The following is a 227,916-nucleotide window of genomic DNA, read 5'->3' as shown; positions in this document are numbered from 1 at the left end:
ATGATCGTGTCCATGGCCCAGGAGGTGTTCTCGGCAGTGAGGTCGTTGCCCTTGATAAGGGCCGAGATCAACCGGGGCCAGGTGTTGCCGGACGCTGAAGTTGCCTGAGAAGTCACCTGCTGATGCTATCGACCGACGGCGGCCGCTGACCAATGTGAACGGTGGCGGGAACTTTTCCGGGCGATTTCGCGTCTTTGTAGAAAAAGTCCTCCGAAAAGGCGGTTTGCGTTGGGCAGCACGGACTTTTACAGACATAATGTCTATGTGACATCTGCGACCCATGCCCCCAGTACCCCGGCGCACCCCACGCTGAACCGCCCCAATATGGTTTCTGTCGGAACCGTTGTGTGGCTGTCCAGTGAGTTGATGTTCTTCGCCGGTCTCTTCGCCATGTACTTCACTCTGCGCTCCACCAGTGGGCAGATGTGGGCGGAAGAGACAGCCAAGCTCAACTTCCCCTTTGCGCTCGTAAACACGATCGTCCTCGTGGCCAGTTCCTTCACTTGCCAGATGGGCGTCTTCGCCGCAGAGCGGCTGCAGCCACGGCGCGCCGGAGGTGCACTGCAGTTCGCCCGCTGGGGAATGAACGAATGGTTCACCCTGACGTTCCTGATGGGCGCGTTCTTCGTCGCCGGCCAGACCACCGAATACGCGATGCTGGTTTCCGAGCACGTCTCGCTCTCCTCCAACGCCTACGGCTCGGCCTTCTACATGACCACCGGCTTCCACGGCCTCCACGTCATCGGCGGCCTCATCGCCTTCCTGCTCATCATGGGACGGTCCTTCGCCGCGAAGAAGTTTGGGCATTTCGAAGCAACGTCCGCGATCGTCACTTCGTACTACTGGCACTTCGTTGACGTCGTGTGGATCGGCCTCTTCCTGGTCATCTACGTACTCAAGTAGCCAGCTTTGATTCTTTTTCTACAAGAGGCAGAATTTCAGGTAGCGGCTCCCGGAGCCGGCGCAGGATCGAATAAAGGAACCACCACGTGAAGGCACTCTCACAAAAGCGGCGTCACCCACTTGCAGCAATAGCGCTGCTTCTGATGGGGCTCCTCATCACGGGTGGGCTGTACGCCGTGGCAACCACCGTCAACCAGGCCAAGGCCTCCACCACCACGTTCAGTGCAAGCGACGCAGAGGAGGGCGGCAAGCTCTTCGCCGCCAACTGCGCCACCTGCCACGGCATGGGTGCCAGTGGTTCCAAGGATGGTCCCTCGCTGGTTGGTGTCGGTGCAGCCGCTGTTGATTTCCAGGTGGGCACCGGCCGCATGCCGATGCAGATGAACGGCCCCCAGGCCATGAAGAAGCCCGTCCAGTTCAATGACGAGCAGACCCACCAGCTTGCAGCCTACGTCGCCTCCCTGGGAGCCGGCCCGGCAATTCCTGCAGAAGACCTGACAAACGGCGGCGGCGATGCAGCTGCCGGTGGTGAACTCTTCCGTACCAACTGCGCCATGTGCCACAACGCCGCCGCTGCTGGTGGCGCGCTGACCCGCGGCAAGTTCGCACCTGCCCTGGCCGATGTATCCGGCAAGCACATCTACGAGGCCATGGCCACTGGTCCGCAGAACATGCCGGTTTTCAATGACGCCAACATCACTCCTGAAGGCAAGAAGGACATCATCACCTTCCTGAAGCAGATCGAGACCACCGGATCACCCGGCGGTGCCGACCTGGGCTCGCTGGGTCCGGTTGCTGAAGGCCTGTTCGTTTGGGTTGCCGGTCTTGGCGTCATCATTGCCTTCACCATCTGGCTCACTTCCAGGACGTCCTGAGTTTCCGCAGGAACACACAACTTCTGCTGCCAAGTCAGCAGCTTGAAATTAGAAACTAACCCGGCGACTGCCGGGACGAGAGAAGGATGAGGCGAATTATGGGCAACCATAGTGACGGCAGTCCGAACCACTCGGGCACCGTAGCTACGGCTGGTCAGAATGAGGTGGAGAAGTTCCAGGATCCTGGAATTCCCCCGCATCGTTTGCGCCTGGCTGACACGGACCCGAAGGCCGCAAAGCGGGCAGAACGACAGGTCGCCTTACTATTTGGCATTTCTGTTGTTGGAACCCTGATCTTCCTGGTGGCGTACTTCGCCATTGATCTGGGTGATGACTCCAGCATCGCCACCATCCGGCTCCAGAACGCCCTGCTCGGCATTGGCACCGCCTTCGCCATGCTGGGTATCGGCACCGGTATCGTGCACTGGGCCAAGGCCCTGATGCCCGACCACGAAGTCTCCGAAGAACGCCACGTCATCCGTTACGAAGAGGACCGCCAGGCCGCGGTCCGCATCGTTGACGACATCGTGGAAGAGACCGGCATCAAGCGCCGCCCGCTGATCCGCAACACCCTCCTGGGTGCGGTCGCACTCGCCCCGCTTCCCGCCGTCGCCATCTTCGCTGACCTCGGACCCCGCCCTGACGACAAGCTCGCGCACACCATGTGGGCTCCCCAGGACGGAAAGCGCAAGCGCCTTACCCGCGACCCTGATGGAACTCCGATCAAGGCCTCGGACGTCACCATCGGTTCCGCCTTCCACGTGATCCCCGAAGGCCTGAACGAACTGCACGAGGGCAAGCTCAACGAGAAGGCAAAGGCCGTTGTGCTCCTCATGCGCCTCGATCCGGCATCACTGAACCCCTCCAAGGGCCGTGAAGACTGGGGTTACAACGGAATCGTTGCCTACTCGAAGATCTGCACCCACGTTGGCTGCCCGGTTGCTCTGTACGAGCAGCAGACGCACCACCTGCTGTGCCCGTGCCACCAGTCCACCTTCGACCTCACGCAAGAGTGCAAGGTGATCTTCGGCCCCGCCAGCCGGCCGCTCCCCCAGCTGCCCATCGCAGTTGATGACGAGGGCTACCTGGTCGCTACCAGCGACTTCCATGAACCCGTAGGACCAAGTTACTGGGAGCGTGATGAGCATGAGCGCAACATCAACAGCTGAACCCGCTTTCGTTGCCAAGACCAAGACAGGCCGGATCACCGACTTCGTCGACTCACGTGTTGGCGGCTCCGGGATCCTCCGCGAGTTCGGCCGCAAAGTCTTCCCCGACCACTGGTCTTTCATGTTCGGTGAAGTGGCGCTGTACTCCTTCGTCATCCTGCTGCTGTCCGGAACATTCCTGACGTTCTTCTTTGATCCGTCCATGGCGGAAACCCACTACGACGGCGGCTACATCCCCCTCAAGGGCGTCGAGATGTCGGTGGCGTACAGTTCCTCGCTGAACATCTCGTTCGACATCCGCGGCGGTCTGTTCATGCGCCAGGTGCACCACTGGGCTGCCCTGCTGTTCGTGGCATCAATCGCAGTCCACATGCTGAGGGTCTTCTTCACCGGCGCGTTCCGCCGGCCGCGTGAAATGAACTGGGTTGTGGGCAGCGTCCTGCTGATCCTGGCCATGGCTGCCGGTTTCACCGGCTACTCGCTCCCCGATGACCTCCTGTCCGGTAACGGCCTGCGCATCATCGACGGCGTCATCAAGTCCATCCCGGTCATCGGAACGTACATCTCGTTCTTCCTCTTCGGCGGCGAGTTCCCCGGCACGGCCATCATCAGCCGCCTGTACATGCTGCACATCCTGTTGGTTCCGGCTTTGATCCTGCTGATGATCGTCCTGCACCTCTTCATGGTCGTGGTGCACAAGCACACGCAGTACCCCGGCCCCGGCCGCAACGACAACAACGTTGTCGGTTACCCCCTGGGTCCCGTTTACGCAGCGAAGGCCGGTGGATTCTTCTTCATCGTCTTCGGTGTGATCGCCCTGATGGCGGCATTCTTCACCATCAACCCGATCTGGAACTACGGTCCGTACGACCCCTCCCCCGTGTCAGCCGGTACCCAGCCTGACTGGTACATCGGTTTCGTTGACGGTGCCCTTCGGCTTATGCCCGGCACGCTGGGCAACTGGCACGTGGAACAGGTCTTCTTCGGACACGTGTTCACGTTCAACGTGCTGCTCCCGGCCTTGGTCCCGGCAGGAATCCTGTTCACCGTGATGTTCACCTACCCGTGGATCGAGCGCTGGGTGACCAAGGATGACCGCGAACACCACGTCCTGGACCGCCCGCGTAACGCCCCGACCCGTACGGGCATCGGTGTTGCCGGATTCGTTTGGTACTGCGTGATGTGGGCAGCTGCAGGTTCCGACCTCATTGCCACGCACTTCCACGTGTCCCTGAATGACGTCACGTACTGGCTCCGTGCCTTGTTCTTCATCGGGCCGGTTATCGGCTTCATCGTTGCCAAGCGTGTTGCCCTTGCGCTGCAGCGCAAGGACAGGGAAATCGCCCTGCACGGCCGCGAGACCGGCCGCATCGTCAGGCTCCCGCACGGCGAATTCATCGAGGTGCACGCCCCGCTGGATGAGTACAAGCGTTACAAGCTGGTTGGTTTCGAGTCACCCCAGGTCATCCCGGCCCAGCCCAACGAGCACGGCGTCGTGACCAGCAAGGAGAAGCGCCGCGCGTTCCTCTCCCGCTGGTTCTTCGAAGACCGTGTTGCTCCGGCGACACCCGCAGAGCTTGAGGCGTCCCACGGCCACGGCCACGAGGCAGTTGAAGCAGCAGAGGGATCCAAGAGCCTGACACACTAGGCGTAGGTTTCCACAGGAAAGGCCCGATCCATACGGATCGGGCCTTTCCTGGTATTAACGTTCCTCCGCCTTCCTGCTGCCGGCCCATGCAGGGCTTCAGCCGGCATTCCTGCCTGGGCTTGCAGGAGACGACCGCTGTGACCGCGGCGCCGTCAGTGGTTGCGGGCTCTCCGGGCCCCTGGCCGCTGAAGGGGCACCCACAGCTTGTACCGGTCCGCGCGGTAGTAAGACACCGAATAGTCCACCATCGCCCTCGCCACGAACGCATGCCGCTGAATCTTCAGTAACGGTGCCCCCACTTCGACATTGAGCAGCCGTGCCGTGGACGGCGAGGCCGCGGTCGCCTCGATCATGTCTTCGCCCCACTCCATCACCAAACCAAACTGTTCACTGAGGACGTTGTACAACGAGGTGGGCGGTTCGCCGTCAAGCAGGCCCGGTACCCGGTGCGCCGGGATGAAATTCTCGTCTACGCTCATCGGTTCCCCATCGGCCAGCAGAAGCCTGCGGAACCGGACCAGCGGAGTGCCCTCGTCCAACTGCAGCTCGCGCGCAAGGAAGGCGCTGGCGCCGATCTGCTCGAAGCTCAACACCTTGGCTGCGGGAACCATGCCGCGCCGCTGCATCTCTTCGCTGTAGGAAGTGAGCTTTACCTGGAGGTCGAGTTTCGGGCGCCGGACAAACGTCCCCAGTCCCACAACACGCTCGATGACCTCCTCCCCCACCAGGGCGTCAATGGCCTGGCGGACTGTCATCCTTGCCAGCCCGAACCGCTCGGCCAGATCACGTTCGGACGGCAACGCCGAACCCGGCGGGCAAGACTGGGCGATATACGTGCGAAGGATCTCGCGGAGCTGCACATAGATGGCCGTTCCGCTGGTTCGGTCTATTTCACCCGTGATGGCCGTGGCGCCAGCTGCCATGATCTTTCTCCTGCCGTTGGTTTCCTCTCAATTTTAGGACGGTCTAGACCAGTCCCGGGACGCCGGCAGTGTTTCGGGCGATGGGCATGGCTACCGCTATATTGGTGTGGAAAATCTTGCCAGCAGACGGAGGGGGCCGTCTTTCATAAAAGGAGTCCCTTTTGCCAACACAGAAGGCCGTGGTGGCGGCCCCGGTAGGCCTGCACGCACGCTCTGCCGCGGTATTTGTCCGGGCCGTCAACGATACCGGGCTTCCAATCACCATCAGCAAAGCGGGCGCCGCAAAGGTGGACGCCCGCTCGCTCCTCCAGGTGATGGCTGCCGACTTTGGGCAGGGGTGTGAGGTGGAGCTGTCCGTCAGCGAAGCCGGGCTGGAGGACCCGCTGGGACACGGGAAAGTTGAGGCTGCCCTCCGGGGGCTCCAATTGCTTCTGGAGTCGCAGGGGGCCGGCTAAGGGCCTTGGAAACCACATAACGACGTCGGGCCCCACCAGATGGCGGGGCCCGACGTCGTTATTCTTTTGTCTTGCTTAGTGTGCGTGGTCGCCGCGGCTGTACTCGTATACCCAGCCCACGAGGGCCACGAGGGCGAGGCCGCCTGCGATGAAGATGATCCAGGCACCTACTGCCAGGCCCAGGAAGCCGGTGGCGCAGGCGATGCCCAGGACCAGCGGCCACCAGCTCCAGGGGCTGAAGTGCCCCTGTTCGCCGGCGCCTTCGTGGATTTCAGCGTCACTGCGGTCCTCGGGACGGAGGCCCACGCGCTTGCCGGTGAAACCGAGGTAGGCCCCGATCATGCCGGCGAGGCCGCCGACGAGCAGGATGCCCAGGATGCCCACCCACTCACCCCAGTTGGTCAGGAATCCGTAAACCAGAGCGACCGGGACGAAGAAGAAGACTCCAGAGCCAAAGATCCAGGATTCGATTTTCACTGTGCGTTGTCCTTCTGGTCGGCGTTGCCGAGAACCGACGCTGCGGGAGCCGGCGACTCAACGGTGTGGACCTGGCGAAGTTCCGGGTGGTGCAGGTCCAGGGCGGGACGCTCCGAACGGATCCGGGGCAGGGAGGTGAAGTTGTGGCGCGGCGGCGGGCAGGACGTGGCCCACTCCAGTGAAGCGCCGAAGCCCCACGGATCATCAACCTGGACCTTTTCGGTCTTTCGCCAGGTGATGTAGACGTTCCAGAAGAACGGGATGAGGGACGCACCCAGCACGAAGGATGCCACGGTGGAGAACTGGTTCATCCAGGTGAAGTTGTCCTCCACAAGGTAGTCCGCGTACCGGCGCGGCATGCCCTCGACGCCCAGCCAGTGCTGGATCAGGAAGGTGCCGTGGAAGCCCAGGAACAGAAGCCAGAAGTGGATCTTGCCCAGGCGCTCGTTGAGCATCTTGCCGGTCCACTTGGGCCACCAGAAGTAGAAGCCCGCGAACATGGCGAACACCACGGTGCCGAACACCACGTAGTGGAAGTGCGCCACCACGAAGTAGGAGTCCGAAACGTGGAAGTCAAGCGGCGGTGAGGCCAGGATGATGCCGGTGAGGCCACCGAAGAGAAAGGTGATCATGAAGCCGAGGCTCCACAGCATCGGCGTTTCGAAGGTCAGCGACCCGCGCCACAAAGTACCGATCCAGTTGAAGAACTTCACGCCGGTTGGCACCGCGATGAGCATGGTCATGAACGAGAAGAACGGAAGCAGGACGGCGCCGGTCACGTACATGTGGTGGGCCCAGACCGTTACCGAAAGGGCTGCAATGGCGATGGTGGCGTAGACCAGGCCCTTGTAGCCGAAGATCGGCTTGCGGCTGAAGACCGGGAAGATCTCCGAAACGATGCCGAAGAACGGCAGCGCGATGATGTACACCTCGGGGTGGCCGAAGAACCAGAACAGGTGCTGCCAGAGGACGGCGCCGCCGTTCTCCGGGTCGAAGATGTGCGCACCGAACTTGCGGTCGGCACCGAGGGCGAACAGGGCGGCGGCCAGCGGCGGGAAGGCCATCAGGACCAGGATCGCGGTGATCAGGGTGTTCCAGGTGAAGATGGGCATCCGCCACATGGTCATGCCCGGGGCGCGCATGCAGATGATGGTGGTGATGAAGTTGACTGCACCAAGGATGGTACCGAAGCCCGACAATGCCAGGCCGAAGACCCACAGGTCACCGCCGATGCCCGGGGTGAACGTGGTGTTGGACAGCGGCGCGTAGGCGAACCAGCCGAAGGATGCAGCACCCTGCGGGGTGATGAAGCCTGAGACGGCGATGGTGGAGCCGAACAGGAAGAACCAGAAGGCCAGCGCATTCAAACGCGGGAACGCGACGTCGGGGGCGCCGATCTGCAGCGGCATGATCACGTTGGCGAACCCGGCGAACAGCGGGGTGGCGAACATCAACAGCATGACGGTGCCGTGCATGGTGAACAGCTGGTTGTACTGCTCCTTGGTCTGCAGGATCTGCATGCCGGGCTCGAAGAGTTCGGCACGGATCAGCAGCGCCATGACGCCGCCCAGGCAGAAGAACACGAAGGACGAGATCAGGTACATGTACCCGATGGTCTTGTGGTCGGTGGAGGTGATCCAGTTGACGACGATGCGTCCCTTGGATTTGGGCACCACGGGAGCCGACAGGACTCCCGAGGGTGCGGATTGGGTGTACGTAGCCACGTCGCTCCCCTTACTTGGTTTCGTTCAGGTTCGGGTTGCGGTCGTACTCCACGCCGAGCAGGCCTGTGTTGCCTTCAGCCTTGAGCTGGTCCATGTGGGCCTGGAATTCAGATTCCGACACCACCTTGACGCGGAACAGCATTTCGGAGTGGTACTCGCCGCAAAGTTCAGCACACTTACCGTCGTAGGTGCCTTCCTTAGTGGGGGTGAACCGGATGTAGTTGGTCTTGCCGGGGATCATGTCGCGCTTCTGCAGGAAGGCGGGCACCCAGAAGGAGTGGATGACATCGCGGGCGTTGAGCTCGAGGTCAACGGAATTGTTCACGGGCAGGTACAGCGTGGGGAGCTGTTCCTTGTCGATGGTGTTTCCGGTGAGGTGCGCCTGGACGCCGGCCTCGTGGAGGTCTTCCTGGATGACTTGGCCGGACTTGTAGTTGAAGTCCCACGCCCACTGCTTGCCGCGAACGTCCACGACGACGTCGGCCGGCTGCGATCGGTCATCGATGGCCTGCTGGTCACGGTCGGTGAAGTAGAAGAACACCAGGACCATGAAGATCGGGATGGTGAGGTAGAAAACCTCCAGCGGAAGGTTGAAGCTGGTCTGCCGCGGGAAGCCTACGGTTCCCTTGCGGCGCCGGTAGGCGACCACACACCAGATGATCAGGCCCCACGTAATGGCGCCGACCACGAGCGCAGCAATCCATGAGTTGACCCAGAGGTCCATGATGCGGTCGGTGTTGCTGGTGGTGCCACGTTCAGTGGGCATCCAGCCTTTTTCTACCTCTGGCGAACATCCGGTCAAAACCAACGCGCCGGCTATAGCCAAGCTTGAGATCGTGGTGATCGTTTTGCGTCGGCTGCCGGTTCGGTTCTGCGAACTCACAGACGGCCCTTCCTACTTGTTGCTGTTGTCCGGGCAGCCATCGGCGCTCCGGGCACAAAAAAGTTTTACTACTCGGTGTAGAGCTTACCGCTCCGCCGGGCGTTTCGCCCACATGTCGGCGCCGAGCCCCCGTGCCGTTTTAAACGGCCGGAAGCCCGGCGCCGACATCAGGCGAAATAACCGGCTTAGTGGAATGAATCGCCGCAGGCGCACGAGCCGCCGGCGTTCGGGTTGTCGATGGTGAAGCCCTGCTTCGAGATGGTGTCCTCGAAGTCGATGCTTGCGCCGCTCAGGTACGGCACGCTCATTTTGTCGACGACGACCTCGACTCCGTCAAAGTCGCGCACGGCGTCACCATCAAGGAGCCGCTCGTCGAAGTAGAGCTGGTAGATCAACCCTGAGCATCCACCGGGCTGCACGGCCACGCGCAGGCGCAGGTCCGTGCGGCCTTCCTGCTCGAGGAGGCTGCGTACCTTGCCGGCGGCGACGTCGGTCAGGTCGACCTCGTGAACGGGCAGTTCGTCGCTGGCCACGGTGGTGGCGGTGCTGTTTTCGTTGGTTGAGGTGCTCATTGGCCTACCTTCTTAGGACGGTCTGGCGGCGTCGCCGTAACGGCGCCTGCCCCTACAAATACGGTATGGGCTATAGCTACATGCTACGCGCGGCAGTCCTGTAGCTCTAACTCCTGGCGTAACCGTCAAAGCACGCCGGTTGTTCCCTGGAAGCAGGGCGGCGGCCCAGATGCCGAAAGCGGCTCACTCCCCGGCGTTAAGGCCCTCACTGTTCAGCCGGCTGAGCATGAGCGCCTCCGCCAGAATGGCATTGCGGAAGTCACCGATGTGGAGGGACTCATTGGCGCTGTGCGCCCGCGAATCCGGATCCTCCACACCTGTTACCAGAATCTGCGCGTCGGGATACAGCTCAGTGAGGTCGGCGATGAAGGGAATGGACCCGCCGATGCCTGTTTCCACGGCTTGCACTCCCCAGGCCTCCCCCAGCGCCCACATGGCCACGGTTGCTGCGGCGGACGACGTATCGGTCTGGAAAGGGTTGCCCGCCTCCCCCGGGGTGAAGACCACCGTGGCACCGAACGGCGCATTGGCTTCGACGTGCCGGCGCACCGCTTCCATGGCCTCGGCGGGAACCTGGCCCGGCGCGAGCCTCAGGCTGAATTTTGCCCGCGCACGCGGGAGCAGTGTGTTGGAGGCGACCTCCACGGCCGGGGCATCGAAGCCGATGATTGACAGTGCCGGCTTGGTCCACAGCCGGGAAGCGATGCTTCCGGTCCCGGCCAGGCGGACGCCGTCGAGCACTGATGCGTCGGCGCGGTAATCCGCCTCCGGCATCTCCACGGAAGCCGTATCGGTGGCCACCAGCCCTTCGATGGCAACGTTTCCGTCGGCGTCGTGAAGCGTGGCAATCAGGCGGGACAGCAGGGTGGGCGCGTCCAGGACCGGCCCCCCGTACATACCGGAGTGCACCGCATGGCCAAGTACCTGCACCTCGATGGTGCCGTCGACCAGGCCGCGCAGGCTGGTGGTCAGGGCAGGTACGCCGACTTTCCAGTTGCTGGAGTCGGCCACCACAATGACGTCGGCCCGCAGCAGTTCACGGTTCGCCTCCAGGAAAGTCCGGAACGTTGGCGACCCTGCTTCTTCCTCGCCTTCGATGAAAAAGGTCACGCCCAGCCCCAAAGTGTCCCCAAGGACCTCGGCGACGGCCGCATAGGCGGCTACGTGCGCCATGATGCCTGCTTTGTCGTCAGCGGCGCCCCGTCCGTAAAGGCGCCCGTCCTTCTCGACGGCGGTAAAGGGTTCCGTTTCCCACAGGGACTCGTCGCCCACCGGCTGGACGTCATGGTGGGCGTACAGCAGGACGGTCGGTTTACCTTCAGCGGCTGGACGGCGGGCGACGACGGCCGGGCCGCCGGGCGTGCCGTCGGCTTTGCCCACGGACAGCACCTGCACTTCACCGATCCCGGCACCCCGAAGGAGTTCCGCGACGGCCTCGGCGCTTCGCTCCAGCGGGGTGCGGTCAAAGCTGGGCCACGCAATCCCGGGGATGGCAACGAGCTCCTTGAGCCGGGCCAGGGTCTGGTGGAAGGAACGGTCTACCGCTGAACGAAGATCTTCCGTCCTGCCGGTAAGGTCAGAGCCCGGTCCTGTCGTAGTGGTGCTGTGCGGGGTTGCCGCGGGTGATGGAGTCATGGCCAAAACATTACCCCCGTCACATTCGGCTGCCGGTCAGGGAAGGCACCGAAGCAAGCAGGGCCCCGCTGCTGCAAGGTATTCTGGTCAAGTGTTCGGACGTAGAAAAGAAGCGCCCTCGGCGCAGGAAACCATAGACCAGCAGGCAGCGGAGGCAGCGGCGCGGCAGAACAGTGCGGCGGGCAAGGGCGCGCCTACCCCCACGCGGAAGGCCCAGGAAGCCGCCCGCAAGCGCCCGCTGGTGCCCGAGGACCGCAAGGCGTCCAAGGCCGCCGAACGCCAGGCAGTGCAGGACCAGCGCCTGAAGATGCGCCGGGCCCTGGATACCGGTGACGAGAAGTTCCTCCCGCTGCGTGACAAAGGTCCCCAGAAACGGTTTGCCCGCGACTTCGTGGACGCGCGGTTCAACCTCGGTGAATACTTGATGTTTGGTGCGCTGGTCTTCGTGCTGGTGTCCCTTGTGGTCCCGGCGTCCAGCGACATGATGATCTACGTCCTGGGCGCCTTCTGGGTGATGTTCCTTGCCGTCTTCGTGGACGTCTTCATCCTGTCCCGCAAGCTCCGCAAGCGGCTGGCCGAAAAGTTTGGCGCCGTGGAGGGTGGCACCGTCTGGTACGGCTCCATGCGCTCGCTGCAGTTCCGGAAGCTGCGGCTGCCCAAGCCCCAGGTACAGCGCGGACAGTACCCGGCCTGACCCAACCCTCAACTCAAACGGCAGACACCCCGGCGGGATACCGCCGGGGTGTCTGCCGTTAATACGGTTCGCCCGCCGAGGCGGCCTGTGGCGGAAGCGTCAGGAGCGGCGCTTTTTTGCCAGCTCTTTGTTGATCCGTGCCGCCCAGAACGGTCCTTCGTAGAGGAAGGCAGTGTAGCCCTGCACCAGGGTGGCGCCGGCGTCGAGCCTTTCCTGGACATCCTGGGCCGACTCCACGCCGCCCACTGACACCAGGGCCAGCGCGTCCCCGGTGGCGTGCTTGAGCCGCTTCAGCACCTCGAGGGAACGTTGCTTCAGTGGAGCTCCGGACAATCCGCCGGCACCGCATTTCTCCACTTCTCCGGCCGGCGAGGACAGTCCTGCACGGGCCACCGTGGTGTTGGTGGCAATGATGCCGTCCAGCTTCAGGTCCAGGGCAAGGCGCGCCACGTCGTCGATGTCGTCGTCGCTGAGGTCCGGCGCGATCTTCACCAGCAGGGGCACGTGCCGTCCGGCGGCGCGGTCAGCTTCCTGCCCCACGGCGGTCAGCAGCGGGCGGAGCGTTTCCACGTCCTGGAGCAGCCGCAGTCCGGGGGTGTTGGGGGAACTGACGTTCACCACCAGGTAGTCGGCGGCAGGGGCCAGGCTGCGGGCGCTCACCAGGTAGTCATCCACGGCGTCGGCCAGCTCCACGACCTTTGTTTTGCCGATGTTGACGCCGATGACCGGACGCACCGCCGGGTAGCGGCGCTGAAGCGCGGCCCGCGCCGCCTTCAGCCTCGGCGCAACGGCCGAGGCGCCGTCGTTATTGAACCCCATCCGGTTGACGACGGCCCGGTCCTGGACCAGGCGGAACAGCCGCGGCTTTTCGTTGCCCGGCTGCGCCTGCCCGGTAATGGTGCCCACCTCAATGTGCCCGAATCCAAGGTCCGTGAGGGCCTCGATGCCGTGGCCTTCCTTGTCAAAGCCGGCAGCCAGCCCGAACGGGGATGGAAAAGTGACACCGAATGCGGTGGTCTGCAGCGAGTGTGCCGGAGCGGACAGCTTCTGCAGCACCTTCCCTGCACCCGAGGCATGCGCAAGCCGGATGCCCTTGAATCCGATCTTGTGGGCGCGCTCGGCGTCCATCCATGAAAAGGCCAGCCTGAAGAAAGTGGGATAAACGCGCATGCCTCCAGTTTCCCGTCTCCGGGGGCGCCACACCAAAACGGAGAAGCTGCTGAACGGGCGGGCGTGCGCGGGTGCGCCGGTCTAGCATGAGGTCATGCAGTGGCAGCAGGACATCCTGGGCGGGGATTTCGAGTCCCACACCTTTGCGGCCGCCGGACCTGACGGCGTGGCGCGGACGGCAACCCTCGTCCGGCTCCGGCCGGATCCGGACACCGGTGCTGCCGACGGCCGCCGCCGGGCCGTGCTCTTCCTGCACGGCTGGAGCGACTATTTCTTCAACGTGGACCTGGCGCGGTTCTGGGCGTCGGCCGGCTACGACTTTTACGCCTTGGACATGCACAACCACGGACGGAGCCTGCGCCCCGAATCACCGGGTGGTTATGTGGCGGACCTCGCCGCCTACGACGCCGAAATCGAAGAAGCAGCCCGGGTGATCCGCCAGGAGGGCGTTCCCGGACCTTTGGCGTTGATGGGCCATTCCACCGGCGGCCTGGTGGCGGCCCTGTGGACCAGCCGCCATCCGGAGGCCGTTTCGCTGCTGATCCTGAACAGTCCGTGGCTGGAGATGCACGGAAGCTCGCTGGTCCGGCGGGCAGCGTCCAGCATGGTGCGTCCCGTCGCCCGGTTGCGCCCCCAGGCGGTCCTGCGACTCCCGGAGCGTGGCCACTACTGGCGCACCATCAGCAGTGCGGCCGACGGCGAGTGGCCGCTTGACGAGCGCTACCGGCCCCGCATGGCGTTCCCCGTGCGCGCAGGCTGGCTGAGGGCTGTGCTTGCCGGGCATGCCCGGGTTGCCCGCGGCCTGGAAATCGAAGCTCCGATTCTGGTCCTGCTTTCCAAGGGAAGTGCGAATGGGCTGCTCTGGTCGGAGGAAATGCGCCGTACCGATGCCGTGCTGGACGTCAATATCATCAGCACCCGCGCACTCACGTTGGGCCGTACGGTAACTGTGGAGCGGATTGACGGCGCCCTGCACGACGTGTTCCTCTCGCCGGAGCCAATCCGGACCGATGCCTACTCGCGGCTGGCCCGGTGGCTGCGGGCGTACGGGTAAGGCTAGCCCGCCTGGGGATCCGCGGGTGCAGCGGCTGCGTCGACGGCGCCACCGTACCTGCGGTCCCGCCGGGCATATTCTTCGACGGCGGCCCAGAGGGTCCGCCTGTCCACATCGGGCCACAGCGTGTCCATGAAGACGAACTCCGCGTATGCGGACTGCCAGAGCAGGAAGTTGGAGAGCCTCTGCTCCCCCGAGCTCCGGAGGAAAAGGTCCACGTCGGGAAGGTCGGGCTCATCCAGGTACTTCTGGATGGTCCGCTCGGTGATGGCGCCTGGCTTGAGCCTGCCTGCCGCAACCTCTGCGGCAATAGCGGACACGGCGTCGGTGATCTCAGCCCGGCCGCCGTAATTAACACACATGGTCAAATGACAGGTGGTGTTGGCCGCGGTGAACTCCTCGGCCTCCTCCAGCTCCCGGATCACAGAACCCCACAGGCGGGGCCGGCGTCCTGCCCAGCGCACCCGGACACCCCAGTCGTCGAGCTGGTTTCGCTGCCTTCGCAGCACGTCCTTGTTAAATCCCATGAGGAAGCGGACTTCCTCCGGTGAGCGCCGCCAGTTCTCGGTGGAAAACGCGTACACGCTGACGTACTCAATGCCCAGCTCAATGGCGCCTGCCATGACATCGAGCAGAGCGGGCTCGCCCGCCTTGTGGCCTTCGATCCGTGGCAGGCCCCGCTGGTTGGCCCAGCGGCCGTTGCCATCCATGACGATGGCCACGTGCCGGGGAATGAATTCCGCCGGGATGGAAGGCGCCACCGCACCGGACGGATGCGGGTAGGGGGCCACCACGGGGTGGGTGCGCTTCCGGGGTGCGTTGTTCTTTTTTCCCAAGGCCACTGTCAGCTGCGCTCCACATGTTTGAGGGATTTCAATACTCGTTCAAGATGCCATTGCAGGTATGCGGCCACCAGGCCGGCGGCCTCCTTGCGGTGCTGCGGCAAGGACGCATCGGCAGTTGCCCAGTCCCCGGTCAGCAAGGCCGCCAGCAGGACAACGGTTTCGGCTGCGGGGGCAGGTGAGCCGGGCGGCCTGCACTGCGCACAGACCATGCCGCCAAGGGGCGCGGAGAACGCCGTGTGCGGGCCCGGCCTGCCGCAGCGGGAGCAGTCGGTGAAGCTGGGAGCCCAGCCACCGGTTGCAAGGGCACGCAGCAGGTAGGAGTCCAGGATGAGGCCTGCGGCATGTTCGTCACGGCTGAGCGCAGCGAGGGCTCCCACCAGCAGGTTGTACTGCGCGGTACCGGCTTCGCCGTCCACGTCCGTCAACTTCTCTGCGGTCTCCGTCATGGCGGCGGCAACCGTGTACCTGCCGTAATCCGCCGCGATGCTTCCGCCGTACGCACCTTTCGCGACGGCCTGCGTGACGATGTCCAGCGTTCGGCCGGACACCAGTTGCAGGTCCGCCACCATGAAGGGTTCAAGCCGGGCTCCGAAACGGCTGCTGGTGCGGCGTACGCCCTTGGCGACGGCGCGGACCTGCCCATGGTGCTTGGTCAGGAGGGTGATGATCCTGTCCGCCTCGCCCAGTTTGTGGGTACGCAGCACCACGGCATCGTCCCGGTACGCCCGGGAAGCAAATGACTGTTGGACCACGTTCTATCTTCCCATCCTGCCCGGCGGCACGCTGCCAGGCACGGTGGTGCCGGCGGTTGGAACCGCGGGCACCACCTGCAGGTATCAGGCCCGGGCGTCCCGGATGGCGCGGTTGACCGCCGAGATGACGGCTTTGAGGGACGACATGCTGGTGTTCGCGTCGATGCCGACACCCCACAGGACCCGCTCCCCCACGGCGCATTCAACATAGGCAGCCGCCGCGGCGTTGCCGCCTTCGGACAGGGCGTGCTCGCTGTAGTCCAGCACCCGGACGTCCACGCCGTCCTCGTGGAGGATATTCAGCAGGGCGGCGATGGGGCCGTTGCCCGTGCCCGTCCGGCTGACCTGGGCACCATCGATGGTGAGCGAGGCGTGAAGCGTCATGCCGCCGTCGGCGTCGGTTTCTGTCTTGACCCCGCCCAGGGAGTAGCGTCCCCACTTCCCCTCGGACTGGCCGGACGGCAAGTACTCGTCCTGGAAGATCTGCCACAGCTGTGCTCCGCTGACTTCACCGCCCACGGTGTCGGTGCGGCGCTGGATGACGCCGGAGAACTCGATCTGCGCGCGGCGCGGCAGGTCCAGGCTGTGCTCGCTCTTCAGCAGGTAGGCCACGCCGCCCTTGCCGGACTGGGAGTTCACGCGGATGACGGCCTCGTAGCTGCGGCCCAGGTCCTTGGGGTCAACCGGCAGGTAGGGCACCTGCCAGGTGAAGTCGTCCACGGCCTTGCCTGCCGCGGCGGCGTCGCGCTCCAGTGCTTCAAAGCCCTTCTTGATGGCGTCCTGGTGGGAACCCGAGAAAGCGGTGAACACCAGGTCGCCACCGTACGGCGAACGCTCCGGAACCGGCAGCTGGTTGCAGTACTCAACCGTCCGGCGGACGTCGTCGATGTCGGAGAAGTCGATCATGGGGTCGATGCCCTGGACGAACAGGTTCAGGCCCAAAGTGACCAGGTCAACGTTGCCGGTCCGTTCACCGTTGCCGAACAGGCAGCCTTCGATGCGGTCGGCGCCGGCCATGTAGCCCAGTTCGGCGGCAGCAACCCCGGTTCCGCGGTCGTTGTGCGGGTGCAGGGAGAGGATGATTCCTTCGCGCGGGTGCAGGTGCCGGCTCATCCACTCGATGGAATCCGCGTAGACGTTGGGGGTGGCCATTTCCACCGTGGCGGGGAGGTTGATGATCACCTGGCGGTCGGCGGACGCTTCGAATACGTCGGCGACGGCGTTGCAGACCCGTGCGGCGTACTCGAGTTCGGTACCGGTGAAGGATTCCGGCGAGTATTCATAGGTCACGTGCGTGTCCGCGAGGGTTTCCTCGTACTTCCTGCACAGGCGCGCGCCCTGCAGGGCAATGTCCAGGATGCCGTCTTCGTCCTGGTTGAAGACCACGCGGCGCTGGAGGACGGACGTGGAGTTGTAAAGGTGGACGATGGCCTGCTTGGCGCCCACCAGGGACTCATAGGTCCGTTCGATCAGGTGTTCCCGGGCCTGCGTCAGAACCTGGATGGTGACGTCATCCGGGATGTGGTTGCCCTCAATGAGCTGGCGGACAAAGTCGAAGTCCGTCTGCGAGGCTGACGGGAAACCGACCTCAATCTCCTTGTAGCCCATGCGGACCAGCAGGTCGAACATCTTCATCTTGCGGGCCGGGCTCATGGGGTCGATGAGCGCCTGGTTGCCGTCGCGCAGGTCAACCGCGCACCAGCGGGGGGCCTTGGTGATCACCTTGTCCGGCCACGTGCGGTCAGGCAGCTCAACCTTGATCTGGTCCTGGAAGGGCGTGTACCGGTGGGCGGGCATTCCGGAGGGCTTCTGTGCGTTTCGCATGATGTTCGTGGCCTTTTCTATCGATCTTCAGTGAAAGGGTGGCCGGGCAACACAAACTCCGCAGCGAGGGTGGGCCGTGCGCTAGATAGCGTCTGTGGCCTCGCCGCGGCAGCTAAGGAGAAGGAGCTCTGCACGCACACTTTGAGGGTAACACGGGTGCGTAAGATGAAAGGGCACTACCGTCCGTAAAGTCCAGCATGCAGACGCCTTCCGGTGTTACGCCCGGCAGCGGCGTCCCAGCAAAGGAGTTGCAGTGCCCATTTCGGGGATCGATCCTTCCACCATTGATCACACAGTCCGGCCGCAGGATGACCTCTACCAGCACGTCAACGGCGCGTGGCTGAAAGCCACCGAGATTCCGGACGACCGGCCCCTGGAGGGCACCTTCACCGCCCTGCGTGACGGGTCGGAGATCGCCGTCCGGGACATCATCGAGGAAGCGGCAGCCAAAGGCGATGACGCCACCGGGATCGAGCGGAAGATCGGCGGGCTGTACAACAGCTTCATGGACGAAGCCACCGTGGAGGGCAAGGGCATGGAGCCCATCCGCGGGCGGCTCGCGGAGGTCCTCGCGACGTCCTCGGTCCCGGAGCTCATTGCCCTGGCGGGCCGGTTGTTCCGGGCGGACGTCGGCGGGTTGTTCTACATCTATCCCGCCCCTGATGCGGGCAACCCGGACCGGGTCCTGCTGTACACCGGGCAGGGCGGCCTGGGCCTCCCCGATGAGTCCTACTACCGGGAAGAGAAGTTCGCCCCGATAGTTTCCGCCTACACGGCGCACGTGGAGAAGATGTTCGAACTGGCGGGGTTGGCGGATCCGAAGGGCGCCGCTGCCCGCGTGGTGGGGCTGGAGACAAAGCTCGCGTCCCACCACTGGGACAACGTCACCCTCCGCGACCCGCAAAAGACCTACAACCTGAAGACGGCGGATGAAGCGGCCGCACTCTTCCCGCTCTTTGCCACCTGGTTCGAGGCTGCGGGAATCGACCCCGAAAAGCGGGCCGAAATCGTTGTCAGCACTCCTGACTTTTTTGCGGGTGCTGCCGGGCTCCTGGATGAGGTCCCGGTCGCCACCTGGCAGGAGTGGCTGGCCATGCGCGTCGTCAGCGCGGCTGCGCCCTACCTGTCCTCCGCGTTCGTGGATGCCAACTTCGCGTTCTATGGCACCACCATCAGCGGCACTCCCCGAAATAAGGACCGGTGGAAGCGCGGCGTTGCCGTCGTAGAGGCCGGCCTCGGTGAGGCCGTCGGCCAGATCTACGTGGCACGCCACTTCCCCGAATCCCACAAGGCGCGGATGCAGACTTTGGTGGCGAACCTCATCGAGGCGTACCGCCGCAGCATCAATGACGTCAGCTGGATGGGCCAGGACACCAAAGCCGAGGCCCTCCGCAAACTGGAGGCGTTCCGGGCGAAAATTGGCTACCCGGACGAATGGATCGACTACTCCGCCGTGGAGATCGACCCCGACGATCTGCTGGGCAACGTGGAACGCGCACACAATGCCGACGTCGACAGGCACCTTGACGAGGTAGGCAAGCCGGTGGACCGGAACAAGTGGCTGATGACGCCGCAGACGGTCAACGCCTACTACCACCCCATGATGAACGAAATTGTGTTCCCCGCGGCCATCCTGCAGCCGCCGTTCTTCACCGCCGACGCCGACGATGCCGTCAACTACGGCGGGATTGGGGCAGTGATCGGCCACGAGATTGGCCACGGCTTCGATGACCAGGGATCCCAGTTCGACGGCGGCGGGGCCCTTCGCAACTGGTGGACGGACCAGGACCGGCAGGCCTTCGAAGCGCTGACCGCCCGCCTCGTGGCGCAGTTCGAAGCGCTTTCCCCCACCGCCGCTCCGGGGCACCACGTCAACGGCCGGCTCACTCTCGGTGAGAACATCGGCGACCTGGCGGGGCTCACCATCGCCCACAAGGCCTACCAGATCAGCCTGGACGGCGAGGAGCCGGAGGTCCTTGACGGCCTGACCGGGCAGCAACGCTTCTTCGCTTCCTGGGCCGCGGGCTGGCGCCAAGTCATCCGGCAGGAAGAGGCCATCCGCCGGCTTGCCACCGATCCCCACTCCCCCAACGAGTTCCGGACCAACGCCATCGCCAAAAACCTTGACTCCTTCCACGAGGCATTCGATGTCACCGCGGAGGACGGAATGTGGATGCCGGCCGCTGAGCGGGTCAGCATCTGGTAGCCGGAACGCGCCTGGAACCTGAACACTAAAATGGGCCCCGCCATTGGCGGGGCCCATTTTGCTGCCGGGCGCGTTGGTCCGGGAACGCAACGGTTTACTGCCGGACGATCAGCTCAGGATTTGCCTGCTGGCACACCTTGTCCCCTGCCGTCTGGTTCACAATGTCCTGGGGCAGTGCAGCGGCAGCTTCGCCACCTGCGCCATAGGCGGTGCCGGCGGTGAAGTCGCTGCCGACATACACCTGCACGCCTGCCACACCCGGAGCGGGAATCATGAGGGTGGCCGGAATCCCCAGCAGCGCGGCCACATCCGCCGCAACATCAGCAAAACCATTGCCGTAGTACACCGCCGACTTGGCCACCGGCTGGGCGAGGAACTGGCCGGTCTGGGTGAAGCCACCTGCAACCAACGCCTGGACGAGCTCCTGGGCACGGCCGGTGACGCCACTTCCGTTGGCGACAGTTACGGGCTGGATGGCTTTGTTGTAGGGCGGCACCGACGGCGCCGTCTCAGTCGGAGCGGCCGACGGCGTTGCCGTTTCGCTGGGCGACGGCGTGGTGGGTGCGGTGGGATCCGTCAGGTCGACGTTCTTCCGCATTGCCGAAAAGAGCTGCGCACCCGCGGGTTCTGCGATGACCAACCTGTTGGGGTCGACGGGCGCAGGCGTCGTGGGGACCGCCACGAACGCCACCTTGCTGATGTCGATGTCCTTGAGCCTGTTGCCAATGGTCAGCAATGTGGGAACGGACGCGAGCCCGTCATCCACCGTGAGGTTCTGGGTTACGACGTCGGCGATCTTCAGCATCTTCGCGGGGTCGGACAGTGTTCCGTCGTCCTTGATCTTGCGCGTCAGCGAGGAGAGGAAGCCCTGCTGCGCCTTGATGCGGCCCAGGTCGCCGCCGTCGGCAAAGGCGTGACGGGTGCGGAGGAACGCAAGTGCCATTTCGCCCTGCACGGACGACGTTCCGGCGGGGAGCCGCAGCCGGGAGTCGGGGTCGTACACGGCATCGCTGATGCACACTTCCACCCCGCCCACGGCGTTGGACAGTTCCTTCACGGCATTGAAGTCGGCCATCATGAAGTGGTCCACCTGCATGCCCGTGAGCTTGTTGACAGTGTCCACGGCGCAGCCGATGCCGGCCTCGCTCATGGCCTCATTGATCATGACGCCGGTGCGTGCCGGGTAGTCCTTGTTCGTCTTCCGGTCCCTGCAGTCCGGAATGTCCACCAGCAGGTCCCGGGGAAAGCTGATCACATTGACCCGCTTGTTGTCCTCGGAAATGTCCATCAGCATCATGACGTCTGACTTGCCGTAGCCGGTGGAATCGTCGGCGGTTCCATACGTGGAGTTTTTGCCGTCGCGGGTGTCCGAGCCGAGGATCAGGATCTGGAGCCGTCCTGTGGCATCGTTTCCCGCCGACTCGGTGCTTTCCCCACCGGCATTCAGGGGCGCCTTCGAGATGTTGTTCTGGAGCCGGAAGAACCAGAACCCGGCGAACGCGGCAGCTGCCACGAGGACCAGTGCCACCACCCCGGTGACGGCCTTCAGCCACAGGGGCATGCCGCGCAGGGGGCCAAGATGCCGCGCGGCACCCACGTCATGGCTGTCCGCGTGACGGGATACCGGTCCCGGTCCGGCTGGCAGGCCAGCCTCGTTGTCGCGATTGTCGCGGCCTCGACCCACGTGGTGAACCTTCCTCTAAAAACGAAATCCGGTCCATTTTAGTGGTCCAGTCTGGAGAACTTGCCCGGCGCGCCCCTGCGAACGGGGTTATGCGGGTCAGAAACCGAGTTTGACCAGCTGTTTCGGGTCGCGCTGCCAGTCTTTGGCCACCTTCACGTGGAGGTCCAAATAGATGCGGGTGCCAAGGAGGGCTTCGATGCCTTTGCGGGCGTTGGTGCCGACTTCACGGAGGCGGGCCCCGCCCTTGCCAATGATGATGGCCTTCTGGGAGGGGCGTTCCACGTAGAGGTTGACGCGCACGTCCAGGAGCGGGTTGTCGTCCGGCCGGTCCTCACGGGGAACAATTTCCTCCACCACGACGGCGAGCGAGTGCGGAAGCTCGTCCCGGACCCCTTCCAGGGCTGCTTCGCGGATGAGTTCGGCCACCATGACGGCCTCGGGTTCGTCGGTCAGTTCCCCGTCCGGGTACAGCGGAGGCGACGGCGGCATGTGGCTGATCAGCACGTCGGCGACCGTTTCCACCTGGAAACCGTCGGCGGCGGACACGGGAACGATGTCCTTCCAGCCGTCCTCCCCCATCACCTCACGGCCAAGGGCCGCCACGGCGAGGAGCTGTTCGGTGAGTGCCTGTTTGTCCACGAGGTCTGCCTTGGTGACGATGGCAATCACGGGCTTGCGGCCCACGGCGGCCAACTGGGCTGCGATGAACTTGTCGCCGGGTCCGATCTTCTCGTTGGCAGGCAGGCAGAATCCGATGGCGTCCACCTCGGCGAGGGTGTCCGCCACGAGGTCATTGAGGCGCTTGCCGAGCAGGGTGCGGGGACGGTGCAGGCCCGGCGTATCAACCAGGATCAGCTGGGCGTCGTCGCGGTGCACGATGCCGCGGATGGTGTGCCGCGTGGTCTGCGGCTTGGCGGAAGTGATGGCCACCTTCTTGCCCACCAACGCGTTGGTCAGGGTGGACTTGCCCGCGTTGGGCCTGCCGACCAGGACGGAGAACCCGGCGCGGAAACCGCCAAAGTCGTCCGGTTCGGCGGCCTTATTTTTCTTGCTCACGTGGAACTCCCTGCTGGGTTGCTTCGGCCTCTTCCAGGAGGCCTTCAAGGTCAGTCTCTACTCTTGGTACGGGCGCCGCAATGATGTGGCTGACCCTGTTCCGCCGGCCTTCCAGCCGGTCCGCCCGCAGCGATACGCCCTGCACATCCACGCTGCTGCCCACGATGGGAACTCGGCCGAGCGCCTTGGCAAGGAGGCCGCCCACGGTGTCCACTTCGTCGTCGTCGATCTCCAGGTCGAACAGCTCGCCCAGGTCGTCGATGCCCATCCGGGCGCTCACCCGGTAGGAGCCGTCTCCCAGGGCCACGGCTTCCGCGCTTTCGGTATCGTATTCGTCCACGATCTCGCCCACGATCTCCTCGATCAGGTCCTCGAGGGTCACCAGTCCGGCGGTGCCGCCGTACTCGTCGATCACGATGGCAACGTGCGTTGACTCTTTCTGCAGCTCCCGCAGGAGGTCGCTGACCGGTTTCGACTCCGGCACGTACCGCACCTCGCGGGCCAGCGACTCCACCAATGGCGGCTGCTGGTCCGCCGCCAGCTGGTGGATGACCGCTGCCACGTCCTTGAGGTAGACGATGCCAAGGATATGGTCGGTGTTCTCGTTGATGACCGGGATCCGCGAGTAGCCGGAGCGCAGGAACAGGGACATTGCCTGGTGAAGGCTTGAGCCTGCGTCGATGCTGACGATGTCCGTCCTGGGGACCATGACGGCCCGCACCAGGGTGTCGCCAAAGTCGAAGACCGATTGGATCATCTCGGCTTCGGTGTCCTCGATCATGTCGGACTCGCTGGCCCGGTCCAGGAGTTCCCGGAACTCCTGTTCACTGAAGAAGGCGTCGTCACCACCAGGCGCACCGGGGGCGGCAGAGCTTCCCACCGCCACCAGCCAACCGGGAATGGGCCCCAGCAAGCTGGTGAGGAAGCGGACCATCGGTGCGGTGAAGCGGACCACCGCGGTGGAGTGCAGCCTGCCGAGCTGTCGGGGTGACACACCCACAATCACAAACCCCAGCAGGGCCATGATGCCGGTGGCCACCAGGCCGGCGAGCCAAACGTTGTCCAGCAGGCTCGCGATCAGGACGGCGACAGCCACCGCCGAGGCCATTTCAAACCAGACGCGCCAAAAGCGGAGCGCGCGGGTGTGGGACACGGGGTCGGCAAGGATGCGGCGCATGGCGGTGCCGCGGCTACTGTGTAGTGCCTCTTCGGCGTCGTGCCGGGGAAGGAAACTGAAGGCGGCCTCGGCCGCAGTCAGCAGGGCCGCGACGGCAAGGAAGACCAGTGCCACCGCGACCAGGAGCAGTTGCGTCACTGGGTTGTCTCGGCAGGTGCTTCTTTGCCTGTGAAGCCGGACAGGAGTTCCCGCTGGAGCCCGAACATCTCTGCTTTCTCCTCCGGCTCGGCATGGTCGTAGCCCAGCAGGTGGAGGATGCCGTGCGTTGTGAGCAGCAGCATCTCGTCCTGGAGCGAGTGGCCGGCGTTTTTGGCCTGGACCTTGGCAACCTGCGGGCAGATGGCGATGTCGCCCAGCATGCCCTGCGGTGTGGGCCGGTCAGGGGTTCCGGGGGTCAACTCGTCCATGGGAACCGAGAGCACGTCCGTGGCGCCCGGCTCGTCCATCAGTTCGATGTGCAGCTTCTCCATGGCCGGTTCATCCACCAGGAGGATGGAAAGTTCGGCCTGCGGATGGATGTAGAGCTGCTCAAAGATGTACCGCGCCAGGGCCACGAGCCCGGACTCATCCACCTGGACGCCGGACTCGTTGTTCACCTCGATGCTCACGCGTGTTCCCCCCGTTTTTCGCGGCTTGCTGAATGCTTGACCCGGTTCCGCTGGGTTTCATCCCAGATGCTGTAGGCGTTGACGATGTCGCCGACAAGCCGGTGCCGCACCACGTCGGCGGCGTCCAGGACAGAGAAGCTGACTCCCTCGATGCCCTGCAGGATATCCTCGACGATCCGGAGCCCGGAACGCGTCCCGAAGGGCAGGTCCACCTGGGTGACGTCTCCGGTGACCACCATCTTGGAGCCAAAACCGAGCCGGGTGAGGAACATCTTCATCTGTTCCGGTGTGGTGTTCTGGGCTTCGTCGAGGATGATGAAGGCGTCGTTGAGGGTGCGGCCGCGCATGTACGCCAGCGGCGCTACTTCGATGGTGCCGGCAGCCATGAGCCGCGGGATGGATTCGGGGTCGATCATGTCGTGCAGGGCATCGTAGAGCGGCCGCAGGTAGGGGTCGATCTTGTCGCTGAGCGTGCCGGGCAGGAACCCCAGCCGCTCTCCCGCCTCCACCGCGGGGCGCGTCAGGATGATCCGGCTGACCTCTTTCTGCTGCAGTGCCTGCACGGCTTTCGCCATGGCCAGGTAGGTCTTGCCGGTACCGGCCGGACCGATGCCGAAGATCACCGTGTTGGCATCAATGGCGTCAACGTAGTTCTTCTGGTTCAGCGTTTTGGGCCGGATGGTCCTGCCGCGGCTGGAGAGGATGTCGTGGGTCAGCACATCCACGGGATTTTGGAGCGACTGGGTGCGCAGGAGTGCCACCAGCTGCTGCAGCACGGCGGGCGTGATGACCGTGCCGCGGGCCACCAGGCCACGGACCTCCTGCAGGAGCCGCATGATGCGGGGAACGTCACTGACGGGGCCGCTGATGGACAGTTCGTTGCCGCGGGCATGGAAGTTGACGTCCGGGAACTGCTCTTCGATGAACCGGAGCGCCTCATCATGGCTGCCGAGTGACTGAACCATCTGGTCGGAGTTCTCAAAGAGGACTACTTCGGTCCGGATCCCGGGAAGGGAGTGCGGGAATTCCCCCGGACTGCCGTCGCCCGTGTTGAGCCGGCGCTTACCATTTGCTGATTCAGTCATGGTGTTGGCCCGCAGGCCCGTGGTCCCCTCGAAGATCGACATCACTTGTTTGCTTTGGCTGATGCCGGCGCCCGTTGCACGGTGCTCCTTGCCCAGCGATCCCTTTATCTTACGCCAGCAGCCGCCCTGACCGGATACATCGGCCGGTTCACGGGCCGTGTGCGGTACAGACGCCACGACAGGGACAGCACCCCGTGCCGGCTGCAAAATGCGGCGTTAGGTATCAACTTCATATCGGCCTCATATCGTTCCCGTTGCAGTTGCGGCCCGGGAGGCCAAAGTGCGGCTGGGAGGACCTCCCCCTGTGCAATGCTGGAAATCCAGCGTCTGCTGGAACGCCAGGCCGCCAGGGGGATCGGCCCGCCACGCCAGGAAAGGACAAGGGCAGGACAGTGCCGGAAACCTCTGTGCCCGAAAGGGCAGGACGACCGATGGGCCGCCTGCGCCCGGCCGTCCTCGCAGGAATCCTGGTGCTCGTTCCGGCCCTTGCAGCCTGCACCGCCGAGACCGGACCATCGCCCGCCGGCACAACCGCGTCAGTGCCCGCCACCGGCGGCACCATGCCGGACACGCCCGCCACCAGCGCCCCGCTGGAAACCACCCAGTCCTCCAACAAGGCCCCCGTGTACTGGATCGGCCGCAGCGGCGGGAATATCTTCCTCTACCGTGAGTTCCGGGACGTCCCGGAACAGGAGAACCCGGTGACCCGGGCACTGCGCGCCATGATGTCGGAGAAGCCGCTGGACCCCGACTTCTTTACGCCCTGGCAGAACCCGGACAAACTCGCCACCTCCATTTCGGGCAAGGACATCATCACCGTTGACGTCTCCGCAGACGCCTTCAACAGCAATCTCGACGCCGACATGGCGGCCCGCGCCGTCCAACAGCTGATCTACACGGCCACTGCTGCTGCCGCGAGCTCGGGGCTGATCGACACAGGACAGCAGGTCCGGGTGCGGATCCTCGTGGACGGCCACACAGACTACGTGGCGTTCGGAAAAGTCCAGCTGGGCGCACTGATGACCCGTGCCGCCGGCCTGGTGGCGCCGGTCTGGATCATTGATCCCCAGGAGAACACCGAGGTGCCCGCCGGCAGCGTAAAGATCACCGGACGCAGCACGTCCCCGGGGGCAAAGCTCCGCTGGCAGATCCTGCAGTCCGGGGACGGCGGCAGCAAAGCGCCCTTCCTGGCCGGTGAGACCACGGCCGGGGCCGGGCAGGGGCAGGCAGGCGTCTTCGCGCTGGCACTCAATTTGCCGCCGGGCGACTATGAGCTCCGGGTGGCCCAGGCAGGGTCCGGCGGGGAGCCGGACCGCAATGAGGACACGCGCTCCTTCAAGGTCAGGTAGCAGCCCAACGGCCGAGGATGTCGCTTGCCAGCACGACGGCGGCCGGGCCGGCGGTGGAGGACCGGAGGACGTGGTGCCCCAAGAGGGCGGTCACGGCGCCTTTATCGCAGAGTTTGGTGACTTCCCGGGGACTGATCCCGCCTTCCGGGCCGACGATCAGCAGGACTTCCCGGATCCCGTCCCGTGCACTCCCCTGCCACCCCTCAAGGACGGCGCGCAATGGACGCACAGCGTCTTCGTGCAGGATGACCGCCAGGTCCGCGGCCTCCACGGCAGCGGAGAGCCCGGCCGTTTCGACGGCGGCCCGGACCTCGGGAATCCAGGCCCGCCGTGCCTGCTTGGCGGCCGCGGCGACGGAAGACTCCCACTTGGCATGGGCGCGGGCGGCCCTGTCGCCTTTCCAGCGGACGATGGACCGTTCGGACTGCCAGGGTATGACGGCGTCGATCCCCAGTTCGGTGGCCGTCTCGATCGCCAGTTCATCGCGGTCGCCCTTCGCCAGGGCCTGCACCAGCACCAACCGGATGCCGGGCCTTTCTTCCACCGCGACGGAGCCGCACTCCACCTCGAGCCCGGAGGGAGCTGCGGAGACCACCTTTCCGGTCATGCGGGTGCCGGCGCCGTCGACGATGTCCACCGCCTCGCCCGGAGACAGGCGTTTGACGGTCACGGCGTGCCGCGCCTCCGCCCCTTCGAGGATAAAGGTCCGGCCGGGGGCCATGCCCGCCAGGGAACCGGCGGAGGTGAAGAAGACGGGGTTGCTCACCGCTACAGGTTACCGAGCCGGTCCCGGAGCTTGGCGAACATGCCGCCGCTGGCCGCGAGCTTGCCTTCGGTGATCTGTTCGCTACGGAGTTTGGCGAGCTGCCGGAGGAGGTCCTCCTGCGCGGGGTCGAGCTTGGCGGGAGTGTCGACCTGGAGGTGGACCTTCAGGTCCCCGCGGCCGTATCCCCTCAGGTGCGTGACACCCAGGCCTCGCAGCGTGATGATCTCGCCGGACTGGGTTCCGGGCTTGACGTCGATGTCCTGGGTACCGTCGAAGGTTTCCAGGCTGACGTCCGTACCCAGCGCAGCCGCGGTCATGGGAATGTGCAGGGTGGCATGCAGGTCGTCGCCTTCCCGCACGTAGGTGGCGTCATTGTTGACACGGATTTCCACATACAGGTCGCCGGCCGGGCCGCCTGCGGGTCCGGCTTCGCCCTGCCCGGAGAGCTGGATCCGGGTACCGGTGGCCACGCCAGCGGGAACCTTGATGGTCAGCGACCGGCGGCTGCGGATCCGGCCCTGGCCGCTGCATTCGTTGCAGGGGTCCTTGATGACCGTGCCGAAGCCTTCGCAGGTGCCGCAGGGAGCGGCCGTCATGACCTGGCCCAGGATGGAGCGCACGGCCCGCTGGACCTGCCCGCTGCCGCCGCAGATATCGCAGCGCTCAGGGTGGGTGCCGGGCCGGCAGCAGGATCCGTCACAGGTGGGGCAAACCACGGCGGTGTCCACTTCGAGCTTCTTGTTCACGCCGAACACCGCGTCCCGAAGGTCGATCCGGACGCTGATCAGGGCGTCCTGGCCGCGGCGGACGCGGGACGCCGGGCCGGACGTGCCGCCGGCGCCGAAGAAGGTGTCGAAAATGTCCTGGAACGCGAAGCCCTGGCCTGCGTAACCGGCACCGCCGAAGCCGTTGTCCGTGCCGTTCTCGTTGCCCGTGGTGTCGTAGATCCTCCGCTTTTGGGGGTCGGAAAGGACCTCGTAGGCGTGAGTTACTGCCTTGAAGCGTTCTGAAGCGTCCGCACCGGGGTTTACGTCCGGGTGAAGGGTTCGGGCCAGTTTGCGGTAGGCCTTTTTGATCTCTTCACCCGTAGCTTCGGGTGAGACTCCAAGGACGTCATAGTGGCTGCTCAAAGTTCGTATCTCTTCCTTGTTGTACTGCGTTCAGTTGGGCGGCCCCGCTCTGTACTCCGGGCCGGAACAGGCTCCGGCGGCGAAGAGTCAAGGCCCCAAGATCCTGGAAAGGTAGCGGGCCACAGCCCTGACGGCGGCCATGGTGGTGGGGTAGTCCATCCTGGTTGGGCCGAGGATCCCTACCTTCGCGACGCTGTCCGGGCCGTAGCCGGTGGCCACCACGGAAGCTTCGGCAAGGCCGTCATAAGGGTTCTCCCTTCCGATACTGACAGCCACTCCCCGGTGGTCCTGGGCCATTTCGCTCAGCAGCCGCAGCATCACCACCTGCTCCTCGAGCGCCTCCAGCACGGGACCGATGCTGAGGGGGAAGTCCACGTTGGACCTGGCCAGGTTGGCCGTTCCGGCCATGACCATCCGGTCCTCCCGGGTATTTTGTGCCAAGCCCTCCAGGCCCAACGCCAGCGCGTGCGCGGCCTGGCGTTGGCCGTGTGCGGTTCCGGCTACGACGGCGGGAAGCACCTTGGCCAGCTGGCTCAGCGGTGTTCCGGCCAGCGCGGCAAGGAAACGCGTACGGAGCGAAGCCAGCGCGTCGTCGCCCAGGTCCTGCCCGACGTCGATGACCCGTTGCTCCACCGTGCCGCTGTTGGCAATCAGCACCACGAGCACCTTGCGGGGGGCCAGCAGCACGAACTCGATATGGCGCACCAGCGCCTTGCTGAGGTGCGGGTACTGGACCACGGCCACCTGGTTGGTCAGCTGCGACAGCAGCCGGACGGTGCGTTCCAGGACGTCATCAAGGTCGTCTGCGCCTTCCAGCAGGGTCTGGATGGCCCGGCGTTCTGCCGCGGACAGGGGCTTCACCGCCGAGATCTGGTCAACAAACAGACGGTAGCCCTTGTCCGTGGGAATTCGACCTGCGCTGGTGTGCGGGGCCGTGATCAGCCCCTCGTCCTCCAGGGCCGCCATGTCGTTCCGGATGGTTGCGCTGGAAACGCCAAGATGGTGCCGCTCGACCAGCGCCTTCGAGCCGACAGGTTCGCGGGAGTGGACGTAGTCCTCCACGATGGCCCGCAGCACTTCCAGTTTGCGTGGCTCGGTCACTCTCCACCTCCATCCAAGCTCCGGGGCGCATGCCCCGCCACGTGTCACCAGCGTTAGCACTCGACATGCCTAAGTGCTAACAGTCTATTATGCCTCGGCCCGTTGTTAGCATTGGTACCGCTCCGGGCGGAATTCCGGTGCGCAGGACCTAGCGCTAGGCGGATTGAATCCATGGATTACCAAAACTGGGGGCCCCGCGGGATATCCGCCCCGGCCAAGGCGGAGTTGCCCGAGGTGCCGGTGGAACGGGGCATGGTGCTCGAGGATGTCCAATCAGGCTGGGTTGGCGCCGTCACGCGGGTGGAGAAGTCCGGCGGCATGCATGTTGTGGCGCTGGAGGACCGCCGCGGGAAATCCCGATCCTTCAAGCTCGGCTTCGGTTTCCTCCTCGAGGGGCGGCCCATCCGGCTGATGCCCCCGGTGCCCCGTCCGGCAGCTGCAGGTCCTTCCGCCGGCAGGACGGCCTCCGGCTCCGTCCGGGTCGCCGGCCAGCGTGCCCAGGTCGCGAAAGCAAGCCGCATCTGGGTGGAAGGCAAGCACGACGCCGAACTGGTGGAAAAGGTCTGGGGAGACGACCTGCGGGTGGAAGGCATCGTCGTCGAACCCCTGCACGGCATTGACGACCTCGCCGCAGCAGTTGCGGACTTCAAACCCGGTCCGGGCCGGCGCCTTGGTGTCCTCGTTGACCACCTCGTTCCCGACTCCAAGGAATCGCGTATTGCCGCCGCCGTCATGGCCTCCCCCGGCGCGGCCGGCAACGTCCTGATCGTGGGACACCCCTACGTGGACGTCTGGCAGGCCATCCGGCCCACTGTCCTGGGCATCGAGGCGTGGCACGCCGTGCCCCGCGGACAGGACTGGAAGACCGGAATCCTGAAAGCCTTCGGCTGGCCCCACGCCACCAAGGAGGACATCGGCCTGGGATGGCAAAAACTGCTGGGTGCCGTGCGCACGTACGCGGACCTGGAAGCGTCGCTGCTGGGGCGGGTTGAGGAAGTGATCGATTTCCTCACCGTGCCCTGAAGGCCCGGCACCGCTCCGAAAGCCAGTATTCTTGGTAGTGCAGCGCCTTTTCCCAAAGGCGCTGAGCACCGCGCCCGTACATGATGTCAGCACCACTTGCACCTCCGAAGGAACAGACTGTGGCAGAAAACGCACGTGATCACAGGGATGGCCAGGGCCGCTCCGAGTACCATGGCGTCCCCGCCAATGCCCTGCCGCTCACGGCCAGCGAGGACCGCCAGTGGGCCACGCTCGCGCATTTCGGCGGGATCCTGGGTTGCGTCCCCTCGCTGCTGATCTACCTGATCTTCCGTGACCGCGGCCCGTTCACCGCGCAGGAGTCCAAAGAAGCACTGAACTTCAGCCTGCCGCCCACCATCGCCGCCGTGCTGGCCAACATCCTGGTGTTCATCCCCTACGTGGGGAACATCTTCGCGGTGATCGCCACGTTGATCTGGGTGGCGCTTACCTGCTTCTCCGTGGCGGCAGGGATCCATGTCAACAAGGGCCAGCCGCACCGCTACCAGTACAACCTTCGCTGGATCAAGTAGGCCCCGCCGGCTCCCAGCCCTCGCAAGCTCGGGCAGGGGCCCCCGCCGCCGTGGGCCCACCCACCAGCGCCCTAGACCCGCGAGCCCGGCCAGGGAACCCTGCGGGCGTGGACCCAGTCAGTCGGGCAGGATGCGGCGGACTACTGCGTCCGCCAGGAGCCTGCCCTTGAGCGTCAGGACCAGGCGCCCCCGGAACGCAGCGGCAGGATCCACCAGGCCGTCCGCGATCAAGCCGGCGATCTGGTGCCGGCCCCCAGGGCTGAGTGTGGCGACATCAAGCCCTGACCGAAGACGCGCCTCCAGCATCACCCGCTCCAGGTTCCTGGTTTCGGCATCCAGGGTCTCCCTGCCCGCCGCAGGCGACAGTCCCTGGGACAGGCGGTTTGCATACGCGGACGGGTGCTTCACGTTCCACCAGCGCACCCCGCCCACGTGCGAATGCGCGCCGGGGCCGATGCCCCACCAGTCGTCGCCGCGCCAGTACGCCAGGTTGTGGCGGCACGCGTGTTCCGGGTTTCGCGCCCAGTTGCTGACCTCGTACCAGCCGAGTCCGGCTTGGGTGATCAGCTGGTCGGCGAGTTCGTACTTGTCGGCGTGGTCGTCGTCGTCGATTCCCGGAACCTCGCCGCGGCGCATCTGCGCGGCCAGCTTGGTGCCGTCCTCGACAATCAGGGCGTAGGCGCTGATGTGGTCCGGCTGGTAGGAGAGGGCAGTCTCCAGGGAGTGGCGCCAGTCGGCCAGCGACTCCCCCGGCGTGCCGTAAATCAGATCCAGGCTGACATCCAGTCCTGCCTCCCGCGCCCACTGCACCACCTGCGGAACCCTGCTGGGTGTGTGGGTGCGGTCCAGGACCTTGAGCACGTGCGGAACGGCGGACTGCATGCCGAAGGAGACCCTGGTGAAGCCCGCCTCCTTGAGGACGGCGAGGGATTCAGGTGTGACCGAATCAGGGTTGGCTTCGGTGGTGACCTCGGCGCCGTCCTCGATGCCCCACTGGTCGATGGCAGCGCGAAGGATCAAGGCGAGGGCATCAGCCGGCAGCAGGGTGGGTGTGCCGCCGCCGAAAAAGACCGTGCCGAGCTTCCGCTCCGGCAGCCCGGAGCGCGTCATCGCGGTGGCGGCCAAGGACACTTCCGACACCGCGGTTTGGGCGTAGGCATCCTGTGACGCGCCGCCGCCCAGTTCCGTGGCGGTGTAGGTGTTGAAGTCGCAGTACCCGCAGCGGACGGCGCAGAACGGGATGTGGACGTACAGGCCAAAGGCCCGCGCCGCCGCACCGTCCGCCGCCTGTGCAGGCAGCAGACCGTCCGACGGCGCCGGGTCGCCGAGGGGAAGGACGCTGGGCATCAGCGGGTCCCCTGCTGCGCGGTGGTCACTTCTTCTTGGCCTTGTCCTTTGATTCGTCGGTGGTGAGGGCAGCGATGAACGCCTCCTGCGGAACCTCCACGGTTCCCACCATCTTCATGCGCTTCTTGCCTTCTTTTTGCTTCTCCAGCAGCTTGCGCTTACGCGAGATATCACCGCCGTAGCACTTGGCCAGCACGTCCTTGCGGATGGCCCGGATGCTTTCGCGGGCGATGATCCTGGAACCGATGGCCGCCTGGATGGGCACCTCGAACTGCTGCCGCGGGATGAGTTCGCGGAGCTTGCCGGTCATCATCACACCGTAGGCGTACGCCTTGTCCCGGTGCGTGATGGCGCTGAAGGCGTCCACCTGTTCGCCCTGGAGCATGATGTCGACCTTCACAAGGTCGGCAACCTGCTCGCCGTCGGCTTTCCAGTCAAGAGAGCCGTAGCCGCGCGTTTTTGACTTCAGGATGTCGAAGAAGTCGAAGACGATTTCCGCGAGCGGCAGGCGGTAGCGGATTTCCACCCGGTCCTCGGAAAGGTAGTCCATCCCGTTCATAACGCCGCGGCGTGACTGGCACAGTTCCATGATGGCGCCCACGAACTCGTTGGGGGCCAGGATGGTGGCGGAGACCATGGGTTCGCGCACCTCGGCGATTTTGCCGGTGGGGTACTCGCTGGGGTTGGTCACGCGGACCACCCTCTTGTCCTCCAGGGTCACCTCGTATTCCACGTTGGGTGCGGTGGAGATGAGGTCCAGGTTGTATTCGCGCTCCAGGCGTTCGCGGGTGATCTCAAGGTGCAGGAGACCCAGGAAGCCCACCCGGAACCCGAAGCCCAGCGCAGCCGAGGTCTCCGGTTCGTACACCAGCGCGGCGTCATTGAGCATGAGCTTCTCGAGGGCGTCCCGGAGTACAGGGTAGTCGGCGCCGTCCAGCGGGTAAAGGCCGGAGAACACCATGGGCTTGGCGTCGGCGTAGCCGGGGAGCGACTGGGCGGCCGGTTTGGCAAGGTTGGTGACAGTGTCGCCCACCTTGGACTGCCGGACATCCTTCACGCCGGTGATCAGGTAGCCCACTTCGCCGACGCCCAGGCCCTTGGAGGGCGTGGGCTCCGGGGAGCTGACCCCGATTTCCAGGAGCTCGTGGGAGGCCCTGGTGGACATCATCTGGATGCGTTCACGCGGGTGCAGCATCCCGTCCATCACGCGGACGTAAGTCACCACGCCGCGGTAGGTGTCGTAAACCGAGTCGAAGATCATGGCGCGGGCCGGCGCATCCGGGTCGCCCTTCGGCGCAGGCAGGTCGCGGACGATCTTGTCCAGGAGGGCTTCCACGCCGACGCCGGTCTTGCCGGACACTCGCAGGACATCCTCAGGATCGCCGCCGATCAGGTTGGCCAGCTCGGCGGCATATTTCTCGGGCTGGGCCGCCGGCAGGTCGATCTTGTTCAGGACCGGAATGATCGTGAGGTTGTTTTCCATCGCCAGGTAGAGGTTGGCAAGCGTTTGGGCCTCGATGCCCTGGGCTGCGTCCACCAGCAGGATTGCGCCCTCGCAGGCAGCCAGCGACCTGGACACCTCATAGGTGAAGTCCACGTGGCCCGGGGTGTCGATCATGTTCAGCGCGTAACTGACACCGTCCACCTCCCACGGCATGCGGACCGCCTGCGACTTGATGGTGATGCCGCGTTCGCGCTCAATGTCCATCCGGTCCAGGTACTGGGCCTTCATGTCGCGCGCCTGGACCACGCCGGTGGACTGCAGCATCCGGTCAGCCAGGGTGGACTTGCCGTGGTCAATGTGCGCGATGATGCAAAAGTTCCGAATAATTGCCGGATCTGTCGCGGCGGGCACCGGTGCGGTGCGGGCCATGGGAGACACGCAGGGTCCTTACTGTTGGCTTTTCTGCAGCCATCCGCCAGGCACGCGAAGGGCGCCTGCGGTCCAGCCGCACGTCTTTAACGTCCAGTGTCCCACGTCCGCGACCCCGCCACCGCATCCCGACCGGCTTCTGCGCGCTGTTTCAACGGCGCAGCCCCGCCGATAAGCTGTCGGGATGGCCATTGATCTCCGCTCCCTGGCAAACGCTGTCCGCCGTGGCCTGCGCATGCTGCAGACACAGCCCAAGGCCCAACAGCCGGTCCCCGGCCAGCACCGCGGCGGAAAGCGGCCCGCCCCCGGCGAAGGTACTCCCGCCGAATCCGCCGCCTATCCCGGGGATTACCGCGGCCGCGGCTCTGTCCGCTACGCCCCTCAGCCCGATGGCGACCCGGATCCGGGCGAAGTGGTGTGGGCCTGGGTGCCCTATGAGGAGGATCACGGCAAGGGAAAAGACCGCCCGGTGCTGTTGGTGGGGCATAACGGCCCGTTCCTCCTGGGACTGATGCTGACGAGCAGGGACCGGGTTCCTGCCGGGACGTCGTCCCCGGACTACGTGGACCCTGGCTCCGGGGGGTGGGACAAACAGGGCAGGGACAGTGAGGTGCGGCTGGACCGTATCCTCCAGATCCGCCCGGACGCGATCCGGCGCGAAGGCGCGGTCCTGGACAGGGTGCGGTTTGAAAAGGTGGCAGCCGGACTGCGGCGGCGACACGGCTGGACCTGACCACCTGAAATGGCCAGGGCGGCCGCTGACCTGCTAATCTTTATTGCTGTGTGTCCGTGCAGGTCGACGGTCACTGATGGCTGGCCGCCATAGGTATCCCCACGCCGCTCAGTCAAGGCCAGCCTGAAAGCCCTCTAGACCATTTCCGCATTACAAAGAGAGTTCACACGTGGCGAATATCAAGTCCCAGAAGAAGCGCATCCTGACCAACGAGAAGGCCCGCCTGCGCAACAACGCAGTCAAGTCCGAGCTGAAGACGGCCATCCGCGCCGTCAACACCGCTGTTGAGTCCGCTGACAAGGAAGCTGCTACTACTGCGCTCGTTTCTGCCAGCCGTAAGCTGGACAAGGCTGTCAGCAAGGGTGTTCTGCACAAGAACAACGCAGCGAACCGTAAGTCGGCGATCTCCAAGAAGGTCAACGCACTCTAAGGTTTCCAGTTCCCACGAACTGATGGTGTGGCCGGTACCCTCGGGTGCCGGCCACACGCTTTTAGGCCGGGGCGCCTTCAGGTCCGGGCGCCTTTAGGACCGCCGCTCCAGGAGCCGCGGCAGCACGCCGTCGAACATCCCCGGCACATGCCGGAATGGAGTGCGGGGAGCTTACAGGTCCCGTGGACGCGCTGTGGGCTACCTGCCCTGGACGGACATGGCAATCACGGTGACGGCATGCTCCACCGCGTAGACGGGGTCCCGGGACAAGCCCTTGACCTGCGCGTCAGCTTCTGCCGTGGCTTGGATGGACCGCACCAGGCCTTCCGGGGTCCAGCGCCGGACGTCGCGCTGCGCCTGTTCCACCAGCCAGGGCTGCATGCCCAATTCCGCCGCGATCTGCGCGGACGATCCGGAGGCACCTGCCACCCGTGCCACCGTCCGCAGCTTGGATGCGAGTGCAGCGACCAGCGGTACGGGGTCAGCGCCGGTGGCAAGGGCGTGGCGCAGCGTCGACAGGGCAACGGGTGCGTTTCCAGCCATGGCAGCGTCGGCCACCTTGAAGGCGGTCGCTTCGACCCGGCCGCCGTAATACTTGTCCACGGTGTCAGTGGTGACGGTGCTTCCCGCATCGGCGATCAACTGGGCGCAGGCGGCAGCAAGTTCTGACAGATCCGCTCCCACGGCGTTCACCAGGGCCTGCACGGCGTCCTGGTTGATGCGTCGTCCGGCTGCCTTGAACTCCGCGGAAACGAATTGGACCTTGTCCGCATCCTTCTTCAAGGGCTGGCACTCGACGACGGGCCAGCCATCTTTCCTGATGGCATCGAGCAGCTTTTTGCCGCGGGCTCCGCCTGCGTGGCGAAGCACGACGACGGCGTCCTCCTCCGGGTGCTGCAGGTAACCGAGGGCATCGGCAAGGAAGGCGTCATTCATGCCTTCGACGGCTTCGACCTCGATGAGCTTGCTTTCGCCGAACAGTGACGGGCTCACCTGCATGGTCAGGGTGCCTGCCTCATAGGCGGCCGCGTTGATGCGGCTCACTTCCACGTCCGGCGCGGCCGCCCTGACCTGGGACCGGATTCTGTCCATTGCCCTGATGCCCAGGTATTCTTCCGGACCGCCCACCAGGACGATCCGGGCCGGGGTGACGTCCCGCCAGGAGGCTGTGTTGGACGCCGGGGAGCGGGGTGCTCGCTTTTGCGCAGCGGCCATCGACAGTTCCTTCCGGAGGTTTTCTTGCAGTATCCCAGCCTGCCACGTCTGCGCCCGCGGTCCAAGCTGCGGATGCCGCCCAAGCGTTGCAGCCGGAGCTCCAGCAGCTCCAGGGCCGCCACGGTTCGGGTGTGCGATTTCCGGACATGGTGAAGGAGCCGGACGGGCCTTGCCGCTGCCCAAACAACGCTAAGCGACAGGACCGACAGCAGCACCATCGACAGCATCCCGGGCGCCCCTTCCGGCCAGGGAAGCGACGAGCCCGGCAGCTGGGCTGCGATCCTGGCCGTGGCGGCGACGCCGGTGCTGAAGGTTCCCGCAACGGCTATCAACGCCGTGGCAGCCCACGGCAGCACCACCACCAGGGGCACGGCTGCTGTTCCCAACAGGGTCACGGGAGCCACCAAAGGCGAAGCGACGACGTTAGCCACCAGCGAATAGGTCGCAAACTGGGGCTGCAGGAGCACGATGACCGGCCCGCACAGCAGCTGGGCGGACAACGGAACCGCTATCGCGGCAGCCAGCCATCGCGGGACTGCCACAGGTATCCAACCGACGATTCTCCGTCCCAGGAGGATGATCCCCAGTGTGGCCAGGACGGAAAGCAGGAAGCCGAAGCTCGTACCCAGGGCCGGATCCACCAGCAGCAGCCCCAGGACGGCCAGGCACAGGAAGCTCAGCCCACGGCCAGGGCGTCCACCGGCCAGGGCGGCGACCCCGATTGCTCCCATCAGCGCCGCCCGCAGGACGCTGGCATCAGGTCCCACCAGGACCACGAACAGCGCCAGGCCGCCGAGGGCCGCGGCTGCGGCGGGGGCGCGCGGCAGCCGGAACCGCCGGGACAGCAGCAACAGCGCTCCCAGTACCAGGCTGCAGTTTGCCCCGCTGACCGCCGTAAGGTGCGTCATACCAACGGCCTTCATCGCGTTGTTCAGTCCCTCGTCCAGGGCACTGGTGTCACCGGTGACCATCCCTGGCAGAAGCCCGCGGGCATCGGGCGCCAGGAAAGCCGAGGCGGAAACGAAACGGCCCCGAAGATCCTTGGCCGGCCCCTCCAGCAGTGAGCCGTCCGCCGCCTTGCCGGGAGCCGTGGAAGCAGCCAGGTATCCCGCCTCCTGCCCGCCAAGGTCTGCCGGCCGCAGCTTCCCCGCGGCGCGCAACGTTTGCCCTGGCACCACGGCGCCCCACCCCTGCCCGCCCATCACGACGAGCCGTGCGCGGGTGCGCACCAGGACGCCGCCCGTGGTCACCTCCCTCGTCCACACCGGCACCGACCAGCGTTCCGCCGCCCCTCCAGGGCCTCCCAGTACGCGCGGGTTTGCGGCTACCTCAACGACGGCGACGGCTGACTTGCCAGCCGCAATGGCCTCGGCCAGGGGCCCGTCGAACCGTTGGCTTGACGCTGCCGCGGAGTGGGCCGCCGCCGCGGCGGCCAGCATCAGGGAGACGCCCAATGCTGCCCGGAAGCTTCGGCCCCGGGCGCTGCGGCTCCCCGGCCCCGATGCGCGGCCGACGGCGGCACCAACCTTTCCTGCCCGTCCGGCCTTCGCAGCGCGGGCGAGGGAAAAGGCGCCGAGTGCCGCCAGCGCACAGCACAGGGCGGCCAGTTCCGTGGGCGGGAGCCAGAGTCCGGCCACTGAGGCGGCCCACACCAGTGCCGCGGGCAGGGCAAGCCGGAGGTCGGTGCGGCGCCGGGATCCTGCAGAGCGGGCGTCACTTGCCTCCTGGCCCTTGCCGCTATCGGCCATCCGCTTGCGAACGTGTTCCACGCCCTGGACCAGCGCTGTCGAAGGATGCTCTGTCCCTGGGGAAGCCGTGGCCGCCCTGCCTGGGTAGGTGCCCTGAACTGCGGATTCGACGAACCGGCTCCAGGGACTCCTGGCTCCCTCCGGCCTGCTGGCGTCCCCCTGCCTTCGCTGGTCTGTAGCCCTGCCTGTCCTGCCCTTCTTTGCTGCCACCGGGACGCCTTAGACCGTCACCAACGGCAGCAGGGCTTCAAGCATCTTCGGCCCGACGCCATCCACCGCGTCCAGTTCTTCAACGCTCGTGAAAGGACCATGGTCCTTGCGCCAGTCAACAATCCGCTGCGCGAGCACCGGCCCGACCTTCGGCAGCATGTCCAGCTCGGCAGCATCAGCGGTATTGAGATTAATCTTCTTGCCGGCTGCCGCTCCTGGCTGGCCCGTGCGGTTGGACCCACTGCCACTCGACCCGGCATCTACGGCTCCTGTGCCGCCCGGGTCGGTTCCACCGGACTCGAAGGAATCGGCTGCGGAAGGCACCGGCTCCCCGCGCTGCGGAACATAGATCTTCTGCCCGTCCTCCACCACCAGGGCCAGGTTGAGCCGGTTCACGTCAGCGTCCGGGACCGGACCGCCAGCGGCAGCAATGGCGTCATCCACGCGGCTGCCTTGTTGGAGCCTGATGACACCGGGCGTGGCTACGGCTCCTGCGACGTGCACCACCACAAGCCCGCCGGGAGTTGGCTGTCCCGGGCCGCTGCCCGGATCCCCGCCGCCTGTTTCTCCGCCATCTACGTCGCCGGATTCCGTATCCGCGGGCGGAGTGCTGTCAGCAGCGGTTCCGCGGGCTCCCGCAGTCTTCCCGCCGGCACTGGCACCGCTTAGGGGCAGGACCTCCGGGGATCCCGCCCCTGCCTGCCACCAGAAGCAGGCTCCCGCAGCCACTGCCAGGGCACCCAGCAGCAGGGCAACCCGCAGTCCCACCCGCCACCGGAGCGACGGCACACCGCCGGACCCGCTCCCCGGGCTGCCGGTTTCCGACCCGCCTGTTTTGGTCCCACCTGTTTCGCCGGGGCCGCGGTACTCAAAACCGCCACCGGGTCCGTCCCCCAGGAGCCCGGGGGGCGCCTCCCCCAGCGTCGCCTGCAGCCGGTCCCTCGCATGACGGGCCTGCTGACGTGCTGCTCCAGCATCCCGGCGTGACATAGCTCCACCCTAGGAACCGCAGCCAGTCGACGGCACAGGCCAAGGGGGCTATGTGGAAAGTTGGGCGCACTGGATGGGACCCGCAGCGGCGGCTACTGCTTCCCCGTCTCTTCGATAAACTCCTGCGCGATCTGCGACATCACCCCAAGAGCCTCTTCCTCGCTTACCGCCATCCTGGTATTGGATCCCATGTCGAGTGACACCGTTCCGGCAAGGACGCGGAGCCCGACGCCAGTGATGTTCCCGTTGATGGATTGCTTCGTCACGTAGGCCTTCTCCCCGACGTCCGGACCCGGAAGAAGTTGAACGGTGAACTTCTGGGGGCCCGTGGCTCCGGACACCGTTTGGTCGAACGTGGCGCAGTGCTCCATCAGCTGCTGGCTGTAGTCAAAGTCGGCTTTGGCGAGGGTTTCCCGGGGAGCGCTTCGCACATCGAAGAGAATCATGCCGGCTCCCTGCCCGCCAAGGTTGAATACCTCCCCCAGGGCAAAGCCCATGGTGAAGTCCAGCTGCGCCTCGTGCTGCCACGATCTGTGGAAAACGTTGCATTCAGCCGGCTCGGTGGGACCGAGGATGGATGATCCCGGAGGGACTGGCGGCTGGGTCATCAACGCGTACGACTTGCGTGCCATGGCCGTGTCCTCGGCTCTTCCGCCGTGTGGCTCCAGGACTTTGCTGCTGATGGCCATGAGTTCCTGGTCCGTGAAGACCTTGGGCGACGCCGTGGTGGGCTCTGCCAAGGGGGTCGTGCTGGATGAGTCTGTCGGGTTAGTACTGCTGCCGGTCGGCGAAGCCGTGTCAGCTGGTTGCCCGGACCCGCATGCGGTGAGGATCAGCAGTCCTGCGCCCAGCATGACGGTTTTTCCGAACTGACCGGCGCACGTGGGGTTTTGCACAGAACTCCTGGTCTGCCGATGCATCCGGATTTCCTCCTGTCTGTTATCACCTGCCGTATATCGGCGCGGCGGGCACGGGCTGGCTCAGAAGTCGATCCCCTTGACGAGGGTAATCAGCTGGTCCCTGGTCTGCTCATCAGTGGGCCCGTCCGGTGAAATCAGGATCTGCGCGGTGAAGATTGCCATGTTCTGCCCGCGGGCGACCATGAGGGACATGATCGTGACCGGAACATCGCTCTCCGGCCTGAGCGACTTCGGTCCGCCCGGTTCCGAACGGGTAACGAGAATCGCTTTGTCGCCAACGCCCTGGATGTTTTGGCCATCCGGCGGCAACGGTCCCGAGAGCGCGGCCGCACCTCCCTGGTGCAGTTCGATGGCGAACACGAGCGAGTCCGGACCCGGTGTGCCCAAGGCGCCAAAGCGGTACCGGCAGCTGCCCTCACCCGGGAGAACCTGCGCCTGGGTGGTGGCACCGAAGGCCTGCTTGAGAGCGTCGGTGCTGACCAGGGCGCATACGGGGCTGTTCGTGGAAGCCTGCGGTCCCACAGGCGGCGCATGCGGAACACGAAGTTCACTGCCGTTGCCCCACCCGCCGTCGACGGCTGCCTGGGCCAGTGCGTGCGCGGAAGCGTTGCCGTCCGGTACCGGAGTTCCTGCTGCGAGAGGCGGCATGGCCACGATGCGCAGGTCGAGGGACTCGTTGCCCCTGACGGCCTTGAGCACCGTATTTGCCGACGCCCCACCGGGCTCGCCGCGGAACCACCCCGTCCACTGCATGCAGGCGAAGTCCCCGATGCCATCCACCGCTGAGCAGTCGGCGGCCTTTTTCGTTTCGGCGATTTGGGCGGCCGATGCGGGCGACGTCAGCGATACCGACAGCGCAAGTACCTTGTCGTACTTGCTCATGTAGCTGCACAGATAGGCCGGACTGCCCGCAGGTTTGCCACTTTGCCCCATTTGGACCAGCCCGGGGTCCACCTTGGCGGCGATCGTGGGCGTAATCAGGTCACAGGCAGGGCTCCCGGATCCGGTTGCCTGGGGCTGGGTTGGCGATGAGGGGCCGCCTCCCTGTGAGCATCCAGCCAGGACGAAAGCCAGTACGGCCGGGAGGGCGAGGACTGTCCAAAAAGCGCGAATTTCGGGAGCACGCATGTTTTCCTCCGGTCCCCTGGCTGCTGTCCCGAAGCGGAACGGGACTGACGCGAAGACACTACGGATTCCCGTAGATTCCCACCAGAGGCCAAGGACCTTGCGGACGAGGTGGGGTTTCCAAAGCCTGGCTTGAGGGCTTGAGCGGAGCGCCCACGGACATGCGCCCTACCCTGGCAGGTGGGAACTTTCCGGCGCGGCGGCGGTCCTGCCAACAATGACGGCCAGCACGCCGAGCCCCGCATGGGCTGCCAGGACGGCAGGAAGCGAACTGATCTGGGCTGGAGGGCACTCTGGAAGGGCCGCCTCCAGCCGCACCGCCAGGCTCTCCGCTTCCTCAGGATTGCCGAAGTGGTGGACGGCCAGGACCACGGAGTCCCCTGGATGCGGCGCAGCCGCGGCCACAACGATTTCCTCAAGCCGCGCCACCGCCCGCGCCGCCGAACGCACCTTTTCCAGCGGGACTATCCTGCCGCCGTCGACCGCCAGGATTGGCTTGATGGCGAGCATGGTCCCCAGGAGCGACGCCGCAGCCCCGATCCGTCCGCCGCGGCGCAGCTGCTCCAGGCTGGGCACATAGAAAAAGACCTTGGTACGTCCAGCCTGGGCCGCTGCCGCAGCGGCCACTTCAGTCCGGTCACCGCCGACCGCCGCCACCGCCACCGCCGCCTGCACTGCCATGCCCTGCGCCATGCCGACGGTCCCGGTGTCAACCACGTCCACCGGAATCCCCACCTTGGCTGCAGCCAGCCGTGCAGCGTCCGCCGTGCCCGAGAGTTCGCCTGAGATGTGCACCGAAACAATTCCCTCAAACCCCCGCAGTTCCGCGGCACGGAAGGCCTGCTCGAACTGCCCGGGGGACGGCCTGGACGTTTTCACCGGTGACCCGGCGGCCAGGGCCACGGCAATGGTTTCCAGAATGTCGTCTTCGCCCTCGCCGTAGATTTCCGCGCCGACCATGACCGGCATCGGAGTCACTGTAAGGATGCCGTCCCGCGGCAGTGCGCTGACATAATCCGCCGGCAGGGCGGCCGCTGAGTCCGTGACGACGGCGGTGCGCACCACGGCGCTCCCGCCCGGGCGCCTGGTCCCGGGCCGGGCAGCAGGACGGAGGCCCGACAGCCGTGCACGGACCCACGGCCAGGCTGCGGCGTTACTGTCGGGCAAGGTGCCTCCTGGCGACGGTGTCCGGCTCGAACAGCACCGGCCGCCGGAAAGTCTCCGGCGGCCGGTGCATCACTGCGGGTGCAGCAACTATGCCGGAACGATGTTGACCAGCTTAGGCGCACGGACGATCACTGTGCGGATGCCCCGGCCGTCCATGGCACGCTGGACGTTCTCCGATGCGAGGGCCAGCTCGCGCAGCTGGCCCTCGGAGACGTCCGGGGACACCTCCAGCCGGTCGCGGACCTTGCCCTGCACCTGGACGACGGCGGTGACCGTGTCCTGGACCAGGAGGGCGGGGTCGTGGGCCGGCCAGCCTGCGTTGGCCACCGATGCAGGGTGCCCCAGCAGGTTCCACATGTCCTCTGCGGTGTACGGCGCGAACAGGCTGAGGATCACGGCAACCGCTTCGGCGGCTTCGCGGACGGCAGGATCGGCTGCGCCCGCACCCGCGTCGATGACCTTGCGCGTGGCGTTGACCAGCTCCATGAGCTTGGCCACCACCACGTTGAACTTGTTGGCATCCAGCAGTTCGGCGGCGTCGGCGATGGTGCGGTGCGTTACCGAACGCAGCCCGCGGTCTCCGGTTGCGGCGTCCACACCGGGTTCGCTGGTGACGTCCTGGGCGAGGCGCCACGCGCGGGCCAGGAACTTGGCCGAACCGGACGGCGACACGTCCGCCCAGTCGACGTCGTCCTCGGGCGGGGAGGCGAACACCATGGTGAGCCGGACAGCGTCCACGCCGTACTTGTCGAGCTGTTCGCCGAGGTCCACGCCGTTGCCCAGCGACTTGCTCATTGCCTTTCCGCCGTTGAGCACCTGGCCTTGGTTGAGGAGGGCACTGAAGGGTTCGTCGGCATCGATCATGCCGAGGTCGTGGATGACCTTGGTGAAGAAGCGGGCGTACAGCAGGTGGAGGATGGCGTGCTCCACGCCGCCCACATACTGGCCCACGGGCATCCAGTCATTGATCTTCTGCGGATCGAAGGGGCCTTCGGTGTAGTGCGGCGAGACGAAACGCAGGAAGTACCAGGACGAGTCCACGAACGTGTCCATGGTGTCCGTATCCCGCTTGGCGGGGCCGTGGCAGGTGGGGCATTCCACGTTGACCCATTCCTCCGCCGCGGCGAGCGGCGAGGTGCCCTTGGGTGCCAGGTCCTCACCGCGGAGGTCCGAGGGCAGGGTTACCGGCAGCTGTTCATCCGGTACGGGGACTTCACCGCAGGACGGGCAGTGGATGATGGGGATGGGCGTACCCCAGAAGCGCTGGCGGCTCAGCAGCCAGTCGCGGAGCCGGAAGTTCACGAACTTCTCGCCAGTACCCTGCCGTTCCAGCATGGCAATGGCGGCCGGGATGGCGTCAGCCTTGGGCAGGCCGTCCAGCTCGCCCGAGTTGATCAGGGTGCCTTCCCCCGCCGTTGCGGTGCCGGACACGGCGGGGTCCTCCTCGCCGGTGTCCAGGACCGCGCGGACCGGCAGGTCGAAGGTCTTGGCGAAGTCGAGGTCGCGCTGGTCGTGGGCAGGGACGGCCATGATGGCGCCCGTGCCGTAATCCGCCAGGACGTAGTCGGCGGCCCATACGGGCAGCTTCTCCCCGTTCAGCGGGTTGATGGCGTAGCGGCCGGTGAAGACGCCGGTCTTCTCGCGCTCTGTGGACTGGCGTTCGATCTCGGAGAGCACCTTGACCCGTTCGCGGTAGTCGTCCAGGGCAGCAGCGTGCTCGTCCGTGACAAGTTCGACGGCGAGCGGCGCGTCGGCGGCCACCACGAAGAAGGTTGCCCCGTACAGGGTGTCCGGGCGGGTGGTAAAGACCGTGACGTCCTTGGCGGGCCTGCCGCCGTCGGCTTCGATCACGAAGTTCACGTGCGCACCCTCGGACCGGCCGATCCAGTTCTTCTGCATGGCCAGGACGCGTTCGGGCCAGTGGCCGCGGAGCTCGTCCATGTCATCCAGCAGGCGGTCCGCGTAGTCGGTGATCTTGAAGTACCACTGGTTCAGGGACTTCTTGGTCACGGTGGTGCCGCAGCGCTCGCAGGCGCCGTTGACAACCTGCTCGTTGGCCAGGACGGTCTGGTCCTTGGGGCACCAGTTGACCGGGGAATTCTTGCGGTAGGCAAGGCCGCGCTCGTAGAAGCGCTTGAACAGCCACTGCGTCCAGCGGTAGTACCCGGGATCGGAGGTGTGCAGCCGGCGCGACCAGTCGGCGGAGATGGCGTACCTCTTGAAGGAGGCTGCCTGGGTGTCGATGTTGGCGTACGTCCACTCGCTGGGGTGGGCGTTGCGCTTGATGGCGGCGTTCTCCGCGGGCAGGCCGAAGGAGTCCCACCCGATGGGGTGCAGGACGTCGTAGCCCTTTTGCCGCAGGTAGCGCGCCACCACGTCGCCCATGGCGAACGCCTCGGCGTGGCCCATGTGCAGGTCGCCGGACGGGTACGGGAACATGTCAAGCACGTAGCGGCGCTCCCGCGACCCGTCGTCCACCGGGGTGAAAACCTTGAGGTCTTCCCACACCTGGGGCCATTTGGCCTCCATGGCGGTGAAACTGTAGGTGCCCTCTTCAGGCTCCGCCGATACTGTTGTTGCTGTTCCGGTCTCTGTCTCCGGCTGAACGCCCACTGCTGCCCTCTTCTGTTCTGTTACGGCATCTGTGCTGCCATAACGGCCTGATCCTCCTGCTGCCGGCCCGGCGCCATGCCCCGGACACACAAAAGCCCCTCTCCATGGAGGGGCTGCCGCTCAGCTGTCCGATAATCGGAGCCGGCGGCTAACTAAGCAGAAGGATCGCACGCATGGATCTACTTTAGCGCACCGGCACGTTGCCTGCCTCAGCCGGGCCTTACGGCCCGTTGCATTGCCCGGGGCAAGCGCGCATGATCATCCCACAACGTTGGGAGGCGGCACACGATGTCAGAGGCAACCACCGCCGGCCCTCCTGAAGGGCAGCCCCTCTCCCTGTGGCTGGCCACCGCCGGCACCACCGACTTCCCGGAATTGCACGGCACCGTGGAAGTGGACGTGGCAATCATCGGCGGGGGCGTGGCCGGGTTGACGGCAGCGCTGGCCCTGAAGCGTTCGGGCCGCTCGGTGGCGGTCCTTGAAGCCGGCCGGATCGGCACCGGCGTCACCGGGCACACCACGGGCAAGGTAACTTCCCTGCATCGCCTCGCGTACACGGAGCTCCAACGCAATCACGGCGCGTCCGCCGCCCGAACCTATGGGCTGGCGAACCAGGCCGCCCTGGAATACATCGGCGGCGTGGTGGCGGCGGAGGGCATCTCCTGTGGTTTCCGCCGGGTTGCCAATTACACGTTTACCGCAGGGCCTGACATGCTGCCGCAGGTGCGGGCAGAAGCCGCGCTCGCGGCCGGCCTCGGCCTGCCCTCGACCTTCACGGCGGATGTACCGCTGCCCTTTCCCGTGGCCGGCGCCGTCCGGTTTGACGGCCAGGCGCAGATTCATGCCGTCCAGTACCTCCAGGGCGTAGCTGGGAAAGTGGACGGAGGCGGCAGCTTCGTCTTCGAGCGGACGCGCGCCCTGGAGTTGCGCGAGGGCACCCCCGTCACCGTGGTCGCCGCCAACGGGACAGTGCTGGCCGGGGACGCGATCGTGGCCACGAACATTCCCTTCGGCGACCACGGACGGTTTCAAGCACTGTGCCTGCCGCACCGCTCGTATATTGTCGCCGCGCCGGTTGATGCCCCTCCCCTGGACGCGACCTTCATCAGCGCCGATGAGCCGATGCATTCGCTGCTGACGGTTCGGCTGAACGGGGTGACGTTCCTGCTGGTGGGCGGCCAGGGCCACCCCGCCGCCGAGCAGGTGGATCCGGCACTGCGCTATGCGGGCCTGGCGCGTTATGCCCGCGGCCAGTTCGGGGCCGGCAGCGTGGCCTACCGCTGGTCCACCCAGGACGGCTTGCCGCGCGACGGACTGCCCTACGCCGGGCCGCTGAACCCGGACAGCCGGCACGCCTTCGTCATCACCGGCCTGCGCAAGTGGGGCCTGACAAACGGTACGGCCGCAGCCCTGATGCTGGTGGACCTCCTCAACGGCACGCCCAATGAGTGGGCGGCACTGTTTGACAGCAACCGCGCGTCGTCGCCGGCCACAATGCCGGCAGCGGTGCCGGAAGCGGCAGGAGCACCGGCGACCGGGGACACCGTTTCCCGGGAAGGTACCGCACGGGGCACACCGGACCTGGGCCTGGATGACGGCACGGTGGTTGAAACGGACGGGACCAGCACGGCGTGCTACCGGGATACAGCGGGACAGATCCACGCAGTGTCCGCGATCTGCACCCATCTCGGCTGCACTGTCGGTTTCAACCGGGGAGACCGCACATGGGACTGCCCCTGCCACGGTTCCCGGTTCGACGTGTACGGCAAAGTCGTCCAGGGGCCGGCCATCGAGGATTTGCCCCCGCGCCCTGTGCCATGACGTCCCGCGCACTGCCGCCCTGGAAGATCCGCCGCACATGGCAGGGGCCGCCCTGCCTGGAAAAGGCAGGGCGGCCCCGAAAGGTTTGACGAACGTTACCTGACGTCCTCGTCCACCCATTCCATGGACTTGGTGACCGCCTTCTTCCAAAGCCGCATCTGGCGTTCCTGCTCCGCCTTCTCCATCTGCGGTTCCCAGCGCTTGTCTTCAGACCAGTTGGCCGAGCACTCGCCCAGGTCCTTCCAGAACCCAACGGCCAGGCCTGCTGCGTAGGCAGCACCGAGCGCCGTGGTCTCGATGACCTTGGGACGGATCACCGGGACGCCCAGGATGTCCGCCTGGAACTGCATGAGCGCGTCGTTGGCGACCATGCCGCCGTCGACCTTCAACTCGCTCAACGGCACGCCGGAGTCCGCGTTGACCGCGTCCAGCACCTCGCGGGTCTGGAACGCGGTGGCTTCCAGCGCGGCGCGGGCGATGTGGTTCTTGTTGACGAACCGTGTCAGGCCCACGATCGCACCACGGGCATCCGAGCGCCAGTACGGGGCGAACAGACCGGAGAACGCCGGGACGATGTACACGCCGCCGTTGTCCTTCACCGAGGCGGCAAGGGTTTCCACTTCCGGAGCGCTGCTGATCATGCCCAGGTTGTCCCGCAGCCACTGCACCAGGGAGCCTGTAACCGCGATGGATCCTTCCAGGGCGTAATGCGGTTTGGCGTCGCCCAGTTTGTAGCCCACGGTGGTCAGGAGCCCGTTCTTCGAGTGGACGATTTCCTCGCCCGTGTTGAAGATCAGGAAGCAGCCCGTGCCGTAGGTGTTTTTCGCTTCGCCGGCGTCGAAGGCGGCCTGGCCGAAGGTTGCGGCCTGCTGGTCGCCCAGGATGCCCGCCACCGGTGTCTCGCGGAGCAGCTGGGAACTGTGGACCGTGCCGTACACCTCCGAGGAGGACTTGATCTCCGGCATCATGCTGCGCGGAACGCCAAAGATACCCAGGATCTCGTCGTCCCACTGCAGCGTCTCAAGGTCCATGAACAGGGTGCGGGAGGCGTTGGTGACGTCGGTGACGTGGACACCGCCGTCGACGCCGCCGGTCAGGTTCCAGAGCACCCAGGCGTCGGTGTTACCAAAGACCAGGTCCCCGGCCTCTGCCTTTTCCTTGGCACCGTCCACGTTGTCCAGGATCCACTTGATCTTGGTGCCGGAGAAATAGGTGGCCAGCGGCAGGCCAACCTTCTGTTTGAAGCGCTCCGCTCCGCCGTCCTTGGCCAGCTGGTCCACGATGTCCTGGGTGCGGGTGTCCTGCCACATGATGGCGTTGTACACGGGCTTGCCGGTGGTCTTGTCCCACACCACGGCGGTTTCGCGCTGGTTGGTAATGCCGACGGCGGCGATATCGTGCCGCGTCAGGTTCGCCTTTGAGAGTGCTGAAGCGATGACCTCGCGGGTGTTGTTCCAGATCTCCGAGGCGTCGTGCTCCACCCACCCGGCCTGCGGGAAGATCTGCTCGTGTTCCATCTGGCCGGAGGACACAATGGCCCCGCTGTGGTCGAAGATGATGGCGCGGGTGCTGGTGGTGCCCTGGTCGATGGCGATTACGTACTGGTTCATAATGACGTCCTTGTCTTGTTGTTCAAACTGGTTGGTGGAGGCTTAGGCGGCAGCGGTGATGATGATCGGAACGATCCTTGCAACAATCCCGGCCAGGGCGCCGCCGACGAGCGGGCCAACCACCGGGATCCAGGAATAGCTCCAGTCACTGGAGCCCTTGCCCTTGATGGGAAGGACTGCGTGGGCAATGCGGGGTCCCAGGTCACGGGCCGGGTTGATGGCGTAGCCGGTGGGGCCGCCCAGGGAAACACCGATGCCCACCACGAGCAGCGCCACGGCGAGCGGACCAAGTCCCGAGGGGGTGCCACCGAGGGTCAGGATCACGAAGACCAGGACGAAAGTACCGATGATCTCGGTGATCAGGTTCCAGGGCGTGGAACGGATGGCAGGGCCGGTGGAAAAGGTACCCAGCTTGCCTGCAGGCTCGGGCTCGTCATCAAAATGCTGCTTGTAGGCAAGCCAGCAGACCACCGCGCCGAGGAACGCGCCCAGCATCTCGCCACCGAAGTAGGTCAAGGTGGAGGCGACGTCGACGGCGACCCCCGGGGCGAATTCGGGCTTGCCGTTGAGCAGCAGGCCCAGCGTTACGGCGGGATTCAGGTGGGCACCGGACTTGGCCGCGACGAAGACGCCACAGAAGACAGCGATTCCCCACCCCCATGTGACCATCAGGAACCCGCCGTTGTTGCCTTTGGTCCCCCGCAAAGCCACGTTGGCAACGACGCCGCAACCCAACAGGGTCAGCATGCCCGTGCCAAAGACTTCGGAGAGGAAGACTATTCCTAGAGACATCTTTGACTCCTTCTTTGTTTAGTTGTCGGTCCTCCGCGGGTGAAGGACCGTTGGGCCGGGGCGCTGGTGCACCCCGGCCGGCTGCCCGGCCTCAGGAGACCAGGCTGTGCGTTTCCACCCGGTGGAAACGCTGCAGCACGTCCTGTGCGTGCTTGATCTCAGCGGCGCGGGCTGCGGCGTCCCACTTGAGCGGTACAGACAGCACCTCCGCCACTTCGTTGAGGAGTTCTCCGGTGACCAGCCCGCGGAAGGCCAGTGAGGTACGGCGGATGAGGACATCCACCAGGTGCCCCACCTGCTCGTTCGCCGCCATGAATTCCAGCTCCCGGACGCTGAGCTCGCGGGTGGACCGCAGTGCCTGGTCCGGTTCGGCGTCGAGGTATTCGATCACGGCCTCAGCCCGGGTCCCGTACCGGGTCAGCAGCCCGGCGGTGCGGTCAGCGTCGCGGCCGGCGGCCATGTGCGCCTTGATCCACTTCTGGACGCCCGCCTCGTCGGCCGGGAACCCGGCGCCGCCGCCGATGGGGAGCTGCGCCGTCGAAAGCCTGCGCTGCACGCCGAGCTCGCTGAGGACGTCGTTGGTCAGGTGTTCGGCGAGGGCCCGGAACGTGGTCCACTTGCCTCCCACCAGGCTCAGCACGACGGCGCCCGTTCCGTTTGTTCCCGAGGTGCGCCGTTCAATGCGGTAGTCGCGGGACACGAAGCCCGGCTGGGTGGCATCGTGGCTCGGCAGGGGGCGCACACCGGAGAACGTGTACACGATGTCGTCAGGCGTGACGTCAATGGACGGGAAGACGTGGCCGATGAGGTCGAAGAAGTACTGGATTTCCTCGTCGGTGCAGACGGCGTCTTCCGACATGTCTGCGTCGACGTCCGTGGTGCCCACCAGCACGCGGTCACCCATGGGGTAGATGAGGACAATCCGGCCATCGGTGTGCTCAAAGAAGATTTCCCGGCCACGGCAGGCCTCGAGGAGCCCCGGGTGGTCCAGGACGATATGGGAACCCTTGGTGCCGCCCATGAAGGCAGAAGCGGCGCCCATGGCCTCATTGGTCAGGTCCACCCACGCCCCGGTGGTGTTCACGATGATGTCCGCGGTGAAATCGAACTCTTCCCCCGTGAGTTCATCGCGGAGCCGCACGGTGCTCCCCCGGCCGGTCCCCGGGTTGGGGGCGGGAGACATCGACTGCAGGGAGAGGTAGTTGCTGGCACGGGCTGTATCGCCCTGCGTGCTGGTGGTGGCCTGGGCGTTCGCTGCCCTGCCTGCTTTTTCGCCGTCCTGCAGGACGTCGAGGGTCAGCCGTTCAGGGTTGTGCACGGAGGCGTCGAAGTAGGTGGCAGTGTATTTGACGTCCGGCCGGAGGGCGGGCAGTTCCTGGAGGGCCGCCTTGTGGCTGCGGAACTGATGCCGCGGCACGGTGCCGCCGTCCCGGGAAAACGAATCGTAAAGGCTGAGGCCTGCCTTGATGAGGAACGCACCGCGCTCCTTGGGCTTGCCCTGCTGTTTGTGGGTGAGGAAGCGCAGCGGGGCGGACAGGATGCCGGAGAAAGTGCTGAAGATGGGGATGGTTGTCTGCAGCGGCTTGACGTAGTGGGGGGCGATCTTCAGCAGGCGGTTGCGTTCCACCACGGATTCCCGGACCAGGCGGAACTCGCCGTTTTCGAGGTAGCGGATACCGCCGTGGATCATGTGCGATGATGCGCCGCTTGCGCCCTGGCAGTAATCGCCGCGCTCCACCAGCGCGACGTCGACGCCCTGCAGTGCCAGATCGCGGAACGTTCCCACTCCGTTGATGCCGCCGCCCACCACCAGCACCTTTGCGTGCGGACGGCGCCGCAGGCTGTGGACCGACGGGCGCTCGGCCCGCGGCCGGGCTGCAGTTACAGAAGGTTGGACAGTTGGATCCTTGGGTCCCAAAACGACTCCCTTGGGGCTTTGTGTGATGCGGACACCGCTGGGTAGCGCCCGCCGTTCTGCTCTATTGTTTGGAGAAATGGAAAATGGAGTCAAGGACTATGCACAAACGTGCAGAAGGGAACTGAGATGGCACTTTCGCGGGACCAAGATGCCCTCCGAGCTGCACAAATGTATTACCTGCAGGACCTCACGATGGACGCGATAGCACGCGAACTGCGCACGTCCCGGTCCACCGTTTCCCGCCTTTTGTCCTCGGCGCGGGAGTCCGGCCTGGTACAGATCCAGATCCGCAACCCCCTGGACACCGGGCCCGAACTTGAGGGCATGATCCGGCGGCGGTACAACCTGGACGTCCACGTGGTCCCCATCCTGGGAACGCTCAATGAAGCCGAGACCCTGGACCGGGTTGCCATGCAGGCAGCCCGCACCATCGGGCCCCTGGTGGACTCCAATGCGATCATCGGTGTTGCCTGGGGATCAACCCTCAGCGCGGTGAGCAGGCACCTCACCCGGAAGATCACTCACGACAGCGTGATCGTGCAGCTCAATGGAGCCGGGAACATGCACACCACCGGTATCACCTACGCAAGCGACATCATGCGCAGGTTCGGCAGCGCCTACGGGGCACGGGTGGAGCAGTTCCCCGTCCCCGCCTTCTTCGACCACGCCGCCACCAAGACGGCCATGTGGAACGAGCGCAGCGTGCAGCGGGTCCTGGAGCTGCAGGCCAAGATGAGCATTGCCATCTTCGGCGTCGGTTCTGTTCATGCCGACTATCCCAGCCATGTCTATGCCGGCGGGTACCTCGACGAAGAGGATCTCAATGCGCTCGCCAACTCCGACGTGGTGGGCGACGTCGCGACGGTATTCTTCCGGGCTGACGGGTCCTCGGACGGGATCGTCCTGAACGAACGGTCCACCGGTCCCGCGCTCGCCCAGCTCCGGCAGGTCCGCCGCAGGATCTGCGTGGTGTCGGGCGTCTCGAAGATCAACGGCCTGCGCGGGGCACTGGCAGCAAGGCTCGCCACCGACCTGATCCTCGATGAAGCCACCGCACGCCGGCTGGTCGATTACGAGGGCCTGACCAGCTGAAGTGGGTAGAGTCGTTGCCATGAGAACCTCACCCCGGCTCAGCCTGAACAACGGCGTGCTGATCGACCAGCTCGGCTTTGGGCTGTACAAGGTGCCTGCAGCTGACGCGGAAGGGCTCGTGGCGACGGCGCTCGCCGCCGGTTACCGGCACTTCGACACCGCCGCCATGTACGGAAACGAAACCGGAGTGGCACGCGGCATCAGTTCCCAGTTGGACGCAGGGACCGGCAGCGGCGGCTCCGGCGAACTGTTCCCGGCCCTGACCCGTGAAGACGTGTTCGTCACTACAAAGGTGTGGAATGACCACCATGGCTATGACGCCACACTGCGTGCCTTTGACGATTCCATGGTCAACCTGGGACTGGACTATGTGGACATGTACCTCATCCACTGGCCGTGCCCGCGCCGGGGCCTGTTCCCCGAGACTTATCGCGCCCTGGAGACGCTCTACCGCGAGGGCCGGGTGCGCGCTATTGGGGTCAGCAACTTCCAGCCGGCCCACCTTGACCGGCTGATGCAAAGCGCCGAGGTGGTCCCTGCCGTCAACCAGATCGAACTGCACCCGTGGCTGCAGCAGGAGGAACTGCGCAGCAAGCATGCGGAACTGGGAATCCGCACCGAAGCGTGGAGCCCGCTGGGCCGCGGCCAGGTGCTTGCCGACCCCGTCATCCAGGCGTGCGCCGCAGAGCACCGCAGGACTCCCGCGCAGGTGATCCTCCGCTGGCACATGCAGCTGGGACATATCGCCATCCCCAAAGCCAGCTCCGAAGCACGGATCCGGGAGAACCTGGACGTCTTCGGTTTCGAGCTCTCCGAGCGGGACATGGTGGCAATCACCGCGCTGGACCGCGGGCAGCGGACCGGGTCCCACCCGGACAACGTCAACTAGGCCCGGCCATGGATACCGTAAACCCCGGGACCTCCCCTGCGCCCGCATACGTCAGCGCCGGGCTTTCCGGACGCACCTTAACCTCCACCGTCACCCTCGACGGCGGCACGGTGGCCTTCTGGACCTATGAGCCCGTGCAGGAGAACCCGGATGCCCGCACCATCCTGGTGGTCCATGGATTCCGCGGCGACCACCATGGACTACTGCGCGTCGCGGACCAGCTCCCGGACATGCGCATCATCATGCCGGACCTGCCCGGCTTCGGCAGCTCCGACGCGTTTACCCACGGCCCGCACTCGGTGGAGCGGTACGGGCAGTTCATCACTGCCTTCATGGCTGCCCTGGGCCTGGGCCCGGACACCGTACTGCTGGGCCACTCCTTTGGTTCCATCGTGGCATCGCACTTCGTGGCCAACAACCCGCAGGCCGTGCGTCCCCTGATCCTCATCAACCCCATCGCCGCTCCAGCCTTGGAAGGGCCCAAGGGCGTGATGACCCGGCTGGCGGTGCTGTACTACAAGCTTGCGGCGCGGCTTCCCAGCGGGCCGGGACTGGCCCTGCTGCGCAATCCACTGATTGTGCGGGTTATGAGCGAGACCATGGCCAAAACCCGCGACCCCGGGCTGAGGGCCTACATCCACGGCCAGCACCATGCCTACTTCAGTTCCTTCGCCGACCGGGACAGCCTCCTGGAGTCCTTCACTGCCTCCGTCAGCCACCACGTGGCCGAGGTGGCCGGACGACTGGAACTGCCCGTACTGCTGATCGCCGGCGAAAAGGATGAAATCGCCACGCTCCCCAGCCAGCACAGCCTCCTGGACCTGCTCCCGGACGGAGAGCTGAAGGTGATTCCCGCCGTCGGGCACCTGATCCACTACGAAACGCCTGAGCCGGCCGCCCGCTACATCCGCAGCTTCCTGAAGGACCATCCCGCGTGAAGATCATCATCGATGCACGGTTTACCCGTACCGACCACCACGACGGCATCAGCCGCTACGGCGCCAGCCTGATCGCAGCCACGGCAAAGATCGCGGACGTCTCCATGCTGGTTTCCGACATTCGGCAGCTCACCCTCCTGCCGGACGTTCCCTACACCCTCATCAGCAGCCCGCTCTCGCCGCTAGAGCTGTTCGTTGCCCGGAAGGTCAACGCCATCGGGGCCGACGTGGTGGTCTGCCCCATGCAGACCATGGGCACGTGGGGCCGGAAGTACGGGCTGATCCTGACGCTCCACGACCTCATCTACTACGAACACCCCACTCCCCCGGGATTCCTGCCGGCCCCGGTCCGGCTGCTGTGGCGCCTCTACCACAAAGCGTTCTGGCCGCAGCGGCTGCTCCTCAACCGCGCCGACGTGGTGGCAACGATCAGCCGGACCACGGAAGCGCTGATGGCCAAGTACCGGCTGACGCGCCGGCCCGTGCGCATTATCGCCAACGCCCCGCAGCCGGCGCAGGAACCCCGGGTCCCGGCCGCCGGCGCGGATAAAACGATCATCTACATGGGCTCGTTCATGCCATACAAGAACGTGGAAACCATGGTGGCCGGCATGTCCGGGCTGCCCGGCTACACCCTGCACCTGCTCAGCCGCATCACGCCCCAACGGCAGGCGGAACTGGAAGCCATCGTCCCTGCGGGTGCCGCCGTGGTGTTCCATAACGGCGTGACGGATGCAGAGTACGACAGGCTCCTGCGCCGGGCCACGGCACTGGTGAGCCTGTCCCGTGCCGAAGGCTACGGCCTTCCGCTGGTGGAGGCCATGGCGGTAGGTACCCCGGTGATCGCCAGCGACATTCCCATCTTCCGGGAAGTCGGCGCGGACGCCGCACTCTACGTGGATCCGGAGTCCCCCGGGCAGTTCGCGGACGCTGTGGGCCAACTGCAGGACGACGTGCACTGGCAGGACATGTCCCGCCGTTCCATTGCGCGGGCGGCGGAGTTCAGTTGGGATGAGTCGGCGCGCCAACTGGTTGACGCTGCGCATGAGGTGGTGGCGAAAAGGCGCCGGGCCTAAAGCACACCACCCCCAACGGCACGACAAACCTAGAGCACGTCGACGCCGTCCAGCCGCAGCTGCACCGGGTCCGTCACCCGCTTGGCTGCCACGGCGGCGCGGGTGACCCGCAGGACGCGGACGACGGCGGCAGCATGGCCGTATGGGAAGAACATCAGGGTCCGCACGTCCTCGGCTGAGCGCCTGCCGGAGGGCGGTGCGGTGAGCAGCAGCGGCGAGGGGCCTGCCGTCCGAACCGTGATGCCCGCGCCCGCCAGGTCCGCTTCCACAGCACCCGCATAGTGTTCGACGGCGGCCCGCGGCCCTGTTACCGATGCGATGCGTACCGCCGGGGGAAGCTGGAGTTCCATGCGCAGGGACAGTTCACGGTGGGCATAGCCGGCCGGATCCCACCGCAGCAGCGCCCCGGTAGCGGCGGCGTCCGTGGCTGTGACCACCACCAGGCCCTTGTCCGGGGCGGGGCGGACCAGGGCGGCTGCGTTGAACCAGCGGCGCACCGTGTCTTCGCCCGCGCGGAGGGTTTCCCGGCGCAGCAGGGAATCGCCGTCCAGCAGGAGTGCGGCCGCGTACCCGCCGTCTGCGACAGGTTCGGCCCCCACCGTTGCCACCACCAGGGCTTTAGCGGCGCCCACTGTGGCTTTCACCTGGTCCCCTGAGGACGTGATGACGGTCGTACCGGGAAAGGCACGGCCAAGCTCTTCCGCGGTGCGCAGGACTCCGGTGGCCCCTTTTCGAAGCCGCCGGCCGCCGCAGTGGGAGCACTTCCAGTCAGGGGCGGGGGTGGAACACCAGCGGCACTGGGGCATAGCGGACGTGCCGGCCAGCGCGAGGGGCCCCTGGCAGTGTGCGCACCGGGCGGGTTCACGGCACGTTTCACACACGAGGGAGGGCGCATAGCCTGCCCTGGCCACCTGGACCAGGACGGGGCCACGCTCCAGCCCCTCCTTGGCCGCCTGCCACGCGGCATGCGGCAGGCGGGCGATGGTGGCCAGCGGGTCCCGCCCCTGCTCGAAGCTGTCGGCAGTGCTGACCACGCGGGGAACGGTCCTGCGGACGGTGGCGCGTTCGGCTTCTATGGGGACGGCCCAGCCGGCCTCCACCAGCCGCTGGACTTCGGTGCTGCGGGCGTGCCCGGCCAGGAGGCAGGACGTACCCTCCTGTTCGGCGCGCAGGAGCAGGACTTCCCGGGTGTGGGCGTACGGTGCGCGCTGCTCAATGTGCAGGTCGTCGCCGTCGTCCCAGCAGGCAACCAGGCCCAGGTCCTGCACCGGGGCGAAGGCTGCCGACCGCGTTCCGATGGCAATCCTGGCCTGGCCGGCCAGCAGTCGGAGGAAGTTCCGGTACCGCGGCGTAGGGCCGTCGTCGGCTGTGAGCCGGGCCACCACATCCCCCGGGACCAGGCGTTCGAGCGCTTCCTCCAGCCGGTCCAGGTCCCGGTAGTCGGGTACCACCAGCAGCGCGCCCCTGCCTGAGGCATAAGCGGCGGCAGCGGCCTGGGCAAGCAGGTCCGGCCAGCCCGCAGGTCCGTATCCCTGCAGCGGATTGACGACGGCGCGGGGCGACCCCCCAGCGGCAAGGTGCCGCAGGAACGCAGCACCGGTGCGGTAGGCGGCCCACGCTGAAAGGTCGGGGGCAGCGCGAAGGCCGGGGACGCCTTCCGTTTCCACGGCGTCCAGTGACGCAGGATATTCCTTCTCCAGCCGGGCCACCCGGGGCGGCACGGCAAGGCGGAGGACGTCGCTGACGGTTCCGGCGTACCGTGCGGCGACGGACACGGCAAGGTCCCTCACGGCGGGTGTGAGGACCGGGACCGGGGACACCACCTTTGCCAGGGGCACCAGGGTGTGGCCGGCGTCGGATTCCGCCACCCGCTCAAGGAGGAATCCGCTGAGGTCCTGGCCATTGAACTTGACCTTCACCCTGACGCCAGGCTGGGCGGCCTGGTCCAGAGCGTCCGGAACGGCATAGTCGAAAGGGCGGTCCAGGTGTGGCAGGGAGGACTCAACGAGGACCCTGGCCACAGGAAGCAGCGCGGCCAGGGTAACGCCGCCGGGCGTTTTGCGCGCCGGGAAGCCCTGCAGCAGGGACGGCTGGACGGAACTGTCAGCAACCATGGCGGCTACCTCCGTTCAGCTCCCGGTTGGACACGACCAGCCAAGCACCGGGCACTGACATTGGGCCTGCGGCATGAACCATCGGGCCTCCGGCGGGTCCGTGGCTAGGCGTTGAAGAACGCCTTCAAATCGTCGACGCGGTCGAGGCGTTCCCACGTGAAGTCGGGCTCGTCGCGGCCAAAGTGCCCGTGGGCAGCAGTCTTGGCGTAGATGGGCCGCTTCAGGTCGAGGGCGTCGATGATGGCCCGCGGACGGAGGTCGAAGATTTCCGCAATGGCTTCGCTGATCCGGGCCGGATCAACGGTCTCGGTGCCGAACGTCTCCACGTAGGTTCCCACGGGCCGGGCCTGGCCGATGGCGTAGGCGATCTGGATCTCGGCGCGCTTGGCCAGTCCCGCGGCCACCACGTTCTTGGCAACCCAGCGCATTGCATACGCGGCGGAGCGGTCCACCTTGGACGGATCCTTGCCGGAGAAGGCGCCGCCACCGTGCCGTGCCATGCCGCCGTAGGTGTCAACGATGATCTTGCGGCCGGTGAGGCCGGCGTCGCCCACAGGCCCGCCGATGACGAATTCACCGGCAGGATTCAGGATGTTGGCGGCGCGGGAAATGTCCAGGTTGGCGGCAGCCAGGACGGGTTCAATCACGACGGCGGCGAGGTCGGCGCGCAGCTGGTCAAGACTTGCACCCTCGGCGTGCTGGCTGGAAATGACCACGGTTTCAACGGATACCGGAACGTCCTTGTCGTAGCCCACGGTGACCTGGGTCTTGCCGTCCGGGCGGAGGTAGGCCAGCTGGCCCTTCTTGCGGACGTCGGTCAGGCGTTCGGAGAGCCGGTGGGCCAGCCAGATGGGCGTGGGCATATAGGAAGGGGTCTCGTCGCTGGCGTAGCCGAACATCAGGCCCTGGTCGCCGGCGCCCTGGAGGTCGTAGTCGTCCACCTGGCGGCCCTCGCGGGCTTCCAGTGAGTTGAAGACGCCGCCGGCGATGTCATTTGACTGCTGGCCGATGGACACCGACACGCCGCAGCGGGCGCCGTCAAAGCCGTTGGCTGAGGAATCGTAGCCGATACCCAGGATGGTCTCGCGGACAATTTGCGGGATTTCGACGTAGGCATCGGTGGTGACTTCGCCCGCCACGTGCACAAGACCGGTGGTGGCCATGGTCTCGACGGCTACGCGGGACTCGGGGTCTGCGGCCAGCAGCGCATCAAGGATGGCGTCGCTGATCTGGTCGCAGATCTTGTCCGGATGGCCTTCAGTGACCGACTCGGACGTAAAGAGCCGGAGCGCGGAGGGCGTGGCCCCATGGGACTGGGGAAGGTGCAGCGGTAAAGTCACTCAACTACCTTACTGGTTGGAGCACGCCGGCCCGGCGGGAGATGTCTTCCCGCGAAGCAAACGTGGTGCGGAACACTCAGGTCCGGGGCGAAACCCGGTTCAGTTCAAAGCTGATGCGGGTAATGATCGCTTCGGCAACCTCAGTCTTGGTTCCCGACGCTTCCTGTGGTTCGGAGCCGGAGCGGGACAGGATGACCACCGAGTTGGAGTCCTGCCCGAAGACCTTGTCCGTTCCCACGTGGTTGACCACCAGCAGGTCGCAGCCTTTGCGCTGGAGTTTTGCCTCCGCATACTCCAGGACGTCGCCCTGGCTGTCCCCGGTTTCCGCGGCGAAACCGACGATGAGTTGCCCGGAAGCCGAATCCCCGGCATTGCGCTGTTCCACGAGCTCCTGCAGGATGTCCGGGTTGCGGACCAGGGTGATGACGGGGTCTGCGGTGTCGTCCCGTTTTTTGATCTTGGTGTCCGAGACAGCGGCCGGGCGGAAGTCCGCCACGGCTGCGGACATAATGACGACGTCGGAGTCCGCAGCGGCGTCCAGCGCAGCTTCCCGGAGTTGCAGGGCGGTCTCCACGCGCACCACCTCCACCCCCGCCGGCGGCGGAACGTCCATGTGGGCGGCCAGCAACCGCACGGTGGCGCCGGCGTTCCGGGCAGCGACCGCCAGGGCCACGCCCTGCTTGCCGGAAGACCGGTTGCCCAGGAACCGTACGGGGTCCAGCGGTTCGCGGGTGCCGCCGGCGCTGATGGTCACGGTGCGGCCTGCAAGCGGCAACTGGTAATCGGACTGTCCCTGGACCAGCGCCATGGCTGCGTCGAAGATCACCTGCGGTTCCGGGAGCCTGCCCGGGCCTGAGTCTGCGCCCGTCAACCTGCCGGAGGCGGGCTCCAGGACAGCGGTGCCGCGGCCGCGGAGCGTTTCAACGTTGGCGCGGGTTGCGGCGTGCTGCCACATTTCGGTGTGCATAGCGGGGGCGAACAGCACGGGGCCGTGCGCCATCAGCAGCGTGTTGGTCAGCAGGTCCGCGGCCTGGCCGGTGGCAGCCTTCGCCAGGAGGTCAGCCGTGGCCGGTGCCACGACCACCAGGTCCGCCTCATGGCCAAGGCGGACGTGGTTGACCAGGTGCACGTCGTCGAAGACGCTGTTGCTGACCGGGTTTCCGGACAGCGCCTCCCAGGTGGCGGTGCCAATGAAGCGGGTGGACGCCTCCGTGGGGATCACCGTGACGTCATGGCCGGCTTCAGTAAAAAGCCGGAGGAGCGATGCCACCTTGTAGGCGGCGATCCCTCCCCCGACTCCGAGGACTATGCGCACGTGATCTCCGTCAACAGCAAGTCAGTTCAGCGGCAAGATTACTCTGCGGCTTCGATCGGCGTTGAAACCAGCTTGCCTTCGTTGATCTCGCGCAGTGCGATCGAGAGCGACTTTTCGTTCAGCTTGGTGTCAACGAGGGGTCCCACGTACTCGAAGAGGCCCTCGTGCAGCTGGGCGTAGTAGGCGTTGATCTGACGAGCGCGCTTGGCACCGAAGATCACCAGGCCGTACTTGGAGTCGGCTGCCTCAAGCAGCGAGTCGATCGGCGGGTTGATGATGCCTTCAAGGTTCGTGGACACGAATTCTCCAAATTCCTAGCGGGCTGACGGTTCCGGCAGGTGTGGATGCGGTGTCAGCCCCATGAGTGAAACAAGCTCGTCCGCTGCCCGGCGGACGTCGTCGTTGATGACGGTGTGGTCGAACTCCGGTTCAGCAGCAAGTTCCAGTTTAGCGGTTTCCAGGCGCCGCTGCTGTTCTTCGGGGGTTTCGGTGCCGCGGCCCACCAGCCGGCGCACCATCTCGTCCCAGGTGGGCGGGGCGAGGAAGACGAACTGGGCGTCCGGAACGGCCGCTTTGACCTGCCGCGCGCCCTGGAGGTCGATTTCCAGCAGGACCGAACGGCCCTCGGCGATGGCCGCGTTGACGGTGCTCTTCAGGGTGCCGTACGTGTTCTGGCCGTGGACCACGGCCCACTCCAGGAGTTCGCCATCGGCAATGAGCTGCTCAAACTCCTCCTTGGTCTTGAAGAAGTAGTGGACGCCATCCACCTCCCCCGGCCGGGGCGCGCGGGTGGTGGCTGAGACGGAAAGCCAAACCTCGGGGTAGTTGTCCCGGATATAGGTGGACACGGTGCCTTTGCCAACAGCCGTCGGACCTGCGAGGACTGTCAGTCCGGGTTTCTTGCTCACGTATTCCTTTTGCCACGGTTGGGGGAAGAGCAGGCGCCGCCTGCCTCAGTGCTCGTCTATAAAATCTACCAGCGCCCGGCGCTGGTGGACGCCCAGGCCCCGGACCCTGCGCGACGCGGCGATGCCCAGCTGCTGCATGATCGCGGCGGCCCGCACCTTCCCGATGCCGGGGAGGGCTTCGAGCAGTTCCGAAACCCGCATGCGGGCCAGCGCGTCGTCCTCCAGCGCGGAGCTGATGATGTCCGCCGCGGACCTGTCACCGTTCCGGAGGCTCTCCTTGGCAGCGGCACGGGTGGCCCTGGCTGCTGCCGCCTTGCCCAGGGCGTCCGCCCGTTCAGACGCAGATAGAGGTCGCAGGACCATCACGGACACCCCCGAAGTCGGCGGATTCATCCAAGGGCGGCCGCCCTTGGACCTGTCCTGAAACTACCCTCTGGTGCAGCCTGAATCAATGCATCCGGGCAATTGTGGGCCTATTCGCCCCGCAGTCCGTCCAGCGTCCGCAGGGCGGCCTCGCGCAGGCTTCGGGTTTCCGGTCCGGCCGACAGGATGTCGCGGCTGGAGGTTCCCAGGACAAGTTTGTAGGCAGCGCCGAAGGTGGCCCGAAGGTCAGCCGGCGTTGCCCCCTGGGCGCCGAGCCCCGGCGCCAGGATGGGGCCGCGGACGGCAGCCAGGTCCAGTTCCAGGTCTGCCAGGGCGCTGCCGACGGTGGCGCCCACCACCAGGCCCACAGACCCGAGGCTTCCGGGGTACCGCGAGTTCTCCGCTGCCGCGGACTCCGTGATCCTGCGGGCCACGGAATCCTTTCCGCCCACGTGCTGGACCGAGGCGCCCTCCGGGTTGGACGTCAGTGCCAGCACGAATACGCCGCGCCCGGTTTCCGCCGCGAGGTCCAGCGCGGGGCGCAATGACTCGAAGCCGAGGTAGGGGCTCAGCGTGACGGAGTCCGCCGCGAGCGGAGACTCGTCGCGCAGCCAGGCGTCCGCGTAGGCGGCCATCGTGGATCCGATGTCGCCGCGCTTGGCGTCGGCGATGCTGAGCACGGACTCGTCCCGGGCCGTGGCGAGGATTTCCTCCAGCACCGCCATGCCGGCAGAACCGTGGCGCTCGTAAAGTGCCACCTGCGGCTTGACCGCGGCAACGAGCGCAGCCACTGCCTCCAGGACGGTCAGCGAGAAGCGCCGCAGCCCGGCGGCGTCGTCGTCCAGCCCCCAGCTCTTCAGCAGCGCCGGGTGCGGATCAATGCCCACGCAGAGGGGACCACGGGCGGCCATGGCCGCGCCGAGCCGGGAGCCAAAGGACTCCCGGCCGGCGCTGGCTGCAAGGATACCGGGTACCTGCTCAGGCATGCTGCAGGGCCGCCTTCTGCGATTCCGCCAGAGCCGCGGCGTGCTCCTGCAGGCTGGTGACGGACCACTCGTACGTGCGCATGGCCTCAATGGCCTGGACGGCGGCGTTGAACTCAGCCACGGTGGTGATGCAGGGAATGCCGATTGACGTTGCCGCGGCACGGAGCTCGTAGCCGTCGCTGCGGGCTTCGCCGCCGGAGGGCGTGTTGAAGACCATGTCGATCTCGCCGGCAACGATGAGGTCGGCGATGGTGCCCTCGCCCTCGGCGCTGCTGCCCTCGGCAACCTTGCGCACCGGGGTGGCCTGGATGCCGTTGCGGCGCAGGACGTCGGCGGTGCCGCCGGTGGAGATGATCTCGAAGCCGAGGTCGGAGAGCCGCTTGACGCCCATGATCACGGAACGCTTGTCGCGGTTGGCCACGGAGACGAACACCTTGCCCTCGGTGGGCAGGGCGTTGTTGGCACCGGCCTGGCTCTTGGCGAAGGCGGTGTCGAAGTGCTTGTCGATGCCCATCACTTCGCCGGTGGAGCGCATTTCCGGGCCGAGCAGGGAGTCCACCACCTTGCCTTCGAGGGTGCGGAACCGGCTGAACGGCAGTACGGCTTCCTTGACGGCCACGGGGGCGTCCAGCGGAAGGGTTGAGCCGTCGCCGGTTTCCGGCAGCATCTTGTAGGCGCTGCGGAGCTGGTTGATGGTCACGCCGGTGCCGATGAGGGCTGCGGCCTTGGCCATCTGGACGCCCGTGGCCTTGGACACGAACGGCACGGTCCGCGAGGCTCGGGGGTTGGCTTCCAGGACGTAGAGCACGTCGGAGGCCAGCGCGAACTGGATGTTGATGAGGCCGCGCACGCCCACGCCTTCAGCGATGGCGCGGGTGGCCACGCGGACACGTTCGACGACGTTGCTCCCCAGGGTGATGGGCGGCAGGACGCATGCGGAGTCGCCGGAGTGGATGCCGGCTTCCTCGATGTGCTCCATGATGCCGCCCAGGTACATGTCGGTACCGTCGAAAAGGGCGTCGACGTCGATTTCGACGGCGTCCTCCAGGAACCGGTCGATCAGTACCGGGTGGTCCGGGGTGATTTCCGTGGCATTGGCGATGTAGCGGGAGAGGTTGGGCTCGTCGTAGACGATCTCCATGCCGCGGCCGCCCAGGACGTAGGACGGGCGGACCAGGACCGGATAGCCGATCTCGTCAGCAATCGTCTTGGCATCCTCGAAGGAGACGGCGGTGCCGTTCTTGGGCGACACCAGGCCGGCCTTGTCCAGCACGCGGGAGAAGGCGCCGCGGTGTTCCGCCAGGTCGATGGCTTCCGGGGAGGTGCCCAGGATGGGGACGCCGGCGTCGGCCAGCTGCTGGGCCAGCTTCAGCGGGGTCTGGCCGCCGAGCTGGACGAACACACCCATGACGCCGCCGGTGCGTTCCTCGGCCGCGATGACCTCCAGGACGTCCTCGAGCGTGAGCGGCTCGAAGTACAGGCGGGTGGAGACGTCGTAGTCGGTGGAGACGGTTTCCGGGTTGCAGTTGACCATGACGGTCTCGTAGCCGGCCTTGCGCAGCGCCATGGAGGCGTGGACGCAGGAGTAGTCGAACTCGATGCCCTGGCCGATGCGGTTGGGGCCCGAACCGAGGATCAGGATGGACGGCTTGGAGTGCAGCGCAACCTCGTCCTCCTCGTCGTAGGCCGAGTAGTGGTAGGGCGTGTACGCGGCGAACTCCGCGGCGCAGGTGTCCACGGTCTTGTAGACGGGGCGGATGCCCAGGGCCTGGCGCACGCCGCGGACCACTGCCTCGGGGTTGTGCGTGAGGGTGCCGATCTGCTCGTCGGAGAAGCCGTGGCGCTTGGCGCGCTGCAGCATCTCCTTGGTGAGGGCGCCGGCATGGCGGATCTCGTGCGAAATCTCGTTGAGCAGCTGGAGCTGGTCGAGGAACCAGGGGTCGATCTTGGTGGCTTCGAAGAGCTGTTCCACGGTGGCGCCGCCCAGCAGGGCGCGCTGGACCTGGTGCAGGCGTTCCGTGGTGGGGCGCTTGGCCTTCTCGATCAGCTCCTCGACCTCGTACTCCGGCACGGAGCTGAAGTCCAGCTGTGATCCCTTCTGCTCGAGGGAGCGGAGGGCCTTCTGCAGGGCTTCGGTGAAGTTCCGGCCCATGGCCATGGCCTCGCCCACGGACTTCATGGTGGTGGTGAGGGTGTTGTCCGCCGCCGGGAACTTCTCGAACGCGAACCGCGGAACCTTGACCACCACGTAGTCCAGGGTGGGTTCGAAGGACGCGGGGGTCTTCTGGGTGATGTCGTTGGGGATCTCATCCAGGGTGTAGCCGAGGGAGAGCTTGGTAGCGATCTTGGCGATGGCGAAGCCGGTTGCCTTGGACGCCAGCGCCGAGGAGCGGGAAACGCGGGGGTTCATTTCGATGACCACCACGCGGCCGGTGGCGGGGTCGATGGCGAACTGGATGTTGCAGCCGCCGGTGTCAACGCCCACCTCGCGGATGACGGCGATGGCAACGTCGCGCAGCTTCTGGTACTCGCGGTCAGTCAGGGTCAGCGCCGGGGCAACAGTGATGGAGTCGCCGGTGTGCACGCCCACGGGGTCGAAGTTCTCGATGGAGCAGACGACAACCACGTTGTCGTTCTTGTCCCGCATCATCTCGAGTTCATATTCCTTCCAGCCCAGGATGCTCTCTTCGAGCAACACCTCGCTGGTGGGGCTGTACTGCAGGCCCTGGCCGACGATGCGGCGCAGGTCATCCTCGTTGTAGGCCAGGCCGGAGCCCAGGCCGCCCATGGTGAACGACGGGCGGACCACCATGGGGTAGCCAAGGTCCACGGCCGCCGTGAGGGCCTCGTCCATGGTGTGGATGATGTGGCTGCGGGCGGACTCGGCGCCGCAGCGCTCAACAACGCCTTTGAACTTCTCGCGGTCCTCGCCGAGCTCGATCGCGGCGATGTTGGCGCCAATGAGTTCCACGTTGTACTTCTCCAGGACACCGTTCTTGTCCAGCGCGATGGCGGTGTTCAGTGCGGTCTGGCCACCCAGGGTGGGCAGCACGGCGTCGGGACGTTCCTTGGCGATGATTTTCTCCACCACCTCGGGGGTGATGGGTTCAACATAGGTGGCGTCGGCGAACTCGGGGTCGGTCATGATGGTGGCCGGGTTGGAGTTCACGAGGATGACGCGCAGGCCTTCCTCCTTGAGGACGCGCAGGGCCTGGGTGCCGGAGTAGTCGAATTCGGCGGCCTGGCCGATGACGATCGGGCCGGAACCAATGACGAGGACGCTCTTGAGGTCTGTACGTTTCGGCATTACTTCTTGTCCTCAGTCTTGTTGTCGTTTTTGTGTTCAGCGCCGGCGGGGTGGGCGGAGTCCACCGATTCCTTGGACAGGTTGGCGTTCCGGCCGTCCCGCGTGCCCTCCATGAGGTCGATGAACCGGTCGAAAAGGTAGGCGGCGTCGTGCGGACCGGCTGCCGCTTCGGGGTGGTACTGGACGGAGAAGGCCGGGATGTCCAGGCAGGCGAGGCCTTCCACGACGTCGTCGTTCAGGCTGATGTGGCTCACTTCCACCCGGCCGTAACGTGCCTCCGGAGCCTGGGTGGCGCCGTCGAGCGGTGCATCCACGGCGAAGCCGTGGTTCTGGGAGGTGATTTCCACCTTGCCGGTGCGGCGGTCCATGACGGGCTGGTTGATGCCGCGGTGGCCGTAGCGGAGCTTGTAGGTGCCAAAGCCGAGGGCACGGCCCAGGATCTGGTTGCCGAAGCAGATGCCGAAGTAGGGCAGCTTCTCATCCAGGACGGAGCGCAGGAGCTTGACCTGGGCGTCGGCGGTGGCGGGGTCGCCCGGGCCGTTGGACATGAAGAAGCCGTCCGGGTTGACGGCCTTGACGTCCTCGAGGGTGGCGGTGGCCGGGAGCACGTGGACGCGGACGCCGCGCTCGGCGAACCGGACCGGAGTCATGGCCTTGATGCCGAGGTCGATCGCCGCGATGCTGAAGCGGGGCTCGCCCTCCCAGCCGTGGTCCTTCGGTTCCACCACGTAGGCTTCGTCGACGCTGACTTCTTCCGCCAGGCGCGAACCCTCCATGGGGGCACTGGCCAGGACAGCGTCGAGCAGTTCCTTGTCCGTTCCCTGCGCCGCCTCACCGGAGAAGATACCGGCGCGCATGGTCTTATGCTCACGCAGGTGCCGGGTGATGGCACGGGTGTCCACACCCTGGATACCGACGATGCCCTGGGCCACGAGCTCCTCGTCCAGCGACCGCTCGGACCGCCAGTTGGAGGGGCGGCGCGCGGCGTCGCGGACAATGTAGCCGGCCACCCAGATGCGCCGGGACTCGGCGTCGTCATCGTTCACGCCGGTGTTGCCGATGTGCGGGGCCGTCTGCACCACCAGCTGGCGGGCGTACGACGGATCGGTGATGGTCTCCTGGTAGCCGGTCATGCCGGTGGCGAAGACGGCCTCGCCCAGGGCAGTGCCGGTGGCGCCGTAGCTGGTGCCGCGGAAAATGCGCCCGTCTTCGAGCACCAGCGCAGCTGGGGCCGATACTGGAGCGGAGGTGGTTGCTGTCAATGTATTCGCTTTCACTGTCTTACTTTCCACTGGTGGCACCAGCCGCTGGGGCTGACGAAATCAAATCCTGAAGGGCCTGGTACAGCACGTCCTTGTCCGCGGCGCGGCGGGTACGGAAGCCGGTGTCCAGGTCATGCGTGCCGTGCGTCCATCCGAGCACCAGGAGGCCGTCCTTTTCAACGAACTTCCCGGCCATGCCGCTGTCCTGCCGGACTTCCGTGAGGGATGCTGCGGGGATGTACAGGGCAGGGGCACCGGAGCGCCCATAGAGGACGCCGTGCGGGTACACCTCAAGGGTGGAGTTGGTGCGGATGCCCAGCCCGTGCACCGCGATCCGGTCAAGCCAGTCGCCGGCCGTCGTGGTGGCCACGTATTGACCCTCGGCGGTTGCGGTGGGCTCGCCCGGGGCGGCAGGCACCTGGGGCAGCTGGTCGACGTCGGACTGGCGCTTCAGGCGGTTGCGCCAGCCGACTGCGAGGAGGACAAACACGACGGCGACCACCGCCAGCATGGCAAGTCCGGGAAGGATCTTGTCCATCAGGCAGCGCCTGCGGGGGTTGCGGCGGAGTCCGGGTGGGGGGTGTTGAGGGCTCCGGCAAGGACGGTGGGGTGCCCCTTGAAGAAGGTGGCCACTACCTTGCCCGGGAGTTCCCTGCCTTTGAACGGCGAGTTGCGGCCCATGGTGGCCATCTGGAAGGGGTCCACGGTCCAGCGTGCGGCAGGATCCACCAGGATGAGGTTGGCGGGTTCCCCGGCTTCGAGGGGCCGGCCCTGGTCGCTCAACCGGCCAATCTTCGCGGCCGCGGTGGACGTGACGCGCGCGAAGTCCGCCCACGTCATCAGGCCGGTCTCGATCATGGCGTGCTGGACCACTGACAGGGCCGTTTCCAGCCCGGTCATGCCCATGGCGGCCTGCGCCCACTCACATTCCTTGTGCTCGCTGGGGTGCGGTGCGTGGTCGGTACCCACAACGTCGATCGTTCCGTCTGCCAGGCCTGCCCGCAATGCCTGGACGTCGGCGTCGGTGCGCAGGGGCGGGTTGACCTTGAAGACGGGGTCGTAGCTGCGCACCAGGTCGTCGGTCAGCAGCAGGTGGTGCGGGGTGACCTCGGCCGTGACGTCGATGCCGCGTTCCTTGGCCCAGCGGATGATCTCCACCGAGCCTGCCGTGGACACGTGGCACACGTGCAGGCGGGAACCGACGTGCTGGGCCAGCAGGACATCGCGGGCGATGATGCTTTCCTCGGCCACGGCGGGCCAGCCGGTGAGGCCCAGGACGGCGGAGACGTCGCCCTCGTTCATCTGTGCCCCGGCGGTGAGGCGCGGTTCCTGCGCATGCTGGGCCACCACGCCGTCGAACGCCTTGACGTATTCCAGCGCGCGGCGCATCAGCACGGGATCGTGGACGCAAATGCCGTCGTCGGAGAACATCCGTACCCGGGCGCGGGAGTCGGCCATGGCGCCCAGCTCCGCCAGCTGCTCCCCCGCGAGCCCGACGGTGACTGCCCCTACCGGGCGCACGTCAACCCACCCGGCCGCGCGGCCCAGCGTGTAAACCTGCTCCACGACCCCCGCGGTGTCGGCCACAGGGGTGCTGTTGGCCATGGCGTGGACCGCGGTGTATCCGCCCAGCGCTGCGGCACGTGTGCCGGTCTCCACCGTCTCGGCGTCCTCGCGGCCCGGTTCGCGGAGGTGGGTGTGGACGTCCACCATGCCGGGCAGGGCCACCAGGCCGGCGGCGTCGATAACGGTGGCACCGTCAGCGGACAGGCCATGGCCGATCTCGGCGATGATGCCGTCGCGGACCAGAAGGTCGGTGGGGTCACCGCCCAGGATGGCGGCGCCCTGGATGAGGTACGTTCCGGTGTTGCCTGCCATCAGTTGCTCTCCTTGGTGGACGGGGCGGCGGCGTAGGCCGGTGCCCGGGTTGCGGCTGGTTCCCGGGTATCCCCGGAGAGCAGCAGGTACAGTGCGGCCATCCGCACGGACACGCCGTTGCGGACCTGGGCCAGGACGGTGGAGCGGGGTGAGTCCGCGGCTGCTGAGCTGATTTCCAGGCCACGGTTCATGGGGCCCGGGTGCATGATGATGGTGTCCGTCATGCCCAGGTCGTCGAGGGCGCGGAGCCGGTTGTCGTCAAAGCCCCAGCGGCGCGAGTATTCGCGGGTGCTGGGGAAGAACGATGCGTTCATGCGTTCGCCCTGGACCCGAAGCATCATCATGGCGTCAACGCCGTTGGCCAGGGTTTGGTCCAGGTCGTAGCTGACGCTGCAGGGCCATTTGTCGACGCCGACCGGCAGCAGGGTGGGCGGGGCCACCAGGGTGACTTCCGCGCCAAGGGTCCGGAGCAGCCACACGTTGGAGCGTGCCACGCGGGAGTGCAGGACGTCGCCTGCGATGGCCACCCGCATGCCCTTGAGGTCCGTTCCCTCGGAACCGGTGCCGGAGAGACGGGCCCAGTGCCGGCGCATGGTGAAGGCATCGAGCAGGGCCTGGGTGGGGTGCTCATGGGTGCCGTCGCCCGCGTTGATGACGGCGGCATCGATCCAGTCGGTGGCAGCCAGCCGGTGAGGCGCGCCGGAGGCCCAGTGCCGGATGACGACGGCGTCTGCGCCCATGGCGGACAGCGTCTGGGCAGTGTCCTTGAGGGACTCTCCCTTGGAAACTGATGATCCCTTCGCCGCGAAGTTGATCACATCGGCGGACAGCCGCTTGGCCGCGGCCTCGAACGAGATGCGGGTGCGGGTGGAGTCCTCGAAGAAGAGGTTGACCACGGTGCGGCCGCGCAGCGCCGGGAGCTTCTTCACTTCCCGCTCCCCCACCGCCGACATTTCCTCGGCGGTATCCAGGATGCGGATGGCGTTGGAACGGCTGAGGTCTTCTGTGGACAGGAGGTGTTTCATGCGCCGCCTTCGATCACGACTTCGTTGACCGGTGTTCCGGCGTCGGACATGTCCGTTTCTTCCAGCCGGACCCGGACCTTTTCGGCCGAGGATGTGGGCAGGTTCTTGCCGACGTGGTCTGCGCGGATGGGAAGTTCGCGGTGGCCCCGGTCAATCAGGACAGCGAGCCGGACGATCCGGGGACGGCCCAGGTCAACGAGGGCGTCAAGGGCGGCCCGGATGGTCCGCCCCGAGTACAGGACGTCGTCGATCAGCACCACTACCTTGTTGTCGATGCCGGTCCGGGGCATCCTTGTGGGGTACGGCGGCCGCGTTCCCTGGTGCGAGAGGTCGTCACGAAACATGGTGACGTCAAGCTGGCCAACGATGGCAGCGGCATCAACAGTGTTGTCTGCGGCAGCAATTTTTTCAGCCAGCCGGACAGCCAGCGGGTAACCGCGGCGGGGAATGCCCAACAGGACCAGGTCCCGGGATCCCTTGTTGGCTTCGAGGATCTCGTGGGCGATACGAGTGAGGGCCCGGTCAATGTCCGCCTGGCTGAGGACAACCCTGGCTGGAACCGGTGCGCTGGTGACAGATGTCAACGCTCGTCTCCCCTTTCCCCGCCTCACAGGACGGAATTAAAAAAGGAATGTTTGCTCTTCAAAATTACCACACGGTTCCTGCCGGGCCCGTGCCCGGACAACGCGGTGCTGATCACATTCGTGAGGCCTGGACACCGCGATCCTTGGTGGCGCGGCAGCACCCGCTTAGGCTTTCGGGTATGCCGACGTACCCGCAGCAACCTCCCTCCGGGCTCCCCAACGACCCCTACCGCGGCGACAACCGCCCCCTGCCCCAGCAGGCCAACCCCACCTGGATGGGCCACGTGCACCCGGAACATTACCGGGCTGCCCCGGGTCACCAGGGCCAGCCGCTGGCCGTCATGGTGCCTGCCCAGGCCCCGGGAACGGTGCTCCACGCGTCGCGCACCCGCGGCGGGCTGGTGGGGCTGTCGCTGGCCGGCGGCGTGCTTGCCTTCCTGAGCCTGTTCCTGGTGGTGCCGTTCCTTCTGTCCAATACCGGGGCCGCAGGGTTCCTGATTGGTTTCCTGGCATCCCTGGTCCCGCTGGCGTTGGTCCTGACGGCGGTCCACATCATCGACCGGTGGGAGCCGGAGCCGAAACGCCTGTTGTTCTTCGCCTTCACGTGGGGCGCGGCGGTCTCCGTCGCCGTCACCCTGCTGATCCAGCCATTCTTCGTCATTGCATTCCAGTTCACCGACCAGCCCGACCTGCAGACTTACATGGCAACAGTGCAGGCCCCCGTCGTCGAGGAATTTGCGAAGTCGCTTGGCCTGCTGATCCTCCTCCTCGCGGCGCGGCGGCAGTTCGACGGCCCCGTGGACGGCGTGGTGTTCGCATTCACCATCGCCGGCGGATTCGCCTTCACGGAGAACATCCTCTATTTCGGCCGGGCCATTGCGGAGTCCGCGTCACCGGCCAGCGACTTCGCCCAGGTCTTCTTCCTCCGTGGGGTCATGTCCCCGTTCGCACATGCCATCTTCACCGGCACCACCGGCCTTGTCATGGGTTTCGCCGCCCGGCGCTGGCACACCGGCGCCTCCGTGGGCGCGTTCTTCGTGGGACTGCTGCCGGCCATGTTCCTGCACAACAGGTGGAACAGCATGGGCCAGGGCTTCCTGCTGGACTACATCGTGGTCCAGGTGCCCATCTTCGTTCTGGCCGTGGGCGGCATCATCTTCCTGCGGGTGGCCGAGAAGCGGCTGACGCGCCAACGGCTGATGGAGTATTCGGCGGCGGGCTGGTTTACGCCGGCCGAGGTCCAGCTGATGGCCACTGTGGGCGGCCGGAGAACTGCCCTGGCCTGGGCTGCGAACTCCGGCCGGAAGCGGCAGATGAAGCAGTTCCTGAAGGCAGCCACCCAGCTTGCCAATACCCGGCAGCGCATCCTGAGCGGACGGGACGTGCCACTGCACCAGGCCGAGGAAAGGCAGCAGCTCCAGCGCATCCTCTCACTGCGGGCGGCCGTTGCCGGCTGAACCGGAACCCGTGGGAACGCGAAAGGGCCCCGCCGGCGGCGGGGCCCTTTCGCGTTGACCTGCGGGGAGGCTAGGCGAGCAGCGAAGGCTTCAGCTGCTGCAGCCGGCCCAGGAGGCCGTTGATGAACTGCGGAGACTCATCCGTGGACAAGGTCTTGGCCAGCGCAACAGCCTCGCTGACCGCCACGCCGTCAGGGACGTCGTCGTTGTACAAAAGCTCCCAGGTGCCGATGCGCAGGATGATGCGGTCTACGGACGGCATGCGCTCCAGGGTCCAGCCCTGTGAGTAGGTCTCAAGGAACTCATCGATGGCCGCCTGCTGGGACACGACCCCTTCGACGATTTCCAGGGTGTAGGGGTTGACCACCTGGTCGGTCTTTTCCCGGCGTGCCCGGAGCACGTCGAACGCCGAAACAGAGCGCTGCTCCGCTTCGAAAAGAACATCCAGTGCCCTGCTGCGGGCTTTACCGCGGGCGCTCACTACTCAGAAACCCGGCCCAGGTAGCTGCCGTCGCGGGTGTCCACCTTGACCTTGGTGTTGTTCTCGATGAACAGCGGGACCTGGATTTCGTAGCCGGTTTCCAGGGTGGCGGGCTTGGTGCCGGCCGAGGAGCGGTCGCCCTGCAGGCCCGGCTCCGTGTAGGTGATTTCGAGGACAACGCTCGGCGGCAGTTCGATGTAAAGGGGGTTGCCGTCGTGGATGGCGATGTTGACCATCTGGTTCTCGAGCATGAAGTTGGTGGCGTCGCCAACCGTGGCACCGGACACGGTGATCTGGTCATAATCGGAGGTGTCCATGAAGACGAAGTCCGCGCCGTCCTGGTACAGGTACTGGTAGTCGCGGCGGTCAACGGTTGCCGTTTCGATCTTGAGCCCGGCGTTGAACGTCTTGTCAACAACCTTGCCGGACATCACGTTCCGCATCTTGGTCCGGACAAAGGCACCGCCCTTGCCGGGCTTGACGTGCTGGAATTCGATGACGTTCCAGAGCTGGCCCTCGAGCTTCAGGACCGTTCCGTTCTTAATGTCGTTAGTGGTTGCCACTGGTTTCCTCTGGTTTCTTTGTCTGGCCGCGTGGTCAGATGCTGTATACCGGGCGGGCACGCCGAAACGGCCCGCCTGCACGTGTTTGTCAAAAATCGCGTGGATGCAAAAATTCCACAACCATTCTACCGGTAAATCCCGGCCGGCCTTTCCGGGCACACTGCCCGCCGGATCAGCAGGCCAGGTCCAGGACGTCCCGGGCCCGCTGCAGGGCCACGGTGGAAGAGTAGATCTGGGCGGCATCTGCGGACTGCGCCACCCTCAGGTCCAAGGCCTTGGAGAAGGACTCAACGGCCGCGGCGGTCTGTCCCGCGGCATACTGCGTCCGCCCCAGGTATTGCAGTGCCAGCGCTTCCCGTGAGGTTCCATGCACCTCGGCCACCAGCTGCCGGAACAGTTCGATGGCGCGGTCCATCCGGTGGGAGACGCTCAGCACCTCCGCCTCGAACACGCGCAGCCGGAATGACTCCGGATCCTTGAACCGGGCTTCGGCCAGCAGTTCGGCAGCGTCGGACGCGTGGCCCTCAACCAGCAGCACGAAGATCGGGTCGGCGGGATCAGTGGAGGCGGCCAGGGCGTCCCGGACGGCGTCCTCGTTCACGATCTGCGGCCGCAGGGAATCCGGGTTGATCCGGATGCCCGGGAACCCGGCCTCGGGCCAGTCGGCGGTTCCGCTTATATCGCCCTGCATCAGGAAGCAATTTCCTGGTAGGCCGCAAACAGCAGCGACGTGTCCGGGACGTCGAGGATTCCCGGTTTGGCGATGCCGTCCAGGACAACGAAGCGCAGCAGGTCGCCGCGGGACTTCTTGTCGCGGCGCATGCCGTCCAGCAGCCCCTGCCAGCGGTCCCGCCGGTAAGTGACCGGAAGCCCCAGCCCGTCCAGGATGCTCCGGTGCCGGTCGGCGTCGGCATCGCTGAGCCGCCCCACGCTGCGGGCAAGTTCCGCGGCGAACATCATGCCCACGGACACCGCGGCGCCGTGCCGCCAGGAGTAGCGTTCCACCAGTTCGATGGCGTGGCCCAGGGTGTGGCCGTAGTTCAGGATTTCCCGCAGCCCGGACTCCTTGAGGTCCTCGGAGACCACCTGCGCCTTCACGGCGATGGCCCGCTCGATCAGCTCGCGGAGCGCCTCGGACCGGGCGTCCACCACTGCGGCCGGGTCCTTTTCCACCAGGTCCAGAATGGCCGGATCAGCGATGAAACCACACTTGATCACCTCGGCCAGGCCGGAAATGATCTCGTTCTTCGGCAGCGTGTCCAGGGTGTCCAGGTCCGCCAGGACGGCGGCGGGCGGGTGGAAGGACCCCACCAGGTTCTTTCCTTCGGCAGTGTTGATGCCGGTCTTGCCGCCCACGGAGGCGTCCACCATGCCCAGGAGGCTGGTGGGCATGTGGATGACCTTGACGCCGCGCAACCAGGTGGCGGCGACGAAGCCGGCAAGGTCGGTGACTGCTCCCCCGCCCACGGCAACAATGGCGTCCGAACGCGTGAAGTCGTTCTGGCCCAGGACCTGCCAGCAGAATGCGGCCACCTGGATGTGCTTGCCCTCTTCCGCGTCCGGAATTTCGGCGGTGAGGGACGTGAAGCCGGCGGCGGCGAGTTCGTCGCGGACAGTATCACCGGTGAGGCGCAGGGCGCGGGGGTGGATCACCAGGACCCGGCGGACCCGCTCGCCCAGCAGCCCGGGAAGGTCACCAAGCAGGCCGCGCCCGACGACGACGCCGTAGTTGTTGCCGGCACCTTCGCCGGTGACGTTGATGACTGTTGATTGCGTGTTCACTTTTCAACTTCCTGTTTGGCAGCTGCGTGGTTCCGCAGTGCTGCTTCCAGCCGGCCGCCGAGCTCGGATACCGAGCCGTGGCGGACGTCCAGGGTAATGTCGGCCAGCCTCTCGTAGACCGGCCTGCGGGTGGCGAACATGGCCGTCCACCGGCCCATGGCGTCGCCCGCGAGGAGCGGACGGCCGGAGTTCCGGGCGATCCTGTCAACCACGGTATCGGCGTCGCACTCCAGGTACACAACGGTGCAGCGGCTGATGAGCTGCTGCGTGCCCGAGTCAAGTACCGCGCCGCCGCCCAGCGAGATAACGGTGGAGGTCCCTTCTGCTTCCTCTACGGCATCAGCCACGGTCCGGGCCTCGATCTCCCGGAACGCGTGCTCGCCGCGCCCTGCGAAGATATCGGCGATCGATCCATGGCCGGCAACGATCACCGCGTCGGTGTCGATGAACCGGGCCCCCAACTGCTGGGCGAGCTGCTGGCCGATGGCCGATTTGCCCACGGCCATGGGACCGATGAGCACTATCGGCCGGCCGCCGAGGGGCCCGGGACTGCTGCGGTGGGGCACTACTGGCCGATCGAGTCCAGGGATGCCGGGATGTTGTCCAGGTAACCCTTGATGTTGCGCGCGGTTTCCACCACTGAGTCACCACCGAACTTCTCGATGACGGCCTCAGCGAGTACCAGGGCCACCATGGCCTCGGCCACCACACCGGCAGCCGGAACCGCACAGACGTCGGAGCGCTGGTGGTGTGCCTTGGCCGGTTCGCCGGTGCTGACGTCGATGGTCCGCAGGGCACGCGGAACGGTGGCGATGGGCTTCATGGCTGCGCGCACCCGGAGGACGTCACCGATGCTCATGCCGCCCTCGATGCCGCCTGCGCGGTTGCTGGCCCGGACAATGCGGCCTTCGCCGTCCCTGACGATCTCGTCGTGCGCGGCGGAGCCACGGCGGGCGGCAGTGAGGAAGCCGTCGCCGACCTCCACCCCCTTGATGGCCTGGATGCCCATGAGTGCCGCGGCCAGCCGGCCGTCCAGCCGGCGGTCCCAGTGCACGTAGCTGCCCAGTCCCGGCGGCAGCCCGTAAGCGAGGACTTCCACCACGCCGCCCAGGGTTTCGCCTTCTTTGTGCGCGGCGTCCACCTCGGCCACCATGGCGTCCGAAGTTTCGCGGTCGAAGCAGCGCAAAGGATCAGAGTCCAGGGCAATGACGTCACCGGGCACAGGCAGCGGGCGGCCCTCCGGGACGGTCACGCTGGCGATGGACACGGTGTGGCTGACGAGTTCAATGCCGAGGTGCTTGAGGAACTGTGCGGCCACCGTGCCGAGCGCCACGCGGGTGGCCGTTTCGCGGGCGCTTGCACGCTCCAGCACCGGCCGGGCCTCATCGAAGCCGTATTTCTGCATGCCCGTGAAGTCGGCGTGCCCAGGACGCGGCCGGGTCAGGGGCGCGTTCCGTGCCTGGTCGGCGAGGAGTTCGGGCTCCACCGGGTCGGCGGACATGATCTGCTCCCACTTGGGCCATTCGCTGTTCGCCACCTGGATGGCGACGGGACCGCCCTGGGTCAGGCCGTGCCGGACGCCGCCGAGGATCGTGACCACGTCCTGCTCGAATTTCATCCGCGCACCGCGTCCATAGCCAAGCCGGCGGCGTGCCAGGGAGTCTGCGATGTGGCCCCCGGTGATTTCAACACCGGCGGGGACGCCTTCAATAATTCCCATCAGAGCCGGGCCATGGGATTCACCGGCAGTCAACCAACGCATAATTTCCATCCTGCCACGTAGGGCGGTCACAACGCCCGCCGGGCAAGGCCGACTGCGTCACACATCACATCTATGACAGCTGCATTAACGTCTTCCCCGCGCCGGGTGAAGAGCCGCACCTGTTCCACCGCCTGGTACAGGAGCATTTCCAGACCGGGCACCACGGCGCCGCCACCGGCCTGCCATACGGAGGCGATGAGGCTCGGCCACGGGTCGTAGGCGACGTCGAGGAGGACGCCGGGCGTCCTGGTCTTCAACGCCGCAATTTCCGCGGCGAGCCCGTCTGCCGCGCGGGGCGGCAGTGTGGAAATGACGACGTCGGCCTCCGCCGTGGGGCCGGCGGCACCTGCCAGCGGACGGACGTCGAGGTCCACGCCCAGGCTGTCCGCGGCGGAGCGGACGTCTGCTGTCCGGGAGGCATCGCGGACAAAGACCTGCACGGTCCCGGTGCCCAGCTCCTTCAGGGCTGCAACGGCTGATGCCGCTGTTCCACCACCGCCGAGGACGACGGCAGACGGTGCTGCCTGCGTGCCGGCGTGGCACAGGGCGTTGACGATGCCCGTCACGTCCGTGTTGGAGCCCACGGTCTTCACGCTGCCGGCGGATTCCTCGAACGTGACGGTGTTCACCACGCCGAGGGTGCGTGCCACACCCCGTACCTCGTCCACCTCGCCCAGCATGGCCGTCTTCAGCGGCATGGTCACCGAGAGCCCCCGCCAGCCCGGCTGGTTCCGTATCTGGCGCATGAAGGACGGCAGCAACGCCTCCGTCACGTCGATGGCTGTGTAGCTGATGCCCGCGCCCAGCTTCCCATAGGCTGAGAGGTGCAGCGCCGGGGACTTTGAGTGGCTGATGGGGTGGCCCAGGACGGCGGCCCGCAGGCTCATGTGCAGCGGCCCGCGTTGGCCTGGCACCACGCGTTGTACTGCTCCACGTAGGCGTTGTGTTCGGCAAGCGTCTTGGCGAACTTCGTTTCCTTGGTGTCCAGGTTGATGGTCACCCAGTACAGGTAGTCATTGGTCTTTGGCCGGGCGGCCGCGTCGATGGCGGTCTTGCCGGGTGAGCCGATGGGTCCTGGGGGCAGGCCGGGGTTTGCGTAGGTGTTGTACGGGTTGGACTTGTCCTGCCGCTGCTCATCGGTGAAGTTGAAGCTGCGGGTGCCAAGGCCGTAGGTGACGGCGGAGTCAACCTGCAGGAAGCCGCCGGTCTGGTCGTTGGGCTTGAGGCGGTTGTAGATGGCGCCGGCCACGTCGCCGTAGTCGGCCTGGCCACCCTCGGCTTGGACGATGCTTGCCACAATGACGGCCTCGTACTGCTTGGCAGGGTCGGTGATGCCCTGTGAAACCAGCTCATCGGTTGTGGCCTTCACCAGGGCCTGCAGGATGTCCTTGGCGGGGGTGCCGAGGGGGAACCGGTACTCGCCGGGCGCCAGGTAGCCTTCAAGGTTCTTGGCATTGGCGGGCAGGCCGAACTGGGCGGGTTGGTTGCTAAGCGCCTGCAACTGCTGCATGGACACTCCGGATCCCTCGGAGATCGCCTGCAAGGACTCGCTGATGCGCAGGCCCGCGCTTAGGGCAAAGTAGATGACTTTGGTCTTGTCCTTGCCAACCAGGATATTGACGGCATCCGCGTTCTTCATTTCGTTCTTGAAGACGTAGTCGCCCGGAGACAATGTTGCCCCTGAAGCGTGGAATGCCTGCATGAAAGTGTCAGCGTTGGCGACGACCCGCTGGTTTTCCAGTTCGGTGGCTACGGACCTGGTTCCTTCGCCGCTGGCTACGGTCACGTGCACCTCACCGGAGCCGGGACCGGGGAAGTCAGAGGGCTTGCCGCTGCCCAGGAGTGGCTTGAGGAACTGGGCGCCCACGGCTACTGCGGTCACAAAGACGGCCAGTGTCAGGAACAGTGCCAGCAGCCTGCGGCGGCGCCGCACCTTTTTGGACGGCCGCACTACCGGCGCTGCCGATGAACCTGGAAGCAGTTCGTGGCCCGCGTCCTGGTGCGGGCCGTGCGCATGGGGATCCTCGTGGTACCCGGCAGAGTGGTACGCATGGTCGTCGTGCACGCCTTCCTGGTGGTGCATGACGGGCTCGTGGTGAAGGTGCGCGTCGGCATGGTGTTCTTCCGGGACGACGTCGTGGTGCGCCAGGTCGTCATGGTCCACAAGGTCGTGGTGCTCAACGGTGTCGTGGTGCGCCAGGTCGTCGTGGTGCCCAACGGCGTCGTGGTCCACCAGGTCGTGGTGCCCGCCTGCATAGTGGACGTCGTCCGGGTGGTGCTGGACGCCGTCGTGCTCCTGGATGGACGGGGGCGCTTCCGGCGCGGCCGGAACATCACCGGCGGCGGGAAGCGGAGCGTATGTTGATTCGGCTGCGGGAGACGCGGCAGCCGGGGGCGATGCGGGCTCCGGCGGGACATCGCCGGATTCATAGGCCTGCTCGGGCACGGCATCGTGGCCTCCGGTATTGAGGCTCTTCTCCCGGGCCCGCAGTTCCTTGCGGGTCAGCGGCCTTGCGGCCCCGGGATCCAGCGGTCCGGAGGTGTCGTCAATGTTGGCAGGGCTCACTGTTGCCTTCCATTATCTGAAGATTGGGCCGTGTCGGCGGGGACGGCGCGGACGGGCTGGTCCACCCCACCGGCCCCCAGGTCCACGGACGGGGATGGCGCTGTCACGCGTGAGCCGACATCCGCTCCCCTGGCTTTCTGCATGTCGATGGCGTGCTGAAGAATACCGGCCGCCGCGACCTGATCAACTACTTTACGGTGATCCCTGCTGCTCATGCCAGCTTCATGCAGGTTCCGGTGGGCCGAAACGCTGCTGAGGCGTTCGTCCACCAGGTTGACCGGAACTGCCAGGCCACGGCCGGCAAGCTCGGCCGCAAGGAGCAGGGCGTAGTCCGTGGCCATCCTGGCCGAGGCGTGTTCCTCGCCCTTCATGGTCCTGGGCAGGCCAACAATGACCTGCACGGCGCCCAGCTCCTCCGCCAGCTTGGCGATGACGCGCACGTCCGAGTTTTTCCTGGCGTTCCGGTCAAGGGTCTTGTAGGGCGTGGCCAGGATCGAGTCCCGGTCGCAGATGGCCACGCCCACGCGGACGGTGCCGACGTCTACCCCCAGCTTCACGCCCTGGGGGTAGCCGCCGGCAGCAACAGCATCGGTCATGGCTGGATTATCGCCTGGAGATGGCGTCGACGACGGCGGCCAGCGCAGCGCCGACCTTTCCGGCATCGGTTCCGCCGCCCTGGGCAACGTCATCCTTGCCGCCGCCACCGCCACCGAGCACGCCGGCAGCAACCCGGACCAGGGCACCGGCCTTGACGCCGGCCTCCCTGGCTGCCTCGTTCGTGGCCACCAGGATCAGGGGGCGGTCGTTGGCGACGCCGGCCACGGCCACGGCGGCAGCCGCGGAACCGAGGCGGTTACGGAGGTCAAGGGCCAGGCCGCGCAGGTCGTCGGCCCCGCTGACGTTTCCTGCATCGTGGGCCACCACCCGGACGCCGGCGGCATCCTTGGCGCTGTCCACCAGCTGGGCGGCAACAGCGGCCAGCTGTTCCTTGCGGAGGCGGTCCAGTTCCTTTTCGGTGGCCTTGAGCTTGGCCAGGGTGGCGGAGATCCTGTCCGCGAGCTGGCCGGACGGAACCTTCAGCAGGTCGGTCAGCTCGGTCACCAGGGCGCGCTCAGCCGCAAGGTGGCGGAACGCCTCCATGCCAACGAACGCCTCCACGCGGCGGTTTCCTGAACCTACGGACTGCTCGCCCAGGAGGGACAGGCTGCCGATCAGCGAGGTGTTGGCGACATGCGTGCCGCCGCACAGCTCGCGCGACCACGCGCCGTCGATCTCCACGACGCGCACTTCGCTGCCGTAGTTCTCGCCGAAGAGCGCCATGGCACCCATGGCCTTGGCCTCGGCCAGCGCCATGATCTTCGTCTCCACCGTGTAGTGGTTGCGGATGGCAAGGTTGGAAACCTCTTCGATCTCGGACCGCGTGGCCGTGCTCAGGCCCTCGCCCCAGGCGAAGTCGAAGCGCAGGTAGCCGGCCTTGTTGAAGGAACCGCGCTGGGTGGCTTCCGGCCCGAGGATCTGGTGCAGGGCAGCGTGCACGATGTGCGTGCCGGTGTGCGCCTGCTCCGCGGCGTGCCGGCGTTCACGGTCGACGGCGGCGCGCACCAGGGAGTCGGCGCCGATTTCACCTTCGCGGACGATCGCCTTGTGCACGCTCAGTCCCTTCACGGGGCGCTGGACGTCGAGGACCTCGACGACGAAGCCGTCGCCGGTGATCAGGCCGGTGTCCGCGGCCTGGCCACCGGCCTCGGCGTAGAACGGGGTTTCGGCGAGCACGAGTTCGATCTCGTCGCCGGTGGCCGCCTGCTGGACCTGCCGGCCGGCGCTGAGCAGCCCGCGGACGCGTGACTCGCCTTCGAGTTCGGTGTAGCCGGTGAAGACGGTCTCGCCCTGGCCCAGGATCTCCTGGAAGACACTGACGTCGGCGTGGCCGCCCTTCTTGCCCTTGGCATCGGCCTGGGCGCGCTGGCGCTGTTCCTGCATGAGGCTGCGGAACGCTGCTTCGTCCACCTTCAGGCCGGCCTCTTCGGCCATCTCAAGGGTGAGGTCGATCGGGAAGCCGTAGGTGTCATGCAGGGTGAAGGCATCCTCGCCGGACAGCGGCTTGTTGGCTGCCTTGGATTCCTTGACTGCGTCCTCAAGCCGGGCAGTGCCGGACGCAATGGTACGCAGGAACGCCTTCTCTTCGGCGTAGGCAATGCGGCTGATCCGGTCGAAGTCGGTGGCCACCACGGGGTACACGCCCTTCATGGCGTCGCGGGAGGCCGGCAGCAGCTCCGGCAGGCAGGCCTGCTCAACGCCCAGGAGGCGCATGGAACGGACGGCACGGCGGATCAGGCGGCGCAGGACGTAGCCGCGCCCCTCGTTGGAAGGGGTCACACCGTCGGAGATCAGCATCAATGCCGAGCGGATGTGGTCGGCCACAACGCGCATCCGGACATCATCCGTGTGGTGGGGGTCGTCCTCGGTTTCCGCCGAGGTGTAGTCCTTGCCGGAGAGTTCCGCAGCCTTGTCGATCACGGGACGGACCTGGTCGGTCTCGTACATGTTCTCGACGCCCTGCAGGATCATCGCGAGGCGTTCCATGCCCAGGCCGGTGTCGATGTTCTTCTTGGGCAGCTCGCCCACAATGTCGAAGTCGACCTTGGAGCGCACGTTTTCGATCTGGTACTGCATGAACACCAGGTTCCAGATTTCGACGTAGCGGTTCTCGTCAGCCAGCGGCCCGCCTTCGACGCCGTAGGCCGGTCCACGGTCGTAGTAGATCTCGGAGCAGGGACCGGCCGGGCCGGGCTGGCCTGTTGACCAGTAGTTGTCCGACTTGCCCATGCGCTGGATGCGCTCAGCGGGGACGCCGGTGTTTTTCAGCCACAGTTCCTCGGCTTCGTCGTCCTCCTCGTAGACCGTCACCCACAGCCGCTCGGGCGGAAGGCCGTAGCCGCCGTCGTCAACGCTCTTGGTGAGCAGCTCCCAAGCGAACTTGATGGCGTCTTCCTTGAAGTAGTCGCCGAAGGAGAAGTTGCCGCACATCTGGAAGAAGGTGCCGTGGCGGGCAGTCTTGCCCACTTCCTCGATGTCGCCGGTGCGGATGCACTTCTGGACACTGGTGGCGCGGGAGTAGGGCGCTTCCTCGCGGGCGGTGAGGTAGGGAATGAACGGGACCATCCCGGCCACCGTGAACAGCAGCGAGGGGTCGCTGGAGACCAGCGATGCGGAGGGAACCGCCGTGTGGCCCTTGCTGACAAAAAAGTCCACCCAGCGCTTTGTGATCTCCTGCGACTTCATGAGCTGTTTACTTACCCTTCTTGGTCCGCGCCGCCGGGCGGCACGGGAATTTCGTTCAGGTGGCGGGATCCCGGGTAGGGGGTCCTGCCGGTTGTCGGCTTGCTGCCAGTGACATGCCCGTTCGGGCTTAGCGGCGGACCACTTCCGCGGACTCGATGCCCAGGGCGGTCCTCAGGTCGGTTTCCCGTTCCCGCATTCCTGCGCGGACGGCGTCGGCGAAGTCGTAGACCCCGTCGGCCAGCCGTCCCACCGTGCGGTTGAGGCCCTCCGGCCCTAGGGTGGCCTGCGCCTGGCTCACTTTTCGGAAGGCAATGACGCCGATGGCCACGCCGATTCCCATCCAGACAATTCTTTTCATGTTTATTCTTTTCGGATCTAGCGGCTGCGGCGCCCGGCGGCGGGCTTCCGGCGGTTGGCGAAGGCACTGCGGACGCCGTAGCTGAAGGCGGCAACCTTGATCAGCGGCGAACCAACGGTTGCAGCGACCAGCGAGGACAGTGCGGAGATGTTGGCGGACGCATCCGAGACGTTCGACGAGATGCCGTCCACCTTCTTCAGCTGCTGGTTGGTGGTGGAAACGGTTGCCGTGACCTCGTCCATCAGGGGCGTCGCGCCGTCGCTGAGGGACCTGATGGTGGTCCGTACCTCATCGAGGACTTTTCCAAGCTTCAGGATGGGGACCGCAAGCAGCAGGACCAGGAGCGCGAACACCCCGGCAGCGATCAGGCCGGCAATATCGCCACCAGACATAGACGTTCATCTCCTCGAAATTCCGTGGGTGGGTTCCATCCTGCGTACGCCCGCAAGGGGCGCTGCGCAGATGTCCCCCAAGTACCTTACATACAAAGAAGCCCGCGGCGCTTGCCACGGGCTTCTTTGGGTACGCTGCTGGGATTTAGCGTGCGTAGAATTCGACGACGAGCTGCTCTTCGCAGGTCACCGGGATCTCGGAACGCTTGGGGCGGCGGACCAGGCGGGCCTGCAGGGCTTCCAGCTTGACGTCCAGGTAGGCCGGAACGGCAGGCAGGACGTCGCGGTGGGCGCCGGCTGCGGCAACCTGGAGCGGAACCATGGTCTCGCTGCGGCTGTGGACGTGGACCAGCTGGCCCTCGCCGACGCGGAACGACGGACGGTCAACGCGGACGCCGTCAACCATGATGTGGCGGTGCACAACCAGCTGGCGGGCCTGGGCGATGGTGCGGGCGAAGCCGGCACGCAGGACCAGGGCGTCAAGGCGCATTTCGAGCAGTTCGATGAGGTTCTCACCGGTCAGGCCCTTGGTGCGGCGGGCTTCCTCGAAGGCACGGGTCATCTGTGCTTCGCGGATGCCGTACTGGGCGCGCAGGCGCTGCTTTTCGCGCAGGCGTACGGCGTAGTCGGAGTCCTGCTTCTTGCGGGCACGGCCATGCTCACCGGGGCCGTACGGGCGGCGCTCCATGTACTTGGCGGCCTTGGGGGTCAGAGCAATGCCGAGGGACCGCGAGAGGCGGGCCTGACGGCGAGCACGAGTGTTGTTAGCCACTTGTGTCCTTCCAATATCTGCGGTGTGTCAGTGTTACTGGCCTCCACGATGGAGAGCATCGGCCAACCGCTGCCTTTTGCTACTGGGCACAGGGCATAACCTTGCCAACCTGAATTGGGGAGATTGTGCGTCCGCGCCTTGCCAGACAAAGATTCAGCTTACCACGCCCCTACTTGCCCCGGACAATTCTCCGCAGGCGCTCCAGCCGTTGGGCAATGTCCCGTTCAGCGCCGTTGCCGGTGGGCTGGTAGTAGTCCCGGCCCACCAGGTCATCCGGCGGGTACTGCTGGGTGGCCACCGCGTGCGGCGCGTCGTGGGCGTACTTATAGCCGACGCCGTGGCCCAGTTGCTTGGATCCCGGATAGTGGGCATCGCGAAGGTGCGCTGGAATTCCGACGCCGAGGCCGGCCCGCACGTCCGCGATCGCTTTGTTGATGCCCATGTAGGCGGCGTTCGACTTCGGGGCGGTGGCGAGGTGGACCACGGCCTCGGCCAGGATGATCCGGCCCTCGGGCATGCCGATCAGCTGCACCGCCTGGGCTGCTGCCACGGCGGTCTGCAGCGCCGTGGGGTCTGCCATGCCTACGTCCTCCGCCGCGGAGATGACGATCCTCCGGGCCACGAACCGGGGGTCCTCCCCCGCCTCGAGCATCCGGGCCAGGTAGTGCAGGGCCGCGTCCACGTCCGATCCCCTGATTGATTTGATGAAGGCGCTGGTTACGTCGTAATGCTGGTCGCCGGCGCGGTCATAGCGGACGGCGGCCGCATCCAGGGCGCGCTCGGTGTGGCGCAGCTCCACGGTGACCGGCTCCTCGGAGGCAGGTTCGGAAGGTGCGCCTTCCTCCCCCACTGAACGTTCGACGTCGTCCGCGTCACCAAAAGCGACGCCGGCCGCGGCCTCCAGGGCGGTAAGCGCCCGGCGGGCGTCGCCGCCGGACAGCCGGACCAGGTGTTCCAGCGCGTCATCGCTGAGCCGGACCTTGCCGCCCAGCCCGCGCGGGTCCTCCACGGCCCGCACGAGGAGGCCCTCGATGTCGGCGTCGGTCAAGGGCTTGAGCGTGAGGAGCAGGGAGCGGGACAGCAGCGGCGAGACAACAGAGAAGGAGGGATTTTCGGTGGTGGCAGCCACCAGGACCACCCAGCGGTTTTCGACGCCGGGCAGCAGGGCGTCCTGCTGTGCCTTGTTGAAGCGGTGGATTTCATCGAGGAACAGCACGGTGGTCGTTTTGTACAGGTCTCGGGCCGTCAGGGCGTCGTCCATGACGCGGCGGACGTCTTTGACGCCGGCGGTGATGGCGGACAGCTCAACGAACTTCCGGCCGGGCCCGCGCGCAATCACGTGCGCCAGGGTGGTCTTACCGGTGCCGGGAGGGCCCCAGAGGATCAGGGAGCTGGGTCCGGCCGGACCGGCGGCATCAGCGCCTGCCCCGGCTGCCAGCTGCCGCAGCGGCGACCCCTGGCCAAGCAGGTGCTGCTGGCCCACCACTTCGTCCAGGGTGCGGGGCCGCATGCGTACGGCAAGCGGACTCCGCGGCGAAGCCGCACCGCGCGAACCCGGACCCCGGGCACCCTGCCCCCGGGAACCGGGGGTTTCCCCCGCGACGGGACCATCGTCGTCGTCGTTTTCTGGCCCGTTGCCGAAGAGATCATCCACATAGATAGGCTACTTCCAGTCCACCGCTGCTTTTCCCCAACGCCCCAAGGAAGGCCCCATGCCTGCCTCTGCTTCCGCCGGGAGCCCGACCTCGGTCCGGACTGCCTTCGTGTCCGGTCCCCGGCTGTCCGGCTGGGCTGAGCGTTTCGGTTCTTCCCACGGCGGCTACCGGTTGCAGGATGGCGAAGACGGCCTCCGCCTTGTGGCAGGCGACGGCACCGAGGCGCTCCTGCAGGCGCCGTGGCGGGCAGACGGACGTCCTGGCCGGGGCAGCGGTCCGCTGGAGCGTCTCGCATCCCTGGCATCGCAGCCGCGCCGGCTGGGGCTGCTCCTGGTGCGCCGGGGCGGTTACGGCGTCGCCGTGGCAAGTGAAGGCATGCTCCTGGCGTCCAAGGCAGGGACCCGGTATGTGCAGTCCCGCACTGCGGCGGGCGGGCAGTCCCAGCAGCGGTTTGCCCGCCGCCGTTCCAACCAGGCGGACGCCCTGGTGGCGGCCGTGGCACAGCAGGCGGCGGAAGTCTTCCGCACGGCAGCTTTCGAGTACGTGGTGCCCGGCGGCGACAGGGCCCTGGCTGACCTGGTCCTCCAGGACCCCGCCCTGCGTGATTACGCCCGCCTGCCCCGCCTCCCCTACCTGGACGTCGCCGAGCCCCGCGCAGCCGTGTTGAAGAAGGCCGCGGCAGATGCCTGCTCGGTGCGGGTTACGGTGACGGATCCGGCGGTTTAGCCGGCCGTCCTTGTTGTCAGCAACCAGTGGGTGCGCGCCGGGGGCGTTCCTGCCGGTACAGGTAGCGGCAGGTTTCTCGGAAACCGGCCTTCGCATAAAGTTCCTGGGCGCCATGGTTCGCCGCTGTGACCAGCAGCCAGAAGCCGTCTATGCCCTGCTCGCTACCGGCCTGCAGCAGGGCCTGAACGATGACAGCCGCAAAGCCCTGCCGACGGGCTTGCGGCAGGGTGGCCATGCAGTACAGGCCGCCCTTCCGGCTGCGGGTGGGAAGGGCAAGGCGCCCGACGGCGGCGGCCCGGCCATCGCCGTCACGAACCAGGGCATACACCGAGGGACAGCCCTTGAGGATGGTTTCGGCGACGGACAGGGAGTCCTCCCCGCCGCGGCCGTCCACTTGCCACCAGACCCGCAGCCATTCCCCTGACGGCTCCGATGAGAGTTCCACCGCCGGCCTGGCGCCTGCGGGAATCCGTGTGTCCATCGCGCTGCGGGTCATGACCAGGGTTTCGGACTGGCGGCTGAAGCCCTCCAAGTCCAGCAGCTGGTGAAGCGCAGACGCTGCTGGGGTGTCGAAGAGCTGGAAGATGACCGGCAGCCGGCGGCTGCGGTACCAGGCCCTGGCATCCCTGAGCAGGCCCGGGAGGTCGTCGCTGCACTGTTCGTCACTGCACTGTTTGTCACTGGAAGGTGCACTGCGTGGCCAGATGGAGTTGGCCCTCTGGGTGACGCCTGCGGCGGCCCGAAGCATCCAGCCTCCGGCATCATGGCGTTCCAGAGCGGGCCACGCTGCGTCCATGGCGGCTTCAAGGCCGGAGGGTACGGGCTGGACCCGGTTCGGTGTGGCCACAGGGCTGTCCTTCCTTAACGGCAGGAGGTCCCCCGGGCGGACCGGGGAACCTCCAATGATTGCGGCCTGGGGCCGCTGGCCGTGTACTACTGCTTGTCTTCGGGTTTCTTCGCGTCCGGCTTTTTGGCCTCGGGCTTGAAGTCCACGCCGGCCTCCTTGCGCTGCTGGGGCGTGATGGGGGCCGGAGCTTCCGTGAGGGGGTCGTGGCCGCCGCCGGACTTCGGGAAGGCGATGACGTCGCGGATGGACTCGACTCCTGCCAGCAGCGACACCACACGGTCCCAGCCGAAGGCGATACCGCCGTGCGGGGGTGCGCCGTACTTGAAGCCCTCCAGCAGGAACCCGAACTTGGTCTGCGCGTCTTCCTTGTCCAGGCCCATCAGTTCGAAGACGCGCTCCTGCACGTCGCGCTGGTGGATACGGATGGAACCGCCGCCGATTTCGTTGCCGTTGCAGACAATGTCGTAGGCGTAGGAGAGTGCCGACTCGGGATCCTTGTCGAACGTGTCAAGGAATTCCGGCTTGGGCGAGGTGAAGGCGTGGTGCACGGCGGTCCACTGGCCTCCGCCGACAGCGACATCGCCGGAGGCAACGGCAGCGGCGGCGGGCTCGAACATGGGCGCGTCCACCACCCAGCAGAAAGCCCAGTCGGTGGGATCGATCAGGCCGGTGCGGTGGCCGATTTCCACCCGGGCAGCACCCAGGAGGGCCCGCGACGGGGTCTTCTCCCCCGCGGCGAAGAAAATGCAGTCGCCGGGCTTGGCGCCCACGGCGTCGGCCAGTCCCGCACGTTCGATCTCGGTGAGGTTCTTCGCCACCGGGCCCGCGAGCTCGCCGTCCTCCTTGTACAGGACGTAGGCAAGGCCCTTGGCGCCGCGCTGCTTGGCCCATTCCTGCCAGGCGTCCAGGGCGCGGCGTGCCTGGGAAGCACCGCCGGGCATGACCACGGCACCCACATAGGGGGCCTTGAACACGCCGAAGTTGGTGTCTTTGAAGAATTCGGTGAGCTCGGTCAGTTCCTGGCCAAAGCGGAGGTCCGGCTTGTCCGAGCCGTAGCGTGCCATGGCGTCGGCGTAGGTGATCCGCTGGATGGGGGTGGGGATGTCGGCGCCGATGAGCTGCCACACTGCCTTGACGATGTTCTCGCCCAGCCGGATGATGTCGTCCTGGTCAACGAAGCTGGCCTCGATGTCCAGCTGGGTGAATTCCGGCTGGCGGTCCGCACGGAAGTCCTCGTCCCGGTAGCAGCGTGCAATCTGGTAGTACTTCTCGAACCCGCCCACCTGCAGCAGCTGCTTGAAGAGCTGCGGGGACTGCGGAAGGGCGTACCAGGAACCCGGCGCCAGGCGTGCCGGAACCAGGAAGTCACGGGCGCCTTCCGGCGTCGAACGCGTCAGCGTGGGCGTTTCGATCTCCACGAAGCCCTCCTGGTGGAGCAGGTCGCGCGCCACCCGGTTGGCTTCGGAGCGGAGGCGCAGGTTGCGGCTGGGGCCGGGACGGCGCAGGTCCAGGTAGCGGTGCTTGAGGCGGGCTTCCTCGCCCACCTCGACGTGTTCGTCAATCTGGAACGGCAGGGGGTCGGAGGTGTTGAGGATGGTGACGTCCTCGGCGATGACCTCGATCCCGCCGGTGGCCAGCGCGGGGTTCTCGTTGCCTTCCGGACGCTTGGACACGGTTCCCGTGACCTGCAGGACGTACTCGTTGCGCAGTCCGTGGAACACTTCTTCCTCGCGGACCACCACCTGGGCCACGCCGGAAGCATCGCGAAGGTCAACGAATGCCACACCACCGTGATCACGACGGCGGCCCACCCAGCCGGCCAGGGTTACGGTTTGTCCAATGTGCTCGGAACGAAGGGATCCGAGGTCATGTGTGCGCAGCACAGCACGCCTTTCTGCGGGAAAACAGTGGGAAGTTCAATATGATCGTTGCGGGAACGATCCCGTCCGAGTTTACCCGCTGGAAGGAGAATGCCGCCGCATGGGCGAACCGCAGCAGCTGCAGCGCAGGCTCGGGACCTTCGACGCCACCGCCATCGGGCTCGGGTCCATGCTCGGCGCCGGGGTATTTGTGGTCTTCGCTCCGGCCGCCGCGCTGGCCGGAAACCTGCTGGTCCTGTCGGTACTTGTCGCGGGAGTGGTGGCATACTGCAACGCCGTGGCGTCTGCCGCCCTCGCCGCCAGGTATCCCACCAGCGGCGGAACCTACGTGTACGGCCGGAAACAGCTCGGCGAGTGGCCGGGCTTCTTGGCCGGCTGGGGTTTCGTCACAGGCAAGACGGCCTCCTGCGCGGCCATGGCGTTGACGTTCGGCAGCTATGTGTCCCGGGATTATGAGGTCCCGGTCGCTGTGGCCGCCGTCGTGGCGCTCACAGCTGTTAATCTGCTCGGTATCACCCGGACCGCCCTGCTGACGCGGATCCTGCTGTGCATGGTCCTGGCAACGCTGGTGTTCGTTGCCATCGCCGCCGTGCTGGGCCCGCACGCCGGGGCGGAACTTGCCGGGCCGCCGTCGGGTAATCCGGCGGGTGTCCTGCCGGCGGCCGGCCTCATGTTTTTCGCGTTCGCCGGTTATGCCCGGATCGCCACGCTGGGCGAAGAGGTCAGGAATCCGGCGCGGACCATCCCCCGGGCCATTTTGGCGGCCCTGGCGGGCGCTTTTGCGATATATCTGCTGCTGGCAGTGCTCCTGTTGGCCCACCTCGGAGGGCGGCTTGCCCTGTCCGGAACACCGCTGCTGGACGCTGTTCTGGATTCCCGCCTGGCCGTTGCCGCGCCACTGGTGCAGGCGGGCGCAGCCGCCGCGTGCCTGGGCGCCCTCCTCGCGCTGATCACGGGCGTGGGGCGGACCACCCTCGCCATGGCGCGGGAAGGTGACCTTCCAGGCCCGCTGGCAAGGCTGGGCGGCACCCATACCGTTCCGTTCGTGGCGGAACTTGCCGTGGCCGCCGTCGTCATCCTGCTGCTGCTGACCACCAACGTGATGACGGTGGTGGGCTTCTCAAGCTTCGGCGTGCTGGTGTATTACGCAGTGGCGAACGCGTCCGCCTTCACCCTGGCGAGCCACCCCGGCTACGCTCCCCGCTGGCTGAACGCCGTGGGTTTCCTGGGATGCATCGTCCTGGCCTTCACCTTGCCGGCGGCCTCGGTCCTGACCATGGCAGCCGTTCTCGGGGCCGGTCTGGCCGGGCGCTGGCTGGTGCTGCGTTTCCGGCAGCACCAGCCCAGGCCCTAAGTGTCCGGCTAGACCGAAGCTGCTGCGGTCGCGGTTGTCTCCACCTGCACCGTCAGGTCCTCCACCGGCGGCATCCAGGTTTCGGGGGCGGCCAGCACCTGTTCGCCGGTGCGGATGTCCTTGACCTGGTGCGTGCCGTCCTCGTCAGTGAACCAGACGAACGGGATCCCCCGCCGGTCGGCGAACTTGATCTGCTTGCCGAACTTCTCGGCCTTGGCCGCCACTTCGGTGGGAATCCCCCGGCTGCGCAGCAGGGCGGCGACGTCCTGGGCACCGCCCCAGCTGTCGTCGTGGTTCAGGGCCACCAGCACTGCGGTGGGAACCGAGCGGGAGGCTTTGGCCAGGTCCTGGCTCAGGATCCGGGAAACCAGGCGGGTGACGCCGATGGACAGGCCGACGCCCGGGAACTTCCGGTTGCCTTTGGACGCCAGGGCGTCGTACCGGCCGCCGGAGCAGATGGAGCCAAGCTGTTCGTGGCCCACCAGCACGGTTTCCACCACGGTGCCCGTGTAATAGTCCAGTCCGCGGGCGATGCTGAGGTCTGCCAGGACCTTGCCGGGAGCCCGCTGGACGGCGGCGTCGATGACCTGTTCGAGTTCGTCCAGGCCTTCATCCAGGAGATCGTTGCTGACGCCCAAGGCCCGGACCTGCGCCACGAAGGACGTGTCTTCCGTGCGGATGGCTGCAAGCTGCAGCGCCTTGGCGGCCTGGTCATCAGAAGCGCCCAGTTCGCTCTTCAGCAGTTCGGCCACCTTGGCGGGACCGATCTTTTCAAGCTTGTCGATACTCCGGAGCACGCCTGCAGTGTCATCGAGGCCGATGCCGCGGTAGAACCCTTCGGCGAGCTTGCGGTTGTTGATCCGGAGCCGGAAGTCGGGGATGGGCAGGGCACTGAGGGCCTCGGCGATGACCAGCGCAATCTCGACGTCGTAACGGAACGGAAGCTCGCCGTCGCCCACCACGTCGATGTCCGCCTGCGTGAACTCGCGGGCCCGGCCTTCCTGGGGCCGCTCGCCGCGCCACACCTTCTGGATTTGGTAGCGGCGGAACGGGAAAGCGAGGTAGCCGGCGTTTTCCACGACGTAGCGGGCAAAGGGAACCGTCAGGTCAAAATGCAGGGCCAGCGCGTTGGGATCCGCCTTGCCGCCCTTGACGGGGTTGTCGCTCTCGTCCTCCTGGAGCCGGCTGAGTCCGTACACTTCCTTGTCGATCTCCCCCTTGCGGAGCAGCTGGCCCACCGTCTCCACTGCCCGGGTTTCGATCGAGGTGAACCCGTGCAGCTCAAAGATCCGGCGCAGGGTATCGAGCACATGCAGCTCCACCAGCCGCTCCTCGGGAAGCCACTCGGGGAATCCGGACAGGGAGGCTGTGCGTGCCATGGGGAAGGTTCTCCTTAGGGATGGAAGGCGCGGCGGCACTGGCGGCCACACCGTTCAAAGACGGGGTTCGGCGGCAGCACAGCCAGCCATGCATAAACTATGTGCGGCAGCCAGTTTATGCGTCATCCGTGTGCATCTCTAATGCGGCGGACCTGCACGGCCTGGCTTGTATTTCCTGCGCGCCGCGGCCAACCCCGGGGCACCAGCAGCCCGACGATGAGGAGGACCCTTGCCGGCCAGTCCACGCAGTGCCCGCGAAACGAGACGGCGCATCCAGCAAATGGAAGCCAAGCGTGACCTCCGGCGCGACCAGGAGAAGCGGCGCAAGCGCGACAACTTCGTGGCCGCCGGTGCGGGAACCGCCGCCGTTGTGCTCGCCGTCGTCCTTCAACTCACGGCGTTCGCCGGGAACCCGACCGAGGACGAGTATGCGGCCGCGCAGGCAGGGCTGACGGAGCCATCCGCTTCGGCCAGCGCGTCCGCCACTCCATCCGCTGCGGCAACCAACGGGCCGAACATCCCGGCCGCGGACACCGCCGCGGGCAAGACGTTCACTGGCCAACTGCTGCTGAACGGCAGCCCGCTCGGCGTGGAGGTGGACGGAACCAAGGCTCCGCAGGCCGCCGCCGTCTTCAAGTCCCTCAGCGACGAAGGCTACTTCAACGGCAAGACGTGCCACCGCCTCACCACCGGGGAACAATTCGGCGTACTGCAGTGCGGTTCACCCACTGGCGACGGCCAGGGTGACCCCAACTACACATGGGGTCCGCTGGAGAACACCCCCGCTGACAACATGTACCCCGCCGGCACCATCGCCGTGGCCCGTACCGGCAACAATGCCTACGGCAACGGGACACAGTTCTTCATTGTCTACAAGGACACAGCCATCCCGGCAGACGCTGCGGGCGGCTACACCGTGGTGGGCAAAGTGACCTCGGGGCTTGACGTGGTGGCGAACATTGCTGCCGCAGGCATCACGCCGGGAGCCAGCGACACGGACGGCGCGCCAAAACAACCAGTCACGATAGACTCGTTTTCTCTGAAGTAGGAGCCGGGCCGGCAAGGCCGCGGTGCAGTACGTGAGTATTTCCCTCCAAGCGAAAGACTTTTAGCGGTGACAGACAGTCAGAAATCCGACGAAACAGCAACAGGCGCAACCGACTCAACGGTTCCGGCCGCCAGCGACGCTACCGATACTGCTGCACAAGCCGAGCAGGCACCTGTGAACCCCGAAGCCACCGCTTCCGAAGAGGGCGCTGCGCAAGAGGGTGCCCCGGAAGAAGGTGCCCCGGAAGAGGCCGGCGCCGGTCATACGGCAGAAGACCAGGCCGGTGGAACCACTGCCGCCGAACCGTCCGCGTCAGCCCCAGCAGCCCCACCGGCTCCCGGGCCCCGGCCGTCCGCCCCGTCGCCTGCTGCCTTCGCGTCACGTCCCAAGCCTGCAGCCGCTGCCCCCGCTGCCGCTCCGGTTCCCGCCGCGCCCAGCACGTCGGTGGCCGAGGCCTCCAAGTGGGCCCGGGTGGAAGGGGACGGCCACGTCTACCTGAATATCGACGGCGGCGAGCACCCCGTGGGACAGTACCCCGGTGTGAGCGGCGATGAGGCGCTGATCTACTTTGCCCGGAAGTACGACGACGTCGTGGCCCAGATCGTGCTCCTCGAGCAGCGCGTCAGCTCCAAGGCTCCCAGCACCGACATGCAGAAGACGGTCACGCACCTGCGCGAGCAGCTCGCTGAACGGAACATGGTGGGCGACCTCCGCGCAGCCGAGGCGCGCCTGGACAAGCTTGCCGGCGAGATCGCCGAGCTGGAGAGAGTCGAAAAGGCCGAGCACGATGCCGTGCGCGCTTCCGAGCTTGCAGCGCGTGAGGCGATTGTTGCCGAGGCAGAGCAGATTTCCGGCCAGGATCCCGCCCAGACCCAGTGGAAGACCTCCAGCGCCCGGATGAACGAGCTCTTCGAGAACTGGAAGGCAGCCCAGAAGAGCGGCGTGCGGCTGGGCCGCAGCAACGAGGACGCCCTCTGGAAGCGCTTCCGGGCGGCCCGCACCGTCTTCGACCGTCACCGCCGGGCGTATTTCTCCCAGCTGGACAGCAACAATTCTGCGGCCAAGACTGCCAAGGAAAAGCTGATCGCCGAGGCCGAGGCCCTGTCCACGTCCACGGACTGGGGCTACGCCGCCGGCGAGTACCGCCGCCTGATGGACCAGTGGAAGGCATCGCCGCGGGCAAGCCGCAAGGATGATGACGCCCTGTGGGCACGGTTCCGCGCCGCGCAGGATGTTTTCTTCACGTCCCGGCAGGCTGCCAACGACGAGATCGACCAGGAATACGCTGCGAACCTCACCGTGAAAGAGTCGCTGCTGGCCGAGGCCAACGGCATCCTGCCGGTGAAGGACCTGGCAGCCGCCAAGAAGGCACTCCAGTCCGTCCGCGACCGCTGGGAAGAGGCCGGCAAGGTACCCCGCGCGGACATGGGCCGGATCGAGGCCGGGCTCCGGAAGGTGGAAGACGCAGTCCGCCATGCCGAGGAAGAGCAGTGGCAGCGGTCCAACCCGGAGCGCAAGGCACGCACCAACAGCGCGCTGTCGCAGCTGGAGTCCGCCATTGCCGGACTTCAGGAAGACCTCGCCGAGGCCGAGAAGAGCGGTGACCAGCGGAAGATCAAGGCTGCGCAGGAAGCCCTCGAGGCCCGCCAGGCGTGGCTGGACCAGATCCAGCGTTCTGCCAGCGAGTTGTCCTGACCTTCCTTCCCTGAAGTGATGGTCGCAGGCCCGGTCCGGTTATCCACATAACCCGGACCGGGCCTGTGCCTGTTAACCACGGTCCGGGCAGGATGGATGGATGGGCACACCTCCATCTTCCCCGGCCGCCGGCCCGGGCCGGGAACCCTCCGCCGCCATCCCCGGGCCGGGCTGCCCGGCAAGTGGAGCGGAGGCGTCCGCGGTGCCGCGCTTTCCCGAACTGTACGCACCTGGGATGCCCTTCGCCGGTCCGGAACTCCAGTCACTGGCAGCCGACGGACTGCTGGCCCGCTTCCACCAGGACGGCTACACCCTTCCAGGTTTACCGGCATCCCCGCAGCTGCGGGCAAGGGCCGCAGCCGGGGCTGTGCCGGCGGCCATCCGGCAACGCGTTGTGGCGGGACGGATGACGGCGGCATGGATCTACGGCTGCGCTGCCGAACCGGACAGGCTGGCCCTGCTGGTGGACGCGAAGCGGCGGGTGTCCAGCCTGCGGAATACGCGGGGCTGCACGCTGCACGAAGTGAAGCTGGGGCCGTTCGATGTGATCAGCCTGGGCGGTCTGATGGTTTCCAGCCCCTTGCGGACCGCCCTTGATATCGCCCTGCACGTGGAATCGCAGCGGGCCGTGCCAGCCCTCGCCGGTTTGCTGGCCCGCCCGCAGCAGGACGTGCGGTTGCGGCTGCTGGTACGGGCTATCGAGGCGACACCACGGGTGCCGCACAAGCGTGCTGCGTTGGAGAAGCTGGCCCTGCTAGCTCCGGCGTTTGTTTCCGGTGGTGCGGTAGACGTCGAAGACTCCGTCGATCCTGCGGACGGCGCTCAGGACGTGGCTGAGGTACTTGGGGTCACCCATCTCGAAAGCGAACTTTGAGATGGCCACCCTGTCCGTGGAGGTGTGGACGCTGGCCGCGAGGATATTGACGTGGTTGTCCGACAGGACCCGTGTCACGTCCGAGAGCAGGGACTTGCGGTCCAGGGCCTCCACCTGGATTTCCACCAGGAAGACGCTCGACTGGGTGGGGGCCCAGTCCACATCCACAATCCGGTCCGGCTGGTCCTTCAGGTCGGAGATGTTGGTGCAGTCCGTGCGGTGCACGGAGACGCCGGATCCCCTGGTCACAAAGCCAAGGATCGGGTCCGGTGGAACGGGCGTGCAGCAGCGGGCCAGCTTCACCCAGACGTCGCCCACGCCGCGGACCACAACACCGGAGTCGGAGAAGCGGGCCTTGCTGACCTGGGTGGGGATACTGATCTCTTCGACGTCATCATCGGCGCTCTCGTTGCCGCCCAGGCTTTCGATGAGCTTTTCCATGACCGACTGCGCCGATGTATGGCCGTCGCCCACGCCCGCGTACAGGCCGGAGATGTCCGCGTATTTGAAATCCTCAGCCACGGCGGCCAGTGCCTCATGCGTCATCAGCCGCTGCAGTGGCAGGTTCTGTTTCCGCATGGCACGGGTCAACAACTCCTTGCCGCGGTCAATCGCCTCCTCGCGGCGCTCCTTGCTGAACCACTGGCGGATCTTGTTGCGTGCCCGGGCGCTCTTGACGAAGTGCTGCCAGTCCTGGCTGGGCCCGGCGCCCTCGGCTTTGGAGGTGAAGATTTCCACCCAGTCGCCGTGGTTCAGCTCACTGTTGAGCGGGACCAGTTTGCCGTTGACCCTGGCGCCGATGGTGCGGTGGCCCACCTCGGTGTGGACCGCGTAGGCAAAGTCCACGGGCGTTGATCCCGCCGGCAGCGCCATGACTTCGCCCTTGGGCGTGAACACGAACACTTCACGGGCGTTGATTTCGAAGCGCAACGAATCCAGGAACTCGCCGGGATCCGAGGTTTCCTGCTGCCAGTCCACCAGGGAACGCAGCCATCCCATGTCGCCGTCGCGGGGGCTTCCGGGACCAACGGCGGTGCGGTTGGGCTGGTCCTTGTATTTCCAGTGGGCCGCCACGCCGTACTCAGCCCGACGGTGCATCTCGTGCGTGCGGATCTGGATCTCAACCGGTTTGCCGCCGGGGCCGATCACGGTGGTGTGCAGGGACTGGTACATGTTGAACTTGGGCATCGCGATGTAGTCCTTGAACCTGCCGGGCAGGGGGTTCCAGCGCGAATGCATGGTGCCCAGGGCGGCGTAGCAGTCCCGGACGGAGTCCACCAGGACACGGACACCCATGAGGTCGTTGATGTCGTCGAAGTCCTTGTCGCGGACAATCATTTTTTGGTAAATGGAGTAATAGTGCTTGGGCCGTCCGGTGATGGTGGCCTTGATCTTGGCGGCCCGCAGGTCCTCGGTGATCTGGTCGCGGATGACGCCCAGGCTCTTTTCCCGCTCGGGGGTCCGGTCCCCCACCATTCTCACGATTTCTTCGTACACCTTGGGGTAGAGAGCCGCGAAGGACAGGTCCTCGAGCTCCCACTTGATGGTGTTCATGCCCAGGCGGTGCGCCAGAGGAGCGAAGATTTCCAGGGTTTCACGGGCCTTGCGGGCAGACGATTCTGCGGAGACGAAGCGCCAGGTGCGGGCGTTGTGGAGCCGGTCGGCCAGTTTGATCATGAGGACACGGATGTCCTTGGCCATGGCCACGACCATCTTGCGGACCGTCTCCGACTGGGCGGCCTCGCCGAAGCTGACCTTGTCCAGTTTGGTCACGCCGTCCACCAGCATGGCCACTTCCGGCCCGAAGTCCCGCTTCAGGTCAGCGAGGGTGTAGGGGGTGTCCTCAACGGTGTCGTGCAGCAGGGCCGCCGCCAGGGTGGTGCCGCTGAGGCCAAGTTCGGCGAGGATGGTGGCCACGGCCACCGGATGGGTGATGTACGGGTCGCCGCTCTTGCGCTTCTGTCCGCGGTGGCTCCGCTCAGCTACGTCGAAGGCGCGCTGGATGAGGTCAAAGTCCTCTTTGGGATTATTGGCGCGGACAGTCCGCAGCAGCGGCTCAAGGATGGGCGAATAGGTGGCCGCTCCACGTCCGGTCAGGCGTGCGAGCCGGGACCGGGTCCGCTCCCTGCGGCCGGGAAACGTGGCTCGGGACCCTGTATTATCAACAGGAACCAGGGAACCCGGGCGCGCGGGGGATGCCGCACCGGCTTGTACACCGGCAGGACTTTTTTCTTCCTGTGCCGTTGGCGCCGACGCCGAACGTTCTTCCAATGAAGCACCCCTCACCACCGTTTAATTACTCCAGTCTATTCCCCCGGCCAGCCACTTTTATAACCGGGCGCGGACAGCCGAAGGCCGGGCAACGCAGAGTCTGCGTTGCCCGGCCTTCGATGGGCTGAGGACTGGCTGGTACTGCCCGTCAGGCTTTAGCCGGCGATGCCGGAACTGCCCGTTCCGCTGATCCGGCACGCCGCTGCTGGACACGCCGGGCCTGCTTGACCAGGTCCGGTTCGCCCTGGCGGAGCCAGGCGTACATCGGCGCTGCGACGAAGATAGTCGCGGCGGTGCCGATGAGGATCCCGACGAACAGTGCCAGGGACAGGTCCCGCAGCGTTCCGGCGCCCAGGAGCCCGGCACCGATGAACAGGATGGCGCCCACGGGGAGGATTGCCACCATCATGGTGTTAATGGAACGCACCAGGGTCTGGTTGACGGCGAGGTTGACTTCCTCGCCGAACGTCCGGCGTGTGGATGCGTCGATTCCGGTGGTGTTTTCCCGGATTTTGTCGAAGACCACCACGGTGTCGTACAGGGAGTAGCTCAGGACCGTCAGGAATCCGATGATGGCCGATGGCGTGACCTCGAAGTCACTGAGCGCATACACGCCGGCCGTGATGAACATGGTCGCAGCCATGCCGGCCAACGCCGAGAGGGACATTTTCCAGGTGCGGAAGTACAGGGCCATCAACACGGCCGCGAGCAGGACGAACACCACCAGGCCGATCAGCGCCTGCTTGGTCACGTCGGCACCCCAGGTGGGGCCAACGAACGTCGAGGTCACCTCGTTGTCGGTGACACCGTAAGCGCCCGTGAGGCCCTGCTTGATCCGGAGGGTCTCGTCGTCCGTCAGCTTGTCCGTCTGGATGCGCATGGTGTTGCCGGCCACGTTCGCAACGCGCGGAACACTGCCGGCGACCACGTCAGTCACGGCTTTTTCGCCGATGGTGGTGTCCGTGGTCTTGACGTTCGAGACCGTGAATTCGGAGCCTCCGCGGAATTCGATGCCGAGGTTGAAGCCGCCTTTGGCCACCGGGATGAGGATGGACAGCGCCACTCCCACCGCGGCGATGATGAACCAGATCTTCTTGGCCCCTACAAAGTCGTAGGAACGCTTCCCGGTGTAGAGCTCGTTGCCGAACGTAGCGAAGCCTGACATTACTTGTTCTCCTTCGCGGAGGTCTTGGACGAGCCGGCCAGCTGTTCCTGCTTCTCTGCCAGGCGCCGTTCAGCGATGGTCAGGCGGCGTTCGGCCTCGGCCGCTGCTCCGGTGTTCTTGGTACGGACCACCACGGGCTTGTCATCGGGAGTGCGGACCCGGCCGGCACCGCGGTAGAGCGGCACGGCGCCCAGCCGTTCGGGGTCCAGGCCGGAGAACTTGTGGCCTTCACCGAAGAACCGGGTGCGGGCCAGCAGCTGCAGCGTGGGGTGGGTGAACATGAACACCACGATGAGGTCGGCGATGGCGGTCAGGCCCAGGGTGAAGGCAAAGCCACGGACGTTGCCCACGGCCACGAAGTACAGGACCAGGGCGGCCAGGAGGTTGACGGCCTTGGAGGCAAGAACAGTGCGCTTGGCGCGCTTCCAGCCGTTTTCGACGGCGGACACCAGGCCGCGCCCTTCGCGCAGTTCATCACGGATGCGCTCGAAGTAGACGATGAAGGAGTCTGCGGTCTGGCCGATGGCCACGATGATGCCTGCAACGCCTGCCAGGGACAGCCGGTAGTTCTCCGTCCAGCCCAGGATCGCGATGGCCAGGTACGTCAGGGCACCCGCCACCACCAGCGAGGCAATGGTGACGAAGCCCAGGGCGCGGTATTGGAACAGCGAGTAGACCACCACCAACAGCAGGCCGATCAGGCCGGCCAGCAGGCCCATGCGCAGCTGTTCACCACCGAGCGTGGCGGAGATCTGCTGTTCGCTCTGGATGTCGAAGCTGATGGGAAGGGCGCCGAACTTCAACTGGTCGGACAGCGCCTTGGCGGTCTGCTCGGTGAAGCCGCCGGTGATCTGCGGACGTCCGTCGGTGATGACGGCCAGCGACCGCGGGGCGGAGATGACCTGGTCATCCAGCACAATGGCGAACTGGGACTTGGGGTCGGTGCCCGACTCGCCGCCGGCGGCCACGTAGAACTGGTTGAGGCGTTCGGTGACCGCTTTGAACTTGGCCGTGCCTTCGGCGTCGAACTGGATGTTGACGGCCCAGTCGTTGGTCACGGCTCCCTGCGCACCCTGCTGCAGCTGGAAGGACGAGGTGACGATGTTGCTGCCCTTCACCTCCACGGGACCCAGGATGTACTTGATGGCCGGGGACTTGTCCGTGGCAGGCTCGCAGGTTACCAGCGGCTTGGTGGGATCTGACCGCTGCGATTTTTCGGCCGCGGGGCTGTTACAGTCCAGGGCCTCGAACTGCTTGTAGATCTCAGGGGTGATCCAGTTGGTGTCACTGCTGTTGGCCGGCTCAGCTGTCGGCTTGGGCAGCTGGTCCTCCGGGGTCCGCGATTCCGGGGGCACGGCTGCCCCGTCGCCGTTGAGGAGGACGGGGCGGAAGTTCATGTCCGCGGACGCCTGGATGAGGTTCCGGGTTTCGGCAGAGGGCGTGCCGGGGAGGCTGACCACCACGTTGCGCCCTGACTGGGTGCTGATTTCCGCTTCGGAGACGCCGGAGCCGTCAACGCGCTGGCGGATGATCGCCACGGCCTGGTTGAGCTGCTGTTCGTTGATGTCCGAACCGCCCTCCACCTTGGGCGCCAGGATCATCTGCGTGCCGCCCTCAAGGTCCAGGGCCAGTTTGGGCGCCCAGCTGGCCTGCCCGGCGATGGTGCCGCCGGCCAGGACGGCAGTCAACGCTGCCAGGAGTACGCCAAGCCAGACCAGGACGCGGAGCCCTGGTTTCTTGCGGCCAGTTCGTGCCATTGTCGATCTTTCTCTTATTCGCGGAAGAACCGCCGGCGCGGGTTGTTACCTGCGCCGGCGGTGGTCCGCAGCGGTAGAGGGAGGAAAGGGGCCGGCGGGCCTAGCTGTCCTTCTTGCCCTCGTCGTTGAGGCGCTTCAGGGTTTCTTCCGGAGTCTCGGCGCTGGTCGCGCTGCTGCCGGTCTCCGGAGTGGTCAGTGAGGACGCGTCGTCCGGTACAACCGGGGAATCAGCGGCGGGCTCGGCAGTAACATCCGCGGCAGGCTCGACGACCTTGGTGACGGCCTGGCGGTGGACGGTGGCCAGGTTGCCGGGGGAAAGTTCAAGGGTGACCTTGTTATCGGCGTCGTCGATGTCCACGATCCGGCCGAAAAGGCCAAAGCTGGTCATGACCTCCACGCCCGGGCCAAACTTCGACTGGAGCTCTGCCTGCTGCTGCTGCGTCTTCTTGTTGCGGCGGAACATCATGAAGATGAACACGCCGAGCATGACGAACAGGAGAATTGACATTGGATCCAAGGGGAATTCCGTTCTTTTGCGTGGTGCAGCTGGTTTTCCAGCGACGTTGGCTTCGCTTCGGCCGGGGCGGCTGGTGGCGCAGGCAGAACGCCTGACATTTCCTTCCCCAAGCGACGGGGGCGTCAGGGCCACCCGCGAAACAAAGACCCGAACGTGCCGGGCGTCATACCAGTCTAAAGGGAAAAGCTGAACGGAGCCTGCTATTGGCTCTCCGGGGCCCAGTCCCCTGCCTCGGAGGTCTCCGCGCCGGGCTCGAAAAGGTCCAGCTGCTCCTGCGCGAAGACTCCGGACGGGATGGCATACCCCATGTGGGCCCAGGCCGGCGCCATGGCGATCCTGCCGCGGGGCGTGCGGCCCAGCAGTCCTTCCCGGACCAGGAAGGGCTCCGCCACGGTTTCCACCGTTTCGGTTTCCTCGCCCACGGCGATGGCTAGGGTGGACAGGCCGACGGGGCCGCCGCCGAACTTGGTGATAAGGGCGTCGAGGACGGCGCGGTCCAGCCGGTCCAGCCCTTTCTTATCCACTTCGTACATGTCGAGGGCGGCGGACGCGGTCCTCGCATCGATTTGTTCGACTCCGTGAACCAGTGCCCAGTCCCGGACCCGGCGCAGCAGGCGGTTGGCGATGCGTGGGGTGCCGCGCGAACGGCCTGCGATTTCGGCGAAGCCGGCGGAGTTGACCTTCAGGTCCAGCAGCCCGGCTGAACGGCGCAGGACCAGTTCCAGCTCCGGGACGGAGTAGAACTCCAGGTGCCCGGTGAAGCCGAACCGGTCACGCAGTGGACCCGGAAGCAGCCCGGCACGGGTGGTGGCGCCCACCAGGGTGAACGGCGGCAACTCCAGGGGAATGGCCGTGGCCCCGGCGCCCTTGCCCACCACGATGTCGACGCGGAAGTCCTCCATGGCCATGTACAGCATTTCCTCGGCCGGGCGGGACATGCGGTGGATCTCGTCAAGGAACAGGACCTCGCCCTCGGACAGCGAGGACAGGATGGCCGCGAGGTCGCCGGCATGCTGGATGGCGGGCCCGCTGCTGAGGCGCAGCGGAGCGTTCATCTCGGCGGCCACGATCATGGCGAGGGTGGTCTTGCCGAGGCCCGGCGGACCGGAAAACAGGACGTGGTCTGCGGTGCGTCCCCTCATGCGGGATGCCTGCAGCACCAGCGACAGCTGCTTGCGCACCCGGTGCTGGCCAACGAAGTCATCCAGGTTCTTGGGCCGCAGGGCCGCCTCGATGGCACGCTCCTCCGGCTCCTCCCCCGCGGCGACCAGTGACGGTTCAGCCACGGGTACCTACGCGGTTGCCTGCGCGTGCGCCGTCCTGGCCCAGCCATCGGAGGGTGGTCCGCAGGATTTCCGGGACGTTGCCGCGGAAGGATACTTCCGGGTCGTCGGCAAGGGCCTTGTCGATGCTGGCAGAGGCATCTTTCTCGGACCAGCCCAGGCTGGTCATGGCCGCCACCACCTGGGGTTTCCAGGAGGCTTCGGCAGGAGTGGCGGCACCGGCTGCTGCAGGGGTCCCCTGCGGGACGAGCTTCCCGGCCAGCTCCAGCACGATCCTCCCTGCCACTTTGGGCCCGATGCCGGGAACCTTGGTGAAGGTCTTGCTGTCGCCGGTGTGCGCTGCCACCCTGATCGCTTCGGGATCGTGGACAGCAAGGACGGCAAGGGCCAGCCGCGGACCAACGCCGCTGACGCTCAGGAGGATGTCAAAAACCTCGCGTTCGTCATCGGAGGCGAAGCCAAAGAGCGTCAGCGAGTCCTCCCGGACAATCAGTGAGGTGAACAGCTGGCCTTCGTCACCCACGCGCAGCCGGCTCAGGGTCTGCGGGGTGGCGTTGACGCTCATCCCGGCACCGTTGAGGTCTATCACGGCCGTTGACAGGCCAAGGTGCGCTACGGTTCCGCGGAGGAAACTGATCAAGGCCGGGCTCCCGTTGTACTGCGGGCCTCCAAAGTGAGAGCCCGGCTATCCGAACATATCTACGAATACCCTAGCAAGCGGCAGCGACAATCAGCGTGCGCGGCGCGCTTTCGCTTCTGCTTCCGCCCATGCCCGCTGGGCAGGCGTCAGGGATGAACTGCCCGGTCCCGTGGTGGCCACGGCAGCGCCGCTCCCGGCCCGCCACGCATGGGTGATGGCCAGCGCCAGCGCATCGGCTGCGTCGGCGGGACGCGGCGGAGCGTCAAGGCGGAGGATCTTGGTCACCAGTTTGGTCACGGCGTCCTTGTTCGAGGACCCGCTTCCGGTCACCGCGGCTTTGACTTCCGACGGCGTGTGCAGCGCCACCGGGATTCCCCGGCGGGCCGCCGCGGCGATGACCACACCTGACGCCTGGGCGACGCCCATCACCGTGCTGACGTTGAGCTGCGAAAAGACGCGTTCGACGGCGAGGACCTGCGGTTCGTAGCGGTCCAGCCACTCGTCGATGGCCGTGGCGATCACCAGCAGGCGCCGGTCAAGGGTCTCGTCCGGCGATGTGCCCACCACCCCTACCGCCACCATGCTGGCCCGGCGGTTGCGCTCAACATCCACCACGCCGATGCCGCAACGGGTGAGGCCGGGATCAACGCCAAGGACGCGGAGCGTCACTTGTGCTCCGCCCCGGCCCGGAACCCCGGCTTCAACTCCTGCGGACTAGCAGGCAAGGCGGGACGTCACTCGGATTCCAGGGCGGCCTGGACTTCGTCGCTGAGGTCGGCGTTGCTGTAGACGTTCTGCACGTCGTCGAGTTCCTCCAGGGCGTCTGCCAGCTTCAGGAACTTCCGGGCGCCGTCGACATCGAGTTCCACCTGCATGGAGGGAACGAACTCAACTTCATCCGTGTCGTATTCAATGCCGGCTTCCGCCAGCGCTTCACGGATGGCCTGGAGGTCGCCCGGTTCCGAGTGGATCTCGAAGGTCTCGCCGTTGTCCTTGACTTCCTCCGCGCCCGCATCCAGGACGGCCATCAGGACGTCGTCCTCGCTCAGGCCGTTCTTGGGCAGGTTCACCACGCCCTTGCGGGTGAAGAGGTAGCTGACCGAACCTGGGTCGGCGATGGTTCCGCCGTTGCGGGAGATGGCGAGGCGGACTTCGGAGGCGGCCCGGTTTTTGTTGTCGGTGAGGCACTCGATCAGCAGGGCGGAGCCCTGGGGGCCCCTGGCCTCGTACATGATTTCGGCGTAGTCCACCACTTCGCCGGTGAGGCCGGCGCCGCGCTTGATGGCGCGGTCGATGTTGTCGTTGGGGACCGAGGTCTTCTTGGCCTTGGTTACGGCAAGTTCCAGGCCGGGGTTGCCGGCGAGGTCCGGTCCGCCCATGCGGGCGGCAACTTCGATGTTCTTGATCAGCTTGGCGAACGACTTTGCGCGGCGGCTGTCAATGATCGCCTTTTTGTGCTTGGTCGTTGCCCATTTGGAGTGGCCTGACATGCTTTACGCTTCTCCTCTGATCATGCGGATAAAAAGTTCGTGTACGCGTTTCTCGCCGGTCACTTCCGGGTGGAAGGAGGTGGCCAGCAGCTGGCCGGAACGCACTGCGACAATTCTAGCCGCCCCGGGGAGCGGTACGGCGTGCGACGCCTGACCGGGTTCTGCCGGTTCCACCTGCGCGAGGACCTCCACGTCCGGGCCCACCCGCTCCACCCAGGGGCCGCGGATGAAGACGGCGTGCACTGGTTCCACGCCTGATTCGGTGGCGCTGAAGTCAAGTCCCTTGAAGTCCAGGTCGGTTTCGAAGGATTCGCGCTGCCGGCCGAAGGCATTGCGCCGGACGGTGATGTCCAGGCCGCCGAACGTTTGCTGGGGGGCGCCGGACAGGTCGGTGGCCGGATCTGCGATGTCCGCCGCAAGCAGGATCATTCCCGCGCAGGAACCATAGACGGGGAGCCCCTCGGCGATGTACTTGCGCAGCGGGTCGGCCAGGTCGAAGGCCCGCGCCAGTTTATCGATGGCGGTGGATTCGCCGCCGGGAATGATGAGGCCGTCCAGGCCGTCCAGCTCCTCCGGGCGGCGGACGGCAACGCCCTGCGCGCCGGTGGCTTCCGCGGCACGCAGGTGTTCGCGGAAGTCTCCCTGCAGGGCCAGGACACCAATCCGCAGGCCTGAGCCCACGCGCGCAGGATCAGCAGAAGAGGGATTTGTCATCCCTCCAGCATACGGTCCCGGCCCTCCGGCTGCTGCCGCACCTGGGCCGCGGGCAAAGGTTGCATGCCGCTGCTGGGATATATTCGAAACATGGTCTTCTTCAGTGTTCCGCTCGGCAAGCTGGTCCGCAGGGTATCCCGGCTGCGGGGCGGCGGCTCCGCACTTCCGGGCCTGGTGGTCGAGAAAATCGACCCCGGCTTCATGCGGCGGACGCTCACCACCCTGCCCCACGGCGTGGCCGTGGTCAGCGGCACCAACGGAAAGACCACCACCACCAAAATGGTGGTCGAACTGCTGGAAAGCCAGGGCCTGAAGGTCTTCACCAACCGGACCGGCAGCAACTTCACGCGGGGGGTGGCGGCCGCACTCCTGGGCGAGGTGGACTGGCGCGGCAGGCTGGACGCGGACGTTGCCGTCCTGGAACTTGACGAGGCCCACGCCGTCCATTTCGTGAACAGCGTTCCGCCCCGCTACTGCCTGCTGCTCAACGTGCTCCGCGACCAACTGGACCGCTTTGGCGAGATCGACAAAACGGCACAGCTCCTGCAGCACATCGCGGCGAAGACCACCGGAACGGTGGTCCTGAACCGTGAGGACCCGCGGGTTGCCAGGATCGCCGACACGCTCACTGGACAGGAAGTCAGGTACTTCGGCCTGGACGATTCCTTGCTGGGCACCTTTCCGAACGACGACGACATGCGCGCCGCTCCCGGCAGCCCCGCTCCGGCGGGCCTGCCCGCAAAGCCGCAGGCCGACGTCGTCCTCCGCAAGGTGGGCGCTGACAGCGCCGAGTTTGAGTACGACGGCGGTACGGTCACCACGGCGATGAAGCTGCGCGGCGTCTACAACATCTTCAATGCAGCCGCTGCCCTCACGCTGGCCCGCAGCATTTGCGGTGGCGGCGCCGCCACCGCGAACCACGAGACCCTGCTGCAGGCGCTGTCGCAGGTGGCGCCCGCCTTCGGCCGCGGCGAAAGCCTGACCGTGGACGGCCTGCCCCTGGACCTGGTGCTGGTCAAGAACCCCAGCGGTTTCCGGCTGGGGCTGAAGTCCTTCCCCGCCGGCGGCTACGCCACCATGATCGCCATCAACGACAACTACGCCGATGGCCGGGACATGTCCTGGCTGTGGGACGTGGAATTCGATTCGCTCCGCGAGGGCGGGGTGGAGCTGCTGACCGGGTCCCGGGCCTACGACATGGCGCTGCGGCTGCAATACGACGAAGTCCCCGTTGGCGCTGTGGATACCGACATTCCCGACGCCCTTGCCGCCTTCATCCGGGAAGGGCGCGGCAAACCCAAGCGGATTTTCTGCACCTACACCGCCATGCTTGCCATCCGCCGCGAGCTGTCCAAAATCACCACCGTGGAGGTTGTCTCGTGAGTCCGGCAGAAGCAGCGGAAGCTGGCCACCAGTCCAAGGGCACCCTCCGCGTGGTCCAGCTGTACCCGCGCGACATGAACATCTATGGCGACTGGGGCAACGCGCTGGTCCTGCAGCGCCGGATCCAGTGGCACGGGTACACCCCCGAACTGCTCGAGTACAACGTGGGCGATCCCTTCCCTGACGGCGTGGACATCATTGTGGGCGGCGGTGGCCAGGACAGCGGGCAGCTGGTGATCCAGGACGACCTGCAGGCCCGCGCCGGCCAACTCAAGGAACTGGCCGAGGACGGCGCGCCCATGCTGGTCATCTGCGGCCTTTACCAGCTCTTCGGGCGGTTCTTCAAGACCCGCACGGGCGCCGTCATCCCGGGTATCGGCGTACTCGACGTGGAAACCCACGGCACCGATGAGCGCCTGATCGGCAACGTCAAGGTGTCAACCACGGAGTTCGGCGACGTCCTCGGCTACGAAAACCACAGCGGCCAGACAACCCTGGGCAGCGGGGTTCGGCCGCTTGGGGCCGTGGCCAAGGGAACGGGAAACAACAGCAATGACGGCCATGAGGGGGCACGGTACCGGAACATCGTTGCCAGCTACCTGCACGGCTCGCTGCTTCCCAAGAACCCTGCCATCGCCGACTTCCTCATCCGTACAGCTGCGGAGCGCAAGTTCGGCAGCTTCTCCCCCGGCACCCCGGACGACACTTACGCAGTCCTGGCACGGGAGCACGCCGCGCGCCGGCCCCGCTGAGCCCTGCCGGCAGGATCAGCGCCACTGGAAGTACTCCCGGTGGATGTTGAGCCTTCGGACACCCGCTGCCCGAAAGGCTTTGCGGAACTGCCGCAACATGGCGTCCGGACCACCCATGAATACCGACAGCAGGCGTGGCTCGGTGCCCACCGCGGCCAGGACCATGTCCGGGGTCAGCCGTCCGTCCCTTTCGGTGTCAACCAGGTGGACCGTAAGCCGCGGCTGGTTCCCGGCGATGGCGGTGATTTCATCGGCAAAAGGCGACGGGCCCGCCGAGGTGACGAAGAAGTGGACATCTTCGTGCAGCCCGCCGGCCGGCCCTTCGTCCAGTGACCGCAACCAGCTCAGGAAGGGAGTGATCCCCACCCCGCCGGCGATCCAGACCTGGTGGGCAGTGCCCTTGTTCCGGTCAAAACGGCCGTAGGGGCCGCCGACTACAGCAGGCATGCCGGGCTGGACCACGTCGGGAAGCCTTGTGGTGTGGTCCCCGAGTGCCTTGACCGTGATGCTGATCCCACCCTCCCCTGCTGGACCCGAAATGGAAAAGGGGTGCCGCTGCCAGCCTTGGGCTGTTTCGAGGTAAACCATGGCGAACTGGCCGGGTTTGAACGCCAGCGGGCGGCCCAGGGGACGTAGTGCAACCTCCACCAAGTCCGCCGCAACCGGACGGACCCCTGCAACCTGGTAGTCGTGATGGGGCAGGAAACGGCGCGCCAGCAGCTCCCGGTAAACGTAGAACGCCAGGCCCGTTCCGCCGATGGCCACGTAGCTCCACCTCAGGACGGGCGCAGCCTCAAACGCACTGGCATCGAGCAGCCCGTGCAGGAAGCCGGCGGCCACGAACAGGCCGGTGAGGCGGTGAAAGCCGCGCCAGCGCTCATAGCCACCCAGCAACCGCGCCGCCAGGCGGACCCCCTTTGCCTGCAGCGCGGCAACGACCACGCGGCGGACCGGCGCCGGAAGCATGGTCCGCCAGCGTGGCAGCACCGCCCACACCACCAGCGCGGCAAGGCCGGAAATGGCCGCCACTGCCAGCGTCTTTCCCACGCTGGTTGCCTCCGGGTTGGACGCAAGTTCGATGTGCGGCAGCAACAGGACGGTTGCCGTGACGGCAGCCCTGCGGTGCCAGATGGCGGCGTGGTCAATGCCGCCAAACACCGGCTCAACGTGCGGGAGGGTACTGACCAGGACCAGGGCGATCGAGTACAGCAGCACCGACTCCCCGCCGAACAGCTGGCCCACATGCCTGAGGACGGGTTCACCCTGCGGCCGCGCCACATACCAAAAGATGCCGTATGCCACCACCAGGACCACGACAGCGCCCGGTCCCACCCACCGGGACGGTACTCCCAGGAAAGCAGCTGCCGGCGTCGTGCCTTGCTTGCTCATGGACCAGGGCCCCTTCGTCGCTGCCGTACCGTGCGCGTTCCATGCAGTGCGCGCAGAATGCGGCCCGGACCGGACCCCATAGCGGCAATTGTAGGGATGTCGTCTGGGAGCCAGCACCATTTCCTTCGTTGAGAACCGCGCCCTGCTGTGAAAGGTTTACCCCATGACCAACCCCCTCCTTGCCGCCAGTCCCCTGCCCTACGGCCTTCCACCTTTCGAGGGCCTCGCAGCAGGCCAGTACGGCGCCGCCATCGAAGCAGGACTGGCTGAGCACCTGAGTGAGATCCAGGCCATCACCAGCAACGCCGAACCGGCCACGTTCGACAACACGGCACTCGCCATGGAGCGCTCCGGGCAACTCCTCAACAGGGCCGCGGCGGCGTTTTATACCGTGGTGTCGGCGGATGCGTCCGCCGAGATCCGGAAACTTGAAACGGAGCTCTCGCCGCGCTTCCCGGCCCATCAGGACGAGGTGTTCCTCAACAGGGTCCTATATGAGCGGTTTGCGGCCATTGATACGGGTGGCCTGGATCCCGAGTCGGCCCGCCTGGTGGAGGAATACCTCAAGGAGTTCCGCCAGTCCGGCATCCAGCTCGATGCACCGGGCCAGGAGCGGCTGCGTGCCATCAACGCCGAGCTGGCCCGGTTGGGTACTGAGTTCGGCCAGCGGGCCAAGGAAGGGATGAAGTCCGCGGCGCTGCTGCTGGAGGACGCGGCCGACCTGGCCGGCCTGACGGCAGACGACGTCGCCAGTGCCGGGGAAGCTGCACGCGCCGCCGGGCATGACGGCAAATACCTGCTCACCCTGGTCCAGCCCGGCAACCAGCCGGCACTGGCGGCGCTCGAGAACCGGGACGTCCGCCGTCGCCTGTTTGAAGCATCAGTGGCCAGGGGCAGTGGCGGCGGCAGCCTGGATGTCCTGGACCTGGCCAGGGAGATGGCGGGGCTGCGGGCCGAGAAGGCCCAACTGCTGGGTTTCGCCAACTACGCGGAACTTGTGGCCGACCGGCAGACGGCGCCGGACTTCGAGGCAGTCCGGACAATGCTGAGCCGGATGGCGCCGGCGGCCGTGCGCAATGCCGACGCCGAGGCGGCAGCCCTGGCCGACGTCGCCGGGCATCCGCTGGAAGCATGGGACTGGGCTTACTTTTCGGCAAAGGTGCGGCGGGAGAAGTACGACGTCGACGAACAGGCCCTGCGTCCCTTTTTTGAACTGGACCGGGTCATCACGGACGGAGTGTTCTTTGCAGCCACTGCCCTCTATGGGGTTACCTTCCACGAGCGGCCCGACCTCAAGGCCTATCACCCGGACGTTCGCATCTGGGAGGTCCGCGACGGGGACGGAACCGGCCTGGGGCTGTTCCTGGGCGACTACTATGCACGCGAGTCCAAGCGCGGCGGAGCGTGGATGAACTCGCTCGTGGACCAGGCTTCGCTGCTGGGCACCCGGCCCGTGGTGACCAATACGCTCAACATCTCCAAGCCGCCCGCGGGTGAACCAACCCTCCTCACCTTGGACGAGCTGCGCACGCTTTTCCACGAGTTCGGCCATGCACTGCACGGCTTGTTCTCCAATGTCACCTATCCGCGCTTTTCCGGTACTGCGGTGCCCCGGGACTTTGTGGAGTATCCGTCGCAGGTGAACGAGATGTGGATCATGTGGCCGGAGGTGCTGTCCAACTACGCACGCCACCACATCACCAGTGAGCCACTGCCGCAGGGCGTTGTGGACCGGCTGGAGGAGTCCCGGCTCTGGGGTGAAGGGTTTGCCACCACGGAGTACCTGGGCGCAGCCCTCCTGGATCTCGCCTGGCACACGCTGGAGCCGGGCGACGTTCCCGACGATGCCCTGGAGTTTGAGGCAAAGGCGCTGGCCGCGGCAGGGATTGCCCACCCGCTGATCCCACCCCGCTACCGCACGGGCTACTTCCAGCACATCTTCGCCGGGGCCGGCTACGCGGCGGGCTACTATTCCTACATCTGGAGCGAGGTCCTGGACGCGGAAACCGTGGACTGGTTCAAGGAAAACGGCGGCCTGTCCCCCGCCAACGGGGAACGCTTCCGGCAGGAGCTGCTCAGCCGCGGCAACAGCCGGGACCCCCTGGAATCCTTCCGCATCCTGAGGGGCCGCGAAGCCAGGTTGGACCCCCTGCTAAAGCGCCGCGGCCTCGAGTAAAACCCCATCGATTGCTGAGTAAACGTCGTTTTGAGGCCCGAAAACGACAGGTACGGAGCAATCGATTTAAAAGAACGACGCCGGTCCCCCACCAAGAAGGTGAGGAACCGGCGTCGTGGTCAAGTCAGTGAAGCCAAAACCGAAGCGCCGGACGGTGCGGTCCGGCAGCGTGCGTAAAAGGGGCCCCGCGCCCCGACCAGCGACAAAGCCGCCAACGGGGCGCGGGGAATAGCACGCAGAGGATCGCGCCGTCCGGCGCGTCACAGAAGGCGGAAATTACCAGCCGCGCTCAGCGAGACGGTGCGGCTGGGGGATCTCATCGACGTTGATGCCCACCATGGCTTCGCCCAGCCCGCGGGAGGCCTTGGCGATGACGTCGGGGTCGTCGAAGAAGGTGGTGGCCTTAACGACGGCGGCGGCACGCTGGGCGGGGTTGCCGGACTTGAAGATGCCGGAACCGACGAACACGCCGTCGGCGCCGAGCTGCATCATCATGGCCGCGTCAGAGGGGGTCGCGATGCCGCCAGCGGTGAAGAGCACCACGGGGAGCTTGCCGGCCGCGGCGACTTCCTTGACCAGTTCGTACGGGGCCTGAAGTTCCTTGGCCGCGACGTAGAGCTCGTCCTCGGGCAGCGCGGCAAGCTTGGCGATCTCGGAGCGGATCTTGCGCATGTGGCCGGTGGCGTTGGAGACATCGCCGGTGCCGGCTTCGCCCTTGGAGCGGATCATGGCAGCGCCCTCGTTGATGCGGCGCAGGGCCTCACCAAGGTTGGTGGCACCACAGACGAAGGGAACCTTGAAGTTCCACTTGTCGATGTGGTTGACGTAGTCGGCCGGGGTGAGGACCTCGGACTCGTCGATGTAGTCAACGCCGAGGGACTGCAGGACCTGGGCCTCGACGAAGTGGCCGATGCGGGCCTTGGCCATGACCGGGATGGACACGGCGTCGATGATCTGGTCGATCATGTCGGGATCGGACATGCGGGACACGCCGCCCTGGGCGCGGATATCGGCCGGAACACGCTCCAGCGCCATGACCGCCACGGCACCGGCGTCTTCGGCGATGCGGGCCTGCTCGACGTTGACGACGTCCATGATGACGCCGCCCTTGAGCATCTCGGCCATGCCACGCTTCACGCGGCTGCTGCCCGTGACGCTGTTCGCGGACGAACCGGCCTCGTTGCTTACATCAGGTGTAGACACAAAAACCCCTATGGGTAGACAGATGATCTTCGCCGGGCATGCGGCGGCAGCTGCCGGAGGTGCACGCACGGGTTGCCGGGTCGCTTGACCGGGCACTTATATACTAGACCCCCGCCGCGCGGCAGGCTTAATCATGCTTAATCAGCGGGCGTTGGCTCCGCAAGGGCCTGCCGGCGCACCGAAAGCACGCGCTGCACCACGGTGACCAGGCTCGCCGCTGCCAGGAGGACAAGGGTGGCCAGGAGCACCACCGTCGGCAGCCCCAGTCCGGTCAGGCCGGTGATCACCAGCACCGAGACCAGGCGTTCGGCCCGCTCAGCGATCCCGACGTTGGCGGTGAACCCGAGCGATTCTGCCTTGGCGCGGGCGTATGAGACAACCATGCCCAGGACCAGGCACAGCAGGGCGCAGACGGCGATGGCGGTGTCGTTTCCACCCGTGAAGAACCACACGGATACGCCGGCGAAGAGGGCGCCGTCGGCGATGCGGTCCAGGGTGGAATCGAGGAAGTTCCCCCAACGGCTCTTTACATCCTGCATCCGGGCCATGATGCCGTCCAGGACATCGGAAAAGATGAATGCGGTAATGAAGACGGTTCCCCAGAAGAGCTGGCCCAGGGGGTAGAAGATGAGGGCTCCCGCGGCAACCCCGGCGGTTCCAAGGATGGTCACCGCATCCGGGGAGACACCGATCCTGAGTAGCCAGCGGGCCAACGGGGTAAACAGTGCGGTGAAGAAGCCGCGGGCATGCCTATTCAGCATCCGACTCCCCGGGCCAGGCGTCAGCCACCTGCTGCCGGACCTCATCAAGGGTCTGGGTGATGGCTTTGGTCTGGGCGATGATGGGGAAGAAGTTACCGTCCCCGCCCCAGCGCGGCACAATGTGCTGGTGCAGGTGGGCGGAGATTCCTGCACCGCCCACCACACCCTGGTTCATGCCCAGGTTAAAGCCGCCGGGATTGGACACCTTCCGCAGGACCCGCATGGCCGTCTGGGTCAGCTCGGCGAACTCTGCTGTTTCTTCAACAGTGAGGTCTGTGTAGTCCGGAATGTGCCGGTAGGGGCAGACCAGCAGGTGGCCCGGGTTGTAGGGGAACAGGTTCAGCACCACGTAGCAGGTCCGTCCGCGGTGGACGATGAGCGCCTCTTCGTCAGTGCGGCCGGGGCCGACGCAGAACGGGCAGTCATTCTCGTTCTTGAACTGGTGCTGCCCGCCCTTGATGTAGGCCATGCGGTGCGGAGTCCACAGGCGCTGGAAGGCGTCCGGGACACCGGCGAGGGCAAAGTCGTCGGTAACGCCGGCATCGCCTGGATATCCTGCGCCTGTGTTCTCCTGCACTGTGCTGCTTCCGTTCGGCTAGCTGGTCCGGTTGCGGACGGCTTCGGTGATTCGCTTGACCGCTTCCGCCACGGGCACGCCGTTGTCCTGGCTTCCGTCGCGGAAGCGGAACGAAACAGCACCGGCCTCTGCGTCGTCGCCGCCGGCGATCAGCACGAACGGGATCTTGTCCTTGCTGGCGGTGCGGATCTTCTTGGGGAAGCGGTCCGAGGACGTATCCACCTCGGCACGGATGCCCGCCGCCTTAAGCTGGCCAACGACGTCGAACATGTAATCGTTGAACGCCTCCGCGACGGGGATGCCCACCACCTGTACCGGAGCCAGCCATGCGGGGAACGCGCCGGCGTAGTGCTCGGTGAGGACGCCCATGAAGCGTTCCACCGATCCGAAGAGCGCGCGGTGGATCATGACCGGACGCTGCCGGCTGCCATCGGCGGCCTGGAATTCCAGCTCGAAGCGTTCCGGCAGGTTGAAGTCCAGCTGGATGGTGGACATCTGCCAGGTACGGCCCAGGGCGTCCTTGGCCTGCACGGAAATCTTGGGACCGTAGAAGGCGGCTCCGCCCGGATCGGGCACCAGTTCCAGCCCTGACTCTTGGGCTACTTCGGAGAGGGTCCTGGTGGCTTCCTCCCAGGTGGCGTCGTCGCCGACGTACTTCTCGGGGTCCTTGGTGGACAGCTCGAGGTAGAAGTCGTTCAGCCCGTAGTCCTTGAGCAGGTCCAGGACGAAGTTCAGGGTCTTGGTGAGTTCGTCCTTCATCTGCTCACGGGTGCAGTAGATGTGGGCGTCGTCCTGCGTCATCCCCCGGACCCGGGTGAGGCCGTGCACTACGCCGGATTTCTCGTACCGGTAGACGGAACCAAATTCGAACAGCCGCAGGGGCAGTTCACGGTAGGACCGGCCGCGGGCGCGGAAGATGAGGTTGTGCATGGGGCAGTTCATCGGCTTCAGGTAGTAGTCCTGGCCGGGCTTGCGCACGGTGCCGTCCTCGTTGAGTTCGGCGTCCACGTGCATGGCGGGGAACATGCCGTCCTTGTACCAGTCAAGGTGTCCCGAGACCTCGTACAGGTGGCCCTTGGTGATGTGCGGGGTGTAGACAAACTCGTAGCCGGCCTCGACGTGGCGTTGGCGCGAGTAGTCCTCCATCTCCTTGCGGATGATGCCGCCCTTGGGGTGGAAGACGGGCAGGCCGGAACCCAGCTCGTCCGGGAAGGAGAACAGGTCCAGCTCGGAGCCCAGCTTGCGGTGGTCGCGGCGCTCGGCCTCGGCAATGCGCTCCTGGTAGGCCTTCAGGGCTTCCTTGGTGGGCCAGGCGGTTCCGTAGATGCGCTGCAGCTGCTGGTTTTTCTGGTTGCCCAACCAGTAGGCCGACGACGAGCGGGTCAGGGCGAAGGCGTTGGAGATGAGCTTGGTGTTGGGCAGGTGCGGGCCACGGCAGAGGTCGCACCAGACGGTGGTGCCTTCCTTGCGCTCCACATTGTCGTAGATGGTGATGTCGCCGGCGCCGACCTCAACGTTCACGCCTTCCCCGGCTTCGGCGGCATCGTTCTTCTTGCCCAGCAGCTCAAGCTTGTAGGGCTCGTTCTTCATGGCTTCGCGGGCCTCGTCCTCGCTGACCACTCGGCGGACGAACTTCTGGTTCTGGTTGATGATCTTCTGCATCATCTTTTCGAGGGTCTTGAGGTCCTCGGGGGTGAACGGTTCGGCAACATCGAAGTCGAAGTAGAAACCGTCGGTGATGTAGGGTCCGATGCCGAGTTTGGCGTCGGGGCGCAGCTGCTGCACAGCCTGGGCCATCACGTGGGCGGTGGAATGGCGCAGGACATTCAGGCCGTCGGCCGAATCAATGGTGACGGCTTCCACCTCTGCGCCTTCGGGAAGTTCCTGGTCCAAGTCCTTCAGCTCGCCGTTGACGCGGGCAACAACAACGTCACGGCGCTCAAAGAAGAGTTCCGCACCGGTGGTCCCGGTAGTCACCTTGGTCTCTTCGCCATCGACGAGAAGGGTGATCTGCTGGGCATCTGACACGGGTGTCTCCTATTCAAAGTTAAGGCTTCATAGCTTGTGGCATACGGGGACCACAGCCAGCCACCGTCAATGCTATCGGTTCAGGTAAGGGCCGACCAACGCGGCACACGGGGGCAGGGGAACAGCAGTCACCCGTTGAAACCGGTGATCGCGAGCGTCCTGCTGATGCCGTCCAGGGGATGCGGACCATCCCCGGAGGCCTCCGGGCTGAACACCGGCGTGGACTCCCGGGGGAACTCCGGGAAGGGCAGGCTCTCCGTCCGGGCCAGGTCCCACGCCATGCTCGCACTGATGCTGATGCCCCGCGGACCAGTCCTTCGGGTGGTCCCGCGGATCAGCAGCAGGCGGGTTCCAAACAGGAGCGGCCCGGCGCTTTCCTGGGCCTCGTGGAAGAAGACCGAATCCACGCAGCCGGTGCCGTCGTCGATGCTGATGAACACCACCCTCCTGCCGCCGCGCATGGGAGGAGTCTGGGTGGCCACCCGCACCCCTGCCACCAGCACTTCGGTCCCGTTGCGCAGGTTGAGGAGCTTATCGGCGGTGGTGACACCGAGCCTTTCCAGCAGGGGCCGGTGGCTGTCCATCAGATGGGTGCTGACATCGATGGCCATGAGGTCAAGTTCCGCCCTGACATTCTCCACCACTGTTGGAGCGGGAAGTCCAGGTTTGATATTGCGCAGTTCAACGTCACCCAAGGGGAGGGACAACTGCCCCTCCAGGACCTCCACGCCTTTCCGCGCGCCATGGGCTGATTGAAGCTGCTGCAAATGGTGCACCAGGTCCGCGCGGTTGGCAGGGCCTCCGGCTTCGCGGTGCAGGGAATCAAAAGCACCCAACTGCGCAAGGCGCCTGATGCTTGGTTTACTGAGCCGCGAGCGCGCCCGGAGATCCGCCAGTGAATCGTAAGGCTGTCCGACGACGATCCGCTTCAGTTCTGCAGCAGACAGGCCGTAGATCCCGTTCAGGCTGAGCCGGATTCCCAGCTTCCCTGAGTCCTTTCCTGATTCAATCCATTCCACCCGGTATTCGGCTTTGCTCCGGTTGATGTCCAGGGGAAGGATGGGAATGCCCAGCCGGCGCGCTTCGGCCACCAGCAGCCGTTTGGGGTACATACCGGGGTCGTGCTCCCAAAGGCCTGCAAGGAAGGCTTCGGGGTGGTGTGTCTTGAGCCAGGCGGACTGGTAGGTGGGGACGGCGAAAGCCGCACCGTGGGCTTTGCAGAAACCGAAGCTGGCAAAGGACTTCAACGTCCCCCAGACCTTGTCCACCACCTCAGGGGTGTATCCCTTGGCTTTGGCGTGGCGCCGGAAGTACTCCTCCACCTGCGCTTCTCCGGCCTCGCTGCTGAGCGCCCGGCGGAACTCGTCGGCTTTGGCCAGACCGCAGCCGGTCATGACGTGAAGGGTTTTCAGGATTTGCTCGTGGAAGACGGTGACCCCATGGGTTTCCTGCAGCACCGGTTTGAGGTCCGGGTGCGGGTAGCTCTCAGGGGCGAACCCATGCCGGTGTTCCAGGAAGGGGCGGACCATGTCCGACTTCATCGGTCCCGGGCGGAAGAGTGAAATATCGATGATGAGGTCGTTGAACTCCCGCGGCGCCATCTTGCCGATCAGTTCCCGCTGTCCGGGGGATTCGATCTGGAAGCAGCCAAGGGTGTGCGTGCTTCTGATCAGCTCATAGGTTGCTTCGTCGTCAAGGGGGACGGCGTTGAGGTCTATCTGGCCATTGGCGGCAATGTAATCCGGGCCGGAACCTTCCGGACCAGCCGGGTGGTTCCCTGCCTTGACCACTTCTTCTTTGGAGGGGTGGATCCTGATGATTTCCCTGACCGCAAAAGCCATGGCGCTTTGCATGCGGACACCCAGGACATCGAGTTTGAGCATGCCCATGGAGTCCATGTCATGTTTATCGAACTGGCTCATGGGCAGGCCCAGCCCACTTGGCTGTACCGGTGTACGGTCCAGGAGGGTGGCATCACCCAGGATGACGCCGCAGGGGTGCATGGAAATGTGGCGGGGCAGCCGGTCGAGCCGTTCGGTCAGGTCCACCAGCAGGTCCAGTTGCTGGTTTCCATGTGCGTCGCGTTGCTCTACCCGTCCGGCAAACTCGCGCAGTTCAGGTTTTTCCTGCAGCGCTTCGCGGAATTTCCGCGCCGAGAACCGCCACAACTGTTTGGCGATCTCCCCCACCTCGCCGTCGTCCATGCCCAGCGCCAGCCCGGCGTCGCGCACTGCACCACGGGCACGGTACCCGTTCTGCATGCTCATCAGGGTGACCCGTTCAGAGCCGAAGCGTTCGAAGATCCGGCGGTAGACGTTATGGCGCTCAGCGCTTTCGACGTCGATATCGATGTCTGGAAGGGTGGCGCGGTCATTGGAGAGAAAACGTTCGAAAATGAGGTCGTGCTGGAGGGGATTCACATGGCTGACGTCGATCAGGTAATTGACCAGGCTGGACGCTCCGGACCCCCTGGCTGCCGCCCTGACCCCCATGTCCTGGATCATTCGGGATACCTCCGCAACGGTCAGGAAGTAGGAGGAGAAGCCCAGATTGTTGATAATCCCCAACTCATGGTCCAGGCGGGCCAGCATGTCCTTCTCCGCTTTGCCGCCGATTCCCGGGAACCGCCTGCCGATTCCCGCATGGCAGCGCTGGATGAGTTCAGCGTGCGGATCCTGGGTGATGCCGATAACGGATGCTTCGGGCACCACTGGCTGTTTCCATCCCATGTCTGTAGTGGGGTCAATCCGGCAGAGATCGGCGAGCGCTTCTGTCTGTGCCATCAGCTGCTTGAGGTCTGCGGCACCATAACCGGCGGCGGAAATGATTTCCTTGCCAAGCGCCAGCATTTGCCCAGGGGTTTTCAGCCACCCCTGGCCGGTGGGTTGCAGCAGTGGTTCCCCTGCCAGTTCGGGCAGGGACTTCAATGTCCGGGCAGAATCCAGGACATCAGCGGTTGGTGCTCCGTCCGCAGCGCAGTACCTCACCGCATTGGCCAGGACAGCCGGCACCTGGTGTTCCTCGGCGAGCCTGAGCATGCGCACAGCGTGCGCCGTGCTCAATGGGGTACCCGGTGCGCTGAGCTGGGAGACGATTTCCGCCACCACGGTTCCGGCGGGCATTGCGTCCAGCCACTGCTTGAACAGGGTCCGGGGCCGCAGGTAGCGCCGTCCGCCCATGGCACGGCCCACATCTGAATCAGGGCCGAGCAGTATGGTGAGCACCGGCTTAAGGGTTTGGGGGTCCAGGGTGCGGGAAGCCAGTTCGGCGCGGGTGACAGCAACGGGTACCGCTCCGCCGGCTTTCCCCGAGGTCCTGGCGTGGGCGTCGGAAACCAGCCGGCACAGCGCACGGTATCCGGCACCGTTGTTTTGGCCTCGGGCCAGCACCACCACCCTGCCTGCTACCTGCGTTCGGTGGTCGCCGTCGTCGTCGAATACTGCAAGGTCCACCCCCACGATGGGGTCGATGCCTGCAGCCATGCAGGCCTTGAGGTGCTTGATGGTGCCGTACAGGCCGTCCCGGTCGGTGCAGGCAAGGGCCGTGGCGCCGTCGGCAGCGGCAGCCATGGCCAGTTCCTCTGGCCATGAAACGCCGTAATGGGCGCTGAACGCCGTGGAAACGTGAAGGTGGGTAAAGCCCATGCTGGTCTGGTCAGGCAGTTCTGTGGCGGAGGGCGTCATGGATCCGCAGCAGCCGCCAACGGTTGCTGCGGATCTGGCGCGTCAGGTCAAGGGTGAGGGGTTCTGCGCCGGCCGGTTCTACCGGCGCTGCGGGACGGGAGGCCATCCGGGCCGGCAGGACCTGGACGCGCCAGATTTCGTGGTCCACTACGCCCTGTCCGCTTCCCAGCGGGGCCCTGCTGTCCTCCGCCCACCATTGCCGGCGTTCGTACCACCGGACTGGTTCGGCGCAGACGGTGTAGGACGCCCCTGCCCATATCAGCGATTCCGGCTGTCCGGCAGCGGAGCACACCACGTCAACGGACTCGCTGAACATGCCCATGCGCACCTCCCTACCGATACTCCCCATTGCAGGAATTCGAATATGTGTTCGAATAAAGCCAGTCTACGCCGGGTTGGCAGCAAAACATAGGCGGGGGTGGACGGGGCGTGCGGCAGGGAGCAGGATGTTGGCATGAGTACCGATGACGCACTCCTGAAGCAGGCCAGCATCAAGACCCAGGACTCCACCCTGGTTGCCACGTTCGATATCGACGGCACCATACCGGTTTCCGGCGCCTACGTGGTGGGGTTGATGGGAGCCTCGCCGGATTATTCGGCACAGCGCCGGCTGTGCATTGAGTTCATGAACGGGGAGGCCATTGCCTGCTACTCGTTCAACCGGGACCAGGGAATCGAAGAGGATTACGACCTGTCCGGAGTTTCCCATTCAGGGAACAGCATCACCGGCAGCTTTCCCCTGACGGCCTTGAACGGACTCGGGCAGGGGCATGTCCTGTCCGCCTTCAGCGAGGCGGACGGACGGGAGTTCCAGCACGGGGTGCCGGTGGAGGAAGCGCCCTAAGCTTCCTCAGCTGTTTTCTTTATGGATCCGCAGTTCAAGTTCAATGAACGCGGAGATCATGGCCCGGTAGGTTGACTCCACGATGTCCGGGTCAATGTCTTTTTTCTCGGCAGCGGCCCGCACGTGTTCAATGATCCGCTCCACCCGGCCGGGGGCACGCACCTCTGCGTCATCACCCTTCAGCGTGCCGGCGATCCTGATCAGCCGTTCACGGCGGGCGATGAGGGTGACAATCTGCTCATCCACCTCGTCAACAGCAACCCGGACGGCAGCGAGCTGTTCCCTGTCGGCCCGGGCATCCCTATCGTTTCCTTGAATTGTCGCCATCATCTGACAGTATCGAAGCATGGAGCCCAGAGTCGACTTTATCTCCCTCGGTGTCCGCAGTGTTGAGGCCTCGCGAGCCTTCTACGTTGACGGCCTTGGCTGGCCCGTCCACCGCGAGGTTGCCGGGGAAGTCCTGTTCATCCAGGTGAACCACGGGCTTGTGCTCTCCCTCTGGGACATCCACCAGATGCAGGCCGAAGCCGGTACCAGCCCTCCCGCCGGCGTCCCCGGCATCACGCTCAGCCACAACCTCGGAAGCCCGCAGGAAGTGGACAGCGTCATGGAGCAGGCAGCTGCGGCGGGTGCTGCCATCGTTGCCGAGCCCGTCACCAAGGCGTGGGGCGGCTATACAGGGTATTTTGCCGACCCTGACGGGTTCCGCTGGGAAGTGGCGTACAACCCCACCTGGGCAGTGGACGACGCCGGCAGGGTCACCGTCTGACGTGCAGCAGCCTTGGCGGCAGCTGCTAGAACAGGGCTTCCACCGGGCGGATCAGTTCAGGGCCGTTGTTGCGGACATTGCCTACTTCCTTGCCCACGGATTCGACCTGCCAGTCGGCGGCGGCGTCCTTGACCCCCGACCTCACCAGGTCCACGAGTCCGGCGGCATCATCCGCCCGGGGGTCCAGCCAGGCCTCCGTCGTGGCCTTGTCCATGGGCAGCGGCACCCTGTCATGCAGCTCGGTCAGTTTCCCGAAGATCGTGGATTCAGTCCCGGGCGGAGGCGTGTCGGCCGTGAGGATCGAGGTGGACAGCAGCCAGCGTCCCGGCTCCCCCTCCGGCACGGACGGGTCCTTCCACCACTCATAGAGGCCGGCGAAGACCAGCCCCCGGTCCGCACTCGGGTGCACGTAGTAGGGCTGCTTCGACTTCCCGGGACCTTGCTTCCATTCGTAGTAGCCGTCGGCCGGGACGGCACAGCGGCGGGACTGCACAGCCTTCCGGAAGGCCGGCTTTTCCAGCACCGATTCGCTCCGGGCATTGATCATCCGTGAACCGATCCCGGGATCCTTTGCCCAGGACGGGACCAGGCCCCAGCGCGCCACGTGCAGCTGGCGCACCTGCCGTGGCGCGGCAACGTCCTCCACCAGCCGCTCCAGCACGATGGGGACGGCGTCAGTGGGTGCCACGTTCCACGACGGCGGGATGCTCACCTCTTCTTCCAGTTCGGCGTCGAACTCAGCCAGGAGGTCCCCCACGGCACGTGCCATTACGTAGCGTCCACACATGGCACCAGCTTGCCACCGCGCGCCACAAACTGTCATCCAGGCGCCTCAACAGCCACCCGGCACCGGGGAATACCGGCGGCCACGCTACGGTTGACAGTAAGGAAACCTTTCAAGCGACGTTTAGGAGATCCCTGTGGACTTCACTCCCGAATCCGGCACCATCACCATGTTTTCCACCACCTGGTGCGGCTACTGCAACCGGCTGAAGAAGCAGCTGGACGCACAGGGCATCGGCTACACCGAAATCAACATCGAAGAGGTGGACGGCACGGCCGAACTCGTGGAGCAGCTCAATGGGGGCAACCGCACAGTCCCCACCGTCCTCTTCCCCGACGGCACCGCCGCCACCAACCCGTCCGCCGCCGAGGTCAAGAGCCGCCTGGCTGCCTGACCGGCCGCACCGCGCAACTGATGCGGGTCATGCCCCCAGGCTGCTGAAGGAAGCAGTTTCCAGGGTGGCATGGCCCGCATACGTTTTAAGGAGGGCCTGCTCGACGGCGGCGACGTCCAGGCCGGGCACCAGGTCGTTGGCGGCGCCGGCGGTGGCAGGATCCCAGTCCAGGCCCAGCGCCGCGTAGCTGTCGGTGAGAACCTTGCGGATCGGGGCGGAGTCCTCCACCACGATCACCGAGCTGAAGAGCCAGCCGCCGGAGACCACCCTCTGGGCAGTGCCCACCAGTTTCACCTTCCGGGAGCTGTCCGCCGGATCTGTTCCATGGACGCTGAATTCGCCGGGACAGTATTCACCGGGGATTTCGCCCACGGCCGCCTGCACCCCGACGCTCCGCAGTGCCTGCGCAAACAGCTCGCCAAAGTAGCCGAACCGGGCCTTGGACCCGGCCACGGCATCCGTGTCCGGTTCGATGTGGTCCACCACCAGCGTGCCCCGGTGGTAGGCGGCAGCGCGTCCGCCCGCCCTCCGGACCAAGGGTTCGAAGCCGTTCTCCCGGCAGGCCTGGGCTGCGGCCTCGAAGCCGGGCAGCCGGGTGTCCCGCTGCCCGAACGCCACGGTGGGTGCGGGCCGGTAGAGCCGCAGGGTGGGACCGATGGCGCCGTTCCTTGCCCTTGCCAGCAGCTCCAGGCCGAACTCGAGGTCGCGGCCCGCGCCCAGCGACACGTCCTGCCGCACCACGGTGAGCGTGCTGGATCCGGTACCGGTGTGGTGCATGTTGCAAAGCTCCCTGTTTTCAGTGACGGCAGGTTTCAGCGCCGGCAGGCTTACGTGGCGGCGGGTTCACAGCCCGCGGACGGGCAGGCCACCCTTAGGGTACGCCCGACGGCGGCAGCCGCCTTAACGCCCCCGGCGCCCCACCCACAGGGCGTGCAGCAGCGGCACGGCCGATGCGGTCATCAGCACATTGCCCAGCACGAGGTCGTCAGGGCGGACAACAGCCCCTGCGAGCAGCACGGCACCAAAGACCAGGGCGGACGCTGAGCGGCGGACGGCCCGGTCCAGCCGTGCAGCCTGGCGCTCCAGCCGCGGGACCGCAACCTGCAGCGACCCTTCCTCCAGCCTGCCGGCCAGGGCATCCAGCCGGCCGGGAAGGCGGAAGGCAACACCGGCGGCGTCGATGGCCTGCCGGGCTACGTCCTGCACCACGTTGCCCCGCTCGTTCCGCAGCAGCTGCGCGGCGTAGGGCTCCACCGAATCCCAAAGGTTGAAACGCTCGTCCAGGGCGCTGCAAACCCCGGATGTCAGGGACATGGCACGGATGATCAGGAGGAAGTTCTCCGGCAGCTGGAACGGCAGCGACCGGACCACGTCACCGAACTCCACTGCAAAATCACGGAACTCGCGCGGGTCCACCTCGCGCAGCTCGGCAAAGCCCATGCCGCCGAACCGGGCAAAGAGCTGCGTCATGGCACGCTCCAGGCCCGCGCTGTCGGCCGATGGCATCAGGACGCCCACATCGTTGATGGCGGCCACCAGGCCCTTCCCGTCCCGGGCGGCGGCCGCAATCAGCAGTTTCCGCAGGCCGCTGCGCGTGGAGGCTGTTACCTCGCCCATCATGCCGAAGTCGATGAACGTCAGCTTCCAGGGCAGTCCCCCGCTGCCTGGGGCGGCCGGAGTGACGAAGATGTTCCCCGGATGGGGGTCGGCATGGAAGAAGCCGTTGGTAAAGAGCTGGTCGAACATGATGGCCGCGAACACCGGTGCAACCGCGGCGGGATCAATGCCGGCGGCACGGAGCGCCCGGACGTCAGTGATCTTGATGGCCGTGACATCCTCCAGGGTGAGAACACGGCGGGTGGTCCGTTCCCACACCACGCCCGGGACTTCCACGCGGCCGTCGCCGGCGAAATCCGCAGCGAAGCGCTCGGCATTGAGTGCCTCGTGCAGGTAGTCGATTTCCAGCAGGCTGATTTGCGCGAATTCCTCAACCAGCGCCGGCATGTCGGCGCGGCGGGAAACGAGCCGGATGTGGCTGAGCCAGCCGGCAACCCTGCGCAGGGCGGCAAGGTCGACGTCGACAATCCCGCCGATGCCCGGACGCTGGACTTTCAGGACCACGGCGTCCAGTCCGGTGTCCCCGGCGTCAAAGGCATTCAGGCGTCCCCGGTGGGCCTGGCCCAGGGAAGCGGCGGCTATGGGCGTGGGGTCCAGGGCGGCGAAGACGCGCTCCAGGGGCGTTCCCAGCTCCCGGGCGGCCAGGGCGGAGATGGCCGGGAAGTCGACGGGCGGCACCTCATCCTGCAGCCCCTCCAGCTCTTTGGTGATCTCCGGCGGAAGGACATCGAGCCGGGAGGACAGGAACTGGCCCACCTTGATCATGAGGCCGCCGAGCTCCACGGCCAGGTCATGGAACCGCTGGGCAAAGCGCTGCATCCGCCGTGAACGCGTCCGGGCGGCCACCCGGGCAAGTCCTATGCGCGGCAGGAACAGTTCGAACCACCACGTGGCGGCCAGGTTCCATGCGGCGAAGCGCAGGATCCGCCGGTAGCGCCCGCGGTGCTCCCGCAGGGGCAGCGGGGCATCGGCCCTGTCCTGGACCGTGGACGCCACCCGGTTCAGTCCTGGGCGAGGATGGCGTACAGGCGGCGGCGGGCCTCGTCCAGCACCGCTGCTGCCTGGTGCACCTGCTCCTGGGACCCCGTACGGCCCACCATCGCGGCGGCCTGGGCCAGCTCGATCCCGGCCTTGGGGAGGGACGCAAAGCCACCGGCCGCCGTGGCCGCCGGATCCCATGGCGCAGCGCCATGGTGCGCCGCCACTTCCTCCCGGCCGGCCTCGGTCAGCGAGTAGATTTTGCGGCCGTTCGATTCCTCGGCGGTGATCGATCCTTCGTCCGCCAGCAGCTGCAGTGTGGGGTAGACCGAACCTGCGCTCGGCTTCCAGCTGCCGCCGCTGCGCTCCTCGATCTCACGGATGATCTGGTAGCCGTGCATGGGCCGCTCAGCCAGCAAGGCCAGTACCGCCGTCCGCACCTCACCTTTCCCGGCGCGGGTTCCCGCCCGCTTTTCAAACCGGGAACGCAGCTCCTCGACGGCTTGCCACATGCCGTCCAGGTTGTTCCCGCCGAAGCCGCCAGCAGGGTATGAAGCACGCATGATGAACTCCTTCGTCAATCGCGAACGATATACAACGATACTCAGCGATACATGCCCGCACCAGAGTCGCATGGGGTGAGGATTCGCGCAGGGTCGGGACTGGTTGCAGCGTCAGGACTTGCGCAGGGTCAGGACTTTCGGAGGGTCAGGATCTGTTCAGCCCGGCCGAACGGTCCCTGCCAGTCGTGCAGCACGGTGGAGGTCAGCCCGATGCCGTCGCTGCCGAACGACACCGCGTTGTCCAGCCCCAGCCATTCCCCCCGGGGCCTGCGGTACATGTGGATCTGCAGGTCCAGGTTGGGAAACGCGTAGCTGCCCTTCCCCGGCGGAACCCGGGCGGCGATGCCGTTGGCCGTGTCCACCAGGCCCATGAGCCGCGCCAGGTCGCCGCTGTCGGCGCGGTCGGTCAGTGGGTGCTCCGTGCGCAGCCACACTTTGCCGGCCCCGGGGCGGTGCCCCTCGGCCACCCTCATCTCAAGGGAGCGGATGTAGCCACCGGGCCAGACGGCGGCGCCGTCGTACGGCTTGCACTCATCCGGCCCCGGAATCGCTGCATCCTCGACGGCGGCAACTTCAGCGGTGTCACTGGTCAGCATGCGCCACCCGGCCGCGCGGATGGCGGTGCGGCCGCCGGCCACCAGTTCCGCCTGCACCAGTTCGATGGTCCTGCCGGGCCGCAGCGTGGTGGTCTCGATCCGGAACTCCCCGCCCGGAATCAGTCCAAGGATCTCGTAGCTGATGCGGGCCATCCGCATGTCTTCCCGCGGCTGGTGCCGTTCAAGGACATCTGCCATGAGGCCCGACGCCGGGGCCATGTGCTGTTCGTGGACGTTCCAGGCGCCCTGCGCGTGGATGGTGGAGCGGAACCGTCCGCCGCCCAGGTCCTGGTAGTAGAAATTGCCTTCGGCGAGTTCAGGCATGTCTGCAGTCAAGGCTGGCCCCTTACGGAAATTCAGTGAATTGCCACTAACTCTATCCCCCGCCCACACGGCACGGCGCGGCGGCGCGGGCAACGAAATGTAGGAGGGTGCAGGCGCCAACCGGACTAGAGTAAGGAACTGGTCCTGTCAGCAACCCTCAAAAGAGGTGTTTCATGCGCGTCATCAGCTACAACCTCCGCAAGCACAACGCCAGTGGCGAGCTCCTCGCCCTGGCCCGGAACCATGACATCGATGCGCTGTGCCTCCAGGAAGTGGACGCCAGCGACCTCCCGGAAACGCTGGGTCCGCTGCACCTGGCGGATGCCACCAAGGGCAACCGGCTGGGCCTGGCCATCTACTACCGCACCAGCCGTTTCACCGCACTGGACACGCAGTCCTTCGCGCTGAAGAAATCCATGCACGACCGGGTCCTGGCCCCGGCCCATGAGCGGCTTATCGGCACCAGGGTGATGGACACCGAAACGCAGCACGAGCTGGTGATCGGTTCGTTCCATGCGGCCCCGCTGACGGCGTCGAACTCGCTGCGGCGGAAGCAGATCCATGCAGCCCACGCGGAACTGCTGAGCATGGGCAAGGGCCTGATGACCCTGATGGTGGGCGACTTCAATTACCCGTTCTTCACCAAGAACCTGGACATGCACATGAAGAACTCCGGGTACGCCCTCTCCCTGAGCAACCGGCGGACCTACACCAGGTACAAGGTGTTCAAGGGCCACTTTGACTTCGCCACGTCACTGGGCCTGGACATCGCCAGCGTGGAAACGCTGCCGCGCGGGAATTCGGACCACCTGCCCATCCTGGTGACCGCCGAATACGGCGAGGGCTACTAGCTGGAGGCTCCCCGAGGAGGCCGGCGCCGGCCTACCAGGGTTCGTCGGTGTCCAGCTGTGCCAGCAGGTCCGGCCAGGCCGCCGCGAAACCGGGGTGCAGGTCCAGGGCTTCCACCTCTGCCACCGGGATCCAGAGCAGGGCAATGCTTTCGGGGTCGCTGATCACCGGCTCGAAGGAGTTCCGTACCCGCACCACCACGGTGGTGTAGGACCAGTAGCCGTGGTCCAGGACGGAGGTGAACAGCACTTCCACGCTCTCCGACGGGACGGCTGCCTCCTCGTAGGCTTCGCGGAGGGCGCCGTCAACTGCTTCCTCGCCCTGGTGCAGGGCGCCGCCGGGCAGGCCCCAGGTTCCGCCGTTGTGGCTCCAGACCGCACGGTGCTGCAGGAGCACGCCTTTGGCGGGGTCCCAGGCAAGGACGCCGGCCGCGCCGAACCGGCCCCAGTACCGGCCGCGGTCCCCCTCCACCCACGCGTCGCCCGGGTCGCGGGGACCTGTGCGCTGCGGTGGAGTGGAGGACATGCCGGCGGCCGGAAATTGATCCATTGCTCCAGTCTGACAGGTGACGCGGCCAGTTGCAGGCCTGTCAGGTGTTGTGTGCGTGGTCGACGGCGAAATCGCCGCCGGGATACATGACGGTTTCGTGCCCGTCGTCAAAGCGGACAACGTAGGGCGGGCTTCCGCCCTCGCCACGGACCTCCAGGATCACCCCGTGCCGGTCGGAGGAACCTACCGTCCTCCCGTGCACCACGATGCGGTCGCCTTGGGCTGCCTCCATGGCAATCACCTCCCAGCCCCCAGAGTACGACTCCCCGCCGCACAGGAACAGGGCTCCGTGGCAGGATTCGGGTATGCCAATGAATCTGGTCCTGATCGCCGATACCCACGTCCCGAAACGGGCCAGGAGCTTGCCCGCGCAGGTGTGGGACGCCGTCGAACACGCGGACGTGGTGTTCCACGCGGGTGACTGGGTGGAGCCGGCACTGCTGGACGAGTTCGAACACCGGAGCAGGCGCCTGGTGGCCGTCTTTGGCAACAATGACGGCCCCGAACTGCGCCGGCGGCTGCCCGCGACTGCCACCGCAGTCCTGGATGGTGTCCGCTTTGCCATGGTCCACGAGACCGGCCAGGCGAAGGGCCGTGAACTGCGGTGCGAGGCGCTGTACTCCGACGCTGACGTCCTGGTGTTCGGCCACAGCCACATCCCCTGGGACACGGTGTCACCCAGCGGGCTGCGGCTGCTGAATCCGGGGTCGCCCACCGACCGCCGCCGCCAGCCGGCCTGCACCTACATGGAGGCCGTTGTCGACGGCGGCCACCTGGCGGACGTGCGGCTGGTGGAGGTCCACCGCGACTGACAGCACGGAACGGCTTGGCAGGGCGGGGAGCTTTTGCCTAGGCTAGGAACCGTAAGCATGCTTAGTTTTTTGGCGGTTGCCTTTCGTCGACCGCGGGCTGCTTCAAAATACGGGCGATGCACCCGCCCCTGTCCCGCACGAACAGGAGTACCACCATGACTGACCAGTACACCTTCCGTAATGCCGTGACGGCCTACGAAAAGATCTCCCCGCCCAAGCAGCACCAGCCGGAGCCGGGCCTCGATGCGGAGCTTTCGCCCAAGGCGGACCTGGGCGAAGAGACCTACCGGGGCACCGGGCGGCTGGAAGGCCGCCGGGCCATCGTGACCGGCGCGGACTCAGGCATCGGGGCGGCAACGGCGATCGCCTTCGCCAGGGAGGGCGCCGACGTCGTGCTTTCCTACCTGCCGCAGGAAGAGGAGGATGCCTCCCGCATTGCCGGAATCATTGAGGCGGCCGGCCGCAAGGCCGTCAAGGTACCGGGCGACCTCAAGGACTCCGCGGCATGCCGGGACCTGGTGGACACGGCAGTGGCGGTCCTGGGCGGGGTTGACATCCTGGTCAACAACGCAGGGAAACAGGTTGCTCAGGAGGACCTGCAGGACATCAGTGACGAGCAGTTCGACCACACCCTGAAGACCAACGTCTACGCCATGTTCTGGGTGACCAAGGCCGCGGTGCCGCATATGCCGGCCGGCTCGACCATCATCAACACCACGTCCATCCAGGCCTACAACCCGTCCCCCACCCTGGTGGACTACGCCACCACCAAGGCCAGCATCAACAACTTCACCAAGGGATTGGCCCAGCAGCTGGCGCCCAAGGGAATCCGGGTGAACGCCGTGGCGCCGGGCCCCATCTGGACGCCCCTGCAGGTCAGCAGCGGCCAGCCCAAGGAGGAGCTGCCGGAGTTCGGCCAGTCCACTCCCCTGGGCCGGGCGGGCCAGCCTGCCGAGCTCGCCCCTGCCTACGTCTTCCTGGCCTCGCCAGAGTCCAGCTACGTGGTGGGTGAGACGCTGAACGTCAATGGCGGCAGCCCCACGCCGTAGCGCGCCCCGGGCTCCCCGGACAACAGCCGGCGGTCAGCCGGCCGCGTCCTGGCCGGCCAGGAGCTCGTCAGTGGCCGGGTCCGGCTCTCCATTGAAGAACTGGGCCAGGACGGTCTTGAACACTGTTTCTCCGGGCGCCGCCCGGAGAAACAGTGTCATTGAGGAGCGGAGCTTCTTGGCGTCGATGCCGCCGAAGATCTCTTCGGCGGACTGGTCGGCGTGGTTTGCCAGGACCAGCGCGCACTCCAGGAGCCGCGGGCCCAGCACTTCATGGTCCAGATAGGCGCGGGCCTCCGCCAGGGAGGAAATGGCGTACTTTCTGGACGTGGCACTCTGCCCCAGCCCGGCGATCTGCGGGAAGACGAACCACATCCAGTGTCCGGACTTCCTGCCGACCTGCAGCTCACCCAGCGCCTGCTCATACGTTCCACCGGTGTTTTGGGCAGCAACAAAACGCTCAAGGTCAAACGGCTCATTCATGGAGATCTCCTCGGTACGTTTCCAATGGGCAAGTCCTTTTCAAGGGCAAGGGCCGCCGCCCGCAGCCGGGGATCCGGGTCTTCCTGCCACCGTGCCAGGACAACGCCCGCCCGTTGCCGTTCACGCTCCCCCAGCCCCGCCAGCAATGGGACCAGGACGTCGGCGAGAAGGGGCTCGGCCAGCTCCACTGCCTGTGCGGAGCGAAGGAAGCCCTCCAGGCGGGTCAAGTCAGAATGCCGGAGCAACTGCACCCTTGTCTGCAGGAGCACCACCGCTGCCAGGCGGCGCTCGAACACCGGCCGGGAACCGGGCCTCGGCTGACCCCATAAAGCGGAGGCCAGCATGACCGTGCCGTCATGGTCCAGGTCCTTGAATTTCCGCAGCGCATCACGGACAGTCCCGCGGACGGCCCCCACAGACGAACCATAAGAGGCCAGCATCCCTTCCAGCCGTGCCCCGACGTCGTCCGCATGGTACCAGGTGCCCTCGTTCTGCAGCGTACGGTCCACGAAATCCGCCGCCGCGGACACCACGTCCGCCGCACCCGTCATCGCCCGCGCCCGGACGCCGCGTGCAGGATGCAGAACGGGGTCCACGGCCGGGCTTCCAGCCTTCCCTCGGCGATAGGCTCCCCGCACACGGCACAGGTTCCATAGGATCCCGCCGCCAGCCGGGCAAGGGCCGCTTCAATCTGGTCCAGGCCCGCCGAACTTTGTTTCAGGAGCGCGGAGGCCTGCGAGAGTTCGAAGGCGATGGTGGCGCCCTCGGGATCGTGCTCGTCGTCGACATTGGAATCCTGGCGCGCCGAGTTCGCAGCCTCGATGTCCGCCCGCAGTGCCGGCAACAGTGCCAGGCGCCGCGCCCGCTCCTCTTCGAGCAGCGCACGGAACCGTTCGAAATCCTGCATGGAGACAGCCTAACGCGTGAGTCAGCCGGTGCCGGTTCAGGGATACCGGGTGGTTCCAGGCGGGCACGTGGGAGCGTAGCGGCAACGGGTTGCGATGGTCACAAACAGGGGCCCAGTCCCGAAGCCGACCGCCACGCGCTCAGGATGAAACAGAATTTCGTGTCCGCTTTGTTACCAGGCAGGAAGGTGAAGTATCAGCCGAGGTCGGCCCGGGAACCGGGGTAACGTCCAGACGTTTGCGCAATTCGAGAGAAGGACCTCGTATGTTATCTAAATGTGACAATGGCGTTGAGGGTGGGTTATGGTCGTCTGGTGTCCCTCTCAGACGGGACATTCCCGTCAGCATGCCGAGCCCTGCCGCTGATCATGGGATCCAACCGCTCCAGTTGGCAGGGACGGGGGAACCAAGTTTCCACGGCCACATGTTGGCCTAGGGGTTAAGTCGAAAGTCCCTCCGCTCATCGCGGAGCTGCTTCCGGCCGGGTATCTCCAGCCCGAACCCGACAGCTCACCCCGCAGGCATGGGAGAGGCGATCAACCGTGTCAAAAAATTCCATTTCAGCCCGTCACCGCGCGACTCCGGCCCGCTCCATTGTGCTCGAGGGCCTCGCCGTCACAGCCAAGTCCCAGGCCCGCTCGCTGGGCCGCCCGGCGCTCGCCGTTGCTGCAGCGTCCGGCATTGCCTTCGGAGTCGGCGCCCCGGCCCACGCAGGTGTAACCGCCCCGGACACCACTGAGCAGACCACCGTCCAGGCCGCCTCCGCACCCGTTGCCCCTGCTGCAGCCCCCGCCGCAGCGGCCGCGACTGTCCACACCGTGGTTTCGGGCGACACCCTTGGCGCTATCGCTGCGGCCTACGGCGCAGGCCTGAACGACGTCCTGTCGGCCAACGGCCTGGGACTGTCCTCGGTCATCTACCCGGGCGACCAGATCCAGATCCCCGGTGCAGGCTACACCGCAGCTCCGGCACCCGCACCCGCAGCGGCCCCCGTGCAGGCCGCAGCCGCCACCGCACCGGCGAACACCGGCATGAACATGTCCTACGCTTCCGCTACCCCCGTGGCATCAACCACCGGTACGGGCACCGGCGCAGCGATCCTCGCCTCGGCCTACGGCCAGGTGGGCGTCAAGCAGGACTGCACTGCCATGGTTGAAAAGGCGCTGCGTTCCGTCGGCAAGTCCGTGGGCGACCTTGCCCCCACCCAGTTCTTCCAGTACGGCACCGTTGTAGGCTCTCCCGCTCCCGGCGACCTGATCATCACCTCCGGCCACGTGGGCGTTTACGCGGGCAACGGCCAGGTTGTTAGCGGCGGCGTCAACGGCTTCGATACGCAAGTGCACTCCATCAGCTGGCTCGGCGGCTACTCCGCAGTACGCGTCGCCTAGTCGTCGCATTGTCCGGCGCGCTTAGCGGCGCCGACTGAAGCAGGAGGGTGGCAGCCGGGAAACCCGGCTGCCACCCTCCTGCCGTTTTGCTGAGCGGCGTCCCGCCGCGGTCAGGTCCCGCAGAAGGTCATGTAGCTGCCGAAGTCCTCGGGCGGGCCCTGCATGTAGCGTTCCAGCCCGGGCCGTTCGCTGAAAGGATCAGTGACCGCCTCCAGCAGCTGCTGCAGCGGACCCATGTCTCCGCCAGTGGCAGCGGACAGCGCCTCCTCCACAAGGTTGTTCCGGGGAATGTACGCGGGGTTTACGCTGTCCATCAGCTCCGGGTCAGGCTGGAGCGCCTGCCACCGTTCCAGCCACGCATCGAACGCGGCCAGGTCAAGGACCATGGCGCGCACGGGGCGCAGTTCCCCACGGGCTGCCTTCCCCAGGTTTCGGAAGAACAGGGTGTAGTCCACGGGACCGTCTTTCAGGATGCCGATGGCATCGTCCACCAGAGAGGAAGCAGCGGCTTCATCGCCGGTTCCCCCGCCGCTCTTCAGGCCCAGCTTGGCTGTCATTCCGCTGGTCCATGCCCGGCTGTATTGACCGCGGAAACCACGCAGCACCTCCACCGCCGGGGCAACCGCCTTCTCCTGGTCCTCATCGATGAGCGGCAGCATGGCCTCGGCGAGCCGGGCCAGGTTCCATTCGGCCAGGACTGGTTGGTTGGCGTAGGCATAGCGCCCGCCGACGTCGATGGAGCTGTAGACGGCCTCCGGATTAAAGGCGTCCATGAACGCGCACGGACCATAATCGATGGTTTCCCCGGAGATGGTCATGTTGTCCGTGTTCATGACCCCGTGCACGAATCCCACCAGCATCCACCGGGCCACCAGCTCCGCCTGGGCGGAGACGACAGAACCAAACAGTGCCAGGTAGGGGTTGGCGGCGTCAGCGGCGCGCGGGTAGTGCCTGCTGATGGCGTGGTCCGCCAGCCGTTTCAGAAGGTCCGCATTTTCGGTTGCCCGCGCGTACTGGAAGCTGCCTACGCGAAGGTGGCTGCTTGCCACCCGCGCCAGGACAGCGCCGGGCAGCATGTCATCGCGCCGGACCTGCCGCCCGGTGGCCACGACGGCGAGCGAACGGGTGGTGGGAATGTGCAGTGAGTGCATGGCCTCACTGACGATGTATTCACGCAGCATGGGCCCGACGACGGCACGGCCGTCCCCGGCACGGGCGAAAGGCGTGCGCCCCGAGCCTTTGAGGTGGACGTCCAGGAGGCGGCCGTTATGGTCCGTAACCTCCCCCAACAGCAGGGCACGTCCGTCACCGAGCAGGGGTGAGTAGCCGCCGAACTGGTGTCCGGCGTACGCCTGCGCCACGGGGGTGGCCCCGGCGGGAACGTGGTTTCCCACCAGGAGCCGCACCCCCTCAGGGCTGCGCAGGTATTGCGGGTCAAGGCCCAGGTCCATGGCCAGCTTGTCATTCAGGACGAGGAGCGCGGGGCTGGGTGCTTCCTCGGCCTGCCACGGGACGGCAAGTTCGGCCAGTTCCCGGGCAAAAAGGCCACCGAACGTGACCGTGGATTCAGCTGCTGCCGTCATGGTTTAACCCTATCGCCGTAGTGCGGACTGATGCCTCCCGTGCCGGTTGCCGGCGCCGCGGAACCGGGATCCGCTGCAGGTCGCGGGCAGTGATAACGGTAACCCCTGGAGCCCGGGCCCGCGCCTGCTCCGCCAGCAGCAGGACGTCGTCCCCGTACCGTGACGAGAAGTGGGTAAGCACCAAGGTGCGTGCCCTGCCGGACGCGGCCAACTCTCCGGCCTGCCCGGCGGTAAGGTGCAGGTATTGATGCGCCAAACCGCCGTCGTCGTCACTGAACGTTGACTCGGCAACCAGCAGGTCTGCCCCGTCTGCCAATTCCTCGGCGCCCGGGCACGGCGCGGTGTCCATGATGAAGGCGAAGCGCTGGCCCGGCCTGGGAATGCTCACGTCTTCCAGCCTGACTGCCCCGAGGACGCCATCGCGCTGCAGCCTTCCCACGTCCGGGCCTCCGATTCCTGCCGCCCGGAGCCGCTCCGGCAGGAAGGTGCGTCCGTCAGGCTCTGTAAGCAGGTAGCCGTGCGTCTCGATGCGGTGTTTCAAGGGCCGGACCTCCAGGCCCTCCGCCACGGGACCGGTGCCGGAATGCGGGTGGAGCCGCAGGTCGATGCCGGGTGAGCTGACCGCCACAAGGGCGCGGACCACCGGGTCACCGGACGCCGGATAGTGCAAATGGACAGGGTGGGCCACACCGTCAAGGGCCATCCTGGACAAGACCCCGGGCAGGCCGTAGCAATGGTCTCCGTGCACGTGGGTGAGGCAGATCCTGGTGATGTGGCTGGCCGCCACCCCGGCGTGGATCATCTGGCGCTGGGTGCCCTCGCCGGGATCGAAAAGCAGGCCCTCGCCGTCCCAGCGCAGGAAGTACCCGTTGTGGTTCCGGGTCCGGGTGGGTACCTGGGAGGCGGTGCCCAGCACCACCAGTTCACGCACCGCTGGTATCTGCCGTCCCGGAATGCAGCCCCTTGGCGTATGCGGCCTGGCCGACGTGCTGAAGGCAGTCCCCCAGGATACTGACCAGCCGTACACCAAGTGTGACCGGCGGATTCCAGTGCCTGTCCACCACGCGGTCCAGGCCCGGATCGTCGACGTCGTCCAGGACCTTCACGGTCTGCCGGTGCACGGCCTCGTAGTACTCCTGCAGGAGTTCGCGGGGCGCCCTGACGGCGTCCACCTGCTCACTGGAGTGCCCGTAGCCCGTGTCACGCTCCCCCAGCTGAAGGCCGAACCTATTAACGAACCCTTCCGCCGTCCAGACCTGTTCGAGGCCCGCAGCGGACGCAACCTGCGCATCCTCCACCCGCCCGGTGTGCCAGATCAACCACGCGATGGAGTTGCCGTTGCCGGCCGGACGGTGCTGCAGCCGCGCGGGGTCGAGCCCGTCGAGCACCTGCCGTACCAGGCCCGGGATCCGGTCAAAGGCCTCCAGCAGCAGTTCTTTGGATTGCATGGGTCTCCCTCCCCTGCCGGCCGGGCCAGTCCGGCCCGGCCGGCAGGGTTGCTAGCGTTCCAGGTCGTCAGGCTCGAACTCACTGAGCGGCGAGCCGCCAAAGTTTTCCTCGTCGTCGCTGGCGTCCGCCTCGAGGCCGGTGGGGGCTTCGCCAAAATCGACATCCGCTGCGGCTTCGCCCAGAGTAGGGGCGTCCGGAGGCACCTGCTCATCACCGGAGCGGTACCGCGCCTCGGCGGTTTCGTCCCGCAAGGTCTGGTCGCTCAGGAAGTCTTCCTCTTCACCGGAGAGGGCTTCATCCTGCAGCAACGGGTCCTCCTGCCAGCGGTCGGGGTTGTTTTCGGCGGCGCCAGGGTAGCTGTCCGGCTCCCCCGATACGGGGTCCAGTTCCAGGGACGATGCTGCGCCGGGAGTCTCGTCGAGAAGCACGTCTTCCTGCTCCACAACTTCCAGCTCATCGTCGGGGACGTTCTGTTCAGTCATGATGGTGCCTTTCTCGTTGGCCGTTGGACAGATATTAGTAAGCATACTGACGAAGCGCGGTGAATGTGAACCTTGACCAAGCATTCTGCGATTTCCCGGCTGACCACCGCTGACGTTATTCATCGCGGAAAATCAGAAGTCCAGTGCGCACCATAACCAGCGCGCACTATAAGGGGTAACAGAGACCGCAAAGACGTGCTGTTCGAGCCGGCTTCGAGCGGCAGGCAAGGAGAAAATCCATGGAACGCAATGTCCCCGCGAACGGCGGGGCGGCAGAACCGTCCGGTCCCCGGTCCCTGGCGGGAAGAATGTCCCTCCTTTTGACCGACGGCCTGGGCCGGGCAAGCATACGGGCGGTCCAGACGCTCTCCCTGCTGGCGCTCGCCTGGGCAGTGGTGACGGCGGCCACCCGGGTTCCGCTGGTCACCATCCCGGTTCTAGTGGCGATGATCCTGGCCTCGGCGATGGCTCCCGCGGTCCGCTGGCTGGCGGCCCGGGGGTGGCCCCGCGCGCTGGCCGTCCTGTCGTCTTTCCTGCTGATCCTGGCAGTAGCGGCCGGCGTCGTGGGAGGCATCATCGCACTGGTCAGGCAGCAGGCCTCCGTCCTGGCAGCGCGGGCTGAAGCAGGAGTCGGCCAACTGCAGCAATTCATCACCACCGGTCCCGTGGCGCTGACAAACGACCAGATCAATGCCGCCCGCAGCGAGTTCCAGAAATTCCTTGCAGGCGGCAGCCTGGGTGCGGACGCGCTGACAGGGCTGAGGACTGCCGGAGAGATTGCGGCCGGTTCAGTCCTGACGGCCGTCATCCTGTTCTTCTTCCTCAAAGACGGCGAGAAGATCCGGTCCTTCCTGATCGGATTCCTCCCCGCAACCCGCCAGGGCAAGGCGCGGCTCGCGGCTGAACGCAGCATAGTGGTGCTGGGCGGTTACGTCCGCGGGACGCTCATCATCGCCGCCATTGATGCCGTGCTTGTCCTGATCGGGCTCCTGGTCCTGCGGGTCCCCCTGGCAGTTCCGCTGGCCGCGGTGGTCTTCCTGGGCGGCTTCATTCCCATCATCGGTGCAACCACCGCCGGCAGCCTCGCCGTGCTGGTGGCCCTGGTGGAAAACGGTCCGGTTACCGCGCTCATTGTCCTGGTGATCCTGGTGGCCGCAAACCAGTTTGAGCACCACATCCTCCAGCCCCTGTTCATGGGCCGGGTCCTTCGGATCCACGGACTGGTCATCATCCTCGCCCTGGCCGCGGGGGCCACCCTGGCGGGCGTCATCGGTGCGCTGCTGGCGGTGCCGCTCACCGCCGTCGGCTGGACCATCTACAAGACCCTCGCGGGAAGGGACACCCCTGGACCAGGCCCCTTGCTCCGGCCGAACCGGGGGCGTAAAAGCGCCTGAACAGCGCTTCCGTGACTTTTGGCCCTACAGGGCCGCCGGAACCCGGGCCAGTCTTGAAAGGCAGGAAAACCAGTTCACGACGAGCAGGAAGTGCGGCCATGACATCCCAGAAACCCATAGGTGTGGGCACCAACGACTCCGCCCAAAGCCAGGCCGCGGTCCTGTGGGCAGCCCGCCGCGCCCACCGGGCCGGCCTGCCTCTCGTGGTCCTCCATGTGGTGGACGACCGCTGGGTTGCCGAGCCCTATCCGTGGTTCGGAACACTCCAGCAGGCGGGCGAGGAACTCCTCAAAACCGCGGCCGGCCGCCTGGAGGGGTCCGTTCCAGTCACCCCCGCCACGGAACTGCTCACCGGAAGTGTCGGCGGTTCCCTGGCCAAGTACTCCAAGAAGACCTCGATGATGGTCATTGGTTCCGGAAGCGGCCATCTCGGCGGCGCCCTTGCCGACCGCGCACTGCAGGTGGCCACCGCCGCCAAAGTACCTGTCGCCGTCGTTGGAACCCAGGACCTCGAGGGCCGGTCAGGAGTGGTGGTGGGCGTCGACGGGTCACCCGAGGCCACCCAGGCCGTTGCCTTCGCAGCCGCCGAAGCTGACCGTGAAGGAGATGAACTCACGGTGGTGTACGCCGTCAGCGTGCCGGACCCCATCATCGACGCCGGATTGACGCCGGGCGCGCTCGCGGACCTCATCGTGGATGAGGACCGGGTTGTCCTCTCCGAAACCGTGGCAGGGCTGAAGGAAGACTATCCAGACCTCACCGTGCACCAGCGGCTGGAAACTGACAAAGGCCCCGTGGACGCCCTCGTCGACGCCGCCGCAGGCGCCCGGCTCCTGGTGGTTGGCAGCCGGGGCCGGGGCGCCTTCAAACGCCTCCTGCTCGGTTCCACCGCCCACGGCGTCCTGAAGCACCTGCCCTGCCCCACCATCATCACCCGGACCCAGGCCGCCACGAACGCCATCTAGGCAGCCGCACCTGCCGCCCCTCCCACCGCCCCGCCCCGCCTCCCCGCGGAAGGTTCAAAGCCATGAAGAAGCCCGCAGCCATCATCCTGCTGATCCTCGGGATCCTGATAACGCTCCCTGGCCTGGCCGCGTTGGCGGGCGGAGCCGTGGCGTCAGCAGTCGGAACAGTCCAAGGGGACGGGTACCTGACGTCGGGCACATCGCGCTTCTCCGTCAGTTCCTTCGCCCTGACCTCGCCACGGGCGGACGCCATTGGCGAGGATGTTCCCGGCAGGCTGCCCTTCGACGTCGGCACCCTGCGGCTGCGCGTTGAATCAGTGACCCCGGACAAACCGGTGTTCATCGGCATCGGCCCGCAGGCCGACGTCGAACAGTACCTGTCAGGTGTGCACCACTCCGAGCTGCTCAACATCCGCCAGCGGCCGTTCCGTGCCGAATACCGGGACGTACCGGGCGGCAATCCGGCATCGCCACCGGCGGACCAGCGCTTCTGGACCGCTTCAGTGTCAGGCGCGGGACAGCAGGAGCTCACCTGGAACATCACGCCGGGTACCTGGGAAGTGGTGGTCATGAACGCCGATGCCTCCTCCGGAGTTGATGTCCAGGCGCAGGCCGGCTTCCGTTCGGACCTGATCCAGCCGGCAGCCACGGGCCTGTTGGTGGGAGGGATCATTGCCCTGCTGATCGGCATTCCCCTCATTATTTTTGGGGCTGCGGGCCTGGGCCGGCACGCCGCGTCCCCGGCGGGCGGCCCTGCGGGCGGCAGTACGGGGACGGGCGGTCCCCCGGTGGGCGGACCGGGGACGGGCGCGCCGCCCTCTTCGGGAGCGGCGTACCCGGGAGCGGCGTACCCGGGAGCGGCGTACCCGGGAACCGCCTATCCAGGAGCCGGCTATCCGGGGGCCGGGGCCGTCCCAGAAGCTGTTTCGCCGCCGCAGCCAACCGCCATGGTGGCTGGAGGGCGCCCCGGCTACCCCTCACGGCTCCTTGGCGACCTCGATCCCGGCCTGTCACGCTGGATGTGGCTGGTCAAGTGGTTCCTGGCCATCCCGCATTTCATCCTGCTCTTCTTCCTCTGGTTCGCGTTCGCCATCACCACCATCGTGGCGGGATTCGCCATCCTCTTCACCGGCCGGTACCCGCGGGCACTCTTCGACTTCAACGTGGGCGTCCTGCGGTGGAACTGGCGTGTCGCGTTCTACGCCTACGCCGCCGTAGGCACTGACCTCTACCCGCCATTTACGCTCAAGCGCGCCAATTACCCGGCCGATTTTGACGTGGACTACCCGCAGCGGCTCTCACGCGGGCTGGTCCTGGTGAAATGGTGGCTCCTGTCCATCCCGCACCTGCTCCTGGTTGCTGCCTTCGCAGGAAGCACGGGAACCGTGTGGCGGTGGCAGGGAGACGACAACGTCATCGGCGCCACTTACGAACGGGCATCCGGACCGTCCCTGCTGGGCCTGCTGGTCCTGATCGCGGCCGTGATCCTGCTGTTCACCGGCCGCTACCAGCGCCCGCTGTTCGATTTCATCCTGGGCATCAACCGCTGGATCTACCGCGTCCTGGTGTACACCGCCCTGATGCGGGACGAATATCCGCCGTTCCGGCTGGACCAGGGCGCCATGGAGCCGGGGTGGCCAGGAGAGCCCGTCCCGGCGGCAGGCGTTCCACCCGCCGGCGCGCCATGACCTTCGGCCCTAGCCCCGCCGCACGCCGGCAGGCAGGATGGGCGGTGACAACGCGGGTCCGACGAGGGAGCAGACATGAGCATTGCCGGGGCACCAATAACCAGGATCGTGGTCGGCGTCGACGGGTCGGAGGCGTCCGTGCAGGCACTCCGGCAGGCCCAGCGCATGGCTACTCCGTTGGGCGCCAAGGTCCAGGCCATCGCCTGCTGGGAGTACCCGCAGATGTACAGCGGCTACGTGATGATGGGCGTCGAGGGCTTCGAGGAAGGCGCCAGGAAAGTGCTGGACGATGCAATGGTGCAGGCCTTCGGAACCGAAACGCCGGCCAACGTCACCTCAACCCTTGTCCGCAGCCATCCCCGGGAGGCGCTGATCGATGCCAGCCGCGACGCCGACATGATCGTGGTGGGGCGCCGGGGGCACGGCGGGTTCGGCGGCCTGCTGCTGGGGTCGGTCAGCTCCGCCATCGTGGCGCACGCCCATTGCCCCGTCCTGGTGGTCCACTCGCCGGTGACCGAAGCCGGCGGTTCCCAGGGTTCCTGAACGGAACACCGGCCACGAGGCTACTAAACCCCGGGGCGGGTGACGCTGGTGCCGGCCAGTGAAGCACGACGGCGGGCGCCTGCCATAGCGCTCGCCGCCGCCCTGGCGGTCCTCGCCATCGTCCTTGCCCTGCTGCTTCCCGCACCCACGGCCGGGCCGCCGTCGGCCTCTCCGTCCCCGTCGCCGGCGCTTTCGTCGCCGCTCCCGGGCGCGTCCAGCCCGGGCGGGTCCCCGCCAGCGCAGGAGCCGCAGGAAACTGACACACCGGAAGCTGGCCAGACTCCGCTGGAGCCTCCCGTGACCGTGCCGCCGGTTCCTGTGCCGCCGGTCCCCGAACCGGTGCCCACCGAAGCACCTGACCAGCCACCGGCACCGGAGGAACCGGGCATTCCTGCGCAGCCGGCACCGTTTCCGGAGTCCCTCCGCGGCCAGGACCTGACGGTCGTTCCGGGTGCCGGCCGTGTTGTGGCCCTTACCTTCGACGCGGGAGCCAACGCGGCAGGACTGCCGAAGATCCTGTCCGCGCTCACCGCCCGGGGCGTTGCCGGGACCTTCTTCCTGACCGGCAACTGGGCAGCGAACAACCCGCCCGCGGTGGCACAGATCGTGGCCGCCGGGCACCGCGTGGCGAACCATTCCATGACACATCCCGGGTTCACTGGCCTGGGCGATGACCAGATCGCCCAGCAGGTGCGCGGTGCCGAGCAAACCATCCTCGCGGCCGGCGCCGACCCCAGGCCGCTGTTCCGCTTCCCGTACGGGGAACGGGACCCCCGCACCATCGCGGCGGTCAACACCCTGGGGTACGTGGCCGTAAGGTGGACCGTGGACACCTTGGGCTGGAAAGGCACCAGCGGGGGCGCCAGCGTCCAGAGTGTGGCGGACCGCGTCCAGGCAGGGCTGCAGCCGGGTGAAATCGTCCTCATGCACATCGGGTCCAACCCCGACGACGGGACCACGCTGGACGCGGACGCCCTCCCCCAGGTCATCGACCGCATCACGGCTGCAGGGTACGGTTTCACCACCCTCGACGCCCTGCTGGGTCACTGACGCGGGGCCGTGGCAGCCATGGCGAAGACCAGGCCCTTCCGGAACGGCCAGGCGAAGGCCCGGCGGCCGGATCCGCCCGGAACCGGCCGCCGGTCCGTAAGCGCCAACGATCCGGCCCACCATGGACTCCCTGTCCATGAGGTAGTCCTGCTGCTGGAAACGGATGCCGCCAAGGGCTTGGGCCAGGACGAGGTGGAGCGCCGCCGCACCCAGTTCGGTGCCAACGAACTGCCCCGGTCACGCAGCGGGGGCATCGCCCGCAAACTCGGACGCCAGTTCAACAACCCGCTGGTTTACGTCCTGCTGGCCGCCGCCGTGGTCACCGTATTCCTGGGCGAGTTCCTGGATTCCGCCGTCATCCTCGCGGTGGTCCTGGTCAACACGCTGATCGGATTCATCCAGGAGGTCCGGGCCGAAGCGGCCCTTGACGCCCTCCACTCACTGGTCCGCACGCATGCCGCCGTGATGCGCGGCGGTGAACGGAAGCATATCCCCTCCGAAGACCTGGTCCCCGGGGACCTTGTCCTGCTCGAAGCCGGCGACAAGGTGCCGGCGGACCTTCGACTGGTCCGCCTGTCCGCCCTCCGGGTGGACGAATCCGCGCTGACCGGAGAGTCCGACCCCGTCGCCAAGGACGAGGTGGTGCTGCCCCGGATCACGCCTGTGGCGGACCGGAGGAACATGCTGTACAGCGGCACCCTGGTGACCGCGGGCACCGGCGCAGGAATCGTCGTGGCCATCGGCGGCGAAACCGAACTTGGCGAGATCCACCGCCTCATGGGTGCGGTCCGGCCCGTCGCCACGCCGCTGACCCTGAAACTGGCCCGGTTCAGCACCACGCTCACCGCAGCCATCCTGGGCCTCGCCGCCGTGGCGTTCCTCGCCGGCCTGGCACATGGCGAGCAACCGGGGCAAATGTTCACTGCCGCCGTCGCCCTGGCCGTGGGAGCCATCCCTGAAGGACTTCCCGCCGCCGTGACGGTCACGCTTGCCATCGGCGTCCGGCGCATGGCCCGGCGCCGCGCCGTGGTCCGCCGGCTGCCCGTGGTGGAAACGCTGGGCAGCACCACGGTGATCTGCTCGGACAAGACAGGCACCTTCACCGAGAACCAGATGACGGTCCGTGCCCTGTGGACACCCACCGGCCTGTACGACGTCACGGGCTCCGGCTACGGTCCGGACGGACACATCACCCCGTCCGCCGCGCAGCACCCGGGCGGCCGGAACCTGCCCGCGGCGCCGCCACGTCCCCACGATGCTGCGCTGCATTGGTCCCTGTTGGGCGGTGCAGCCTGCAACGACGCCAGCGTGCACAGGGAGGGGTCCGGCTGGCAGGTGCGCGGCGATCCGACCGAGGCCGCGATGCTGGTGGCGGCGGGGAAAGGCGGCATCAGGGTGCAGGCTTTCCTGGCAGCCAACCCGCGGCAGGAGGAGCTGCCGTTTACGTCCGAGCGGCAGTTCATGGCCACGCTGCACGCTTCGACGCTCCCGGAGGGCGGCGCCATCGTGTTTGTCAAAGGCGCTGTCGAACGGGTCCTGGAACTCTGCTCCCACGAAATGGACCTGCAGGGCGCCGGCAGGCCCGTTCGCAGGCACAGTGCGCTCGGTGCCGCCCACGCGCTCGCAGACAAAGGGCTCCGGGTCCTTGCCACGGCCATGCTGAGCCTTCCCGCCGGCTCCCGCCCCCTCTCCGCGACAGAGCTGCGCGGCCGGATGACCCTGACCGGGCTTCACGCCATGCACGACCCGCCGCGGGAAGCAGCCGCGGCATCGGTGAAGGCCTGCCAGCGCGCCGGCGTGGGCGTGAAGATGATTACCGGGGACCATGTACGCACGGCGGTGACCGTTGCCGCCGCAGTAGGACTGGCCGCTGACAGGGCCGCCGGGACAGCCCTGACCGGCGCGGAGCTGGATGCCATCCCGGCGGAAAAGTTTCCGGATGCCGTGGAGCGGGCCACGGTCTTCGCCCGGGTATCGCCGGAACAGAAGCTTCGCCTCATCGATGCCCTGCAATCCCGGGGACATGTGGCCGCCATGACCGGGGACGGCGTCAACGACGCGCCTGCCCTTCGCCAGGCAAACGTAGGCATTTCCATGGGACGCAGCGGAACGGAAGTTGCCAAGGAGGCATCGGACATCGTCCTGACCGATGACGACTTTGCCACCATCGAGGCAGCCGTCGAGGAAGGCCGGAACGTCTTCGACAACCTGACCAAGTTCATCGTCTGGACCCTGCCGACCAACATGGCCGAAGGGCTGGTCATCCTCGTGGCCATCCTGCTGGGGGCCACGCTGCCCATCCTGCCCACCCAGATCCTCTGGATCAACATGACCACCGCCGTTGCCCTTGGACTGATGCTCGCCTTCGAGCCAAAGGAACCAGGGCTGATGTCCCGTCCGCCGCGAGCACCGGACCGCCCCCTGCTGACCTGGGCACTCACCGTGCGGGTCCTCCTCGTTTCAGTCCTCCTGGTGGCCGGGGCGTGGTGGCTCTTTGAACACGAGGTGTCCGTCGGTGCATCTGTTGCCCAGGCCCGTACTTCCGCCGTCAACCTGTTCGTGGCCGTGGAAATCTTTTACCTCTTCAGCTGCCGGTCCCTGACCCGGCCGGCCTGGCGCATCGGACCGTTCGGCAACCGCTGGCTGCTCCTCGGCGTCGTGGTCCAGGCGGCCGGCCAACTGGCCCTCACCTACACACCGCTGATGAACGAACTCTTCCACACCGCCCCCATCGGCGTGGACGCGTGGCTGCGCATCTTCGGCCTGGCCCTGCTCGCGTCCCTGGCCGTCGCCGTGGACAAGCGACTGCGGCGCAGCGGCTTTTAGTATCCCCAACTGGCCAGGCAGCCAAGGGCTGAAACGGGACCAATGACTCTCCCCCCGGCTCCGGCTGGGACCAATACTGGAACCGAAAGCGGACGGCTGGCGCCTGCCTTCATTGGGACCGGAGGTCGTGGAAGTGTACGGCTGGAACGATGGCATGGGCCTGTGGGGCTATGTCCTGATGAGCATCAGCATGGTGGTGGTCTGGGGAGCAATCATCACCGGCATTGTGCTGCTGGCCCGTTCCCTGCGGGCACCCTCCCCGTACAGTACCCACCCCCAGTCCCCCCGGGTGGCAGAAGACGTACTGGCTGAGCGTTTCGCCCGCGGAGAGATCGACGCCGCGGAGTACCAGAACAGGCTGGCTGTCCTGCGCGGCCAGCCGGGTACCTGAGTTCGTGGCGTCCGAAGGCAAGGGACAGTGGGGTGCGGCCATGCCACTCTCTGAATTCGAGAAACGCGAACTCGACCTGATCAGCCACGGACTGGAAATGGAAGATCCCAGGCTGGCGGCCCTGCTGAACAAGGACGCCTTTGCGTCGTCACTGCGTACCCGCTTCCGGCGGGGCCTCGTCCTGGTCGCAGCGGGCGCCTGCGTACTGCTCCTGGGGCTGGTGGTCCGGGTCCCCTTGCTGGGAATCGCGGGCTTTGCCGTCATGAACGGGGCGGCCTACTGGGCAATCAAGGACCTCCGCTGGTCCCTCCGCAACACCAACCGGCACGTCACCCAACTGGAAGGCAACAACGAATGAACGAGCTGCAGGGAACCGGTAAAGATGCCTCCGCAGAGTCGCGGGCACTGCAAGCCGTCGAGGCGCACCATGCCGACATGCTGCGGCACCTGAACGGGCTGGTGGGCCTGCTGACAGAGGCCGTGGAATCGCGCGATCCCAGCGCGGAGGAATCGCAGGCGGCCCTGCTGGACTGGTGCGACAAGGAGCTGGTGCCGCACGCGCTGGCAGAAGAGGGCCCCCTCTACAGCGGGCCGCACGGCACGCCGGAGGCCCGGCTGCTGGTGGACGGCATGCTGGCCGAGCACAAGGTCATCGTGGGCCTGGTCGATGAGCTCAGGACGGCCGATGGCGTTGCTGCGGCGGTGGCCGCGGGCGCCATCCAGCGGATCTTTGCCCTCCACCTGGACAAGGAGAACCGGCTCCTGATGCCGTTCATCGTCGAATCCCCCGGCCTGTCACTCGCCCACGCTGTCGAAGGACTACACCAACTGGTGGGAGAAGGCGCGGCCCACCATCATGGGGCGGGCCACCACGGGCACTAGGAGCGGCAAGCGATCGGACGACGGCGGCGGGCCGGGTTTCAGAGCCAGGGCCCGGCAGCGTGGGGGCAGGTTCGCGAGCGTCAAGGCACAGCAGCGGACTGGGCCTGCGCGGCATCATCCGCAGCTCCCGACTCCGGGGCGTGCACCACCAGCACGGGGCAGTGTGCGTGGCTCACGCACGCCGAACTGACCGATCCGGGAACGAAGTTCCCGTGCCCCCTCCTGCCGACGATCAGCAGCGACGCGTTGCGGCTGGCATCGATGAGCGCGGGACCGGGCCTGCCCCGCACCAGGCGGGGGTGCACGAAGGCCGGTACCTCACCGAAAGCGTCCGACAGCGTCTGCTGGAGTACATGGTCGGCAGCATATTTGAAGCCCTCGATCCCCACGGCCAGGTACACCCCGTAGCCGGCTGGAACGTCCCAGCATGCCCAGGCCTCCACGGGTGCCGCCAGCGGCTCCGACAGGGCCCTGGCCACCCGCAGCGCGGCGATGGATGCCTCGGATCCGTCCACCCCCACAATGATCCTGGGACGCTGACCGGAGCCGGGCACCGCTGCCCCGTTCCGTGCTGTTGCCACGTTGCCTCCTGTTGCTGTCCCCCCTCAGCGTGCACCGGAACCGCTGCGGGCAACAGGGCCAAAGGTCATCACGGGAGAACCAGTACCTCCGCGCCGAGCACAACACCGGCGGCGACATGGGCGCCGGGCGGACTTTGGTCCCTTCCGGCATAACGCCGGACACGTAACAATGGGACCAGGCCCTTCCCGGGGGCCGCCCCGCGCCCAGCGGGGATTCGGTGGTGACGATCTTGGGAGCGTTCAGTGCAAATGCATGAAACTCGGGCTGATGAAGCGGCAGGATCTTCCGGGCAGGTCCGCGTTTTCATCCTTGATGACCACGAACTCGTCCGGCAGGGGCTGAAGGACCTGCTGGAAGGCGAAGGGTTCCTTGTGGTGGGCGAAAGCGGATCGGCGGCCGAGGCCACGCGACGCATTCCCGCCCTGCATCCTGATATCGCCATCCTCGACGGCCGGCTGCCGGACGGCACGGGAATTGAGGTCTGCCGGGATGTGCGCTCGCTTGATCCCCGCCTGCGCTGCCTGATCCTCACCAGTTACGACGACGAACAAGCCCTTCGTGGCGCGGTCCTGGCCGGCGCATCCGGGTACATCCTGAAACAAATCAGGAGTGATGACCTCCTTGCCGGTATCCGGAGGGCTGCTGCGGGCGAATCCCTTTTTGATCCGGGAGTCGAGCAGCAGATCCTCGCAGGGCTGTCCACGGCACCCACCGACCCACGGCTGGAAGGCTTGAGTGCGCAGGAGAAAAAGGTGCTGGCCCTGATCGGACAGGGGTTGACCAACCGCCAGATTGGCGATGACCTGTTCCTGGCGGAGAAGACCGTGAAGAATTACGTTTCGTCCATCCTGGCCAAGCTGGGCTTCGAGCGTCGGACGCAGGCCGCCGTGTACGTCACCAAGAGCTCTGCGGACTCTGCCTGATCCCCTCCTTCCCGGGCTACGTGAGCGGGACGGACCACTTCACGCAGGTGCCCCCGCCGGGGACGCTGTCGATGGTGCAGCTGCCCCCCAGTTGCCCGGCGCGGTGGCGCATGTTCGCCAGGCCGCTGATATGCACGGGTTCGGCGAAGCCCTGGCCGTTGTCGCTGACCAGAAGCTGCACCTGGTCCTGGCCCACGGCCACCGAGACCTGGATTTCCTCACTGCCGGAATGCCGCAAGGCATTGCTGAGTCCCTCAGACGCCACCGACAGCAGGTGGACAGCCACGTCTTCCCCGATCGAATCCACCGGTCCATCCAGGGACACCTTGGGCGTGACGGCGTAGCTGCGGGAACTCTCCCGGACCACGCGCAGTATGCGGCCCGTCAGCGGCTCCCGTTCCTCGTCCGCGGTCCTGAGCGAGTAGATGGTGTCCCGCAGCTTGCGGATGGTGTCGTCGAGTTCCGTGGTGACTGCGGCGATCCGCTCGTGTGCTACCGGGTCCATGGTGTAGCGGCGCAGGCTCTGGATGCTGAGCCCGGCAGCAAATAAGCGTTGGATGACCAGGTCATGAAGGTCCCGGGCAATCCGTTCCCGGTCGGTGAAAAGGAGGTTCTGTTCGCGCAGGGCGTTCACCCGCGCCAGATCCAGTGCCAGCCCAATCCGGCTCCCGAAGATGGCACTGGATTCCGCCTCCGCCTGGGTGAACACAGGGCCTCCCTGGGCGCGCGCCAGCAGGAGAACACCGTTGGCGCCGGAACTGTGCCCCAGCGAACACACCAGCACTGAGCCCAGCTTCTCCGCCATCGCGTCTTCGAAAACCTGCCGCGGGTCCCGTGCCACGAAAGACCCCCCGTTCTGGATGACACCGGAGACCGCACTGGAGGCCAGTAGTTCGTGGCCTGCCTGCAGGCCCTGGATGCCCACGCATGACCTGCACCGCAGCGCTCCATCGCCCGCCGGCACGGCTATCACACCAAGCGCCGAATCGGACACCTTCAAGGCGGTGTCGGCAACGGCGTCCAGGTTGTCCGCCTCACCCGGTTGGGACGTCATGATCAGCCGGCCGCTCAGCTCCATGCCCGCCTCCAGCCATCTCTGCCGACGGCTGCTGTTTTCAAAAAGGCGGGCGTTCTGGATTGCAACCCCGGCCGCGGCTGCCAAGGCAACGGCAAGGCCTTCATCCTCCACGGTGAAGTCCTGCCCGCCCTGCTTCTCGGTCAGGTAGAGGTTTCCGAAGACTTCGTCCCGAACGCGGACGGGCACGCCCAGGAACGTCCTCATGGGCGGGTGGTTGGGAGGAAAACCGGAGGTGATGGGATGCCGGCCGAGGTCATGGAGACGCAGCGGCTTTGGTTCGCGGATGAGCAGGCCCAGGACGCCGTTGCCGGTGGGCAGCTCGCCGATGGAACGGATGCCCTGTTCATCGATGCCCACAGTGATGAAGTGGCTCAGCCGCCGGTCCTCCCCGATGACGCCCAAAGCTCCGTACCTGGCGCCCACCAGCGCGCAGGCGGACCGCACCAGACGGTCCAGGACCGCTTCCAGGCTTAGGTCCTCGGCAAGGGCCACCACCGCAGCCAACAAGCCGTTGATCCGTTCCTGGTCATCCGGCAGTTCGTCTCCCCGGACGGCGAAGTCCCGCAGCAGATCCTCCACCCCGTCCTTCATTGGAGAATGCCAAGACTGCTCAGTGCTCACGTCCCACCTCCTGCGGCAGGAACCTGCGGCGCTGCGGATCCCTGGCGCGGTCTAAATGCCCGAAACGGAAGTGCCGGCCTCCGCCCCCAATACCGCCTCCACATGAGCATGAAGACGCTTCTACTCAATGGTAGGAGAGCACGGCGGAAAATACCCTCAGTAACCTTGGTATCGCGCGGGGGCGCGGTTGCGCGGGACCTTCTTCCCTATCCGCGGCGCATTGCCGGCCCTAGGCTACGGCCATGAACAGCGCAGCGACAGAACCGGAAATCAAGGAACTCGGCGTCCACGATTGCTGGCGGTACCTCCGATCAACGTCCATTTGCAGGATCGCCTTCACCGACGGCGCCGCCGTGGAGAACTACCCGGTGAATTTCGTCCCCACCAACGGCACGTTGCTCATCCGCACCGGCGAAGGAACGAAGCTTGCCTCGCTGACCGACCGCAAAGCCGTAGCCGTCGAGGCAGACGGCATGAACCAGTACGGCACCATTGCCTGGAGCGTCATCCTCAAGGGCCATGCCATGGTGGTGTCCGACGAAGAGGAAACCAGGGATGCCATGGAGGCGGGCCTGTCCCCCTGGCAACCGGGCCAAAAAAACATCCTGATCCGGATCACGCCGGAGGACATCAGCGGCCGGAGGTTCGTCATCGCCGCCCCAACCCATTGGTGGCCGCCCCGGGAGCCCACCGCAGGCTAGGCCCCCAGCTACGACCCGTCACCCCTCACAAGAAACCACAAAGGATGGTCCCCAATGGCACCTGCCAAGCCAATCGCCGTCGGCATCTCAGACACTTCGGCGTCCAATGCCGCCCTGTTGTGGGCAGCAGCCCGGGCCAACAGGCTCAAGTGCCCCCTCGCCGTCGTGAACGTTGTGGACGACCGCTGGATGGCAGCCGAAGTCCTGCCCTACCTCGAAGTCCTGCGCGAATCAGGCCTGGGCCTGCTGAAGGAAGCCGGTGAAAAGGCCACCGCCGCCGAACCCGGCCTGCAGGTCTCGCTCCAGCTCCTCGAAGGAGGTGTGGGTGCGGCACTGGGTGACTATTCCAGGAACGCCTCCATGCTTGTCCTGGGGACCAGCGGGCACAACCGCGGCGCCCTGACGGACCGGGCACTCCAGGCTGCTGCCACGGCCGAGTGCCCCGTGGCAGTCATCGGTGACGGCCAGTCGGAGGGCCGCGGCATCCTGGTCGGCGTGGATGGGTCGCGTGAATCAACCCAGGCAGTGGCCTTTGCAGCCGCCGAAGCTGACGCGCTCGGCGAGGAACTGACGGTCCTCTACGCTTTTACCGGCCCCAACCGGTGGATCGCGGCCGGGCTCCCGCAGAGCAGCTTTGCCACCCATGTTGTCGAGGAAGAGCAGATCGTGCTGTCCGAAACCGACGCGGGCCTTCGGCAGGACTACCCGGACCTTGTGGTGCACACCGTGATGGAAACCGTACTGGAGCCGGCGGACGCCCTGCTCCGCGCAGCCGCCGGCGCCCGGCTGCTGGTCCTGGGCAGCCGCGGAAAGGGCGGCTTCGAGAGACTCTTCCTGGGGTCCACGGCGCATGCGGTGCTGAGCCAGCCGCCGTGCCCAACCGTGATCACCCGCATGCACAAGCAGCACAACGACTGACCGGGCCTGCTGCCTGGCCGCACCATGTCAATAGCTGGGGAAAACGGGGCGCCGGTCCCGGGAGTGGATCTTCGCCATGCCCGGGACGGGCTCTCAACTGCCGAAGTACGCGAGCGGAGAGCTGCCGGCCGCATCAACAGCGTGCCCACCGCCACCAGCCGTAGTGTCGGTGAGATCGTCCGGGCCAACGTGTTCACCCTCTTCAATGGCGTAGTGGGGGGATGCTTCCTCCTGCTCCTGGTCCTTGGCCAGTGGCGTGATGCGCTCTTCGGCCTGTCAGCCGTCTCCAATTCCCTCATCGGCATCGTCCAGGAGTACCGGGCCAAGCGGTCACTCGACCAACTGGCGATTTTGCAGGCCGCCAGGAACACGGTGGTCAGGGATGGCGCCAGGGAAACCATTCCCTCCGAAGAGCTGGTGCCGGACGACCTCGTGGTCCTCAACGCCGGAGACCAGGTCACGGCGGACATGTTGCTTCTGGGGGAAAGCCCGCTGGAGGTGGACGAATCCCTGCTGACCGGCGAATCCGAGCCGGTCCCCAAAACGGACGGCGCCGTGCTGCTGTCCGGTTCACTGATCCTTGCAGGCAGCGGCAGGGCCCGGGTGCTCCGGGTGGGGCCGGACACTTTCGCCTACCGGCTGGCAGCCGAGGCGCGACGGTTCTCCCTCGTCACCTCTGAAATCCGCAGGGGCCTGGAAAAAGTCTTTACGGTCGTTACCTGGTTGCTCCTTCCCACCGCCCTGCTGCTCACGAATGCCCAGATGCAGGATCAGGGCGGCTGGGCTGGAGCCCTGGGATCGGGCCGGTGGATCCCGGCCGCCGTGGGGGCGATCGCCGGCATCATGGCCATGATCCCCCTGGGCCTGCTCCTGATGACCAGCGTGGCGTTTGCCGTCGGCGGCCTTCGGCTGGCCCGGCAGGATGTCCTGATCCAGGAACTTGCCGCGGTGGAGGTCCTGGCCAGGGTGGACGTCCTGTGCCTGGATAAAACCGGCACGTTGTCCTCCGGCTCCCTTGTGTTCGACGCCATCCACGATGCCGGGACGGTCCGGGCTGCCGGCTGGCGGGCGGCGCTGGAATGGTTCGGCGCCAACGCGGACGCCAGCAGCACCGCCGCGGCCATCGGGGTTGCGTTTCCGGTGCAGCTTCCACTTCAGCACCAGGAGTCGGTCCCGTTTTCTTCAGCCCGCAAGTGGAGCTCGGTAACGTTCGGGCCGGGGTCAGCCGCTTCCGGCACCTGGATCCTTGGAGCACCCGATGCGGTGCTCGGCTCCCCCGGCAGCGCCCGCGCCCACGGCAAGGCCGCGGCCCTTGCCTCCACCGGCCTCCGGACCTTGGCCCTGGCTCACCTCACTGCGCCCCTTCGGCCCGACGCCCCGGACCGGGGGCTGCCGCCGGAGCTGGTGCCGGTCATGCTGCTGACCTTCCGCGAGAGCATCCGGCAGGATGCCGCCGCAACGCTCGACTATTTCCGGCGCCAGGGCGTTACGGTCAAAATCATTTCCGGCGATGATCCCCGGACGGTGGCAGCCGTGGCGCGCGCCGTGGGCTTTGGAACCGGCGTTGCCTACGACGCCCGCAGACTGCCCCATGACCCGTTCCAGCTGGAGGAGACCGTAGAGTCCTGCCACCTTTTCGGAAGTGTGACACCGTCCCAGAAACGGGACCTGGTCCAGGCCCTGAAGCGGCGGGGGCACACGGTGGCGATGACCGGGGACGGGGTGAACGATGTCCTGGCCCTCAAGGAGGCGGACCTGGGCATTGCCATGGACTCCGCCTCGCCGGCTACCAAGGCCGTGGCCAGGCTGGTACTCCTGGACGGGCGGTTCGAGAGGCTGCCGGCGGTGGTGGACGAGGGGCGCCGGGCCATCAGCAATATCGAGCGTGTCTCCCTGGTCTTCCTCAGCAAGACCGTCTACGCCACGGTCATCTCCGTGGTGACCGGCATCCTGGTGCTGGCTTTTCCGTTCCTGCCCCGGCAACTGTCCGCGCTGGACGGACTCACCATCGGCCTGCCTTCGTTCTTCCTGGCCTTGCAGCCCGGCGGCCAGCGTTACGCGCCCGGCTTCCTCCGGCGCTCGCTTTCCTTCGCTGTACCGGCAGGCATCTGCACGGCCCTATGCGTCCTGGCGGTCAGCGGCTACGCCCAGTCCTGGGGTGGCTACAGCCAGGAAGCAGGGCAGTCGGCGGCCACTGTGACCCTGGGCCTGGTGGCGGCGTGGATCCTGGTGATGGCGTCCCGTCCCCTCAACTGGACCAAGGTCCTGATCCTTGCCGGAATGTATGCGGGCCTGGCCCTGCTGTTTACCGTGCCGTTGACGCAGGAGTTTTTTCGCGTGGAGTGGCCGCCCGCAGGCCTGCTGGTGGCCGCGGTTGCAGTGGCCGCGGCGGGATGCGTGGCCATTGAATTCATTGGCCGTTTCACCCGCCGCCCGTCCGTTGCCCCCGGCGAACCGGGGCTGGGACCTTGGACTCTGGAACCGGCGTCACGGGAAGGGGATGGTGGAAATGCCGGGCACCGCGATGGCAGGGCGTCCACATGAGCAGGAGGCAAAGAATGACTGACCTGATGAAATGGTTCGATAGCCGCCGTTCCCCGATGGATGTCATCGAAAGGCTTTTCGAAGGCGACACGGGTTCCTCGGCCATCCGGGTTGAAGAGATGGTGGACGGCAACACGCTCGTGGTCCGGGCCGAACTTCCCGGCATCGATCCGGAGAAGGACGTGGATGTGACGGTTGCCAACGGCGTTCTGACGATCAAGGGCGAACGGCAGGAGAGGAAGGAGCAAAAGGACAAGGACAGCTACCGGTCCGAGTTCCGCTACGGCTCGTTCATGCGCCGGATCCCCCTCCCCAGCGGCGTTGAGCAGGGTGACATCAGCGCCTCCTACAAGGACGGCGTTCTCGAAGTCCGGGCTCCGTTGCCCGAGCAGGGACAGGGAACCGGGGCGTCGAAGATCCCCATCAGCAGGGGTTAGGGACAGCCAAAGTACGACGCCGGCGCCTGGCTCCCCGGGACTGATCCCCTGGGTGCCAGGCACTGTCAGGCGAGGGGCAATCAGGTGCCAGCGCGGTCAGCGGCGTGGACCGTGGCTGCGGCGGCTTCCGCTGCCGCAATGACCGGCAGTGTCTTGACGTAGGTATCCGGATTCAGGGACACCGAATCGATCCCCTGGCTGACCAGGAATTCGGCCAGGTCCGGATGGTTGCTGGGCCCCTGCCCGCAGATGCCGATTTTGATGCCGGCGGCGTGGGCCTTGCTGATCGCCTGGGCAATCATGGACATCACCGCAGGGTCCCGCTCATCGAACAATCCCGCAAGCTCTTCCGAGTCGCGGTCCACGCCAAGCACCAGCTGGGTGAGGTCGTTGGACCCGATGGAGAAGCCGTCAAAGCGCTTGGCAAATTCCTCCGCCAGGACCACGTTGGAAGGAATCTCGCACATCATGTAGACCTGCAGCCCCTCGGCGCCGCGCACCAGCCCGTGCTCTTCCATTGCCTGGATGACCTGGTCCGCTTCCTGCACCGTGCGGCAGAAGGGAACCATGACAATGACATTGCCGAACCCCACCTGTTCCCGTACCCGTTTGAGGGCCCTGCACTCCAGGGCGAACCCCTCCCGGTAGTGGCTGCTGTAGTAGCGGGAAGCCCCGCGGAACCCCAGCATGGGGTTCTCCTCCGGCCGCTCAAAGGCGCTGCCGCCGATCAGGTGGCTGTACTCGTTGCTCTTGAAGTCGCTGAGCCGGACGATCACCGGCTTGGGATGGAACGGCGCGGCGATCTTGGCGATTCCCGTGGCCAGCACGTCAATGAAGTACTCCTGCGGGTCGTCGTAGCCGCTGGTGAGCTGCCGGATCAGTGCCGCCTCCTCCGGGTCCGCCACCCTTTCCGGGTGGACCAGGGCCATGGGATGGATCCGGACCAGGTTGTTGATGATGAACTCCATCCGGGCCAGGCCCACGCCGGCTGCGGGCAGGCGCCACCACTTGAAGGCGGCTGCCGGGCTGGCGATGTTGATCATCACGGCCGTGCGGGTAGCGGGGAGTGCCTGCATGTCCACTTCCTCCACGGAGAACTCCAGCAGCCCCTCGTAGACGCGGCCGTCCTCCCCTTCGGCGCAGGACAAGGTGACCTGGGCGCCGTCGGGAAGTACCTCGGTGGCGTTGCGCGTCCCCACGACGGCGGGCACCCCCAGTTCGCGGCTGACGATCGCGGCGTGGCTGGTGGGGCCGCCATGGTCGGTGATGATGCCCGCGGCCCGCTTCATCACGGGCACCCAGTCCGGGTCCGTCATCCGGGTGACCAGCACCGAGCCGTCAACAAATGATTCGATGTCTTTCGCATCCCTGACCACGCACGTCCGGCCGTGCGCAATCGAGTCGCCGATCGCCGCGCCGGTGACCAGGACCCGCCCGGGCCCGGCCAGATGATAGGTCCGGAAGACGGAGGTGCTGCGCCGCGCCTGGACCGTTTCCGGCCTGGCCTGGACCATGAAGAGTTCGCCGGTGATCCCGTCCTTGGCCCACTCCATGTCCATCGGACGCCCGTAGTGGTCCTCCACCGCTACCGCCCAGCGGGCCAGCAGGACCACCTCCCCGTCCGCCAGCACCAGCGAGCGCTGCTCCCGCTCAGTGGTCTCGACCATCCGGGTCCGGGCATCCCCGCCCTGGCTGTAAACCATCTTGCGTTCCTTGGCGCCCACTTCCCGTTCGATGACCGGGCTGAAGCGCTGGTCCGCCAGCAGCGGCTTGAACACCTGGTACTTGTCCGGGTTGATGGTCCCCTGGACCACGGTCTCCCCCAGCCCCCAGGCGGCGCTGATCACCACCACGCCCGGAAAGCCGGATTCGGTGTCGATCGAGAACATCACCCCGGAGGCGCCGAGGTCCGAACGGACCATCCGCTGGACCCCCACGGACAGGGCAACGTCCAGGTGGTCGTAGCCCTTCATTTCGCGGTAGCTGATGGCCCGGTCCGTGAAAAGGGAAGCGTAGCAGCGCCGGCAGGCCTCCAGGACGCCGCGTTCCCCTGCCACGTTCAGGAAGGTTTCCTGCTGGCCGGCGAAGCTGGCGTCCGGAAGATCCTCGGCCGTGGCACTGCTGCGGACCGCAACGGCTGCCTGGGCCTGCCCGGCGCGCCGGCACAGGGTCCGGTAATGTTCCTGGATGCCGGCGCTAATGTCCGCCGGGAAGGTGGCCTGCAGGAACAGCTCCCGGATCGCCGCCCCGGCCTGGCGAAGGGTCGACCGCCCGGCGCGTTGGTCCTCGATGTGCTTCCGGATCCGGGGTTCCAGGTTGTTGGCGGCAAGGAAAGCGCGGTAGGCGGAGGCCGTGGTGGCGAACCCTTCGGGAACCTTGACGCCGGCGGACTTCAGTGCCCGGCTGAGCTCACCAAGCGAAGCGTTCTTCCCTCCCACCGAGGCGATGTCCGCGATCCCGGTGTCTTCGATCCACATGACGTTCGTGTCTGTAAGGGAGGATTCAGCGGTGGCACTCATGGCTCGATTCTTGCCCGGGGCTCCCGGGGCAGTCAGAGGCTTTGGTCCTTGCTGCGCCGCAGGTGCGCCCGGAAGGATTTGTGGATCCAATCCGCCAACAGGACGGCGGGGGCTGCGAGAACCGCGAGGAGGAGGCCTTCCGGCGGCGGCGGGGACTGGCCCAGCAATGCGGCGAGGGACGGCACGTACAGGCACACGGCCAGGATGGCCACTTCAGCCAGCACGGCCCACACCAGGAGCCTGTTGGTCCCCCACCCCAGCTTCCAGGGGGGCACGGTGGCGCTCCGGCAGGCATAGGCGTTGGCGAGCTGGCCCAGGACGACGGCGGTGAAGGCCGCGCCGGAGGCGGCCATCAGCAGCGATGCCTCCGGAACCTCTCCCCGGGTCCAGCCGCCACCGGCCAGGACCGCGGAGAAAACGGCCATTTCCATGGCCGCCTCCACCGGGCCCAGGATGCAGAAGACGCGAATGATCAGTTGCCGGTCCATCAGGTGCCTGCGTTCGGGCGGACGGGCCAGGACCCGCTTGCCCGGAGGTTCGGCGCCAAGGGCCAAAGCCGGCAGCAGATCGGTGCCGATGTCCAGGGCCAGGATTTGCAGCACGCCCAGGGCAAGCGGGAAGTGGCCCCCGGAGAGCGCCCAGATGACGAAGGGGGTCAGTTCTGCCACGTTGTCGGTCAGGTGGTAGGTGAGGAACCGGTGGATGTTGGCGTAGGTAGCCCTGCCTTGTTCGATGGCGGCCACAATGGTGCCGAAATGGTCATCGAGGAGGACCAGGTCGGCGGCTTCACGCGCCACGTCGGTTCCGCTCAGGCCCATGGCCACCCCAATGTCCGCCTCCCTGAGCGCAGGACCGTCATTGACGCCGTCGCCCGTCATGGCCACCACGTGCCCGCGGGACTGCAGCGCCTTGGCCACCCGAAGCTTCTGCTCCGGTGAAACCCGGCTGACCACCACGCCGTCACGGTCCAGGAGGGCTCCCAGCATTTGTTCGTCCTCCGGAAGGTCGGCGCCCTCCAGCACGTATTGCGGTGTCCCGGTCAGGCCGATCTGCCGGGCAATCGCGGCGGCAGTGGCAGGGTGGTCACCGGTGATCATGGCCACCCTCAGCCCTGCCTGCCGCGCTGCGCGGATCACGTCTCCAACATCCGGCCGGGGTGGATCCTGCAGCCCGATCAGGCCCAGGAGTTCCATGCCCGTCTCGAGCTCCGCTGCGGAATTGGACTGCCATTCCTCTGGGACTCCACCGAGCCGTCGCCGTGCCACCGCTATGACGCGCAGTCCGCGTGTTGCCATCACCTCCACCTGTTCCTTGACCGGTCCCGGCACGGACTCACACACCGGAAGGACGGTCTCGGGGGCGCCCTTGCAGAACAGGTCCGGCCCCACAATGGCGGACTCCCTGCGGCGCACTGGATCGAATGGCAGACGCCGGGACGGTGCAGGACCGGACACCGTACCCGTCAGCCTGCGGGCCAGGACGTCCATGGCAGCTTCCATCGGGTCACCCTGGGCGCGCCATTCTCCGTCGTGCAGTTCAGCACGGCCCTGGGAAGCGGTACGGGCGGCGAGCGCTGCCTGGGCTGCCAGCTCCACGCCGCGGCCCTCGATATGCGCCTCGGGGGCGTACCCCTGGCCCGTCACCTGGATGGCCCCTTCCGGCGTGAAAACCTCGACGGCGTTCATCCGGTTCTGCGTCAGGGTCCCTGTTTTGTCGGTGCAGATGAAGGTGGTTGAGCCCAGGGTTTCCACGGCTTCAAGGTTGCGGACCAATCCATTGCGTGATGCCATGCGTTGGGCGCCCATGGCCAGGGACAGTGTGACGGTGGGAAGGAGCCCTTCGGGGACCAGCGCCACGGCAACGCCAATGGAGAACAGGAACGAATCGCGCCACTGGAAACCCACCAGCAGCGAAGCCAGGAAGAAGACCGCCGCAATCCCCAGGGCCATGCCGGCCGTGACCCGGACAATCCGCCGCAGTTCCAGGGAAAGCGGTGTGGGGGGAGGAACCGCCCCACTGGTGAGGGCTGCGATCCCTGCCAGCCTGGTCCTGGCACCTGTCGCGGAGACGGTGGCTTCCCCGTAGCCATTGACCAGGAAGGTTCCGCCCCATGCCTGGTCGCCGGCCGCTTTCGGCACCGGATCGCTTTCGCCTGTCAGCATCGATTCGTCCACCGCGCAGGCCGAGGCCGCCAGGAGGACCAGGTCTGCCGGCACCCGGTCCCCGGCGGCCAGCAGCACCACATCCTCAACCACCAGTTCGCTGGCGTGCACCTTGCGCACCGTCCCGTCCCGCCGGACCACGACGTCGGCGGGCAGCAGCCCCCGCAGCCTCGCGGCGGCGTGCTGGGCACGTTCCTGCTGGATGTGGGCGAACACCCCGTTGACAATGACGACGACGATGATCGCCACTGCCAGTTGCGGCATGTCTGCGATGAAGGCCAGCCCGGCGGCGCACCACAGCATGAGGGCGAAGAAGTGCGTCATCTCCCCCCAGAGCTTCCGCCACTGGGATACGGGTTTTTCCGTGGGAAGCTGGTTGGGCCCCGCCTGCTTCAGGAGTTGCGCCGCCTGTTCAGAGCTCAGGCCCTCCGCGGCCCTCACACAGCGTCCGCCTCCTGCCCTACCAGGAGCACGGGGCAGTTGGAGTGGGCTGCGCAGGCCATGCTGACAGAGCCCATGGCCGACTTAAGCAGGCCGCCTTCCCCGTGCCTTCCCACCACCAGCATCTGTGCACGCCGGCTCTCCTCCACCAGCACCTTTGCCGGCGGGCCGAACTTGATGGTGATGTCGATGTTTTCCGGCCGTTCGCCGGAAAAGGCCCGGCCCAGGGCATCCTCGACCAGCCGCCCTGCAGCATCTTCAAGCCTGGCGGTGAACTGCCGGTCCGCCCCCTCCAGGCGTGACATCACCAGGTAGTCCGGCATCCCGACGCAGGAGATAACTTCGAGCCGCGTGCCCAGCCGGGCTGCCAGCGTGCCCGCGAAGCGGAGGGCGGCGGAGGAGTACTCGGAACCGTCAACACCCACGATGACGGGCTTGGCCCCTGTTTCTGCATTCATGGACACCACGATCCCGGCTGGGGACTACGGCGGGAAGGGCCAAAGGTCATGCCCGCCGGCCTCCGCAGGTGCCATTCCGGCGGTATCAAGCGGAAGTGGCCGGCCCTGGTTGCGCTGCCTGTTTCCGGTCCGCTTTGCCTGTCCGATCCTCGCCGTGCAGAGCCCGCAGGCCGTTCAGGATGGTGGCCAGATCCACCAGCTCCTGCAGTAGGGCACCGGCGACGGCGGGAATGTACCCCGTCATGGCGATGGCCATCAGCACCAGGCTGAGTCCTATCCCGGTCCAGATGCTGACCAACGCCACCGCCACGGTCCGCTTTCCAATGGCCACGGCCTGGGCAACTTTCGAGACGTCGTCCAACATGACCACGACATCCGCGGACTCACTCGCTGCGGTGGCACCTTTGGCGCCCATTGCGATTCCCACGTCCGCTGCGGCAAGGACCGGGGCATCGTTGACGCCGTCGCCCACCATCAGGACCGGCCGTTCCAGGATGCCGGCCACGGCGTTGACCTTGTCCTCCGGAAGGCATTCAGCCTGGATGCGGCCGATTCCCGCTTCTTCGGCGATATGCGCGGCCGTGGCGTGGGCGTCACCGGTCAGGAGCATGGTGTTCCGCACACCCAGGCTGTTAAGGCGTGACAGGGTGTCCACGGCATTGCGGCGCAGCGGGTCCTTCATGACCAATGCGCCGGCGTACCTGCCATCCACTGCCACATATACAGCCAGCTGGCCGCTGCGGACTGCAGCCTCCCGGAAACCGGTTGATGAACTGCGCACCAGGCCGGCCTTACCCACCACTACCCGCTGGCCGTCACAGACGGCTTCCACGCCGTGGGTGGCGTTCTCCCTGGCCTCTTGCACCGTCAGGAGTCCCAGGCCGGCTGCCCCGGCGGCTTCGATCACGGAGCCTGCCAGCACATGCGAGGAGTACTGCTCCGCGGAGGCAGCCAACTGCAGGATCCTTTGGCTGCCCAGGGCCTCGCCGTAGCCCGGTGCCACCTGGATGCTGTCCAGGACGGGGCTACCGGACGTGAGCGTTCCGGTCTTGTCGAAGACAGCTGTCTGGGCTTTCGCAAGCTGCTCGAGGGTCCGGGTGTTTTTGATGATGATGCCCTTGTGGGCGGCCTGGCTGGTACCGGCAAGGAATGCCACCGGCGCTGCGATGAGGAGGGGGCAGGGCGTGGCCACCACCAGGACCTGGGCGAAGCGCAGCGGTTCGCCGGACAGGAACCATCCTGTCCCCGCCATGGCCAGGGCAAGGAGGGTGAAGGGAACGGCGTAGCGGTCGGCGAGGCGGACCACCGGCGCCCGGCTGTTGGACGCCTCCTCAACCAAGGCGATGATCCGGCTGTATTGCGAATCGGCGGCAGTGGCCGAGGCACGCATGCGAATGGCCGCAACGCCGTTCACCGCCCCGCTGAGCAGGGCCTGCCCCCGCGTGCGTTCCACCGGCAGGCTTTCGCCGGTGAGCGATGATTCGTCAAGGCTGGCTGAATCGGACAGGAGTTCGCCGTCAACGGGTACCAGCTCCGAAGGCCGGACCACCAGCACATCGCCCGGGGCAACCTCGCCGATGGGGGTGTCCTCGAGTACTGCACCAGCCCCTTCGCGGTGGGCAAAACGCGGCGCCCTGTCCAGCAGTGACCGCAGTTCACGCGCCGCGCGTCCCTGGGCAAAGTTTTCCAGGGCCTCCCCGCCGGTGAGCATCAGGATTACCACCAGGGCGGCGAGATACTCGCCTACCGCCACGGTGCTGGCGATCGCCGTCAGGGCCAGGAGGTCGATCCCCCAGCGTCCCTCACGCAGGGACCGGACCATGCCCGCCGCACGGGCCACCACGATGACGGCTGCGTAGGCCGATGCGAGCACGCGGACCTGCAGTTCCAGATTGAACTGCAGCAGCACCAACGTGGCCAGGAGCACCAGGCAGGTCAGTGCGACGAGGGGGTACCGCCTGACGGAGCCCCAAGCATGTTCAACGGGCGAGCCGGCGGATTCCTCGGCGTCAAAGCTGCGGGGGCTCCCACCGGTTGCCGCAGGCGGGGCTGCCTGCTTCCTCATCCAGCACCCCTTGGCAGGGCATGATGATGGTCATCGCGCATAAAGCTGAACCTACCCTGAGGCAACCAATCGGGCTAGGGCATTTGGCCCCGGCAGCCCGCGTATGACCTTTGGCCCTGCCGGGGCGCCGGGTCACGGGGAAAGCTGAAGGTAAACCACGCCGCACACACCCGGAGTTCCCATGGAAGCCATGCCCTGGACGGTGGAGCGGTTCTTCGACGGCGCACCGGACGCCCAGGAGCTTTACCGGGCCGCGGAGCGGCTGGCAGCGGAACTGGGTCCCCATGAGATCCGGGTCAGCAAGAGCCAGATCTCTTTCCGCCGGCGCCGCGGGTACGCCTACCTCTGGAGGCCGGGGGTTTACGTGAAATCCACGGTTCCGCTGGTGCTGTCCCTCGCACTGCCCCGCAACCTGGACTCGCCGCGCTTCAAGCAGGTTGTCCATCCGGCCCCGGGAACCTGGATGCACCACCTGGAGCTCACGGAAAGCACGCAGCTCGATGCCGAGGTCCGCCGCTGGATGCTGGAAGCGTACGACGCCGCCGGCTGATCAAAGGGTTGGACTGTAGGGTCCTATGGCCCTGTCACGCCGCGGTCCGGGTGGCAAGGTTGAAGCCATGACCGAGAATGGGCAGCCGCGAAAGATCCATATCACCGGGCAACCAGTCGCCGTCGTCCGTGAACGCGTTCCCATGGACGCACTCACCAGCTTCTTCGGCCGGGCCTTCGGTGCCGTGATGGCAGCGGTCCAGGTACAGGGCGGCAGCCCTGCCGGCCCGCCGTTCGCGCTTTACCATGGAATGCCCGGCGAAACGGTGGATGTCGAAGCCGGCTTCCCAGTCGCCGGGGACTTCCACGGCACCGGCGAAGTGGCCAGCGGAGCACTTCCTGATACCGACGCCTATGAAGCCATCCACACGGGTCCCTATGACACCCTGGGCAGCACGTACGATGCCATAAAGAAGAGCATGGAAGCGGACGGCGCCTCTCCTGCCGACTCGATGTGGGAGTACTACCTGACCGACCCGGAACAGCAGCCGGATCCGGCCACCTGGCAGACCAGGGTGGTCTGGCCGGTCGCCTGAGGCCGGGACTGCAGGACCGGCCCGGACAGGGTACGGGCCGGGGAAGCCCGGCGGCTAGGAAACCCGGCGACGGCTGAACGTCAGTTCCCAGGGCTGCGCGCCGCGGCTGGTTTCAGCCCATCCGTCGCCGGCAATCTCCTGCCGCAGCCGCCCGAGGCTGGCCTGCAGACCAGGTGCCCACGCTTCCTCGGGAGGTGTCGGGTTCAGCGGCGGTCCGGGAAAAGTATCACCGGTGTAGAGCCGCCGGCCGTCCTCCGCCTTTCCCACGAACCGCAGCTGTGTCCGCCCGTACTGCGAACCAAGTGTATACAGGATGCGCGCCCACCATTTCCTCGATGCGGCGTCCTCCAGTTCTATCCGTAACCGTTCCTCCGTGCCGTCTCCTGGCTGCGGGGTATTTGTCGCCATGTCTTCCTCCGGGCGCGAAATCATGATTCAACCCAGCAGTCTTCCGGAAGCCCGCTCCGCCGCCCAGGGTCCTTGGTCACGGAAGCCGGACCAACCCAGGGTTGGGCCGGGCCGAATGGCACTATCTGGCGCGCGGGACGGGTAGCAGAGTCAAGGCATGACCGGGAACCGTCCATCATGACCAGCCGTCCAGGCGTCCGGCGCGGGCCATCTGCAGCCCGTGGGCCATCTGCAGCCGGTGGCGCGAGCCAAGCTGGCGACCACCAGGGCTGGAAGCTCCTCTACCTCGTCGCGGGGGCGTCGTCGATCCTGTTTGTGTTTCTGCTGATCACTGCCCTGGTGATCGACTTCATGGCTCCCCCGCCCGTTCACGGCGGAGCGGCCACCCTTGAGTTCATCGCGTCGAACAAGGCCGGCTATGTGGCCGAGCAGATCCTGTGGATCCTGCCGAACATCTTCCCCGTGCTTGTTTTCGCAGCCCTCTTCGTGGCCCTGTCGGCCTACCGGAAAAGCCTGCCCTTGATAGCGCTGGTCTTCGGTGCCCTGCCGTGGGCGCTGCTGCTTGCCGTACCGGTGAGCAGCCGCGGCTCCCTCAACCTGGTCTATCTGAGCGACCGCTTCATGGCTGCCGGGACAGAGGACGAACGCAGGACCTACGCCACCGCGGCTGAAGCCATCATTGCCGAGAACAATACCCCCGCCATCGTTGGCGCCCTCTCCGCCCTTGGGATCCTCCTGATGGGGCTGGCGATGCTCCGGGCCGACAAGGCATCCTTCCCCCGGTACCTCGCGTGGATTGGCATTGCCACCGGCGCACTGGGAGTGGTCAGCGAAGTGCTTCGCCACGCAGCCCCCGGCTTCTATTGGGGCTACGGCGTTTTGCTGTGGGTTTGGTTCATCGCCACGGGAATTGCGTTGATCCGCCTGTCGCGCAGGGCTGACTAGCGTCTCCCGCGCGCCTGCGATCAGGGACCTTGGTCCCTAAAAGCGGGCCGGAGTGTTTGAGATGGTGGATGAGGTCGAAAGGTGCACCACGCTGGGGTTGTGCGCCTTGGGTTTTTGCTGTGCCGGATCCGGGCACCGCGCGCCTCACCGGAGGCAGGATGATTGAGGAGAACAAGGCTTATGGCAGGTACGTTCGAACTGTTTGTCGATGATGATGCACAGATTCGGTTCCGGCTTGTGATGCCCGGCGGACATGTGCTGGCTGTTTCCGGGCAGTTCACCGACAAGCATGCGGCGGCCGCCGCCATCGAAGAGGTACGTGAATGCGCAGGCACCGGCTTAATCCAGGACGTGGCGCCGCCTCCGCAAGGCGTTCTCCTCGCTTCCCCACCGCACCTGCGCTACGCCGTCCGTCGCAGGGCCCGGAGGCTCAACTCCGTTGGAGCCGCATAAAGCCGGGCCACGTCGGTTCGGCGGCGGCACCCGCCGTGCCATAGGCGTATAGTCCGCGCACACATTGAAGGAGTGGGGCCCGTCCAACGACGGGCCCCACTCCTGTGTGCGGGCGGCTCCTGTGTGCGTGGCACCCTTGGGGGCGTGCGGCGGCACTGCGCAGGTCTTGTTGTACTAGAAGCCGGAAGAACTGCCGGAACCGGAAAAGCTGCCACCGCTGCTGCCATACCCGGTGGTGCTGCCGCCGCCCCTGGCCGAGTTGACGCTGCTGACCCCGGTATTGAAGCCGGAGTTGAAGGTGGCCACGGAGAAGAACGTGTAGGACGGGTACACCGTGCCCAGGATGCTCGGTTCGTAGGTGCGCTGCCTGTGGTGGTCCATGCCCCCGTGGGCCGTTTCCATCTGTTCGCGCATCAGGCGTGCTTCGCGGTCATTCCTGGCGAATCCCTGGATGACTGTTTCGGCATGGTTCTCCAGCAGCTCCGAGAGCCGCGAACGTGCCGCATAGAGCCGGTCAAGCGCCTCTTCCGGCGTGATCCGCCGGTCGGCCAGTTCAGCGGTCCACCGCTCGATCTCCCGCAGGCTTTCGTCCCGGAAGGACCGCAACGCCGTCGCCGTGGCCGAGTCCCCCTGCCCGTGGCGTTTGGCAAGGAGCTGTTCCAGTCCGGCCAGGTCCTTGCGGAAAGGCGCCAGCTGCCGGTCCCAGGCAGTGGGCCAAGTGTCAGCGCGGTTCAGTAAAGCATTGCTGTCCGCGATGACGTCATCCAGCGCATCCAGCTCGGCGGCGCTGTCGGCGAACTTCCGGGCAAGCTTGAGGTTCTTCCGGCTGCTCAATGCCCGCCCGCCCAACGCGTGCACCTGATTGGACAGCTCCGTAACGGCGGCGTACCGGCTGAGGAAGGTTCGGTGTTTCTCCAGGACCTGGCTGCCGTAGCGGGAGGATTCGGGGATGGTGCCGGCATTCAGTTCCGTGACGTCCAGGTCCATACTGACGTTGGAGTAGCTGCGGTCGCCGCGTTCGATCTGCCGGCGGCACCCCGTCCTGGTCACGGTGCGGACAATCAGCCATGCGGCCGCGCCCAGGGCCGCGATTCCCGCGGTGACCCACGCGGTGACCAGGAAAGCTGCGGACCGGTACCAGGGCTGGTTGATGAGCTCTGCGCCGCGGCGGATGCCGGCCACGGTGCCGTCGGTCCACTGAGCGTCACGGAACAGGTCCTTGGACGCGTCCTGGATGTCGCTGCGCTGCTCCAGCGATACTTTCCGGTCCTCCCCCATGTACGTCCCCACATGCCGGCCCACCGGATCGAGCGCGAAGATGAACAATCCGTCAGCCCATTTCTGCCCGTCGGGGCTGATCCACTCCGGATGCCTGGACCGTGCGAACTTCAGGACCTCTTCATTGAGGTTGTCCTCCGGCTTGCCGTTATAGGTGAAGACGGCAACGCGGGTGGGCTCATAGAACTGGATTCGTTCGACGGCGGGAACCAGGGTGTTCCGGTCCAGCACCCCTGCCGTGTCCTCCACAATGACAGCGACCGGTGCCACAGCGATGCCTGGCGCCGCAACCCCCACCAGCAAGGCGGCCAAAGCGAGCACCATCACGGCGATCCGGCCCGCTATGCTGCCCATGTCCCTCCCCACTGTCTAGAATCAGCATGAAACCAAGGAGCAGGCCGCCAAAGGGCCGAAGGTCCCGCCGGTGGGGATCGTGATGATCAGGAGCGCTGTGACATGACGCAGAATTCAGGATCCATTGTGGCGGCCTTTGACGGCTCTGATGAGGCTGCGGCCGCCATCCGCTGGGCGGCCCGCCACGCGCAGGCAACCAACTGCCCCCTCCATGTGGTGCACTGTTCGCTATGGCCGCTGCTGACCCGGCACCTTGGTCCGGTTCCAGGCGTGTCAGGCAGCGGCCTTGAACAGTCGGCCAGGTCCATCCTCGAGGACGGGGTGGCGCTGGCGGCCGCGGAAGTACCCGGGCTTCAGATCAGGAGCACCCTGCTCCATGGACTGCCTGCACAGCTCCTGGCCGGGATCTCCACCGGTGAACGGATGCTCGTGGTGGGCAGCCGCGGGCTGGGCGGCTTCCTTGGCCTCCTCGTGGGCTCCGTGAGCCTGGAACTGGCAGCCACGGCCACCTGCCCTGTTGCCGTGATCCGGCAGGAACTCCATCCGGACGGGCCCGTCGTCGCCGCCGTCGATGCCTCAGGTTCCCCCGCAGCACTGGACGATGCGTGCGCCCTGGCGTCGGCGTGGCAGGCACCCCTCCGGGTGGTCCACGTCCGGCACCAGCCCGCCGGCTATCAGCTGCCGGAAGGACAGGACGCGGCCCAGGACGAGGACATCCTGGCGTCAGCCCTGAAGCGCGCAGCTGACGCGGCGCCCGCTCTTCGCATTGACGGTGCAGTGCTCACGGACAGCTCGGTCCCGCACGCCATCCTCAAAGCCGCTGAAGAAGCCCGAATTGTCGTGGTGGGCTCCCAGGGCCGCGGCATCCTCAGGGAGACCCTCGGGTCCACCGCCCACGCGGTTTTGCACCACGCCCGCGGGCCGGTCCTCATTTCACGGCATGGCGGCTGATGCAACGGGCTGCGAGTGTCAGCCGGCTGCCGAACGGGCCCCCGCCTAAGCTGGTCCGATGACCCCTGTTCCCTCCCCCGGCCCGCTGGACGTCGTGGTCCATTCCGGACCGGCGGACTGGTGGGTCATCCTGGCCGGGCTGGGACCCCTGGCTGTCCTCATCGCTGCCCTGCTGGCCTTCTACATCAACTGGCGCACCCTGAAGCAGCGCACCGCCGCGGACAAAACCGCACTGGAACAAAACCGCGAAGCCGATGCCAACGCCCTGCAGCAAAAGACCGAGGCGGACAGCCGAGCGGAATGGTGGCGCCGGACCCAGTGGGCGCTGGACCGGGCGCTGGATCCCGATGAAGGGACCAAGGCGCTTGGGTTGGCGACGCTGGAAGTCCTGGCCAGGAGCGAACTGGCACGCAACGAGGAGCTCGAGCTGTTCGACATTGCCTGGAAGAGCGTGTCCGGCGACGAGAACGGGGACGAGGCTGAGGCCGACGCCGGTTCCGGGCAGGAGCCGGCCTTCGTGGACGACCGCCACGACTTAGGCGAGAATGGAGTGACGGATGAAGACAGTACCAAGGAGGTTGGACCATGAGCGCAACGTCGCCTGAACACCGTTTTGTCCATGCTCCGCGGAACAGCGCCGGCAAGCCCGTCCAGAAAAAGGCCACCCCGGCCGAGCACCGTGTCCAGGTTGCCGCCGCGCGGTTGCGCGTCACGCTTGATGAACGCCTGGGACGCGAGACGCCCGCAAAGACCAAGGCGCTGGCCAAGGAACCGATCTAAGTCCCCTTGCCTGGGTTTGGGGGTCGACGGCGCGTGGCGGGTTTGAGTGGACAACCCTTTGGTGGTCTGGGGTTCGGTGGACATGCAGTAATTCTCGGCTGCGACACACAGCTGCTGCGCCGCTGGAACTACGGTGCCGCCGTCGCGCTGGTGGCCCGGTCCGGCACGTTCCTGGACCGTTGGGGCACAGACTTTTATCCTGACGTCAGCCCGGGGACCGAGGCATGGCTCCTCCTGGAGGGCGGGACCGACGCCGCCAGCGGCCTGATCGGCCACGGGTTCGTGACGTCCGAGCCGTACCAGGCTGCCGCCCGCGCGGACGCCGCCCCCGCTGGCTGGTTCTTCGCGCTGGCTTTGGATTCACTCCTGCCGCTCGGCGAGCAGATCCGTCCCGGCATCCTGGCCGGGGCCCTCCCCAATGACCTGCGTACCAGGGTCAAGGGCGCGTCCCTGGTGACCCTGCCGCCGTCGTCCGTGCCTGTACTGCGCCGGCTGTGGCGGGACCACGGGCCCTCCACGGCGGACCCTTCGGGGGTGGCGGGCGGAACCATTCCGCCGGAGGCCGTCAGCACCATGCAGGTAAACCGCTACGAGCGGGATGCCGATGCGCGCCGGGCTTGCCTGGCGTTCCATGGCACCTCCTGCGCCGCCTGCGGCTTCTCTTTCGAGTCCGCCTACGGTGCAGCCGGGACGGGGGTGATGGGCGTCCACCATCTGGCTCCCCCATCGATGCTTGACGGCCCTTACCAGCTTGACCCCATTGCAGACCTCGTTCCGCTCTGCCACAACTGCCATGCCGTGGCGCACAGCGCCAGCCCGCCACTGACCGTAACCGAACTCCGGAGCATCATCTCCGGGGGCGGCCATATGAAGGGTGAGGTGGTCACGGACGTGGCACTCCGGGCGCAGGAGGATGCGCGGCGGATCCTCGATGGCGGCCAGATGTAGGGTTGTTGGACTATCTTGGGACCATGGCGGAGCCGGGCCGGAAAGAGTACGGGGTTGACCCCGAGGAGTTCGGTTCTGCCCGCGTGGATGCGGCCGCCCTGCTGGATGCCGGGTTGGGCGACGTCGATTGGTCGGTCCCGCCACCGGGCGCCGTGCAGTTCACCATCGACGTTCCCAGCGGGAAGCTGGCCGCCTTGGCGCTGGGCAATCCGGATGACCCCTGCGTCGTCCTGGTTCCCGGTGCCACGGGGTCGAAAGAGGATTTTTCGCTTATGATGCCGGACCTCGCCGGGGCCGGCTACTACCCGCTGGCCTATGATCTGGCGGGCCAGTACCAGTCAGCCGGCGCCGGGCCGGAGAACCTGGTGCCGCCCAGGAAGCATTATGACTACCAGCTGTTCGTGGACGACTTCCTGGCCGTCCTGGAAACCACAGCCACCCCCGCCCACGTTGTGGCCTATTCCTTCGCGGGCATCATCGCCCAGCTCGCTTACGCGCAGCGGCCCGAACTGTTCCGGTCCATCACGTTCCTTGGGTGCCCGCCGGAACCTGGCCAGAGCTTCCGCGGCGTGAGCCGCATCGGCCGCTTCAGCACGTGGGTGAACGGCCGGGCCGGAGCAGCCCTGCTGATTTGGGGGATCCGGAGCGGCAGGGTGGCACACGTACCGCCAGGACGCCAGCGGTTCGTCAACTACCGCTTCCGCTTCACCCGCCGCGCTTCCGTCCGCGATATCTACACCCTGATGCAAAGCGTTCCCGACCTTCGGGCCCAATTGGCGGAGGCGCCGCTTCCCAAATTCGTGGCCGTGGGCGAACATGACCTGTGGCCGCTCCAGCTGCACCGGCTGTTTGCCCAGGCAATCCGCGCACGGATAGGGGTATACAGGGGCGGGCACAGTCCGTGCGAAACATCCCCGCACGAGTTCAGCCGCGATCTCCTTGCCCTCTATGCCAAGGACGGGAACGCGTAACCGGTCCCCCGGGCCCGCCGCCCTGTTGCGGCACAGTTTCCGCACGCTCGCGGATATTGAGCAGCATCCTGCGCATCATCCAGATGTCACCAAACTCGACGAGAGCAGAGAAGGCAATGGCCGGTGAGAACCACCGGTACCGCGAGCGGATGCGGCTGATAAGCCGCGTTGAGCCCGCGCCGGCGGGGTCAAGCTGCCACGTCCAGCTGGTGTCCCCCGGCGTGCCCCAGACCATGGACCGGGGAGGTTCCATCGCGCGGACCGGGATGCCGTGTTTGCCGTCGGGACTCATCGGCACGATGTCGCCCACCGCCAGGTTCTGCAGCTCCGGGATGATGCGGCGTGCGCTTGGCCGGCCGAGGTTATCGAGGAGGTCATAGCTGTACCAGCCGCCGCGGGTCACTCCGGCCTGCACCAGCCATGGCCAAATTCTCTCCGGCGGCGCGGTGATGGTGATGGCCCTGGTGGCATTGAAGGTTGGTTTCGGCACGAGGTCATCGCCGGGCAGCTGCCTGGAAACCTCCTCCGGCGTTGCACCCCAGGTGAGCTGCCATGGGCGAACCCAGCGGACATAGATGACAGCCGCAACCACCAGGACAGGGACCAATCGCATGCCGGATCGCATCCGCCCAGTCTGGCAACGACGTCCTGCCTGATTCCAGGGCCGAATGTCCCGTGGGAACCCGTCAGCGCCCGCCCAGTCCCTGGAGGATGGCGGCGCCAAGGTGTGCCCCGTTCGTCAATGCCAGGAAGACCACTACCGGTACGCTCAGCACCCAGGCTGCCCGTCGCCGTCGTGCTTGGTCCACGAGGTGCCGCAGGGCGTCAAAGTTCCGTTGCAGCCCCAACTGGTCACCTTGGGGAGCCGGGCGCCTGTGCCACGTTCCTGGCTGAACGGCGGCTGCGGAGATGCGGGCCACTTCCTCCCGGCTGAGCACCGGCCTGAACCCCTGCAACCAGCGCAGCAGTCGGGCTTCGGTGACCACCCCCACCTGCTCGGGCCGCGCCTTGATGGTCAGGCTCTTCGGGTCAACAATGACGACGACGCCTGTCACCTTGACCGGATAGCGCGCCGCGGCGGTCAGCAGTTTTGAGGCGCGCGCTGCTTCGTGCGCCGCGTTGTAGAGGTGCCGGGTCTTCGTCCCCGCAACCATGAGTGTCCGGCCCGCCACCCAGACTGGCTGGCCGGAGTGGTTCTTTGTGTTGACGGTGAAGACTCCGGCAGGTCCTACCAGGACATGGTCGATATCCGAGGAACCAGTCCCTACCGGGACGGCATGGAGTACAAGCCACTCCGGACCCAGGTTTGCCAAAATCCTCTCCACGGCGATCTCGCCGAGAGCACCTTTGTACCAGGGCGAACTTTCCGGAGTGAGCGGGTTGACTCCAAAGATCCTCTGGAGGGTGGAGCGCGGGCCCGCCAGCCTTTGCCGGGCCAGCAGTTCCTCGATAACGGCCTTGGCCTGGAACACGTGTCCCTAAATGTGCTGGTGCTGACTCAGCGATCATTGATGTTTCCCCCAATATTGTGCTCTTGCAGCACGAGCCTAAGGGCATTGTTGATGGCTCGCAGCCTGCCGGCCCCCAGCGCCCGGATCCTTCCGGAATCCTTGGGGGATCCTGCGGAAAGCGTGCAGTTTCCGAGTCAACAACCCTTTCACTGGCCAGAGCATCAGGGCTAGGATCTTCCGGCACACCCCAAGGCCTGGGTGTAAGTCAGCGGCAGAGGAGACAACCGACATGGCCGGAGGCACGGGAATGAACGGCCCGCATTGGCGGCGGGTGCTGGCAACACTGGGCAATGGTGATGCCAGGACGGCTTACGCGCAGATCGTGCTGGGAGCCGCTCCTGGCGACGTCCTGCCCGACGTGAAGCAGCAGCGGCGGAACCGGGCCCTCGCAGCCCTGCTTGAGTCCGGGCTGGTGGAACAGCAGGCATCGGGTGAGCTGGTGGCAGCGGACTCGATATTCCGCGACCTGCTGGCCCAGCAGCCGCGCCGCCAGCCGCAGACTGGGCTGGACAGGTTCATGCGGCTTGGGCGGATTGAACGATATCCAGCGAACGTGGCCGAGCGGCGGGCCCTGCTGGCGCGGATCGCCAACGAGGTCATCGAGCCTGGCGAAAAGCTCACGGAGAGGCAGGTCAACGAGCGGCTGCTCAGCTATACCGACGACGTTGTGCTGCTGCGCCGCTACATGATCGACTTCGGCCTGCTGCAGCGGACCCCCACGGGCTCTTCTTACTCGCTGATGGACTAGCCGGCGCCTTGCCCTTTGACGAAGTGCAGTAGCTTGGAGCGCATGAGCGACTCGTCACGTGTGGCGCCGGGAGGCGTTACGAAGGGGACCATGGCTTTCGGCGCTGTGGCGCTGGTATGTGTTGTGGGAGGCGGGTTGGTTGCGGCAGTAACCGGTCCGCTCCATCTTGAGCATGGATCGTGGGCAGCTGCGTACCTGGTGCTCGTCGGAGGAGTGGCCCAGGGCGCCTTGGGCGCAGGCCAATACTTCCTGGCGCCGCAACGCTTTACCGGCTGGAAAGTCGTAGCGGAGCTGGTGGCGTGGAACAGCGCCTCCGCAGCAGTCATTGGCGGGACGTTGATCGGTAACCCGTGGGTTGTTGATGCCGGTGGCGGCCTGCTGGTTGCTTCGCTTGCACTGATGTTCCAGACTGTCCGCGGCCCGGGGGCACAGCCCCGTTGGGCTTTATGGGGTTACCGGGCCCTGCTGGTGGTGATGGGCGTCAGCATCCCCATCGGACTGCTGTTGGCCCATTTGCGGGCTCCATGAACTCCACGGCCCGGCAGGGCGCACCACGCCGCAGGCCACACCTCACCTAAAATACTGACATGCCTACACTTGTTCACGAGTTTGCGTGGCCCGATCGAGTCGTCATCGGCACCGTTGGTGTCCCGGGGGCGCGCACCTTCTACCTGCAGGTGCGCGCAGGCGCACAAATCGTGAGTATTGCCCTGGAAAAACAGCAATCGGCTCTGCTCGCAGAGAAGATCGACGAGATTCTGGACCAGCTCATCACCCTTGAGGGCAACCCCTTCAGCGTTCCCACCGGGACTCCCATCGAGTTGGTTGACAACGATCCGCTTGAGGCCGTTGAGGAGCAGTTTCGGACCGGCGCCATGGGGCTGGGCTGGGACCCTGCGACGGCGCAGGTGGTGATAGAGGCTTACCCCATCGGCGATGACGATGCTGATTCAGACGACGAATCCTTTGACCAGGGCGGTGCTGAGGCACCGGAAATGCTGTTGGTGCGGATGCCGGTGGGCACCGCCCGGGCATTCACCAAGCGCACGCGTGAGGTGGTGGGCGCCGGGCGTCCACTATGCCCGCTGTGCGGATATCCAGTGGACGCCGAAGGGCATGTCTGCACGCCTCCCGAGGAGTGATTGCGGAGCTCAACCAGCCGAAGGCTATGAGGAAGCCGATCCGACGGCGCGCTCGATCTTCTGGAGGGTAGCCCGGCTGGCTGCGATTTCAATGACGCCATCGTCTGAGTCCAGGGTGAGGATCTGGAAGTCCAACGGCACGTCCTGTTGATGGTCGTGGCGGTCAGTCTTCCGTGTCGGGATCGCCGCAGCCCCAAGCCCGGTGAGAGCCTTGCTGCGGCCATTGGGGATCAAGGTGTCGTCCACGATCGGCTGGAAATCGATCCGTTCGGCGCCGGGCCGCGCGATCCCCATCCGCCAGATGCTGCTCAACGAGCCCGGCGGTGAACCAGGGAATCGCAGGAAGATGACCAAGGTGCCGTGTTCATCCAGCTTCTCGGCGGCCGTCGGGAACCGCTTCGTCAGGAAGAACACGCCGCCACCGATCATCAGGGCGTAGAAGACGGCGTTGGCGATGGCGTCTTCGAGGCTCTCCCCGGCGATGAGACCTGCCGCCAGGATAACGGCGCAGGCCGCCGCGCCAACCAGCACCGCCCGGAGCGCGGGATGCATCCCGCCCCACTTCCTCATGGCGTCATCCTAGGGGCAGAGTTTTCCCGCAGCTATGGTTCGACCCGGAGGGTCTTGGGAGCCGATGGCCGATGGTCTGCATAACCCGGAGAACCGGTTGTATGCCGGGGCAACTCTTGAGCGAACCTTGTGCCCATGATGGGTTGCAGTTTAGGGACGGGTTCTATCGTTGGGGCCAGGATCCTGCTGCTGGGGCAGGTTCTGAACCTGGGACCAGGGCCGGCGGCAGCAGCATCCCGAGACCGGATGCAGCCCCCCAAACCGCCGCCGGCCCGATCCCGGACCTGATGAGAATGACGGCTACTCGGCGTTGCCCAGCTCCGTGGCTGCCTCCTCTGAGTCCTCGAGCAGCCACGCCATTGCCTTGTCGCGGGAAGTGAAATACCTGATCGGGAATCCGGCGGGCGCCAGGGGCAGGCGGAACATGGCGATGACGCGATCAACGGGAGAAGAACCGAGCAATGCCATACGCGAAATGCTGGACTGGTCAGGGAAGACTTTTCGAGCGGCGGCGGAGTGGGTCACGCCCTGGATCTCGACCAGCATCGGCAGCCTGGTGCCCTGGGCCAAGGTGGTGATGGCGGCGAGGGCGGCGTTGGCTACGTCGATGCCTATGTAGGTCCCCCGCTTCCAGGTCAGGTGAAGGACACCGCCGGACAACTCCATTGTTCCTTTGCCTTTGATGTCCACCTTGCTCATGTTGTCACCTTTCATGAAAATCCCGCCCGTCCTTGACGGTAGCTGAACGGCGTCGCCTTTGCAGCAGCAGAAGGCTTCCTCGCCCCCGAGTGCCAGCCGTAAGATTGAGGTGCTGGGTCGGCGGAGCCGCGGCAGGTCTGGCCGGATGTGGCGTCGCAGGCGGCCAAAAATGTGTCATCTCGTCCCGAGCGGATGCGGCAATGAGCACGAAAGATCGCGGTTGGAGGCGGGCCGCCTTCGCAGTCGTCCTCCTTGTGTCGGGCTGCACTTATTCCACCGATGAGCCCGCACCGTCATCAAGCTCTCCGAGCCCCTTCGCTTCCCTGGAAAATCAGGTCCAGCTGTTCCTGGATGAGGGCGCGGTGGCCACCGTTGTTCAGATCCGCTGGCCTGAGGGCGAGTGGTCGAAGGCCTACGGCGTCCGTGATCTTGAGACCAAAACGCCAGCGCAGCCCACGGACCGGACAGAGGTCGCCAGCGTCACGAAGACCATGACGGCGGTGGCTGTGCTCAAACTCGTCGACGACCACCTGATCGGCCTGGACGATCCCGTCAATGACGTCATCCCCGGGTTCTCGTCCACCCTCAAGCCCCCAGGTCCGATCACCGTCAGGCAGCTGCTCAGCCACACATCCGGGATGCCCGAGGTCAACGATGCCCTGCCACAAGACGTCGACTTCCGCCCGGCCCTCCGCCAGACGCTCACCATGGAGCGTGGCTTGGAGCTGGCGGGTACCCTGCCGTGGACCTCTGCAGATGTGGGGTCATTCAAGTACTCGAACACGAACTACCTCGCACTCGGCCTCCTCATCCAAACGTTGCGGCACAAACCCTTCGTTCAGGTCATGCAGGAGGAGGTCTTCGGCCCTCTGGGTTTGAAGAACACCAGCTTGGACCACGTTGACCTCCAGGAACCCGGACTTTTGCACGGCTACGTGACACTGCGCGGTGAACGCGTCGACACCACAGACAATACGTTCGCAGTGGGCAACCCGGCAGGCGGCGCTGTATCGACCATGGAGGACTTGAACCTCCTCATGGCCGGAATCTTCCAGGGACGGGCGGTTTCTGCATCGTCCCTGCGGGAGATGAAGACCAGCACCGGCTTTCGCCCGTATGGACTGGGGGTGTGGGAGCACGGGGACGGATGCTCGAAAGACTCCCGGCACGAGGGCCGGGGCTCGTTCTGGGATTACCAGACTGTAGCGGTCAGCAGCGGAGACGGGCGGTATCAGGCTGCGATGACGGTGACAACGCCACCGATGCCCACGGAGTTCGAGGACCCCTCCACCCCGGACAAGCGCAACTACCTGAACGGCCGGATCGAGTCCACCCTTAATGAGGCCCTGGACCACATCTGCAAGCCAGTCGGCTGAAAAAGCACCTCCCGTCCATTGATCCTGTCCTCTCACCAAAGCACAAGGGACTCTGCACTCGGTGTGCAGAGTCCCTTGCTGCTCACAGAAGATCCGGGGGGATCGTGGAGGATGTGAGACCCAAGCTTATTTGGCGGAAAGCGCCAAATGCGGACCCCCATGGTTCCGCGGTTTTAGTGGACTACTGCCGATGCTGGCCTACTAACCTAGTTGGCGAAATCGAGAGGTGACGTGGAGTCACAACCTGGCAGCTCAGAGGTACATTTCTTCGTGCCGCCGCTGTCATTGAGCCTCCTGCGACTGCGAGACCCGAAACGGGTCAATCCGCTAGGACGGCCTCGTCAAGGATCCCCGCAGAGTGGATGTCAACATCGTAGCCAGCCTCTCGCAGATCCTCGCGGAGCACGTTCACCATTGCCCGGTCGTGCTGGCGAATCGCCTTTCTGTCCCATGTGGTTCCGCTCTTGACCAAGTCCGACATTAGTTGAAGTTTGGTGCTCTGCCTGACGATCTCTGTCTTGTTCGCCTTGTAGGGGGGCAAGTTGTTGCTGAATTTGGAGTTCGTGCTGACACTGACTAGCGCGAGGTTTCCGAACATGTGGAGCTCCTTATCATCAGGCGTCACCAGTTCCCAGCCGTCATCGTCTCGGTTGGCATACTGAGGGAAGAAGTGCTCTACGGAGTTCCGGTACACGAAAGTGAAGCTGGGGTCGGCCGGGGAGGCAGGACCGGCACCCTCCGTTGCCAAGAGGTAGTCAAGGTAGGTGAACACGATCCGCTCAATATTGAACCCGGCTGGCTGGGACCCGACAAAGAATGCTTGCTGCACCTTCTGGCGCGCGTGCGTCCTTAAGACGGCGAGGATCGATTGAGCCGCGTCCTGCTGCGTCAGGCCGATGATCGGTTCGCGTAGGATTCTCGTAATCCAGTGCATTGTCCGCGGGGAGGTGTAGGTGACTCGGAACATTGATTGGAGCAGCAGCACGTCGCGCGTTGCATCGTCAACGGGGGTGTCTTCCCACTCCGCCCTGTAGGGCGAGAAGGCGTTGGGAAAGCGCGCATTGACCGTAGTCCGTTTGCCTTTTTGGGACGGTGACTCTCCCCGGGTCAGGCGTTTAAGAGACCAGGCGCCGTCGTCAGCGTTGGTTGCCGTGAACTCACGCTTGAGAACGTAATTGTCCAGCACGAACTTGCATCGCAGGAGAACCTCGATGAACCGCTTGACCCGGTCCGACCGCTGACTCTCGGAGAGAGGTTTGAAATCGCTTTCGAAAAGCTTGATCAACTTGCCGTCGTCGAGGTGGCCATCGACGTCGTCCTCGCCGTCCGTCTCCCTCAGAACTTTTAGCGCGTGAAGGAGCAGAGTTGGGAACTTGATGGGCGACTCGAACCGGCGACTTTCGGAGTCTTCCTCGGTTGGCTCCGCAGGGGTTCTGGCGTAGAGCCGGAGCGCTTCGCCCAAGCTCACGCCCGCACTCCGGCTCACGCCGCTCCGGGCGTGAACCTGCGGCCGCTTGAGGATCAGGTCATCGAATGTCGAAACCGTAAGGCGGTCCCATCTCGGACTAAAAATTTCGTCTCGCAAGTCCGTGTTGCTTGGAGTCAGCGCCATTTGGATGTACGAGTTCATCTCAGCGCAGGCGTCCCAGACCCAGGCAAGGCAAGCCCTATCGTCCTCGACCTCCCCCGCCTCGTTGCGCAGGTAACTCATCAGACGCGCCTTGATAATGTCGACCTGCTCCAGCTGCTGGCCACGGGTGTTCATAATCTCGAAGTACTTATTCAAGTCGGTCTGTACAGGGAGAATCGCTCGCACGAGCTGCACGTTATCCTCTAGGAATCTCTGAAAAGTGTCTCGTTCTTCGGGGGTCCTGAACTTCGCCATGCGCGACTTGATCACCTGAAAGCCCAGGTGGATGCCGGCACCTTCGTCATCGTCCGAAGTCGTGAGGCGCGTCAGCGCTTGGGTCGCGTTCCTCCGAGATTGATACGTGAGTTGCGCCTTCGGAGCGACTCCGAGGTGCGTCAATAGCATCAACAGGGTTGTCAGTCGTTGCTGACCATCAACAACCTCGAAGGTCACGCCATCCCTCCTGAGGCCGGGAGGCTTCCGGGCCACTATCAAATTACCTAAGAAGTAATCGTCAGCTTCCGCCTGTGCTGCCGCCCACACGTCATCAATGAGTTGCTCGATTTGCTCAACGCCCCAGGCGTAGTTGCGCTGATAAATTGGAATCTCGTAGTGCGTTTTCACCTCATCAAAAAGCTCGCCGACCGTAAACAAATTTGCTGCTAATTTTTCGATCATCAACCGGCCAACCGATCCAAGAGGCGCATCAAATCCTGCTCATGCTTTGGCATGTCGTCTCGTCCTTTGACCTCGACGCGTAACCGCCGAAGTTCGGTCGAGGTCTCAGCACTACGAAGAAGAACGAAAGCTGATGCACTGTTTTCTAAAGAACTGGCGTGATTGTTCACGGTGACTAGCTGAAGCCGCTGGTAGCTCGTCCGAAGGGTGTAGGCCCACGTGAACAACCGGCTCTTTGCCTCGCGAATCTCGACGTCGCCGAATCTGTTTGTGTAGTAGAGCAGTGCTGCCAGGTAAAGCTCGGAAACGTATCGATACCTTGCTCGCGATGGGAGCTCGCGAAAGCCGTCGTCCGTGGAGGCGAACTGGCCCCAAGACTTTTCTTTGCCCTCGTTCCCGTCCTGTTCATCGAAGCCCTCTTCGCGGAGTCTTCGTAATTCTGCCAACATGAACGTAACCATCTCGAAGAAGGACCGTCCTGCGACCACAGGTGCGTCGATTTGGAAGCGCGTTCGGTTGGTCATCCGGCTCGCTTCATCGGAGTGCTCAACCCAGGCCCCGAGCATAGGCACGGCGGTTTGAGCAGCGAGGTGGTAGCGCGCGGCGGGCGTGTTTGCCGATTTGGGTGTCAAGCCCTTAAAGGAGTCGATGTGTCGCGTTGAGAAAGTTGGTGCGGAAAGTCCACGCGTCCACCGCTTGATACGCCAAAGATACGTTGAAAAGAGCCGGTCGAGCTCTGCATCGGGGACATCCTGCCAACCCTCGACGAGGGCTTCTCGCATAGCGTCAGACTCGTCGCTCATCTCGCGCAGATGGTATGCCTTCAGTAAATCGTGTGGCAGCAGAGACTTGCCCCGATAGTTCTGTGAGTCGAAAACCCGAAAAGCCTCGTCCGCGTCATCCGTCTCCACTCGAATGATTTCGCAGTTGCCACGGATGAAGTCAGCAAGAGCTCTAGTTGGCTCCTCCATGTTTTTGACACGACGGGCCAACTCCTTCCTGACTAGAACTACACGAGCGGCTGGGTCCTCGTGCTCGATCGGCAGGACCTCGATATGGCCTTCGCTCGCCTCATCAAGTAGATCCAGCAATACTTTCAGGGTCAAGAGACGCTGCTGGCCGTCGACAACGTGGATCTGAACATTCTCGTTGTCCCTATGGAGGATAACGGCGCCGAGCACATATGAAGGCCATCGGGTCTGGTCCGCATTTGGCAAAGCTTTTTCTGCCATGAATGCCTCACGGATGTCGTCGAAAAGTTGGAGCGCAGTGGCAGGCTCCCAGCTGTAGGGCCTTTGATAGGACGGGATAGTCAGTCCTTCATCTAACAGCTCACCAACGGTGACAACTCTGACGCCCTTCTCGCGATCAATAGCCACACGACACCCCTTTCGCAAATTGGGCAACCTACCAGCAGCCCGATCATTGAGACTATAAGCAACTAGCTGCACTACACAGTGCTTCGCGCGTCGAACTAGAGCGTGTGTCCTGTGGGACGCACGAATACATTGGCATTGTTAGAACAAGAAGGATGACGAGCACAAAGCCGTCGCCACTTTTCGGGCTACACGCAACCCGCAAATGACGCTGGACCAGCTCCTTGCGGGAGCGCTAAATCAATGTCACCAAAGCGCGGCCTGCGCGATACCGCGCAGGCCGCGCTCTTCATGACAGCTCAACTAGATGAGAATTACTCCAACTTGCACCGAAAGAAACCAACTAGCTCCAAATCTCACAGACCAGTTAGGTTGTCCCAAAGATCAATTGGGTTGTCCACTCACAACGCCTGTGAGCTGCGGGCCCAGTTGGAAGATCTTCCACCAGAAGGGGCCCGATCTTGCCGGGACCTGAGCTTGAAAGCAGCGCAATCACGTCCCGTTCATTTGAAAGTTTGCGGGGCTCGCGGAGGCCGTCACGGCTGAACTTCAGTGGTGCCGCCTGTGTGCGGCCCAAATTGTCCGAGTAGGTACTGTTGCGGCCCCGTGCCTAAGAAAGGAACTCGTGCTGGCCGACCTCGCCGCGCCTCTGGGCAACTTTCATAGCAACTCGAACCGCCTTGACACGGATGTAGTTGAACGTCCTCACGACTTCTCCCGGCGACGCGTTGGTATTCAGGGACCACGCAACGAGGTCGTCGTATTCCTTGCGCGCCTCTACGTCCTCAGGCAGGGAACTCGCGGCCAAAGAAGCCATGTAGGCGTCGGCAAGGCTGTGGCAGTGCTCTCCTGTGTAGTGGTTCTTCATAAAGCCGGCTTCCATGGCGGCGGCCAGTTCGGCACAACGAGCGTCCGGATTCATTCCTGGGACGCACTCTCTGGGGTGTCTGCCGCGTCTCGCTTCCGCGACTTGAACAAACCAGCGACTTTTCCACCCGCCGCGCCCGTGGCTCCAGCCAGCGCACCTCCAAGGCCCTTCACCGCGGCGAGGGCCTGCGGTTCATCCGGGATACCATCGCCGTCGACGTCAACAGCACGGAACGGGCGGGACACAGCCGCGGCGGCGGTCGCCACTCCTGAGCTCACGGCGGAGGCACCGGTTGCCACCCCTTCTCCAACTGTGCTGGCCGTCCCAGTGATCCAGCTTCCCGTGGACTTCGCGGCATCCTCCAAGGCTGCAAGCGCCCGGTTGGGTTCGGACTCCTGGTCCTCGGCGTCGGACAATTCGATCTGCAGGGCAAGGTGGACCGGGAACTCCGCCGGAGCCTCAGGGAATGCTTTACGGGCGGACTCCACGACGTCCCGGCCAAACACAAAACGGCTCACGCCGCCAGTCAACGCACCCACGCCGTATTCGATCGCCGTCTGATGTTTTCCGTTCAAGGTCTCCCGCACGGTGTCCAGCTGACCCGTCTGCATAGTCCGGACGAGGCTTTGCGCGGCCCCGCTGGGCAGGGTATCAGCCAGGGTAGTTGCCCAGTGGGACCAGTCCCCGCTGGCGGCGGCAAATTTGTGGCCAACGCCCACGACACCGTCGGGGGATGTCTCCGCGACGTCCTTGGCCATGATGGCAATTTGCTCCTGGCTTACCCGCTCATTGGTCAGCCCGTAGACCAACGCGTGGGCCTGGTCCTGGTCAAGGGCCTTCCCGTGGATGTCGGCGAGGGCCAGACCGTAGATCGCTGTGAGCTCGAATTGGAGCTGCTGATCCCCGGCAGGGAGCAGTGCAGCGATCCGGTTGGCGCCGCTTTTCGCCGCGCCCATGGCCATGTTCTTCGCGGCCACCTTAGCCGCTTCCTTGGCGGTTACCTGCACGGTCTTCTTGGCGGCCTGCTTGCCTGCAGTCTTGATACCGGCGGCAGCGACTCCCCCGCCAGGAATGAGGGCAATTCCAACTTCAGCTGCGATCGATCCCGCAGTGATGGCGGCTCCTGCAGCCGTAATTGACGTGCTGTAGTGACGTTCGAGCAGCCTGATTACTTCTGCGGGGGTTGCCTCCGGACGCCGGCGCCGAATCCGCATGACGTACTTGCGCGCAATTGAGTGACGGGCACTGACCGCCTTCGCGATGTCTGCGTTTGCTTCCTCGTCATCCAACTGGGTCTCCAGCGTGACAGCATCGCTCTCAGTCATTTAAGTTGTCCCCCTCTAAACCACAGGCTCAACTCTGAGCCCTTTATCAACGCTGCAATTCAATTCGCGGCAGAGGAGGTGAGACTCCCCTGCCGCGCAGTCATCAGTGTCCCGCATGCGGCGGCAAGAAATTGCTCGCCACGCTGCACCGGCCCGCGCCAGTAGAGCACACAGGCGGAAGTGAGCTTATCCCGGAATCTGAATACGCGCCGCCTCCTGCAGCAGCGGATCAGAAATCAGGACGGTGGCGGCACCCGGGGCAATGTCGAAGGCGACGTTGCCCCGCGCCTTGTTCCCGGGAAGCACCTCGCCCGAGCCCAACTGGTTGTCGGCAAACATGCTCATGTCTGCCTTACGCCCGTTGCCATCCTTCGCCGACAAATAGAGCGGGTTGGAGCTTGTCTTGCCGGATTCCGTTTCCCAGAGCACGTCCAGGAGCAGGTAGGTGCCGTTCTTGGGTGGAGTAGCGAACGCGCCGGTGGTGACTGAGTCGGTGCGTGCGGCGGACACGATAGTGATCCTGGCGACGTTGCCGTCGCGCATCTTCACCGCGAATGGAACGCCCACGGCAGGGGCCGCCGGAGCGGCAGGAGTGGACGACGGCGGTGCTGCCGCCGCCGGGGCGGCAGGAGCGGCGGCAGCCGGCGCAGTCGCTTCGACGGACGATGTGGCCGAGGCGATCGGGCTGGAGTCGGCAGCCTGCTTGCTTCCGCCCGAGCAGGAGCCCATGAGAATTCCCACCAGGAGGACGCCTGCGGGGACAACGAAGCGCTTCTTCTTGTAGAACGGTCGGGCTGCCGGCGTCTGGGCGGCCGGCGGGACAGGGGCAAAGTTTTGGTTGGTCATGGTGGTGCCTTTCAAGTGATGCGATTGGACGGTGCTGCGGAGTAGCAGTGGCTACTGTTTTTCCCATTTGCCACAGCGGGTTGAGTTGAAGTCCTGGCCTGGGGAGAGCGTGACGACGGGCCGCCCGCCGCCGGGGATGTCGTTTTCGATGATCTTGCTGCCGTTCGTGCCGGACTGGTAGATGCCTTAGTAGCAGCTGGAACCGACGGCAGCAGCCGCCCGGTACGTGCCGGGCTCGATGTCGGAACCCACAGTCCAGGTACCGTCAGCCGCGGTGTTGGCGGCTTTGGTCTTTTCGGCTCCGGTTACCGCGTCCTCACGCTTCTTTACGGCCGCCTCGGCTGCCTTCACGGCAGCATCGGCCTTGGATACTTCGGCTTCCCGGGCCGAGACCGTGGATTCACGCCCCGTGATGCCGTTCTGCAGGGTGTCGTACTTGCCCTTCACGGCGGCGTAGCTGGTCAGGGCCTCGTCGCGTTCCCTCTCAACAGTGGACTTTTCCCCGGCGAGGGACTTGTAGGCCGGGCTTGCCGTCGGGTCGGGCAGCACCGTTCCGGCGGCCACCCCGCCGGCGAAGAGTACAACGGCGGCGCCCGCCACCAGGATGCGCTTCTTCCGCCGGGGCTTCGCTGCCGGAGCAGCCTGGCCGCTTGCGGGATCAGTGAAGACTTCCTCGATAAACGCCTCATAGGACCCTGGACATGGAGTGGTTTGATGGTTGGCCATGGCTCTTCCTTTGTTCGTGGATGACCGCTAAACGGCGGCGGGATCCTGCTCCCCCAATGTGCGGTTTCCCGCCGCCGCCGCAGCTCCGGAAGACTCCTTCGTGGCTGCAGAACGAACGTACGGCCAGGCGGACGCTCATTGCCGCTTCAAGGCTGATAACGCCCCTTATCAGCCATCAAAGTGGCGTGTCGGTCCTGGCCGCTAGGCTGATGCAACGATCACGACTGATTGGGGCAGTAATGGAAGCAACCGGTACGGCGCTGCGCATGTCGCTGTCCGACGTCGCCGCCCTGGCACAGGTGCAGCGCCCGGTGGTCTCCATGTGGCGCAAGCGAAGCAGCGGCGGGGCGCTGCCGTTTCCCGCTGCGAAGGGACAACTCAACGGCGTTGAGCAGTTCGATGCTGGGGAAATCAGCGCGTGGCTCCATGCAACCGGGCGCGGGAACAATCCCGAGGCGGGGAACGACGTCGCCGTTTTTGCCCGACCCACCTCCCCTGAATCGGAACCTCCCCGGGACAGCCGGCAGACCTTCGATGGGCTCACCTCGCTGCTTGCGCTGAAGGTGATCAGCGGACAGAGCCTGGGCCCCATGGGTGCCGCCCAGCTTTTGGACGCCGCTGACGAAGCAGACCCCGACGACGTTTTCCTCTATGGCGAGCTCGAGGCACTTGGTTCCGCCCTTCCAGGGCTTGCCAATTTCGCAGACAGGCTCGCGGACAGCGCTTTCAGTGCCCCCGCAGCCTTCGAGAAGCTGCTGGCCCACCGGTTCAGGGAAGGCCTCCGTGAACAGTCGGACACTGCACTCACAGACGCTGGACTCAGGCTTGTTGGCGCGGCAGCCATGGAACTGGCCCCCACACTGGACGGCAGGCCCATCTACGTCGACTCGACGCCGGGCGGAAGCGACGTGATGCTCAGCATCACCCAGCAGGCTGGAGAATCAGCCGCGGCCACCCTCCTGGCAGCAGACCACGACGGCGGCGCATCACGGCTGGCCCGCAGGCGCCTGGCAGTTCACGGCACGGACAACGCCCCGGTGAAGATCGACTCCAAAGGAGCCTTCGCGGTCAGCGGTCCCGCAGTGCACGTGGCACAGTATCCTGCCCCGGGCGCCCCGTCCCTGAATACAACCGGCATCCTGTCCGGCATCGAAAACATCGTCCTGCAAATGGACGACTCGCAGAGAGGCGTCGTCATTGCCCCGGCCCGGGTTCTCTGTGACGCGCTCTCCGGAGAGACGGGCAACCTCCGCTCGGATCTCCTGCGCTCGGGCCGGGTCCGGGCCATCGTCCGGTTGCAGCCGGGACTGTTGCGTGCCAAGCCCCGCGAGCCCCAAGCGCTATGGGTGCTGGGGCCGTCATATGCGGACGTTCCCATCGCGGACCGCTGGACCATGGTTGCCGACGTCAGCACCACCGCCCTGACGCTTGATGTTAGCCAGGACTTGATCAGCGACATTGCCGCCTCCATGGGTGACAGGGCCACCATCCGGGCCCATTCCTTCCGCTTCGCGCGGCTAGTGCAGACCCGCATCCTGTTGGCCCGGCACGGTTCGCTGGTGAAGGGACCGGCTGCGAAAAGTCCGACGACGGCACCCGGCGCCGAGGCCGCACTCCGGATCGAGGAACTGCTCCAGGCCCTGTCCTCCCCCACATCCGGGCCCCTGCTGCCGGCCCTCGAAGCCAGCGGCGCCCGCGACGGGATCCCCGCAGCTACGATTCAGGACCTTCTCACCGCCAGAAACCTGAAGTACGTCAAAGGCATCCGCGTGCAGGCCGAAGACACCAACGGCCACGCCGGCAGCAGAGTCCTCGGCCGCGAGGAACTGATGGATCCACACAACTCGCGGCCCCGCTTCATCACCCTGCTGGACTTTGCCGCCAAGTACCCCGCCGGGCGCCTTACCGAACCGGGCGACGTCGTCTTCTGTACCAGTCCGCGTCCCGCCGCAATGGTCGACGCGGAGGGCGGCGCCGTCGTCGTCTTCCCTGCCCGGGTCCTGAGGATAGACCGCGGTGACCCCAGCGGCTTGGTGCCGGACGTCGTGGCTGCGGACATCAACGCACGGCCGCCGGCGGACAAGAACTGGCGGGCCTGGCAGCTGCGCCGGAGTCCTGACCGCCAGCGCCAGCCGCTCGCCACAGCGCTGGAAACGCTGCAACACGAGCAGGCACGCGCCCGGGAACGACTCAAACAACTGGAAGAACTCGCTACCCTGTTTACGGACGGCGTAGCGGGCGGAAGCCTCACCCTGACACACCCCAAGACCCCGCCGGACCAGAAGAAGGAACTAAGTAATGCCCCCAAAAGTGAAGATGGACCTCGCCCCGTCCACCATGAAGGAACTCAAGGACACACTCTGGAAGGCGGCGGACAAGCTCCGCGGCTCAATGGACGCGTCGCAGTACAAGGACGTAATCCTGGGGCTGGTGTTCCTGAAGTATGTGTCGGACGCTTTCGAGGAGCGGCGGGGGCAGATCCAGGCCGAGCTGGAGGCGGAGGGGCTCAACGAGGAGCAAATCGCCCAGCTGATCGACGACGTGGACGAGTACACCGGCCGCGGCGTGTTCTGGGTGTCGCCCCGGGCGCGCTGGACGTACCTGGCGGAGAACGCCAAGGGCCTGGACTCTGTGGACGGTGCGGCACCGAAGTCCATCGGACTGCTGATTGATGAAGCAATGGAGCTCATCATGACCGACAACAAGTCCCTGGCCGCCACGCTCCCCAAGATCTACAACCGGGACAACGTGGACCAGCGCCGCCTGGGCGAACTGCTGGACCTGTTCAACTCGGCCCGTTTCACCGGCCAGGGCGCCAGCAAGGCTCGCGACCTGCTGGGCGAGGTGTACGAGTACTTCCTGGAGAAGTTCGCCAAGGCTGAGGGCAAGCGCGGCGGCGAGTTCTACACCCCGGCCGGTGTGGTCCGGGTGCTGGTAGAAGTGCTGGAACCGCACCGCGGGCGCGTGTACGACCCGTGCTGCGGTTCGGGTGGCATGTTCGTCCAAGCCGAAAAGTTCCTGGCCGCGCACCATCTGGAGGGCTCCGACATCTCCGTGTACGGCCAGGAGCTTAACGAGCGCACTTGGCGGATGGCGAAGATGAACTTGGCCATCCACGGCCTCAACGCCAACCTGGCTTCCCGCTGGGGCGACACCTTCGCCCGCGACCAGCATCCGGAGCTGACCGGGAACAACGGCGCGGACTTCATCATGGCCAACCCTCCGTTCAACATCAAGGACTGGGCCCGCTCCGAGTCCGACCCCCGATGGAAGTACGGCGTCCCGCCGGGCGGCAACGCCAACTACGCGTGGATCCAGCACATCATCTCCAAGCTGGCGCCGGGCGGCAGCGCCGGCGTGGTCATGGCCAACGGCTCCATGTCCTCCAACTCCGGCGGCGAGGGCGAGATCCGCGCCCAGCTGGTGGAGGCCGATCTGGTCTCCTGCATGGTGGCACTCCCCACCCAGCTGTTCCGTAGCACTGGCATCCCGGTGTGCACTTGGTTCTTCGCGAAGGACAAGACCGCCGGCCCGCGCGGCTCGGTGGACCGCACCGGGCAGGTGCTCTTTATCGACGCCCGGAACCTGGGCTACATGGTGGACCGTGCCGAGCGTGCCCTGTCCGATGACGACATCGCCAAGATCGCAAACACCTACCACTCCTGGCGCGGCACCGCTTCGGCGGTTGAGGCAGGTCTGACGTACGACGACGAAGCGGGCTTCTGCTATTCGGCCAGCCTTGCGGAGGTCAAGGCAGCGGACTACGCGCTGACGCCCGGGCGTTACGTGGGCGCGGCTGATGCTGAGGACGACGTCGAGCCGATCGAGGAGAAGATCGCCAGGCTGTCGAAGGAACTGTTTGAGCAGTTCGAGGAGTCCGAGCGGTTGGCAGCTGTTGTGCGCGAGCAGTTGGGGAGGGTCTCGTGAGCTCCGTCAGCATCGGAGAACTCGTGGCTGCAGGTGTCCTTCAAGTAGGCGACGGATATCGCACCAAACGGGCTGAGCACGCTCACCAGGGCTACCGGATCATCCGTGTTGCCGATGTTCTGGAAGACGCTGTCACCTTCACCGGTCCGGATTTTGTGTCGGAGAACTACGCCAGGGCCATCGGAACGAAGGCAGGCAAACCGGGCGACATCCTGTTGACGACGAAGGGCACAGTTGGCCGGGTTGCAGTCTTACCCGACACAAAGGAACAAGTCGTCTACAGCCCGCAGCTGTGCTTTTTTCGGGTACTGAATGCGGAAGTAGTGGATCCACGTTTCCTGCGTTACTGGTTCAGCAGCGCAGAGTTCTGGCGGCAGGCTGGGGACCGCATGAACAATACCGACATGGCCGCCTACATCAACCTCGCCGACATCCGCTCTCTCAAGTTGACCGTTCCGGACATCCCGGAGCAGCGCTCCATCGCGGAAGTGCTCGGCGCCCTGGACAACAAAATTGCAGGAAATACCAAACTGGCGGCTGCAGCGAATGAACTCGCGGTCGCATTGGTGTCTACTTTCGAGCCATCGGTGCCTCTCGGCGAGATTGCTATTCATAAGCGAAAGTCGGTCTCGCCGAATACATTGGAAGTACCGAAGGTGGCACACTACAGCCTTCCTGCTTATGACGCAGGACAATTGCCAGAGGTCGCGTCTCCCTTCGACATCAAGAGTTCGAAGTTCCTGATCGAGAGGCCGTCCGTCCTGATTTCGAAGCTTAATCCCAGATTCCCCCGTGTGTGGAATGTCGCTGAAGTTCCCGAGGTTCCTGCGCTCTCGTCGACTGAGTTCTTGGTTCTCGAGTCCTCAATCACCACCACCACCGTTCTCTGGGCGCTACTCCGGCAAGAGGCATTCGGATTTGAACTTGAATCGAAGGTAGCGGGTACCTCGGGTAGCCATCAGCGCGTGCGGCCGGCGGACCTTCTGGCGACACACATCGCGGATCCAAGACTCATGGGCAACGAGCTGACTGACAAGGTCACGTCTCTGGGGAAGAGCGGTCTCCATTTCCGTCTGCAGAATGAGACCCTTACAGCAACACGCGATGCCCTCCTCCCCCACCTCATGTCGGGCAAGCTCCGGGTAAAGGACGCGGAGAAGGTCCTGGAGAACGCCGTGGTGTGAACGCGCAGCGCGGAGGTAGTGAGCTTCCGGGGATAGCCAACCGGCGTCTGAGTAAGCTGAACGACAAATCGATTGTGGGGGAAACACCGTGACAGCACCAGCAGTAGCCTTTTCCGAAGCGGACTGGGAGGGCGCCGCGAAGGAGCGGCTTGGCGAGCTGGACTGGAAGCCGTTGGAGGGCCAGGCAATTGCGCCCGGAACCGAAGAACGCGAGTCCTGGTCGGAGCTTCTCATCCGCCCCCGCCTCCTCGCCGCCCTTCGGCGTCTGAACCCGGACGTCCCCGCGCAGTACTTGCAGCAGGCTTTGGCGGAAATCGCCTCGCCCAAGTCGAACGATGCAATGGCCGAGAACCACCGCATCCACAACTGCCTGGTCGACGGCTACCGGCTAACCTACATCGGCTCAGACGGCAACGAAGCCAACCCGACCATTCGGCTGCTCAGCCAGTCACCGGACCAGAACGACTGGCTTGCCGTTAACCAGGTCACCCTGGTGCAGGGCGACTACAAACGGCGCTTCGACATCGTGCTCTACTGCAACGGAATGCCGGTCAGCATCATCGAACTCAAGAGGGCCGGCAGCGCCCACGCCGACCTTCCCGGCGCCCACGCCCAGCTTCAGACCTACCTCCGCGAATTCCCCATGGCGTTCCGCTTCTGCGTCTTCACGCTGGCCACCGACGGGATTCAGGCCAAGTACGGAACGCCGTTCACCCCCTTCAACCACTTCTCACCGTGGAACGTTGACGATGACGGCGACCCCGTCCCGCTGGGCTACATGGTCGACGGCGATGCCGTCACCGCCCTCGATACAGCGCTAGACGGCCTCTACAACCAGGAACGCTTCCTGCATTTAACCCGCAACTTCACCGCATTCGATGAAGGCTCCGGCGGACTGGCCAAACGCATTGCCAAACCACACCAGTACTACGCCGTCACCAAGGCTGTCGCCAGCACCATCCAGGCGGTGGAGAGCAACGGCAAGGCCGGAGTCGTCTGGCACACCCAAGGCTCCGGCAAGTCCATGGAGATGGAACTGTATGCCAATATGGTGGCCCGGCAGCCCAAGCTGAAGAACCCGACCGTTGTGGTCATCACGGACCGGAACGAGCTGGACGGCCAGCTTTTTGAGGGCTTCGACCGCAGCCTGCTGCTCGCCGAAGCGCCCAGGCAGATCAGGAAGCGGTCCGAACTGCGGGACGAGCTCAGCAACCGGACCACCGGGGGGATCTATTTCACCACGCTGCAGAAGTTCGGCCGCAGCAAGTCAGAGAAGGACGCCGGCGCGGACCATCCGTTGCTGTCCGACCGGCGAAACATCATCGTTGTGGTGGATGAGGCACACCGCTCGCACTACGACGACCTGGATGGCTACGCCAGGTATCTCCGGGACGCACTCCCCCACGCAACCCTGATCGCGTTCACTGGAACACCCATCTCCTTTGACGACCGCAATACCCAGGACGTCTTCGGCGACTACATCGATATCTACGACTTGTCGCGGGCCGTGGAAGACGGCGCCACGGTGCCCGTGTACTTCGAACCACGGCTGATCAAGGTAGGACTTTCTGAAGGCGTCACGGAAGAGGACCTGGACAAGTCCGCCGACGAACTAACCCTCGGGCTCGACGACACGGAACGTGCGCGCATCGAGGCGAGTGTCGCCGTCGTAAACGCTGTTTACGGTGCGCCGCAGCGCCTTGCCGCACTCGCCGAGGACCTGGTGGCGCACTGGGAGAACCGGCGCGAGCGGATGGGGAAGTTCATCGAGGCGCCGGGCAAGGCGATGATCGTGGGCGGGACGCGGGAGATCTGCGCGAAGCTGTACGCAGCGATTGTGGAGCTGCGCCCGGACTGGCATTCGGAGGACTTGTCGAAGGGCAAGATCAAGGTGGTGTACTCGGGCGACGCGACCGATGTGCCGCCCGTTTCACTCCACGTCCGGCGGGACTCACTGAATGCCCAGGTCAAGGAGCGGCTCAAGAACGTCGATGACGAGCTGGAACTGGTGATCGTCAAGGATATGATGCTCACCGGCTACGACTCTCCCCCGCTGCACACGCTGTACCTGGACCGGCCGCTCAAGGGCGCGCTGCTGATGCAGACTCTCGCGCGGGTGAACCGCACATTCCGCGGCAAGGAGGACGGGCTGCTGGTGGCGTACGCACCGCTGGCGGAGAACCTTGCGAAGGCGCTGAGCGAATATACGAAGGACGACCGGACGAACAAGCCGGTGGGCAAGAACATCGACGAGGCTGTGGGCCTGACGGTGTCCCTAGTGGAGTCGCTGCGTACTCTGCTGGCCGGGTACGACTGGAAGGCCGTGCTGATGAAGGGCGGACCGAAGTCGTTCCTGAGCGCTGTAACCGGGGCGGTGAGCTATCTTCGGAATCCTGCTACGCCGGGCAACCAGCCGGCGGACGGGGAAGAGTCGATTGCCGCGAAGTATAGGAAGTTCTCCAGTCAGCTGTCCCGCGCGTGGGCGTTGTGCTCGGGCTCGGAGACGCTGGCTGAGCTGCGCCCCGAGATCCAGGTGTACGAGGAGATCCGTGTCTGGATGGCGAAGTACGATGCAGCCGACCGGCAAGCGAGTGGTGAGCCAGTGCCGGAGGACATCCAACGGCTCCTGGGGAACCTGATTGCGTCCGCAACGTCCTCCGGCGAGGTGCTGGACATCTACGACGCCGCTGGCATGCCCAAGCCGTCCCTGGATGACCTGACGCCGGAGTTCATCGCCAAAACGCAGAAGGCTCGGAACCCGCAGCTGGCCATAGAGGCGCTGCGGAAACTGATTGCCGATGAGTCTGCGTCTTCCACGCGGAACAACGTGATCCGGCAGCGGGCGTTCTCGGAGCGGATCACCGAGCTGATGAAGAAGTACACAAACCAGCAGCTGACGTCTGCCGAAGTGATCGCAGAGCTGGTGGAGTTGGCGCGCGAGGTGGCCGCCGAGGGTAAGCGCGGGGAGCAGTTCACTCCCCCGCTGAATTCGGACGAGCTGGCGTTCTATGACGCCGTGGCCCAGAACGAGTCTGCGGTGGAGGTCCAGGGCGAAGGGGTTCTTGCCGACATTGCGCGAGAACTGGTTTCGGTCATGCGGCGGGACGTCCGAACCGACTGGACCGTCCGCGATGACGTCCGGGCAAAGCTGCGGTCGTCAATCAAGCGGCTCTTGGTGCGGTTCGGCTATCCGCCCGACAAGCAGCCCGAAGCTATCAAGCTAGTCATGGAGCAGATGGAGTCCATGGCGCCCCGGTTTGCCAGTAACGTATCTAACGCAGGAAATCCATGACACTAAGCACTCCATTCGACAATCGACAGCTTGACTTTCCTCATAAGCTGATACGGCTGCTCAGACTCACTTTCGACGCCGAGACTTTGAAATACATGTTCGGGCGGACAGCAGTGAATATCGAGACGTGGCAGTTGAGGGACGATAGCCTGTGCGACGCAACTTTCAAAGGCGCCACTCTTGCCACCCCGTTCTACCAAGAGACGCTCGTTTCCGGGGATGGACTGCGTTGGATTCTTCCCAACCCAGAAGAAGGCGCTTCTTTTCCTGATCCGAAAACAAAGGCTACTTTTGAACTAGGTCCAGCTTCTACGGATTTCCTCATAGCCACAGTTACTGAAATATCTGACACCTCTGAGGCCGAAAGGAATCCCCTCCTTCGTGGACAGCGAATGGCCAGAATGCGGCTGCACCAACAGTCCAAGGGTTCAATAGATATCTATGAGCTAATTCGCACGCAACTTGGAAACCCCTTGACCGTCAAAGTGATAACCGAGGTGCGACAATCTGAGACGCGACTACAAAGCCTGATTGAATCATTTGTATTTCATCTCAGCGTGAATACGGAAATCCCCATAGTCCCACAAGTCGATATATCACCGCTAACGGAGCCGAAAAGAACATCAAGATCTCAAAGGCTGGATATCGAGGAGATGGAACCACCACGCCTGATTTATGAATCTGAGCTGGTCTATCATTTCCAACTCGGATTGTCAGCAGACAGCCCGGTACTTGCATACTTATCTTTCTACCATATCCTGGAGCACTGGTTTGAAAACGTCTATTTTGACGACGCCATCGACAAGGCCAGAGAAATGATCGTTCATCCCACATTTTCTCTGAAACGTGATAGTGACATGAAGCGGTTAATCAAAGCAATGACTCTACACCGACGCCGATCAGAAGAAGTCGGGATCTCCGAGGAGGAGGCCCTTGTCCTCACTCTTCGCAAATTCGTTGACTTAGAAAGGCTCCGAGCGACGCTTTCATCAAATAATCCCGAAGTTTTGAATCACATCTGCACTTCTGTCGTCGGGTTCGCGGACGGCAAGCCTATCGACTTTGAGCATCGGGATGTAGGCGCTCCCTTCAAACAGATAGCATCTCGAATCTACAAAACTCGAAATGCCCTTGTACACAGCAAGGACTCCACCTACAAGACATTTCGGCCATTTCGCGACGATGCAACGTTGGTTCCCGAAGTCCATCTTCTGCGCGCGGTCGCGGAACAAGTGGTTGTCGCCACCGCAAAGGAACGGTGATTCACGCTCAATTTACAAACTCGTCTGCCGCTTCATGCTTGCTTTAGAGCGAACACCCGCACACCACCCTGTGGATCGCAGCGATAAGCCCGTCTAGAGGACGCACCTCTGCCGACTAGGGAGTCCTTGGCCAGGGTCTCCGAGACTGAGTTCATTCACACGGCGGTCATAGCTGGGGCCGCGTTCGTTCGGGGGACTTCGCATGCGGCTTGGTCGAGCGGGACTTCACAGTCACTGACTGTTAACGGTTCGTGGGGGAATAGGTCTGGAATGAGCGTCATGCCACCGTCCTGACGGCACTTCTCAAGAGAATAACCGATTTGTAGTTGGCGGCGTGCGGTACCCTCGGGCCCTTCGCTTGATGTTCTTAACAGTTGTGTTGTTGGTCGCGACCTTGCCAGTCGTGGCCCCGGTGACAATGAGCACCTGGATCTCTTTTCACCACCTGGGCACGGTGCGGTAGAGCCTGTTGGCTTCCGGTCTTGCGGCTGCCGTTACGAGTTCCTCGAGTACCCTCTTGCCTCCGCAGCGTCTTCCAATGACCCGGTGCGGAGCAGGGCACTGAGCTATTCCTTGACTTTCCGGACTGCCTGGAGGGTGTCGGTTGGAACTTCCAGGTGAACACTTCCTCGAGTCGGAGGGCTGCCCGGCAGCTGAGGTTGTCGCCGCCGCGCAGCAGGAGCATGCGTTGGGCCCAGGCCTTGTCGATGCTTATCAGGTGGAAGTGATCGACGGTGAAAGCAGTGCGGGGCAGCGACATCCGCAACGCTTTGCGCCACGCTGCGGAGGAATCGATTGCGACGACCTGCACGGCTAGGCGCCATTCCAGCGGGCGGGCGAACAGCCAGCCCCCGACACCTTTATGGTCACGGCCGCCGACCACACCGTGGACCTGGCCGGTGTCCAGGTCCAAGATAATTGTCATCCACGGCTCCCAGCCAGCAAGTGGGCGGGCCCGGCGCGGTTCCTGCGGCGTGGGATTCGAAGAACGAAAGCTGGTCGCACGCAGGTTCTCGCAGTACCAGCGGTACTCGGACCGGAGCACGTCCACCGGCCCGGCGGCGGGAACATCACGGAGTCGTTGAAGGCGGCACTCTTTCCGGCGGGAAGAGATGACCCCGCGGCTTGGGCAGTTGGGAGGCTGGTCGGTTTCAAAAAATGACCTGGCGGCGGCCGACATTGATGGTGGTGAAAATGACGTGGTAGTCGGGCAGGTTGAAGAGGATGCTGGCAGCGTCGGCTGCGACCCCGGTAGGCTCAATCGAGGCTCGTGGTCCTGTTCCAGTTTGACTGCTGGACGGACTCATCCCGGCAGGGCGGGCCCTTGCCTTGAACGACACGAACTTAGCTCGCCGCAAATGCCAAGTACCTACAACCGCGGGCCCCGGCAGAGACGACAGGGAGAACTGCCGCCCATCGATAGCGAGATAATCAACGGGACGGCGCTTGGGGCGGCCTGAGACCCCGAGTCAACATAAGCCGGGCAGTCTCTATGGGTACCTTCTTGATTGACAGCAAAGTCTCCCTACTGACAACCGAAGACTCACCGAATCTAGCCTCCCAGCTCGCCGAGGTACCTCTTTTCGAGTCGCTTCTCTAGAACCCGCCTGAAATAACCTGCGGTTCCCTGAATGCTCCCGCCCCACATCAAAGTTGCAAGTCCGCCCACGGTCGAGAACGCAAAACAGTAGGGGACCGCGGGCTTACCCCAGCCCGGGATGATGCCGTCAGGAAGGAAAGTAGCGGCGACGGCGTAAAGTAGCACCGCACCGCAGACCAGGAGGACCAGACGATATGCAAGCGCCGCTCGCCGTTTCGCCTTCCCTCTAGCTGCGTCACGCAGATTCTTGGCAGCGGTTTCCAGCGCTGCTAGTCGAGCTTCCAACGTCGTGGACCGGTCCTCTGCCGCTAGCTTAGCCATCTGTTCGGCTGCTAGGGACGATTCCCTGTCTCGCAGCGACTGTTCTGCATCGTCCAGAGCAGCTCGTGTCTTACTTGCTGTCTGAAAAGCCGCGTCACGTTCATGTTCTGTGGAAGAGAGAATATTTGCTTTGACCTTGTCCAGTATGTCGGCGACTGTTTCGGGCGTCACCTGATCGGGATCTCCCATGGTTCGATCCATGAGGCTACGCTGAGCTTCAGTTGAGTAGCGAAGTAGCATTAGGTCATTCTCGGACGCCTTACCCCGGCTCCCCAGTCGGTTGATTTCCTCCAGGTATCGATCCCAAACACGTCCCCCCGGTTCAAGCGCCGCGAAACAGTCAGCAAGAATCTGGCGTCGAGGCAGGCTGGGTGCAGCCTGCGGTTTCTTGAGCCAGACTAGAGTTGCGAGATGGTGATCCGTCAGCGCCGGAGGCCACCCATGATCGCCCTCTTTCACGAAGAAAGAGCGACCGACGCGAGTCAAGCCTCCGTTAGTGGTGACCAAAAGAGCCCGACAAGTTTCCAGTCGGGAACTACTGCGGCCGCCCCGGAGACGATGAATGGCGGTGAGACTGTCCAAATCATTCAAGAGCGTGTCACGGCTTGAATAGGTGATGCTGGATTCCATTGCTTCTTCTAAAGCCAGCTCATCTATCGTTAGCTCTGCAGAAGGTGCGGGTCGTTCTTGGATGGATATTCCCAGGGCAGCCACATCCTCCTCCAAACGCTGCGACAGCAACAGAATGTCACTTGCGCTCAGTCCTTCGCTGGCGAAAAAAGCATCAGTTGCTCTCCGATGTGCGCCGTTAAATCCTCCGTGCATTGCTTTTCCAGCGGACCTGTCGAGGATCCCCCTAACCTCGCTAACACTGTGCTCGAAGCAAGCGAGTTCAGCCCCGGCAGATCGAGACAGGGCCAAGAGGTCTTTTGCAGCAGCTTTCGCCTCGTCTCCCTCATACCCCAGAGCCTTCAACAGGACAGGGGCATCGAGATACAAGCTCGTGCGGTCGAAGCGCCTGCCGAGTTCGCTGTTATTAGGGAGGTAGAGGGAAACTGCGAGCATGCTCCCCTTCACGACAGTCTCCAAGTGGTCGAAAGATGCCGGCATGCTGCTCACCACATCACTGATGAACGAGTTAACAACATATTCGGTGTCGGGGCTGGAACGGGGGGCAGATCGGGCATCATACGGCGCCCCGTTCATGACCGAACCGAGAATAGGGACAGAATGTTCCTCTATGTGATTTAGGAGGGCATCCTCCGCGTCCTCGATGCTTAGAGTGCGTTGGAACCGATCCGCCGAATACTTAACGAGTTCACTTACTAGTGCCGACTGCTTTCGCAAATAGTCGGCTTTCTGGCGACCCAAGTCCCGAAGGTCGGCGAGCTTCGTAGGATCAGCAATGAAGCTGCCGTTTTCACGCCTTCCATAGTTTTTATGGACAGCTCGACGGCTCAGAGTAGCGAGAACACCCTCGGGTATGTCGATTCCAAATCGCTCCCTGATGTGAACTTTGGCAGCAGGAGTCGACATTGGTCCTTCAGAGCTTTTTACTGCATCTAGGAAGAAGGGGAGAAAATTGTCGACATAGCTTTCCTGAGAGTAATCCCAGTTAGCCTTGATTATGGCTAGGCTAGCAAGCAAGGCGTTGCTGGTTGTCATCGTGGCAGTCACTTCACAGCCACGTCGCAAGTGGCGAAACTTCCCCGGTATCGGCGCATGTCTTTTCCAGCCTTATTTGAACAGTGACGGATAAGCAAACCGGCGAGACCTGGCGGCCCAGCCCCCAAATAGTCGCCGCGCTCACGATGATGTGGCGCTTATAGACCCAACCACCCAGCATTTTTCTTGTTAAATATCAGCCGGTCGAGTCTTCAACTGGGTCGCCCTCTCACAGTGCCGACTGGTCTGTATCTCGACCGCCAGTTTGGCCTGTCTTCGCGAGATTTCCACGCCAATTTCCCCCTGTTGGTCCAACCGCCAGCTAGCTACCGACCTTACACAAGGACTTAGAAGTCCCAGTCGTCGTCCTCAGTGTTAACGGCCTTGCCGATCACATAGGAAGAGCCGGACCCGCTGAAGAAGTCATGGTTCTCGTCAGCGTTCGGGGACAGCGCCGAGAGGATGGCCGGGTTCACGTCCGTGACCGAGGACGGGAACATTGCCTCGTAGCCCAGGTTCATCAGCGCCTTGTTAGCGTTGTAATGCAGGAACTTCTTGACGTCCTCGGCCAGGCCAACGGAGTCGTACAGATCGTGCGTGTACTGGACTTCGTTTTCGTACAGCTCGAAGAGCAACTCGAAAGTGTAGTCCTTGATCTCCTGCTTGCGTTCCTCGGACAGGCCTTCGAGGCCCTTCTGGAACTTGTAGCCGATGTAATAGCCGTGCACTGCCTCATCACGGATGATCAAGCGGATCAGGTCGGCCGTGTTCGTCAGCTTCGCGCGTGAGGACCAGTACATGGGCAGGTAGAAGCCCGAGTAGAACAGGAAGCTCTCCAGCAGCGTGGAAGCCACCTTGCGCTTCAGCGGGTCGTCGCCCTGGTAGTAGTCCATAACGATCTGCGCCTTCTTCTGAAGGTTCGCGTTCTCGGTGGACCAGCGGAACGCCTCGTCGATCTCCTTGGTGGAGGCCAGCGTGGAGAAGATAGAGGAGTAGCTCTTGGCGTGCACCGACTCCATAAACGCGATGTTCGTGTAGACGGCTTCCTCGTGCGGCGTCAGCGCATCCGGGATCAGCGAGACTGCACCAACGGTGCCCTGGATGGTGTCCAGCAGGGTCAGGCCGGTGAAGACGCGCATGGTGAGCTGCTGCTCGTCGTGGGTGAGCGTGTTCCACGACTGGACGTCGTTGGACAGCGGCACCTTCTCCGGCAGCCAGAAGTTGTTGACCAGGCGGTTCCAGACCTCAACGTCCTTCTCGTCCTGGATGCGGTTCCAGTTGATCGCCTCAACATGGCTGAGAAGCTTTACTTTTTCGGTCATGACTCCGACTCACTTTCTGAAGAGAGGCTTGGTTTGGCTGAGTCCTCGACGCAATACTTGCAGTCGGCTTTCTCAATGCCTTTGTTGGTGTGATGTCTCGTGTGGGCGTTTCTCTGGCTGGAAGGCATTGGGCGGCCCTTCCTTACTGCTGACATTTTCGCACGGGTTTCAGCGCTTGCCTTCTTGCCGAAGTTGGGATTCCCGGCGCCTTTCTTTGCCTCCGAAAGCGCGTTGCGTGTCTCTTCGCTGACCGTATGCCCGAAACCGGGATGCTCTGGACCAAACTTTCCGAAGTTCGGGTTCTCGGCCCCCGAGTAGGTACCCTTGCGCTCTCGTGACCACTTTTCCCGCTGCTCAGCAGTGTGGTTCTTCCCGTAGAAGGGTGCGCCTGGCCCGTACTCCCTTTGTATCTTGCGGCCGGTGGAACGAACGCGAGCAGCCTCCCGCATCTCGTCCGTCCACACAACACCTGTCGGACCAAGCCCACCGTCCGAAAGGTTCAGGAGCCTGTCGCCTTCGCGACGCAGGTAGCTGATCCAATCCATCTCGGCCTGGCCCAGTTCGGGTAGGCCTTCAATCCAATCCAGCTCATCCGCAATCAATTCGGAGCGATCATGCTTCCGCAGCCAGTCGTAAAACGGCGTCTTCCGTCCCTCCGCGGCCACGCGGAGGTGCTGATGGAAACGACGACTGGCCGTCTTGGTGGTGATGCCGACATAGCGGTACTCGACCTCCCGCCGAAGCCGGATGCCGTAGACCAAGCCGCCCGTCGCCGTCGTCGTTTCCATCATTCATCCCCTAATGAATTTTGATCAACCTATTTGAGTTGTCATAGCGCACATGAAACACAACCCTCCACCTCCGTCCCTTCCAGCGCGAGCTGGCGGAGACGGATGTAGTAGATGGTCTTGATGCCCTTTTTCCAGGCGTAGATCTGGGCCTTGTTGATGTCCCGCGTGGTGGCGGTGTCCTTGAAGAACAGCGTCAGGGACAGGCCCTGGTCCACGTGCTGAGTGGCGGCAGCGTAGGTGTCGATGACCTTCTCGTAGCCGATCTCGTACGCGTCCTGGTAGTACTCCAGGTTGTCGTTGGTCAGGTACGGCGCCGGGTAGTAGACGCGGCCCAGCTTGCCTTCCTTGCGGATCTCGATCTTGGATGCCACCGGGTGGATCGAGGAGGTGGAGTTGTTGATGTAGGAGATCGAGCCGGTGGGCGGCACGGCCTGCAGGTTCTGGTTGTAGATGCCGTGCTCCATGACCGAAGCCTTCAGCGCCAGCCAGTCAGCCTGCGTAGGGATGTGGACGTTCTTGAACAGCTCGCGGACCTTCTCGGTCTGCGGCACCCACTCCTGCTCCGTGTACTTGTCGAAGAACTCGCCCGACGCGTACTTGGACTTCTCAAAGCCGCCGAACGTTTGGCCGGTCTCGATGGCCAGCATGTTGGAGGCACGGACCGCGTGGTACACCACCGAGTAGAAGTAGATGTTGGTGAAGTCCAGGCCCTCTTCGGAGCCGTAGTGGACGCGCTCACGCGCCAGGTAGCCGTGCAGGTTCATCTGGCCCAGGCCGATGGCGTGGCTCTGGTCGTTGCCCTTGGCGATGGACGGCACCGAGGTGATGTTGGACATGTCCGAGACAGCCGAGAGCGAGCGGATGGCCGTCTCGATGGTCAGGCCGAAGTCCGGCGAATCCATGGTCTTGGCAATGTTCAGCGAACCCAGGTTGCAGGAGATGTCCTTGCCGGTGTCGGCGTAGGAGAGGTCATCGTTGTACGTGGTGGGCTGCGAGACCTGGAGGATTTCGGAGCACAGGTTGGACATGATGATCTTGCCGTCGATCGGGTTGGCCCGGTTCACGGTGTCCTCGAACATGATGTACGGGTAACCGGATTCGAACTGGATCTCGGCGAGGGTCTGGAAGAACTCGCGCGCCTTGATCTTGGTCTTCTTGATCCGGGAATCGTCCACCATCTCGTAGTACTTCTCGGTGACCGAGACGTCGGAGAAGGGCATGCCGTAGACGCGTTCAACGTCGTAGGGCGAGAACAGGTACATGTCCTCGTCCTTCTTGGCCAGCTCGAAGGTGATGTCCGGGATCACAACGCCCAGGGAGAGGGTCTTGATGCGGATCTTCTCGTCCGCGTTCTCCCGCTTCGTGTCCAGGAAACGGTAGATGTCCGGGTGGTGCGCGTGCAGGTACACGGCGCCGGCACCCTGGCGGGCACCGAGCTGGTTGGCGTAGGAGAAGCTGTCTTCGAGGAGCTTCATCACGGGGATGACGCCGGAGGACTGGTTCTCAATCTGCTTGATCGGTGCGCCCACCTCGCGGATGTTGGTCAGCGCGAAGGCCACGCCGCCGCCGCGCTTGGACAGCTGCAGGGCGGAGTTGATGGAGCGTCCGATCGACTCCATGTTGTCCTCGATGCGGAGCAGGAAGCAGGAGACCAGCTCGCCTCGCTGCTTCTTGCCCGCGTTCAGGAACGTGGGGGTGGCCGGCTGGAAGCGGCCGTCAATGATCTCATCCACCATCTGCAGGGCAAGCTGCTCGTTGCCGCGGGCCAGGTGCAGGGCAACCATGCACACGCGGTCCTCGTAGCGTTCCAGGAAACGCTTGCCGTCGAACGTCTTCAGTGTGTAGGACGTGTAGAACTTGAAGGCGCCCAGGAAGGTCTCGAAGCGGAACTTCTTCTTGTACGCACGGTTGAACAGGTCACGGATGAAGTTCATCGTGTACTGGTCCAGCGTTTCGCGCTCGTAGTAGTCGTTCTTGACCAGGTATTCGAGCTTCTCTTCCAGGTCGTGGAAGAACACGGTGTTGTTGTTCACGTGCTGCAGGAAGTACTGGTGGGCAGCCTCGCGGTCGGCGCCGAATTGGATTTCCCCGTTGGGACCATAGAGGTTAAGCATGGCGTTCAGCTCGTGATAGCCCAGCCCCTTGTAGGCGGCGGGCATCTCAGGCTTTTGGGACCTGGTTACTTCTGTGTCTGCGACAGTCGTGTCCAAAACGTGTCCAATCCTTGGTTGACCCGGGTAACGTCTTCCGGCGTTCCCATAAGTTCGAATCGATAGAGGTGGGGTACCTGGCATTTGGCGGCGATGATGTCCGCGGCCATGCAGTAGTTGTCCCCGAAGTTTGTGTTGCCGGCGCCGATGACGCCGCGGAGCAGTTGCCTGTTCTGCGGGTTGTTCAGGAACCGGATAACCTGCTTGGGAACGGACCCCTCTCCCCCGGTGCCGCCGTAAGTGGGCACCACCAGCACGAACGGCCGGGTGGCGAGGAGGGGTGCGTCCTTTGCATGCAACGGGATCCGGGCCACCTCACGGCCAAGCTTCGCGACGAAGCGGCTGGTGTTCTCGGATGCCGAGGAAAAATAGATGAGCGGGCTGTCCGTGACAACCTGCTCCGGCTGGTGGTGCGAAGCGGCCGGCGGGGACACCTCCACGCGCTGAGCCGCGTGGTGTTGCGAAGCGCTTCGCGGTGCTGTTGGTGCTGCCATGGGAGTCACCTCAGCTGGTTGATGGGTGCCGGCAGGAAAAGCGGAACTCCTAGGCCACGGAGGAAACGGCCGACAGCGCGAGTTCCTCGATCTTGTCGGGGCGGAAACCTGACCAGTGGTCCTGGTCGGTGACCACAACGGGAGCCTGCATGTAGCCCAGTGCCTTCAGGCGCTCGAGTGCCTCGGCGTCCTGGGAGATGTCAACGCTCTGGTAGGTGATGCCCTTCTTGTCGAGCGCGCGGTAAGTGGCGTTGCACTGAACACAAGCAGGCTTCGTGTAAACCGTTACGGTCATTGTCCCTGTCCCCTTAGTTGAACTCTTTGCTGGTTCGGTGTCCCCGTCCAGCTGTATGTAGATACTACATGTAGTGCAGACGCCTCTTTGGAACCCCAAGATGATGTATTACAAGTATGTCATTTAATGCACGGTTAATCCACAGGAAGGGGCCGGAAAAATGCCCGGGATCCCGGGATTTTTGCGGGCTGCGTCCACACCCTGTGGAGTACTTAGCCACATTTAAAGCACCGCGTGTCGCGCTGCTGCGGCGTGTCGCCGCCGGTTTCGCGGTGACAGGAAAGGGTCCGTGACCACTACATGTAGTGGTCACGGACCCTTGGGACCTACAGCAACCGGCGGGAAGCTGCACCGGCAACCCAGCCTTCTAAGGTTTGGCGGGATTCAGCCGGGCGATGGCAGTGGACAGCACAGTGGCGAAGCCGCACCACGCTGCGTACGGAGCCAGCGACACCCCGGCAACCCGGTTCAGCCGGTACGTCCGCCGCACCAAGTCTGCGCTGCTGGCGGCCAGGACTGCCGCCTCTGCAGCGGCCAGCCACGGCCTGCGCGAGCGCCAGAAGAACCAGCTCCACGAAGCATTGAGGACAAGGTTGGCGGCCAGCGCGCCCCGATAGGAACGCAGTTCCCGGTGGTGGTCCTTCCTGACCGGACCGGGACTGTCAGCGGCACGCTCATGCTCCGCCGCGCTGCCGAGTGCGGCGGCAGACGCCACGGCAAGGTCCGCGTACAGGGCCGTCCACACCACGGGAAAGGCAATCGCGGGCGGCTGCCATGCCGGCTTGCGCAGCTTCAGGTACCAGCTGCTCCGGGGATCCGTCGCAACACCGCCCGCCGCTGCGGTGGCCACCGTCGCCGCCGTCGTCCATGCCAGTGTCTTCAGTTTCATGCTTCCTCCTGTTCCACGCCTGGATACACCGTGAAACTACAGCTGCACCTCCCGTCGGTCCAGCACAATCTGCTGGACGTCCAGGTAGCCCGACTGGAAGCCGGCGCGCGAGTAGCAGAGGTAGAACAGCCACATCCGCTGGAACACGGCGTCAAAGCCGAGCTCCGCCACCTCGCGGGAGCGGGAAAGGAACCGTTCCTCCCACAGCCGCAGGGTGGCGGCGTAGTGGTCGCCCATGCCCATCCGCTCCCGCACCCGGAGGGTGGTGTGCTGCTGGGTCACGCCCTCGATGGCCCGGACGGACGGCAGGAAACCGCCGGGGAAGATGTACTTGTGCACCCAGGTGTAGGCGTTGCGGGTGGCCAGCATCCGCCCGTGCGGCATGGTGATCGCCTGGATGGCCACCTTTCCGCCCGGGGCCAGGACGCGGTCGATCGTCTGGAAGTAGATGGGCCAGTACTCGTACCCCACTGCCTCGATCATCTCGACCGACACCACGGCGTCGTACTCCCCTTCCACCGCACGGTAGTCCTGAAGGGCGACTGTCACGCGGTCCGCGAACCCGGCAGCCGCAATGCGTTCCTGCGCCAGTGCCTGCTGCTCGCTGGACAGCGTGACGCTGTAGACGGTGGCGCCCCGGGCAGCGGCCCGCAGGGCAAGCTCGCCCCAGCCGGTGCCGATTTCCAGCAGCCGGGTGCCTTCCCCCACGCCGGCCTTGTCCAGGAGGCGGTCGATCTTGGCCTGCTGGGCCTCCGCCAGGGAATCCCAGGCCGCCGAGGACAGGGGGCCGGCCTGCTCCGGAAACCAGGCTGAGGAGTAGCTCATGGTGGAGTCCAGGAAGTTGGAGAACAGCTCGTTGGACAGGTCGTAGTGCCGGGAGATGTTGCTGCGGGTGTTCTGTTCGGCGTTGCGTTCCTGGCGGGGCGTCCGCGGCAGGTACAGCGAGCGCAGCTTCTGCAGCGGCATGGGGATGAGTGTGTCCACGGAGGCGGCGAAGACTTCAAGCACCGCGGCCAGGTCCGAGGCCTCCCAGTCACCGGCCATGAAGGATTCGCCCAGGCCGATCAGCCCGTTGTCGCCGATGCGGGCCTCAAACGCCGCGGGCCGCAGCATGGTCATGACGGGGGCCTCCGGTCCACCCGTTCCCAGGACCGAACCGTCCGGGTATTCAACGCGCAGCGGCAGGCGCTTGACCGCGCCCCTGAACAGCAGGCCGGCAGCTTTCCCGGCCACCTCGGCCTTAACGCCCGACGGCGGCTGGGCAACACCGGGCCAGAGTTCAGGATCGATGGTGGCGGGCGCAGCGGGGACACCGCCTGCGGTCCAGGCTGCGGGGGTGTGCGCGGCGGACGCCCGGTGGGCCTTGTTGTCGACGGAAGCCGTTCCGTTGTCGTCAGTCATTGTCATTGAACTGCCTCCTGTGAAGGGTGATGTGGTCTGGCAACGACGGGCAGGCGTCTTGCCCAGAGTTTAATGCCCTGGACCCGGATCAGGGCGGATACCAGCAGCGGCGCGGCAGGGACGGTCAAAGCCGCGGCGAGGACGTTGGAAACGGTGGCTGGCCTGCGCCGGCCGTCCATGGTGGCCACGAAGGGGCGCTGCCCTTCACGCTCCAGGACGATAGACACCGCAAGCCTGTCCCCGGGCGCGGGGAGCTTCATCCGGTACTGCCCGTCGACGTCGTTGAAAGGGGAAACGTAGAACGCCTTCGGCACCGAGGCGCGGCCGCTGGGGTCGGTTCGCAGCAGGTAGCAGTGCCGCTCCCCGTAGGTGTTGTGGACCTCGGCCACTACACACTGGAGCTCGCCTGTGGAGCGGTAGCACCAGAACAACGTGAGGGGATTGAAGACGTAGCCAAAAACCCTGGCGCTGGTCAGCATGTGGATGGCGCCGCCGTCGGGCTCGATGCCCTGGGTCCGCAGGTACCGCTCCACGTTGGAACGGATGCCGGCGTCCGGGTCGCCCAGGTGGTCCCCGGCGCGGAACACCGCCAGGGGCCGGAGCAGGAAGGGCAGTCGGGGAAGATCATCGACGTCCACGAACCAGCTGTAGCTCCGGTAGGTGAACGCGTTCTTCAACGGGGTACGCCGCACGTGCGAAATGGATGTGCGGTAGATCGAGGCCTCCATGGTCACGCGGGTTCTGCCGACAGCAGTTCCCGCTCCCCCTCGCCGGTGGAGTCCACGGAATCGGCGGCCCGGGCAACCGGCCAGGCACGCCCCAGCTTCTCCGCAGCGCGTACCCCGGAGAGGGCGCCGTCCTCGTGGAAGCCCCAGCCAAGGTACGCCCCGGCGTACGCGATCCGGCTGTCGCTTAGCGCCGCGATGGCCTGCTGGGCCCTGAGGGACTCAGGCGTGTACTGCGGGTGTTCATACACCATCCGTTCCAGCACCGCGCTGTCGGAGATCAGCCCGGACTCACCCAGGCTCACCAGGTAGGGCCGGCCGTCCGCCGGCTCGAGCCGCTGCAGCCGGGTAAGGTCGTAGCTCACCAGCACCTTGTCCGGGCGCGCGTCGCAGGCGGGGAGCCGGTAGTTCCAGGACGCCTTGGCGTTGTCCGCCGCGGGCAGGACCGCGGGGTCCCGGTGGAACACGGTGTGGTTGACCGAGTAGGGCATCCCGCCGAGCGCCTCCTTCTCCTCCGGCGTGGCGTCGGCCAGGAACCCGAGCGCCTGCGCCGGATGGGTGGCGATCACGACGGCGTCAAAGTCTTCCAGCCCGCCAGCCGTTGCCAGCTCCACACCATCGGGCTGCCGCCGGATGGCGGTCACGGGAGTGTTCAGGCGGACGTCGGGGAGCGTGGCGGCAAGCTTTTCGACGTACCGTGCCGAGCCGCCGGTCACGGTGCGCCACTGCGGTGAGCCCTTGATGCCCAGCATGCCGTGGTGGCCCAGGAACGTGAAAAGGTAGCGGGCCGGATAAGCCAGGGCGGTGGTGGGATCGCAGGACCAGACGGCACTGACAACCGGGGTCATGAAGTGGGAAATGAAATACGGGCTGAACTTCTCCCGCTCCAGGAACTCGCCCAGCGTCAGCTCGGGGACGTCAACTTCGTCGCTGACGGCCGACGGCGGCGCCGACCTGAGCAGCTCCCTCGCCTTCCGGTAAAAGCGGGTAACCTCCAGCAGCATCAGCAGGTAGCGGCCGCGCAGCAGGCTGGAGGGCCTGGCAATGATTCCGCGGGCACCGTCACGGGCGCCGGCGTATTCCAGTCCGCAGCCATCGCAGCGGACGGACATGCTCATCTCGGAGTCCTGGGTTTCGACGCCGAGTTCGGCGAACAACCGCAGCAGGGTGGGATAGGTCCGTTCGTTGTGCACGATGAACCCCGTGTCCACGCCAATGACGCTCCCACCGGCCTGTGGCAGGTCATGGGTATCGGCATGGCCGCCCAGCCGTGAATCCGACTCAAACAGGGTGACGTCGTCCTGCCTGTTCAGTACATAGGCGGCCGTCAATCCGGCCACTCCGCTGCCGATCACGGCTATGCGCCGCCGGCCGCCTGCACTTACTGCTGGGTCAAGTGACACTTCATGCTCCTCTGCTGAACATTTGCCGCTGTGCTGGTTATACAGACGGCAATTCGGCGCGGCCGCGGCGGCGGATGGGTGCAGTACTGTGAACTGGTGGTAAATCCCGTGCACCTGAAGACCCTCCTGGAGGTCACGCGGCTGGGCTCGTTCGCTGCGGCGGCCGCAACCCTCGGCTACACGGCCTCCGCCGTCTCGCAGCAGATGTCGGCATTGGAGCGGGAAACGGGCGTCACCCTCTTCCAGCGTTCGGCGCGCGCCGTGATCCCTACGGAAGCCGCCGTCGTCATGACCCGGCACGCCGCGAAGGTGCTCACGGACATCGAAGCCCTGATGGCCGCCGCGTCACGGACGCAGGACACTGGAAGCCAGGAACTGCGGCTGGGGATCTTTCCCAGCCTTGCCACGTACGTCCTGCCGCGGATCCTCAAGAATCCGGCGTGGAAGAAGCTCGGCATCGACCTGCGGGTCTCGGTGGCAGAACCCGGCCAGACCATCCAGGGGCTGCGCACCGGCGGTGACCTGGACCTGGCCGTGGTGTTCCAGGTGGGCCAGACCGGCTTCGCGTGGCCCAACACGATAAACCGGCAGTGGATCGGCGACGACGACTTCAGGGTGGTGCTGCCTGCCGCCTGGGGCTTCCGGGCCGACGCGAAGGTGGCGGCCGACCACCTGTCGGAAATGCCCTGGATCATGCATCATCCCGGCACCAGCGACGCCATGGTGATCGAGCGCCTCTTCGCCGGCTGCAACCTGCATCCGAGGGTGGTGGCGCACAGCGATGATTTTCACGCCAGCCTTGAGATGGCAGCTGCCGGCCTGGGCGCTGCCCTGGTGCCGGAACTGGCGCTGCGGAACAAACCCGCAGGCGTGGTGGTACTGGACGTACCGGAAATCCGGCTGGCGCGGAACGTGTTTGCGCTGCTGATCAATGACCGGAAAACTGCCCGCGTGCAGCTTTTCGTTGACCTGCTGGCCGAAACCCTCGCAGGGATGCGCACCGCGGTGAATTAGGCCGGAACGCTGGAATGGTCTGCCCTTCGGGTCTATGTTGAGACTATGAACAAGGTAGCGAGCCAGCACTTTGGGGAGATTGAGCTCAACCACGGCATGGATCATCTCTTCGCCGCCAAGCATGAGCTGCGCGGCCATCCGCTGGAACTCGACCTGAACATCAACGCCCACGACCAGTTCGATGAAGCCGCGCTGCGCAAAGTCGAGTACCGGCTTCGCTTCCTGCCCGAACTGGTGGACGAAGTCCGGGACATGATTGCTGAAGAGCTGGAGCAGGAGGGCACCAGCCCGCAGGAGTACCTGCACTTCCACTGCAACGCGCTCAAGGAAGAACAGCTGCACAAGGTGTTCGGTGTCCAGGACCGGAGCCAGCTCACCAACGAAGTGTTCCTCAAGGCCCTGAAGCTGGGCCACGTGGCCATCTACCCCGGCCAGCCGGAACGGTACTTCGTTTTGGATTTCACCCTCGGGGAGCATTTCACCGACGAGGTCCTGGTGGCTTCCGCTGACCAGGACGGCGTGGTGGACGACGAGATCGTCTGGGAGTCATAAATCGATTGGTCCATAAATGCCGTTATGGGTGCTCATAACGGCAGTTATGGAGCAATCGATGATGGTTGAAGCACGACGGCGGGCGGGCCATGGAAACGGTTGACGGCAGGCGCAGGAGCTGGCGGTTGGCTGCGTCCCTCCTCATTGCCGGCGTGGCGGTCTCGATTGTTGCCGGCCTGTTCCACGCAGAGTCCCACGACGCCAATGACCACGTTGCCTCGTTCACCGCGTACGCCAACAGCGGTCCCTGGACCGCGGTCCATCTGGGCCAGTTCCTGGGCATGGCCCTGGTGTGCGCCGGGCTGGTGTCACTCTGGACCGCCGTTGATGTCAGCCGGCACGCCCTGGCATGGACCGCGCGTTTCGGTGTACTTTCCGCCGCGGCCGCCCTGGCCCTTTATGCTGCCCTGCAGGCGGTGGACGGCGTGGCCCTGAAGCAGGCGGTGGATGCGTGGCTCGCTGCGCCGGAGCCGGAGAAGGCGGCGCGGTTCGCCACGGCGGAAGGCATCCGGTGGCTGGAATGGGGAATGCGGAGCTACCAAAACTTCATGCTGGGCACCGCACTGGTGCTTTTCGGGATCGTGGTCGCCGGGACGCACCACGTTTCCCGGGTGATCGGCTACCTCATGGCGCTGTCCGGGCTGGCCTACCTGGCACAGGGCTGGATCATTGGAGCGTCGGGATTCTCCGCTGCCAACTCGCTGCCCACGCTGGTGGGCATTGTGGCAATCGTGGCCTGGACTGTATGGCTGTTCGTCAGCGCCCTGAGGATGAAAGAGACGACGACGGCGGGCCACCCTAGGTGACCCGCCGGCGTCGCGCGCTGTCTTACTTGGCTGTTTCCAGCAGGCCGGCGCGGACCGCCTGGGTGGCCTTGACCAGGTTCCGCAGGGACTCTTCCGTCTCGGCGTAGCCACGGGTCTTCAGGCCGCAGTCCGGGTTGACCCACAGCTGGCGGGTGGGGACGTGCTTGACGGCGGTGCGGAGCAGCTCAGTGACTTCCTGCTCGCCGGGGACGCGCGGCGAGTGGATGTCGTAGACCCCCGGGCCGACGCCGCGGCCAAAGCCGTGGGCCTCGAGGTCGTGGACAACCTCCATGCGGGACCGGGCAGCCTCGATGGAGGTGACGTCGGCGTCCAGGCCGTCGATGGCATCGATGATCACGCCGAACTCCGAGTAGCAGAGGTGGGTGTGGATCTGGGTGGAATCGGCGGCACCGGCGGTGGCCAGTCGGAAGGAGTCCACGGACCACTTCAGGTACCCGGCCTGGTCTGCCTTGCGCAGCGGCAGCAGTTCGCGCAGGGCGGGCTCGTCCACCTGGATGACCTTGATGCCGGCGGCCTCGAGGTCGGCGATCTCGTCGCGCAGCGCCAGGCCCACCTGGTTGGCGGTTTCGCCCAGGGGCTGGTCGTCACGGACGAAGGACCAGGCCAGGATGGTGACCGGACCGGTGAGCATGCCCTTCATCGGCTTGCTGGTCAGGGACTGCGCGTACTCCGCCCACTTGACCGTGATGGGGGCGCTGCGGGTGACGTCGCCCCAGAGGATGGACGGGCGGGTGCAGCGGGAGCCGTAGGACTGGACCCAGCCGTGGACCGTGACGTCGAAGCCTTCAAGGTTCTCGGCGAAGTACTGGACCATGTCGTTGCGCTCGGGCTCGCCGTGCACCAGGACGTCGTAGCCAAGCTCTTCCTGCAGGTCCACCACACGCTTGATCTCGTCCTTCATGAGCTGCTCGTACTGCTCATCACTCAGCTCGCCCTTGATATTGCGGGCACGGGCCGAGCGGATCCCGGACGTCTGCGGGAAGGACCCGATGGTGGTGGTGGGCAGCGGCGGCAGGTGCAGCGCCTCTGCCTGGGCTGCTTCACGGACCGCGTAGTCGGAGCGGGTGAAGTCGTCTGCGGTGAGGGCTTCGGTGCGGGCGCGGACCTCCGCGCGGCGGACGCCTTCGGCGGTGGCGCGGGACGCGATGACGGCGGTTGCCTCGTCGATCGCGGCCTTGGCGGAGGCAGGGTCCGCCAGGTAGGAGGCCAAGGTTGTGACCTCCGCGGCTTTCTGGTCGGAGAATGCCAGCCAGCTGCGGAGCTGCGCGGGCAGCTGGGTTTCCTCGGCAACGTCGTGCGGGACGTGCTGGGTGGAGGTGGACGTGGAGACTGCCACCTTTCCGGCGGCGGCCTTCAGTTCGTCCAGCTTTGCGGCGGATGCGGCGAGGTCGTTGCGCCAGATGTTGTGGCCGTCCACGACGCCGGCAACCAGGGTCTTGCTGCCCAGGCCAGCGAGTGCGGCAGCGGACGGAACGGCGCCCTTGAAGACGTCGATGTGCAGCGCGTCGATGTTGGTGGCAGCCAGGGTGCCGAGCTGGCCGTCGAGTGAACCGTATGGAGTGGACACGAGGATCTGCGGGCGGTGGGCAGCAGCGGTCAGGACCTCGTAGGCGCGGGCAACGGCAGCTTCCACCTCTTTGGCCGGGGTGTCCTGGTCGACCACCAGGGCCGGCTCGTCGAGCTGGACCCAGCCGGCGCCGGCGGCGGCCAGCTTGTCAAGCAGCTGGACGTACACCGGCAGGATGTCCTCGAGGCGGGACAGCGGCGCGAAGCCGGCCGGGGCGTCGTCGGAAGCCTTGGACAGCAGCAGGTAGGTGACCGGGCCGACGATGTACGGGCGGGTCTCGATGCCGTTGGCCAGGGCGAAGGCGAACTCGTCGACCTTGGCGGTGGAGGCCAAGGTGAATTCGGTTTCGGGGCCGATCTCCGGCACCAGGTAGTGGTAGTTCGTGTCGAACCACTTTGTCATCTCCAGCGGCTGCTGGTCCTTGGTGCCGCGGGCCAGGGTGAAGTAGCCGTCGATGTCCAGCTGCCCGTCAGCGTTGAGGAGCTTGCCAAAGCGGGCGGGCACGGCGCCCAGGTGGGCGGTGGTGTCCAGGACCTGGTCGTAATAGGAGAACGTACCGGGAACCGCCGCGGCTTCGGTCAGGCCGAGTTCCTGCAGCCGCTTGGCGATGGCCAGCTGGATGTCCTTGGCTGCAGCGTCAAGGGCGGCGGCGTCGATCCTGCCGGCCCAGTAGGCTTCGACGGCCTTCTTGAGCTCGCGGCGGCGGCCGATGCGGGGGTAGCCCAGAAGGGAGGCGGAGGGGAAGGGGGTGTTGTTTTCAGGCATGGCAATAGTCCTCAGGTCGGAGGTAGGTCAGAAAGGGCGTGGCAGTGCTGTCTAGCGTGGAGCAGTGCTGTTTTGCGTGCAGGGTTGCCGGTCAGACGGCCAGCTGGGGCCGGGCGACGGCACTTCGGGCGTGGCTGCTGCGGTTATGGCGCGGCAAGGCCAGCTTGTCCAGGACTTCGAGCGCACTCTGGTGCTCGTTGAACGTGTAGAGGTGGATGCCGGGGGCTCCGGCATCCAGGGCAGCATTGGCCAGGTCAACGGTGGCGTCGACGCCGATGTGGAGCCGTTCAATGTCATTGTCGGCGGCCGCGAGGCGTTCCATCAGTTTCGGCGAGGGTTCCACTCCCGCCAGCTCCCCCAGCCTGTTGAGACGGCGGAGGCTGGTGAACGGCATGACGCCGGGGATGATGGGAATGGTCACGCCGGCACGCCGCGCACGGGTGAGCAGGTCCTCGTACTGCGCGGCTTCGAAGAACACCTGGGTGATGGCGAAGTCTGCACCGGAACGCTGCTTGGCGAGCAGCACTTCGACGTCGTGGTCCTCGCTGGGTGACTCCGGATGGCGGGTGGGGTACGCCGCCACGCCAACCGCGATCTTGCCGGCGCACAGCAGGGCCGAACGGCGCTGCTCCACCCGGCGGATGAGGTCGATCAAGTCCTGGGCGTACCGCAGGGATCCGTCTGCCGGTCGGCCGCCGTCCTTGGGGAGATCGCCGCGCAGGGCAAGGATGCCGCGCACCCCGATGTCCAGCAATTCGGCGATGATTCCAGCGAGTTCCTGCGGGGTGTTGCCCACACAGGTCAGGTGCGCCAGCGGCCGCAGCGTGGTTTCGACAAGGAGCCGGTTGATGAGCTCCAGGGCGGTGTCCCGGTTCGATCCGCTGGCGCCGTAGGTCACGGAGACGTAGTCGGGCGCAGTGGTCTCCAGCTCCCGGATGGTGGTCCAGAGGGTCTCCGCTGCCGCGGGCGAACGCGGCGGGAACAGCTCGTAGGAGAGCGCCACCGGGGCGGTGTCGGCTAGTTGGGGATGTGCGTCAATAAGGCTTGGTGGTGACATTTGCGTCCTTGGCTTTGGGCCATTGGGGGTGCCTGCCTGGAGAGACGGACAACCGGCAATGAATTTGAGTTTGGGGAACACGGAGGGACTCCACGAGGACGCAGCCGCGACTGTTACGCCTGTAATGAAGTAGTCCGTGAGCAAATGTCAGGCCCACATGGGGGCACCCACACCCTCCGAAGAGGATCGCTGACACGTTACCGCGGTAACTTGTATAAGACTCTAGGGGTGCCGCAGGGCCCCGGACAAGTCGGCTCCGAATTAAGACGCAGTTTTACGGGTTGTTTCTTGCGGCGACAGAATTTTCTTCGCCCGCACCTGTCCTGCCGGCGCCCGTTCCTACCAGGGCCGGTCGGGAGTGGTCCGATCGGAGCCGTCCAGGTACTCCTCCCGTTCACGCCCGCTGTTCCGCTCGCGCTCGGCCTGCCGGGCGCTGTCCTGCAGCTGGTCCAACTGGTTTTGCCGTGTGTCACCGGAGGTGTCCGCGGACGGCTCCCCGGCCGGTGCAGATGCCTGGTCCGCAGGGTGTCCGGCGGCTTCGAGTTTGTTTTCCAGCCGCTCCCTGGCCTCCGCCAACCGGCCACCCGCTCCAGGATCCGCCTCCCCTGACAGGCAGATTTCCGGTGCCTGCCCGGCAACGTCCAGCGCTTGGCTGAAGAGGGGAACGGCCGACGCCGGGTCGCCGGCTTGGAGGCGCTGGTCACCCAGGCGCTCAATCACCAGGACCAGGTTCACCCGCACCGGGCATTCGTCACCGGAGCCGTCCGGGACCATCGTCAGTGACTGTTCAAACAGGGCTCTCGCCGTCCCGTCATCACCTGCCAGCACGGCAGCGTCACCGGCGGCGAACGGCGCCTTGTGCGGCTCCACCATGTTGGCTATCCCAAGGCCGCCGGCCGCCGTGCGCACCGCGGACGCGTTTCCTGCCTCGAAACCGGCGGCGGCCCGCTGGGCGAGCATGCCCAGGCTCAGGAGCTTGGCGGCAGCACACAGCACCAGGAGCACGGGCAGCGCGGACCACAGCAGCAGCCGGCGCCTGCGGACGTTGGCGTTCACCGTCCGCTCCCTTTCACAGGCGTGGGCCGGAGCCCGCGGAGCTGCCGGATAGTGCCCACCGCTTCCGGTAAGGCCAGCAGGAACGCGCCGGCGGCGAAGATCCAATAGAGTTCGCGGGCGGCTGACAGCGAACCGTCCTGATCCGAATGTTCCGGCTTGCCGGGATGTGCCTGCTGCAGCATGTCCGCCACCGGTGCGCCGGCGGCACGGTGGACGTAGGGCACGCCCAGCTGGGAGGCGATGTTCCGCAGCCGGCCCTCATCGATGACGGAGAGCGCGTCCCCGGAGCTGCCCGGCCGGGTGTCCTGCACATAGTCCGGCCGCGCCGGAGGAACGTTCCCGCCCTGTGTGCCGCCGCCGTCGGAAGGCTGCCCGGTGTTCTTCTTCATCCTCCCGCCGCCGGACGTCCCGTAACCCAGCACCGCTCCCCCGGCCACCAATCCGTCGTCGACCTTCATAGTGGCCGGCTCCTTTCCGCTGGTTTGCTCGCCATCGCCCAGGTAGTACACCAGCCTGGGCCGGTCGGGCTGGCTGTCGCGGGCAGCGGCCAACCGCTCGGACAGCACCTGGTTGGCCGCGGTGATGCTGCTGCCCCTGGCGTACGCGGTCACCTGCGGTTCAATGACGTCCGTGATGGTTTCCAAAGCCAGGGTGTCGGTGCTGAGCGGCATCCGGACGTGCGCCGTGGTGTCGAAGGTGATCACGGAAAAGCGGGCACCGGGCAGCTCTTCGGCGATGGCCTTGATGTCCTTGCGGACACCCTCCAGCCGCGGAGCCCCGTTGCCGTAATCCTCGGCCACCATGCTGGGGGTGGTGTCCACCACAAAGAACACGTTCAGGTCGGCGGTGGCAGCCTGCACGGAGCCGCCGGGCAGGCTGGGCCGCAGGGCTGCTGCCAGGAGCAACAGGACAATGGTCGCCCGCCGCAGCCACGCCCTTCTGCGCAGGGGTGTCCGCTGCAGGCGCCACAGGACTGCGCACAGGACCACCCCGGACAACAGGGCAACACCCAGCGGCAGTCCCGGAACTTCCGAGAACACGGCCCGTGGCGCGCCCTGGATCGCTGTTGTTTCGGTTTGCTCCACGGCGGCAACGATGCCGGGCACTAAGTCGGGACTGTCCAGGGCATAGTACGCACCGCCGGTGGACTCCGCGGCAGCCCGCAACTGGGCGCCGGGCTGGCCGGGACCGCTGCCATAGTCCAGGTCGCCCGGGTTCAGTGCGTAGACGTGTACTGACCGCTCCTTGGCCATCTGCGCGGCCTGGTCCAGGGTCATGATCGGCTCGCCGGAAAGGAAGTTGTCCGTGGCCATCACCACGGACCGCGAGCGCGCCGGGATGCTGCCGCCGTCTGTGGCCTCGCCGGCTGCCCTGGGAGGCCTGCCGGTTAAGCCGGGGAAACTGTTGAGGCAGGATGCCAGGCCGTCCCCGATCAGTGAGGATCCCCTGCCGTTCCATGTGCCGTCCAGGAAGCCGGAGCTGCCGGGCTTGCCGTCGAAGGCGTCCTTGGCGTCCTGGAGCTGCTCCTGGGCGTAGGCATAGTCGTCGGTCAGCGGAAACACCTGGATGGCGCTGCTGTCGAAGATGGTCAGGCCGATCCGCTCGCCGTCGAACTTTTTCGCCAGGCCGGCGAAGACGTCCACTACGGCGGCGTCGGCACTGCTCATGGAGCCGGAGGCGTCCAGGCACAGCATGATGTCCCGGTTGTGCTGCTCCGGCCGGATGGTGGTCACGTCAGCGGGCCGCGCTGCCGCCACGGCCGTGGAGACCAGCAGCACGGCGCAGGCGGTGCCGGCCGCTGCCAGCCAGCGGCGGTGCCGCCGGAGGGCTGCCTGGTATGCCGGGAGCGCGGTGAGCCTGTCGGCGTGTGCCACGGGCCGTCGTCGTGCGTTGGCCCCCCGGTTCCTGCGCAGCCCAACCCATGCCGCCACCCCCGCGGCAACTGCGGCCAGCGGCAGCAGCCACCAAAACATCAGCTCCACGTCCGCACCGCCTCGGACGCTTTTGCTGCCGACGCAGCCACGGACGGCAACGGGCCTGGACCGAATTCGGCAGGGTACAGGGCCTCGATGACACGGGCCGCCGCAGGAAGCGGGTGCCGGGCCAGGTCCTGGTGCGTCATTCTGGTGGCATCGACTCCCGTGGCGTCCCGGACGAACGCGCGCAGCAGGAGGCTGATCTCCTGGTGAGCTGCACGTGCCTCAATGTTTCCCGCCGCCGCCTCCCGGTCCACATCATGGATGCGCTGCAGGTACGCCGCCTTGAGTGCAGGCAGCTCCGTCAGGGCGGACCGGGAGCCGGCGCTGCCGGGTTTGGTGCGTGGAGCCGGGCGGGTGGTGGCAAGCACGAAGACGTACCACCCTGCCACCAGGACCAGCAGTGCCGCGCCGCACCATAGCCAGGCGGGGCTGTACTGCAGCGGGCCGTAGAATCCGGAATCAGCCCCCACGCCTGTGCCTCTCCAGGAGGGCAAACAGGCCGGTGATGACGTCCCCGCTGCCGGCCACTTCCCCCTCCGTGATCCCGGCGGTGCGCAACATGGCCTTGCGGCCAGCGTCGCGTTCCACTGCGGCTTTGGCATAGGCAGCCGCCACCGCGGCAGACGTGGCCGGCTGCCAGGCCAGGAAGGAGGAATCGGCCACGCTGTAGGAGTCCCGGCCGGTGTTTGGGCTTGCCCCGGCCACGGGTGGGGGCACCAGCTCCGCGTCCCTGACCGTCAGCCACAGGATCTCGTGCTGGGCGCGCAGCCTGCGCAGGAGCCGGCCGGTGCCAGCGTCCGCTGCCAACTCGTCAGCGACGACGAAGAGCAGGTGGCGGCCTTTGACATTCCGCGCCACATAGTCCAGCTGGTCCTGGATCCTGCTGGCGGCCGATTCCAGGGCGGTGTGGGTGTCCACGTGCTGCAGCAGCCGTTCCAGGTGGGCCTCCCCGCTCTTCGCCGGGAACGAGCGGGTGGCCGCTGAATCGCCGCACACCAGCCCCACCACGTCGCCGTGCCGGTGGGCCACGTAGCCCAGGACGCCGAGGGACAACACGGCGATGTCTTTTTTCACTTCCCCGGACCGCGCCTCCGCCGCCATGTTGCGGCCCGTGTCGGTGACGAGGAGGACAGTCTGGCGGCGGACAGCCACGTACCGCCGGATCAGGGGCGAGCCGTGGCGTGCCGACGCCTTCCAGTCGATATCGCGGACCTCGTCACCGGGCACGTAGGCGCGCAGGTCATCGAAGTCCAGGCTGCGGCCCCTGAACACGGAACCATATTCGCCGTCGAGCATGCCGCGGGCTTTGCGGCGCGCGAAGATGGCCATCTTCGATTTCACGCCCTGGAGGAGGCTGGCCATGCGGGGTCAGGGGGTCTGGACGGCGGCCACGACGGCGTCGATCACCGATTCCACCGGGACCTGCTGGGCCACAGCGTCAAAGTTCAGGATGAGCCGGTGCCGCAGCACGCGGTGGGCCAGCGACCTGACGTCCTCGGGGATGACATGGTCCCTGCCGTTCAGCAGCGCCACCGCACGGGCTGCCTGGCTGAAGGCGATGCTGGCACGGGGGCTGGCGCCGAACTCGATGAACCCTGCAAGCCTGGCATCAATGTATTGGGACGCGTTCCGGGTCACGTACACCAGCCCCACGATGTAGTTGATGACCGCCGGATCGATGTAGACGCGCGTGGCCAGTTCCTGGATTTCGGTGACCGCATCCAGGGAGGCGGCCGCCGCGGGCTTCTGTCCAGGCGTATAGACACCGGCGTCGATCCTCCGGATGATCTCGGCCTCTTCGGCGGGACTGGGGTAGTCCAGCACGTCCTTGAGCATGAACCGGTCCATCTGTGCTTCGGGCAACTGGTAGGTGCCCTCCTGCTCAATGGGGTTCTGGGTGGCCAGGACCAGGAACGGTGAGGGCAAGCGGTAGTCCTGCCCTCCGATCGACGTCTGGCGTTCCTGCATCGCCTCCAGCATGGCGCTCTGGGTCTTGGCGCTGGAGCGGTTGATTTCATCCAGCAGCACGATGTTGGCGTGGACCGGGCCGAGCTGGGTGTGGAAGGTGCCCTTGGCGGCGTCGTAGATCTGGGTTCCCACGATGTCGCTGGGCAGCAGGTCCGGGGTGCACTGGATCCGGCGGAAGTCCCCGCTGACGGCGTCGGCCAGGGTTTGCGCGGCTGTGGTCTTGGCCAGCCCCGGGACGCTCTCCAGCAGGATGTGGCCGCCGGTCAGCAGGCCCACCAGCAATGATTCCCGCAGCCGGGACTGCCCCACCACTTTCGCGTCGAAACTGCGCGAAATGTTGGCGGCCACCTGCTGCACCCTGGCCAGCTCCGCAGGTTGGATTCTTGCGGGCACGCTGGTCGAAAGCACTGGTTTCCCCCTGATGACGGTGTTGGGCGCACGGGCCGGACGTGTCCCGTTCGCCATCCTATCCAAGCCGCAGGTTTTGGGCCCGGCAATGGGCACCCCTCCCCATGAGGAGGCCGCGGGTCTATTCTGTTGCCATGATTGAGCTTCCAGCCAGTTACAAGGAATATCTCGCCGACAAGAGCCAGATGGTCATCGACACAGTCAGGCCCGTCCTGATGCAGTCCGCGGCCGAAAAACTGCACGGCGTCCGCGTGGTCAATAACCCCACCGGGCACCAGGCCCACCTGGACGATACCCTCCCCTTCGGCGTGGTGCTCGAGGATATCGACTAACCCCTGACAGCTCCCGACAGGGCCAGCGAGTTGCCGGAACCGCGCGACACGATGGCGTAAAGGGCCAGGACCGGAACCGAATAGAGGATCGAGAATGCGGCCAGCTGGCCGTAGGCAACTGCCCCGTGCTGGCCGAAGAAGCTGAAGATCGAAACTGCTGCCGGCTGGCTTCCCTCGGAGAGCAGGAGCACGAACGGGACGAAGAAGTTCCCCCAGGCCTGGATGAACACGAAGATGAACACCACGCCCAGGCCCGGGCCCATGAGGGGAAGCACGATCGAACGCAGGCCGGCCAGCCTGGAGGCGCCGTCCACCCATGCCGCTTCCTCCAGGGCCAGCGGTACCGCGTCCATGAAGTTCCTGGTCATCCAGATCGCCATGGGCAAACTGGTGGCGGCCAGGAAAAGCACCGTCGCGGGCAGGGAGTCCAGCAGCCGGAGCTGCACGAACAGGCCGTAGACCGGCACCATGATGGCGGTGATGGGCAGGCAGGTCCCGAAGAGGATGCCGTACATGAACGGGGTATTGAAGCGGGACCGGTAGCGGGACAGCGGGTACGCGGCAAGCACGGCGGCTGCCAGTGTCACCACCCCTGTCCCGGCGGACAGCACCAGGCTGTTCCACAGTGGCCGGAACAGCAATTCCGGCGTGAGGACGGCGGCGAAATTGTCCAGGCCGGGCTGCCGCGGGATCTTGACCGCGTGCCCGGCCGCAGGGTCCAGTGAACCGAGGACCAGCCAGAGCAGGGGCAGCAGGAAGCAGGCGCCAACCAGCAGCAGCACCATGTCCGCCCAGGTGCTGCGGGCCTGTTTGTGCGGGGCGGTCACGGCCGCTGCTCCCTCAGGAGGCGGAGATAGATTGCCCCGAACACGGCCCCGATGAGGATCAGGACCGTGGCGACGGCGGTGCCGTAGCCGATGTCCCCGAATTTGAAGGCCTCCTGGTAGGCCAGGACAGGCAGTGTGGTACTGGCGTTGGCAGGGCCGCCGGCGGTCATGACCCAGATCAGGGTGAAGACAGCCAGGGTCTGCAGCGTGACCAGCATCAGGTTGGTGGCAATGCTGCCGCGGATGACCGGCAGCGTGATGAACGCCAGCCGCTGCCAGGCACCGGCGCCGTCCATCTGCGCGGCCTCGGTCAGCTCGCCGGGGACACCACTTAGTGCGGACCGGTACACGAGCATGGAAAAGGCAGTGCCGCGCCAGACGTTCGCCAGGACCACCGCTGCCATGGGAACGGCATACAGCCAGTCTGTTCCTGCCAGCCCCAACCCGCCCAGCAGCTGGTTCAGCGTCCCGTCCCGGCTGAAGAAGGCGTAGGCCGCGAACGCCGCCACGATTTCCGGCAGGACCCAGGCGGCCACGACGGCGGTGCCAACGGTTGCGGAGACCACGGGACGCGCACGCCGCATCAGGACGGCAAGGGCCAGTCCCAGCACGTTCTGGCCCAGGATCGCCGAACCGGCAACGAACAGGACGGTCAGCGCGAGCGACAGCGGAAGGACCGGGTCCTGCAGCAGCCGCTGGTAGTTGTCCAGGCCCACCCACTCCGGGTTCTTCGCGTGCCGGCCGGTAAGTCCGGCGTTGGTGAGCGAGGCGTGGAAGGCCCACAGCACGGGGCCGGCGAGGAACACGAGCAGGAGCACGACGGCAGGCACGACCGGCACGTAGCCGAGCACATGCCGTGTGCGGTGGCTGGCCCGCACGCTTACTTCCGGATGGTTTTGTCGCCGCCCACTATGCCGGCCACGGCCGTGTCATAGTCGGCGGCCGCCTGCTCCGGAGTCCTGGTGCGGGTAATCACGGCTTCGGTGGCTTCCTGCACGGCAGCGGAGATCCGTGGATAGTCGGATGTTGCGGGCCGGTACCTGGTGACCGCCACCAGGCCGGACACATCCTTCACGAACGGGTTGCCGGACTGGTAGCCGGGGTCCGCGGCGACGTCGGTGCGCACGGCGATTTGCGAGCTGGCCATCGTGAACGCCAGGGAGTTCTTCGCGTTGAGGGCTGTGGTCAGGAAGTTGAAGGCGAGATCGGGCTGCTTGGTCTCAGCGCCAACGGCCAGGGTCCACCCTCCGGACATGCTGACCGCGCCGGGGGCCCTCCCGTCCTGGGTGGGGAACGGCGCCACGGCCATGTCCTGGCCGTACTCAGGCCAGGCGTAGCTTCCGCCGTCCTGCCAGAACGACGGCGCGTAGGAGCCTTCCACGGTTGCGCCGAGTTTTGCCTTGGGGAACCACTCCCCGAACACCTTCTTCCAGATGTTCGGGTCAAGGGCTTCGGCCGGAGCGACGGCCAGGTTCTCCCCATACAGCGTGTCGAGGAAGGCCAGCGAATCCTTGAAGCCGGCCGAACCGACGACCCACTTTTTCGAATCCTGGTCATAGAGGCCGGCTCCGGTGCCGTACAGGAGCTCGTAGAAGCCCTGCATGACGCTTCCTTCACCGGTGCCCTTGCCGGCATACATGTTGAAGGGAACCACGTCCGGCTGGGAGGCTTTGATCTTCCTGGCGGTGTCCAGGATGTCCTGCCAGCTCGACGGGCGCCACGGGAGGCCAATGCCGGCAGCGGCAAAGACCTTCTTGCTGTACCAAATGGCCCGCGTGTCGGTGCCCAGCGGCACCGCGTACGTCCCGCCGTCGTCCGCTTTCCCCGCTTCCTTGGCGCCGGCGTCGAACTTGGCCCAATCCCCCCACCCCGACAGGCGGCTGTCCAGGTTCAGGAGGTAGCCGGCGTCCACGTCGGAGCGGACCTTGAAGGTGTCTTCGTAGAAGACGTCAGGGGCGGTGGAGGGCGACCGCAGGGCCAGGGCCAGCTTGGTCCCGTAGTCGTCGTCGTTGGCCTGGATGGGCTGCAGCTCGATGGTGACGCCCTGGTTCGCGGCCTCGAATTCCTTCTTCGCGTCCTGGAACATGCTGTCCAGGGCCGTGAACGAGTCCGTTTTCTGGTAGGCCACCTTAATGGTCTTGCTTCCACCCGACGGGTCGGCAGGCGTGCAGGCTGTGAGGACCAGGACTGCGGCGGCCACCAGTGATGCTGTCTTGGATATCCGGCGTAACATGTCGCACTCAGCTTTCCAACAGGAGCCGCTGGGCCCGGGGAGCGAGGGTATGTTCAAGGACCAGCGACGCTGCGCCGATGGCTCCCACGTCCTCCCCCACTCCTGTGCCCACAACCTCGATGGGATGGATCAGGCGGGCGGCGCTGTTGGCATCCAGCAGCGGCGGGACCAGCTCGAGGTAGCGCTGCGACAGGCAGGTCCAGAAGGGCCCGCCGAAGACCACCCGCTCGACATCAAGGGTGTTGGTGACCACTGAGACGGCCCGGGCAACCAGGGCGGCAGACTTGTCCAGGATGGCAGCAGCCCGTTCATCCCCTGCATAGGCTCGTCCGCACAGCTCAGTGAAGCTCTGCTGGATTTCCGCGGCGCTCCTGGCCTGCGCACCCTCCAGGATTCCCGCGGCCTCCGCTTGCGCCACCAGCACCTGAGGGATGCACGAGGACTTCACGCAGCCCCGCTGGCCGCAGTCGCACGGTGCACCGTCCGGGTCCACGATGATGTGGCCGATTTCGCCGGCGTTGCCCGACGTGCCGCGGACCACTTCATCGTTCAGGACGATCCCGCAGCCGATGCCGGTCCCCATGTACATGAACACGAAACTGCCGGCTCCGCTGGGGCCGCCTGCCCACGTTTCCGCCACCGCGGCGCTGGTCACATCCTTGTCCACCAGCACGGAGTAGCCGGTGGCCTTGGCCAGTGCGTCCCGCAGTTCCACCCTGTCCCACCCGGGAAGCAGCGGCGGGTCCACCACGGTGCCGTGGTCCAGGTCGATGGGACCGGGCGCGGCCACTCCCAGCCCTGCAATCCGGCCGCGGTCCACGCCCGAATCTTCGACGAGCTGGGCAAGTTCCGCGGCGATGGTGGCGATAACGGCGGCGGGATCGTTTCCGCCGGGGGTCTTGATCCGTGAGTGCCGCACCACCGCGCCCACGAGATCCAGCACCACGAAAGTTGTCACGGCCGGGTCCAGGTGCACGCCAAGGGCGTACATGCCGCCGGGATTCAGGCGGAGGATGGTGCGCGGCTTGCCGGGGCCGCTGCCCTCCTTGCCGGCCTCAACGATCAGGTTCTGGTCCAGCAGGCGGCGGGAAATGTTCGAGATGGTCTGGGGCGACAGGCCAACGATCTGGGCGAGTTCCACCCGGCTCAGCCCGCCCGATGTCCTGCGGATTGCGTCGAGGATGACGGTGAGGTTGAAGTCCCCCATCCTGGGCAAGTTGGTTCCGCGTCTCGGAGAGGATTGGCGGATCTCAGACACTGTGTCCCCTAAACGTCTTCGGCTACCTGGCGGTCGTGATGCTTTGAATCGTACGTTAAGCATGCCTCCCCGCCCATACGTGCGGGGAGCGGCGCGGCGGATGTCGTGGCTGGTGAAGGGGATGGAACGGTCAGCGGGAGCTGCGCGTGCTGCGGGTGACCGTGAACTTCGGGTTCCTGCCCTCCACCACGGTGGGTCCTACATACCGCTCCAGGGCCGGCAGGTAGGCCAGGTGCCGGTTGTAGACGGTCCACAGCTCGCCCCCGGGAGCCAGGACGCGTCCGGCCGCTTCAATCATCTTCATCCCTGCCCCTGCATGGACGCCGGCACCGACGTGGAAGGGCGGGTTCAGCAGGACGGCATCGACGGCGCCGTCGGGGAACGTGCTGAGCGCATCGTCCTGCAGCACGGTGATCCGGTCCGCCAGTCCATTCGCGCCGGCGGTGGCCAGCGTGGACTGCACGGCGGCGGCCGACTGGTCCGTTGCCGTCACGGCAGCGGCGGGGAACTGCCTGGCATACATTGCGGCGAGGATCCCGGTGCCGCAGCCCAGGTCCACGGCGTGCCGCGCCGGCTTCATCGCCGGCAGGAACGTCAGCAGGAAGCGCGTGCCGATGTCCAGCCTGGCGCCGGCGAAAACAGCGCCGTGCGCCGCTACGTCCAGGTCCAGCTCGTCAAGGTGCTCCACCACAGGAAAGCGCGGGGAGTCCGTAGCGGGTTTGGGGCCGGCGGCGAGGAGAACCCGCGATTTTTGCCGCGCGAGCTGGGGCTGCACGGAAACGAAGTACCGCTCCAGGACCGCGTTCATGCCCAGTGACATGTGCTTCACCCGGCCACCTGCCAGCAGCCGGACATCCGGTACGGCATACCGGGCCACCGCGGCCGCAATCTCCTCCAGCTCCGCGAGGGTCTTGGGGAGCTGAAGCAAAACCGTGTCCGCTCCCGCCAACAATTCAGGGCCCAGGGGCAGCTGGACGAAACCGGGCCCGGCGCCGTCGGTACCGGCTGCCTCTGCCAGGGCGGCTGCATTGAGCCGCAATGCCCTTTCACCTGTGATGAGATCCTGGTGCACCCGCAGCGGCCCGGGGGCAAGTACCGCGGAAGCGCCGAGCGTCAGTGCGCCGTAGCGGTCTCCGATCACGGCCACCGTGCTGCCCGACCTGCCCAGCTGCATTGCCGTCTCCAGCAGCAGCCGGTCAGTGGCGTCCCAGGCCTGCAGGTTGGGCGCCTCCACATCGGGCCGCCGGCGCAGCGCGTGGAAAATGTCGTCCAGGGTGTCTGCTGCCACCGGTGTCCTGCCGCCTTCTGTTGCCTTTGCCGGCCCCGGTTCCCGGGGCATCAACCCCACGTTACCTGTTCCGCCACCGTCCTGATTCCAGGCAGTTTGAGGATGGCGGCCACCGCTGCGCGGCCGGCCCGGTTGGCGCCAATGGTGGACGACGACGGGCCGTACCCCACCAGGTGGACGCGCGGCTCGGCTGCCACTTGCGTCCCGTCCATGGCAATTCCGCCGCCGGGTCCCCGCAGGTGAAGCGGCGCAAGGTGTTCCAGTTCCGCCCGGAAGCCGGTGGCCCAGAGGATGACGTCGGCCCTCAGCAGGCTGCCGTCGGCGCGGCGGACGCCCTCGGGTTCGATGGAGGTGAACATCGGCTGCCGGTCCAAGGCGCCCCTCTCCCTGGCGGCGCGCAGCGCGGGTGTCCAGATAAGGCCCGTTGCCGACACCACGCTTAGCGGCGGCAGTCCTTTGCGGACGCGCTCCTCCACCAATGCCACCGCATCATGGCCGGCCTTGGCGTCGAAGGGGGCATCCCGCCAGACCGGTTCCCTGCGGGTGAACCAGCTGGTGGTGGTGACCCGGGAAATTTCGTCCAGCAGCCCGACGGCGGAAATGCCGCCGCCCACCACGATCACATGCTTGCCGCGGAACTCGTCTGCTGAGACGTAATCGGCCACGTGGAGCTGCCGGCCGCGGAACGTCGACTGCCCAGGGTAGATGGGCCAGAACGGACGGGTCCATGTTCCCGTGGCGTTGATGAGTGCCTTGGCGCTCCAGTCGCCGTCGGAAGTTTCGATCCGCAGCTGCCCGGCAGGATTGCTGTCTTCGCGCCTGACGGCGCGCACCCTGACGGGCCGGTGGACGGGGAGGCCCAATTCAGTCTCATAGCTTCCGAAATAGCGGCTCAGGAACTGGGAACTGGGCTCCGCCGGATCCACGTCGGGTTTGGCGATACCCGGCAGGTCGCTGATCCCGTTGACTGTGGCCATGCGCAGGCTCTTCCAGCGGTGCCGCCACGCGCCTCCGGGACCTTCCTCGGCGTCGAGCACGGCAAAGTCCAGCCCCCGGCGCTGGAGATGGTACGCGGCCGACAGGCCTGCCTGGCCCGCCCCGATGACCACAACGTCGGTTCGCTCAGGAATCACCCCGCCAATGATAGTCGTGGAGGGCAGCGCGGCTTTAGGGTAGGCCCATGGAAACTGGAGGAGCCCCCGCACTGACCGGAACCGGACACACAGGCCACGCAGCACGGCTGGCAAGGGCCTTGGGGGTGGTGCTCGGAACGGAAGAGATACCGCTGCGGCTGCGGGCGTGGGACGGTTCGGAAGCCGGCCCCGCAGGTGCGCCGGTCCTGGAGTTCAAGTCCCGGAAGGCACTGCGGCGCGTGCTCTGGTCGCCGGGGCAGCTGGGCCTGAGCCGGGCGTACGTTGCAGGTGACATCGACGCCCCGGGCGATATCTTCGCAGCCTTCACGGCATTGAGTTCGGCCGGCAAGTTCGCCGAGCCCGGTCCGTTCCGCCCGCTTTCCGCCGGCGAGCTCTGGCTGCTGCTGCGCACCGCGGTCCGGCTCGGCGCCATTGGACCCAACCCCGCTCCGCCGCCCGAGGAGGCGCGCATTGCGAAGAAAGGCAGGATGCACTCCCGGGGCCGGGATTCGGCCGCCATCTCGCATCACTACGACGTGGGCAACGACTTTTATGCCCTGGTGCTTGGACGCTCCATGGTCTATTCCTGCGCCGTATGGCCGGACAACGGCGCGCCTGCCGGCGGCGGCCTGGACGACGGCCTGGACGACGGCCTGGATGACGGCCTGGACGGCGGCCTGGACGCAGCACAGGAGGCCAAGCTGGACCTGGTCTGCCGCAAGCTGGGCCTCCAGCCCGGAATGCGGGTCCTCGATGTGGGGTGCGGGTGGGGCAGCTTCGCGCTCCATGCAGCATCCAGGTACGGCGCAAGGGTGGTGGGCGTGACGCTGTCCACTGAGCAAGCCATCCTGGCCCGCAAGCGTGCAGCCGATGCTGGCCTCACGGACAGTGTGGAGATCCGGGTGCAGGATTACCGGGATGTGCAGGACGGGCCGTACGACGCCATCAGTTCCATCGGGATGTCAGAGCACGTGGGACGGGAACAAACCCCTGCCTACGCCGCGGCGCTCTTCGGGCTGCTCCGCCCCGGCGGGCGTTTGCTCAACCATGCCATCTCCTGGAACGCCGGGCCAACCAGCCCCGATCCGGACTCGTTCATCCCCCGGTATGTCTTTCCGGACGGCGAAATGATCAGCCTCGGCGAGATGGTGTCGGCCTTGGAAACCGCCCGGTTCGAAGTCCTCGACGTGGAGGCCCTTCGCCGCCACTACGCCCTGACCCTCCGGGCCTGGGTCAGGCGCCTGGAGCAGAACTGGGATGAAGCGGTGCAGCTGGCCGGGGAGGGCCGCGCCCGCGTGTGGCGGCTGTACATGACAGCCAGCGCCCTGGGATTCGAAAACGGCCTCACCGGAGTCAACCAGGTACTGGTGCGCCGGCCGGGCGGACAGGAACCTCCCCTGCGCCGCACCACTTGGGTGTGACGAAAGCGCCCTCCTGCCGGGACGTAACCCGGCAGGAGGGCGGCTTGGAACCCCGGGATCAGGCCACCGGGGACGGTCCGCCCGGCTGGGTGAAGTGCTGGGTCTTTTCGATCTGCACCACTTTCGGGTCCGTTTCGTCGGCAGCATAGTCCGTAGGCCGGGTGAGGTCCTCGCCGGTCCGGACCTTGAGGGCCCGCAGCACCAGGGTCAGCACGACGGCGACAACCAGGTTCAGCGCGAACGCCGACACCGCGATGTAGACACTGAAGTCAGTGCCCGGGATGGGCGCCACCGAACCGCCGAAATGGGCCTTGGTCACGGGGTTGACCACGTTGTAGGCGGAGACGGTTCCGAAGATAATGCCCACCGCCCAGCCCACCAGGAGGGCCCAACGGTCGAACCACCGGGTGTAGAGGCCCGCCACCACCGCGGGGAAGGTCTGCAGGATCCAGATGCCGCCCAGCAGCTGCATATTGATGGCCGCCGACTGGTCCATGGCGATTACGAAGACCAGGGCGCCCACCTTCACTACCAGGGAGACGATCTTGGAAACTTTCGCCTCGGTCCGGGGGTCGACGTCGGGGCGGATGAAGTCCCGGTAGATGTTGCGGGTGAACATGTTCGCTGCTGCGATGGACATGATCGCTGCCGGCACCAGGGCCCCGATGGCAATGGCTGCCAGTGCGATCCCGGCAAACCAGGCCGGGAAATGGTCAAGGAACAGCTGGGGAACCACCAGCTGCGGATTGACCGATCCGTCCAGGTCGATCGGCTTGGTACCCGCTTTGATGGCCACGAAACCCAGCAGCGCCAGGAAGCCGAGCATCAGCGAGTACAGCGGCAGGATGGCGGCATTGCGGCGGATGGTGTTGCGGGCCTTCGATGCCAGCACCGCCGTGACCGAGTGCGGGTACATGAACAGCGCCATGGCCGAGCCCAACGCCAGGGACCAGTAAGCGGAGTAGTTTGCCGCGCCGGGGACAAAGACGCCTGCCGGCTTGCCCGTTGCCTGGTTCACGGTGCCCAGCTTGGATTGGGCGGCGTCGAAGATGGTGTCCCAGCCACCGAATTTGATGGGCAGGTAGATGACGGCCACGATGACGGCCAGGTAGATCAGCAGGTCCTTTACGACGGCGATCATCGCCGGGGCGCGCAAGCCCGAGGTATAGGTGTAGGCAGCCAGGACCACGAAAGCCAGGATCAGCGGCAGGTCAGTCAGCAGGACGTTGTCGGAGCTCCCCAGGCCAAGGACGGTGAGCACCGCCTTGATCCCCACCAGTTGCAGCGCGATGTACGGCATGGTGGCGACGATGCCCGTCACGGCGACTGCCAGGGAGAGCCAGCGGCTGCCGTAGCGGCCGCCCACGAAGTCGGCTGAGGTGACGTAGCCATGGCGGTGGGATACGGACCACAAACGGCTCATGATGATGAAGATGATCGGATACAGGACGATCGTGTACGGCACGGCGAAGAAGCCGCTGACCGCGCCGGTGGCCCACATGGCCGCTGGCACAGCCACAAAGGTGTATGCGGTGTAGAGGTCCCCGCCCAACAGGAACCAGGTGATCCAGGTGCCGAAGCCGCGCCCGCCCAGGCCCCACTCATCCAGGCTGTGCAGTCCTTCCACTTCCGTACTCCGGCGCCACTTTGCCGCCAGGAAGCCCATCACGGCCACGACGACGAAGAGCAGCACCACAATGACCAAGGCGGTCCAGTTGATTTCGCGTCCGTTCATGGCCGGTCCCCTCCCAACCCGGCACCGGCGGAGCCGGCGCCTGCCCGGGGCGGCCCCCCGGCACGGACCTCTGCCCGCCGTCGTCGGTCTTCCTTGGTGACCAGCCAGTAAGCAGAGCCGGTCAGTATTGCTGAAACCGGCACCCAGAGCAGCTGGTACCAGTAGAAGAACGGCAGCCCGCCCAGCCGCGGCGCGTCAAAGGCGTAGAGCTGGGGCATCAGGGGCAAGAGAATGGCGGCGGCAAGCAGGATCCCGGCGCCGATATAGGGAGCCGGCCTGGCCGGTCCGCGGATGGCGGTATCCCGGGTCAGGCGCGACTCTTCGGGAAAGGCTTCGCCATTGGTGCTGTAACCGTCTGCGTGGGACATCTGCGACCTCCTCGTCAGCCCGTCCCGCGGCCGCCGCCTTGGATGAAAGCAGTCCGGTGGCGGGACGATGTGCCCTCAATCACAGTTGTACCGCGCTTTGACCTGCGCCGGAAGACTTTTGCCCCACGAGCAGTTGCCGGTGGCAACAAAAAAGGGAACCATCACCTGGTGATGGTTCCCTTTTCCCGTGTACCGGTGGAGCTGAGGGGACTCGAACCCCTGACCCCCTGCATGCCATGCAGGTGCGCTACCAGCTGCGCCACAGCCCCGTACTACTTGTCTCTTCCGGTCGAATTCCCCGGAGCAACCTGACCAGAGTAATGCACTTTTCCGCTGGACGCCAATCGGCGGCCGGGCGGCGGTGCCCGGGGCACCCGCGGGGACGTGCAAACAAAAAAGTCCGCCGGAACCATGATGGTTCCGGCGGACTTACCGGTGGAGCTGAGGGGACTCGAACCCCTGACCCCCTGCATGCCATGCAGGTGCGCTACCAGCTGCGCCACAGCC

At 65.7% G+C, this 227,916-nt stretch carries 205 protein-coding genes, 2 tRNA genes, 1 pseudogene and 1 riboswitch (1 of these 209 running past the window's edge); of the genes and pseudogenes, 70 read left to right on the top strand and 138 right to left on the bottom strand.

From position 1 onward, the window contains the following. Positions 1 to 116: the 5' end (the start) of an anthranilate phosphoribosyltransferase gene (gene trpD / locus ACR65J_RS08725; RefSeq protein WP_440167847.1), read on the bottom strand. 940 nt of this gene lie to the left of the window's left edge; 116 of the gene's 1,056 nt are visible here — the first part of the coding sequence; the start codon lies at positions 114 to 116; the stop codon falls past the left edge of the window. Between the two features lie 148 nt (positions 117 to 264). Here trpD and ctaE point away from each other — a divergent pair, with 148 nt between their 5' ends. The 4 genes from ctaE to qcrB all read left to right on the top strand — a co-directional run bounded on the left by ctaE (position 265) and on the right by qcrB (position 4,595). Continuing rightward, positions 265 to 903 (top strand): aa3-type cytochrome oxidase subunit III, encoded by a 639-nt coding sequence (gene ctaE, locus ACR65J_RS08720; protein ID WP_196803315.1) that lies wholly within the window; start codon positions 265 to 267, stop codon positions 901 to 903. An 86-nt stretch (positions 904 to 989) separates the two neighbouring features. Then, positions 990 to 1,778: a cytochrome bc1 complex diheme cytochrome c subunit gene (qcrC, locus tag ACR65J_RS08715; RefSeq protein ID WP_440167845.1), complete on the top strand. Its 789-nt coding sequence runs from the start codon at positions 990 to 992 to the stop codon at positions 1,776 to 1,778. Positions 1,779 to 1,876: 98 nt separating this feature from the next. Next, a complete protein-coding gene (gene qcrA / locus ACR65J_RS08710) occupies positions 1,877 to 2,947 on the top strand; it encodes a cytochrome bc1 complex Rieske iron-sulfur subunit (RefSeq protein WP_440167844.1) in 1,071 nt (356 codons plus the stop codon). After that, complete coding sequence (qcrB, locus tag ACR65J_RS08705; protein WP_440167842.1) at positions 2,925 to 4,595, top strand: cytochrome bc1 complex cytochrome b subunit; 1,671 nt, start codon at positions 2,925 to 2,927, stop codon at positions 4,593 to 4,595. The genes qcrA and qcrB overlap by 23 nt, the downstream gene beginning before the upstream one ends. A gap of 152 nt (positions 4,596 to 4,747) precedes the next feature. On the opposite strand, the gene ACR65J_RS08700 is transcribed toward qcrB, so the two are convergent. Next, a complete protein-coding gene (locus tag ACR65J_RS08700) occupies positions 4,748 to 5,518 on the bottom strand; it encodes a GntR family transcriptional regulator (RefSeq protein ID WP_440167840.1) in 771 nt (256 codons plus the stop codon). Positions 5,519 to 5,679: 161 nt separating this feature from the next. On the opposite strand from ACR65J_RS08700, the gene ACR65J_RS08695 reads away from it, so the two are divergent. Continuing rightward, a complete protein-coding gene (locus ACR65J_RS08695; protein ID WP_440167839.1) occupies positions 5,680 to 5,973 on the top strand; it encodes an HPr family phosphocarrier protein in 294 nt (97 codons plus the stop codon). A 75-nt stretch (positions 5,974 to 6,048) separates the two neighbouring features. Here ACR65J_RS08695 and ACR65J_RS08690 read toward each other — a convergent pair whose 3' ends face one another. The 5 genes from ACR65J_RS08690 to ACR65J_RS08670 all read right to left on the bottom strand — a co-directional run bounded on the left by ACR65J_RS08690 (position 6,049) and on the right by ACR65J_RS08670 (position 11,264). Next, complete coding sequence (locus ACR65J_RS08690) at positions 6,049 to 6,450, bottom strand: cytochrome c oxidase subunit 4 (protein ID WP_142031296.1); 402 nt, start codon at positions 6,448 to 6,450, stop codon at positions 6,049 to 6,051. Next, a complete protein-coding gene (gene ctaD / locus ACR65J_RS08685) occupies positions 6,447 to 8,174 on the bottom strand; it encodes an aa3-type cytochrome oxidase subunit I (RefSeq protein ID WP_440167838.1) in 1,728 nt (575 codons plus the stop codon). The genes ACR65J_RS08690 and ctaD overlap by 4 nt, the downstream gene beginning before the upstream one ends. A 10-nt stretch (positions 8,175 to 8,184) precedes the next feature. Then, entirely contained in the window at positions 8,185 to 9,057 is an 873-nt protein-coding gene (gene ctaC, locus ACR65J_RS08680; RefSeq protein ID WP_440167836.1) for an aa3-type cytochrome oxidase subunit II, read from the bottom strand. Between the two features lie 185 nt (positions 9,058 to 9,242). After that, the gene (locus tag ACR65J_RS08675; RefSeq protein ID WP_440167834.1) at positions 9,243 to 9,629 is read right to left on the bottom strand and encodes a HesB/IscA family protein; all 387 of its coding nucleotides are present in this window, start codon (positions 9,627 to 9,629) and stop codon (positions 9,243 to 9,245) included. A gap of 183 nt (positions 9,630 to 9,812) precedes the next feature. Next, positions 9,813 to 11,264 (bottom strand): dipeptidase, encoded by a 1,452-nt coding sequence (locus ACR65J_RS08670; protein ID WP_440167833.1) that lies wholly within the window; start codon positions 11,262 to 11,264, stop codon positions 9,813 to 9,815. A 91-nt stretch (positions 11,265 to 11,355) separates the two neighbouring features. On the opposite strand from ACR65J_RS08670, the gene ACR65J_RS08665 reads away from it, so the two are divergent. Beyond that, entirely contained in the window at positions 11,356 to 11,958 is a 603-nt protein-coding gene (locus ACR65J_RS08665) for a DUF3043 domain-containing protein (RefSeq protein ID WP_440167831.1), read from the top strand. Between the two features lie 99 nt (positions 11,959 to 12,057). On the opposite strand, the gene ACR65J_RS08660 is transcribed toward ACR65J_RS08665, so the two are convergent. Next, positions 12,058 to 13,128, bottom strand: coding sequence for a quinone-dependent dihydroorotate dehydrogenase (locus ACR65J_RS08660; RefSeq protein ID WP_440167829.1), 1,071 nt, complete (start codon positions 13,126 to 13,128; stop codon positions 12,058 to 12,060). A gap of 94 nt (positions 13,129 to 13,222) precedes the next feature. On the opposite strand from ACR65J_RS08660, the gene ACR65J_RS08655 reads away from it, so the two are divergent. Further along, positions 13,223 to 14,182, top strand: a complete 960-nt coding sequence (locus tag ACR65J_RS08655; RefSeq protein ID WP_440167828.1) for an alpha/beta hydrolase — start codon at positions 13,223 to 13,225, stop codon at positions 14,180 to 14,182. A 2-nt stretch (positions 14,183 to 14,184) separates the two neighbouring features. On the opposite strand, the gene ACR65J_RS08650 is transcribed toward ACR65J_RS08655, so the two are convergent. The 3 genes from ACR65J_RS08650 to leuA form a co-directional block, all read right to left on the bottom strand. Beyond that, complete coding sequence (locus ACR65J_RS08650) at positions 14,185 to 15,024, bottom strand: isoprenyl transferase (protein ID WP_440167827.1); 840 nt, start codon at positions 15,022 to 15,024, stop codon at positions 14,185 to 14,187. Between the two features lie 2 nt (positions 15,025 to 15,026). Then, positions 15,027 to 15,779: a DNA repair protein RecO gene (gene recO / locus ACR65J_RS08645; protein WP_440167825.1), complete on the bottom strand. Its 753-nt coding sequence runs from the start codon at positions 15,777 to 15,779 to the stop codon at positions 15,027 to 15,029. 84 nt (positions 15,780 to 15,863) lie between these two features. Continuing rightward, positions 15,864 to 17,603: a 2-isopropylmalate synthase gene (gene leuA, locus ACR65J_RS08640; protein WP_440167823.1), complete on the bottom strand. Its 1,740-nt coding sequence runs from the start codon at positions 17,601 to 17,603 to the stop codon at positions 15,864 to 15,866. Between the two features lie 253 nt (positions 17,604 to 17,856). Here leuA and ACR65J_RS08635 point away from each other — a divergent pair, with 253 nt between their 5' ends. Further along, positions 17,857 to 19,809 (top strand): M13 family metallopeptidase, encoded by a 1,953-nt coding sequence (locus ACR65J_RS08635; protein WP_440167821.1) that lies wholly within the window; start codon positions 17,857 to 17,859, stop codon positions 19,807 to 19,809. A gap of 94 nt (positions 19,810 to 19,903) precedes the next feature. Here ACR65J_RS08635 and ACR65J_RS08630 read toward each other — a convergent pair whose 3' ends face one another. From ACR65J_RS08630 to ACR65J_RS08610, 5 genes are all read right to left on the bottom strand, one after another. Continuing rightward, positions 19,904 to 21,493: an LCP family protein gene (locus ACR65J_RS08630; protein ID WP_440167819.1), complete on the bottom strand. Its 1,590-nt coding sequence runs from the start codon at positions 21,491 to 21,493 to the stop codon at positions 19,904 to 19,906. Between the two features lie 96 nt (positions 21,494 to 21,589). After that, positions 21,590 to 22,549, bottom strand: coding sequence for a GTPase Era (gene era / locus ACR65J_RS08625; RefSeq protein WP_159631946.1), 960 nt, complete (start codon positions 22,547 to 22,549; stop codon positions 21,590 to 21,592). Next, complete coding sequence (locus ACR65J_RS08620; RefSeq protein WP_440167817.1) at positions 22,533 to 23,864, bottom strand: hemolysin family protein; 1,332 nt, start codon at positions 23,862 to 23,864, stop codon at positions 22,533 to 22,535. The genes era and ACR65J_RS08620 overlap by 17 nt, the downstream gene beginning before the upstream one ends. Beyond that, positions 23,861 to 24,334 (bottom strand): rRNA maturation RNase YbeY, encoded by a 474-nt coding sequence (gene ybeY, locus ACR65J_RS08615; protein ID WP_440167815.1) that lies wholly within the window; start codon positions 24,332 to 24,334, stop codon positions 23,861 to 23,863. Before ybeY ends, ACR65J_RS08620 begins: the two co-directional genes overlap by 4 nt. Beyond that, entirely contained in the window at positions 24,331 to 25,419 is a 1,089-nt protein-coding gene (locus ACR65J_RS08610; RefSeq protein ID WP_440168015.1) for a PhoH family protein, read from the bottom strand. The genes ybeY and ACR65J_RS08610 overlap by 4 nt, the downstream gene beginning before the upstream one ends. Positions 25,420 to 25,850: 431 nt before the next feature. Between ACR65J_RS08610 and ACR65J_RS08605 the strand changes: the two genes are divergently transcribed. Beyond that, complete coding sequence (locus ACR65J_RS08605; RefSeq protein ID WP_440167813.1) at positions 25,851 to 26,768, top strand: GerMN domain-containing protein; 918 nt, start codon at positions 25,851 to 25,853, stop codon at positions 26,766 to 26,768. Here ACR65J_RS08605 and ACR65J_RS08600 read toward each other — a convergent pair. From ACR65J_RS08600 to hrcA, 3 genes are all read right to left on the bottom strand, one after another. Beyond that, entirely contained in the window at positions 26,761 to 27,534 is a 774-nt protein-coding gene (locus ACR65J_RS08600; protein ID WP_440167811.1) for a 16S rRNA (uracil(1498)-N(3))-methyltransferase, read from the bottom strand. The two genes, ACR65J_RS08605 and ACR65J_RS08600, sit on opposite strands and share 8 nt — an antisense overlap. A 2-nt stretch (positions 27,535 to 27,536) precedes the next feature. Next, positions 27,537 to 28,664, bottom strand: coding sequence for a molecular chaperone DnaJ (gene dnaJ, locus ACR65J_RS08595; protein ID WP_440167809.1), 1,128 nt, complete (start codon positions 28,662 to 28,664; stop codon positions 27,537 to 27,539). An 87-nt stretch (positions 28,665 to 28,751) separates the two neighbouring features. Beyond that, positions 28,752 to 29,765, bottom strand: coding sequence for a heat-inducible transcriptional repressor HrcA (hrcA, locus tag ACR65J_RS08590; RefSeq protein ID WP_440167808.1), 1,014 nt, complete (start codon positions 29,763 to 29,765; stop codon positions 28,752 to 28,754). A gap of 171 nt (positions 29,766 to 29,936) precedes the next feature. Here hrcA and ACR65J_RS08585 point away from each other — a divergent pair, with 171 nt between their 5' ends. Beyond that, positions 29,937 to 30,788, top strand: coding sequence for a DUF3097 domain-containing protein (locus ACR65J_RS08585; protein ID WP_440167806.1), 852 nt, complete (start codon positions 29,937 to 29,939; stop codon positions 30,786 to 30,788). Between the two features lie 119 nt (positions 30,789 to 30,907). Further along, positions 30,908 to 31,318, top strand: coding sequence for a DUF4870 domain-containing protein (locus tag ACR65J_RS08580; protein ID WP_141941485.1), 411 nt, complete (start codon positions 30,908 to 30,910; stop codon positions 31,316 to 31,318). A 117-nt stretch (positions 31,319 to 31,435) separates the two neighbouring features. On the opposite strand, the gene hemW is transcribed toward ACR65J_RS08580, so the two are convergent. Continuing rightward, entirely contained in the window at positions 31,436 to 32,665 is a 1,230-nt protein-coding gene (gene hemW, locus ACR65J_RS08575) for a radical SAM family heme chaperone HemW (RefSeq protein WP_440167804.1), read from the bottom strand. 25 nt (positions 32,666 to 32,690) lie between these two features. After that, positions 32,691 to 34,547, bottom strand: a complete 1,857-nt coding sequence (gene lepA, locus ACR65J_RS08570; RefSeq protein WP_440167802.1) for a translation elongation factor 4 — start codon at positions 34,545 to 34,547, stop codon at positions 32,691 to 32,693. Positions 34,548 to 34,722: 175 nt separating this feature from the next. On the opposite strand from lepA, the gene ACR65J_RS08565 reads away from it, so the two are divergent. Both ACR65J_RS08565 and rpsT read left to right on the top strand, forming a co-directional pair. Beyond that, a complete protein-coding gene (locus ACR65J_RS08565; protein ID WP_440167800.1) occupies positions 34,723 to 35,271 on the top strand; it encodes a type II toxin-antitoxin system PemK/MazF family toxin in 549 nt (182 codons plus the stop codon). A gap of 169 nt (positions 35,272 to 35,440) precedes the next feature. After that, positions 35,441 to 35,701 carry a 30S ribosomal protein S20 gene (gene rpsT, locus ACR65J_RS08560; RefSeq protein ID WP_018761400.1) on the top strand — a complete coding sequence of 87 codons (261 nt, stop codon included), beginning with the start codon at positions 35,441 to 35,443 and terminating at the stop codon, positions 35,699 to 35,701. 198 nt (positions 35,702 to 35,899) lie between these two features. On the opposite strand, the gene holA is transcribed toward rpsT, so the two are convergent. The 7 genes from holA to leuS all read right to left on the bottom strand — a co-directional run bounded on the left by holA (position 35,900) and on the right by leuS (position 45,689). Further along, the gene (gene holA / locus ACR65J_RS08555; RefSeq protein WP_440167798.1) at positions 35,900 to 36,793 is read right to left on the bottom strand and encodes a DNA polymerase III subunit delta; all 894 of its coding nucleotides are present in this window, start codon (positions 36,791 to 36,793) and stop codon (positions 35,900 to 35,902) included. After that, a complete protein-coding gene (locus ACR65J_RS08550) occupies positions 36,742 to 38,685 on the bottom strand; it encodes a ComEC/Rec2 family competence protein (protein WP_440167796.1) in 1,944 nt (647 codons plus the stop codon). Before ACR65J_RS08550 ends, holA begins: the two co-directional genes overlap by 52 nt. Positions 38,686 to 38,883: 198 nt before the next feature. Next, positions 38,884 to 39,864, bottom strand: coding sequence for a ComEA family DNA-binding protein (locus ACR65J_RS08545; protein ID WP_440167794.1), 981 nt, complete (start codon positions 39,862 to 39,864; stop codon positions 38,884 to 38,886). A 92-nt stretch (positions 39,865 to 39,956) separates the two neighbouring features. After that, positions 39,957 to 40,604: a hypothetical protein gene (locus tag ACR65J_RS08540; RefSeq protein WP_440167792.1), complete on the bottom strand. Its 648-nt coding sequence runs from the start codon at positions 40,602 to 40,604 to the stop codon at positions 39,957 to 39,959. A 240-nt stretch (positions 40,605 to 40,844) separates the two neighbouring features. Then, positions 40,845 to 41,666: a hypothetical protein gene (locus tag ACR65J_RS08535; protein WP_440167790.1), complete on the bottom strand. Its 822-nt coding sequence runs from the start codon at positions 41,664 to 41,666 to the stop codon at positions 40,845 to 40,847. 411 nt (positions 41,667 to 42,077) lie between these two features. Next, on the bottom strand, positions 42,078 to 43,076 hold the full coding sequence (locus ACR65J_RS08530) for a DegV family protein (protein ID WP_440167788.1): 999 nt from the start codon (positions 43,074 to 43,076) through the stop codon (positions 42,078 to 42,080). A gap of 87 nt (positions 43,077 to 43,163) precedes the next feature. Continuing rightward, the gene (leuS, locus tag ACR65J_RS08525; RefSeq protein WP_440167786.1) at positions 43,164 to 45,689 is read right to left on the bottom strand and encodes a leucine--tRNA ligase; all 2,526 of its coding nucleotides are present in this window, start codon (positions 45,687 to 45,689) and stop codon (positions 43,164 to 43,166) included. A 288-nt stretch (positions 45,690 to 45,977) separates the two neighbouring features. Between leuS and ACR65J_RS08520 the strand changes: the two genes are divergently transcribed. After that, entirely contained in the window at positions 45,978 to 47,510 is a 1,533-nt protein-coding gene (locus ACR65J_RS08520; protein WP_440167784.1) for an FAD-dependent oxidoreductase, read from the top strand. Between the two features lie 95 nt (positions 47,511 to 47,605). On the opposite strand, the gene glpK is transcribed toward ACR65J_RS08520, so the two are convergent. The 3 genes from glpK to ACR65J_RS08505 all read right to left on the bottom strand — a co-directional run bounded on the left by glpK (position 47,606) and on the right by ACR65J_RS08505 (position 51,830). Further along, on the bottom strand, positions 47,606 to 49,120 hold the full coding sequence (glpK, locus tag ACR65J_RS08515) for a glycerol kinase GlpK (RefSeq protein ID WP_440167783.1): 1,515 nt from the start codon (positions 49,118 to 49,120) through the stop codon (positions 47,606 to 47,608). A 42-nt stretch (positions 49,121 to 49,162) separates the two neighbouring features. Then, positions 49,163 to 49,912 (bottom strand): MIP/aquaporin family protein, encoded by a 750-nt coding sequence (locus ACR65J_RS08510; protein WP_440167782.1) that lies wholly within the window; start codon positions 49,910 to 49,912, stop codon positions 49,163 to 49,165. 91 nt (positions 49,913 to 50,003) lie between these two features. Beyond that, positions 50,004 to 51,830 carry a glycerol-3-phosphate dehydrogenase/oxidase gene (locus tag ACR65J_RS08505; RefSeq protein ID WP_440167780.1) on the bottom strand — a complete coding sequence of 609 codons (1,827 nt, stop codon included), beginning with the start codon at positions 51,828 to 51,830 and terminating at the stop codon, positions 50,004 to 50,006. Between the two features lie 126 nt (positions 51,831 to 51,956). On the opposite strand from ACR65J_RS08505, the gene ACR65J_RS08500 reads away from it, so the two are divergent. From ACR65J_RS08500 to ACR65J_RS08485, 4 genes are read left to right on the top strand one after another with little or no spacing between them, the layout of a single operon-like run. Beyond that, a complete protein-coding gene (locus tag ACR65J_RS08500; protein ID WP_440167778.1) occupies positions 51,957 to 52,922 on the top strand; it encodes a sugar-binding transcriptional regulator in 966 nt (321 codons plus the stop codon). Between the two features lie 19 nt (positions 52,923 to 52,941). Then, a complete protein-coding gene (locus tag ACR65J_RS08495) occupies positions 52,942 to 53,811 on the top strand; it encodes an aldo/keto reductase (RefSeq protein ID WP_440167776.1) in 870 nt (289 codons plus the stop codon). An 8-nt stretch (positions 53,812 to 53,819) separates the two neighbouring features. Beyond that, positions 53,820 to 54,749 (top strand): alpha/beta fold hydrolase, encoded by a 930-nt coding sequence (locus tag ACR65J_RS08490; RefSeq protein WP_440167774.1) that lies wholly within the window; start codon positions 53,820 to 53,822, stop codon positions 54,747 to 54,749. Then, positions 54,746 to 55,825: a glycosyltransferase family 4 protein gene (locus tag ACR65J_RS08485; protein WP_440167772.1), complete on the top strand. Its 1,080-nt coding sequence runs from the start codon at positions 54,746 to 54,748 to the stop codon at positions 55,823 to 55,825. Before ACR65J_RS08490 ends, ACR65J_RS08485 begins: the two co-directional genes overlap by 4 nt. Positions 55,826 to 55,854: 29 nt before the next feature. On the opposite strand, the gene ACR65J_RS08480 is transcribed toward ACR65J_RS08485, so the two are convergent. From ACR65J_RS08480 to pyrR, 13 genes are all read right to left on the bottom strand, one after another. Then, a complete protein-coding gene (locus tag ACR65J_RS08480; RefSeq protein ID WP_440167770.1) occupies positions 55,855 to 57,939 on the bottom strand; it encodes a primosomal protein N' in 2,085 nt (694 codons plus the stop codon). A gap of 104 nt (positions 57,940 to 58,043) precedes the next feature. After that, positions 58,044 to 59,279 carry a methionine adenosyltransferase gene (gene metK, locus ACR65J_RS08475; protein WP_440167768.1) on the bottom strand — a complete coding sequence of 412 codons (1,236 nt, stop codon included), beginning with the start codon at positions 59,277 to 59,279 and terminating at the stop codon, positions 58,044 to 58,046. Between the two features lie 76 nt (positions 59,280 to 59,355). Then, the gene (gene coaBC / locus ACR65J_RS08470) at positions 59,356 to 60,594 is read right to left on the bottom strand and encodes a bifunctional phosphopantothenoylcysteine decarboxylase/phosphopantothenate--cysteine ligase CoaBC (RefSeq protein WP_440167766.1); all 1,239 of its coding nucleotides are present in this window, start codon (positions 60,592 to 60,594) and stop codon (positions 59,356 to 59,358) included. Between the two features lie 38 nt (positions 60,595 to 60,632). After that, a complete protein-coding gene (gene rpoZ / locus ACR65J_RS08465) occupies positions 60,633 to 60,893 on the bottom strand; it encodes a DNA-directed RNA polymerase subunit omega (protein WP_003800778.1) in 261 nt (86 codons plus the stop codon). Between the two features lie 15 nt (positions 60,894 to 60,908). Next, on the bottom strand, positions 60,909 to 61,502 hold the full coding sequence (gmk, locus tag ACR65J_RS08460; RefSeq protein ID WP_440167764.1) for a guanylate kinase: 594 nt from the start codon (positions 61,500 to 61,502) through the stop codon (positions 60,909 to 60,911). Positions 61,503 to 61,547: 45 nt separating this feature from the next. Next, positions 61,548 to 61,865, bottom strand: a complete 318-nt coding sequence (gene mihF / locus ACR65J_RS08455; protein ID WP_201302514.1) for an integration host factor, actinobacterial type — start codon at positions 61,863 to 61,865, stop codon at positions 61,548 to 61,550. 110 nt (positions 61,866 to 61,975) lie between these two features. Further along, positions 61,976 to 62,851: an orotidine-5'-phosphate decarboxylase gene (gene pyrF, locus ACR65J_RS08450; RefSeq protein ID WP_440167762.1), complete on the bottom strand. Its 876-nt coding sequence runs from the start codon at positions 62,849 to 62,851 to the stop codon at positions 61,976 to 61,978. Continuing rightward, a complete protein-coding gene (gene carB / locus ACR65J_RS08445; protein WP_440167761.1) occupies positions 62,844 to 66,158 on the bottom strand; it encodes a carbamoyl-phosphate synthase large subunit in 3,315 nt (1,104 codons plus the stop codon). The genes pyrF and carB overlap by 8 nt, the downstream gene beginning before the upstream one ends. After that, the gene (carA, locus tag ACR65J_RS08440; protein ID WP_440167759.1) at positions 66,158 to 67,459 is read right to left on the bottom strand and encodes a glutamine-hydrolyzing carbamoyl-phosphate synthase small subunit; all 1,302 of its coding nucleotides are present in this window, start codon (positions 67,457 to 67,459) and stop codon (positions 66,158 to 66,160) included. Before carA ends, carB begins: the two co-directional genes overlap by 1 nt. Further along, complete coding sequence (locus tag ACR65J_RS08435; RefSeq protein WP_440167757.1) at positions 67,440 to 67,958, bottom strand: PH-like domain-containing protein; 519 nt, start codon at positions 67,956 to 67,958, stop codon at positions 67,440 to 67,442. Before ACR65J_RS08435 ends, carA begins: the two co-directional genes overlap by 20 nt. Then, on the bottom strand, positions 67,958 to 69,298 hold the full coding sequence (locus ACR65J_RS08430) for a dihydroorotase (protein WP_440167755.1): 1,341 nt from the start codon (positions 69,296 to 69,298) through the stop codon (positions 67,958 to 67,960). The genes ACR65J_RS08435 and ACR65J_RS08430 overlap by 1 nt, the downstream gene beginning before the upstream one ends. Then, positions 69,298 to 70,323, bottom strand: coding sequence for an aspartate carbamoyltransferase catalytic subunit (locus tag ACR65J_RS08425; RefSeq protein ID WP_440167754.1), 1,026 nt, complete (start codon positions 70,321 to 70,323; stop codon positions 69,298 to 69,300). The genes ACR65J_RS08430 and ACR65J_RS08425 overlap by 1 nt, the downstream gene beginning before the upstream one ends. Next, positions 70,320 to 70,907 (bottom strand): bifunctional pyr operon transcriptional regulator/uracil phosphoribosyltransferase PyrR, encoded by a 588-nt coding sequence (pyrR, locus tag ACR65J_RS08420; RefSeq protein WP_440167752.1) that lies wholly within the window; start codon positions 70,905 to 70,907, stop codon positions 70,320 to 70,322. Before pyrR ends, ACR65J_RS08425 begins: the two co-directional genes overlap by 4 nt. 179 nt (positions 70,908 to 71,086) lie before the next feature. On the opposite strand from pyrR, the gene ACR65J_RS08415 reads away from it, so the two are divergent. Then, positions 71,087 to 72,364: a PrsW family intramembrane metalloprotease gene (locus tag ACR65J_RS08415; protein ID WP_440167750.1), complete on the top strand. Its 1,278-nt coding sequence runs from the start codon at positions 71,087 to 71,089 to the stop codon at positions 72,362 to 72,364. 70 nt (positions 72,365 to 72,434) lie between these two features. Here ACR65J_RS08415 and nusB read toward each other — a convergent pair whose 3' ends face one another. From nusB to ACR65J_RS08345, 14 genes are all read right to left on the bottom strand, one after another. Then, positions 72,435 to 72,845, bottom strand: a complete 411-nt coding sequence (nusB, locus tag ACR65J_RS08410) for a transcription antitermination factor NusB (protein ID WP_141160348.1) — start codon at positions 72,843 to 72,845, stop codon at positions 72,435 to 72,437. Further along, complete coding sequence (gene efp / locus ACR65J_RS08405) at positions 72,845 to 73,408, bottom strand: elongation factor P (RefSeq protein ID WP_141160347.1); 564 nt, start codon at positions 73,406 to 73,408, stop codon at positions 72,845 to 72,847. The genes nusB and efp overlap by 1 nt, the downstream gene beginning before the upstream one ends. Positions 73,409 to 73,580: 172 nt before the next feature. After that, positions 73,581 to 74,099 (bottom strand): tetratricopeptide repeat protein, encoded by a 519-nt coding sequence (locus ACR65J_RS08400; RefSeq protein WP_440167747.1) that lies wholly within the window; start codon positions 74,097 to 74,099, stop codon positions 73,581 to 73,583. Beyond that, positions 74,099 to 75,190 carry a 3-dehydroquinate synthase gene (gene aroB / locus ACR65J_RS08395; protein WP_440167745.1) on the bottom strand — a complete coding sequence of 364 codons (1,092 nt, stop codon included), beginning with the start codon at positions 75,188 to 75,190 and terminating at the stop codon, positions 74,099 to 74,101. The genes ACR65J_RS08400 and aroB overlap by 1 nt, the downstream gene beginning before the upstream one ends. Next, the gene (locus tag ACR65J_RS08390; protein WP_440167743.1) at positions 75,187 to 75,756 is read right to left on the bottom strand and encodes a shikimate kinase; all 570 of its coding nucleotides are present in this window, start codon (positions 75,754 to 75,756) and stop codon (positions 75,187 to 75,189) included. Before ACR65J_RS08390 ends, aroB begins: the two co-directional genes overlap by 4 nt. Further along, on the bottom strand, positions 75,756 to 76,955 hold the full coding sequence (gene aroC / locus ACR65J_RS08385) for a chorismate synthase (protein WP_440168013.1): 1,200 nt from the start codon (positions 76,953 to 76,955) through the stop codon (positions 75,756 to 75,758). The genes ACR65J_RS08390 and aroC overlap by 1 nt, the downstream gene beginning before the upstream one ends. Before the next feature lie 23 nt (positions 76,956 to 76,978). Beyond that, complete coding sequence (locus tag ACR65J_RS08380; protein WP_440168012.1) at positions 76,979 to 77,839, bottom strand: shikimate dehydrogenase; 861 nt, start codon at positions 77,837 to 77,839, stop codon at positions 76,979 to 76,981. Further along, positions 77,836 to 79,518 (bottom strand): endolytic transglycosylase MltG, encoded by a 1,683-nt coding sequence (gene mltG, locus ACR65J_RS08375; protein ID WP_440167741.1) that lies wholly within the window; start codon positions 79,516 to 79,518, stop codon positions 77,836 to 77,838. The genes ACR65J_RS08380 and mltG overlap by 4 nt, the downstream gene beginning before the upstream one ends. Further along, positions 79,515 to 80,114, bottom strand: coding sequence for a Holliday junction resolvase RuvX (gene ruvX / locus ACR65J_RS08370; protein WP_440167739.1), 600 nt, complete (start codon positions 80,112 to 80,114; stop codon positions 79,515 to 79,517). Before ruvX ends, mltG begins: the two co-directional genes overlap by 4 nt. A 7-nt stretch (positions 80,115 to 80,121) precedes the next feature. Next, entirely contained in the window at positions 80,122 to 82,800 is a 2,679-nt protein-coding gene (gene alaS / locus ACR65J_RS08365) for an alanine--tRNA ligase (RefSeq protein ID WP_440167737.1), read from the bottom strand. A 127-nt stretch (positions 82,801 to 82,927) separates the two neighbouring features. Next, positions 82,928 to 83,158 carry a DUF6167 family protein gene (locus ACR65J_RS08360; RefSeq protein ID WP_440167736.1) on the bottom strand — a complete coding sequence of 77 codons (231 nt, stop codon included), beginning with the start codon at positions 83,156 to 83,158 and terminating at the stop codon, positions 82,928 to 82,930. 17 nt (positions 83,159 to 83,175) lie between these two features. After that, positions 83,176 to 83,550: a DUF948 domain-containing protein gene (locus ACR65J_RS08355; RefSeq protein ID WP_440167734.1), complete on the bottom strand. Its 375-nt coding sequence runs from the start codon at positions 83,548 to 83,550 to the stop codon at positions 83,176 to 83,178. 145 nt (positions 83,551 to 83,695) lie between these two features. Then, entirely contained in the window at positions 83,696 to 84,322 is a 627-nt protein-coding gene (gene rpsD / locus ACR65J_RS08350; RefSeq protein WP_009357431.1) for a 30S ribosomal protein S4, read from the bottom strand. A 169-nt stretch (positions 84,323 to 84,491) separates the two neighbouring features. Further along, positions 84,492 to 85,976: a replication-associated recombination protein A gene (locus ACR65J_RS08345; protein WP_440167732.1), complete on the bottom strand. Its 1,485-nt coding sequence runs from the start codon at positions 85,974 to 85,976 to the stop codon at positions 84,492 to 84,494. A 58-nt stretch (positions 85,977 to 86,034) separates the two neighbouring features. Between ACR65J_RS08345 and ACR65J_RS08340 the strand changes: the two genes are divergently transcribed. Beyond that, on the top strand, positions 86,035 to 86,703 hold the full coding sequence (locus ACR65J_RS08340; protein WP_440167730.1) for an acVLRF1 family peptidyl-tRNA hydrolase: 669 nt from the start codon (positions 86,035 to 86,037) through the stop codon (positions 86,701 to 86,703). Between the two features lie 16 nt (positions 86,704 to 86,719). Here ACR65J_RS08340 and ACR65J_RS08335 read toward each other — a convergent pair whose 3' ends face one another. Beyond that, positions 86,720 to 87,499, bottom strand: coding sequence for a GNAT family N-acetyltransferase (locus tag ACR65J_RS08335; RefSeq protein ID WP_440168010.1), 780 nt, complete (start codon positions 87,497 to 87,499; stop codon positions 86,720 to 86,722). Between the two features lie 137 nt (positions 87,500 to 87,636). After that, the gene (aspS, locus tag ACR65J_RS08330) at positions 87,637 to 89,433 is read right to left on the bottom strand and encodes an aspartate--tRNA ligase (RefSeq protein ID WP_440167728.1); all 1,797 of its coding nucleotides are present in this window, start codon (positions 89,431 to 89,433) and stop codon (positions 87,637 to 87,639) included. A gap of 97 nt (positions 89,434 to 89,530) precedes the next feature. On the opposite strand from aspS, the gene ACR65J_RS08325 reads away from it, so the two are divergent. Continuing rightward, positions 89,531 to 90,784 carry an APC family permease gene (locus ACR65J_RS08325; protein ID WP_440167726.1) on the top strand — a complete coding sequence of 418 codons (1,254 nt, stop codon included), beginning with the start codon at positions 89,531 to 89,533 and terminating at the stop codon, positions 90,782 to 90,784. 8 nt (positions 90,785 to 90,792) lie between these two features. Here the strand turns inward: ACR65J_RS08325 and hisS are convergent, their stop codons facing one another. Then, entirely contained in the window at positions 90,793 to 92,163 is a 1,371-nt protein-coding gene (hisS, locus tag ACR65J_RS08320) for a histidine--tRNA ligase (RefSeq protein WP_440167724.1), read from the bottom strand. A gap of 229 nt (positions 92,164 to 92,392) precedes the next feature. Between hisS and ACR65J_RS08315 the strand changes: the two genes are divergently transcribed. From ACR65J_RS08315 to ACR65J_RS08305, 3 genes are all read left to right on the top strand, one after another. After that, positions 92,393 to 93,211, top strand: a complete 819-nt coding sequence (locus ACR65J_RS08315; RefSeq protein ID WP_440167722.1) for a peptidylprolyl isomerase — start codon at positions 92,393 to 92,395, stop codon at positions 93,209 to 93,211. A 66-nt stretch (positions 93,212 to 93,277) separates the two neighbouring features. Beyond that, entirely contained in the window at positions 93,278 to 94,906 is a 1,629-nt protein-coding gene (locus ACR65J_RS08310) for a DUF349 domain-containing protein (RefSeq protein ID WP_440167720.1), read from the top strand. Between the two features lie 100 nt (positions 94,907 to 95,006). Continuing rightward, positions 95,007 to 95,780 carry a type IV toxin-antitoxin system AbiEi family antitoxin gene (locus ACR65J_RS08305; RefSeq protein WP_440167718.1) on the top strand — a complete coding sequence of 258 codons (774 nt, stop codon included), beginning with the start codon at positions 95,007 to 95,009 and terminating at the stop codon, positions 95,778 to 95,780. Here ACR65J_RS08305 and ACR65J_RS08300 read toward each other — a convergent pair. The 9 genes from ACR65J_RS08300 to pdxT form a co-directional block, all read right to left on the bottom strand. After that, entirely contained in the window at positions 95,661 to 98,051 is a 2,391-nt protein-coding gene (locus ACR65J_RS08300) for a RelA/SpoT family protein (protein WP_440167716.1), read from the bottom strand. The genes ACR65J_RS08305 and ACR65J_RS08300 overlap by 120 nt on opposite strands. A gap of 148 nt (positions 98,052 to 98,199) precedes the next feature. Continuing rightward, positions 98,200 to 99,216, bottom strand: coding sequence for a protein translocase subunit SecF (gene secF, locus ACR65J_RS08295; RefSeq protein ID WP_440167715.1), 1,017 nt, complete (start codon positions 99,214 to 99,216; stop codon positions 98,200 to 98,202). Continuing rightward, positions 99,216 to 100,973, bottom strand: coding sequence for a protein translocase subunit SecD (secD, locus tag ACR65J_RS08290; protein ID WP_440167713.1), 1,758 nt, complete (start codon positions 100,971 to 100,973; stop codon positions 99,216 to 99,218). The genes secF and secD overlap by 1 nt, the downstream gene beginning before the upstream one ends. Before the next feature lie 100 nt (positions 100,974 to 101,073). Continuing rightward, positions 101,074 to 101,481, bottom strand: a complete 408-nt coding sequence (gene yajC / locus ACR65J_RS08285) for a preprotein translocase subunit YajC (RefSeq protein WP_440167711.1) — start codon at positions 101,479 to 101,481, stop codon at positions 101,074 to 101,076. Between the two features lie 209 nt (positions 101,482 to 101,690). Beyond that, positions 101,691 to 102,776 (bottom strand): Holliday junction branch migration DNA helicase RuvB, encoded by a 1,086-nt coding sequence (gene ruvB / locus ACR65J_RS08280; RefSeq protein ID WP_440167709.1) that lies wholly within the window; start codon positions 102,774 to 102,776, stop codon positions 101,691 to 101,693. Next, the gene (ruvA, locus tag ACR65J_RS08275) at positions 102,769 to 103,413 is read right to left on the bottom strand and encodes a Holliday junction branch migration protein RuvA (protein WP_440167707.1); all 645 of its coding nucleotides are present in this window, start codon (positions 103,411 to 103,413) and stop codon (positions 102,769 to 102,771) included. The genes ruvB and ruvA overlap by 8 nt, the downstream gene beginning before the upstream one ends. Positions 103,414 to 103,503: 90 nt before the next feature. After that, a complete protein-coding gene (gene ruvC, locus ACR65J_RS08270; protein ID WP_440167705.1) occupies positions 103,504 to 104,082 on the bottom strand; it encodes a crossover junction endodeoxyribonuclease RuvC in 579 nt (192 codons plus the stop codon). 65 nt (positions 104,083 to 104,147) lie between these two features. Continuing rightward, positions 104,148 to 104,903: a YebC/PmpR family DNA-binding transcriptional regulator gene (locus tag ACR65J_RS08265; RefSeq protein ID WP_440167703.1), complete on the bottom strand. Its 756-nt coding sequence runs from the start codon at positions 104,901 to 104,903 to the stop codon at positions 104,148 to 104,150. 3 nt (positions 104,904 to 104,906) lie between these two features. Further along, the gene (gene pdxT / locus ACR65J_RS08260) at positions 104,907 to 105,617 is read right to left on the bottom strand and encodes a pyridoxal 5'-phosphate synthase glutaminase subunit PdxT (RefSeq protein WP_440167701.1); all 711 of its coding nucleotides are present in this window, start codon (positions 105,615 to 105,617) and stop codon (positions 104,907 to 104,909) included. Between the two features lie 90 nt (positions 105,618 to 105,707). On the opposite strand from pdxT, the gene ACR65J_RS08255 reads away from it, so the two are divergent. Next, a complete protein-coding gene (locus ACR65J_RS08255; protein ID WP_440167700.1) occupies positions 105,708 to 107,000 on the top strand; it encodes a MurT ligase domain-containing protein in 1,293 nt (430 codons plus the stop codon). Next, the gene (locus ACR65J_RS08250; protein ID WP_440167698.1) at positions 106,997 to 107,752 is read left to right on the top strand and encodes a type 1 glutamine amidotransferase; all 756 of its coding nucleotides are present in this window, start codon (positions 106,997 to 106,999) and stop codon (positions 107,750 to 107,752) included. Before ACR65J_RS08255 ends, ACR65J_RS08250 begins: the two co-directional genes overlap by 4 nt. Before the next feature lie 15 nt (positions 107,753 to 107,767). Here the strand turns inward: ACR65J_RS08250 and ACR65J_RS08245 are convergent, their stop codons facing one another. Then, positions 107,768 to 109,141 (bottom strand): ferredoxin reductase family protein, encoded by a 1,374-nt coding sequence (locus ACR65J_RS08245; RefSeq protein WP_440167696.1) that lies wholly within the window; start codon positions 109,139 to 109,141, stop codon positions 107,768 to 107,770. A gap of 163 nt (positions 109,142 to 109,304) precedes the next feature. Between ACR65J_RS08245 and ACR65J_RS08240 the strand changes: the two genes are divergently transcribed. Further along, on the top strand, positions 109,305 to 111,317 hold the full coding sequence (locus tag ACR65J_RS08240) for a M3 family metallopeptidase (RefSeq protein WP_440167694.1): 2,013 nt from the start codon (positions 109,305 to 109,307) through the stop codon (positions 111,315 to 111,317). Positions 111,318 to 111,593: 276 nt separating this feature from the next. Here the strand turns inward: ACR65J_RS08240 and pdxS are convergent, their stop codons facing one another. The 6 genes from pdxS to ACR65J_RS08210 all read right to left on the bottom strand — a co-directional run bounded on the left by pdxS (position 111,594) and on the right by ACR65J_RS08210 (position 119,891). Beyond that, positions 111,594 to 112,520: a pyridoxal 5'-phosphate synthase lyase subunit PdxS gene (gene pdxS / locus ACR65J_RS08235; protein ID WP_440167692.1), complete on the bottom strand. Its 927-nt coding sequence runs from the start codon at positions 112,518 to 112,520 to the stop codon at positions 111,594 to 111,596. A gap of 137 nt (positions 112,521 to 112,657) precedes the next feature. Beyond that, positions 112,658 to 113,281: a phosphatidylinositol phosphate synthase gene (pgsA, locus tag ACR65J_RS08230; RefSeq protein ID WP_440167691.1), complete on the bottom strand. Its 624-nt coding sequence runs from the start codon at positions 113,279 to 113,281 to the stop codon at positions 112,658 to 112,660. Beyond that, positions 113,271 to 113,858 (bottom strand): HIT family protein, encoded by a 588-nt coding sequence (locus ACR65J_RS08225; RefSeq protein ID WP_440167689.1) that lies wholly within the window; start codon positions 113,856 to 113,858, stop codon positions 113,271 to 113,273. Before ACR65J_RS08225 ends, pgsA begins: the two co-directional genes overlap by 11 nt. Positions 113,859 to 113,876: 18 nt before the next feature. After that, complete coding sequence (gene thrS, locus ACR65J_RS08220) at positions 113,877 to 115,886, bottom strand: threonine--tRNA ligase (RefSeq protein ID WP_440167687.1); 2,010 nt, start codon at positions 115,884 to 115,886, stop codon at positions 113,877 to 113,879. Between the two features lie 128 nt (positions 115,887 to 116,014). Next, positions 116,015 to 119,530, bottom strand: coding sequence for a DNA polymerase III subunit alpha (locus ACR65J_RS08215; protein WP_440168009.1), 3,516 nt, complete (start codon positions 119,528 to 119,530; stop codon positions 116,015 to 116,017). 10 nt (positions 119,531 to 119,540) lie between these two features. After that, positions 119,541 to 119,891 carry a DUF6504 family protein gene (locus tag ACR65J_RS08210; RefSeq protein WP_440167686.1) on the bottom strand — a complete coding sequence of 117 codons (351 nt, stop codon included), beginning with the start codon at positions 119,889 to 119,891 and terminating at the stop codon, positions 119,541 to 119,543. A gap of 132 nt (positions 119,892 to 120,023) precedes the next feature. Between ACR65J_RS08210 and ACR65J_RS08205 the strand changes: the two genes are divergently transcribed. Continuing rightward, entirely contained in the window at positions 120,024 to 120,413 is a 390-nt protein-coding gene (locus tag ACR65J_RS08205) for a hypothetical protein (protein WP_440167684.1), read from the top strand. Positions 120,414 to 120,419: 6 nt separating this feature from the next. Here ACR65J_RS08205 and ACR65J_RS08200 read toward each other — a convergent pair whose 3' ends face one another. Then, a complete protein-coding gene (locus ACR65J_RS08200) occupies positions 120,420 to 120,743 on the bottom strand; it encodes a chorismate mutase (protein ID WP_159631877.1) in 324 nt (107 codons plus the stop codon). A 16-nt stretch (positions 120,744 to 120,759) separates the two neighbouring features. Here ACR65J_RS08200 and ACR65J_RS08195 point away from each other — a divergent pair, with 16 nt between their 5' ends. After that, complete coding sequence (locus ACR65J_RS08195) at positions 120,760 to 121,182, top strand: VOC family protein (protein WP_440167682.1); 423 nt, start codon at positions 120,760 to 120,762, stop codon at positions 121,180 to 121,182. Between the two features lie 25 nt (positions 121,183 to 121,207). Here the strand turns inward: ACR65J_RS08195 and ACR65J_RS08190 are convergent, their stop codons facing one another. Next, a complete protein-coding gene (locus ACR65J_RS08190) occupies positions 121,208 to 121,969 on the bottom strand; it encodes an SOS response-associated peptidase (RefSeq protein ID WP_440167680.1) in 762 nt (253 codons plus the stop codon). 133 nt (positions 121,970 to 122,102) lie between these two features. On the opposite strand from ACR65J_RS08190, the gene ACR65J_RS08185 reads away from it, so the two are divergent. Beyond that, on the top strand, positions 122,103 to 122,360 hold the full coding sequence (locus tag ACR65J_RS08185; RefSeq protein WP_141941622.1) for a mycoredoxin: 258 nt from the start codon (positions 122,103 to 122,105) through the stop codon (positions 122,358 to 122,360). A gap of 27 nt (positions 122,361 to 122,387) precedes the next feature. Here ACR65J_RS08185 and ACR65J_RS08180 read toward each other — a convergent pair whose 3' ends face one another. The 4 genes from ACR65J_RS08180 to ACR65J_RS08165 form a co-directional block, all read right to left on the bottom strand. Then, positions 122,388 to 123,137, bottom strand: coding sequence for a lipoate--protein ligase family protein (locus ACR65J_RS08180; protein ID WP_440167679.1), 750 nt, complete (start codon positions 123,135 to 123,137; stop codon positions 122,388 to 122,390). 123 nt (positions 123,138 to 123,260) lie between these two features. Next, positions 123,261 to 124,973 (bottom strand): ABC1 kinase family protein, encoded by a 1,713-nt coding sequence (locus ACR65J_RS08175; RefSeq protein WP_440167677.1) that lies wholly within the window; start codon positions 124,971 to 124,973, stop codon positions 123,261 to 123,263. 5 nt (positions 124,974 to 124,978) lie between these two features. After that, positions 124,979 to 125,518, bottom strand: a complete 540-nt coding sequence (locus tag ACR65J_RS08170) for a PadR family transcriptional regulator (protein WP_440167675.1) — start codon at positions 125,516 to 125,518, stop codon at positions 124,979 to 124,981. Positions 125,519 to 125,646: 128 nt separating this feature from the next. Further along, positions 125,647 to 126,450: a thioesterase family protein gene (locus tag ACR65J_RS08165; RefSeq protein WP_440167673.1), complete on the bottom strand. Its 804-nt coding sequence runs from the start codon at positions 126,448 to 126,450 to the stop codon at positions 125,647 to 125,649. Between the two features lie 161 nt (positions 126,451 to 126,611). Here ACR65J_RS08165 and ACR65J_RS08160 point away from each other — a divergent pair, with 161 nt between their 5' ends. Next, positions 126,612 to 127,289 (top strand): endonuclease/exonuclease/phosphatase family protein, encoded by a 678-nt coding sequence (locus ACR65J_RS08160; protein WP_440167672.1) that lies wholly within the window; start codon positions 126,612 to 126,614, stop codon positions 127,287 to 127,289. A gap of 31 nt (positions 127,290 to 127,320) precedes the next feature. On the opposite strand, the gene ACR65J_RS08155 is transcribed toward ACR65J_RS08160, so the two are convergent. Continuing rightward, positions 127,321 to 127,836 carry an NUDIX domain-containing protein gene (locus ACR65J_RS08155; RefSeq protein ID WP_440167670.1) on the bottom strand — a complete coding sequence of 172 codons (516 nt, stop codon included), beginning with the start codon at positions 127,834 to 127,836 and terminating at the stop codon, positions 127,321 to 127,323. A 40-nt stretch (positions 127,837 to 127,876) separates the two neighbouring features. After that, positions 127,877 to 128,068: a DUF1918 domain-containing protein gene (locus tag ACR65J_RS08150; protein ID WP_440167669.1), complete on the bottom strand. Its 192-nt coding sequence runs from the start codon at positions 128,066 to 128,068 to the stop codon at positions 127,877 to 127,879. A 73-nt stretch (positions 128,069 to 128,141) separates the two neighbouring features. On the opposite strand from ACR65J_RS08150, the gene ACR65J_RS08145 reads away from it, so the two are divergent. Then, entirely contained in the window at positions 128,142 to 128,648 is a 507-nt protein-coding gene (locus ACR65J_RS08145; protein WP_440167668.1) for a metallophosphoesterase family protein, read from the top strand. 155 nt (positions 128,649 to 128,803) lie between these two features. Next, entirely contained in the window at positions 128,804 to 129,697 is an 894-nt protein-coding gene (locus ACR65J_RS08140) for a glucose 1-dehydrogenase (RefSeq protein ID WP_440167666.1), read from the top strand. Positions 129,698 to 129,730: 33 nt separating this feature from the next. On the opposite strand, the gene ACR65J_RS08135 is transcribed toward ACR65J_RS08140, so the two are convergent. From ACR65J_RS08135 to ACR65J_RS08125, 3 genes are read right to left on the bottom strand one after another with little or no spacing between them, the layout of a single operon-like run. After that, positions 129,731 to 130,177: a DUF1810 domain-containing protein gene (locus tag ACR65J_RS08135; protein ID WP_440167665.1), complete on the bottom strand. Its 447-nt coding sequence runs from the start codon at positions 130,175 to 130,177 to the stop codon at positions 129,731 to 129,733. Further along, positions 130,174 to 130,728 carry a DNA alkylation repair protein gene (locus ACR65J_RS08130; protein WP_440168008.1) on the bottom strand — a complete coding sequence of 185 codons (555 nt, stop codon included), beginning with the start codon at positions 130,726 to 130,728 and terminating at the stop codon, positions 130,174 to 130,176. The genes ACR65J_RS08135 and ACR65J_RS08130 overlap by 4 nt, the downstream gene beginning before the upstream one ends. Continuing rightward, on the bottom strand, positions 130,725 to 131,084 hold the full coding sequence (locus ACR65J_RS08125; RefSeq protein WP_440167664.1) for a TraR/DksA family transcriptional regulator: 360 nt from the start codon (positions 131,082 to 131,084) through the stop codon (positions 130,725 to 130,727). The genes ACR65J_RS08130 and ACR65J_RS08125 overlap by 4 nt, the downstream gene beginning before the upstream one ends. Positions 131,085 to 131,449: 365 nt before the next feature. After that, positions 131,450 to 131,621, top strand: a riboswitch (cyclic di-AMP (ydaO/yuaA leader). Between the two features lie 3 nt (positions 131,622 to 131,624). On the opposite strand from ACR65J_RS08125, the gene ACR65J_RS08120 reads away from it, so the two are divergent. Further along, complete coding sequence (locus tag ACR65J_RS08120; protein ID WP_440167663.1) at positions 131,625 to 132,470, top strand: LysM peptidoglycan-binding domain-containing protein; 846 nt, start codon at positions 131,625 to 131,627, stop codon at positions 132,468 to 132,470. Between the two features lie 110 nt (positions 132,471 to 132,580). Here ACR65J_RS08120 and ACR65J_RS08115 read toward each other — a convergent pair whose 3' ends face one another. The 4 genes from ACR65J_RS08115 to ACR65J_RS08100 are packed head-to-tail and all read right to left on the bottom strand — an operon-like array spanning position 132,581 to position 135,984. After that, a complete protein-coding gene (locus tag ACR65J_RS08115; RefSeq protein ID WP_440167661.1) occupies positions 132,581 to 134,053 on the bottom strand; it encodes a protein adenylyltransferase SelO in 1,473 nt (490 codons plus the stop codon). Continuing rightward, on the bottom strand, positions 134,037 to 134,984 hold the full coding sequence (locus ACR65J_RS08110) for a ribonuclease Z (RefSeq protein ID WP_440167659.1): 948 nt from the start codon (positions 134,982 to 134,984) through the stop codon (positions 134,037 to 134,039). The genes ACR65J_RS08115 and ACR65J_RS08110 overlap by 17 nt, the downstream gene beginning before the upstream one ends. Then, positions 134,977 to 135,501 (bottom strand): mycothiol transferase, encoded by a 525-nt coding sequence (locus ACR65J_RS08105; RefSeq protein WP_440167658.1) that lies wholly within the window; start codon positions 135,499 to 135,501, stop codon positions 134,977 to 134,979. Before ACR65J_RS08105 ends, ACR65J_RS08110 begins: the two co-directional genes overlap by 8 nt. Before the next feature lie 51 nt (positions 135,502 to 135,552). Beyond that, positions 135,553 to 135,984 (bottom strand): hypothetical protein, encoded by a 432-nt coding sequence (locus ACR65J_RS08100; RefSeq protein ID WP_440167657.1) that lies wholly within the window; start codon positions 135,982 to 135,984, stop codon positions 135,553 to 135,555. Positions 135,985 to 136,223: 239 nt separating this feature from the next. Here ACR65J_RS08100 and ACR65J_RS08095 point away from each other — a divergent pair, with 239 nt between their 5' ends. The 9 genes from ACR65J_RS08095 (at position 136,224) to ACR65J_RS08055 (ending at position 145,723) form a co-directional block, all read left to right on the top strand. Beyond that, positions 136,224 to 137,378 carry an AI-2E family transporter gene (locus tag ACR65J_RS08095; RefSeq protein ID WP_440167656.1) on the top strand — a complete coding sequence of 385 codons (1,155 nt, stop codon included), beginning with the start codon at positions 136,224 to 136,226 and terminating at the stop codon, positions 137,376 to 137,378. Between the two features lie 98 nt (positions 137,379 to 137,476). Further along, positions 137,477 to 138,343, top strand: coding sequence for a universal stress protein (locus ACR65J_RS08090; protein WP_440167654.1), 867 nt, complete (start codon positions 137,477 to 137,479; stop codon positions 138,341 to 138,343). Positions 138,344 to 138,405: 62 nt separating this feature from the next. After that, positions 138,406 to 140,031, top strand: a complete 1,626-nt coding sequence (locus ACR65J_RS08085) for a DUF4389 domain-containing protein (RefSeq protein WP_440167653.1) — start codon at positions 138,406 to 138,408, stop codon at positions 140,029 to 140,031. Positions 140,032 to 140,106: 75 nt separating this feature from the next. After that, positions 140,107 to 140,574, top strand: a complete 468-nt coding sequence (locus tag ACR65J_RS08080; RefSeq protein ID WP_440167651.1) for a universal stress protein — start codon at positions 140,107 to 140,109, stop codon at positions 140,572 to 140,574. A gap of 48 nt (positions 140,575 to 140,622) precedes the next feature. Next, a complete protein-coding gene (locus ACR65J_RS08075; RefSeq protein WP_440167649.1) occupies positions 140,623 to 141,624 on the top strand; it encodes a polysaccharide deacetylase family protein in 1,002 nt (333 codons plus the stop codon). 18 nt (positions 141,625 to 141,642) lie between these two features. Beyond that, positions 141,643 to 144,450 carry an HAD-IC family P-type ATPase gene (locus ACR65J_RS08070; RefSeq protein ID WP_440167647.1) on the top strand — a complete coding sequence of 936 codons (2,808 nt, stop codon included), beginning with the start codon at positions 141,643 to 141,645 and terminating at the stop codon, positions 144,448 to 144,450. Between the two features lie 127 nt (positions 144,451 to 144,577). Further along, positions 144,578 to 144,841 carry an SHOCT domain-containing protein gene (locus tag ACR65J_RS08065; RefSeq protein ID WP_440167645.1) on the top strand — a complete coding sequence of 88 codons (264 nt, stop codon included), beginning with the start codon at positions 144,578 to 144,580 and terminating at the stop codon, positions 144,839 to 144,841. Between the two features lie 40 nt (positions 144,842 to 144,881). Further along, complete coding sequence (locus ACR65J_RS08060; protein ID WP_440167643.1) at positions 144,882 to 145,199, top strand: DUF3040 domain-containing protein; 318 nt, start codon at positions 144,882 to 144,884, stop codon at positions 145,197 to 145,199. Beyond that, complete coding sequence (locus ACR65J_RS08055; RefSeq protein WP_440167642.1) at positions 145,196 to 145,723, top strand: hemerythrin domain-containing protein; 528 nt, start codon at positions 145,196 to 145,198, stop codon at positions 145,721 to 145,723. Before ACR65J_RS08060 ends, ACR65J_RS08055 begins: the two co-directional genes overlap by 4 nt. 80 nt (positions 145,724 to 145,803) lie before the next feature. On the opposite strand, the gene ACR65J_RS08050 is transcribed toward ACR65J_RS08055, so the two are convergent. Then, the gene (locus ACR65J_RS08050) at positions 145,804 to 146,304 is read right to left on the bottom strand and encodes a universal stress protein (RefSeq protein ID WP_440167640.1); all 501 of its coding nucleotides are present in this window, start codon (positions 146,302 to 146,304) and stop codon (positions 145,804 to 145,806) included. Between the two features lie 249 nt (positions 146,305 to 146,553). Between ACR65J_RS08050 and ACR65J_RS08045 the strand changes: the two genes are divergently transcribed. Beyond that, positions 146,554 to 147,228, top strand: a complete 675-nt coding sequence (locus ACR65J_RS08045; protein WP_440167638.1) for a response regulator — start codon at positions 146,554 to 146,556, stop codon at positions 147,226 to 147,228. A 16-nt stretch (positions 147,229 to 147,244) separates the two neighbouring features. Here the strand turns inward: ACR65J_RS08045 and ACR65J_RS08040 are convergent, their stop codons facing one another. Beyond that, positions 147,245 to 148,897, bottom strand: a complete 1,653-nt coding sequence (locus ACR65J_RS08040; protein ID WP_440168006.1) for a GAF domain-containing sensor histidine kinase — start codon at positions 148,895 to 148,897, stop codon at positions 147,245 to 147,247. Between the two features lie 272 nt (positions 148,898 to 149,169). Between ACR65J_RS08040 and ACR65J_RS08035 the strand changes: the two genes are divergently transcribed. Genes ACR65J_RS08035 through ACR65J_RS08020 form a run of 4 tightly spaced genes read left to right on the top strand, consistent with a single transcriptional unit; the run spans position 149,170 to position 153,527 of the window. Next, positions 149,170 to 149,628 carry a pyridoxamine 5'-phosphate oxidase family protein gene (locus ACR65J_RS08035; RefSeq protein WP_440167636.1) on the top strand — a complete coding sequence of 153 codons (459 nt, stop codon included), beginning with the start codon at positions 149,170 to 149,172 and terminating at the stop codon, positions 149,626 to 149,628. Positions 149,629 to 149,682: 54 nt separating this feature from the next. Then, positions 149,683 to 150,546, top strand: a complete 864-nt coding sequence (locus ACR65J_RS08030; protein ID WP_440167633.1) for a universal stress protein — start codon at positions 149,683 to 149,685, stop codon at positions 150,544 to 150,546. A gap of 24 nt (positions 150,547 to 150,570) precedes the next feature. After that, positions 150,571 to 153,090 (top strand): HAD-IC family P-type ATPase, encoded by a 2,520-nt coding sequence (locus ACR65J_RS08025; protein WP_440167631.1) that lies wholly within the window; start codon positions 150,571 to 150,573, stop codon positions 153,088 to 153,090. A gap of 14 nt (positions 153,091 to 153,104) precedes the next feature. Further along, positions 153,105 to 153,527 (top strand): Hsp20/alpha crystallin family protein, encoded by a 423-nt coding sequence (locus ACR65J_RS08020; RefSeq protein ID WP_440167630.1) that lies wholly within the window; start codon positions 153,105 to 153,107, stop codon positions 153,525 to 153,527. Positions 153,528 to 153,607: 80 nt separating this feature from the next. Here ACR65J_RS08020 and ppsA read toward each other — a convergent pair whose 3' ends face one another. The 4 genes from ppsA to ACR65J_RS08000 form a co-directional block, all read right to left on the bottom strand. Beyond that, positions 153,608 to 156,046: a phosphoenolpyruvate synthase gene (ppsA, locus tag ACR65J_RS08015; RefSeq protein WP_440167629.1), complete on the bottom strand. Its 2,439-nt coding sequence runs from the start codon at positions 156,044 to 156,046 to the stop codon at positions 153,608 to 153,610. 32 nt (positions 156,047 to 156,078) lie between these two features. Then, entirely contained in the window at positions 156,079 to 158,649 is a 2,571-nt protein-coding gene (locus ACR65J_RS08010; protein WP_440167627.1) for a cation-translocating P-type ATPase, read from the bottom strand. Further along, positions 158,646 to 159,107: a universal stress protein gene (locus tag ACR65J_RS08005; RefSeq protein ID WP_440167625.1), complete on the bottom strand. Its 462-nt coding sequence runs from the start codon at positions 159,105 to 159,107 to the stop codon at positions 158,646 to 158,648. The genes ACR65J_RS08010 and ACR65J_RS08005 overlap by 4 nt, the downstream gene beginning before the upstream one ends. 85 nt (positions 159,108 to 159,192) lie before the next feature. Further along, positions 159,193 to 161,172 (bottom strand): heavy metal translocating P-type ATPase, encoded by a 1,980-nt coding sequence (locus tag ACR65J_RS08000; RefSeq protein WP_440167623.1) that lies wholly within the window; start codon positions 161,170 to 161,172, stop codon positions 159,193 to 159,195. 181 nt (positions 161,173 to 161,353) lie between these two features. Between ACR65J_RS08000 and ACR65J_RS07995 the strand changes: the two genes are divergently transcribed. Together ACR65J_RS07995 and ACR65J_RS07990 are read left to right on the top strand one after the other, a co-directional pair. Continuing rightward, complete coding sequence (locus ACR65J_RS07995; RefSeq protein ID WP_440167620.1) at positions 161,354 to 161,722, top strand: DUF5655 domain-containing protein; 369 nt, start codon at positions 161,354 to 161,356, stop codon at positions 161,720 to 161,722. 67 nt (positions 161,723 to 161,789) lie between these two features. After that, complete coding sequence (locus tag ACR65J_RS07990) at positions 161,790 to 162,257, top strand: GyrI-like domain-containing protein (RefSeq protein WP_440167619.1); 468 nt, start codon at positions 161,790 to 161,792, stop codon at positions 162,255 to 162,257. Between the two features lie 54 nt (positions 162,258 to 162,311). Here ACR65J_RS07990 and ACR65J_RS07985 read toward each other — a convergent pair whose 3' ends face one another. Next, positions 162,312 to 162,665 (bottom strand): hypothetical protein, encoded by a 354-nt coding sequence (locus ACR65J_RS07985; protein WP_440167618.1) that lies wholly within the window; start codon positions 162,663 to 162,665, stop codon positions 162,312 to 162,314. 177 nt (positions 162,666 to 162,842) lie between these two features. On the opposite strand from ACR65J_RS07985, the gene ACR65J_RS07980 reads away from it, so the two are divergent. Then, positions 162,843 to 163,610, top strand: coding sequence for a DUF4386 family protein (locus tag ACR65J_RS07980; RefSeq protein ID WP_440167616.1), 768 nt, complete (start codon positions 162,843 to 162,845; stop codon positions 163,608 to 163,610). 180 nt (positions 163,611 to 163,790) lie between these two features. Beyond that, positions 163,791 to 164,063, top strand: coding sequence for a YegP family protein (locus tag ACR65J_RS07975; RefSeq protein WP_440167614.1), 273 nt, complete (start codon positions 163,791 to 163,793; stop codon positions 164,061 to 164,063). A 174-nt stretch (positions 164,064 to 164,237) separates the two neighbouring features. Here the strand turns inward: ACR65J_RS07975 and ACR65J_RS07970 are convergent, their stop codons facing one another. After that, positions 164,238 to 165,695, bottom strand: coding sequence for a DUF5129 domain-containing protein (locus ACR65J_RS07970; RefSeq protein WP_440167612.1), 1,458 nt, complete (start codon positions 165,693 to 165,695; stop codon positions 164,238 to 164,240). Positions 165,696 to 165,797: 102 nt separating this feature from the next. Here ACR65J_RS07970 and ACR65J_RS07965 point away from each other — a divergent pair, with 102 nt between their 5' ends. From ACR65J_RS07965 to ACR65J_RS07945, 5 genes are read left to right on the top strand one after another with little or no spacing between them, the layout of a single operon-like run. Further along, positions 165,798 to 166,646, top strand: a complete 849-nt coding sequence (locus ACR65J_RS07965) for a universal stress protein (protein ID WP_440167610.1) — start codon at positions 165,798 to 165,800, stop codon at positions 166,644 to 166,646. A 58-nt stretch (positions 166,647 to 166,704) separates the two neighbouring features. Then, positions 166,705 to 167,235 (top strand): hypothetical protein, encoded by a 531-nt coding sequence (locus ACR65J_RS07960; protein WP_440167609.1) that lies wholly within the window; start codon positions 166,705 to 166,707, stop codon positions 167,233 to 167,235. Next, positions 167,232 to 167,426, top strand: a complete 195-nt coding sequence (locus ACR65J_RS07955) for a hypothetical protein (RefSeq protein ID WP_440167607.1) — start codon at positions 167,232 to 167,234, stop codon at positions 167,424 to 167,426. Before ACR65J_RS07960 ends, ACR65J_RS07955 begins: the two co-directional genes overlap by 4 nt. A gap of 42 nt (positions 167,427 to 167,468) precedes the next feature. Further along, positions 167,469 to 168,374, top strand: coding sequence for an HNH endonuclease (locus ACR65J_RS07950; RefSeq protein ID WP_440167605.1), 906 nt, complete (start codon positions 167,469 to 167,471; stop codon positions 168,372 to 168,374). A gap of 23 nt (positions 168,375 to 168,397) precedes the next feature. Next, positions 168,398 to 169,345, top strand: coding sequence for an alpha/beta fold hydrolase (locus ACR65J_RS07945; RefSeq protein ID WP_440167603.1), 948 nt, complete (start codon positions 168,398 to 168,400; stop codon positions 169,343 to 169,345). Here ACR65J_RS07945 and ACR65J_RS07940 read toward each other — a convergent pair. Together ACR65J_RS07940 and ACR65J_RS07935 are read right to left on the bottom strand one after the other, a co-directional pair. Continuing rightward, positions 169,299 to 169,970: a hypothetical protein gene (locus ACR65J_RS07940; RefSeq protein WP_440167601.1), complete on the bottom strand. Its 672-nt coding sequence runs from the start codon at positions 169,968 to 169,970 to the stop codon at positions 169,299 to 169,301. The genes ACR65J_RS07945 and ACR65J_RS07940 overlap by 47 nt on opposite strands. A 61-nt stretch (positions 169,971 to 170,031) precedes the next feature. Then, positions 170,032 to 170,817 (bottom strand): nuclease-related domain-containing protein, encoded by a 786-nt coding sequence (locus tag ACR65J_RS07935; protein WP_440167599.1) that lies wholly within the window; start codon positions 170,815 to 170,817, stop codon positions 170,032 to 170,034. Between the two features lie 268 nt (positions 170,818 to 171,085). On the opposite strand from ACR65J_RS07935, the gene ACR65J_RS07930 reads away from it, so the two are divergent. From ACR65J_RS07930 to ACR65J_RS07920, 3 genes are read left to right on the top strand one after another with little or no spacing between them, the layout of a single operon-like run. Continuing rightward, on the top strand, positions 171,086 to 171,604 hold the full coding sequence (locus ACR65J_RS07930; protein ID WP_440167597.1) for a DUF2087 domain-containing protein: 519 nt from the start codon (positions 171,086 to 171,088) through the stop codon (positions 171,602 to 171,604). A 42-nt stretch (positions 171,605 to 171,646) separates the two neighbouring features. Next, a complete protein-coding gene (locus ACR65J_RS07925; protein ID WP_440167595.1) occupies positions 171,647 to 172,132 on the top strand; it encodes a hypothetical protein in 486 nt (161 codons plus the stop codon). A 59-nt stretch (positions 172,133 to 172,191) separates the two neighbouring features. Further along, the gene (locus ACR65J_RS07920) at positions 172,192 to 172,746 is read left to right on the top strand and encodes a DUF3090 domain-containing protein (protein ID WP_440167594.1); all 555 of its coding nucleotides are present in this window, start codon (positions 172,192 to 172,194) and stop codon (positions 172,744 to 172,746) included. Positions 172,747 to 172,770: 24 nt separating this feature from the next. Here ACR65J_RS07920 and ACR65J_RS07915 read toward each other — a convergent pair whose 3' ends face one another. Both ACR65J_RS07915 and ACR65J_RS07910 read right to left on the bottom strand, forming a co-directional pair. After that, positions 172,771 to 173,316 carry a hypothetical protein gene (locus tag ACR65J_RS07915; RefSeq protein WP_440167592.1) on the bottom strand — a complete coding sequence of 182 codons (546 nt, stop codon included), beginning with the start codon at positions 173,314 to 173,316 and terminating at the stop codon, positions 172,771 to 172,773. A 300-nt stretch (positions 173,317 to 173,616) separates the two neighbouring features. Then, the gene (locus ACR65J_RS07910; protein WP_440167590.1) at positions 173,617 to 174,015 is read right to left on the bottom strand and encodes a DUF7793 family protein; all 399 of its coding nucleotides are present in this window, start codon (positions 174,013 to 174,015) and stop codon (positions 173,617 to 173,619) included. A 200-nt stretch (positions 174,016 to 174,215) separates the two neighbouring features. Here ACR65J_RS07910 and ACR65J_RS07905 point away from each other — a divergent pair, with 200 nt between their 5' ends. Continuing rightward, the gene (locus tag ACR65J_RS07905; RefSeq protein ID WP_440167588.1) at positions 174,216 to 175,391 is read left to right on the top strand and encodes a serine hydrolase domain-containing protein; all 1,176 of its coding nucleotides are present in this window, start codon (positions 174,216 to 174,218) and stop codon (positions 175,389 to 175,391) included. Positions 175,392 to 175,710: 319 nt separating this feature from the next. Here the strand turns inward: ACR65J_RS07905 and ACR65J_RS07900 are convergent, their stop codons facing one another. From ACR65J_RS07900 to ACR65J_RS07875, 6 genes and pseudogenes are all read right to left on the bottom strand, one after another. Then, the gene (locus tag ACR65J_RS07900) at positions 175,711 to 177,699 is read right to left on the bottom strand and encodes a DUF262 domain-containing protein (protein ID WP_440168005.1); all 1,989 of its coding nucleotides are present in this window, start codon (positions 177,697 to 177,699) and stop codon (positions 175,711 to 175,713) included. After that, entirely contained in the window at positions 177,699 to 179,078 is a 1,380-nt protein-coding gene (locus ACR65J_RS07895) for a DUF262 domain-containing protein (protein ID WP_440167586.1), read from the bottom strand. The genes ACR65J_RS07900 and ACR65J_RS07895 overlap by 1 nt, the downstream gene beginning before the upstream one ends. Before the next feature lie 607 nt (positions 179,079 to 179,685). Further along, entirely contained in the window at positions 179,686 to 179,943 is a 258-nt protein-coding gene (locus ACR65J_RS07890; protein WP_440167585.1) for a hypothetical protein, read from the bottom strand. Positions 179,944 to 179,993: 50 nt separating this feature from the next. After that, positions 179,994 to 181,268 (bottom strand): hypothetical protein, encoded by a 1,275-nt coding sequence (locus tag ACR65J_RS07885; RefSeq protein WP_440167583.1) that lies wholly within the window; start codon positions 181,266 to 181,268, stop codon positions 179,994 to 179,996. Between the two features lie 186 nt (positions 181,269 to 181,454). Further along, a complete protein-coding gene (locus ACR65J_RS07880; RefSeq protein ID WP_440167581.1) occupies positions 181,455 to 182,114 on the bottom strand; it encodes a DUF4352 domain-containing protein in 660 nt (219 codons plus the stop codon). A gap of 51 nt (positions 182,115 to 182,165) precedes the next feature. After that, positions 182,166 to 182,840, bottom strand: a pseudogene (locus tag ACR65J_RS07875) (Rv1352/Rv1906c domain-containing protein). A gap of 2,298 nt (positions 182,841 to 185,138) precedes the next feature. Here ACR65J_RS07875 and ACR65J_RS07870 point away from each other — a divergent pair. From ACR65J_RS07870 to ACR65J_RS07855, 4 genes are all read left to right on the top strand, one after another. Beyond that, positions 185,139 to 186,767 (top strand): class I SAM-dependent DNA methyltransferase, encoded by a 1,629-nt coding sequence (locus ACR65J_RS07870; protein ID WP_440167577.1) that lies wholly within the window; start codon positions 185,139 to 185,141, stop codon positions 186,765 to 186,767. After that, a complete protein-coding gene (locus ACR65J_RS07865) occupies positions 186,764 to 187,951 on the top strand; it encodes a restriction endonuclease subunit S (RefSeq protein WP_440167575.1) in 1,188 nt (395 codons plus the stop codon). The genes ACR65J_RS07870 and ACR65J_RS07865 overlap by 4 nt, the downstream gene beginning before the upstream one ends. 88 nt (positions 187,952 to 188,039) lie before the next feature. Further along, positions 188,040 to 191,243, top strand: a complete 3,204-nt coding sequence (locus ACR65J_RS07860) for a type I restriction endonuclease subunit R (RefSeq protein WP_440167573.1) — start codon at positions 188,040 to 188,042, stop codon at positions 191,241 to 191,243. Then, positions 191,240 to 192,505, top strand: a complete 1,266-nt coding sequence (locus tag ACR65J_RS07855; RefSeq protein WP_440167571.1) for a hypothetical protein — start codon at positions 191,240 to 191,242, stop codon at positions 192,503 to 192,505. Before ACR65J_RS07860 ends, ACR65J_RS07855 begins: the two co-directional genes overlap by 4 nt. A gap of 367 nt (positions 192,506 to 192,872) precedes the next feature. On the opposite strand, the gene ACR65J_RS07850 is transcribed toward ACR65J_RS07855, so the two are convergent. From ACR65J_RS07850 to ACR65J_RS07800, 11 genes are all read right to left on the bottom strand, one after another. After that, a complete protein-coding gene (locus tag ACR65J_RS07850; RefSeq protein WP_440167568.1) occupies positions 192,873 to 193,430 on the bottom strand; it encodes a transposase in 558 nt (185 codons plus the stop codon). 627 nt (positions 193,431 to 194,057) lie between these two features. Beyond that, on the bottom strand, positions 194,058 to 196,091 hold the full coding sequence (locus tag ACR65J_RS07845; protein ID WP_440167567.1) for a hypothetical protein: 2,034 nt from the start codon (positions 196,089 to 196,091) through the stop codon (positions 194,058 to 194,060). Positions 196,092 to 196,438: 347 nt separating this feature from the next. Continuing rightward, positions 196,439 to 197,413 (bottom strand): class 1b ribonucleoside-diphosphate reductase subunit beta, encoded by a 975-nt coding sequence (nrdF, locus tag ACR65J_RS07840; RefSeq protein WP_440167566.1) that lies wholly within the window; start codon positions 197,411 to 197,413, stop codon positions 196,439 to 196,441. Next, complete coding sequence (locus ACR65J_RS07835) at positions 197,410 to 198,204, bottom strand: NUMOD3 domain-containing DNA-binding protein (protein ID WP_440167564.1); 795 nt, start codon at positions 198,202 to 198,204, stop codon at positions 197,410 to 197,412. Before ACR65J_RS07835 ends, nrdF begins: the two co-directional genes overlap by 4 nt. A 38-nt stretch (positions 198,205 to 198,242) precedes the next feature. Continuing rightward, positions 198,243 to 200,363 carry a class 1b ribonucleoside-diphosphate reductase subunit alpha gene (nrdE, locus tag ACR65J_RS07830; protein WP_440168004.1) on the bottom strand — a complete coding sequence of 707 codons (2,121 nt, stop codon included), beginning with the start codon at positions 200,361 to 200,363 and terminating at the stop codon, positions 198,243 to 198,245. Positions 200,364 to 200,383: 20 nt separating this feature from the next. Further along, the gene (gene nrdI, locus ACR65J_RS07825) at positions 200,384 to 200,854 is read right to left on the bottom strand and encodes a class Ib ribonucleoside-diphosphate reductase assembly flavoprotein NrdI (protein WP_440168002.1); all 471 of its coding nucleotides are present in this window, start codon (positions 200,852 to 200,854) and stop codon (positions 200,384 to 200,386) included. A 103-nt stretch (positions 200,855 to 200,957) separates the two neighbouring features. Next, a complete protein-coding gene (gene nrdH / locus ACR65J_RS07820; RefSeq protein ID WP_013601222.1) occupies positions 200,958 to 201,203 on the bottom strand; it encodes a glutaredoxin-like protein NrdH in 246 nt (81 codons plus the stop codon). Between the two features lie 367 nt (positions 201,204 to 201,570). Continuing rightward, a complete protein-coding gene (locus ACR65J_RS07815; protein WP_440167563.1) occupies positions 201,571 to 202,092 on the bottom strand; it encodes a TspO/MBR family protein in 522 nt (173 codons plus the stop codon). A gap of 36 nt (positions 202,093 to 202,128) precedes the next feature. After that, on the bottom strand, positions 202,129 to 203,499 hold the full coding sequence (locus tag ACR65J_RS07810; RefSeq protein WP_440167561.1) for a class I SAM-dependent methyltransferase: 1,371 nt from the start codon (positions 203,497 to 203,499) through the stop codon (positions 202,129 to 202,131). After that, positions 203,496 to 204,227: a DUF1365 domain-containing protein gene (locus ACR65J_RS07805; RefSeq protein WP_440167559.1), complete on the bottom strand. Its 732-nt coding sequence runs from the start codon at positions 204,225 to 204,227 to the stop codon at positions 203,496 to 203,498. Before ACR65J_RS07805 ends, ACR65J_RS07810 begins: the two co-directional genes overlap by 4 nt. Further along, positions 204,224 to 205,621, bottom strand: a complete 1,398-nt coding sequence (locus tag ACR65J_RS07800; protein WP_440167558.1) for an NAD(P)/FAD-dependent oxidoreductase — start codon at positions 205,619 to 205,621, stop codon at positions 204,224 to 204,226. The genes ACR65J_RS07805 and ACR65J_RS07800 overlap by 4 nt, the downstream gene beginning before the upstream one ends. A 96-nt stretch (positions 205,622 to 205,717) precedes the next feature. On the opposite strand from ACR65J_RS07800, the gene ACR65J_RS07795 reads away from it, so the two are divergent. The 3 genes from ACR65J_RS07795 (at position 205,718) to ACR65J_RS07785 (ending at position 207,993) form a co-directional block, all read left to right on the top strand. Then, positions 205,718 to 206,635 carry a LysR family transcriptional regulator gene (locus ACR65J_RS07795; RefSeq protein WP_440168000.1) on the top strand — a complete coding sequence of 306 codons (918 nt, stop codon included), beginning with the start codon at positions 205,718 to 205,720 and terminating at the stop codon, positions 206,633 to 206,635. Between the two features lie 45 nt (positions 206,636 to 206,680). Further along, positions 206,681 to 207,187, top strand: coding sequence for a DUF2004 domain-containing protein (locus ACR65J_RS07790; protein WP_440167556.1), 507 nt, complete (start codon positions 206,681 to 206,683; stop codon positions 207,185 to 207,187). Between the two features lie 125 nt (positions 207,188 to 207,312). After that, positions 207,313 to 207,993, top strand: a complete 681-nt coding sequence (locus ACR65J_RS07785; protein ID WP_440167554.1) for a hypothetical protein — start codon at positions 207,313 to 207,315, stop codon at positions 207,991 to 207,993. A 22-nt stretch (positions 207,994 to 208,015) separates the two neighbouring features. Here the strand turns inward: ACR65J_RS07785 and metE are convergent, their stop codons facing one another. From metE to ACR65J_RS07750, 7 genes are all read right to left on the bottom strand, one after another. Continuing rightward, positions 208,016 to 210,346, bottom strand: coding sequence for a 5-methyltetrahydropteroyltriglutamate--homocysteine S-methyltransferase (gene metE / locus ACR65J_RS07780; protein ID WP_440167551.1), 2,331 nt, complete (start codon positions 210,344 to 210,346; stop codon positions 208,016 to 208,018). A gap of 91 nt (positions 210,347 to 210,437) precedes the next feature. Then, positions 210,438 to 211,403: a methylenetetrahydrofolate reductase gene (locus ACR65J_RS07775; protein ID WP_440167549.1), complete on the bottom strand. Its 966-nt coding sequence runs from the start codon at positions 211,401 to 211,403 to the stop codon at positions 210,438 to 210,440. Between the two features lie 339 nt (positions 211,404 to 211,742). After that, positions 211,743 to 212,459, bottom strand: a complete 717-nt coding sequence (locus ACR65J_RS07770) for a hypothetical protein (protein WP_440167547.1) — start codon at positions 212,457 to 212,459, stop codon at positions 211,743 to 211,745. After that, positions 212,456 to 214,432 (bottom strand): VWA domain-containing protein, encoded by a 1,977-nt coding sequence (locus ACR65J_RS07765; protein ID WP_440167999.1) that lies wholly within the window; start codon positions 214,430 to 214,432, stop codon positions 212,456 to 212,458. Before ACR65J_RS07765 ends, ACR65J_RS07770 begins: the two co-directional genes overlap by 4 nt. Next, positions 214,432 to 214,908, bottom strand: a complete 477-nt coding sequence (locus tag ACR65J_RS07760; protein ID WP_440167546.1) for a hypothetical protein — start codon at positions 214,906 to 214,908, stop codon at positions 214,432 to 214,434. Before ACR65J_RS07760 ends, ACR65J_RS07765 begins: the two co-directional genes overlap by 1 nt. Continuing rightward, positions 214,898 to 215,800: a DUF58 domain-containing protein gene (locus ACR65J_RS07755; RefSeq protein WP_440167544.1), complete on the bottom strand. Its 903-nt coding sequence runs from the start codon at positions 215,798 to 215,800 to the stop codon at positions 214,898 to 214,900. Before ACR65J_RS07755 ends, ACR65J_RS07760 begins: the two co-directional genes overlap by 11 nt. Positions 215,801 to 215,806: 6 nt before the next feature. Beyond that, positions 215,807 to 216,814: an AAA family ATPase gene (locus tag ACR65J_RS07750; protein ID WP_440167542.1), complete on the bottom strand. Its 1,008-nt coding sequence runs from the start codon at positions 216,812 to 216,814 to the stop codon at positions 215,807 to 215,809. Between the two features lie 134 nt (positions 216,815 to 216,948). Between ACR65J_RS07750 and ACR65J_RS07745 the strand changes: the two genes are divergently transcribed. After that, positions 216,949 to 217,146: a hypothetical protein gene (locus ACR65J_RS07745; RefSeq protein WP_251046755.1), complete on the top strand. Its 198-nt coding sequence runs from the start codon at positions 216,949 to 216,951 to the stop codon at positions 217,144 to 217,146. On the opposite strand, the gene ACR65J_RS07740 is transcribed toward ACR65J_RS07745, so the two are convergent. From ACR65J_RS07740 to ACR65J_RS07715, 6 genes are all read right to left on the bottom strand, one after another. Next, on the bottom strand, positions 217,143 to 217,931 hold the full coding sequence (locus ACR65J_RS07740; RefSeq protein WP_440167998.1) for a carbohydrate ABC transporter permease: 789 nt from the start codon (positions 217,929 to 217,931) through the stop codon (positions 217,143 to 217,145). The genes ACR65J_RS07745 and ACR65J_RS07740 overlap by 4 nt on opposite strands. Positions 217,932 to 217,969: 38 nt before the next feature. After that, the gene (locus tag ACR65J_RS07735; RefSeq protein WP_440167541.1) at positions 217,970 to 218,851 is read right to left on the bottom strand and encodes a carbohydrate ABC transporter permease; all 882 of its coding nucleotides are present in this window, start codon (positions 218,849 to 218,851) and stop codon (positions 217,970 to 217,972) included. Positions 218,852 to 218,853: 2 nt separating this feature from the next. Continuing rightward, entirely contained in the window at positions 218,854 to 220,206 is a 1,353-nt protein-coding gene (locus ACR65J_RS07730; protein ID WP_440167539.1) for an extracellular solute-binding protein, read from the bottom strand. A gap of 7 nt (positions 220,207 to 220,213) precedes the next feature. Further along, on the bottom strand, positions 220,214 to 221,413 hold the full coding sequence (locus ACR65J_RS07725) for an ROK family transcriptional regulator (RefSeq protein ID WP_440167538.1): 1,200 nt from the start codon (positions 221,411 to 221,413) through the stop codon (positions 220,214 to 220,216). Between the two features lie 181 nt (positions 221,414 to 221,594). Continuing rightward, positions 221,595 to 222,803, bottom strand: a complete 1,209-nt coding sequence (locus ACR65J_RS07720) for a class I SAM-dependent methyltransferase (RefSeq protein ID WP_440167536.1) — start codon at positions 222,801 to 222,803, stop codon at positions 221,595 to 221,597. Further along, positions 222,803 to 223,885, bottom strand: a complete 1,083-nt coding sequence (locus ACR65J_RS07715; RefSeq protein ID WP_440167534.1) for an FAD-dependent oxidoreductase — start codon at positions 223,883 to 223,885, stop codon at positions 222,803 to 222,805. The genes ACR65J_RS07720 and ACR65J_RS07715 overlap by 1 nt, the downstream gene beginning before the upstream one ends. 47 nt (positions 223,886 to 223,932) lie before the next feature. Between ACR65J_RS07715 and ACR65J_RS07710 the strand changes: the two genes are divergently transcribed. Beyond that, positions 223,933 to 225,306 carry a class I SAM-dependent methyltransferase gene (locus tag ACR65J_RS07710; protein WP_440167533.1) on the top strand — a complete coding sequence of 458 codons (1,374 nt, stop codon included), beginning with the start codon at positions 223,933 to 223,935 and terminating at the stop codon, positions 225,304 to 225,306. Between the two features lie 58 nt (positions 225,307 to 225,364). Here ACR65J_RS07710 and mctP read toward each other — a convergent pair whose 3' ends face one another. The 4 genes from mctP to ACR65J_RS07690 all read right to left on the bottom strand — a co-directional run bounded on the left by mctP (position 225,365) and on the right by ACR65J_RS07690 (position 227,916). Then, complete coding sequence (gene mctP, locus ACR65J_RS07705) at positions 225,365 to 227,041, bottom strand: monocarboxylate uptake permease MctP (RefSeq protein WP_440167531.1); 1,677 nt, start codon at positions 227,039 to 227,041, stop codon at positions 225,365 to 225,367. Beyond that, entirely contained in the window at positions 227,038 to 227,409 is a 372-nt protein-coding gene (locus tag ACR65J_RS07700; RefSeq protein ID WP_440167529.1) for a DUF3311 domain-containing protein, read from the bottom strand. Before ACR65J_RS07700 ends, mctP begins: the two co-directional genes overlap by 4 nt. A 196-nt stretch (positions 227,410 to 227,605) precedes the next feature. Beyond that, a tRNA-Ala gene (locus tag ACR65J_RS07695) sits at positions 227,606 to 227,678 on the bottom strand. Between the two features lie 167 nt (positions 227,679 to 227,845). After that, positions 227,846 to 227,916 (bottom strand) — tRNA-Ala (locus ACR65J_RS07690).

It is taken from the genome of Arthrobacter sp. SAFR-044, assembly GCF_059414985.1.
This window is presented reverse-complemented; position numbering and strand designations above follow the sequence as displayed.

What these genes read in the sequence shown, in the direction of transcription:
- qcrA (WP_440167844.1), top strand. Translation starts at nt 1,877, where the DNA reads ATGGGCAACCATAGTGACGGCAGTCCGAACCACTCGGGCACCGTAGCT.
- qcrB (WP_440167842.1), top strand. Translation starts at nt 2,925, where the DNA reads ATGAGCGCAACATCAACAGCTGAACCCGCTTTCGTTGCCAAGACCAAG.
- ACR65J_RS08700 (WP_440167840.1), bottom strand. Translation starts at nt 5,518, where the DNA reads ATGGCAGCTGGCGCCACGGCCATCACGGGTGAAATAGACCGAACCAGC.
- ACR65J_RS08675 (WP_440167834.1), bottom strand. Translation starts at nt 9,629, where the DNA reads ATGAGCACCTCAACCAACGAAAACAGCACCGCCACCACCGTGGCCAGC.
- ACR65J_RS08670 (WP_440167833.1), bottom strand. Translation starts at nt 11,264, where the DNA reads ATGACTCCATCACCCGCGGCAACCCCGCACAGCACCACTACGACAGGA.
- ACR65J_RS08660 (WP_440167829.1), bottom strand. Translation starts at nt 13,128, where the DNA reads ATGCGCGTTTATCCCACTTTCTTCAGGCTGGCCTTTTCATGGATGGAC.
- ACR65J_RS08655 (WP_440167828.1), top strand. Translation starts at nt 13,223, where the DNA reads ATGCAGTGGCAGCAGGACATCCTGGGCGGGGATTTCGAGTCCCACACC.
- leuA (WP_440167823.1), bottom strand. Translation starts at nt 17,603, where the DNA reads ATGCGAAACGCACAGAAGCCCTCCGGAATGCCCGCCCACCGGTACACG.
- ACR65J_RS08610 (WP_440168015.1), bottom strand. Translation starts at nt 25,419, where the DNA reads ATGACTGAATCAGCAAATGGTAAGCGCCGGCTCAACACGGGCGACGGC.
- ACR65J_RS08605 (WP_440167813.1), top strand. Translation starts at nt 25,851, where the DNA reads ATGGGCCGCCTGCGCCCGGCCGTCCTCGCAGGAATCCTGGTGCTCGTT.
- ACR65J_RS08585 (WP_440167806.1), top strand. Translation starts at nt 29,937, where the DNA reads ATGGATTACCAAAACTGGGGGCCCCGCGGGATATCCGCCCCGGCCAAG.
- hemW (WP_440167804.1), bottom strand. Translation starts at nt 32,665, where the DNA reads ATGCCCAGCGTCCTTCCCCTCGGCGACCCGGCGCCGTCGGACGGTCTG.
- ACR65J_RS08565 (WP_440167800.1), top strand. Translation starts at nt 34,723, where the DNA reads ATGGCCATTGATCTCCGCTCCCTGGCAAACGCTGTCCGCCGTGGCCTG.
- holA (WP_440167798.1), bottom strand. Translation starts at nt 36,793, where the DNA reads ATGGACAGAATCCGGTCCCAGGTCAGGGCGGCCGCGCCGGACGTGGAA.
- ACR65J_RS08545 (WP_440167794.1), bottom strand. Translation starts at nt 39,864, where the DNA reads ATGTCACGCCGGGATGCTGGAGCAGCACGTCAGCAGGCCCGTCATGCG.
- ACR65J_RS08535 (WP_440167790.1), bottom strand. Translation starts at nt 41,666, where the DNA reads ATGAGCAAGTACGACAAGGTACTTGCGCTGTCGGTATCGCTGACGTCG.
- ACR65J_RS08520 (WP_440167784.1), top strand. Translation starts at nt 45,978, where the DNA reads ATGTCAGAGGCAACCACCGCCGGCCCTCCTGAAGGGCAGCCCCTCTCC.
- glpK (WP_440167783.1), bottom strand. Translation starts at nt 49,120, where the DNA reads ATGAACCAGTACGTAATCGCCATCGACCAGGGCACCACCAGCACCCGC.
- ACR65J_RS08510 (WP_440167782.1), bottom strand. Translation starts at nt 49,912, where the DNA reads ATGTCTCTAGGAATAGTCTTCCTCTCCGAAGTCTTTGGCACGGGCATG.
- ACR65J_RS08500 (WP_440167778.1), top strand. Translation starts at nt 51,957, where the DNA reads ATGGCACTTTCGCGGGACCAAGATGCCCTCCGAGCTGCACAAATGTAT.
- ACR65J_RS08495 (WP_440167776.1), top strand. Translation starts at nt 52,942, where the DNA reads ATGAGAACCTCACCCCGGCTCAGCCTGAACAACGGCGTGCTGATCGAC.
- ACR65J_RS08490 (WP_440167774.1), top strand. Translation starts at nt 53,820, where the DNA reads ATGGATACCGTAAACCCCGGGACCTCCCCTGCGCCCGCATACGTCAGC.
- ACR65J_RS08480 (WP_440167770.1), bottom strand. Translation starts at nt 57,939, where the DNA reads ATGGTTGCTGACAGTTCCGTCCAGCCGTCCCTGCTGCAGGGCTTCCCG.
- mihF (WP_201302514.1), bottom strand. Translation starts at nt 61,865, where the DNA reads ATGGTCCTGCGACCTCTATCTGCGTCTGAACGGGCGGACGCCCTGGGC.
- pyrF (WP_440167762.1), bottom strand. Translation starts at nt 62,851, where the DNA reads ATGCCTGAGCAGGTACCCGGTATCCTTGCAGCCAGCGCCGGCCGGGAG.
- carB (WP_440167761.1), bottom strand. Translation starts at nt 66,158, where the DNA reads ATGCCGAAACGTACAGACCTCAAGAGCGTCCTCGTCATTGGTTCCGGC.
- ACR65J_RS08435 (WP_440167757.1), bottom strand. Translation starts at nt 67,958, where the DNA reads ATGGACAAGATCCTTCCCGGACTTGCCATGCTGGCGGTGGTCGCCGTC.
- ACR65J_RS08430 (WP_440167755.1), bottom strand. Translation starts at nt 69,298, where the DNA reads ATGGCAGGCAACACCGGAACGTACCTCATCCAGGGCGCCGCCATCCTG.
- ACR65J_RS08425 (WP_440167754.1), bottom strand. Translation starts at nt 70,323, where the DNA reads ATGAAACACCTCCTGTCCACAGAAGACCTCAGCCGTTCCAACGCCATC.
- ACR65J_RS08415 (WP_440167750.1), top strand. Translation starts at nt 71,087, where the DNA reads ATGCCGACGTACCCGCAGCAACCTCCCTCCGGGCTCCCCAACGACCCC.
- ACR65J_RS08400 (WP_440167747.1), bottom strand. Translation starts at nt 74,099, where the DNA reads ATGCAGGGCGATATAAGCGGAACCGCCGACTGGCCCGAGGCCGGGTTC.
- ACR65J_RS08380 (WP_440168012.1), bottom strand. Translation starts at nt 77,839, where the DNA reads ATGAGCCTGCGGGCCGCCGTCCTGGGCCACCCCATCAGCCACTCAAAG.
- ruvX (WP_440167739.1), bottom strand. Translation starts at nt 80,114, where the DNA reads ATGACCGATGCTGTTGCTGCCGGCGGCTACCCCCAGGGCGTGAAGCTG.
- alaS (WP_440167737.1), bottom strand. Translation starts at nt 82,800, where the DNA reads ATGAAGTCGCAGGAGATCACAAAGCGCTGGGTGGACTTTTTTGTCAGC.
- ACR65J_RS08360 (WP_440167736.1), bottom strand. Translation starts at nt 83,158, where the DNA reads ATGAAAAGAATTGTCTGGATGGGAATCGGCGTGGCCATCGGCGTCATT.
- ACR65J_RS08355 (WP_440167734.1), bottom strand. Translation starts at nt 83,550, where the DNA reads ATGTCTGGTGGCGATATTGCCGGCCTGATCGCTGCCGGGGTGTTCGCG.
- ACR65J_RS08340 (WP_440167730.1), top strand. Translation starts at nt 86,035, where the DNA reads ATGCCTGCCTCTGCTTCCGCCGGGAGCCCGACCTCGGTCCGGACTGCC.
- ACR65J_RS08335 (WP_440168010.1), bottom strand. Translation starts at nt 87,499, where the DNA reads ATGGACGCAGCGTGGCCCGCTCTGGAACGCCATGATGCCGGAGGCTGG.
- ACR65J_RS08325 (WP_440167726.1), top strand. Translation starts at nt 89,531, where the DNA reads ATGGGCGAACCGCAGCAGCTGCAGCGCAGGCTCGGGACCTTCGACGCC.
- hisS (WP_440167724.1), bottom strand. Translation starts at nt 92,163, where the DNA reads ATGGCACGCACAGCCTCCCTGTCCGGATTCCCCGAGTGGCTTCCCGAG.
- ACR65J_RS08305 (WP_440167718.1), top strand. Translation starts at nt 95,007, where the DNA reads ATGGGCACACCTCCATCTTCCCCGGCCGCCGGCCCGGGCCGGGAACCC.
- secF (WP_440167715.1), bottom strand. Translation starts at nt 99,216, where the DNA reads ATGTCAGGCTTCGCTACGTTCGGCAACGAGCTCTACACCGGGAAGCGT.
- secD (WP_440167713.1), bottom strand. Translation starts at nt 100,973, where the DNA reads ATGGCACGAACTGGCCGCAAGAAACCAGGGCTCCGCGTCCTGGTCTGG.
- yajC (WP_440167711.1), bottom strand. Translation starts at nt 101,481, where the DNA reads ATGTCAATTCTCCTGTTCGTCATGCTCGGCGTGTTCATCTTCATGATG.
- ACR65J_RS08265 (WP_440167703.1), bottom strand. Translation starts at nt 104,903, where the DNA reads ATGTCAGGCCACTCCAAATGGGCAACGACCAAGCACAAAAAGGCGATC.
- pdxT (WP_440167701.1), bottom strand. Translation starts at nt 105,617, where the DNA reads ATGACAAATCCCTCTTCTGCTGATCCTGCGCGCGTGGGCTCAGGCCTG.
- ACR65J_RS08255 (WP_440167700.1), top strand. Translation starts at nt 105,708, where the DNA reads ATGGTCTTCTTCAGTGTTCCGCTCGGCAAGCTGGTCCGCAGGGTATCC.
- ACR65J_RS08245 (WP_440167696.1), bottom strand. Translation starts at nt 109,141, where the DNA reads ATGAGCAAGCAAGGCACGACGCCGGCAGCTGCTTTCCTGGGAGTACCG.
- ACR65J_RS08240 (WP_440167694.1), top strand. Translation starts at nt 109,305, where the DNA reads ATGACCAACCCCCTCCTTGCCGCCAGTCCCCTGCCCTACGGCCTTCCA.
- pgsA (WP_440167691.1), bottom strand. Translation starts at nt 113,281, where the DNA reads ATGCTGAATAGGCATGCCCGCGGCTTCTTCACCGCACTGTTTACCCCG.
- ACR65J_RS08215 (WP_440168009.1), bottom strand. Translation starts at nt 119,530, where the DNA reads ATGGGCTTTACCCACCTTCACGTTTCCACGGCGTTCAGCGCCCATTAC.
- ACR65J_RS08210 (WP_440167686.1), bottom strand. Translation starts at nt 119,891, where the DNA reads ATGGGCATGTTCAGCGAGTCCGTTGACGTGGTGTGCTCCGCTGCCGGA.
- ACR65J_RS08205 (WP_440167684.1), top strand. Translation starts at nt 120,024, where the DNA reads ATGAGTACCGATGACGCACTCCTGAAGCAGGCCAGCATCAAGACCCAG.
- ACR65J_RS08200 (WP_159631877.1), bottom strand. Translation starts at nt 120,743, where the DNA reads ATGATGGCGACAATTCAAGGAAACGATAGGGATGCCCGGGCCGACAGG.
- ACR65J_RS08195 (WP_440167682.1), top strand. Translation starts at nt 120,760, where the DNA reads ATGGAGCCCAGAGTCGACTTTATCTCCCTCGGTGTCCGCAGTGTTGAG.
- ACR65J_RS08190 (WP_440167680.1), bottom strand. Translation starts at nt 121,969, where the DNA reads ATGTGTGGACGCTACGTAATGGCACGTGCCGTGGGGGACCTCCTGGCT.
- ACR65J_RS08180 (WP_440167679.1), bottom strand. Translation starts at nt 123,137, where the DNA reads ATGCACCACACCGGTACCGGATCCAGCACGCTCACCGTGGTGCGGCAG.
- ACR65J_RS08170 (WP_440167675.1), bottom strand. Translation starts at nt 125,518, where the DNA reads ATGCGTGCTTCATACCCTGCTGGCGGCTTCGGCGGGAACAACCTGGAC.
- ACR65J_RS08160 (WP_440167672.1), top strand. Translation starts at nt 126,612, where the DNA reads ATGCGCGTCATCAGCTACAACCTCCGCAAGCACAACGCCAGTGGCGAG.
- ACR65J_RS08155 (WP_440167670.1), bottom strand. Translation starts at nt 127,836, where the DNA reads ATGGATCAATTTCCGGCCGCCGGCATGTCCTCCACTCCACCGCAGCGC.
- ACR65J_RS08150 (WP_440167669.1), bottom strand. Translation starts at nt 128,068, where the DNA reads ATGGAGGCAGCCCAAGGCGACCGCATCGTGGTGCACGGGAGGACGGTA.
- ACR65J_RS08145 (WP_440167668.1), top strand. Translation starts at nt 128,142, where the DNA reads ATGCCAATGAATCTGGTCCTGATCGCCGATACCCACGTCCCGAAACGG.
- ACR65J_RS08140 (WP_440167666.1), top strand. Translation starts at nt 128,804, where the DNA reads ATGACTGACCAGTACACCTTCCGTAATGCCGTGACGGCCTACGAAAAG.
- ACR65J_RS08135 (WP_440167665.1), bottom strand. Translation starts at nt 130,177, where the DNA reads ATGAATGAGCCGTTTGACCTTGAGCGTTTTGTTGCTGCCCAAAACACC.
- ACR65J_RS08130 (WP_440168008.1), bottom strand. Translation starts at nt 130,728, where the DNA reads ATGACGGGTGCGGCGGACGTGGTGTCCGCGGCGGCGGATTTCGTGGAC.
- ACR65J_RS08125 (WP_440167664.1), bottom strand. Translation starts at nt 131,084, where the DNA reads ATGCAGGATTTCGAACGGTTCCGTGCGCTGCTCGAAGAGGAGCGGGCG.
- ACR65J_RS08115 (WP_440167661.1), bottom strand. Translation starts at nt 134,053, where the DNA reads ATGACGGCAGCAGCTGAATCCACGGTCACGTTCGGTGGCCTTTTTGCC.
- ACR65J_RS08105 (WP_440167658.1), bottom strand. Translation starts at nt 135,501, where the DNA reads ATGCAATCCAAAGAACTGCTGCTGGAGGCCTTTGACCGGATCCCGGGC.
- ACR65J_RS08100 (WP_440167657.1), bottom strand. Translation starts at nt 135,984, where the DNA reads ATGACTGAACAGAACGTCCCCGACGATGAGCTGGAAGTTGTGGAGCAG.
- ACR65J_RS08095 (WP_440167656.1), top strand. Translation starts at nt 136,224, where the DNA reads ATGGAACGCAATGTCCCCGCGAACGGCGGGGCGGCAGAACCGTCCGGT.
- ACR65J_RS08090 (WP_440167654.1), top strand. Translation starts at nt 137,477, where the DNA reads ATGACATCCCAGAAACCCATAGGTGTGGGCACCAACGACTCCGCCCAA.
- ACR65J_RS08085 (WP_440167653.1), top strand. Translation starts at nt 138,406, where the DNA reads ATGAAGAAGCCCGCAGCCATCATCCTGCTGATCCTCGGGATCCTGATA.
- ACR65J_RS08080 (WP_440167651.1), top strand. Translation starts at nt 140,107, where the DNA reads ATGAGCATTGCCGGGGCACCAATAACCAGGATCGTGGTCGGCGTCGAC.
- ACR65J_RS08070 (WP_440167647.1), top strand. Translation starts at nt 141,643, where the DNA reads ATGGCGAAGACCAGGCCCTTCCGGAACGGCCAGGCGAAGGCCCGGCGG.
- ACR65J_RS08060 (WP_440167643.1), top strand. Translation starts at nt 144,882, where the DNA reads ATGCCACTCTCTGAATTCGAGAAACGCGAACTCGACCTGATCAGCCAC.
- ACR65J_RS08055 (WP_440167642.1), top strand. Translation starts at nt 145,196, where the DNA reads ATGAACGAGCTGCAGGGAACCGGTAAAGATGCCTCCGCAGAGTCGCGG.
- ACR65J_RS08045 (WP_440167638.1), top strand. Translation starts at nt 146,554, where the DNA reads ATGCATGAAACTCGGGCTGATGAAGCGGCAGGATCTTCCGGGCAGGTC.
- ACR65J_RS08040 (WP_440168006.1), bottom strand. Translation starts at nt 148,897, where the DNA reads ATGAAGGACGGGGTGGAGGATCTGCTGCGGGACTTCGCCGTCCGGGGA.
- ACR65J_RS08035 (WP_440167636.1), top strand. Translation starts at nt 149,170, where the DNA reads ATGAACAGCGCAGCGACAGAACCGGAAATCAAGGAACTCGGCGTCCAC.
- ACR65J_RS08030 (WP_440167633.1), top strand. Translation starts at nt 149,683, where the DNA reads ATGGCACCTGCCAAGCCAATCGCCGTCGGCATCTCAGACACTTCGGCG.
- ACR65J_RS08025 (WP_440167631.1), top strand. Translation starts at nt 150,571, where the DNA reads ATGTCAATAGCTGGGGAAAACGGGGCGCCGGTCCCGGGAGTGGATCTT.
- ACR65J_RS08020 (WP_440167630.1), top strand. Translation starts at nt 153,105, where the DNA reads ATGACTGACCTGATGAAATGGTTCGATAGCCGCCGTTCCCCGATGGAT.
- ppsA (WP_440167629.1), bottom strand. Translation starts at nt 156,046, where the DNA reads ATGAGTGCCACCGCTGAATCCTCCCTTACAGACACGAACGTCATGTGG.
- ACR65J_RS08005 (WP_440167625.1), bottom strand. Translation starts at nt 159,107, where the DNA reads ATGAATGCAGAAACAGGGGCCAAGCCCGTCATCGTGGGTGTTGACGGT.
- ACR65J_RS08000 (WP_440167623.1), bottom strand. Translation starts at nt 161,172, where the DNA reads ATGAGGAAGCAGGCAGCCCCGCCTGCGGCAACCGGTGGGAGCCCCCGC.
- ACR65J_RS07995 (WP_440167620.1), top strand. Translation starts at nt 161,354, where the DNA reads ATGGAAGCCATGCCCTGGACGGTGGAGCGGTTCTTCGACGGCGCACCG.
- ACR65J_RS07990 (WP_440167619.1), top strand. Translation starts at nt 161,790, where the DNA reads ATGACCGAGAATGGGCAGCCGCGAAAGATCCATATCACCGGGCAACCA.
- ACR65J_RS07985 (WP_440167618.1), bottom strand. Translation starts at nt 162,665, where the DNA reads ATGGCGACAAATACCCCGCAGCCAGGAGACGGCACGGAGGAACGGTTA.
- ACR65J_RS07980 (WP_440167616.1), top strand. Translation starts at nt 162,843, where the DNA reads ATGACCAGCCGTCCAGGCGTCCGGCGCGGGCCATCTGCAGCCCGTGGG.
- ACR65J_RS07975 (WP_440167614.1), top strand. Translation starts at nt 163,791, where the DNA reads ATGGCAGGTACGTTCGAACTGTTTGTCGATGATGATGCACAGATTCGG.
- ACR65J_RS07970 (WP_440167612.1), bottom strand. Translation starts at nt 165,695, where the DNA reads ATGGGCAGCATAGCGGGCCGGATCGCCGTGATGGTGCTCGCTTTGGCC.
- ACR65J_RS07965 (WP_440167610.1), top strand. Translation starts at nt 165,798, where the DNA reads ATGACGCAGAATTCAGGATCCATTGTGGCGGCCTTTGACGGCTCTGAT.
- ACR65J_RS07960 (WP_440167609.1), top strand. Translation starts at nt 166,705, where the DNA reads ATGACCCCTGTTCCCTCCCCCGGCCCGCTGGACGTCGTGGTCCATTCC.
- ACR65J_RS07955 (WP_440167607.1), top strand. Translation starts at nt 167,232, where the DNA reads ATGAGCGCAACGTCGCCTGAACACCGTTTTGTCCATGCTCCGCGGAAC.
- ACR65J_RS07945 (WP_440167603.1), top strand. Translation starts at nt 168,398, where the DNA reads ATGGCGGAGCCGGGCCGGAAAGAGTACGGGGTTGACCCCGAGGAGTTC.
- ACR65J_RS07940 (WP_440167601.1), bottom strand. Translation starts at nt 169,970, where the DNA reads ATGCGATCCGGCATGCGATTGGTCCCTGTCCTGGTGGTTGCGGCTGTC.
- ACR65J_RS07930 (WP_440167597.1), top strand. Translation starts at nt 171,086, where the DNA reads ATGGCCGGAGGCACGGGAATGAACGGCCCGCATTGGCGGCGGGTGCTG.
- ACR65J_RS07925 (WP_440167595.1), top strand. Translation starts at nt 171,647, where the DNA reads ATGAGCGACTCGTCACGTGTGGCGCCGGGAGGCGTTACGAAGGGGACC.
- ACR65J_RS07920 (WP_440167594.1), top strand. Translation starts at nt 172,192, where the DNA reads ATGCCTACACTTGTTCACGAGTTTGCGTGGCCCGATCGAGTCGTCATC.
- ACR65J_RS07915 (WP_440167592.1), bottom strand. Translation starts at nt 173,316, where the DNA reads ATGAGGAAGTGGGGCGGGATGCATCCCGCGCTCCGGGCGGTGCTGGTT.
- ACR65J_RS07910 (WP_440167590.1), bottom strand. Translation starts at nt 174,015, where the DNA reads ATGAGCAAGGTGGACATCAAAGGCAAAGGAACAATGGAGTTGTCCGGC.
- ACR65J_RS07905 (WP_440167588.1), top strand. Translation starts at nt 174,216, where the DNA reads ATGAGCACGAAAGATCGCGGTTGGAGGCGGGCCGCCTTCGCAGTCGTC.
- ACR65J_RS07900 (WP_440168005.1), bottom strand. Translation starts at nt 177,699, where the DNA reads ATGATCGAAAAATTAGCAGCAAATTTGTTTACGGTCGGCGAGCTTTTT.
- ACR65J_RS07890 (WP_440167585.1), bottom strand. Translation starts at nt 179,943, where the DNA reads ATGAAGAACCACTACACAGGAGAGCACTGCCACAGCCTTGCCGACGCC.
- ACR65J_RS07885 (WP_440167583.1), bottom strand. Translation starts at nt 181,268, where the DNA reads ATGACTGAGAGCGATGCTGTCACGCTGGAGACCCAGTTGGATGACGAG.
- ACR65J_RS07880 (WP_440167581.1), bottom strand. Translation starts at nt 182,114, where the DNA reads ATGACCAACCAAAACTTTGCCCCTGTCCCGCCGGCCGCCCAGACGCCG.
- ACR65J_RS07870 (WP_440167577.1), top strand. Translation starts at nt 185,139, where the DNA reads ATGCCCCCAAAAGTGAAGATGGACCTCGCCCCGTCCACCATGAAGGAA.
- ACR65J_RS07855 (WP_440167571.1), top strand. Translation starts at nt 191,240, where the DNA reads ATGACACTAAGCACTCCATTCGACAATCGACAGCTTGACTTTCCTCAT.
- ACR65J_RS07850 (WP_440167568.1), bottom strand. Translation starts at nt 193,430, where the DNA reads ATGACAATTATCTTGGACCTGGACACCGGCCAGGTCCACGGTGTGGTC.
- ACR65J_RS07845 (WP_440167567.1), bottom strand. Translation starts at nt 196,091, where the DNA reads ATGACAACCAGCAACGCCTTGCTTGCTAGCCTAGCCATAATCAAGGCT.
- nrdF (WP_440167566.1), bottom strand. Translation starts at nt 197,413, where the DNA reads ATGACCGAAAAAGTAAAGCTTCTCAGCCATGTTGAGGCGATCAACTGG.
- ACR65J_RS07835 (WP_440167564.1), bottom strand. Translation starts at nt 198,204, where the DNA reads ATGATGGAAACGACGACGGCGACGGGCGGCTTGGTCTACGGCATCCGG.
- nrdE (WP_440168004.1), bottom strand. Translation starts at nt 200,363, where the DNA reads ATGCCCGCCGCCTACAAGGGGCTGGGCTATCACGAGCTGAACGCCATG.
- nrdH (WP_013601222.1), bottom strand. Translation starts at nt 201,203, where the DNA reads ATGACCGTAACGGTTTACACGAAGCCTGCTTGTGTTCAGTGCAACGCC.
- ACR65J_RS07815 (WP_440167563.1), bottom strand. Translation starts at nt 202,092, where the DNA reads ATGAAACTGAAGACACTGGCATGGACGACGGCGGCGACGGTGGCCACC.
- ACR65J_RS07810 (WP_440167561.1), bottom strand. Translation starts at nt 203,499, where the DNA reads ATGACAATGACTGACGACAACGGAACGGCTTCCGTCGACAACAAGGCC.
- ACR65J_RS07790 (WP_440167556.1), top strand. Translation starts at nt 206,681, where the DNA reads ATGAACAAGGTAGCGAGCCAGCACTTTGGGGAGATTGAGCTCAACCAC.
- metE (WP_440167551.1), bottom strand. Translation starts at nt 210,346, where the DNA reads ATGCCTGAAAACAACACCCCCTTCCCCTCCGCCTCCCTTCTGGGCTAC.
- ACR65J_RS07775 (WP_440167549.1), bottom strand. Translation starts at nt 211,403, where the DNA reads ATGTCACCACCAAGCCTTATTGACGCACATCCCCAACTAGCCGACACC.
- ACR65J_RS07765 (WP_440167999.1), bottom strand. Translation starts at nt 214,432, where the DNA reads ATGTTTTGGTGGCTGCTGCCGCTGGCCGCAGTTGCCGCGGGGGTGGCG.
- ACR65J_RS07755 (WP_440167544.1), bottom strand. Translation starts at nt 215,800, where the DNA reads ATGGCCAGCCTCCTCCAGGGCGTGAAATCGAAGATGGCCATCTTCGCG.
- ACR65J_RS07745 (WP_251046755.1), top strand. Translation starts at nt 216,949, where the DNA reads ATGATTGAGCTTCCAGCCAGTTACAAGGAATATCTCGCCGACAAGAGC.
- ACR65J_RS07740 (WP_440167998.1), bottom strand. Translation starts at nt 217,931, where the DNA reads ATGGTGCTGCTGCTGGTTGGCGCCTGCTTCCTGCTGCCCCTGCTCTGG.
- ACR65J_RS07730 (WP_440167539.1), bottom strand. Translation starts at nt 220,206, where the DNA reads ATGTTACGCCGGATATCCAAGACAGCATCACTGGTGGCCGCCGCAGTC.
- ACR65J_RS07725 (WP_440167538.1), bottom strand. Translation starts at nt 221,413, where the DNA reads ATGGGGGACTTCAACCTCACCGTCATCCTCGACGCAATCCGCAGGACA.
- ACR65J_RS07720 (WP_440167536.1), bottom strand. Translation starts at nt 222,803, where the DNA reads ATGCCCCGGGAACCGGGGCCGGCAAAGGCAACAGAAGGCGGCAGGACA.
- ACR65J_RS07710 (WP_440167533.1), top strand. Translation starts at nt 223,933, where the DNA reads ATGGAAACTGGAGGAGCCCCCGCACTGACCGGAACCGGACACACAGGC.
- mctP (WP_440167531.1), bottom strand. Translation starts at nt 227,041, where the DNA reads ATGAACGGACGCGAAATCAACTGGACCGCCTTGGTCATTGTGGTGCTG.
- ACR65J_RS07700 (WP_440167529.1), bottom strand. Translation starts at nt 227,409, where the DNA reads ATGTCCCACGCAGACGGTTACAGCACCAATGGCGAAGCCTTTCCCGAA.